This is a genomic window from Burkholderia sp. PvR073 (assembly GCF_054055695.1).
Genome location: NZ_JBSRXO010000003.1, coordinates 171,225 through 398,569 on the forward strand (window position 1 = coordinate 171,225; position 227,345 = coordinate 398,569).

205 protein-coding genes and 6 pseudogenes (2 of these 211 cut by a window edge) are annotated in these 227,345 nt (G+C 67.8%); 86 read left to right on the forward strand and 125 right to left on the reverse strand.

Features of this window, described 5'->3' with window-relative positions; translation table 11 throughout:
* From nagA to ACVK00_RS12550, 11 genes and pseudogenes are all read right to left on the reverse strand, one after another.
* Positions 1-199, reverse strand: the 5' portion of a protein-coding gene (nagA, locus tag ACVK00_RS12500) for an N-acetylglucosamine-6-phosphate deacetylase (protein WP_354122866.1). It extends 905 nt beyond the left edge of the window; the window shows 199 of its 1,104 coding nt (coding positions 1-199); it begins with the start codon at positions 197-199; its stop codon lies beyond the left edge, outside the window.
* Positions 200-316: 117 nt separating this feature from the next.
* Positions 317-1,051 (reverse strand): GntR family transcriptional regulator, encoded by a 735-nt coding sequence (locus ACVK00_RS12505; protein ID WP_284894631.1) that lies wholly within the window; start codon positions 1,049-1,051, stop codon positions 317-319.
* A gap of 328 nt (positions 1,052-1,379) precedes the next feature.
* On the reverse strand, positions 1,380-4,595 hold the full coding sequence (locus ACVK00_RS12510) for an error-prone DNA polymerase (protein WP_284894629.1): 3,216 nt from the start codon (positions 4,593-4,595) through the stop codon (positions 1,380-1,382).
* A 6-nt stretch (positions 4,596-4,601) separates the two neighbouring features.
* The gene (locus tag ACVK00_RS12515) at positions 4,602-6,089 is read right to left on the reverse strand and encodes a Y-family DNA polymerase (RefSeq protein ID WP_284894628.1); all 1,488 of its coding nucleotides are present in this window, start codon (positions 6,087-6,089) and stop codon (positions 4,602-4,604) included.
* Positions 6,022-6,729 (reverse strand): translesion DNA synthesis-associated protein ImuA, encoded by a 708-nt coding sequence (imuA, locus tag ACVK00_RS12520; RefSeq protein WP_284894626.1) that lies wholly within the window; start codon positions 6,727-6,729, stop codon positions 6,022-6,024. Before imuA ends, ACVK00_RS12515 begins: the two co-directional genes overlap by 68 nt.
* 235 nt (positions 6,730-6,964) lie before the next feature.
* Positions 6,965-7,645, reverse strand: a pseudogene (locus ACVK00_RS12525) (ABC transporter ATP-binding protein); the annotation flags it as partial.
* A 99-nt stretch (positions 7,646-7,744) separates the two neighbouring features.
* Positions 7,745-8,260, reverse strand: a pseudogene (locus ACVK00_RS12530) (ABC transporter permease subunit); the annotation flags it as partial.
* 6 nt (positions 8,261-8,266) lie between these two features.
* Positions 8,267-9,478, reverse strand: coding sequence for a fimbrial protein (locus tag ACVK00_RS12535; protein WP_284894625.1), 1,212 nt, complete (start codon positions 9,476-9,478; stop codon positions 8,267-8,269).
* 7 nt (positions 9,479-9,485) lie between these two features.
* Positions 9,486-12,056 carry a fimbria/pilus outer membrane usher protein gene (locus ACVK00_RS12540; RefSeq protein WP_435521231.1) on the reverse strand — a complete coding sequence of 857 codons (2,571 nt, stop codon included), beginning with the start codon at positions 12,054-12,056 and terminating at the stop codon, positions 9,486-9,488.
* Positions 12,057-12,310: 254 nt separating this feature from the next.
* Positions 12,311-13,054: a fimbrial biogenesis chaperone gene (locus ACVK00_RS12545; RefSeq protein ID WP_284894623.1), complete on the reverse strand. Its 744-nt coding sequence runs from the start codon at positions 13,052-13,054 to the stop codon at positions 12,311-12,313.
* 113 nt (positions 13,055-13,167) lie between these two features.
* Positions 13,168-13,758, reverse strand: coding sequence for a fimbrial protein (locus ACVK00_RS12550; RefSeq protein WP_228905783.1), 591 nt, complete (start codon positions 13,756-13,758; stop codon positions 13,168-13,170).
* 609 nt (positions 13,759-14,367) lie between these two features.
* On the opposite strand from ACVK00_RS12550, the pseudogene ACVK00_RS12555 reads away from it, so the two are divergent.
* Positions 14,368-14,574: pseudogene (locus ACVK00_RS12555) on the forward strand (VF_A0006 family four-cysteine protein); the annotation flags it as partial.
* An 84-nt stretch (positions 14,575-14,658) separates the two neighbouring features.
* Here the strand turns inward: ACVK00_RS12555 and ACVK00_RS12560 are convergent.
* Positions 14,659-15,474: a MetQ/NlpA family ABC transporter substrate-binding protein gene (locus tag ACVK00_RS12560; RefSeq protein WP_228905788.1), complete on the reverse strand. Its 816-nt coding sequence runs from the start codon at positions 15,472-15,474 to the stop codon at positions 14,659-14,661.
* Positions 15,475-15,894: 420 nt separating this feature from the next.
* Between ACVK00_RS12560 and ACVK00_RS12565 the strand changes: the two genes are divergently transcribed.
* Entirely contained in the window at positions 15,895-16,185 is a 291-nt protein-coding gene (locus ACVK00_RS12565) for a YciI family protein (RefSeq protein ID WP_228905790.1), read from the forward strand.
* A 138-nt stretch (positions 16,186-16,323) separates the two neighbouring features.
* Here the strand turns inward: ACVK00_RS12565 and ACVK00_RS12570 are convergent, their stop codons facing one another.
* From ACVK00_RS12570 to ACVK00_RS12590, 5 genes are read right to left on the reverse strand one after another with little or no spacing between them, the layout of a single operon-like run.
* Positions 16,324-16,941 carry an SCO family protein gene (locus tag ACVK00_RS12570; RefSeq protein WP_175696571.1) on the reverse strand — a complete coding sequence of 206 codons (618 nt, stop codon included), beginning with the start codon at positions 16,939-16,941 and terminating at the stop codon, positions 16,324-16,326.
* 18 nt (positions 16,942-16,959) lie between these two features.
* On the reverse strand, positions 16,960-17,862 hold the full coding sequence (gene cyoE / locus ACVK00_RS12575) for a heme o synthase (protein WP_284894622.1): 903 nt from the start codon (positions 17,860-17,862) through the stop codon (positions 16,960-16,962).
* An 8-nt stretch (positions 17,863-17,870) separates the two neighbouring features.
* A complete protein-coding gene (locus ACVK00_RS12580) occupies positions 17,871-18,983 on the reverse strand; it encodes a COX15/CtaA family protein (protein WP_228905792.1) in 1,113 nt (370 codons plus the stop codon).
* 25 nt (positions 18,984-19,008) lie between these two features.
* Positions 19,009-19,635, reverse strand: coding sequence for an SCO family protein (locus tag ACVK00_RS12585; RefSeq protein WP_284894620.1), 627 nt, complete (start codon positions 19,633-19,635; stop codon positions 19,009-19,011).
* Between the two features lie 60 nt (positions 19,636-19,695).
* A complete protein-coding gene (locus tag ACVK00_RS12590) occupies positions 19,696-20,406 on the reverse strand; it encodes an SURF1 family protein (RefSeq protein ID WP_284894619.1) in 711 nt (236 codons plus the stop codon).
* Positions 20,407-20,490: 84 nt separating this feature from the next.
* Here ACVK00_RS12590 and ACVK00_RS12595 point away from each other — a divergent pair, with 84 nt between their 5' ends.
* Positions 20,491-20,700, forward strand: coding sequence for a twin transmembrane helix small protein (locus tag ACVK00_RS12595; protein WP_006752055.1), 210 nt, complete (start codon positions 20,491-20,493; stop codon positions 20,698-20,700).
* A 175-nt stretch (positions 20,701-20,875) separates the two neighbouring features.
* On the opposite strand, the gene ACVK00_RS12600 is transcribed toward ACVK00_RS12595, so the two are convergent.
* The 8 genes from ACVK00_RS12600 to ACVK00_RS12635 all read right to left on the reverse strand — a co-directional run bounded on the left by ACVK00_RS12600 (position 20,876) and on the right by ACVK00_RS12635 (position 27,954).
* Positions 20,876-21,733, reverse strand: coding sequence for a cytochrome c oxidase subunit 3 (locus ACVK00_RS12600; RefSeq protein WP_006752056.1), 858 nt, complete (start codon positions 21,731-21,733; stop codon positions 20,876-20,878).
* A 138-nt stretch (positions 21,734-21,871) separates the two neighbouring features.
* Positions 21,872-22,072 (reverse strand): DUF2970 domain-containing protein, encoded by a 201-nt coding sequence (locus ACVK00_RS12605; RefSeq protein WP_006760730.1) that lies wholly within the window; start codon positions 22,070-22,072, stop codon positions 21,872-21,874.
* A 16-nt stretch (positions 22,073-22,088) separates the two neighbouring features.
* Positions 22,089-22,697 carry a cytochrome c oxidase assembly protein gene (locus ACVK00_RS12610; protein ID WP_006760729.1) on the reverse strand — a complete coding sequence of 203 codons (609 nt, stop codon included), beginning with the start codon at positions 22,695-22,697 and terminating at the stop codon, positions 22,089-22,091.
* A gap of 35 nt (positions 22,698-22,732) precedes the next feature.
* A complete protein-coding gene (locus ACVK00_RS12615) occupies positions 22,733-22,873 on the reverse strand; it encodes a cytochrome oxidase small assembly protein (protein ID WP_006760728.1) in 141 nt (46 codons plus the stop codon).
* A 79-nt stretch (positions 22,874-22,952) separates the two neighbouring features.
* A complete protein-coding gene (gene ctaD, locus ACVK00_RS12620) occupies positions 22,953-24,560 on the reverse strand; it encodes a cytochrome c oxidase subunit I (RefSeq protein WP_354122867.1) in 1,608 nt (535 codons plus the stop codon).
* 43 nt (positions 24,561-24,603) lie between these two features.
* On the reverse strand, positions 24,604-26,211 hold the full coding sequence (gene coxB, locus ACVK00_RS12625; protein ID WP_284894617.1) for a cytochrome c oxidase subunit II: 1,608 nt from the start codon (positions 26,209-26,211) through the stop codon (positions 24,604-24,606).
* A gap of 57 nt (positions 26,212-26,268) precedes the next feature.
* A complete protein-coding gene (locus ACVK00_RS12630; protein ID WP_050805991.1) occupies positions 26,269-26,793 on the reverse strand; it encodes a DUF2244 domain-containing protein in 525 nt (174 codons plus the stop codon).
* A gap of 195 nt (positions 26,794-26,988) precedes the next feature.
* A complete protein-coding gene (locus tag ACVK00_RS12635) occupies positions 26,989-27,954 on the reverse strand; it encodes a methyltransferase domain-containing protein (RefSeq protein ID WP_284894614.1) in 966 nt (321 codons plus the stop codon).
* An 83-nt stretch (positions 27,955-28,037) separates the two neighbouring features.
* Here ACVK00_RS12635 and ACVK00_RS12640 point away from each other — a divergent pair, with 83 nt between their 5' ends.
* Both ACVK00_RS12640 and trmL read left to right on the forward strand, forming a co-directional pair.
* Positions 28,038-28,850, forward strand: a complete 813-nt coding sequence (locus tag ACVK00_RS12640; protein ID WP_229050406.1) for a ComF family protein — start codon at positions 28,038-28,040, stop codon at positions 28,848-28,850.
* A 107-nt stretch (positions 28,851-28,957) separates the two neighbouring features.
* The gene (gene trmL / locus ACVK00_RS12645) at positions 28,958-29,428 is read left to right on the forward strand and encodes a tRNA (uridine(34)/cytosine(34)/5-carboxymethylaminomethyluridine(34)-2'-O)-methyltransferase TrmL (RefSeq protein WP_006752065.1); all 471 of its coding nucleotides are present in this window, start codon (positions 28,958-28,960) and stop codon (positions 29,426-29,428) included.
* Between the two features lie 22 nt (positions 29,429-29,450).
* Here trmL and ACVK00_RS12650 read toward each other — a convergent pair whose 3' ends face one another.
* The 5 genes from ACVK00_RS12650 to ACVK00_RS12670 form a co-directional block, all read right to left on the reverse strand.
* Positions 29,451-29,975, reverse strand: coding sequence for an O-acetyl-ADP-ribose deacetylase (locus ACVK00_RS12650; RefSeq protein WP_228905806.1), 525 nt, complete (start codon positions 29,973-29,975; stop codon positions 29,451-29,453).
* A gap of 106 nt (positions 29,976-30,081) precedes the next feature.
* The gene (locus tag ACVK00_RS12655; protein ID WP_228905807.1) at positions 30,082-31,080 is read right to left on the reverse strand and encodes an NAD(P)H-dependent glycerol-3-phosphate dehydrogenase; all 999 of its coding nucleotides are present in this window, start codon (positions 31,078-31,080) and stop codon (positions 30,082-30,084) included.
* A 26-nt stretch (positions 31,081-31,106) separates the two neighbouring features.
* Positions 31,107-31,589 (reverse strand): protein-export chaperone SecB, encoded by a 483-nt coding sequence (gene secB, locus ACVK00_RS12660; protein ID WP_014895954.1) that lies wholly within the window; start codon positions 31,587-31,589, stop codon positions 31,107-31,109.
* A gap of 107 nt (positions 31,590-31,696) precedes the next feature.
* Complete coding sequence (grxC, locus tag ACVK00_RS12665) at positions 31,697-31,957, reverse strand: glutaredoxin 3 (RefSeq protein ID WP_057926482.1); 261 nt, start codon at positions 31,955-31,957, stop codon at positions 31,697-31,699.
* Positions 31,954-32,376, reverse strand: coding sequence for a rhodanese-like domain-containing protein (locus ACVK00_RS12670; RefSeq protein WP_012364774.1), 423 nt, complete (start codon positions 32,374-32,376; stop codon positions 31,954-31,956). Before ACVK00_RS12670 ends, grxC begins: the two co-directional genes overlap by 4 nt.
* A gap of 137 nt (positions 32,377-32,513) precedes the next feature.
* Here ACVK00_RS12670 and gpmA point away from each other — a divergent pair, with 137 nt between their 5' ends.
* From gpmA to ACVK00_RS12685, 3 genes are all read left to right on the forward strand, one after another.
* Entirely contained in the window at positions 32,514-33,260 is a 747-nt protein-coding gene (gene gpmA / locus ACVK00_RS12675; RefSeq protein WP_166725796.1) for a 2,3-diphosphoglycerate-dependent phosphoglycerate mutase, read from the forward strand.
* Between the two features lie 273 nt (positions 33,261-33,533).
* Positions 33,534-35,075 carry a S41 family peptidase gene (locus ACVK00_RS12680; protein ID WP_228905809.1) on the forward strand — a complete coding sequence of 514 codons (1,542 nt, stop codon included), beginning with the start codon at positions 33,534-33,536 and terminating at the stop codon, positions 35,073-35,075.
* Positions 35,076-35,179: 104 nt separating this feature from the next.
* On the forward strand, positions 35,180-35,932 hold the full coding sequence (locus tag ACVK00_RS12685) for a HesA/MoeB/ThiF family protein (protein WP_228905811.1): 753 nt from the start codon (positions 35,180-35,182) through the stop codon (positions 35,930-35,932).
* An 80-nt stretch (positions 35,933-36,012) separates the two neighbouring features.
* On the opposite strand, the gene ptsP is transcribed toward ACVK00_RS12685, so the two are convergent.
* The 7 genes from ptsP to ACVK00_RS12720 form a co-directional block, all read right to left on the reverse strand.
* Positions 36,013-37,788, reverse strand: a complete 1,776-nt coding sequence (gene ptsP / locus ACVK00_RS12690) for a phosphoenolpyruvate--protein phosphotransferase (protein ID WP_228905814.1) — start codon at positions 37,786-37,788, stop codon at positions 36,013-36,015.
* A gap of 201 nt (positions 37,789-37,989) precedes the next feature.
* Positions 37,990-38,259 (reverse strand): HPr family phosphocarrier protein, encoded by a 270-nt coding sequence (locus tag ACVK00_RS12695; RefSeq protein ID WP_006752075.1) that lies wholly within the window; start codon positions 38,257-38,259, stop codon positions 37,990-37,992.
* A gap of 74 nt (positions 38,260-38,333) precedes the next feature.
* The gene (locus ACVK00_RS12700) at positions 38,334-38,804 is read right to left on the reverse strand and encodes a PTS sugar transporter subunit IIA (protein ID WP_006752076.1); all 471 of its coding nucleotides are present in this window, start codon (positions 38,802-38,804) and stop codon (positions 38,334-38,336) included.
* A gap of 231 nt (positions 38,805-39,035) precedes the next feature.
* A complete protein-coding gene (gene gshB / locus ACVK00_RS12705; protein WP_354122868.1) occupies positions 39,036-39,992 on the reverse strand; it encodes a glutathione synthase in 957 nt (318 codons plus the stop codon).
* Positions 39,993-40,017: 25 nt separating this feature from the next.
* A complete protein-coding gene (gene gshA, locus ACVK00_RS12710; protein WP_044848231.1) occupies positions 40,018-41,307 on the reverse strand; it encodes a glutamate--cysteine ligase in 1,290 nt (429 codons plus the stop codon).
* A gap of 242 nt (positions 41,308-41,549) precedes the next feature.
* Positions 41,550-43,058, reverse strand: coding sequence for an ammonium transporter (locus ACVK00_RS12715; protein WP_284894612.1), 1,509 nt, complete (start codon positions 43,056-43,058; stop codon positions 41,550-41,552).
* 33 nt (positions 43,059-43,091) lie between these two features.
* Positions 43,092-43,430: a P-II family nitrogen regulator gene (locus tag ACVK00_RS12720; RefSeq protein ID WP_006398175.1), complete on the reverse strand. Its 339-nt coding sequence runs from the start codon at positions 43,428-43,430 to the stop codon at positions 43,092-43,094.
* 356 nt (positions 43,431-43,786) lie between these two features.
* Here ACVK00_RS12720 and ACVK00_RS12725 point away from each other — a divergent pair, with 356 nt between their 5' ends.
* Together ACVK00_RS12725 and ACVK00_RS12730 are read left to right on the forward strand one after the other, a co-directional pair.
* Positions 43,787-44,038, forward strand: coding sequence for an accessory factor UbiK family protein (locus tag ACVK00_RS12725; protein WP_006489451.1), 252 nt, complete (start codon positions 43,787-43,789; stop codon positions 44,036-44,038).
* Between the two features lie 249 nt (positions 44,039-44,287).
* Positions 44,288-45,910: a YifB family Mg chelatase-like AAA ATPase gene (locus ACVK00_RS12730; protein WP_354122869.1), complete on the forward strand. Its 1,623-nt coding sequence runs from the start codon at positions 44,288-44,290 to the stop codon at positions 45,908-45,910.
* A 333-nt stretch (positions 45,911-46,243) separates the two neighbouring features.
* Here the strand turns inward: ACVK00_RS12730 and ACVK00_RS12735 are convergent, their stop codons facing one another.
* Positions 46,244-46,816: a hypothetical protein gene (locus tag ACVK00_RS12735; RefSeq protein WP_228905821.1), complete on the reverse strand. Its 573-nt coding sequence runs from the start codon at positions 46,814-46,816 to the stop codon at positions 46,244-46,246.
* Between the two features lie 160 nt (positions 46,817-46,976).
* Between ACVK00_RS12735 and ACVK00_RS12740 the strand changes: the two genes are divergently transcribed.
* Positions 46,977-47,513 (forward strand): TlpA disulfide reductase family protein, encoded by a 537-nt coding sequence (locus ACVK00_RS12740; RefSeq protein ID WP_228905823.1) that lies wholly within the window; start codon positions 46,977-46,979, stop codon positions 47,511-47,513.
* An 81-nt stretch (positions 47,514-47,594) separates the two neighbouring features.
* Here ACVK00_RS12740 and ACVK00_RS12745 read toward each other — a convergent pair whose 3' ends face one another.
* From ACVK00_RS12745 to ACVK00_RS12785, 9 genes are all read right to left on the reverse strand, one after another.
* Positions 47,595-48,950 (reverse strand): sigma-54-dependent transcriptional regulator, encoded by a 1,356-nt coding sequence (locus ACVK00_RS12745; RefSeq protein ID WP_228905830.1) that lies wholly within the window; start codon positions 48,948-48,950, stop codon positions 47,595-47,597.
* 81 nt (positions 48,951-49,031) lie between these two features.
* Positions 49,032-51,050 carry a sensor histidine kinase gene (locus ACVK00_RS12750; protein WP_354122870.1) on the reverse strand — a complete coding sequence of 673 codons (2,019 nt, stop codon included), beginning with the start codon at positions 51,048-51,050 and terminating at the stop codon, positions 49,032-49,034.
* A 4-nt stretch (positions 51,051-51,054) separates the two neighbouring features.
* On the reverse strand, positions 51,055-52,344 hold the full coding sequence (locus ACVK00_RS12755; RefSeq protein ID WP_228905836.1) for a dicarboxylate/amino acid:cation symporter: 1,290 nt from the start codon (positions 52,342-52,344) through the stop codon (positions 51,055-51,057).
* A gap of 354 nt (positions 52,345-52,698) precedes the next feature.
* Positions 52,699-54,384, reverse strand: coding sequence for a cation acetate symporter (locus ACVK00_RS12760; RefSeq protein WP_284894419.1), 1,686 nt, complete (start codon positions 54,382-54,384; stop codon positions 52,699-52,701).
* An 11-nt stretch (positions 54,385-54,395) separates the two neighbouring features.
* On the reverse strand, positions 54,396-54,701 hold the full coding sequence (locus ACVK00_RS12765) for a DUF485 domain-containing protein (RefSeq protein WP_006754805.1): 306 nt from the start codon (positions 54,699-54,701) through the stop codon (positions 54,396-54,398).
* Between the two features lie 191 nt (positions 54,702-54,892).
* Positions 54,893-56,098, reverse strand: a complete 1,206-nt coding sequence (locus tag ACVK00_RS12770) for a CaiB/BaiF CoA transferase family protein (RefSeq protein WP_284894417.1) — start codon at positions 56,096-56,098, stop codon at positions 54,893-54,895.
* A gap of 30 nt (positions 56,099-56,128) precedes the next feature.
* Positions 56,129-57,274: an acyl-CoA dehydrogenase family protein gene (locus ACVK00_RS12775; RefSeq protein WP_228905853.1), complete on the reverse strand. Its 1,146-nt coding sequence runs from the start codon at positions 57,272-57,274 to the stop codon at positions 56,129-56,131.
* A 14-nt stretch (positions 57,275-57,288) separates the two neighbouring features.
* Complete coding sequence (locus tag ACVK00_RS12780; protein WP_284894414.1) at positions 57,289-58,485, reverse strand: acyl-CoA dehydrogenase family protein; 1,197 nt, start codon at positions 58,483-58,485, stop codon at positions 57,289-57,291.
* Between the two features lie 29 nt (positions 58,486-58,514).
* Positions 58,515-60,650, reverse strand: coding sequence for a 3-hydroxyacyl-CoA dehydrogenase NAD-binding domain-containing protein (locus ACVK00_RS12785; RefSeq protein ID WP_284894413.1), 2,136 nt, complete (start codon positions 60,648-60,650; stop codon positions 58,515-58,517).
* A 228-nt stretch (positions 60,651-60,878) separates the two neighbouring features.
* On the opposite strand from ACVK00_RS12785, the gene ACVK00_RS12790 reads away from it, so the two are divergent.
* Positions 60,879-61,841, forward strand: coding sequence for a LysR family transcriptional regulator (locus ACVK00_RS12790; RefSeq protein WP_284894411.1), 963 nt, complete (start codon positions 60,879-60,881; stop codon positions 61,839-61,841).
* A 70-nt stretch (positions 61,842-61,911) separates the two neighbouring features.
* A complete protein-coding gene (ggt, locus tag ACVK00_RS12795; RefSeq protein ID WP_284894409.1) occupies positions 61,912-63,786 on the forward strand; it encodes a gamma-glutamyltransferase in 1,875 nt (624 codons plus the stop codon).
* A gap of 43 nt (positions 63,787-63,829) precedes the next feature.
* Here ggt and ACVK00_RS12800 read toward each other — a convergent pair whose 3' ends face one another.
* From ACVK00_RS12800 to ACVK00_RS12825, 6 genes are all read right to left on the reverse strand, one after another.
* Positions 63,830-64,795, reverse strand: a complete 966-nt coding sequence (locus ACVK00_RS12800; RefSeq protein WP_284894761.1) for an ABC transporter permease subunit — start codon at positions 64,793-64,795, stop codon at positions 63,830-63,832.
* A complete protein-coding gene (locus ACVK00_RS12805; protein ID WP_456826952.1) occupies positions 64,795-65,592 on the reverse strand; it encodes a taurine ABC transporter ATP-binding protein in 798 nt (265 codons plus the stop codon). The genes ACVK00_RS12800 and ACVK00_RS12805 overlap by 1 nt, the downstream gene beginning before the upstream one ends.
* A gap of 48 nt (positions 65,593-65,640) precedes the next feature.
* Complete coding sequence (tauA, locus tag ACVK00_RS12810) at positions 65,641-66,657, reverse strand: taurine ABC transporter substrate-binding protein (protein WP_284894407.1); 1,017 nt, start codon at positions 66,655-66,657, stop codon at positions 65,641-65,643.
* A gap of 256 nt (positions 66,658-66,913) precedes the next feature.
* Positions 66,914-67,906 (reverse strand): lipoyl synthase, encoded by a 993-nt coding sequence (lipA, locus tag ACVK00_RS12815; protein WP_284894406.1) that lies wholly within the window; start codon positions 67,904-67,906, stop codon positions 66,914-66,916.
* Positions 67,899-68,654: a lipoyl(octanoyl) transferase LipB gene (gene lipB / locus ACVK00_RS12820; RefSeq protein WP_284894404.1), complete on the reverse strand. Its 756-nt coding sequence runs from the start codon at positions 68,652-68,654 to the stop codon at positions 67,899-67,901. Before lipB ends, lipA begins: the two co-directional genes overlap by 8 nt.
* Positions 68,655-68,736: 82 nt before the next feature.
* Entirely contained in the window at positions 68,737-69,063 is a 327-nt protein-coding gene (locus tag ACVK00_RS12825) for a DUF2917 domain-containing protein (protein WP_228905868.1), read from the reverse strand.
* 102 nt (positions 69,064-69,165) lie between these two features.
* On the opposite strand from ACVK00_RS12825, the gene ACVK00_RS12830 reads away from it, so the two are divergent.
* Positions 69,166-70,137 (forward strand): transcriptional regulator GcvA, encoded by a 972-nt coding sequence (locus ACVK00_RS12830; protein ID WP_284894402.1) that lies wholly within the window; start codon positions 69,166-69,168, stop codon positions 70,135-70,137.
* 284 nt (positions 70,138-70,421) lie between these two features.
* Here ACVK00_RS12830 and ACVK00_RS12835 read toward each other — a convergent pair whose 3' ends face one another.
* The 10 genes from ACVK00_RS12835 to ACVK00_RS12880 all read right to left on the reverse strand — a co-directional run bounded on the left by ACVK00_RS12835 (position 70,422) and on the right by ACVK00_RS12880 (position 79,525).
* Entirely contained in the window at positions 70,422-70,730 is a 309-nt protein-coding gene (locus ACVK00_RS12835) for an HP0495 family protein (protein ID WP_006760320.1), read from the reverse strand.
* Positions 70,730-71,656, reverse strand: coding sequence for a D-amino acid aminotransferase (locus ACVK00_RS12840; RefSeq protein WP_284894399.1), 927 nt, complete (start codon positions 71,654-71,656; stop codon positions 70,730-70,732). Before ACVK00_RS12840 ends, ACVK00_RS12835 begins: the two co-directional genes overlap by 1 nt.
* A gap of 48 nt (positions 71,657-71,704) precedes the next feature.
* Positions 71,705-73,015: a D-alanyl-D-alanine carboxypeptidase family protein gene (locus ACVK00_RS12845; RefSeq protein WP_228905871.1), complete on the reverse strand. Its 1,311-nt coding sequence runs from the start codon at positions 73,013-73,015 to the stop codon at positions 71,705-71,707.
* A 512-nt stretch (positions 73,016-73,527) separates the two neighbouring features.
* Positions 73,528-74,172, reverse strand: a complete 645-nt coding sequence (locus ACVK00_RS12850; protein WP_284894396.1) for an alpha/beta hydrolase — start codon at positions 74,170-74,172, stop codon at positions 73,528-73,530.
* Positions 74,173-74,185: 13 nt separating this feature from the next.
* Positions 74,186-74,503 (reverse strand): (2Fe-2S) ferredoxin domain-containing protein, encoded by a 318-nt coding sequence (locus ACVK00_RS12855; protein WP_006755914.1) that lies wholly within the window; start codon positions 74,501-74,503, stop codon positions 74,186-74,188.
* 145 nt (positions 74,504-74,648) lie between these two features.
* Entirely contained in the window at positions 74,649-75,800 is a 1,152-nt protein-coding gene (locus tag ACVK00_RS12860; RefSeq protein WP_284894395.1) for a VanZ family protein, read from the reverse strand.
* Positions 75,801-75,819: 19 nt separating this feature from the next.
* The gene (locus ACVK00_RS12865; protein ID WP_284894392.1) at positions 75,820-76,443 is read right to left on the reverse strand and encodes an ABC-type transport auxiliary lipoprotein family protein; all 624 of its coding nucleotides are present in this window, start codon (positions 76,441-76,443) and stop codon (positions 75,820-75,822) included.
* A gap of 89 nt (positions 76,444-76,532) precedes the next feature.
* Positions 76,533-77,468 (reverse strand): MlaD family protein, encoded by a 936-nt coding sequence (locus ACVK00_RS12870; protein WP_284894390.1) that lies wholly within the window; start codon positions 77,466-77,468, stop codon positions 76,533-76,535.
* A 24-nt stretch (positions 77,469-77,492) separates the two neighbouring features.
* Positions 77,493-78,404 carry an ABC transporter ATP-binding protein gene (locus tag ACVK00_RS12875; protein WP_284894388.1) on the reverse strand — a complete coding sequence of 304 codons (912 nt, stop codon included), beginning with the start codon at positions 78,402-78,404 and terminating at the stop codon, positions 77,493-77,495.
* Positions 78,401-79,525: an MlaE family ABC transporter permease gene (locus ACVK00_RS12880; RefSeq protein ID WP_175670648.1), complete on the reverse strand. Its 1,125-nt coding sequence runs from the start codon at positions 79,523-79,525 to the stop codon at positions 78,401-78,403. Before ACVK00_RS12880 ends, ACVK00_RS12875 begins: the two co-directional genes overlap by 4 nt.
* Positions 79,526-79,818: 293 nt before the next feature.
* Between ACVK00_RS12880 and ACVK00_RS12885 the strand changes: the two genes are divergently transcribed.
* From ACVK00_RS12885 to ACVK00_RS12905, 5 genes are all read left to right on the forward strand, one after another.
* Positions 79,819-81,879, forward strand: a complete 2,061-nt coding sequence (locus tag ACVK00_RS12885) for a bifunctional 2',3'-cyclic-nucleotide 2'-phosphodiesterase/3'-nucleotidase (protein ID WP_284894386.1) — start codon at positions 79,819-79,821, stop codon at positions 81,877-81,879.
* A 14-nt stretch (positions 81,880-81,893) separates the two neighbouring features.
* On the forward strand, positions 81,894-82,733 hold the full coding sequence (locus tag ACVK00_RS12890) for a tetratricopeptide repeat protein (RefSeq protein ID WP_175730520.1): 840 nt from the start codon (positions 81,894-81,896) through the stop codon (positions 82,731-82,733).
* A gap of 196 nt (positions 82,734-82,929) precedes the next feature.
* Complete coding sequence (locus ACVK00_RS12895) at positions 82,930-83,850, forward strand: biotin--[acetyl-CoA-carboxylase] ligase (RefSeq protein WP_284894384.1); 921 nt, start codon at positions 82,930-82,932, stop codon at positions 83,848-83,850.
* Positions 83,847-84,635: a type III pantothenate kinase gene (locus ACVK00_RS12900; RefSeq protein WP_284894382.1), complete on the forward strand. Its 789-nt coding sequence runs from the start codon at positions 83,847-83,849 to the stop codon at positions 84,633-84,635. The genes ACVK00_RS12895 and ACVK00_RS12900 overlap by 4 nt, the downstream gene beginning before the upstream one ends.
* Before the next feature lie 226 nt (positions 84,636-84,861).
* Positions 84,862-85,104, forward strand: a complete 243-nt coding sequence (locus ACVK00_RS12905; RefSeq protein WP_284894380.1) for a hypothetical protein — start codon at positions 84,862-84,864, stop codon at positions 85,102-85,104.
* Between the two features lie 16 nt (positions 85,105-85,120).
* Here the strand turns inward: ACVK00_RS12905 and rfaE2 are convergent, their stop codons facing one another.
* The 6 genes from rfaE2 to ACVK00_RS12935 all read right to left on the reverse strand — a co-directional run bounded on the left by rfaE2 (position 85,121) and on the right by ACVK00_RS12935 (position 91,174).
* Positions 85,121-85,606, reverse strand: a complete 486-nt coding sequence (rfaE2, locus tag ACVK00_RS12910; RefSeq protein WP_105787132.1) for a D-glycero-beta-D-manno-heptose 1-phosphate adenylyltransferase — start codon at positions 85,604-85,606, stop codon at positions 85,121-85,123.
* 162 nt (positions 85,607-85,768) lie between these two features.
* On the reverse strand, positions 85,769-86,647 hold the full coding sequence (locus ACVK00_RS12915; protein ID WP_006755359.1) for a ferritin family protein: 879 nt from the start codon (positions 86,645-86,647) through the stop codon (positions 85,769-85,771).
* A 497-nt stretch (positions 86,648-87,144) separates the two neighbouring features.
* On the reverse strand, positions 87,145-88,371 hold the full coding sequence (locus ACVK00_RS12920; RefSeq protein WP_284894379.1) for a patatin-like phospholipase family protein: 1,227 nt from the start codon (positions 88,369-88,371) through the stop codon (positions 87,145-87,147).
* A 24-nt stretch (positions 88,372-88,395) separates the two neighbouring features.
* Positions 88,396-89,157 carry a PhaM family polyhydroxyalkanoate granule multifunctional regulatory protein gene (locus tag ACVK00_RS12925; protein WP_284894378.1) on the reverse strand — a complete coding sequence of 254 codons (762 nt, stop codon included), beginning with the start codon at positions 89,155-89,157 and terminating at the stop codon, positions 88,396-88,398.
* 79 nt (positions 89,158-89,236) lie between these two features.
* On the reverse strand, positions 89,237-90,064 hold the full coding sequence (locus ACVK00_RS12930) for an enoyl-CoA hydratase/isomerase family protein (protein WP_354122871.1): 828 nt from the start codon (positions 90,062-90,064) through the stop codon (positions 89,237-89,239).
* Positions 90,065-90,181: 117 nt separating this feature from the next.
* Positions 90,182-91,174, reverse strand: coding sequence for a fumarylacetoacetate hydrolase family protein (locus tag ACVK00_RS12935; RefSeq protein ID WP_175792379.1), 993 nt, complete (start codon positions 91,172-91,174; stop codon positions 90,182-90,184).
* Between the two features lie 127 nt (positions 91,175-91,301).
* On the opposite strand from ACVK00_RS12935, the gene ACVK00_RS12940 reads away from it, so the two are divergent.
* The 5 genes from ACVK00_RS12940 to metH all read left to right on the forward strand — a co-directional run bounded on the left by ACVK00_RS12940 (position 91,302) and on the right by metH (position 98,179).
* Complete coding sequence (locus tag ACVK00_RS12940) at positions 91,302-92,177, forward strand: IclR family transcriptional regulator (protein WP_284894377.1); 876 nt, start codon at positions 91,302-91,304, stop codon at positions 92,175-92,177.
* A gap of 153 nt (positions 92,178-92,330) precedes the next feature.
* Positions 92,331-93,593: a DUF3108 domain-containing protein gene (locus tag ACVK00_RS12945; RefSeq protein ID WP_284894375.1), complete on the forward strand. Its 1,263-nt coding sequence runs from the start codon at positions 92,331-92,333 to the stop codon at positions 93,591-93,593.
* Positions 93,594-93,837: 244 nt separating this feature from the next.
* Entirely contained in the window at positions 93,838-94,095 is a 258-nt protein-coding gene (locus ACVK00_RS12950) for a BTH_I0359 family protein (RefSeq protein ID WP_006477667.1), read from the forward strand.
* A gap of 252 nt (positions 94,096-94,347) precedes the next feature.
* On the forward strand, positions 94,348-95,415 hold the full coding sequence (locus ACVK00_RS12955) for a homocysteine S-methyltransferase family protein (RefSeq protein WP_284894309.1): 1,068 nt from the start codon (positions 94,348-94,350) through the stop codon (positions 95,413-95,415).
* 46 nt (positions 95,416-95,461) lie between these two features.
* Positions 95,462-98,179 carry a methionine synthase gene (gene metH / locus ACVK00_RS12960; RefSeq protein WP_284894308.1) on the forward strand — a complete coding sequence of 906 codons (2,718 nt, stop codon included), beginning with the start codon at positions 95,462-95,464 and terminating at the stop codon, positions 98,177-98,179.
* A 109-nt stretch (positions 98,180-98,288) separates the two neighbouring features.
* On the opposite strand, the gene ACVK00_RS12965 is transcribed toward metH, so the two are convergent.
* Positions 98,289-98,612, reverse strand: coding sequence for a DUF1840 domain-containing protein (locus tag ACVK00_RS12965; protein WP_034176831.1), 324 nt, complete (start codon positions 98,610-98,612; stop codon positions 98,289-98,291).
* 201 nt (positions 98,613-98,813) lie between these two features.
* Between ACVK00_RS12965 and argS the strand changes: the two genes are divergently transcribed.
* From argS to ACVK00_RS12995, 6 genes are all read left to right on the forward strand, one after another.
* Positions 98,814-100,595 (forward strand): arginine--tRNA ligase, encoded by a 1,782-nt coding sequence (gene argS, locus ACVK00_RS12970; protein WP_228905910.1) that lies wholly within the window; start codon positions 98,814-98,816, stop codon positions 100,593-100,595.
* Positions 100,596-100,678: 83 nt separating this feature from the next.
* Positions 100,679-101,578 carry an SPOR domain-containing protein gene (locus ACVK00_RS12975; protein ID WP_175715463.1) on the forward strand — a complete coding sequence of 300 codons (900 nt, stop codon included), beginning with the start codon at positions 100,679-100,681 and terminating at the stop codon, positions 101,576-101,578.
* Positions 101,579-101,647: 69 nt separating this feature from the next.
* Positions 101,648-102,289: a thiol:disulfide interchange protein DsbA/DsbL gene (locus ACVK00_RS12980; RefSeq protein ID WP_228905912.1), complete on the forward strand. Its 642-nt coding sequence runs from the start codon at positions 101,648-101,650 to the stop codon at positions 102,287-102,289.
* Between the two features lie 19 nt (positions 102,290-102,308).
* Complete coding sequence (locus tag ACVK00_RS12985) at positions 102,309-103,082, forward strand: SDR family oxidoreductase (RefSeq protein WP_006750886.1); 774 nt, start codon at positions 102,309-102,311, stop codon at positions 103,080-103,082.
* A 452-nt stretch (positions 103,083-103,534) separates the two neighbouring features.
* Positions 103,535-105,130 (forward strand): ABC transporter substrate-binding protein, encoded by a 1,596-nt coding sequence (locus ACVK00_RS12990; RefSeq protein ID WP_284894306.1) that lies wholly within the window; start codon positions 103,535-103,537, stop codon positions 105,128-105,130.
* Positions 105,131-105,320: 190 nt separating this feature from the next.
* On the forward strand, positions 105,321-106,961 hold the full coding sequence (locus ACVK00_RS12995) for an ABC-F family ATP-binding cassette domain-containing protein (RefSeq protein WP_284894305.1): 1,641 nt from the start codon (positions 105,321-105,323) through the stop codon (positions 106,959-106,961).
* A gap of 99 nt (positions 106,962-107,060) precedes the next feature.
* Here the strand turns inward: ACVK00_RS12995 and ACVK00_RS13000 are convergent, their stop codons facing one another.
* Both ACVK00_RS13000 and ACVK00_RS13005 read right to left on the reverse strand, forming a co-directional pair.
* The gene (locus tag ACVK00_RS13000; protein WP_354122872.1) at positions 107,061-107,189 is read right to left on the reverse strand and encodes a hypothetical protein; all 129 of its coding nucleotides are present in this window, start codon (positions 107,187-107,189) and stop codon (positions 107,061-107,063) included.
* Between the two features lie 118 nt (positions 107,190-107,307).
* Positions 107,308-108,384 carry an MBL fold metallo-hydrolase gene (locus tag ACVK00_RS13005; RefSeq protein WP_228905918.1) on the reverse strand — a complete coding sequence of 359 codons (1,077 nt, stop codon included), beginning with the start codon at positions 108,382-108,384 and terminating at the stop codon, positions 107,308-107,310.
* A 351-nt stretch (positions 108,385-108,735) separates the two neighbouring features.
* Between ACVK00_RS13005 and aceK the strand changes: the two genes are divergently transcribed.
* From aceK to bioB, 9 genes are all read left to right on the forward strand, one after another.
* Positions 108,736-110,556, forward strand: a complete 1,821-nt coding sequence (gene aceK / locus ACVK00_RS13010; RefSeq protein WP_284894304.1) for a bifunctional isocitrate dehydrogenase kinase/phosphatase — start codon at positions 108,736-108,738, stop codon at positions 110,554-110,556.
* 68 nt (positions 110,557-110,624) lie between these two features.
* On the forward strand, positions 110,625-111,395 hold the full coding sequence (can, locus tag ACVK00_RS13015; RefSeq protein ID WP_166726251.1) for a carbonate dehydratase: 771 nt from the start codon (positions 110,625-110,627) through the stop codon (positions 111,393-111,395).
* Positions 111,396-111,529: 134 nt separating this feature from the next.
* Entirely contained in the window at positions 111,530-112,207 is a 678-nt protein-coding gene (locus ACVK00_RS13020) for an SDR family oxidoreductase (RefSeq protein WP_284894303.1), read from the forward strand.
* A 39-nt stretch (positions 112,208-112,246) separates the two neighbouring features.
* Positions 112,247-112,684, forward strand: coding sequence for a YchJ family protein (locus tag ACVK00_RS13025; RefSeq protein ID WP_284894302.1), 438 nt, complete (start codon positions 112,247-112,249; stop codon positions 112,682-112,684).
* Between the two features lie 108 nt (positions 112,685-112,792).
* Positions 112,793-114,049 carry a dienelactone hydrolase family protein gene (locus tag ACVK00_RS13030; protein ID WP_228905926.1) on the forward strand — a complete coding sequence of 419 codons (1,257 nt, stop codon included), beginning with the start codon at positions 112,793-112,795 and terminating at the stop codon, positions 114,047-114,049.
* A gap of 724 nt (positions 114,050-114,773) precedes the next feature.
* A complete protein-coding gene (bioA, locus tag ACVK00_RS13035; RefSeq protein ID WP_228905928.1) occupies positions 114,774-116,120 on the forward strand; it encodes an adenosylmethionine--8-amino-7-oxononanoate transaminase in 1,347 nt (448 codons plus the stop codon).
* Complete coding sequence (gene bioF / locus ACVK00_RS13040) at positions 116,117-117,454, forward strand: 8-amino-7-oxononanoate synthase (protein WP_284894301.1); 1,338 nt, start codon at positions 116,117-116,119, stop codon at positions 117,452-117,454. Before bioA ends, bioF begins: the two co-directional genes overlap by 4 nt.
* Positions 117,451-118,170, forward strand: coding sequence for a dethiobiotin synthase (gene bioD / locus ACVK00_RS13045; RefSeq protein ID WP_284894300.1), 720 nt, complete (start codon positions 117,451-117,453; stop codon positions 118,168-118,170). The genes bioF and bioD overlap by 4 nt, the downstream gene beginning before the upstream one ends.
* A gap of 55 nt (positions 118,171-118,225) precedes the next feature.
* The gene (bioB, locus tag ACVK00_RS13050) at positions 118,226-119,245 is read left to right on the forward strand and encodes a biotin synthase BioB (protein ID WP_006750874.1); all 1,020 of its coding nucleotides are present in this window, start codon (positions 118,226-118,228) and stop codon (positions 119,243-119,245) included.
* A gap of 101 nt (positions 119,246-119,346) precedes the next feature.
* On the opposite strand, the gene ACVK00_RS13055 is transcribed toward bioB, so the two are convergent.
* On the reverse strand, positions 119,347-120,072 hold the full coding sequence (locus tag ACVK00_RS13055; RefSeq protein WP_284894299.1) for a copper homeostasis protein CutC: 726 nt from the start codon (positions 120,070-120,072) through the stop codon (positions 119,347-119,349).
* A gap of 87 nt (positions 120,073-120,159) precedes the next feature.
* On the reverse strand, positions 120,160-121,446 hold the full coding sequence (locus ACVK00_RS13060; RefSeq protein ID WP_228905938.1) for a sensor domain-containing phosphodiesterase: 1,287 nt from the start codon (positions 121,444-121,446) through the stop codon (positions 120,160-120,162).
* 291 nt (positions 121,447-121,737) lie between these two features.
* Between ACVK00_RS13060 and ACVK00_RS13065 the strand changes: the two genes are divergently transcribed.
* Together ACVK00_RS13065 and ACVK00_RS13070 are read left to right on the forward strand one after the other, a co-directional pair.
* The gene (locus ACVK00_RS13065) at positions 121,738-123,405 is read left to right on the forward strand and encodes a Na+/H+ antiporter (RefSeq protein WP_284894298.1); all 1,668 of its coding nucleotides are present in this window, start codon (positions 121,738-121,740) and stop codon (positions 123,403-123,405) included.
* Positions 123,406-123,738: 333 nt separating this feature from the next.
* The gene (locus ACVK00_RS13070; RefSeq protein ID WP_354122873.1) at positions 123,739-125,157 is read left to right on the forward strand and encodes a glycoside hydrolase family 1 protein; all 1,419 of its coding nucleotides are present in this window, start codon (positions 123,739-123,741) and stop codon (positions 125,155-125,157) included.
* A 316-nt stretch (positions 125,158-125,473) separates the two neighbouring features.
* On the opposite strand, the gene ACVK00_RS13075 is transcribed toward ACVK00_RS13070, so the two are convergent.
* The 3 genes and pseudogenes from ACVK00_RS13075 to ACVK00_RS13085 form a co-directional block, all read right to left on the reverse strand.
* A complete protein-coding gene (locus ACVK00_RS13075) occupies positions 125,474-129,046 on the reverse strand; it encodes an indolepyruvate ferredoxin oxidoreductase family protein (protein WP_284894296.1) in 3,573 nt (1,190 codons plus the stop codon).
* Positions 129,047-129,740: 694 nt separating this feature from the next.
* Positions 129,741-129,857, reverse strand: a pseudogene (locus tag ACVK00_RS13080) (cellulose synthase subunit BcsC-related outer membrane protein); the annotation flags it as partial.
* A gap of 1,390 nt (positions 129,858-131,247) precedes the next feature.
* The gene (locus ACVK00_RS13085) at positions 131,248-131,805 is read right to left on the reverse strand and encodes a sugar O-acetyltransferase (RefSeq protein ID WP_284894295.1); all 558 of its coding nucleotides are present in this window, start codon (positions 131,803-131,805) and stop codon (positions 131,248-131,250) included.
* Between the two features lie 449 nt (positions 131,806-132,254).
* On the opposite strand from ACVK00_RS13085, the gene ACVK00_RS13090 reads away from it, so the two are divergent.
* Complete coding sequence (locus ACVK00_RS13090; RefSeq protein WP_228905953.1) at positions 132,255-132,869, forward strand: glutathione S-transferase family protein; 615 nt, start codon at positions 132,255-132,257, stop codon at positions 132,867-132,869.
* A 74-nt stretch (positions 132,870-132,943) separates the two neighbouring features.
* On the opposite strand, the gene ACVK00_RS13095 is transcribed toward ACVK00_RS13090, so the two are convergent.
* Together ACVK00_RS13095 and ACVK00_RS13100 are read right to left on the reverse strand one after the other, a co-directional pair.
* Positions 132,944-133,909: an ion channel gene (locus ACVK00_RS13095; RefSeq protein ID WP_228905956.1), complete on the reverse strand. Its 966-nt coding sequence runs from the start codon at positions 133,907-133,909 to the stop codon at positions 132,944-132,946.
* A 214-nt stretch (positions 133,910-134,123) separates the two neighbouring features.
* Positions 134,124-135,143 carry a sulfate ABC transporter substrate-binding protein gene (locus ACVK00_RS13100; protein WP_166725563.1) on the reverse strand — a complete coding sequence of 340 codons (1,020 nt, stop codon included), beginning with the start codon at positions 135,141-135,143 and terminating at the stop codon, positions 134,124-134,126.
* A 452-nt stretch (positions 135,144-135,595) separates the two neighbouring features.
* Here ACVK00_RS13100 and dapA point away from each other — a divergent pair, with 452 nt between their 5' ends.
* Positions 135,596-136,489: a 4-hydroxy-tetrahydrodipicolinate synthase gene (gene dapA / locus ACVK00_RS13105; protein WP_284894294.1), complete on the forward strand. Its 894-nt coding sequence runs from the start codon at positions 135,596-135,598 to the stop codon at positions 136,487-136,489.
* Positions 136,490-136,541: 52 nt separating this feature from the next.
* On the opposite strand, the pseudogene ACVK00_RS13110 reads toward dapA, so the two are convergent.
* The 3 genes and pseudogenes from ACVK00_RS13110 to ACVK00_RS13120 all read right to left on the reverse strand — a co-directional run.
* Positions 136,542-136,661: pseudogene (locus ACVK00_RS13110) on the reverse strand (PIN domain nuclease); the annotation flags it as partial.
* Between the two features lie 43 nt (positions 136,662-136,704).
* Positions 136,705-136,914 (reverse strand): hypothetical protein, encoded by a 210-nt coding sequence (locus tag ACVK00_RS13115; RefSeq protein ID WP_284894293.1) that lies wholly within the window; start codon positions 136,912-136,914, stop codon positions 136,705-136,707.
* A gap of 114 nt (positions 136,915-137,028) precedes the next feature.
* Positions 137,029-138,075 (reverse strand): LysR substrate-binding domain-containing protein, encoded by a 1,047-nt coding sequence (locus ACVK00_RS13120; protein WP_284894292.1) that lies wholly within the window; start codon positions 138,073-138,075, stop codon positions 137,029-137,031.
* A 107-nt stretch (positions 138,076-138,182) separates the two neighbouring features.
* Here ACVK00_RS13120 and ACVK00_RS13125 point away from each other — a divergent pair, with 107 nt between their 5' ends.
* The 3 genes and pseudogenes from ACVK00_RS13125 (at position 138,183) to ACVK00_RS13135 (ending at position 142,197) form a co-directional block, all read left to right on the forward strand.
* On the forward strand, positions 138,183-139,454 hold the full coding sequence (locus tag ACVK00_RS13125) for an MFS transporter (RefSeq protein WP_284894291.1): 1,272 nt from the start codon (positions 138,183-138,185) through the stop codon (positions 139,452-139,454).
* A 288-nt stretch (positions 139,455-139,742) separates the two neighbouring features.
* A complete protein-coding gene (locus tag ACVK00_RS13130) occupies positions 139,743-140,027 on the forward strand; it encodes a hypothetical protein (RefSeq protein WP_284894290.1) in 285 nt (94 codons plus the stop codon).
* A 49-nt stretch (positions 140,028-140,076) separates the two neighbouring features.
* Positions 140,077-142,197, forward strand: a pseudogene (locus ACVK00_RS13135) (phosphocholine-specific phospholipase C).
* Positions 142,198-142,248: 51 nt separating this feature from the next.
* Here ACVK00_RS13135 and ACVK00_RS13140 read toward each other — a convergent pair.
* Positions 142,249-142,872, reverse strand: coding sequence for an RBBP9/YdeN family alpha/beta hydrolase (locus ACVK00_RS13140; protein WP_012364853.1), 624 nt, complete (start codon positions 142,870-142,872; stop codon positions 142,249-142,251).
* 287 nt (positions 142,873-143,159) lie between these two features.
* Here ACVK00_RS13140 and ACVK00_RS13145 point away from each other — a divergent pair, with 287 nt between their 5' ends.
* Genes ACVK00_RS13145 through ACVK00_RS13165 form a run of 5 tightly spaced genes read left to right on the forward strand, consistent with a single transcriptional unit; the run spans position 143,160 to position 146,237 of the window.
* A complete protein-coding gene (locus ACVK00_RS13145; RefSeq protein ID WP_006762228.1) occupies positions 143,160-143,597 on the forward strand; it encodes a VOC family protein in 438 nt (145 codons plus the stop codon).
* Positions 143,598-143,601: 4 nt separating this feature from the next.
* Entirely contained in the window at positions 143,602-144,543 is a 942-nt protein-coding gene (locus ACVK00_RS13150) for a 2-hydroxyacid dehydrogenase (RefSeq protein ID WP_284894289.1), read from the forward strand.
* A 29-nt stretch (positions 144,544-144,572) separates the two neighbouring features.
* Complete coding sequence (locus ACVK00_RS13155; RefSeq protein ID WP_011658093.1) at positions 144,573-145,505, forward strand: hydroxymethylglutaryl-CoA lyase; 933 nt, start codon at positions 144,573-144,575, stop codon at positions 145,503-145,505.
* 22 nt (positions 145,506-145,527) lie between these two features.
* Positions 145,528-146,034, forward strand: a complete 507-nt coding sequence (locus tag ACVK00_RS13160; RefSeq protein WP_011658094.1) for a YbaK/EbsC family protein — start codon at positions 145,528-145,530, stop codon at positions 146,032-146,034.
* Positions 146,031-146,237 carry a DUF1289 domain-containing protein gene (locus tag ACVK00_RS13165; RefSeq protein WP_284894288.1) on the forward strand — a complete coding sequence of 69 codons (207 nt, stop codon included), beginning with the start codon at positions 146,031-146,033 and terminating at the stop codon, positions 146,235-146,237. The genes ACVK00_RS13160 and ACVK00_RS13165 overlap by 4 nt, the downstream gene beginning before the upstream one ends.
* 232 nt (positions 146,238-146,469) lie before the next feature.
* Here ACVK00_RS13165 and ACVK00_RS13170 read toward each other — a convergent pair whose 3' ends face one another.
* On the reverse strand, positions 146,470-147,372 hold the full coding sequence (locus ACVK00_RS13170) for a DMT family transporter (protein ID WP_228905984.1): 903 nt from the start codon (positions 147,370-147,372) through the stop codon (positions 146,470-146,472).
* Positions 147,373-147,485: 113 nt separating this feature from the next.
* On the opposite strand from ACVK00_RS13170, the gene ACVK00_RS13175 reads away from it, so the two are divergent.
* The gene (locus ACVK00_RS13175; protein WP_284894287.1) at positions 147,486-147,977 is read left to right on the forward strand and encodes an Lrp/AsnC family transcriptional regulator; all 492 of its coding nucleotides are present in this window, start codon (positions 147,486-147,488) and stop codon (positions 147,975-147,977) included.
* 34 nt (positions 147,978-148,011) lie between these two features.
* Here ACVK00_RS13175 and ACVK00_RS13180 read toward each other — a convergent pair whose 3' ends face one another.
* Entirely contained in the window at positions 148,012-148,908 is an 897-nt protein-coding gene (locus ACVK00_RS13180) for an alpha/beta fold hydrolase (protein WP_284894286.1), read from the reverse strand.
* Between the two features lie 280 nt (positions 148,909-149,188).
* Here ACVK00_RS13180 and ACVK00_RS13185 point away from each other — a divergent pair, with 280 nt between their 5' ends.
* Complete coding sequence (locus ACVK00_RS13185) at positions 149,189-150,148, forward strand: NAD(P)H-dependent flavin oxidoreductase (RefSeq protein ID WP_228905987.1); 960 nt, start codon at positions 149,189-149,191, stop codon at positions 150,146-150,148.
* Between the two features lie 113 nt (positions 150,149-150,261).
* Here ACVK00_RS13185 and ACVK00_RS13190 read toward each other — a convergent pair whose 3' ends face one another.
* From ACVK00_RS13190 to ACVK00_RS13200, 3 genes are all read right to left on the reverse strand, one after another.
* Positions 150,262-151,224, reverse strand: coding sequence for a LysR family transcriptional regulator (locus tag ACVK00_RS13190; protein WP_228905989.1), 963 nt, complete (start codon positions 151,222-151,224; stop codon positions 150,262-150,264).
* A 171-nt stretch (positions 151,225-151,395) separates the two neighbouring features.
* A complete protein-coding gene (locus ACVK00_RS13195; protein ID WP_006754121.1) occupies positions 151,396-152,472 on the reverse strand; it encodes a porin in 1,077 nt (358 codons plus the stop codon).
* A 367-nt stretch (positions 152,473-152,839) separates the two neighbouring features.
* Positions 152,840-153,322: a peptide-binding protein gene (locus ACVK00_RS13200; RefSeq protein WP_284894760.1), complete on the reverse strand. Its 483-nt coding sequence runs from the start codon at positions 153,320-153,322 to the stop codon at positions 152,840-152,842.
* Between the two features lie 333 nt (positions 153,323-153,655).
* Here ACVK00_RS13200 and ACVK00_RS13205 point away from each other — a divergent pair, with 333 nt between their 5' ends.
* The 6 genes from ACVK00_RS13205 to ACVK00_RS13230 all read left to right on the forward strand — a co-directional run bounded on the left by ACVK00_RS13205 (position 153,656) and on the right by ACVK00_RS13230 (position 160,812).
* Positions 153,656-154,699 (forward strand): bile acid:sodium symporter family protein, encoded by a 1,044-nt coding sequence (locus tag ACVK00_RS13205; protein ID WP_228905999.1) that lies wholly within the window; start codon positions 153,656-153,658, stop codon positions 154,697-154,699.
* A gap of 205 nt (positions 154,700-154,904) precedes the next feature.
* On the forward strand, positions 154,905-156,743 hold the full coding sequence (locus tag ACVK00_RS13210) for a phosphodiesterase (protein WP_284894285.1): 1,839 nt from the start codon (positions 154,905-154,907) through the stop codon (positions 156,741-156,743).
* Positions 156,744-157,281: 538 nt separating this feature from the next.
* Positions 157,282-158,301, forward strand: coding sequence for a LacI family DNA-binding transcriptional regulator (locus ACVK00_RS13215; RefSeq protein ID WP_006754117.1), 1,020 nt, complete (start codon positions 157,282-157,284; stop codon positions 158,299-158,301).
* Positions 158,298-159,578, forward strand: a complete 1,281-nt coding sequence (locus tag ACVK00_RS13220) for an AGE family epimerase/isomerase (RefSeq protein ID WP_228906003.1) — start codon at positions 158,298-158,300, stop codon at positions 159,576-159,578. The genes ACVK00_RS13215 and ACVK00_RS13220 overlap by 4 nt, the downstream gene beginning before the upstream one ends.
* Entirely contained in the window at positions 159,575-160,483 is a 909-nt protein-coding gene (locus ACVK00_RS13225) for a carbohydrate kinase family protein (RefSeq protein WP_228906004.1), read from the forward strand. The genes ACVK00_RS13220 and ACVK00_RS13225 overlap by 4 nt, the downstream gene beginning before the upstream one ends.
* A 107-nt stretch (positions 160,484-160,590) precedes the next feature.
* Positions 160,591-160,812 carry a hypothetical protein gene (locus ACVK00_RS13230; RefSeq protein WP_006754114.1) on the forward strand — a complete coding sequence of 74 codons (222 nt, stop codon included), beginning with the start codon at positions 160,591-160,593 and terminating at the stop codon, positions 160,810-160,812.
* Positions 160,813-160,887: 75 nt separating this feature from the next.
* Here the strand turns inward: ACVK00_RS13230 and ACVK00_RS13235 are convergent, their stop codons facing one another.
* Together ACVK00_RS13235 and ACVK00_RS13240 are read right to left on the reverse strand one after the other, a co-directional pair.
* Complete coding sequence (locus tag ACVK00_RS13235) at positions 160,888-161,082, reverse strand: DUF2905 domain-containing protein (protein WP_228906011.1); 195 nt, start codon at positions 161,080-161,082, stop codon at positions 160,888-160,890.
* 323 nt (positions 161,083-161,405) lie between these two features.
* Positions 161,406-162,596 (reverse strand): class I SAM-dependent methyltransferase, encoded by a 1,191-nt coding sequence (locus ACVK00_RS13240; RefSeq protein ID WP_284893191.1) that lies wholly within the window; start codon positions 162,594-162,596, stop codon positions 161,406-161,408.
* Between the two features lie 13 nt (positions 162,597-162,609).
* Between ACVK00_RS13240 and ACVK00_RS13245 the strand changes: the two genes are divergently transcribed.
* From ACVK00_RS13245 to ACVK00_RS13285, 9 genes are all read left to right on the forward strand, one after another.
* Positions 162,610-163,353 carry an SDR family oxidoreductase gene (locus ACVK00_RS13245; RefSeq protein WP_284893189.1) on the forward strand — a complete coding sequence of 248 codons (744 nt, stop codon included), beginning with the start codon at positions 162,610-162,612 and terminating at the stop codon, positions 163,351-163,353.
* Between the two features lie 78 nt (positions 163,354-163,431).
* Positions 163,432-163,836 carry a dihydroneopterin aldolase gene (locus ACVK00_RS13250; protein ID WP_166724248.1) on the forward strand — a complete coding sequence of 135 codons (405 nt, stop codon included), beginning with the start codon at positions 163,432-163,434 and terminating at the stop codon, positions 163,834-163,836.
* The gene (gene ttcA / locus ACVK00_RS13255; RefSeq protein WP_284893186.1) at positions 163,833-164,831 is read left to right on the forward strand and encodes a tRNA 2-thiocytidine(32) synthetase TtcA; all 999 of its coding nucleotides are present in this window, start codon (positions 163,833-163,835) and stop codon (positions 164,829-164,831) included. Before ACVK00_RS13250 ends, ttcA begins: the two co-directional genes overlap by 4 nt.
* Before the next feature lie 135 nt (positions 164,832-164,966).
* Complete coding sequence (gene glmU, locus ACVK00_RS13260) at positions 164,967-166,328, forward strand: bifunctional UDP-N-acetylglucosamine diphosphorylase/glucosamine-1-phosphate N-acetyltransferase GlmU (RefSeq protein WP_228906018.1); 1,362 nt, start codon at positions 164,967-164,969, stop codon at positions 166,326-166,328.
* 51 nt (positions 166,329-166,379) lie between these two features.
* On the forward strand, positions 166,380-168,197 hold the full coding sequence (gene glmS, locus ACVK00_RS13265) for a glutamine--fructose-6-phosphate transaminase (isomerizing) (RefSeq protein WP_284893184.1): 1,818 nt from the start codon (positions 166,380-166,382) through the stop codon (positions 168,195-168,197).
* Between the two features lie 142 nt (positions 168,198-168,339).
* Positions 168,340-168,705 (forward strand): type II toxin-antitoxin system RelE/ParE family toxin, encoded by a 366-nt coding sequence (locus ACVK00_RS13270; RefSeq protein ID WP_175670700.1) that lies wholly within the window; start codon positions 168,340-168,342, stop codon positions 168,703-168,705.
* Positions 168,698-169,018, forward strand: coding sequence for a helix-turn-helix domain-containing protein (locus ACVK00_RS13275; protein ID WP_006760978.1), 321 nt, complete (start codon positions 168,698-168,700; stop codon positions 169,016-169,018). Before ACVK00_RS13270 ends, ACVK00_RS13275 begins: the two co-directional genes overlap by 8 nt.
* Positions 169,019-169,101: 83 nt before the next feature.
* On the forward strand, positions 169,102-169,539 hold the full coding sequence (locus ACVK00_RS13280) for a hypothetical protein (RefSeq protein ID WP_284893179.1): 438 nt from the start codon (positions 169,102-169,104) through the stop codon (positions 169,537-169,539).
* Positions 169,539-169,757, forward strand: a complete 219-nt coding sequence (locus ACVK00_RS13285) for a hypothetical protein (protein WP_124496473.1) — start codon at positions 169,539-169,541, stop codon at positions 169,755-169,757. The genes ACVK00_RS13280 and ACVK00_RS13285 overlap by 1 nt, the downstream gene beginning before the upstream one ends.
* A gap of 90 nt (positions 169,758-169,847) precedes the next feature.
* Here the strand turns inward: ACVK00_RS13285 and ACVK00_RS13290 are convergent, their stop codons facing one another.
* Together ACVK00_RS13290 and ACVK00_RS13295 are read right to left on the reverse strand one after the other, a co-directional pair.
* Complete coding sequence (locus ACVK00_RS13290; protein ID WP_284893175.1) at positions 169,848-170,684, reverse strand: FTR1 family iron permease; 837 nt, start codon at positions 170,682-170,684, stop codon at positions 169,848-169,850.
* 12 nt (positions 170,685-170,696) lie between these two features.
* Entirely contained in the window at positions 170,697-171,029 is a 333-nt protein-coding gene (locus ACVK00_RS13295) for a cupredoxin domain-containing protein (RefSeq protein ID WP_006488047.1), read from the reverse strand.
* A 329-nt stretch (positions 171,030-171,358) separates the two neighbouring features.
* Between ACVK00_RS13295 and ACVK00_RS13300 the strand changes: the two genes are divergently transcribed.
* On the forward strand, positions 171,359-171,559 hold the full coding sequence (locus ACVK00_RS13300; protein WP_166724254.1) for a heavy-metal-associated domain-containing protein: 201 nt from the start codon (positions 171,359-171,361) through the stop codon (positions 171,557-171,559).
* A 60-nt stretch (positions 171,560-171,619) separates the two neighbouring features.
* On the opposite strand, the gene ACVK00_RS13305 is transcribed toward ACVK00_RS13300, so the two are convergent.
* Entirely contained in the window at positions 171,620-173,110 is a 1,491-nt protein-coding gene (locus tag ACVK00_RS13305) for an aldehyde dehydrogenase (RefSeq protein WP_284893118.1), read from the reverse strand.
* A gap of 85 nt (positions 173,111-173,195) precedes the next feature.
* Positions 173,196-173,747, reverse strand: coding sequence for a cupin domain-containing protein (locus ACVK00_RS13310; protein ID WP_006754613.1), 552 nt, complete (start codon positions 173,745-173,747; stop codon positions 173,196-173,198).
* A 458-nt stretch (positions 173,748-174,205) separates the two neighbouring features.
* Here ACVK00_RS13310 and ACVK00_RS13315 point away from each other — a divergent pair, with 458 nt between their 5' ends.
* From ACVK00_RS13315 to ACVK00_RS13365, 11 genes are all read left to right on the forward strand, one after another.
* The gene (locus ACVK00_RS13315; protein WP_006402789.1) at positions 174,206-174,388 is read left to right on the forward strand and encodes a hypothetical protein; all 183 of its coding nucleotides are present in this window, start codon (positions 174,206-174,208) and stop codon (positions 174,386-174,388) included.
* Positions 174,389-174,673: 285 nt separating this feature from the next.
* Positions 174,674-175,459, forward strand: coding sequence for a gamma-glutamyl-gamma-aminobutyrate hydrolase family protein (locus tag ACVK00_RS13320; protein WP_284893076.1), 786 nt, complete (start codon positions 174,674-174,676; stop codon positions 175,457-175,459).
* Between the two features lie 29 nt (positions 175,460-175,488).
* The gene (locus ACVK00_RS13325; RefSeq protein WP_011658120.1) at positions 175,489-176,826 is read left to right on the forward strand and encodes a glutamine synthetase family protein; all 1,338 of its coding nucleotides are present in this window, start codon (positions 175,489-175,491) and stop codon (positions 176,824-176,826) included.
* A 38-nt stretch (positions 176,827-176,864) separates the two neighbouring features.
* Positions 176,865-178,292, forward strand: a complete 1,428-nt coding sequence (locus ACVK00_RS13330; RefSeq protein ID WP_284893073.1) for an aspartate aminotransferase family protein — start codon at positions 176,865-176,867, stop codon at positions 178,290-178,292.
* A gap of 62 nt (positions 178,293-178,354) precedes the next feature.
* Entirely contained in the window at positions 178,355-179,470 is a 1,116-nt protein-coding gene (locus tag ACVK00_RS13335; protein ID WP_228906034.1) for a polyamine ABC transporter substrate-binding protein, read from the forward strand.
* A 191-nt stretch (positions 179,471-179,661) separates the two neighbouring features.
* Positions 179,662-180,816: an ABC transporter ATP-binding protein gene (locus ACVK00_RS13340; protein ID WP_354122875.1), complete on the forward strand. Its 1,155-nt coding sequence runs from the start codon at positions 179,662-179,664 to the stop codon at positions 180,814-180,816.
* Between the two features lie 10 nt (positions 180,817-180,826).
* Entirely contained in the window at positions 180,827-181,813 is a 987-nt protein-coding gene (locus ACVK00_RS13345) for an ABC transporter permease subunit (RefSeq protein WP_284893198.1), read from the forward strand.
* Complete coding sequence (locus ACVK00_RS13350) at positions 181,810-182,649, forward strand: ABC transporter permease subunit (RefSeq protein ID WP_354122876.1); 840 nt, start codon at positions 181,810-181,812, stop codon at positions 182,647-182,649. The genes ACVK00_RS13345 and ACVK00_RS13350 overlap by 4 nt, the downstream gene beginning before the upstream one ends.
* Positions 182,650-182,750: 101 nt before the next feature.
* Positions 182,751-184,325: a DUF3138 family protein gene (locus tag ACVK00_RS13355; protein WP_228906039.1), complete on the forward strand. Its 1,575-nt coding sequence runs from the start codon at positions 182,751-182,753 to the stop codon at positions 184,323-184,325.
* 112 nt (positions 184,326-184,437) lie between these two features.
* Positions 184,438-185,742 carry an NAD(P)/FAD-dependent oxidoreductase gene (locus ACVK00_RS13360; RefSeq protein WP_284893068.1) on the forward strand — a complete coding sequence of 435 codons (1,305 nt, stop codon included), beginning with the start codon at positions 184,438-184,440 and terminating at the stop codon, positions 185,740-185,742.
* 25 nt (positions 185,743-185,767) lie between these two features.
* Positions 185,768-187,069, forward strand: a complete 1,302-nt coding sequence (locus tag ACVK00_RS13365) for an NAD(P)/FAD-dependent oxidoreductase (protein ID WP_284893066.1) — start codon at positions 185,768-185,770, stop codon at positions 187,067-187,069.
* 263 nt (positions 187,070-187,332) lie between these two features.
* Here ACVK00_RS13365 and gor read toward each other — a convergent pair whose 3' ends face one another.
* The 4 genes from gor to ACVK00_RS13385 form a co-directional block, all read right to left on the reverse strand.
* Positions 187,333-188,688, reverse strand: a complete 1,356-nt coding sequence (gor, locus tag ACVK00_RS13370) for a glutathione-disulfide reductase (protein WP_284893064.1) — start codon at positions 188,686-188,688, stop codon at positions 187,333-187,335.
* Positions 188,689-188,932: 244 nt separating this feature from the next.
* Positions 188,933-189,157: a hypothetical protein gene (locus tag ACVK00_RS13375; RefSeq protein ID WP_121861342.1), complete on the reverse strand. Its 225-nt coding sequence runs from the start codon at positions 189,155-189,157 to the stop codon at positions 188,933-188,935.
* Between the two features lie 376 nt (positions 189,158-189,533).
* Entirely contained in the window at positions 189,534-190,655 is a 1,122-nt protein-coding gene (locus ACVK00_RS13380; protein ID WP_175710655.1) for a porin, read from the reverse strand.
* A 174-nt stretch (positions 190,656-190,829) separates the two neighbouring features.
* Entirely contained in the window at positions 190,830-191,627 is a 798-nt protein-coding gene (locus ACVK00_RS13385) for a YoaK family protein (protein WP_284893058.1), read from the reverse strand.
* A gap of 278 nt (positions 191,628-191,905) precedes the next feature.
* Between ACVK00_RS13385 and ACVK00_RS13390 the strand changes: the two genes are divergently transcribed.
* On the forward strand, positions 191,906-192,247 hold the full coding sequence (locus ACVK00_RS13390) for a hypothetical protein (RefSeq protein ID WP_284893056.1): 342 nt from the start codon (positions 191,906-191,908) through the stop codon (positions 192,245-192,247).
* A 48-nt stretch (positions 192,248-192,295) separates the two neighbouring features.
* Here the strand turns inward: ACVK00_RS13390 and ACVK00_RS13395 are convergent, their stop codons facing one another.
* Together ACVK00_RS13395 and ACVK00_RS13400 are read right to left on the reverse strand one after the other, a co-directional pair.
* Complete coding sequence (locus ACVK00_RS13395) at positions 192,296-192,823, reverse strand: chromate transporter (protein WP_228906052.1); 528 nt, start codon at positions 192,821-192,823, stop codon at positions 192,296-192,298.
* On the reverse strand, positions 192,820-193,434 hold the full coding sequence (locus ACVK00_RS13400) for a chromate transporter (protein ID WP_228906053.1): 615 nt from the start codon (positions 193,432-193,434) through the stop codon (positions 192,820-192,822). The genes ACVK00_RS13395 and ACVK00_RS13400 overlap by 4 nt, the downstream gene beginning before the upstream one ends.
* A gap of 96 nt (positions 193,435-193,530) precedes the next feature.
* Here ACVK00_RS13400 and ACVK00_RS13405 point away from each other — a divergent pair, with 96 nt between their 5' ends.
* The gene (locus ACVK00_RS13405) at positions 193,531-194,415 is read left to right on the forward strand and encodes a transcriptional regulator GcvA (RefSeq protein WP_228906054.1); all 885 of its coding nucleotides are present in this window, start codon (positions 193,531-193,533) and stop codon (positions 194,413-194,415) included.
* An 82-nt stretch (positions 194,416-194,497) separates the two neighbouring features.
* Here the strand turns inward: ACVK00_RS13405 and tssF are convergent, their stop codons facing one another.
* The 20 genes from tssF to flgB form a co-directional block, all read right to left on the reverse strand.
* Positions 194,498-196,375, reverse strand: coding sequence for a type VI secretion system baseplate subunit TssF (gene tssF / locus ACVK00_RS13410; protein ID WP_284893052.1), 1,878 nt, complete (start codon positions 196,373-196,375; stop codon positions 194,498-194,500).
* A gap of 4 nt (positions 196,376-196,379) precedes the next feature.
* Complete coding sequence (locus ACVK00_RS13415; RefSeq protein WP_284893050.1) at positions 196,380-196,745, reverse strand: hypothetical protein; 366 nt, start codon at positions 196,743-196,745, stop codon at positions 196,380-196,382.
* A gap of 33 nt (positions 196,746-196,778) precedes the next feature.
* On the reverse strand, positions 196,779-197,039 hold the full coding sequence (locus ACVK00_RS13420) for a PAAR domain-containing protein (protein WP_175736266.1): 261 nt from the start codon (positions 197,037-197,039) through the stop codon (positions 196,779-196,781).
* Between the two features lie 15 nt (positions 197,040-197,054).
* Positions 197,055-198,107: a DUF6708 domain-containing protein gene (locus ACVK00_RS13425; RefSeq protein ID WP_284893046.1), complete on the reverse strand. Its 1,053-nt coding sequence runs from the start codon at positions 198,105-198,107 to the stop codon at positions 197,055-197,057.
* Between the two features lie 17 nt (positions 198,108-198,124).
* Positions 198,125-200,734 (reverse strand): T6SS effector BTH_I2691 family protein, encoded by a 2,610-nt coding sequence (locus ACVK00_RS13430; protein WP_284893044.1) that lies wholly within the window; start codon positions 200,732-200,734, stop codon positions 198,125-198,127.
* A gap of 40 nt (positions 200,735-200,774) precedes the next feature.
* Positions 200,775-201,521, reverse strand: coding sequence for a DUF4123 domain-containing protein (locus ACVK00_RS13435; RefSeq protein WP_284893042.1), 747 nt, complete (start codon positions 201,519-201,521; stop codon positions 200,775-200,777).
* A 9-nt stretch (positions 201,522-201,530) separates the two neighbouring features.
* Positions 201,531-204,002, reverse strand: a complete 2,472-nt coding sequence (locus ACVK00_RS13440) for a type VI secretion system Vgr family protein (protein ID WP_284893041.1) — start codon at positions 204,000-204,002, stop codon at positions 201,531-201,533.
* 319 nt (positions 204,003-204,321) lie between these two features.
* Complete coding sequence (locus tag ACVK00_RS13445; RefSeq protein WP_354122879.1) at positions 204,322-205,626, reverse strand: solute carrier family 23 protein; 1,305 nt, start codon at positions 205,624-205,626, stop codon at positions 204,322-204,324.
* A gap of 245 nt (positions 205,627-205,871) precedes the next feature.
* Positions 205,872-207,113, reverse strand: a complete 1,242-nt coding sequence (gene flgL / locus ACVK00_RS13450; RefSeq protein ID WP_228906071.1) for a flagellar hook-associated protein FlgL — start codon at positions 207,111-207,113, stop codon at positions 205,872-205,874.
* 22 nt (positions 207,114-207,135) lie between these two features.
* Positions 207,136-209,133, reverse strand: coding sequence for a flagellar hook-associated protein FlgK (flgK, locus tag ACVK00_RS13455; protein ID WP_284893036.1), 1,998 nt, complete (start codon positions 209,131-209,133; stop codon positions 207,136-207,138).
* Positions 209,134-209,325: 192 nt separating this feature from the next.
* The gene (locus ACVK00_RS13460; protein WP_105831955.1) at positions 209,326-210,081 is read right to left on the reverse strand and encodes a flagellar brake protein; all 756 of its coding nucleotides are present in this window, start codon (positions 210,079-210,081) and stop codon (positions 209,326-209,328) included.
* A gap of 209 nt (positions 210,082-210,290) precedes the next feature.
* A complete protein-coding gene (gene flgJ / locus ACVK00_RS13465; RefSeq protein ID WP_284893033.1) occupies positions 210,291-211,283 on the reverse strand; it encodes a flagellar assembly peptidoglycan hydrolase FlgJ in 993 nt (330 codons plus the stop codon).
* The gene (locus ACVK00_RS13470) at positions 211,284-212,462 is read right to left on the reverse strand and encodes a flagellar basal body P-ring protein FlgI (protein ID WP_284893030.1); all 1,179 of its coding nucleotides are present in this window, start codon (positions 212,460-212,462) and stop codon (positions 211,284-211,286) included. It abuts the gene before it with no gap.
* 5 nt (positions 212,463-212,467) lie between these two features.
* Entirely contained in the window at positions 212,468-213,157 is a 690-nt protein-coding gene (gene flgH / locus ACVK00_RS13475) for a flagellar basal body L-ring protein FlgH (RefSeq protein WP_228906084.1), read from the reverse strand.
* A 21-nt stretch (positions 213,158-213,178) separates the two neighbouring features.
* Positions 213,179-213,967 (reverse strand): flagellar basal-body rod protein FlgG, encoded by a 789-nt coding sequence (gene flgG, locus ACVK00_RS13480; protein WP_006755141.1) that lies wholly within the window; start codon positions 213,965-213,967, stop codon positions 213,179-213,181.
* Between the two features lie 35 nt (positions 213,968-214,002).
* Complete coding sequence (flgF, locus tag ACVK00_RS13485) at positions 214,003-214,761, reverse strand: flagellar basal-body rod protein FlgF (protein WP_166726379.1); 759 nt, start codon at positions 214,759-214,761, stop codon at positions 214,003-214,005.
* A 20-nt stretch (positions 214,762-214,781) separates the two neighbouring features.
* On the reverse strand, positions 214,782-216,023 hold the full coding sequence (gene flgE, locus ACVK00_RS13490) for a flagellar hook protein FlgE (RefSeq protein ID WP_284893025.1): 1,242 nt from the start codon (positions 216,021-216,023) through the stop codon (positions 214,782-214,784).
* Between the two features lie 28 nt (positions 216,024-216,051).
* Complete coding sequence (locus ACVK00_RS13495) at positions 216,052-216,798, reverse strand: flagellar hook assembly protein FlgD (protein WP_284893024.1); 747 nt, start codon at positions 216,796-216,798, stop codon at positions 216,052-216,054.
* An 82-nt stretch (positions 216,799-216,880) separates the two neighbouring features.
* Positions 216,881-217,306 (reverse strand): flagellar basal body rod protein FlgC, encoded by a 426-nt coding sequence (gene flgC, locus ACVK00_RS13500; protein WP_006755137.1) that lies wholly within the window; start codon positions 217,304-217,306, stop codon positions 216,881-216,883.
* A 36-nt stretch (positions 217,307-217,342) separates the two neighbouring features.
* The gene (flgB, locus tag ACVK00_RS13505; RefSeq protein ID WP_006755136.1) at positions 217,343-217,831 is read right to left on the reverse strand and encodes a flagellar basal body rod protein FlgB; all 489 of its coding nucleotides are present in this window, start codon (positions 217,829-217,831) and stop codon (positions 217,343-217,345) included.
* A 205-nt stretch (positions 217,832-218,036) separates the two neighbouring features.
* On the opposite strand from flgB, the gene flgA reads away from it, so the two are divergent.
* The 3 genes from flgA (at position 218,037) to ACVK00_RS13520 (ending at position 220,258) form a co-directional block, all read left to right on the forward strand.
* Positions 218,037-219,281: a flagellar basal body P-ring formation chaperone FlgA gene (gene flgA / locus ACVK00_RS13510; protein ID WP_284893019.1), complete on the forward strand. Its 1,245-nt coding sequence runs from the start codon at positions 218,037-218,039 to the stop codon at positions 219,279-219,281.
* Positions 219,282-219,399: 118 nt separating this feature from the next.
* A complete protein-coding gene (gene flgM, locus ACVK00_RS13515; RefSeq protein WP_284893017.1) occupies positions 219,400-219,732 on the forward strand; it encodes a flagellar biosynthesis anti-sigma factor FlgM in 333 nt (110 codons plus the stop codon).
* 85 nt (positions 219,733-219,817) lie between these two features.
* Positions 219,818-220,258: a flagella synthesis protein FlgN gene (locus tag ACVK00_RS13520; protein ID WP_006755733.1), complete on the forward strand. Its 441-nt coding sequence runs from the start codon at positions 219,818-219,820 to the stop codon at positions 220,256-220,258.
* A gap of 287 nt (positions 220,259-220,545) precedes the next feature.
* On the opposite strand, the gene ACVK00_RS13525 is transcribed toward ACVK00_RS13520, so the two are convergent.
* Positions 220,546-222,396: a M24 family metallopeptidase gene (locus tag ACVK00_RS13525; RefSeq protein ID WP_284893014.1), complete on the reverse strand. Its 1,851-nt coding sequence runs from the start codon at positions 222,394-222,396 to the stop codon at positions 220,546-220,548.
* Positions 222,397-222,825: 429 nt separating this feature from the next.
* On the opposite strand from ACVK00_RS13525, the gene ACVK00_RS13530 reads away from it, so the two are divergent.
* On the forward strand, positions 222,826-223,659 hold the full coding sequence (locus tag ACVK00_RS13530) for a helix-turn-helix domain-containing protein (RefSeq protein WP_284893012.1): 834 nt from the start codon (positions 222,826-222,828) through the stop codon (positions 223,657-223,659).
* A gap of 45 nt (positions 223,660-223,704) precedes the next feature.
* Here ACVK00_RS13530 and ACVK00_RS13535 read toward each other — a convergent pair whose 3' ends face one another.
* The 4 genes from ACVK00_RS13535 to ACVK00_RS13550 form a co-directional block, all read right to left on the reverse strand.
* Positions 223,705-224,946 (reverse strand): multifunctional CCA addition/repair protein, encoded by a 1,242-nt coding sequence (locus tag ACVK00_RS13535; protein ID WP_354122880.1) that lies wholly within the window; start codon positions 224,944-224,946, stop codon positions 223,705-223,707.
* Positions 224,943-225,590, reverse strand: a complete 648-nt coding sequence (locus ACVK00_RS13540) for a glutathione S-transferase family protein (RefSeq protein WP_284893008.1) — start codon at positions 225,588-225,590, stop codon at positions 224,943-224,945. The genes ACVK00_RS13535 and ACVK00_RS13540 overlap by 4 nt, the downstream gene beginning before the upstream one ends.
* Positions 225,591-225,644: 54 nt before the next feature.
* A complete protein-coding gene (locus tag ACVK00_RS13545) occupies positions 225,645-226,604 on the reverse strand; it encodes a complex I NDUFA9 subunit family protein (RefSeq protein ID WP_228906108.1) in 960 nt (319 codons plus the stop codon).
* 268 nt (positions 226,605-226,872) lie between these two features.
* Positions 226,873-227,345 carry the end of a lytic transglycosylase domain-containing protein gene (locus ACVK00_RS13550; protein WP_284893005.1) on the reverse strand. 1,480 nt of this gene lie beyond the right edge of the window, so 473 of the gene's 1,953 nt are visible here — the last part of the coding sequence; the start codon falls outside the window, past its right edge; it ends in the stop codon at positions 226,873-226,875.

The following is a 227,345-nucleotide window of genomic DNA, read 5'->3' on the forward strand; positions in this document are numbered from 1 at the left end:
CGATCGCGTCGCCGCCTTCCATCACGTCGGCGCCGCCGCCGCCGTGCACGTGCAGGTCGATGAAGCCTGGCAGGATGTACGGTGCGTCGTTCTTCGCGGGATCGGCGGGCGTGCCGTCGAGCGTGGTGATGCGGCCGTTCTCGCTATCGAGCGAACCGTGAATCCAGCCGTCGGAGGTAAGGATGTTTCCAGTCAGCATGACGTTTCTCTTGATGATCTGGTGACGCGGACATCCGCGTCGCGATTTGCAAATCCGTTGCGCTTCGTTGCGCTTCGTCGTGTTCGGTCGCGCACGGCGCGCGGGCAGTCTCGCGCGTCAGCGTTTCAGTTCCGCGACGAAGTCGTAATAGTCGTCGCGGCAATACGTTTCGGTCACTTCGATCGCGCGCTGGTCGACGCCGTAGCCGATGCGCGTGATCACGAGCAGGGCCGAGCCCGGCTTCACCCCCATCCACTTCGCGATCTCGTGCGTCGCGTTCGCCGCGCGAAAGTGCTGCAGCGCGCGCACCACCGTCATCCCGCGCGCCTCGAGGTATTCGTACAGCGACGCGCCGAGCGCCTGCGGATCGGGCACCACCGCGGCCGGCAGCGTCGAATGCTCGACGGCCATCACGATGCCGTCCGCGCGGCGCAGCCGTTCGAGCCGCGCGACCGTCGCGCCGGGCGCGAGGCCGAGATGCGTGAGCTCGTCGCGGCTCGCGGCGCGCAGCTTGCGCGACAGCCACACCGAATCGGGCACGAAGCCGCGCTGCTGCATCTTCGCGGTGAAGCCGACGAGACGCGACAGCGGATCGGCAACACGCGGCGTGATGAAGCTGCCCGCGCCGCGCGCCCGCTTGATCAGCCCCTGCTCGACCAGCAGCGCGAGCGCACGACGGGCCGTGATCCGCGACACGCCGACCGACCCCGACAGCAGCCGCTCCGACGGCAGCGCCTCCCCGGCCCGCCACGCGCCGGCGTGAATCGCGCTCGCCAGGTTGCGGGCGAGCTGCAGATACAGCGGCGTGTCGTCGAGGGGATCGGGCGCCAGTTCGGACCAGGCGGTTTCCATGTGCCTCCGGGTGTCGGACGACGATCTCGGACCGTCGAAAGTGAACGCATTATATAACCACCATAATACCAGTCAACGAACTGGTATTAGCGAGGCGAAAATCGCCGGAAGCCTTGCCCGGCAAGCGTTTTAGTCGCGGGAAAGCCTTTGTTTACAATGCGATGCAGGATAGGGATTTACCCGGATTGGTATGCAAGGGGACAGTTCCGGCGCGCGATTCGGCGGGTTTTGGGCTGGAAATCCAAGACCCGAATAGAACCAGTTGAGCCGACTGGTATGCATGGGACGACACGCACCGCGCGGAGCTGGCGACACGCGCCCGGGGACCTCAATGGAATTCGCGGCTCGACGTGCGCAGGCCGCCGAGCAGCGGCGTCAGATCCTCGAAATGCTGCGCGACGAGGTGCCTCACGTCGCTGACGACCTGCCACACGCCCGACACCGCGAGCAGCCGCGAATCGAGTGTTTCGCGGCGCTGCCGCGCGAGCAGCTCGGGCCGCACGATCACGTTCACGCACCCCGTTTCGTCCTCGAGCGTCATGAACATCACGCCTTTCGCGGTGCCCGGCATCTGGCGGGCCGTCACGATTCCGCACGCGCGCGCGAGCCGGCCGTCGGGGCGCTCGCGCAACTCGGCCGCGGACAACAGCCGCTGCGCGCGCAACGCGGGCCGCAGCAGTGCGACGGGATGGCGGTTCAGCGTCAGGCCGGTGGTGTCGTAGTCGGCGAGGATGTCGTCGGCTTCCGACGGTGCGCCGAGCGCGGGCTTCACGGGTTCGTCGATCGGCGCGGCGGCGAGCAGGTCGCGCTCGGGTGCCGCGGCGACCGCCTGCCACAACGCATCGCGACGATGGCCGGCGAGCGTCGCGAGCGCGTTCGCGGCGGCAAGTGCCTCGAGATCGCGGCGCTCGAGTTGCGCGCGGCGGGCCAGCACGTCGACGTTGTCGAACGGGCCGGCCGCGCGCGCCGCTTCGATCCGGCGCGCGGCGGCTTCGCCGAGGCCGCGCACGAGCGACAGGCCGAGCCGCACGGCGGGCTGGCCGTGGGGAGGCGGCTGGTCGGGCAGCGCTTCGAGCGACGCTTCCCAGTTACTGAGCGTGACATCGATCGGCAGGACCTGCACGCCGTGACGCTTCGCGTCCTGCACGAGCTGCGACGGCGGATAGAAACCCATCGGCTGGCTGTTCAGCAGCGCGGCGAGGAAGATCGCCGGTTCGTGGCATTTGAGCCAGCTGCTGGCATAGGCGAGTTTCGCGAAGCTGGCTGCGTGGCTTTCGGGGAAACCGTATTCGCCGAAGCCTTTGATTTGCTCGAAGATCTGTTCGGCGAATTCGCGTGTGTAGCCGCGTTCGAGCATGCCGTTCACGATCTTGTCGTGATACGGACCGAGATCGCCCCTGCGCTTCCAGGCCGCCATCGCACGACGTAACTGGTCGGCCTCGCCGGGCGTGAAACCGGCTGCGACGATCGCGATCTGCATCACCTGTTCCTGGAAGATCGGAACGCCGAGCGTGCGTTCGAGCACGACCCTGAGCGCATCGCTCGGATAGGTGATCTCCCCTTCCTCTTCTCCCGCCTTGATCCTGCGCCGCTTCAGGTACGGATGCACGGCACCACCCTGGATCGGCCCCGGCCGCACGATCGACACCTCGACCACCAGATCGTAATAATCGCGCGGCTTCAGGCGCGGCAGCATCGACATCTGCGCGCGCGATTCGATCTGGAACACGCCGACCGTATCGGCGCGGCAGATCATGTCGTAGGTTGCTTCGTCATCCTGCGGAATGTGCTTCAGCGTGAACGGCTGGCCGTCCTCCTGCGGCCCGCGCCACGCAGTGCGCAGGTCGAAGGCGCGATGCAGCGCCGACAGCATGCCGAGCGCGAGCACGTCCACCTTCATCAGCCCGAGCGCCTCGAGATCGTCCTTGTCCCACTGGATCACGCGCCGCCCGTCCATCGCCGCGTTCTCGACCGGCACGAGCCGCGTGAGCTTGCCGCGGCTGATCACGAAGCCGCCCGAGTGCTGCGACAGGTGGCGCGGAAAGTTCAGCAATCGACCGGCCAGTTCGGCCCATGCGCGAATGATCGGCGTCGCAGGGTCGAGCCCGGTCGACGCGAATTGCTGCAGCAGGTCGCGACTGCCGTCGAACCAGCGATGCGCCTTCGCGACGCGATCGACCAGCATCGGATCGACACCGAGCGCCTTGCCGGTTTCGCGCAGCACGCCGCGCGGGCGATACGTCGAGACGGCCGCCGCGAGCGCGGCGCGATCGTGTCCGTATTTTGCGTAGATATGCTGGATCACCTCTTCCCGGCGCTGATGCTCGAAGTCGACGTCGATATCGGGCGGCTCGCCGCGCTCCTCGCTGATGAAGCGCTCGAACAGCATCGTGCTCTGCTCGGGATTCACCTCGGTGATGCCGAGGCAATAACACACGACCGAGTTCGCCGCCGACCCCCGGCCCTGACACAGGATGTTCTGGCTGCGCGCGTATTTGACGATGTCGTAGACGGTCAGGAAGAACGGTTCGTAGCTCAGCCGAGCGATCAGGTCGAGTTCATACCGGATCTGCTTGTCGACTTTCTCCGGAATGCCCTGCGGATAACGCAAAGCGGCCCCCGCGAAGGTTTCCTGTTCCAGATGGCGCGTCGGCGTGAGCCCCTTCGGCACGATCTCGTCGGGATACTCGTATTGAAGCGTGTCGAGTTTGAAATCGCACGCATCGAGAATCGCGCAGGTCTCGTCGAGCTCCTCCGGCGAAAACAGCTTCGCGATTCGCCCACGCGCGCGCAGATGCTGTTCCGCATTCGGCGCGAGCGCATACCCGCACTCCGAAACCGGCATCCCGACGCGGATCGCCGTCATCACGTCCTGCAGCGGCTTGCAGGAGCGCCGATGCATCGTCACGTCGCCGAGCGCGACGATACGCACGCCGCGCCGCTCGCCGGCCGCGCGAATCTCCTCGCGCTGCGCGCCGTCGAGCGGGCGCTGCAGTTGCACGAGCCCGAGTCGCGCCCGCGCGCCGAACGTCGCGCGAAACCAGGCGACCTGCGCATCGAGTACGTCCGCCCGAACGGGATAGGTGGGGACGAGAATCGCGAAGCAGTCGGGCATGCCCCGCAAGTGGGCGAACTCCGCGGGCGGCGCCGACAGCATCCTCGACGTCAGCCGGTACGTGCCCTTCGGCGACGCCATGCGCCGCCACGAGATCAGCTCGGACAGGTTGCCGTAGCCCTCGCGGTTCTGCGCGAGCAGCACGAGCCCGAACGCGCCGGGGCCCGGATCGTGGCCGGGGGCGACTTCATCCGGCGTCACCTCGAAGAACGAACCGACGATCAGCGGCAACCCTTGCGCCTTCGCCGCGACATGCATGCGCGGCGCGCCGGCGAGCGAGCATTCGTCGGTGATCGCGATCCCGCGATAGCCGAGCTCGACGGCGCGCTCGACCAGTTCCTCCGCATGCGACGCGCCATGCAGGAACGAGAAGTTCGAACGACAGAACAATTCCGCGTAATCGGGCAGCCAACTGAATTCCGCAACCATCGCCACTCACCCGAACAGGCCGTGCAGGAACCAGTGCGGATCCGCCTGGCTGCTCAACCGCTCCTGAAAGACCCAGTAGCACGCGCCGGCCTCGTCCTGCGCGACGTAGTAATCGCGCGCCACGAGCTGACCGTCGAACCACCCCGCCTCGATCCGCTCGGGCGACGACATCATCCTGAGCGGCGTATGGAACACCGGCCGGTTCGCGCGCATCAGCAGCGGCTGCGGCTCGGCCAGCAGCCACGCGGGACGCGGCGGCGCAGCCGGCAACCCGCGGGCCGGCTTGCCCGCCTGCGCATCGAGCGGCAGCCAGCGGTTCGCCGCTTCTGGACGGTGATCGGCAACGGGTGCCGCGCGCAGCACATTCTCCGAGCCGAGCCGCGCGACCAGCAGCTCGAACAGCCGCGCGCGCGTCTCTTTCGTGCCGCCCGGCTCGGGAAAGAGATCGTCGGCCGGCGGTGCGACCGATTCGACGCGCGTGGCCGTCAGCCGCACCGCGATCACCGCGGCCGGCAACTCGACACGCGCGAGCCGCTCGCCGAGCAGCCGCATGAAGTGCGCGTCGTCGCGCACGGGCGCGGCGAACGCGAGTTCGAGCGGCGTCGGCGGCACGGCCTGGCGGCCGCGCTCGTGCTCGAGCTCGAACGTCATCGCGGCCAGCGACAGCTGCCGCGCGGCCAGCCAGCCGCACAGCTGCACGACGAGCCGCCGCGCGGCGAACAGCACGGCTTCCGCGTATTCGACGCGTTCCGGCAATTCGAGCCGCACGTCGAACACGGGCGGCACGGCCATCCACGCGAGCGGCTCGACCGCATCGCCGTACGCACGATCGAGCGCGGCGAGCAGCGCCGGACCGCAGCGGCGCTGCAGCCCCGCGCGCGGCAGGCCACGCAGATCGGCGAGCGTGCGGCAGCCGAGGCCGTCGAACCAGCCCGCATACGGGCGCGCGTCGGGCAGCAGCACGCACGGCAAACGATCGAGCGCACGGACGAGCGAAGCCGGCCCGGCCACGCGGCGCCGGATACGCGCACGCGCCGACGTGCGCGCGAGCAGCCACGCGCCGCGCCCGGTCGGCGCGGCGGACAGGCGCGCCGCATAGCCGAGCGCCGCGAGCGTCGCGCGCACCTGACGGCACAGCGACGGCAGGCCGCCGAACAGGCGCAGGCTCGGGCCGACGTCGACGAGCAGCGTCGCTTCGTCGTCGAGCGCGACGCACGGCGAGAAGCGCAGCAACGCGAGCGCGACCGCGCGCAGCGCATCGGCCTCGCGGGCGGGATCGCGTTCGACGAGCCGCGTGTCGGGCGCGAGCGTCAGCACGCCGCCGCGCTTCATGCCCGCGCGCACGCCGTGCCGGCGCGCGGCCGCATCGGCGATCAGCACGACACCCTGCTCGAGCACCGCGCAACCGGCCGCACCGGCCTCTGCGTCAGACGGCGGCGGGGCGCACACGTCGAGCGGCAGGCGCGGCAGATGGATGCCGAGCAAGACGCGCATAGCGGCTCTCCACGATGGGCGATGGCAAATCGAGCGTGAGCGGCTCGCTGCGCGCGGGCCCCCGACGCTTGACGATGTCGAGCGACACACCGCCCGGCACCGGATGCAGCGCGACGCGCAGCACGGCCGGTGACGGCTGCCGCGCGGCCGCCAGCGGCCGCAGCATCACGAACAGCGTGTCGCCGGTGCGCGCGGCCGCGAGATGCAGACGCCGCAGCGCGTCGGGCCGCGCGTCCTGCCAGAGCAGCAGCGCACCGCAGCAGCCCGTCTTGAGCGCCTGCTCGGCGGCCCACAACGCATCGGTACGGCTGCCGGTGCGCAGCCACAGCAGCGCGTCGGACGGCACGCCGAGAGCGGCCAGCGCGCTCGCATGCGGCGACTGCGGCGGCGCGACGAGCGCGAGCGGACGCCGTGCGCTGACGGTACGCGGGAGCGCCGGCGCGAGCAGCCGCATCTCGCCGCAGCCCGGCTGTGCGGCCAGCAGTTCGACGAGAGCGCCGACCGGCCAGCCGCCGCCGGGCAGTTCGGCGGACAGCGGCGCGAAGCCCGTGTCGATCGTGCGCGGACCGCCGCGCGCGAGCTGCGAGCCGCGCCAGAGCGACGGATGAAGGGATTCGGGAGAAATGGAGGATGCGAGCATGACGCCACCCACAACTGTATGGATATCCAGTATATGGCAATGCGCCCGCGTCGCACAGCACCGGTGAGAAACCGGCTTTTCGTCAGAGGATACCCAGGGAAAAAGCCCGGGCGGGCGTCATGTCGCGGCGCGGCCGGGCCACCGTCTCCCGTGCCTGGCCCGTCCACGCCGCCCAGCCTGCGGCTGAAGCGGTGCGATACAGCCTTCCGCATCGCACCACTCCGATCGCGTTGCTTCAGCCCAGCAGCAGCGCGTCGTCGTCGAGCTGCTCGTGACGCACCTTCTCGAACATCTGCAGCAGGTCCGGCACATCGAGCCCCTTGCGCGCGTCGCCCGACACGTCGAGCACGACCTGCCCCTGGTGCAGCATCACCGTGCGGTCGCCGTAGTCGAGCGCCTGCCGCATGCTGTGCGTGACCATCATCGTCGTCAGCTTGCTCTCCGCGACGATGCGCGCGGTCAGCTTCAGCACGAACGCGGCCGTCTTCGGGTCGAGCGCGGCCGTGTGCTCGTCGAGCAGCAGGATCCGCGATGGCCGCGGCGACGCCATCAGCAGGCTCACGGCCTGCCGCTGGCCGCCCGACAGCAGCCCGATCCGGTCGGTCAGCCGGTTCTCGAGGCCGAGGTTCAGCAGACGCAGCTTGTCACGAAACAGCTCGCGCGACGGGCGGTCGAGCGCGGCCCGGAAGCCGCGCCGCACGCCGCGCGCCGTCGCGAGCGCCATGTTCTCCTCGATCGTCAGCGCCTCGCAGGTGCCGGCCATCGGGTCCTGGAACACGCGCGCGACGAGGTGCGCGCGATCCCACGCGGCCTTGCGCGTGACGTCCGCGCCATCGATCGCGATGCGTCCCGCATCGACCGGCTGGTCGCCGCTAACCGCATTGAGGAAGATCGACTTGCCGGCGCCGTTCGAGCCGGCGAGCGTTGTCAGCACGAGCCGGCGCGCGGGCAGCAGCGTCTCGCCGATGATCACGGCGGCCAGCCCGATCACGATCGTGCCGATCCCCATCGAGATAGCCGCGCCGCCCTGCGTCTGCGCGAACAGCGCGCCGGCGAGCGCGACGAGCGCATTCAACAGCGCCATTCCGGCGAGCGTCGTACGGCCGGTCGCGATGCCTTGCGCGCGCGCCATCCGCGGGTTCGCATCGGTCGCGCGCATCGCGAGGCCGAGTTGCGACGAGAAGAACCCGTCGAGACCGAGCTTCGCGACCACGACGACGATCGCGAGCAGCGCCGGGCGCAGCACATAGTCGGGCATCCAGTCGGGCTGCAGCACGGTGAAAATGGTCGGCTCGGTGATGAGCGGCACGTTCGGCCGGCCCATGATCCGCAGGTTCACCGAATGGAGCGCGATCATCATCAGGATGCTGGCGAGCAGATCCATAATCTTCAGGCGCACGTTGAGCCAGCCGGTGATGAAGCCGGCCACCGCGCCCGCGCCGATCGCGATGCAGGTCGAGCTGAACGGGTCGTGGCCGGCCGAGATCAGCGGCGCGGCGACTGTCGCCCGGCCAAGCCCCGGCCGGCCGATTCCGCGCTACTGATACGAGAACGTGATCGTGCCGAGTGCTTCCACAGTGCCCGGCGTAATCTTCTCGGCCGTCTTGACATATCTCGCTTCGAACGGCACCTGGATCATCGTGTTGGCCGTGCTGGATCGTCCGACCGACCACTGGTTCGTATTGCCCTTGGCCGACGAATCGGGACCAAAACGCAACGGCGTATCGGTGCCTCGTTTCAGGATCTGAATCCCGACGCCCGAAGCCGTCGACGCACGGCCAAGGCTCAGTACGTTGCCGGTATTCGAGGGATTCGTCACGTCGCTCAGTGTCGCGTAAATATTCAGATCCGCGTCGCATCGCAGATCGAACGAAAATGGCGCCGACCGCGCCGGAGCGACATCGCCGACCGATTTCAAGCTGCCTGCATACAGGCTGGGCAACGGAACCGTTCTGGACGTGCCGGACGCGATCTTGCACGTTCTTGCCACTACGGCCATGCTCGCCGCGCTGAGCGCTGTCGAAGCAGTACTGTTCCCCACGAAATTCCCTTTGTACTTCGGGCGAAAGTTGAAGAGCACCTGCCTTCTGGATGTATAGGATCCCGTCGCGACAGGCCCGGCGGCAACATACGTCACCTTTCCCGTTAAAAAGCCTTTATTGATTGGCGTGCCCGGTACCGACACTGTGTCCGCACCGACCGCAACCCATCTGGCCGAGCCCGAGCCGGTATCGTTCATAACCTCCATTGCGTATCCCACTCCCGGTATTCCGGTTTCGAAAACGGCAGCGACTGCGCCAGAGCTCGTTTTGTAGGTCACATTCGGGATAGGCACCCCGGCCGGACTGACGACGAACTCGTCATACATGCATGAGCTGCCGATATCGGCAACCTCCCCAACGATCAGCGTTGCGGGACTGGACGATGGAAACTGGATGCCGACACCCATTCCGTCCTGTGTCACGCTGATGGTAGCCGGGAGTGTGGGCGAAATGCTCGCATAACCGTAGCTCGGCTGGCAACCGGCAAAGGCGTACCCGGACCAGAACATCGGGCACAGCATCAGAAAGCGCGCACAACGCGTCATCGCTGCGGCGTGCCTCGACGATCGCCGCGTTACACCATCGGCGCCTGCACTTGTCCACCACTTCATAAACGTTCCTGTCTGGTTTTGACCGACTGCCGTTGCGCCGACTTCCGTCGAGCAATGAAGCCGGCCCGGCCCGATAAATGGATAGCGGTGCGTCACGGCCGCATCAACGCGACGCCGCGTTCGTCTTCGCCTGACAAACACCCTTGACCTGCTCGAAGGCCTCGGCCTTGTTCCGGGGTTGCCGGACCGGCAGGTCGTACGCAATGCGACAGCCCGACAACACGTCGTCGCCCCACGTCACCGTGAGTTCGCCCTTGTCCTTCAGGCCACGCGCAAAGATCCTGCTCGCCTGACCGACGACGCCGAGACTCTTGCCCGTTTCGTCGCTGACCGCCGCGCCGAACGGCAGCGGCGTGCCGTCCAGCTTGCGCGCCTGGATCACGGCCGCTCGGCCGGTGTCGGTGTCGAACTTGAGCAGCGGCACGGCGCCGGCGCGCGGCGCGACCTGCTGACTGGTTTCCTTCAACTCGACGTCCATCGAGATGCCCTTCGGGTCGAGCTCGACGGTGTTCATGTTGTACGGCGTGAGGTAAGGCACGATCGCATAGCCGCGGCGGTCGACCCGCACGCCGGACGCGTTCGTGACGCGCGCACCTTCCGCGCCTTTCGCCTCGACGATGCCGAAGGTTTCGGACAACGGCTGCGACAACGTAATGCCGCCCGGGTGAGCGACCGCCGCGCCGCGAATGCCGATCGAACCCTGCTGATAGTTCGAACTGCCGCCGGCGCTGAGATTGAGTTCCGCGAAGCGCGCGCGATACGTGAGGCTGCCGCTGCCGTCGGTGCTCGCGTCGCCCTGCCCGTTCGCGTGGTTCGCGGCCAGGCTGTACGACAGGTTGTTGTCCACGCCGAGCGAGCCTGACAGCATCGACTGCAACTGCGTGCGGCCTTCCGTATCGCGCGACACGTTGCCCGTCAGCATCATCGGGCTGGACTTGCCGAGGGGAATCGACACGCTCGCGTAGTACAGCGTGCTCGACTGGTTGCCCTGGCCGCGCTGACGTGTCGCCGACAGGCTGTACGACACGTTCCGGAACGAGTTGTTGTACCCGACGGAGTAGTTGACGTCCGAGCCCGCGCGATTCCAGTAATTCGACGTCGACGCGGTCACGCTCAGCTGCCCGCCTTTCTCGCCGAAACGCTGGCTGACCATCAGCGACGCGCGATTGCGCTGCCGTCCGACGGTATCCACGGAATAGCCCTCGCGAACCGCATCGCGCGCGCTCATCGCGTCGTTGAGGTTGAAATAGCCGTTCGTCGAATAGCGATACGCGGCGATCGACACATCGGTGCCGGTCGGCGCGACGGACTTCGAATAGCTGACCCGCAGGCTCGAGCCGCTGAAGCGCTTCATGCCGGGGATCGACGTGGCGGCCTGCGTGAAGTCGACGCCGAACGCGCCGAATTGCGTATTGAACGCGCCGCCCATCATCGCCGACGCGTAACCTGCCGCGACCGTGAGGCCGCCATAGGCGGTCAGCAGGTTCGTCAGGCCGCGCTGGTAGGTGAGCTGCGCGAACAGCGGGTTGCTGGTGTTCTGCTGGCTGCGCAGCGCACCCGCGACGAAGCTGTAGCGCTGGATGCCGGGGCGCAGTGACAGCGGGACCGACGCATAGGGCACCGAGAACGTGTGCACCGCCCCATCCGCCTCGGTGACGGACACGCGCAGGTCGCCGCCATAGCCGGTCGGATACAGGTCGCCAATCTCGAACGGCCCCGGCGAAACGGTCGTTTCGTACAGCGTCACGCCGTTCTGGCGAATCGTCACCTTCGCGTTCGTGTTCGCGACGCCGCGCACGACCGGCGCATAACCGCGCATCGAGTCGGGCAGCATCCGGTCGTCGCTCGACAGCCGCACCCCACGGAACTGCGTCGAATCGAACAACTCGCCGGACGTGAACGTTTCGCCGATCACGAGCTGCGACGACAGCGACGGCAGCTCCCGCTGCATGTAGGTCGCAATATCCTGATAGTGGCCGCCGCCGCGCTCGGACCACGAGTACGAACCGTTGTGACGGAAATGCCAGTTGCCGATATTGACGCCGCCGTTCAGCCCGAGATAGCCCTGCGTGTCCGCGCTGCTGCCCTTGACCTTCGAGCTGTAGACGTTCAGGTTGTAGTCGAGCATGCCGACCGGCACGCCGTCGTTCCATTGATCGGGGCTGACGTAGCCGCGCGCGCGGTGCACCAGCGACGCCTGCGGGATGCTGAGCGTCAGGCGCTGTTCGCCGAAGTCGAACGACGCGCTCGCCTCGGGCACGATCTGGCCGATACGCCTGCATTCGCCCTTGACCGTAATCGCCTCGACGATTTCCGCCGGCAGCCTGGTGAAGTCGATCCCGATGTGGCGCAAGACCTTCGCGTCGAAGCAGGGCTGAGCTTCCGGTGTGCCCGGCGCGGCCTTGAACTCGATGTCGTAACGGCCGACCCAGCCCTGGCCGACGACGAGATCGACGCCGTACGTGCCCGGCGTGGTGAAGTTGCCGCGCTCGAAGCGCGTGATGTCGATCGCGCGACCGTTGCCGTTGTTCACGAAATCCGGATCGAACTGAACCTGCGCGAACTGCGCCTGCGCGACCTGCATCGTCATCGCATCGGCGGGCGCGGAATTACCGGCGTCCGCGCGACCGTCAGCCGACCACGCGGCGAGGCTGGACAGCACCAGCATGCACATCGGCCTGAGCCGTGGCAGGCAGATTGCATCCGGGCGAGGATGTCGGATCGACAAGGTCATTCCGCAGGACTCCTATTGGCTTTGAATTGGATTCGAACGCGAGAACATTGGCGCTGCCACTCGGAACACGCGCGTGACGATGTCGATGTGCAGACGAAATCTGATACTGAATTGATGCCGGATCGGACCGACGCGCATGCGCGCCGCGTCAGGCGACTGGCCGACGGTCCGGGCGCGCCGCAGCCCGTGCGGCACTACCGCATCGCAACGGGCATTTCGTTGTTGGTCGATGCACCCCAGTCGTTGATGCTGCCGAACCGCACTTTCGCGTTCGCCGCCGGCGGTACCTTCAGTGCCGCAACGGGGAATTCCTGCGTGCCGCCGGGCAGGATGTAGCCCGCGCCTGCGTCATATTGATCCGCACCCGAATGAAGCTGTACGCTGCCGACATTGACGACATAAGGCGTCGGGTTGGTCGCTTTCAACACATAGCGGCCTTCCGGGCCGCGCTCGATCTGCCAGCGAACCTGCGCCGGCGCGTCGTGCGCTTTACCCGGCAGATTCTGCGGGCGATACATGATCTTGATTCGCGTCCGGAACGCGACCTGAAGCTGGTTGTGAGCGTCGCTCGCCGCAGCCTTCGGCGGAATCTCCAGCACGTTGAGCCAGAACAGCGATTCCTTGTCGGCGGGAAGCGGTTCGTTCGTATACATCAACCGCAAGGTTTGCCCCTTGCTCGGCTCGAGGCGGAACATCGCGGGCGTGAGCACGAACGGCGCATCGATGGTGTCGGGCGACGCGTTCGCGTCGCCCTTGTCGATCCAGGCCTGGACCAACGCCGGCGCCGAACCTTCGTTCGAGAGCTTGATCGTCACCTCGCGCTCGCCTCCCGGAAAAATGACGCGGGTCGCAGAGATCACGACGCTCGCGCTGGCTTGCGAAGCGATCAGGACGGTGGCCAGTGCGATGGCCTGGAGCGATTTGAGGATGACGTTCATGATGACTCGGACGGATTTCTAGTCGTTGTGAGCGACGGGCGGATCGGAGCGGGTGGCGTGCGACGCACGCCACCAGGTCCGCCGGCGGGCGGGCCTTGGCGTGAGCACAAGGCTTACTGATAGACGATCGAGTACTGAACCTTCGAGTTCGCCGAACCACCGACTGCTGCGCCCGTCGCCAGGTACTCGGCGAAGAAGTTCAGCTGGGCGGAACCGTCACCGCCGATCGAGACGACCTGCGAGTTCTGGCTCGGTGCGTTCGCGCCGACCTTGATCGGGTCCTGTTGCTCGTTCAGGAGCTGGAGCACGACATTCGCCGCCGCAGGGGCTTCGGCCGTGCCCTTGTCAAGCGACAGCTTGCCGTCGGCCGTCACGTTCGTTGCGTTCTCGAACGCAACCTGGACCTTGGTGGGATTGCCCTTCGACGTTTCGGTATCCACCGCGCAACCCGTCAGCTTGAAGCCGAAGGCGGTGCGGCCCGAGACCGAGCCGGCCGCGTTCAGCGCACCCGTGCTGACCGTCGGCATGGCGACCGCCTTGTTCGACGTGGTACCCGCGGCAGCACCGTCGATCTTGCAGGTTGCCGCAGTCACGTTGCCGGTGAACGTGATCGTGCCGTCTGCCGCGTGGGCGGCCGACATCAGACCCAGCCCCGTCACGGCCAGAAGCGTCGAAATAACTTTGGTGCTAGTTGCGAGTTTCATTATGTTGATCCAAAAAAACGATTGTTGATGGTATGAAACACGCATTCGTCATTTTAATGGTCTAAGCTTTAAATGACGGGGCGCGATTCATGGCATATTATTTACTTTCCGATGATGGACCACCATCTGACAAGCTCTAATGATTGGATCAAACAAATAGGACAAGTACTAAAAAAACAAATTCATGGTGCGCAGATGCATTGTTCATACATATGACGCGCACTTGCGAATAGAACTTGTCTCAAGGCAATGACAGCCGTGCCCCGGCGGCGTCGAATGTTCGACCGGCCCGGATCTCGAATGGCGAGGAAACGCGCGACGGGGAAATAATCGATCCCGCCAATAAATTGAGACGGCATTTACATATGCCGACCTCAACCATTCACGGATATTTAAAACAATTTGATATTTTGCATTGCTTCAGCCGATGCGCAATGTATCACTCGGTCGCGCTTTCACGCGGACAAAGCGGCTGCGGTGAGAATCGACATCTCTGGCGCGTCGCGCCGCCGAGAAAAGCGCACCCACAGCCGGCGGCGTGCGCCGATAGCGGCACAACCCGCCGGTCGATCATGTGACGTTACGTTATGCTATCGACCGACCCAAAGCTGCCTGCGCAACGCGCTGCGCGAGAGCCACAACGGCGTGGCGGTACAACCGATCCAGCGCGCGCGACGCGCGGGATCGCAACAACGCGATGCTACTGCCGCGCGAGCGGCGCGATCACGAGTGCGTCGTAGAGTCGCTGCCGAGCATACGCAACCACTATGCAATCCAGCCGTTCCGCCGATCTGCTCGCGATACGGTGAGAGGTAAGCGCCATGCACACGCCGCGCCCCAAAAAAAAGGCCTGCGCGATGCAGGCCCTTTGCGTTCAGCGGTCCGACCGGTGTGCGACGTTCAGAACGACGCGACCATCGAGCCCTTGAACTGCTTCTTGATGAATTCCCTCACTTCCGGCGACTGGTACGCCTTGACCAGTTTCTTCACCCACGGCTGGTCCTTGTCCTTCGCGCGCACGGCGATCAGGTTCGCGTACGGGCTCGTCAGCGCTTCGAGCGCGATCGCGTCCTTGGTCGGCTGCAGGTTCGCGGCGAGCGCGTAGTTCGTGTTGATCACGGCCGCGTCGACGTCCGACAGCACGCGCGGCAGTTGCGCGGCGTCGAGTTCGGAGATCCTCAGCTTCTTCGGGTTCTCGGCGATATCGAGCACCGTCGCATTGTTGCCGCCCGTGCCGGCACCCGCCTTCAGCTTGATCACGCCTTGCGTCTGCAGCAGCAGCAGCGCGCGGTTTTCGTTCGACGGATCGTTCGGCACCGCGAGCTTCGCGCCTTGCGGCAGGTCCTTCAACGACTTGAACTTCTTCGAGTACACGCCCATCGGCGAGATGTAGGTCAGGCCCGCGCTGACGAGCTTGTAGCCGCGCTGCTTCACCTGGCTGTCGAGGTAGGGCTGGTGCTGGAAGCTGTTCGCGTCGAGGTCGCCCGAGTCGAGCGCCGCGTTCGGCTGCACGTAGTCGTTGAACTCGATGACCTTCACGTTCAGGCCTTCCTTCTCCTTCGCGACCTTCTGCACGAGTTGCCACACTTCCGAATCCGGGCCGGCAACCGTGCCGACCTTGATCACCTTGTCTTCGGCGTGCGCGCCCGCCGACAGCGTCAGCGCTGCACCGGTGGCCAGCACGGAAAATACCTTCAGGAGACTGCGACGCTTCATTTGTTTCTCGCTTTCTTGCTTACTTGAAATGGGGTGCGATACGGGTATGCCCCGACTCGCAGGAAGGCGCAAATGGTGTCACAGGATCGGCGGGAAGTGAAATACATCCCGCTCATATGGGTATGCACCGCAGCGGTGCCGGCGGCACCGGCACCGCTCGGCCGTTAGTTGCGTTCACGTGCCACGCATTAGCCTGCACGCGTCAGGCCATCATCGCTTCGTCGGTCGCCTTCGTGCCCAATAGCAGGTTCGACCGGCCGCCGGCAGCGCCGCCCCGGAGCGCGCCGACCGCGGCGAACCGGCGACCGACGTGCAACCATTGCCCCTCAACGCAGCCGCCCGCGCGACAGCCGGCATCCACTGTGCTACAAAGTCCAACTGGCCGGCACGCGAAGCGCCGGCGTCATTCCGGGGCCATCCATGTACGTCATCGACATCCACTACGCCGCGTCGCTCGAGCGCATCGACGACGCGCTCGAACGCCATCGCGCGTATCTGCAGCCGCAGTTCGACAAGGGCATCTTCATCGCGGCGGGGCCGAAGGTGCCGCGCGAAGGCGGCGTGATCCTCGCGGCCCGTATCGATCGCGACGCACTCGACGCGATCCTGGAGACCGACCCGTTCGTCACCGAGGGGCTCGCCACGTATCGCGTAACGGAATTCCGGATCACGCGTGCCGCCTCCGGCTTCAACGTGCCCGCGCTGCCGTAACGCGACACCAGCGCGACGCACGCGCATGCCGACGCGCCGCTCGACGAGCGGCACACGCGGACAACGAGGAGAGAGAATGCGCGACGGCGCGTGGCGGCCGTCACGCAATCGCCGGGCCGTGCGCCCGGCGGACACCGCTCAGTCGACCAGCAGTTTCAGGTCGTGGACCCACGGGCCCGGGCCCTGGCCGTCGCGCACGAACAGGCGCAGCTTGCCGTCGCGATCGAACACGTAGCTCGCGGCGGTGTGATCCATCGTGTAGCTGCCGGGCGTCTTGCCGGCCACCTTCGCGTAGTACACGCGGAAATCCTTCGTGACCTTCTTGAGCTGCGCTTCGTCGGCCGGCCGCAGCCCGATGAACGACGGATCGAACGCGGGCACGTACTGGCCGAGCAGCGCGGGCGTGTCGCGCTCCGGATCGACGGTGACGAACAACACCTGCACGCGCTTCGCCGCGTCGGGCCCGAGTTGCTTCAGCGCCTCGGACAGTTCGGCCATCGTCGTCGGACACACGTCCGGACAGTGCGTATAACCGAAGAACATCACGACGGCACGGCCCTTGAAGTCGGCGAGCGTGCGCACCTTGCCGGTCGTGTCGGGCAGCGAGAAATCGCTGCCGAACTGCGTGTTGCCGGTGATGTCGAGATTCTGGAATTTCGGCGCGTTGTCGCAGCCCGCGAGCAGCGTGGCTGCCGCGAATGCGCATGCGAGCATCCAGCCTTGGCGCGCGCGGCGCCCGAACCGTGAATGGAGCATTGCGTTCAAACCGTGCGGTTACACGCCGAGCAGCGGGCGCGCATAGTGATCGACGAGCAGCGCGGCGAACAGCAGCGACAGATAGACGATCGAGTAGCGGAAAGCCTTGCGGGCGAGTTCGTCCGAATAGTCGCGGTAGATCTTCCACGCATACCCGAGGAACACCGCGCCGAGCAGCACCGCGCTCGCCAGGTAGACGACGCCGCTCATCCCGGAGATGAACGGCATCAGCGTGACCGCGAACAGGATCACCGTGTACAGCAAGATGTGCAGCCGCGTGAATTTCTCGCCGTGCGTGACCGGCAGCATCGGCAGGCCCGCGTTTTCGTAGTCCTTGCGGCGATAGAGCGCGAGCACCCAGAAATGCGGCGGCGTCCACACGAAGATGATCAGCACGAGGATCCACGCGTCGCCGGGCACCGCGCCGGTGACCGCGGCCCAGCCGAGCGCCGGCGGCATCGCGCCCGACGCACCGCCGATCACGATGTTCTGCGGCGTCATCGGCTTGAGCAGCAGCGTATAGACCACCGCGTAGCCGACGAACGTCGCGATCGTCAGCCACATCGTCAGCGGGTTCGTGAACGTATAGAGGGTCCAGGCGCCGACGCTGCCAAGCACGGCCGAGAACAGCAGGATCTGCGGCGTCGTGATCTCGCCGCGCGCGGACGGACGCCACGCGGTGCGGCGCATCATCGCGTCGATCTTCTGCTCGACGAGGCAGTTGATCGCGAATGCGGCGCCGGCCAGCAGCCAGATGCCAATGGTGCCGCCGATCAGCACATGCCACGGCACCATGCCCGGCGTCGCGAGGAACATGCCGATCACCGCGCAGAACACCGCGAGCTGCGTGACACGCGGCTTCGTCAGCGCCATGTACTGCGAAAACCGGCTACCGGGCGATTGGGAAAGGGTGCTTTGCATGGGGACGGTCACGCCGGGGCGGCGTCGCGCGCGGGCTGCACGACACGGCCGGGGCGGCTTGAAAGGATGCGAAAGTTTAACATGACGACGAGCAGCAGCAGGATCGCGGCGCCGCCGTTGTGCGCGACGGCGACCGGCAGCGGCCACTGCAGCACGATGTTGGTCAGGCCCGTCAGGAACTGCAGCAGGACGACCAGCAGCACGCCGTTCGCGGGCCGCCGCAGCGACTCGAAGCGGCGCATCTTTAGCGCGAACGCGACCAGATACGCGACGACGACGAACGCGAACGTGCGGTGGGTCCAGTGGATCGCGACCAGCGCGTCCTGCGTGATCGCCTCGCCGTCCTTCGTCATTCCGAGCGCGCGCCACAGATGGAAGCCCTGGCCGAAGTTCATCGCCGGCAGCCACTGGCCGTTGCAGGTCGGGAAATCGGTACACGCGAGCACCGCGTAGTTGGTGCTCACCCAGCCGCCGAGCGCGATCTGCACGACCAGCAGCGCCAGCGCCACGAGCGCGGCCGCGCGGTAGCGGCCGGCCTCCGGATCATGCGACGGCAGCGGCGTCTGCCGCGCCGCGAGCCAGCCGAGCGTGCCGAGCAGCATGAGACCGAGCAGCAGATGGGTGGTGACGATCACCGGCTGCAGCTTCATCGTGACCGTCCACGCGCCGAACACGCCCTGCACGACGATCAGCAGCAGCAGGCTCGTCGGCCACCACGGCGACACGTGCAGCGGGCGGCGACGCAGCCGCGCGGACCATGCGATCACGACCTGCGCGATGATCAGCACGCCGATCGCCATCGCGAAATAGCGGTGAATCATCTCGATCCACGCCTTCGTCATGCTGACGGGGCCGGTCGGCATCGCCTGGTGCGCGGCCGTAATCGCGGCGTGCGCGATGAACGGCGACGACGTGCCGTAGCAGCCGGGCCAGTCCGGGCAGCCGAGCCCCGAATCGGTCAGCCGCGTGAAGCCGCCGAACATCACCAGGTCGAGCGTCAGGAACGTGGTGATCCACACCAGCTTGCGGAACTTGTCGTCGTCGGCCTTCACCCACACGTACGACAGCGGCAGCAGCGCGATGCACAAGCCGATCAGGCCGAGTTGCAGTAGATACGACATCGAATGGTTGCCTCGTTGTCTCGCCTTAGCCGATGCTCGACCACTTCAGCAGCTTCGTGACGTCCGCCTTGATCTTGCTGGGGTTCGGGTCCTTCGGGAAACGCATCATCAGGTTGCCGTTCGGATCGACCATGTAGAGGTGGTCGCTGTCCTTCGTGCCGGCGTCGGCCGGCAGCCATGCGGCGATCGCGGCCGGATCGGCGACCAGCCGGCGCGTGTCCGGATAGGCTTCCAGCACCTTCGGCGGCACCGCGCCTGCATCGCTGCGCAGCCACACCATCGTGAGCCGGTGTCGCTCGCCCGCCTGCGTGACGCGGATCTGGCGCATGAAATAGAGCTTTTGCGCGCATGCGTCGTCGCACGCGCTGCCGTCGGTCATCACGAACAGCCACACGCCGCGCAGCGACGACAGCGGCACCGTCTTGCCGGTTTCGTCGGTGACCTGCAGGTCGGCCGGGATCGGCCGCTGCGGCTCGATCAGCGTGCCGTAGTTGGTCGAGCCGCCCTTCGGCTTGATCACGTAATAGGTGAAGTACGACGCGAGTATCGGCGCCGCGCACACGAGCCCGAGCAGCACGAGCATCCAGCGGCCGCGCTTGCGGGCCGCCGGCGAAACCGGCGCCGCGGCCGGACCCTGACGGGAAGATTGCATGGACAAATCAGACCTCTCGAAACGAACCCGCGGCGCCGGCGCCGCGTCCTGGCATGGCGCTCACGCGCCGGCCGACTTCTTCGCCGCACGCCGCGCGGCGTACAGGCCGAAGCCGAGCGCGGCGGCCGCCATGGCCCACCACTGAAACATGTAACCGTAATTGCGCTCGACGCCGGTCGTCGCCGCCGGCCAGTCGCGCACGAGCTTGTCGCCGTCGTCGCTCGTCTGCTGGATCACGAACGGCTGCAGCGGCAGCCCCGTTTCCTTCGCATACGCGGCGACGTCCAGGTTCTGCCGGATCTTCTGGTGCGCGGCCGAGCCGCCTTGGCCGAGTTCGAACGCACGCGACGCGTCGGCGCGCGCGATGCCTTCGATCTCGATATCGCCGTCGGGCGTCGCGAACGGCTCGATCGCCGTGCGATCGGCGATGTTGCGCGGCAGCCAGCCGCGGTTCACCAGCACGACGCCGCCACCCGAGAGTTTAAACGGCATCACGACGTAAAAACCCGGCTGGTCGTTATACGGCCGATTGTCGAGGAACACCGCCTGCTCCGGCATGAAGCGGCCCTTCGCCCGCACGCGGTGGAACTCGATCGACGCGAGCGGAATCGGCTGCGCACCGACGTCGACGGGCGCCGCGTGCTCGTAGCGCACGATGCTCGCCTGCAGCGCTTCCTTCTGCTGCGCGCGGTCGCGCTGCCAGAACCCGAGGCGGATCGTGACCGCGACGACGACAAGAATCAGCAGCGCAGGCAGCCAGCGGATCTTCATCGGGCCGCCCGCCAGGCGCATTCGCGAAAGCGAAGTGCGATAATTATCCTCTTCCTTTCGAATTGCCGTCGTCCGGTTCGTGTCATGCACATCCTCGTTCCTATCGCCTTCGTCCTCATCATCGCCAGCATGGGCTCGGCGCTCTACTTCATGATGCACGACCGCGGCCATACGAAACGCATGGTCTGGTCGCTGGCCACCCGCGTCGGGCTGTCGGTCTCGCTGTTCCTGTTCATCCTGTTCGCGAACTGGATGGGCTGGATCCATTCGACCGGCCTGCCGATCGGGCGTTGATGCATTCGCCACGACGGCTGCCGTGACATTTCGCCGCAGAGCGGCGCCACCAAGCAAAAGCGCCGCCTGACTGAGTCGCGGCGGCGCCGGGGGCGTTGAGCGCAAGCAGCCGGCCGCTGCCCCGTCCCCGCCAACGAAAACGGCCCGCGCATCGCTGCGCGGGCCGTTGTTTCATTTACAGCCAGTAGACGACGACGTACAGGCCGAGCCAGACGACGTCGACGAAGTGCCAGTACCACGCGGCGCCTTCGAATGCGAAGTGGTGATCCGGCTTGAAGTGGCCGCGGATCATCCGCACCAGCACCACCGCGAGCATCGTGCCGCCGAGGAACACGTGGAAGCCGTGGAAGCCCGTCAGCAGGAAGAACGTCGAGCCGTATACGCCCGAGTTCAGCGTCAGGTTCAGTTCGTTGTACGCGTGGTAGTACTCGAAGCCCTGCAGGAACAGGAAGCAGATACCGAGCGCGAGCGTCGCGGCCAGCCAGGCGATCGCCTTCTTGCGGTAGTCGTCACGCAGCGCGTGGTGCGAGATCGTCAGCGTCACGCCCGACGACAGCAGGAACGCGGTGTTCAGCGTCGGGATCGGCCACGGGCCCATCGTCTTGAAGTGACCGGCGAGCGCGGCGGGGCCTTCGTTCGGCCACACGGCGGAGAAATCCGGCCAGATCAGCTTGTAGTCGAGGCTGCCGAGCTGGTGCAGCGCGATTTCACGCGCATAGAACAGCGCGCCGAAGAACGCGCCGAAGAACATGACTTCCGAGAAGATGAACCAGCTCATGCTCCAGCGGTACGACTTGTCGACGTTCTTGCCGTAATGACCGCCTTCCGACTCGGCGATCGCGTCGCCGAACCAGTGATACAGCGTGAAGAGCAACCACAGCAGGCCGAGCAGCGCCGTGTACGGCGCCCAGTCGTGACCGTTGATCCACAGCGCCACCGACCCGAGCATGACCAGCAGGCCGATGGCCGCGCTGATCGGGTGCTGCGACGGATGCGGCACGAAATAGTACGGGGTCTGGTTTTGACCGCTCATGCTTGATTCTCCACTTCAGTCCAATTTATGTACCGGAAACCGCTCCGGCTGTATTTCTTGCGCGGCGCGACCGCCGCCGCTCTTTCCCGCACGCGGCGCCCGGGCGCCACGCACTGCATTCTTTCGTGGCCGCGGGCCTCAGCCCACGACCGCACGCACAATCAGGATCAGCACGCCGATGAACACGCCGGCCGCGATCAACGCGACGATCAGCACATGCAGCGGATTGAGCTGCGTCGCATCGGCCTCCAGGTCGCGCCGCTTGCGCACCCCGAAGAACGACCACAACACCGCTCGCAACGCCTGGCCGAACGACCCGCTCCGCTTGGTCTCCGTCATCGCTCCGTCTCCATCGTCATGCGTCCGGTTTGGCCGCGCCCTGCGCCGCCGTCTTGCGCGGTGCCGGCGCCGGCTCGGCCGGCGTATTCAGCTCGAAGAACGTGTACGACAGCGTGATCGTCTTCACGTCCTTCGGCAGCTTCGGATCGATCACGAACACCACCGGCATCTTGCGCGACTCGTTCGCGGCCAGCGTCTGCTGCGTGAAGCAAAAACACTCGATCTTCTTGAAGAACTCCGTCGCCTGCTTCGGCGCGTAGCTCGGAATCGCCTGCGCCACCACCGGCCGGCCCTGCCCGTTGGTCACGTCGTAGACGATCGTCGTCAGTTCGCCCGGATGCACGTCGAGGCTGTTGTGCTCCGGCTTGAAACCGAGCGGGCCGCGCGCATTCGCATCGAACTCGACCGACACCGTGCGGCCATAGTCGACCTGCGAGTTCTTCGCCTCGCGCTCGCTGACATCCCGCTGCACCAGGTTGTTGATGCCGGTGATCTGGCAAATCGCGCGATACATCGGAATCAGCGCGAAGCCGAAGCCGAACATCAGTCCGGCCACGACGAAGAGCTTCACCAGCATCGAACGATTGAACGCGCGATCGGCGGCGCCCTCTTCCGGCTTCGACATACGACGACTTCCTCGCTACTGCGTCAGTTACTGCATCAGTGGGTGGACAGCCACCACTGCTTGATCACGACACCCACAAAAAAAACGGCGGCGATGACGAGCAGGATGAGGCCGAGCCGCTTGTTGCCCGCGCGAATCTGCTCGGGCGTTCGTCTTTCTTGTGGATTCCGGTTCATCTGAAACTTCGCTGAAACTCGATTCCGCGCCCGCCGCGCCTGCCTGCGCGGCAGGCAGCGGCGGAACGCTGGGTGAAACTTATTCGACGTGCGGCGGTTGCTCGAACGTGTGGAAGGGAGCCGGGCTCGGCACCGTCCACTCGAGACCCGTCGCGCCATCCCACGGCTTGTCCGACGCCTTTTCCAGCTCGCCACCGCCACGGTAGGCCGGCAGCGCGACCGCGAACAGGAAGTACACCTGTGCGAGGCCGAAGCCGAATGCGCCGATCGTCGCCACCTGGTTGAAGTCCGTGAACTGCGCCGGGTAGTCCGCATAGCGGCGCGGCATGCCCGCGAGACCGACGAAGTGCATCGGGAAGAACGTCAGGTTGAAGAAGATCATCGACGCCCAGAAGTGGATCTTGCCGCGCGTCTCGTTGTACATCCAGCCCGTCCACTTCGGCGCCCAGTAGTACCAGCCCGAGAACAGCGCGAACAGTGACCCGGCCACCAGCACGTAGTGGAAGTGCGCCACCACGAAGTAAGTGCCGTGGTACTGGATGTCGAGCGGCGCCATGGCCAGCATCAGGCCCGTCAGGCCGCCGAACGTGAACACGAACAGGAAGCCGATCGCGAACAGCATCGGGGTTTCGAAGGTCATCGAGCCGCGCCACATCGTCGCGAGCCAGTTGAACACCTTCACGCCCGTCGGCACCGCGATCAGCATCGTCGCGTACATGAAGAACAGCTGACCGGTGACCGGCATGCCCGTTGCGAACATGTGGTGCGCCCAGACCATGAACGACAGGATGGCGATCGAAGCCGTCGCGTACACCATCGAGCTATAGCCGAACAGCGTCTTGCGTGCGAACGCCGGGATCACCTGCGACACGATCCCGAACGCCGGCAGAATCATGATGTACACCTCGGGGTGGCCGAAGAACCAGAAGATGTGCTGGTACATCACCGGGTCGCCGCCGCCTGCCGCGTTGAAGAACGACGTGCCGAAGTGGCGGTCGAACAGCACCATCGTGATCGCGCCTGCCAGAACCGGCATCACGGCGATCAGCAGGTACGCCGTGATCAGCCACGTCCATGCGAACATCGGCATCTTCATCAGCGTCATGCCCGGTGCGCGCATGTTCAGGATCGTCACGACGATGTTGATCCCGCCCATGATCGACGACGCGCCCATGATGTGGACCGCGAAGATCGTGAAGTCCATGCCCGGGCCCATCTGGGTCGACAACGGTGCGTACAGCGTCCAGCCGGCGGCCGTCGCGCCGCCCGGCGCGAAGAACGAACCGACCAGCAGCACGGCCGCGACCGGCAGCAGCCAGAAGCTGAAGTTGTTCATCCGCGCGAATGCCATGTCGGACGCGCCGATCTGCAGCGGAATCATCCAGTTCGCGAAGCCGACGAACGCCGGCATGATCGCGCCGAACACCATGATCAGGCCGTGCATCGTCGTGAGTTCGTTGAAGAACTCCGGACGCATGATCTGCAGGCCCGGCTCGAACAGCTCGGCACGGATGCCGAGCGCCATCACGCCGCCCGACAGGAACATGATGAACGAGAACAGCAGGTACAGCGTACCGATGTCCTTGTGGTTGGTGGCGAACAACCAGCGCCGCCAGCCGTGTGGTGTTTCGTGCGCGTGGTCGTCGTGCGCGTGGTCCGCGACTACGTCGTGCCCGATGCTAGACATGAGAATCTCCTAATGCGAATACGTCGACTAACTCAGCGACACGTCAAGCCGCCGGCCCGATCTCGACTCGCCGGGCTTCCTTCGCGTCAGCCCCGCCCGTGATCGTTTCCGGCTTTTTGAGAATAATGTGGTCTTCCGCCACGCCTGCTGCCTTCAGTGCGTCGCGCACGGCCTGTGCACGATGCTTGGCGAGTTCGGCGTTCGCGTCGGCCGAGCCCGTCTTGTCGGTGAAACCCGACAGCGCGAGCTTCGCGTCCGGATGTGCCTTCGCATAGTCGGCCGCTGCGGCGATCGCCGCCTTCGCGTCGGCCGGCAGCACGCTCTTGCCCGTTTCGAAGTAGATCGTCGACAGCGCGGTCGATGCCGGCGCTGCCGCCGATGCTGCTGCCGACTGATCGGCCGCGCCCGACGCGGCTTGCGCCGGTGCCGAGGCCGCTTCGGCCGGTGCCGCGGCGCCCGCCGTGTCTTCCGGCAGCTTGCCGTTGCGCGCGTCAGCCACTTGCTTCGGCTGCAGCAGATCGTTCTTGTGGTTGCCCCACGAGTTGCGCTCGTATGTGACGACCGATGCGATGTCGAGGTCCGACAGCGACGCCCACGACGGCATCGCGCCCTTGCCGTTCAGCACGCGCTCGACGTGGCCGGCGATCGGGCCGTTCACGATCGGGCTGCCGTCCATCGCCGGGAATACGCCGAGGCCCTTGCCGCTCACCTGGTGGCAGGCCGCGCAGTTCGCCTTGTAGACTTCCTCGCCGTGCGCGACGAGTTCGGCCATCGTGTAGACCTTGTTCGGATCGACCGCCGCGCCGGCCAGCTTGGCCTTCTGCGCGGTGACCCACTTCGCGTAGTCGTCGTCCGACAGCACAACGACTACGACCGGCATGAACGCGTGTTCCTTGCCGCACAGCTCGGTACAGAAGCCGCGGAACGTGCCGACCTTGTCGGCCTTGAACCACGTATCGCGCACGAAGCCGGGGATCGCATCCTGCTTCACGCCGAATGCCGGCACGTACCACGAGTGAACGACGTCGTTCGCGGTCGTGATGATGCGGATCTTCTTGTTGACCGGCACGACGAGCGGGTTGTCGACTTCCTGCAGGTACGTTTCGGTGATCGGCTTCTTGCCCATCACTTCGTCACGCGGCGTGCTGAGCGTCGACAGGAAGCCGATGCCCTCGCCCGGGCCCTTCACGTAGTCGTAGCCCCACTTCCACTGGTAGCCGGTGACCTTGATCGTGAGATCGGCGTTGGTCGTGTCCTTCATCGCGACGACGGCCTTCGTGGCCGGCAGCGCCATCAGCACGACGATGACGAACGGCACGATCGTCCAGATGATTTCGACGGTCGTGCTTTCATGGAAATTGGCGGCCTTGTGGCCTTTGGATTTGCGGTGCGCGAAGATCGAATAGAACATCACGCCGAACACGCCGACGAAGATCACCGTACACAGGATCAGCATCATCGTGTGGAGATCGTAGAGCTCCTCGGCGATCTTCGTGACCGGCGGCTGAAAGTTGATTTCGTTGACGCGGGGGCCGCCCGGGCTATCACCGACCGCCAGAGCAGCGCCGGCAAAGAGCAATCCGCTGCATGCCAGCACGCCCGTGAGGGCTCGCTTGATTGTTTTCATAGCATCCTTACCCAAAATTTCCATTCAAACCCCTCCCCCGTCGCAAGCCGCCGGCCTGTTCCGGCCGGTGCCCGCGCCTCGTCAGCCGCAGCGCCTGAGCGACACGCGCAGTTCGTCGGCGAACTGCGCACGCTTGTGCTGCGCGAGATGCTGCCCGATTACGACGGTCTGCCCGCGCGATACCAGTCGAATCGGATCGCGTGGCGTCGCACCCGGCTCGACCCGCACCCAGCGCGGGTTGAATTCGATCTGCGTGAACCGCTCCGCATCCATCCGCTCGATCACGAGCCGGTGCGGAAACAGCCTGATGCGCTCGTAATCGACCGCATGACGGGCATAGATCGCAAACGCGACGCCTACCGCCAGCAATTCGATTCCGGTGAAGGGCATGACGAGCCAGGCCCCACGCCACATCAGCAATGCCGCGATCACCAGCGAGAAGCTCGCGAGCGACGCGTAAAACAGCACGAACTGGCGCGGCGACACCGAACAATTGCGTTTCATGAGCCAGTCTGCGAGGACCGGTTCACCGTTCGTCGTCTCCGCCAACACCCTCGCTGCTCCCATCGCCGCCTCACGCGAATGGCATGCGATGCATGCCTGCATCGGACTCGTCGCCCCGTATTGCGGGGACCCCAGGACGACAAGCTGACGCATTATAGGCGGGTTCAATGGCATCCACAAGCAAGCGGCTATCGGCCCGCGAGCCAAGCGCCACAAGCTTTCCGGCCGTTTTTCACGTCAATTCGACCCCGCTTTGCGCCGCTAATTTCGGACATAACAAAACCCCTCTTTACCGCTTTACCGATTCTTCGGACGCCCCTTTCCGATATCTTCGATGCGCACGATCCCGTGCCCCTCGGCAGTCGTGCGCGGCACGGCCTTCCACGCGTGGCCGTAGATCACCTCGAACGTGAGCGGAATCGTGCCGTCCGCGCGCCGGCGCGCTTCCAGCGCGTCGCCGAGCGCCGCGCGAAAGCGCCGCGTCGCGCGCTGCGGCGCCGCGCGGTCGAACGGATAGGCGCCCCAGCGGCGCACGTCGGCCAGCAGGGAATCGGGTGTCTTGTACGTGACGGTGAGCACTTCCTGGTCCATCACCGGAATCTCGAAGCCGCTCTCGACGAGCATGTCGCCCAGGTCGTGCATGTCGACGAAATCGATTACGCGCGCCGCGGGCGGCGCGATGCCGAGCGCCGCTTCGGCTTCCGCGCAGGCCGCGCGCAGCTCGCGCAACGTGTCGGGGCCGAGCGTGCTGAACATCAGCAGGCCGTTCACGCGCAGCACGCGCTGCCACTCGGGGAACACCGTGTCGGGACGCGAATGCCAGTGCAGCGCGAGATTCGACCAGATCAGGTCGAACGCGCCGGCCGCGAACGGCAGCACCGAGAAGTCGGCGTGCGCGACGCGCGGGCCGCGCTGGCCCAGTGCCCGGCCGAGCGACGCGGGCAGCCAGCGGCGCCAGCTCGTCTGCTCGACCTCGCGCTGCCCCGCCCGCGCGAGCATTGCGCCGGACAGGTCGACGCCGAACACCGGGGCTTCGGGAAAGCGCGCGCGCAGCGCCGGCAGGTCGTCGCCCGCGCCGCAGCCCGCATCGAGCACGGCCGCCGGGCTCACCTTGATGTATTCGAGGCGCTCGTTCATCCGCTGCGCGATCTCGCGCGGCAGGAACGCGACCGCGTCGAACGCGGCGGCGCGGCGATCGAAGATCCGCCGCAAACGCCGGGCGTCATTGGCCGGACGGCCGGGTGAAGTCGAAGCTGGGGACATGTCGGGCACACTTGCGAAGAGCCCGAAGTATACTCGCTCGCCTCGCAGCCTTCAGCGAGACGGGGCCGCCAGGAGTCGTCGCGATGGATCGCCGTTTCGCCCCGCGCCCGATGCGCGTCGTTTTGTCGCAGGTTCGCGCGCTGGCCGTGCGCGTCGTCGCGCTCGCGTTGCCGAATCGGTGCGCACTGTGCGGCAATTTGTCACACGCCGTGATTTGCAGCGCCTGCGACACCGCGTACTGGAATGAAGCGCGACTGCGCTGCGATGTCTGCGCGGTGCCGCTCGGCATCGGGCGGCCGCGTCCGCGCGCAGCCCGTGGCCGGCACGCCGGCGCCGCGGCTTCGTTCGCCTACCGGTGCGATGCATGCCGCGCGACACCGCCGCCGTTCGACGCGACGCTCGCGCTCGCCGATTACCGCGCGCCGCTCGACGGGCTCGCGCGCGGCCTGAAGTTTCATGCGCGGCTCGCGCTCGGCGCGGAATTCGCGGCCCGGCTCGCGCAGCGGGTCGACGACACGGACGCGCTGCGCGCCGCGGGCGGCTTCGACGTGATCGCGCCGGTGCCGCTGTCGCACGGACGGCTCGTCGCGCGCGGCTACAACCAGGCGTGGGCGATCGCGCGTCCGCTCGCGCGCCGGCTCGGCGTGCGCGCCGACGCGACGCTGCTCGCGCGCGTGACCGAAACCGCGCCGCAGTCGCGGCTCGACCGGCGCGCGCGGCGCGACAACGTGATCGCGGCGTTCGCGGTGACGGACGATCTCACCGGCCGCCACGTGGCGCTCGTCGACGACGTGATGACGTCCGGCGCGACACTCGCGGCCGCCGCGCATGCATTAAAGATGGCGGGCGCCGCACGCGTGACGAATCTGGTTGCGCTGCGCACCGCCAGGGATTAATTAGATAGAGAGGCCGGCCGCACGCACGCGGCGACGGCCGTCACGAACCGGCCGGCAGGGATGGCGTGCACGTTGCTCCGCCCCGGCCGGCCCAGCCAGACCCAACCATGTTCAACGTCATCCTCGTCGCTCCCGAAATTCCGCCGAACACCGGCAACGTGATCCGCCTGTGCGCCAACACCGGCGCGCGCCTGCACCTGATCGAGCCGCTCGGCTTTCCGCTCGACGACGCGAAGATGCGCCGCGCGGGCCTCGACTATCACGAGTACGCGGAAATGCGCGTGCACCGCGACTGGGATGCGTTCGTCGCGGCCGAAGCGCCCGATCCCGCGCGAATGTTCGCGTTCACGACCCGCGGTTCGGGCCGCTTCCATGACCACGCGTTCGTGCCGGGCGACTGGTTCGTGTTCGGCTCGGAAACGCGCGGCCTGCCGGCCGACGTGCTCGAGCGCTTCCCGAACGAACAGCGCGTGCGCCTGCCGATGCGGCCGGGCAATCGCAGCCTGAACCTGTCGAACACGGTGGCGGTGGTCGTGTTCGAGGCGTGGCGCCAAGCCGGCTTCGAAGGCGGCGCCTGACACGCCCGCCCGGCCGCCCGCGCTAGATGCGCGCGAGCCGCGCGCGATACAGGTCGTATATGTCGGAGGAAAAACACGCGAACACCACGCGTGTGAGGTTCGGCGCCTGCGGCAGCATGTCGGCGACCGTGCCGACCGCGATGTCGACGGCCTCGTCGGCCGGATAGCGGTATATGCCGCAGCTGATCGCCGGGAATGCGATCGATGTCGCCGCAACCTCTTCGGCCAGCTCGATCGCGCGCCGGTAACACGCGGCGAGCAGGTCGGGCTCGCCGCGCCCGCCGCCGTGCCACACCGGGCCGACCGCATGAATCACGTACCGCGCCGGCAGCCCGTGGCCGCGCGTGAGCTTCGCGTCGCCGGTCGCGCAGCCGCCAAGCGTGCGGCACTCGGCCAGCAGGCCCGGGCCGGCCGCGCGATGGATCGCGCCGTCGACACCGCCGCCGCCGAGCAGCGAACCGTTCGCGGCGTTGACGATCGCGTCGACGTCGAGCGTCGTGATGTCGACGCGTTGCGCGTCGAGCGTGGTGGAACCGATCCGCAGCATGACACCCTCCCGAAATGCCGGAGACTGTTCAAGCGTAGTGCGCTTTGGCGCCGCCCGCTTTGCGCGAGCGCGCCCGGCCGCAAGAAATCGGCGCGCTTCGTCGGTGTTATTCGGCGCGCGCGTCGCGCCGCAGCAGGCCGCTGACCGCATCGCGCGGCGCGACGCCGTCGAACAGCACGCCGCACACGGCTTCGGTGATCGGCATTTCGATCGATTGCGCGCGCGCGAGCGCGAGCACGGCCTGCGCGCAGCGCACGCCTTCGGCCACGTGGCCGAGCGCACCGAGGATGTCGTTCAGCGAGCGGCCGGCCGCCAGTTGCAGGCCGACCGTGCGATTGCGCGACAGGTCGCCCGTCGCGGTGAGGATCAGGTCGCCGAGGCCCGTGAGGCCCGTGAAGGTTTCCGCGCGGCCGCCGAGCGCGACGCCGAGGCGCGACATTTCCGCGAGGCCGCGCGTGACCAGCGCGGCGCGCGCGTTCAGCCCGAGCCCGAGCCCGTCGGCGATGCCGGTCGCGATCGCCAGCACGTTCTTCACCGCGCCGCCAACCTCGACGCCGACCACGTCGTCACCCGTATAGATCCGCATCGCGCCGTGATGGAACGCGGCGAGCGTACGCTCACGGCATTCGGCGGACGCGCTCGCGACCGTCAGCGCGACGGGCAGCGCAAGCCCGACCTCGCGGGCGAAACTCGGCCCCGACAGCACGCCATTGCTGTGCTGCCCCGGCAATTCGGCCGCGATCACCTGATGCGGCAGCAGATGCGTATCGGCCTCGAAACCCTTGCAGACCCACACGACATGCGCGGGCACGCAGCCCGCGTCGCGCATCGCACCGAACAGCGTGCGCAGGCCGGCCACCGGCGCGGCGATCACGCACAGCGCGTCGTCAGCGGCGCCGTGCGCGAGCGCGGCGCCGAGATCGGCGTCGTAGCGCAGCGCATCGGGCAGCGCGATGCCGTCCAGATAGCGGGAATTTTCGTGCCGGGCCTGCAGCCCGGCGATCAGCGCGGCGTCGCGCGCCCAGAGAAGCGTGTCGTGCCGCGCGGCCAGATGGCCCGCGAGCGCGGTGCCCCAGGCACCGGCGCCGAGAACGGCTACTTTCATACCCAGCACCGGTCCGGAGTGAAACGTCAGTTCAGCGTCGTGCCGTTCGGCGCGCCTGCTGCGCCGGCCTGCTGCTGCTGAAGCTGCGCGAGACGCTGCTCGTACAGCGCCTGGAAGTTGATTTCCGCCAGGTGGATCGGCGGGAAGCCCGCACGCGTGATCGCGTCGGCGATGTTCGAGCGCAGGTACGGGAACAGGATCGTCGGGCAAGCGATGCCGACGAGCGGGTCGAGCTGTTCGTCGGGAATGTTGCGAATGTCGAAAATGCCGGCCTGCTTCGCTTCGATCAGGAACGCGACCTTGTCCTTCACCTTCGCGGTGACGGTGCCCGACACGACGACTTCGAACACGCTTTCCGCCAGGCGCTCGGCCTTCACGTCGACTTCGACTTCAACCGACGGCATGTCCTGCTCGAGGAAGATCGCCGGCGAATTCGGCTGCTCGAGCGACATATCCTTCAGGTAGACGCGCTGGATGTTGAAGAACGGTTGATTTTCGACGTCGGACATGGTGTTTCCCTAAAAGTGGTGACGGGGCGGCCCGGCTTCACGCCGGCCGCCTCGGTTGAATCCTGTGCGCCCAAGCCGCGGCGCGGCCGGCGGCCATTCTGCCCTAATCAGGCTGCTTGCAGAAGCGGCAACAGGCCGCCCTCGCGGTCGAGCTTCGACAGATCGTCGTAACCGCCGACGTGCGTGTCGCCGATATAGATCTGCGGCACCGTGCGGCGGCCCGTGCGCGACATCATTTCCTCGCGGCGGGTCGGATCGCGGTCGATCAGCACCTTCTCGATCTGCTCGACGCCGCGCAGCTTCAGCAGGCGCTCGGCCTGAATGCAATACGGACACACCTGGGTGCTGTACATCAAAACCTTGCTCACTTCGCCACTCCTTGTTTGACGACCGGCATCCCGGCCTGCTGCCACGCGGCCACGCCGCCCTCGAGCACGTGCACCTCGGCATAGCCTGCCGCCTGGACCTCGCGCGCCGCCTTCTGCGACTGCTGGCCGTTCTGGCAGACGAGCAACACGGGGGTGCTCTTGTTTTTAGCGACCTGCGCAATTTTCGCGCCGATCTCGCCGGCGGCGACCTGACGCGCCGACGGCAGGTGGCCGGCAGCGAAGTCGGTCGCCGCCCGCAGGTCGATCACGACCGCGTTGCGGCGATTGATGAGCTGCGTCGCCTCCGCGGCCGACAGGCCGCCGCGGCCGCGACGCAGCGCGGGCCACGCAAGCAGGCCGCCGGAAACCAGCAGGATGGCGATAAGGGCCAGGTTCGTGTAATTGGTGAAGAACGTCACGGAATTCCGCCGGAAAAAGAGAAATCGGAAAAGGACAATCCCGCCATTATAAAATAACCGTCTTGCGCGATGGCGGACCCGGGACTGGGTACCGCGCGACGCGCCCCGCTTCCCTATCACTACCGACCGCAAGATCCATGTACAAACTCGTTCTCATCCGCCACGGCGAATCGACGTGGAACAAGGAAAACCGCTTCACCGGCTGGGTCGACGTCGACCTGACCGAACAGGGTCGCAACGAAGCCTACCAGGCCGGCGAATTGCTCAAGGAGGCCGGCTACACGTTCGACATCGCGTATACGTCGGTGCTCAAGCGCGCGATCCGCACGCTGTGGCACGTGCAGGACCGGATGGACCTGATGTACCTGCCGGTCGTCCACTCGTGGCGCCTGAACGAGCGCCACTACGGCGCGCTGTCGGGCCTGAACAAGGCGGAAACGGCCGCCAAGTTCGGCGACGACCAGGTGCTCGTGTGGCGCCGCAGCTACGACACGCCGCCGCCCGCGCTCGAGCCGACCGACGAACGCGCGCCGTTCAACGACCCGCGCTACGCGAAGGTGCCGCGCGAGCAGCTGCCGCTCACCGAGTGCCTGAAGGACACGGTCGCGCGCGTGCTGCCGCTGTGGAACGAATCGATCGCGCCGGCCGTCCGCGCCGGCAAGCAGGTGCTGATCGCCGCGCACGGCAACTCGCTGCGCGCGCTGATCAAGTACCTCGACGGCATCTCGGACAGCGACATCGTCGGCCTGAACATCCCGAACGGCGTGCCGCTCGTGTATGAACTCGACGAAGACCTGAAGCCGATCCAGCACTACTACCTGGGCGACCAGGACGCGATCGCCAAGGCGCAGGCCGCCGTCGCGAAGCAGGGCAAGGCGGGCTGACGCCCGTCACGCCGGGCCGGCCGCGTCGCGCGCGACCGGTCCGGCCCGCCCCGGCGCGCGGCGCGAACCTTCGCAGCCCCGATGCTGTCGAATCCGCTTTCGAATCCGCTGCGCGTCCGGCGGCGCCCGGCCAGGGCCCGGGGGCCCTGGGCCTCGGGACCGCTGGGCCTGGACCATTTCCGCAGCGTTCCACTGAGTATTCGGACGAACAGTTATACTTGTCCGCTACATCCCCGCTACCGCCACGCGCTTCCCGACCGCACCAGACTCTCTATGCGAATGAAATTGAAGAACATCGGCCTGATTGCCGCGGGCCTCGCCACGGGCGTGTTCGCCACGCTGCAGGTTTCGGCGTCGGCCGAGCAAACCGCCACGGCGCCGCTTCCCCTCGACCAGCTCCGCCTGTTCGCGGAAGTGTTCGGCCAGATCAAACGCGAGTACGTCGAGCCGGTCGACGACAAGAAGCTGCTGACGGCGGCGATCAAGGGCATGGTGTCGAGCCTCGACCCGCATTCGTCGTTCCTCGACAAGACCGACTATGACGAGCTGCAGGAGCAGACCAAGGGTCGCTTCGCGGGTCTCGGCATCGAGATCTCGCAGGAAGACGGCCTCGTCAAGGTGATCTCGCCGATCGAGGATACCCCCGCGTTCCGCGCCGGCATCCGTCCGGGCGACCTGATCACGCGCATCAACGACAAGCCGGTGCGCGGCATGACGCTCGACAAGGCCGTCAAGCAGATGCGCGGCGAGCCGGGCACCAAGGTCACGCTGACGATCTTCCGCAAGAGCGACGACCGCACGTTCCCGGTCACGGTCACGCGCGCGGTCATCCGCGTGCAGAGCGTGAAGATGAAACTGCTCGACCCGGGCTACGCGTACATCCGGATCACGAGCTTCCAGGAGCGCACGACGCCCGATCTCGCCGCGAAGCTGCAGGACATCGCACGCCAGCAGCCGAACCTGAAGGGCCTGATCGTCGACCTGCGCAACAACGGCGGCGGCCTGCTGCAGAGCGCGGTCGGCGTCGCCGGCGCGTTCCTGCCGCCCGACTCCGTCGTCGTGTCGACCAACGGCCAGATCCCGGATTCGAAGCAGGTCTACCGCGACACCTATGACAACTACCGCCTGCCGTCCTTCGACGGCGATCCGCTGAAGAACCTGCCGCCGGTCTTCAAGACCGTGCCGATGATCGTGCTGACGAACGCGTACTCGGCGTCTGCGTCGGAAATCGTCGCCGGCGCGCTGCAGGATTCGAAGCGCGCGCAGATCATGGGCAAGACGACGTTCGGCAAGGGCTCGGTGCAGACGGTTCGTCCGATGACGGCCGACACCGCGCTGCGCCTGACGACCGCCTACTACTACACGCCGAGCGGCCGTTCGATCCAGAACAAGGGCATCACGCCCGACGTGCCGGTCGATCAGTACGCGGACGGCGATCCGGACGACGTGCTCGTGACGCGCGAGGTCGACTACACGAACCACCTCGCGAACACGCAGGACCCGAACGAGAAGAAGGAACAGGAAGAGCGCGAGCAGCGCCGGATGGACCAACTGCGCGTCCTCGAAGAGCAGAACGACAAGAAGACGCCGGAGCAACGCCAGAAGGACCGCGATCGCAAGCCGATCGAGTTCGGCAGCGCCGACGACTTCATGATGCAGCAGGCGCTCAACAAGCTCGAAGGCAAGCCGGTGCAGGAATCGAAGTCGCGCCTCGCCGAGAGCACGACGAAGAGCCCGGCCACCAAGGCCGCGACGCCCACGAAGGCGTCGGGCGCGAAGGCCGCCGCACCGAAGCCCGCGTCGGCACCGCAGTAAGCGCCGGCCGGCATCCGACGGGCCATCGCGGGAAGACCGCGATGGCCCGTTTTTCATGCGCGCCTAAAATAACGCTACGTCCGCCGCCTCGCTCACGACCTCCCATGAACGACGATCAACTCCTTCGCTACTCCCGCCACATCCTCGTCGACGAAATCGGCATCGAGGCGCAGCAGCGCTTCCTCGACGCGCATGCGCTCGTCGTCGGCGCGGGCGGTCTCGGCTCGCCGGCCGCGATGTATCTGGCGGCCTCCGGCGTCGGCACGATCACGCTGGTCGACGCCGACACGGTCGACCTCACGAACCTGCAGCGCCAGATCCTGCACGTGACGGCCTCGGTCGGCCGCAGCAAGGTCGAATCGGGACGCGAAACGCTCGCGCGGCTGAACCCGGAAGTGACCGTGCATGCGGTCGCGGCGCGCGTCGACGATGCGTGGCTCGACGAACACGTGCCGCGGGCGAGCGTCGTGCTCGACTGCACCGACAACTTCGCGACGCGCCATGCGATCAACCGCGCGTGCGTCGCGCACGGCGTGCCGCTCGTGTCGGGCGCCGCGCTGCGCTTCGACGGCCAGATCAGCACGTTCGACTTCCGCGACCCGGCCGCGCCCTGCTACGCGTGCGTGTTTCCGGAAGACCAGCCGTTCGAGGAAGTCGCGTGCGCGACGATGGGCGTGTTCGCGCCGACGGTCGGGATCATCGGCGCGATGCAGGCCGCCGAAGCGCTGCGCGTGATCGGCGCGATCGGCACGACGCTCAACGGCCGGCTGATGATGCTCGATTCGCTGCGGATGGAATGGACCACGATGAAGATCGCGCGCCAGGCCGACTGCCCCGTGTGCCAGGGCCGGCACTGACGCGCGCGAGCATGCGCCGAACGGCGCATGCGTGAGGTTTCACGACTTTCGCGGCGGTTTCACGGCGCGGCCCGCGTCGCCTAGGCGGCCGCGTCGTCCGCGCGCGGTTCCGCGACCGCCAGGCGCTTGAGCGCCGCCTGCACTTCCTCGGGCTCGAACGCGGCCAGCACGTCGGCCGTCGGCTTCTCGAGCGCCTTCAGGTGCGCGCGCAGGATCTCCTGCTTCACGACCAGCAACTGGCTCGGGTGCATCGAGAACTCGGTGAGCCCCATCCCGAGCAACAGGCGCGTGAGCGCCGGATCGCCCGCCATCTCCCCGCACACCGACACCGACACGCCGGCGCGCTTCGCTTCGCGCAGCGTATAGGCGATCAGATGCAGCACCGCCGGATGCAGCGGGTCGTACAGGTGCGCGACCGCGTTGTCCGCACGGTCGATCGCGAGCGTGTACTGGATCAGGTCGTTGGTGCCGATCGACAGGAAGTCGAAGCGCTTCAGGAACAGCGGCAGCGCGATCGCCGCAGCCGGGATCTCGATCATCGCGCCGAGGCGCACGTTCGGATCGTATGCGAGCCCCGCGTCGTCGAGCTGGCGCTTCGCCTCGCGGATCAGGTCGAGCGTCTGGTCGATCTCCTGCGCGTGCGCGAGCATCGGGATCAGGATCTTCACCTGCCCGAACGCGGACGCGCGCAGGATCGCGCGCAGCTGCGTGAGGAACATCTGCGGCTCGGACAGGCTCCAGCGGATCGCACGCAGGCCGAGCGCGGGGTTCGGCGCCGTCTCGTAGCCTTCGTCGAGCGCCTCCAGCGGCTTGTCCGCGCCGACGTCGATCGTGCGGATCGTCACCGGCATGCCCTTCATCCACTCGACCGCACGCTTGTACGCGGCGAACTGCTCCTCCTCTTCCGGCATCTCCTTCTGATGCATGAACAGGAACTCGGAGCGGAACAGCCCGACGCCGACCGCGCCGGCCTCGACCGCGGCCTTCGCGTCGTCGGGCAGCTCGATGTTCGCGTACAGCTCGATCTTGGTGCCGCACATGGTTTGCGTCGGCGAGAACTTCAGGCGCTGCAGCTTGCGCTGCTCGAGCAGCTTCTCGGACTGGCGGTACGAATATTCCTCGAGGACGATCGGCGCCGGATCGACGATCACGATCCCCTGGTCGCCGTCGACGATGATCAGGTCGTCCTGGCGGATCAGCGCACTCGCATGCTGGACGCCGACCGCGGCCGGAATGCCGAGGCTGCGCGCGACGATCGCCGTGTGCGACGTGCGCCCGCCGAGATCGGTGACGAACGCCTGGAACGACTGCGACTTGAACTGCATCATGTCGGCCGGCGCGATGTCGTGCGCGACGACGATCATCTCGTTCTGGCCGCGCGCGGCTGCGCGACCGAGCGCCTGCGACGCGGACGGCGCGCCGGCGAGCGCCTTCAGCACACGCTCGACCACCTGTTCGATGTCGGCCTTGCGCTCGCGCAGGTATTCATCCTCGATGTCGTCGAAGTGGCGCGTGAGCAGCTCGAGCTGCTCGGTCAGCGCCCATTCGACGTTGTAGCGGCGCGTGCGCACCAGGTCGATGGTTTCCTGCACGAGCATCGCGTCGCTCAGGATCATCGCGTGCACGTCGATGAACGCGCCCACTTCGCTCGGGGTGTCGTCGGTCAGGTCGGCGCGCAGCGCCTCGAGTTCGCGATGCACGACTTCGCGCGCCGTGCGAAAACGCTCGACCTCGGCGTCGATCTGGTTCGCCTCGATCAGGTAATGGACGACGTCGAGCGCCGCCGGCGCGATCAGATACGCTCGCCCGATCGCGATACCACGTGAGACGGGAATGCCATGCAGCGTGAAGGACACGCGCACCTCCTCTGTACAAGTAAAGCCGCGGCACACCGCTGCGATGCGCTTATGACCCCGGTTAGCGATTATAAATTCCGTACCTCCGTGCTGACTGCATGCACCGCAGCATTGTTCTTTCCGCACCAATTCTCGGGACGAAAAAAATGCCGCGGAAAACGCGGCATTCTGCTCCGAAACGGCAACGATCCCGCGCGGGGATCACTGACCTTCGCCGAATTTGTCCGCGATCAGCTTGAGCAGCGCATCCATCGCTTCGCGCTCGTCGGGACCTTCGGTCTCGATCGTCACCGAGCTGCCGATGCCCGCCGCGAGCATCATCACGCCCATGATGCTTTTCGCGTTGATCTTGCGCCCGTTGCGCGTCATCCAGACTTCCGACTGGAAGTTGCCGGCCAGTTGCGTAAGCTTGGCCGATGCGCGTGCATGGAGCCCCAATTTGTTGACGATGGTGGTTTCTTGTTGAAGCATGATTCTCGGTCGGGTCGGTCGAGGCCGCCGGTGACGTGCGTCGGCGGATCGGTCTAAAACGGAAAACGGGTCGGTCAGTGCGATTCGGTGCGAGGTTGCGGCTCGGGCGGAATCGGCGCGCACTGGCCGCAGCCGGCTTCGGTCGGCGGCGGCGGCGTGCCGGCCGCCACTTCATGGACGCCCTTCGCGCCGCCGGACAGCGCCTTGTCGACGAGCTTGTCGAGCGGCACGGTACGGTAGCAGACGGCTCGCACCAGCATCGGCAGGTTTACGCCCGCCAACACGCGCACGTTGTCGAGCTTCGCGAGCTGGCCCGCGATGTTCGCGGGCGTCGCGCCGTACATGTCGGTCAGCACGACGACGCCGTTCTCTTCCCTGAGCCGCGCGAGCTCCGCATGCGCGAACGCCATCACCTGGGTGGGGTCGCTGTCCGCCAGCACGTCGATACAGCCGATGCGCGCGGGCACGCCGCCGTAGATGTGCGCGATGCAGTCCCGCAACGCGGTGGCGAGCGGCGCGTGCGCGATGATCAGAATCCCGGCCATGTCAGACCGCCTCCGGCCGCCCCTGGCGGGCCGACGCCTCGCGGCGGGGCCACGAGCATAGCGAGTGTGGGAATCGTTTCATGTTCAGCCTTGCAACGGTTTCGGCCCGACCGCCGGGCCTTCGGCGCGCTGGTCGCGGCACCGGGCAAGCGGGCATTGTAGCAGGCCGGTCGAACCGCTCCGGCGACGGGGGGCCTGCGCGGCCGCCGCCGGAATTGCGCGCGAAGCGGGCTACGCGGCCGCCCGCTCCAGCGCGTCGATGAACATCGCGGCGACGTCGAAACCCGTCTGCTCCATGATTTCGCGGAAGCACGTCGGGCTCGTCACGTTCACCTCGGTCAGCCAGTCGCCGATCGCGTCGAGCCCGACCAGCAGCAGCCCGCGCGCGGCGAGCACCGGCCCGAGCGTCGCGGCGATCTCGCGGTCGTGCGGCGTCAGCGGCTGCGCGACGCCCAGCCCGCCCGCGGCGAGATTGCCGCGCACCTCGCTGCCCTGCGGGATCCGCGCGAGCGAATATGGCACCGGCTCGCCCGCGATCAGCAGGATGCGCTTGTCGCCGGCCGTGATCTCGGGGATGAACTTCTGAATCATCAGCGAGCGCGTGCCGTCATGGCCGAGCATCTCGATGATTGCGCCGAGATTCATCCCGTCGGCCTTCACGCGGAACACACCCATCCCGCCCATCCCGTCGAGCGGCTTCACGATCACGTCGCCGTGCGCGGCGTGGAACGCACGCAAGCGCGCGGTGTCGCGCGTGACGAGCGTCGGCGCGACGAACTGCGGAAACTCGCCGATCGCGAGCTTCTCCGAATGATCGCGGATCGACTGAGGCTTGTTGAACACGCGTGCGCCTGCACGCTCGGCCAGCTCGAGCATCCAGGTCGCCGTCACGTACTCCATGTCGAACGGCGGATCCTTGCGCATCAGTACCGCGCCGAACGACGTCATCTGACGCGATTCATGGGCGCCTGCCTCGTACCACGGATGGCGATGCAGGTCGGTCGTGTCGCCGACGATCGTCACGCGCTGCACGTCCGCCTCGACGCCCGAGCCCGTCCACGCGAGCTGGTGCGGCTGGCATGTGTAGATCGCATGCCCGCGCCGCGCGGCCTCCGCCATCATCGCGTAGGTCGAATCCTTGTAGATCTTGAAGCGCTCGAGCGGGTCGGCGATAAAGAGAATGTCCATGCGGGTCCTGTACGTAGCGAAGCCGTTACACCTGGATGGCTTCGGGATCGGTCTTTTCCAGTTCGATCGACGACGCGATCAGCGACAGGCGCGCGACGACGCCGTACATGTAGAAGCGGTTCGGCGGCGCGGCGCCCGGCTTGGCGCCGGCATCCGGCAGCGCGGTGTGCTCGAAGCCGAGCGGCACGTAGTGCATGCCCGGCGCGTTCAGGTTCTGGTCGCGCTCGCGGCCGCCGTGCGTGCGGTAGAAGCCGCCGACCACGTAGCGGTCGATCATGTACACGACCGGCTCCGCGACTTCGTCGCCGACGCGCTCGAACGTATAGACGCCTTCCTGCACGATCACGTCGCGCACCGCGAGGCCGGCCTTCGACTCGGCCATCTGCGCGCGCTCGGCCTTCGACATGCGGCCGATCTCGGCCGCGTCGTGCACGGTCATCACGCCGCGCCCGGCAGTGCCCGCGTCGGCCTTCACGACGACGTACGGCTTTTCGCTGATCCCGTATTCGCGGTACTTGCGCGCGATCTTCTTCAGCACGCCGTCGATCGCGTCGGCGAGCGCCTGCTCGCCTTCATGCGCCTGCCAGTCGACGCCTTCGACGTGCGCGAAATACGGATTCACCATCCACGGATCGACGCCGACCATCTTCGCGAACTTCTTCGCGACGTCGTCGTAGCACGAGAAGTGCGTCGACTTGCGGCGCACGGCCCAGCCCGCGTGCAGCGGCGGCAGCAGGTACTGCTCGTGCAGGTTTTCCAGCACGGCGGGAATCCCGGCCGACAGGTCGTTGTTCAGCAGGATCGAGCACGGATCGAAATTCTTCAGCCCGAGGCGGCGCTGCGAACGCTCGAGCGGTTCGAGCACGATCTTCTGGCCGTCGGCCAGCGTGATCGGCGTCATGTCGGTGATGCTCGGATCGAGCGAGCCGAAGCGCACGTTCAGGCCGGCCTGGCGCATGATCGTCGCGAGCCGCGCGACGTTTTCCAGGTAGAACGCGTTGCGGGTCGGCAGCTCGGGAATCACGAGCAGGTTCTTCGCGTCCGGGCAGATCTTCTCGATCGCGGCCATCGCGGCCTGGACGGCGAGCGGCAGCACTTCGGACGGCAGATTATTGAATGCGCCGGGGAACAGGTTCGCGTCGACGGGCGCCAGCTTGAAGCCGGCGTTGCGCAGGTCCACCGAACAATAGAACGGCGGGGTGTGTTCCTGCCATTCGAGCCTGAACCAGCGTTCGATCGCAGGCGTCGCGTCGAGGATCTTCTGCTCGAGTTCGAGCAGCGGACCGTTCAACGCGGTAACGAGGTGGGGAACCATGAATCACTCGCGAGCGGGAGAATGAAGATTGTAGAGCAATTGCTTTGCCCATTTGGGGATTGTTCCCGGCTTCACAAGGATTTGGAGGAAGTTTTCGGCTATTGACCCGATAGGTCGAAGGGTTATGCGCTGCGGCGGCAGGAGGCAGGAGAAAAAAACGCCCGCCGGGTGGCGGGCCGAAATCGCTGCGCTCATTCGGGGCGGGCGCCGTCTGCGCGGCGGCCCGCCGTCATCCGTACGACTTATTCGACGTGCTCGCCGTGCAGCACCACGTCGAGGCCTTCGCGCTCTTCCTCTTCGCTCACGCGCAGGCCGATCGTCAGGTCGATCAGCTTCAGCAGCACGAAGCTCAGCACGCCGCTGTACACCAGCGTGATCAGCACGCCCTTCGCCTGCAGCAGCAGGCTGCCGTCGAAACCGCCGATGTCCTTGACCGCGAACACGCCGGTCAGCAGTGCGCCGAGCACCCCGCCCACGCCGTGCACGCCGAACGCGTCGAGCGAATCGTCGTAGCCGAGCTTCGACTTGAGCCACGTCGCCGACCAGTAGCACACGACGCCTGCCGCGATGCCGATCACGAGCGCACCCGGCACACCGACGAAGCCGGCCGCCGGCGTGATCGCGACGAGACCCGCGACCGCACCCGACACGATGCCGAGCACCGACGGCTTGCCGTGCGTGAGCCACTCGGCAAACATCCAGCCGAGCGCCGCGCAGGCCGTCGCGATTTGCGTCGTCAGCATCGCGAAGCCGGCACGGCCATCGGCCGCGACCGCGGAACCCGCGTTGAAGCCGAACCAGCCGACCCACAGCATCGAGCCGCCGATCATCGTCAGCACGAGGTTGTGCGGCGCCATCGATTCACGGCCGAAGCCGACGCGCTTGCCGAGCATCAGGCACGACACGAGGCCCGCGATACCGGCGTTGATGTGCACCACCGTGCCGCCCGCGAAGTCGAGCACGCCGTCCGCCGACAGCCAGCCGGTCGGCTCCCACACCATGTGCGCGATCGGCACGTAGACGATCAGCGACCAGAGCGTCATGAACACGAGCATCGCCGAGAACTTCATCCGGTCGGCGAACGCGCCGCAGATCAGCGCCGGCGTGATGATCGCGAACGTCATCTGGTAGACGAAGTAGACCGATTCCGGAATCGTCGTCGCCAGGTGGCTGACGGTCAGCGTGGTCGCCTTGTCGCCCTTCACGTAGGTCATCCCGTGCAGGAACACGCGCGACAGGCCGCCGATGAAGCCGTTGCCCGGCGTGAACGCGAGGCTGTAGCCGACCACCGTCCACAGCACCGTGATCACCGCGGTGATCGCGAAGCTCTGCATCACGGTCGCGAGCACGTTCTTCTTGCGGACCATGCCCGCGTAGAACAGCGCGAGGCCGGGGATCGTCATGAACAGCACGAGCGCGGTGGACGTCAGCATCCACGCGGTGTCGCCGGCGCTGATCTTCGACGAATCGACGGAGAACGGCGCGGTCGGCGCGGCGGGTGCGGCCGGCGCGGACGCAGCCGCGGCAGCCGATGCGTCGGCGGCCGACGCGGGGGCGGCGGCAGCGGCAGGCGCCGATGCCTCGGTGGCGGCCGGGGCCGAAGCGGCCGAAGCGGCTGCCGTTGCATCGGACGCCATTGCGGCGGGCGCGGACGCAGCCGCGGCCGAGGCCGCGTCGTCGGCGAGCGCGGGGCCGACACCGGCCGCGATCAGCGAGCCGGCCATCAGCAGGGACATCAGAAGTTTGCGCATCTCGGGTTTCCTCTTGTTGCTTGTCTTTGTCTGTTACAGCGCGTCTGCGCCGGTCTCCCCGGTCCGGATCCGGATCACTTGCTCGATCGGCGTGACGAAAATCTTCCCGTCGCCGATCTTGCCGGTGCGCGCGGCCCGCTCGATCGCTTCCACCGCCTGGTCGACGAGATCGTCGGACACGGCCGCCTCGATCTTCATCTTCGGCAGGAAATCGACCACGTATTCGGCGCCGCGGTACAGCTCGGTGTGCCCCTTCTGGCGCCCGAACCCCTTCACCTCCGTCACCGTGATGCCCGAGACGCCGAGCGCGGAGAGCGCTTCGCGCGTCTCATCGAGCTTGAACGGCTTGATGATTGCGGTAATCAGTTTCATGAAGTCCTCTCGCTGGGTGGTCCCGTCGAATTGGTTGGAATGGTGTGACGGTCTCTTCCCAGCAACTCGCATGCCATGTTTGCGCGAGGACCGTCTCGAACGGCTCCGAAAGGGGGGCGCATCACCCGCTGAAAGGTGCGGAAGCCCGGCCGAACGGTCAACGTGGGCCCGGTTTGCTGGCGCGCCGAAAGGATCGTTGCTAGAGTGCACGCACGTCCCGGTTCACCGGGCCATTCACCCATGCGGGCGCCATGCCCGGAATTCGCGCCACGGGCGCACCATTTCCGGTCATGCGTGCATCATGGGCACGTACGCAACTGAAGATGCACATTTTTTGTGCAAGGAAGGGAAATCTCATGAAGCAACCCAGCGATGTTTTCAACGACCTGCAGTCGCGCGTCAGCGACCTGCTGAAAAACTCGCCGGCCAAGGATGTCGAGCGCAACGTGAAGGCCATGCTGTCGCAAGGCTTCTCGAAACTCGATCTCGTCACGCGCGAGGAGTTCGACACGCAGGCACAGGTGCTCGCCCGCACCCGCGTGCGTCTCGAGGAACTCGAAAAGCGCGTCGCGGAACTCGAGCAGAAGCTCGCAGCGCCCCAGGCCTGACGCCCCCTGACCGACCGGTCCGGGCGCGGGCCGCCTCGTGCGGCCCGCGCCTGCCCCCTGCAAGTCAGCCAGTCAGCAAGCCGTTCCGTCGTTCTTCGCAGTCCCCCCGCTCTTCGCTGTTCCTCGCTCTTCGTAGTTCCTCGTTCTTTCCCGCGCCACGCCGGCAAGCGCGCACCGATTCCTCCGATTCCCGCGGCATGCGGCCCTGAACGGCCGTTGCCCGTCCGATTCATTTACAGGAGCCTCGCCATGTCGCTCGCCGTGGTGCGCAGTCGCGCGCCGGCGGCCGGCCGCGCGCCGGACGTCACCGTCGAAGTCCATCTTGCCAACGGGTTGCCGTCGTTCTCGATCGTCGGCCTGCCCGATCTCGAAGTCCGCGAAAGCCGCGAGCGCGTACGCGCCGCGCTGCAGAACTGCGGATTCGAATTCCCCGTGCGCCGCATCACGGTCAACCTCGCACCGGCCGACCTGCCCAAGGAGTCGGGCCGATTCGACCTGCCGATCGCGCTCGGCATCCTCGCCGCCAACGGCCAGATCCCGGCCGACGCGCTGGCCGGCCGCGAATTCGCGGGCGAGCTGTCGCTGACCGGCGCGCTGCGGCCGATGCGCGGCGCGTTCGCGATGGCGTGCGGCGCGGCACGCGACTGGCGCGCGGGTGAAACCGGATCGGGCATCGGTTCCGGCGCTCGGCCCGGCACAATGTCCGGCGCGACGTCCGGCGCAATGTCCGGCCCGGCGGCCGCGTCGCGCCCGCCCGAGCTGTACCTGCCGCTCGACAGCGCCGCCGAGGCCGCGCTCGTGCCGGGCGTCACGGTATTCGGCGCGCCCGATCTGCCCGCGCTGTGCGCGCACCTCGCCGGTGCGCCGGACGCGCGGCTCGCGCCGGTCGCGGCGCCCTGCCTCGACGGCGAGCCGGCGCCGGCCGCCCCCGATCTCGCGGACGTCATCGGCCAGCGCGGCGCCCGGCGCGCGCTCGAAGTGGCCGCCGCGGGCGGACACCACATGCTGATGATCGGGCCGCCCGGCGCCGGCAAGTCGATGCTGGCCGCGCGGCTGCCAGGCCTCCTGCCGCCGCTGACCGACGACGAGGCGCTGACGTCGGCCGCGCTCCTTTCCGCCAGCCGCATCGGCTTCTCGCCCGCGCAGTGGCGGCGGCGGCCGTTCCGCTCGCCGCATCATTCGTCGAGCGCCGCCGCGCTGGTAGGCGGCCGCAATCCGCCGCAGCCGGGCGAGATCACGCTCGCGCACCTCGGCGTGCTGTTTCTCGACGAGCTGCCCGAATTCGACCGGCACGTGCTGGAAATGCTGCGCGAGCCGCTGGAAGTCGGCCGCATCACGATCTCGCGCGCGGCGCAGCAGGCCGATTTCCCCGCCGCGTGCCAGCTGATCGCCGCGATGAATCCGTGCCCGTGCGGCTGGCACGGCGATCCGTCCGGGCGCTGCCGCTGCTCGCCGGACGTCGCCTCACGCTACCTGCGCAAGCTGTCGGGGCCGCTGCTCGACCGGATCGACATCCAGATCGACCTGCCCGCGCTGTCGCCGGCCGAACTCGCCGCGCGCGCGACGGCGCACGGCGAATCGAGCGCCACGGTCGCCGCACGGGTCGCCCAGGCGCGCACGCTGCAGTTCGAACGGCAGGGCAAGACGAATCACATGCTGAGCGGTCGCGAGACCGACGACCTGTGCCGCCCGACCGACGACGGCGAGCGGCTGCTGCGCGAGGCCGGCGAGCGCTTCGGCTGGTCGGCGCGCGCGTATTTCCGCGTGCTGAAGGTCGCGCGGACGATCGCCGACCTGGCCGGCGACCCGTTGCCGACGGCCGCGCAGATCGCCGAGGCGATCCGCTACCGGCGCGCGCTCACGGCGCTATAAGCGCCATCGGAGGACAAAATGCGGCTGTCAAGACTTGACTTATGCACAATTTCGCGAATCTGGCCCCGGATCGCCGCCCGCGAGCGTCTTGTCACCGCGAAATTCGTATCCCATTGTTTCGATTGATTTTTCTCAAAGGGCGCGGAAGTTGCCGAATGTACCGGAAGGCCGTCCGGCGCGGCTTTGCGCGAGATTCGCCCAACTTTTCAACAAAGTTATCCACATGCGCTGTGGATAGCTGAAAAATCCCCGCAAAATCCGGAGATTAGCGTCGAAAGCTGCGAATGAACTTTCAGTTGTCACCGCGTGTCATAGCGCCCTCGCCGACCGGTGTCAGTCCAGTTTGAACGAGCCGAAAAACTGGTCGAGCTGTTCCTGCGCGAGCGGCCCGTCGGCGATCACGACGGCCTGATACGCATGCCGGCCGCGCGCCACGAGCCGCGCAACGATCGTCTTGTGCGCGTGATCGCCGCCGCTGGCCGCGCCCGCGACCCGCAGCTCGAGCCCGTTCACCGCGCCGCCGGCCGCGAGCGGCACCGGCACCGAGGCCGTCCGCGGCGCGCCTTCGAGATTGCGCGACAGCCCGGCGCGCAGGAACTCGAGCGCCGCGCGGCGCGTGTCGTCGCGGTCGTCCGGCAGCGTCAGCGTGCCGACCGCGAATACCGCGCCGTCGACGTGCGCGGCCTGCATCCGCATCGGCATCGATGCGCCGCCGACCGCGACCGGGTGGTCCTCGACGGTCGGTTTCGCCGGCAGGTCGATCGTATAGCCGGCGTCGTTGTGCAACGTGCGCCAGTCATAGGATGGCGAGCACGCGGCCAGCGCGGCGCTCACGCACGCGAGCGCGGCGAAGTGTCGCAGCGGACGAAAAAGGGGACGCAACGAATCGATGACTTCCTTCGGCATGGCGGGGATCGAACAGGCAAAACGGCCATTATCCGCCAAGGCTGACACCGGGGATCCGTGGCGGCCGCCGGTGCGTGCCGCGCATTCGCGCTAAAATGAGCGCCGAATTTCGACGTCCTTTGCATCGACCCGCGTCATCGACCGACTCCGAGAGCACCAGATGAACACCACGCCTTCCGCCCAGCGCCGCACCGGCCCCGCCCGCTATATCGTCGCGGCGGTTGTCGTCGCGGCCATTGCCGTTGCCGGCTTCTTTGCGTTCAACGGCAAGTCCAGCGTGCCGGACGCCACGTTCACGCTGCTGTCGGGCCAGAAGGTGTCGACGGCCGGCGACCTGAAGGGCAAGGTCTACCTCGTCAACTTCTGGGCGACGAGCTGCGCGACCTGCATGCAGGAAATGCCGCAGATGGTCGAGACCTACAATCGCTTCAAGGGTCAGGGGCTGGAATTCGTCGCGGTGGCGATGAACTACGATCCGCCGATGTACGTCGCGAACTATGCGCAGACGCGCCAGCTGCCGTTCAAGGTCGCACTCGACGACGGCAGCGTCGCGAAGCAGTTCGGCAACGTGCAGCTCACGCCGACGACCTTCGTCGTCGACAAGAATGGCAAGATCCTGAAGCGCTACGTCGGCGCACCGCAGTTCGCGGAACTCGACGCGCTGCTCAAGAAGGCGCTCGACAGCAACGCGGCCTGAGCGCCGCCACTCGATTCTCCGCTCGCAGGGTGCACGCAGCCCTGCTCCGCACAACGGACCGCACTGCGGTCCGTTCGTTTTTCAGCGCTCGGTTTCGCCTTTCGCCGACAGCCCGTAGCGCTTCATCTTCTCGTATAGCGTCGCCTTGCCGACATGCAGCCGGTCGGCCGTCGCCGCGACCGCGCCGCCCGTCTGGTTCAGCGCCTGCGCAATCACCGCGCGCTCGAACTGCTCGATGCGCTCCTTCAGCGTCTGGTCGCTCTCGGCATCGTCGCCGTTCGCGCCCGCTTCCTGCGGCATGTCGGCGACGCCGAGCACGAAGCGGTCCGCCGCGTTGCGCAGCTCGCGCACGTTGCCGGGCCAGTCGCGCTGCATCAGGCTCGCGCGCTGCCGGTCGGTCAGCACGGGGGCCGGCCGCCCGTAGCGCACGGCCGCGTCGAGCATGAAGTGCTCGAACAGCGGCACGATGTCCTCGCGGCGCTCGGCGAGCGGCGGCAGCGCGATCGTCACGACGTTGAGCCGGTACAGCAGGTCGCGCCGGAACGTGCCGGCCGCGACGAGCTCGCTCATGTCGCCCTTCGCGGCCGCGACGACGCGGCAGTTCACGCGAATCGGCTGGTTCGAGCCGAGCCGCTCAAGCACACCGTCCTGCAGCACGCGCAGCAGCTTCACCTGCAGCGCGAGCGGCATGCTTTCGATTTCGTCGAGAAACAGCGTGCCGCCGGATGCATATTCGAGCTTGCCGACGCGGCGCTTCGCGGCCCCCGTAAACGCGCCGGGCTCGTAGCCGAACATCTCCGACTCGAACATCGGCTCGGGCAGCGCGCCGCAGTTCACCGCGATGAACGGCTTGTCGCGACGCGGCGACAGCTCGTGCAGGCTGCGCGCGATCAGCTCCTTGCCGGCGCCCGTGTCGCCGTTGATCAGCACCGATGCGTCGGTGGGCGCGACGTTCGCGATCAGCTTGCGCACCTGTTCGATCGCCGGGCTGCGGCCGATGATGCGCGGCGCGACGATATTCTGCCCGGCCAGCTCGCGCCGCAGCGCATGGTTCTCGAGCACGAGTTCGCGCCGCTCGAGCGCGCGACGCACGGTCTCGATCAGCCGTTCGGCCGCGAACGGCTTTTCGATGAAGTCGTACGCGCCGTCGCGCATCGCCTGCACGGCCATCGAGATGTCGCCGTGGCCGGTGACGAGGATCACCGGCACGTCGGGCACGCGCTCGCGGCACTGCGCGAGCAGGTCGAGCCCGCTCGCGCCGGGCAGCCGGATGTCGCTGACGATCACGCCGGCGGTTTCCGCGACGACCGCCTTGTCGGCCGCCTCGGCCGATTCGAACCCGACGACGTCGAACCCCGCGAGCTGGAGGCTCTGCACGCTCGCCCGGCGAACGAGCGCATCGTCTTCGATATAGATCACTTGCAGCCGGTTGGCCATCGTAGTCACTTGCTCCTGACACGCCGCGCGGCGGGAAGCGCGCGCGGCTCTCGTTGATGCCGGTCGTGCGGCGAACGGGTCCTAGCGCGAGCCGGCCGGCTCGGACAGGGAGTCCGGATGATGCGTGCGCGTGCGCCGCAGCGTCAAGACGAACAGCGCGCCGCCGGACGGCGCATTGCGCGCGGTCAGCGCGCCGCCCGCGTCGCTCGCGATCGACGACGAGATCGCGAGGCCGAGCCCGAGCCCGCGCCCCATTTCCTTGGTCGTGAAGAACGGTTCGAACAGGCGCGGCAGCAGGTCGGGCGCGATGCCCGGGCCGTTGTCGCGCACCTCGACCGCCAGCGTCGCGACCGACACCGCGATCGTCACTTCGATCGCCGGCGCCGCGACACCCGCGACCGCGTCGAGCGCGTTACCGAGCAGGTTGATCAGCACCTGTTCGAGGCGCAAGTCCTCGCAGCGGGCGACGAGGTCCGGATAATCGCGCGCGAGGTCGAGCGGCGCATCCTGCGCGGGCGACACGGTCGCATCCTGCAGCGTCAGCGTGAGCGCGACGCCGCGCAGCCGGTCGCCGAGCAGCGACAGCACGCTGCGCAGCGCGCGCACGACCAGCGCCTGTTCGTTGCGCGGCTTCGCGCGGCCGACGAACAGCTTCAGCTGGTTGGTGATCTTGCCCATCCGCTCGGTCAGCGCGGCGATCGCCTCGAGGTTCTCGCGCGCGGCCGCCTGCTCGCCGCGATCGAGCAGCACGCGCGTGTTGTCCGAGAAGCTGCGCAATGCCGCGAGCGGCTGATTCAGTTCGTGCGTGATGCCGGCCGCCATCTGGCCGAGCGCGGCGAGCTTGCTCGCCTGGATCAGTTCGTCGTGCGCGGCGCGCAATTCCTGTTCCGCGCGGATCCGGTCGCCGACTTCCTTCTGCAATTGCTCGTTCGCTTCCGACAGGTCGGCCGTGCGTTCCTCGACGCGCCGGTTCAGCTCCGCATAGGCCTGCTGCAGCAGCGCGCGGCCGCGGATCATCTCGCGCACGCGAGCGCGGCGCATGCGCCAGTAGAACGCGAGCAACGCAACCGACACGAAGCCGAAGCCCGTGACGATGGTCGCGTTGCGCGCATCGGCGTCGATCGGTGCGATCGGCGCGAGCGTGACGAGCAGCCAGTCGGGTTCGCCGATCCGCCGCTTGCTGGCCAGGAAGCGCGGTGCGCGCAGGCCCGGGCCGAGGCGCACGATCTCCGCGTCCGCGCCGAGCACCTGCTCGACGCGCAGCGGCAGCGGCGTGACGGGCTGCTGCGCGTACTGACGCGTCTCGTAGATCGACGCGGCGACGGGCCCCGTCAACGGATGCAGCGTGTGGTATTTCCATGCGGGCACGGACGACAGGAACACGACGCCGTGATCGTCCGCGACGACGAGCGGTTCGGACGCATCGGCGCCCTGGAACCATTCGAGATTGAGTTTCACGACGACGACACCCACGATCTTGCCGTCGCGCCGCACCGGCTGCGAGATGTAGTAGCCGGGATCGCGCGAGATCGTGCCGATCCCGAAGAAGCGGCCGACCCGGCCGTTCATCGCGTCGATGAAATACGGGCGGAAGCGGTATTCGATCCCGACGAAGCTGTCGGGCGCGCGCCAGTTGCTGGCGGCGACGCACAGGCCGTCCGCGCCGACCACGTAGGTGACGGTCGCGTGCGCGTGTTCGTTGAGGTCTTCGAGATAACGGTTCGCGCGCCCGGTGAAATCGGTGCGCTTCGGCTCGGCGAGCAGGTCCTGCACGTACGGATGGCTGCCGAGCAGATAAGGCAGCGATTCGTAGCGGTCGAGCGTGCTCTTGAGCGCGTTGGTGGTGCGGTCGACCCGCACCGCGGCGTTGCGCTGCAGCTCGGCGACGCCGCGCCGCCACGTGATGGTCCACGTCAGCGCGCACGCCGCCGCGAGCGCGGCGGCAAGCACGACGAGGATGAGCAGGCGGCGCTTCACGGACGTGACTTCCTGGCGATGCGGATCGCCTATTGTGTCATAGGGCTCCACATCGCCGCCCCGACCGCCCCGGCCGCCGCGCGGCGCGGCGGCCGCGGGCGGTGCCGCCGCCTGCTCGTTCATGGTGTCAGACGCCGGCCGCCTCGGTCGTCTTGACTTCGCCGCCGCCGGTCAGCGCCTGACGCAGCTTGTTGCGGTCGAGCTCCTTCTCCCACGCCGACACGACGACGGTTGCGACACCGTTGCCGACGATGTTGGTCAGCGCACGGCATTCGCTCATGAAGCGGTCGATGCCGAGGATCAGCACCATGCCCGACAGCGGGATCGTCGGCACGACGGCGAGCGTCGCGGCGAGCGTGATGAAGCCTGCACCCGTGACACCGCTCGCGCCCTTCGACGTCAGCATCGCGACCGCGAGCAGCGTGAGCTGCTGCATCCACGTCAGTTCGATGTTGGTCGCCTGCGCGATGAACAGCACGGCCATCGTCATGTAGATGTTGGTGCCGTCGAGGTTGAACGAGTACCCGGTCGGCACGACGAGGCCGACGACCGAACGCGAGCAGCCGGCCTTCTCGAGCTTTTCCATCAGCTGCGGCAGCGCGGCTTCCGACGAGCTCGTGCCGAGCACGATCAGCAGCTCTTCCTTGATGTAGGACACGAAGCGGATGATCGAGAAGCCCGTGACGCGCGCGATCGTGCCGAGCACGACCAGCACGAACACGATCGACGTCAGGTAGAACGTGCCGATCAGCTTGAGCAGCGGCACCAGCGAGCCGACGCCGTACTTGCCGATCGTGAAGGCCATCGCGCCGAACGCGCCGATCGGTGCGAGCTTCGTGACGATGTGCACGATACCGAACAGCACGCGCGTGAGACCGTCGATGAAGTCGGTCACGACCTTGCCGCGCTCGCCGAGGTGCGCGAGCACGCTGCCGAACAGCAGCGCGATCAGCAGGATCTGCAGGATTTCGCCCTGCGCGAAGGCATCGACCATCGTGTTCGGGATGATGTGCAGCAGGAAGTCGACGGTCGACTGACCGTGCGCCTTCGCCGCGTACGATGCGACGGCCTTGCCGTCGAGCGTCGCCGGATCGATGTTGAAGCCGACGCCCGGACGCAGGATGTGCGTGGCCGCGAGGCCCAGCAGCAGCGCGAAGGTCGACACGACTTCGAAGTACAGCAGCGCCTTGCCGCCGACGCGGCCAACCTTCTTCATGTCCTCCATGCCGGCGATGCCGGTCACGACCGTACAGAAGATGATCGGCCCGATCACCATCTTGATCAGCTTGATGAAGCCGTCGCCGAGCGGTTTCATGTCGGTGGCGAGCGCCGGGTAGAAGTGGCCGAGGATCACGCCGATGATGATGGCGAAAATCACCTGCACATAGAGCACTTTGTAGAAGGGTTTCTTCTTCACGATGGTTCCTGCTGAAGTAGATGAGCCGGTGGAAACGGCGTCACGCGCGCAGGCGAATGTCAGGGGAAAGAACCATTCGCCCGCGCGGCTGCCGTGCCGCAACAAGCGATGCCTCAAGACATCCGACAGGGGAGGAAGGCATTGGTCATCGATTGTCTCCTTGGTTTAATAGTCAGGCCGGGGGGACGGCCGTGCTATTCATATCGCAAGGTCGATGCCAGGTTTCCGGAACCCCTCAAGCCGTTGTTTTCATTGTATTTCTCATAATGCGGCAGGCAAGGAAATCCGGGATTCCGGATTTCCGGAAAATATCCGTCCGGCGATCCGGACGGATTCGGCCATTCATCGGACGGATCAGTGCTGCACGGCGCGACTCGCCAGCACGCCCGTCTGCGCATAGAACTCCTGCTGCGCGAACGCGTCGCGCTCGCGCCGCGCGCGCTCGCCGCGGTCCGCGAGCGAGCCGACGACGATCCCGAAGAACGCGAGCGGCACCGACACGAGCGCCGGGTTGTCGAGGAACACCGGCGCATGCGCGTGGTGCAGCACGTCGACCCACACCGACTTCGACAGCACCGTGAGCGCGACCGCCGACGCGAGGCCGAGGCCGCCGCCGAGCACCGCGCCGCGTGTCGTCATCCCGCGCCAGAAGATCGACATCGCGAGCACCGGGAAATTCGCGCTGGCGGCCACCGCCGCGACGAGGCCGACCATGAACGCGACGTTCACGTGCTCGAACAGGATCGACAACGCGATCGCGATCGCCGACAACCCGATCGTCGCCGCGCGCGAGATGCGCATTTCCAGCCGCTCGTCGGGCTTGCCGCGCGCCCACATCTGCGCATACAGGTCGTGCGAGATCGTGGTCGCGCCGGCGAGCGTCAGCCCGGCGACCACCGCGAGGATCGTCGCGAACGTGACGGCCGCGATGAAACCGTAGAACCAGTTGCCGCCGACCGCCTGCGCGAGCTTCACCGCGACCATGTTCGAGCCGCCGAGCAGGTCGTGCGTCAAGTTGAACGTGCCGTTCGCGCCGAGCCGGAAGAATTCCGGATGCTGCGCGAGCAGCACGATCGCCGAAAAGCCGATCACGAAGGTCAGCAAATAGAAGTAGCCGATGAAGCCCGTCGCGTACAGCACCGACTTGCGCGCCTCCTTCGCGTTCGGCACCGTGAAGAAGCGCATCAGGATGTGCGGGAAGCCGGCCGTGCCGAACATCAGCGCGATACCGAGCGACAGCGCGTTGGCCGGATCGCGAATCAGCTTGCCGGGGCCCATGATCGACAGCGCGCCCGGATGCACGGCCACCGCGCGGCGGAACATCTCGTCGACGCTGAAGCCGAATTCCCCGAGCGCGAGCAATACGAGCAGCGTCGCGCCGCACAGCAGCAGCACGGCCTTGATCACCTGCACCCAGGTGGTCGCGGTCATCCCGCCGAAGAACACGTAGACGACCATCAGCACGCCGACGATCAGCTCGGCCGTGCCGTACGACAGCCCGAACAGCAGCTGGATCAGCTTGCCCGCGCCGACCATCTGCACGACCAGGTACAGCACGACGATCGTCAGCGCGTTCGCGGACGTCAGCAGCCGGATCGGCCGCTGCGCGAAGCGGTACGCGACCACGTCGACGAACGTGAACTTGCCGAGATTGCGCAGCGGCTCGGCGATCAGGAACATCACGAACGGCCAGCCGACCAGGAAGCCGATCGAGTAGATCAGCCCGTCGAAGCCGAACATGAACACCATCCCCGAGAGCCCGAGGAACGACGCGGCCGACATGTAGTCGCCCGCGATCGCGAGCCCGTTCTGCAGCCCGGTGATGCCGCCGCCGGCCGTATAGAAGTCGCGCGTCGAGCGCGTGCGGCGCGCGGCCCAGCGCGTGAGCGCGAGCGTCGCGAACACGAACGCGAAGAACATCGCGATCGCGACCGGGTTCAGCTCGACCTTGTCGGGCATCGGGCCCGCGACGGAGGTCGCGTGCGCAGTGGAGGAAACGAGAACGGCCAGCGCGCCGAGCGCGCGCGAAGTGAGTCGCATGGGGGCCTCCATCACGAACGTTGCAGGATCGCGGCGACGCGGCGGTCGAACGCACGGTTCGCACGCAGCACGTACCACGCGGTCAGGCCGATCGCGACCAGGATGATCGCGACGCCCGCGACGATCCCGACCGTGGTCGTCGCGCCGCGGTACAGCGGCGCGGCCAGCACGTGCGGCGCGAGCGCGACGAGCAGGATGAAGCCGTAGTAGGTCGCGATCATCAGCGCCGTCAGCGTGAAGCTGAAGCGGCGCCGCGCACGCACGAGCTGCTGGTAGTCACGGCACGCCGTGACCGATTCGATGACGGAAAGCTCCATGGTGTCTCCTCCTGTCGACCAGAGTTGGCGCTTTAGCGCTTACTCGGGTCCCATGCTTCGCGGTCGACTGGTGTTGGCCCTTTGGCGCCTCCTCCAGTCCCCGCAGGGCAACCGCCTCGTCATTGCGAGGGGCGTCTGCTGGATGGCCGGCGCGTCGACTGCTCCGCCCGCGCCGCGGCGGCAAAAGCGATCTACACGACGCGCTCGGCGCGCAGCCGCGCCAGCTCGTCCCCCGACAGCCCGAGCCAGCCGCCGAGCACGTCGTCCGTATCGGCGCCGAGCACCGGCGGCGCACCGCGCACCGGCAGACGCGCACCGTCGAAGCGGTACGGCGGCGCGAGCACGTCGACGTCGCCCGCGACCGGATGCGGCTGCCGCGTGACGAGCCCCGCGCGGGTCGCGCGCTCCGACGTCAGCGCGTCGTGCAGCCCGAGCACTTCGCCGCACGGAATGCCCGCGCCGGAAAGCGCCGCGAGCAGCGTCGCGCGCGGCCGGCGCGCGAGTTCGCGGCGGATCTCCGGCAGCAGCTCGGCGCGATTCCCGGAGCGGCCCAGGTTGGTCTTGTAGCGTTCGTCCGCGGCGAGGTCGGGCCGCTCGATCGCGTCGCAGAAACGCGCGAACTGCGTGTTGTTGCCGACCGTGATCACGACCGGGCCGTCGGCCGCATCGAACACGCCGTACGGCACGATCGACGGATGCGCGTTACCGTAGCGCGGCGGATCCTCGCCCATCAGCAGCGCGTCGAGCCCGTAGTACGCGGTGATCATCAGCCCGCAGTCGAACAGCGCCATCTCGATGCGCCGTCCGCGCCCCGTCGCATGGCGCTCGTACAGCGCGGCAAGGACCGCCTGCGCCGAATACATGCCGGTGAACAGGTCGACCGCCGCGACGCCGAACTTCAGCGGCGGCTGGTCGGCCTCGCCGTTCAGCGCCATCAGCCCCGCCTCGCCCTGCACGACGAGGTCATAGCCGGGCCGCGCGGCCTCCGGGCCCGAACGGTCGTAGCCCGAGATCGCGCAATGCACGAGCCGCGGATTCAGATCGGCCAGCGCGTCGTAGCCGAGCCCGAGCTTTTCCGCGCCACCGGCCTTGAAGTTGTGGATCAGCACATCGGCCTGCGCGGCGAGCTCGCGCGCGATGCGCTGCCCGGTTTCCGTCTGCAGGTCGACGCAGATCGACCGCTTGCTGCGGTTCACGCTGTTGAAGTAGGTCGTCTCGGTGTCGCCGATCCGCAGCCCCCAGTCGCGCGTGTCGTCGCCGCGCGCCGGATGCTCGATCTTGATCACGTCCGCGCCGAAATCGGCGAGCACCATCGCGCTCCACGGGCCCGCGAGCACGCGCGAGAAATCGAGCACCTTCACGCCGGCCAGCGGCAATGCGCGCGGGTCGTTCGTCATCGTTGTCTCCTCCATTCGCGTCGTTCGTCTTTACTGTTTCGACAGCGCGATATAGCGCGCGAGATGATGATCCTCGTCGCCGAGCTGGTGATCGATCATCACCAGCCGCTTCGCGTAGTGCGACAGCGGCAGCTCCCACGTCATCCCGATCCCGCCGTGCAGCTGGATGCTTTCCTCGGCGACCAGTGTGCCGATCCGGCCGATGCTGTACTTGGCCGCCGCGAGCGCGCGCTCGCGCACCGCACGCGGCGCGTCGAGCTGCGCGGCCGCGTTGATCACCGCCGAGCGCGCCTGCTCGACTTCGAGCAGCAGGTCGGCCATCCGGTGCTGCAGCGCCTGGAAGCTGCCGATCGGCATCCCGAACTGCTTGCGCGTGCGCAGGTAGTCGAGCGTGTACGCCTTCGCGATGTCCATCGCGCCGAGCGCTTCGGCCGACAGCGCGAGCAGCCCGTAGCCGAGCACGCGCTCGAGCAGCGCGGCGCCCGCTTCGCCGTCGTGCGCATTCGGTGCGCCGAGCGCGGCATCGGCCGGCAGCGCGACGCGCTCGAAACGCACTTCGGCCGCGCGGCCGCCATCGATCTTCCGGTAGTCGCGCAGCGACACGCCCGGCGCGTCGGCCGGCACGACGAACAGGCCGATGCCGGCCGCGTCGTCGTCATGACCGGACACGCGCGCGCTGACGACGAAGAACGCCGCCTGCGCGGCCTGGTCGACGACGCCCTTCGCGCCCGTCAGCACCCAGCCGTCGCCGGCACGCTCGGCGCGCGTGCGCACCGTCGTCAGTTCGTAGTGCGAGCCCGGCTCGTCGTGCGCGAACGCGGCGCTCGCGCTGCCGTCAATCAGCGCGGCAAGCCGCTCGCGATGCGCGGCGCCGCCGGCGAGCGACAGCGCGCGGCCGGCGAGCAGCGCGCCGAGGAACGGCTCGACGACGAGCCCGCGCCCGAGGCATTCGAACACCACGGCGATGTCGAAGCCCGCGCCGCCGAAGCCGCCGTCGGCCTCGACAAACAGCGCGCCCACCGCGCCCAGTTCGGCGAAGCGCTGCCACATCGTGCGATCGAACCCGTCGGCCGACTGCGCGATGCGATCGCGCACCGGGAACGCATACTGTTCGGCGATGAAGCGGTTCAACGTGTCCGCCAGCATCCGGCGGTCTTCTGTGTGCTGGAAATCCATCGTCGCGTCCCTCGTTACAGCCCGAGCATCATCTTCGCGATGATGTTCTTCTGGATCTCGTTCGAGCCGCCGAAGATCGACAGCTTGCGATTGTTGAAGTACTGCTGCGCGGCGCTCGCGGCCTCCTCCGGGCCGACCGGCTCGCCGTCGTGATCGCCGTCGAGCGCGTCTTCGACGAACGGCTGCGCGTACGGCCCCATCGCGCGGCGCATCAGCGCGGTGATCTCCTGGCGGATCTGCGTGCCGCGGATCTTCAGCATCGAGCTCTCGGCCCCCGGCACGCCGCCGCCCGCGACCGCGGCCAGCACGCGCAGGTTGGTCGTGCGCATGTTCTCGAGTTCGATCTCGACGCGCGCGACGCGCGCCGCGAAGAACGGATCGTCCGCGAGCGGCCGGCCGTTCTTCGTGACCTTCGCGGCGACCGCGCGCAGCCGCTCGAGCGCGGCCGTCGAGAAGCCGATGCCGGCTATGTTGGTGCGCTCGTACGTAAGCAGGTATTTCGCGCAGGTCCAGCCGCGGTTCTCCTCGCCGACCAGGTTCTCGACGGGCACGCGCACGTCGGTGAAGAACACTTCGTTCACCTCGTGCTCGCCGTCGAACGTGATGATCGGACGCACTTCGACACCCGGCGTGTTCATGTCGATCAGCAGGAAGCTGATGCCCTCCTGCTTGCGCACGTCGGTCGCGGTGCGCACGAGACAGAAGATCATGTTCGCGTAGTGACCGAGCGTGGTCCACGTCTTCTGGCCGTTGACGACGTAGTGATCGCCGTGGCGTACCGCGCTCGTCTTCACCGACGCGAGATCGGAACCGGCGCCCGGCTCCGAATAGCCCTGGCACCACCAGTCGGTGCCGTCGAGAATGCGCGGCAGCCAGTGGCGCTGCTGCGCTTCGCTGCCGTACTTGATCAGCACGGGCCCGAGCATGTTGACGCCGAACGGGACGATGCGCGGCGCGCCCGCGAGCGCGCATTCGTTGTCGAACAGGAACTTCTGCGCGACGCTCCAGCCGGGGCCGCCGTACTCGCGCGGCCAGTGGCTCGCGAGCCAGCCGCGGGCGTTCAGGATCGCGTGCCATTCGCGCATGTCGTCGCGCGTCAGATGCAGGCCGCCCTTCACCTTGCGCGCGGTGCGCGCCGGCAGTTCGGCGGCGAGGAAGCGCTGCACGTCGGCGCGGAACGCTTCCTCTTCGGGAGTGAAATTGAGGTCCATCGTGAGTCCGTTGCGAATGCGGTGGGCGTTCAGTCGATGTGGTTCAGGCTCGCGAAATCCGCGCCGCGCTCGACCAGCTCGACGATCAGCGGCGAAGGCTTCCAGAACAGCGGATCCTCCTTCGCGAACGCGCGAATGTCGGCGAGCACGTTCGCCAGGCCGACCGTGTCCGCGTAGTGCATCGGGCCGCCGCGATAACGCGGGAAGCCGTAGCCGTGCAGGAACACCGCGTCGACATCGAGCGGGCGCAGCGCGATCTTCTCGTGCACGACGTTCGCGCCTTCGTTGATCATCGCGGCGAGGTAGCGGCGCAGGATCTCGTCGTCGCTGAACGCGCGCGGCGTGATGCCCTTCTTCGCGCGCTCGTCGGCGACGATGGCCTCGACTTCCGGGTCCGGCGTGCCGACGCGCGCGCCGTCCGGATACAGGTAGTAGCCGCGCGCGGTCTTCTGCCCGAACCAGCCGCGCTCGCACAGCCGGTCGGAAATTTCCACGTAGCGCGCGCGCGGGTCGCGCGTCGCCGCGCGGCGCTTGCGGGTCGCCCAGCCGATGTCGCCGCCCGCGAGGTCGACGACCTGGAACGGTCCCATCGGGAAGCCGAATTCGCGCACCGCACGATCGATCTGGTACGGCGACGCGCCGTCCTCCATCAGGTAGTCGGCCGCGGTGCGGTAGACCGCGAGGATCCGGTTGCCGATGAAACCGTCGCACACGCCCGCGCGCACCGGCGTCTTCTTCAGCTGCTTCGCGAGCGCGAACGCCGTCGCGACGACCTCCGCGCTCACGCGTGCCGGCACGACGATCTCGAGCAGCTTCATCACGTTGGCCGGCGAGAAGAAATGCAGGCCGATCACGTCGGCCGGCCGGTCGATGCTGGCCGCCAGTTCGTCGATGTCGAGATACGACGTGTTGGTCGCGAGCACCGCGCCCGGCTTGCACACGCGCGCGAGTTCGGCGAATACCGCCTTCTTCACGGCCATGTCCTCGAACACGGCCTCGATCACGACGTCGGCCTGCGCGAGCGCGTCGTACGACGTGCTGCCCTTGAAGCGCGCGAGCCGCGCCGCATGCGCGGCCGGCGTCATCCGGCCCTTCGCGACGAGACCGTCGTAGACCTTCTCGACGTGCGCGCGGCCGCGTGCGAGCGCCGCTTCGTCGCGTTCGATCATCGTCACGGGTAGCCCGGCATCGAGCGCCGCGACCGCGATCCCCGCGCCCATCGTGCCACCGCCGACCACGCCGATCCGCTCGACCGGACGCGCGCTCGCGCGGCGCGCCTCGGGCGCCTTCGCCGCCTCGCGCTCCGCGAAGAACGCGTGCACGAGGCCCGCGCGCTGCGGGCTGTCGATGCACTGCAGGAACAGGCTGCGTTCGAGCTTGATCCCCGCGTCGAACGACTGCGTGAGCGCGGCCTCGACCGCGTCGACGATCTTCGCCGGCGAGAACAGGCCACGCGACTTCTTCGGCAAGTCGGCGCGCGCCGCGTCGATCGCGGCCTGCGCGCTCGCGCGATCGGCGAGCCCCCGCGCATCGCGCGTGCGCCGTGCCGGCGCGCCGAGCGACACGAGTTCCTGCGCATAGGCCAGGCCTTCGGCAAGCGTGTCGTCGCTGTGCGCGAGGCGGTCGACGAGGCCGAGCGCGAGCGCTTCGTCGGCGCTCGCGTGACGCCCCGTCAGCATCAGGTCGAGCGCGGCCTTCGCGCCGATCAGGCGCGGCGCGCGCTGCGTGCCGCCCGCGCCGGGCAGCAGGCCGAGCGTGACTTCGGGCAGCCCCAGTTTCGCGCCGGGCACCGCGAGCCGGTAATGCGCGGCGAGCGCGACCTCGAGGCCGCCGCCGAGCGTCGCGCCGTGCAGCGCGACCACGACCGGCTTCGCGCTCGACTCGATCCGCTCGCACACGTCGGGCAGCGACGGCGGCACCGGCGGCTTGCCGAATTCGCGGATGTCGGCGCCCGCGATGAAGTTGCGGCCGGCGCCGACGATCAGCACCGCGCGGATCGCGTCGTCGGTCTGCGCGGCGTCGAGCGCGTCGGCCAGGCCGCGCCGCACGTCGGCGGACAACGCGTTGACGGGCGGATGGTCGATCGTGACGACGAGCACCTTGTCGCGCCGTTCGCGCGTGACGGTGCCGGCGCGGGAGGGTTCGGGGGAAGCGGTTGAATTCATCGTGTCTCCAGTGCGGTGCGCCGGGCGGCAGCCGCGGGACGGGCCGGCGGCGCCGGCTCCGCGCTCCCGCGCGGCGGGAAACGATCCGGCGTGGTTGCCGGGCATGACTCGATTCTCGATTGATCGAGATTCATTGACAATTCCCGCATGCCTTTACAAGCTGTCAAGTCTGACTTGACATTGAATGCTTTCGAACCGTTAAACGGGACGGATCAGGAGACACCGGACATGGACCTGAACGCGCTGACGCTGCTCGTCGAGATCCTCGACGCGGGCAATCTGAGCAAGGCCGCGCAGCGGCTCAAGGTGAGTCGCGCGAACGTCAGCTACCGGCTGAACCAGCTCGAACGCTCGATCGGCCAGCAGCTCGTGCGCCGCACGACGCGCCGCATCGAGCCGACCGAGATCGGGCTGAAGCTGTACGAGCACGGCCGGCGCATCCGCAACGAACTGCTGGCCGCGCAGGAGTCGGTGACGACGCTCGGCCAGGACCTGCAGGGCCGCGTGCGGCTGTCGGTGCCGAGCGGCTACGGGCAGATGGTGATGTCCGACTGGCTGCTCGCGTTCAAGCGGCTGCATCCGGGCATCGTGCTCGACGTGGTGTTCGAGAATCGCGTGGAAGACCTGATGCGCGACGAGATCGACATCGCGGTGCGCGTGATGCCGGAGCCGCCGCAGAACCTCGTCGCGCGCGACATGGGGGCGGTGCGCTACGTTGCGTGCGCGTCGGCCGCGTTCGCGGCCACGCACGGGATGCCGGCGAGCCTCGGCGCGCTGGCCGCCGCGCCGGTCGTCACCGCGACGGTGATGGGGCGGCAGTTGCGGATCGCCGCGTATCTCGGCGACGAGCGCCACGAGGTGCTGCTCGAGCCGACGCTGATTTCGGAGAACTTCCTGTTCCTGCGCCAGGCGATCCTCGCCGGGATCGGCGTCGGCATCGTGCCCGACTACGTGGTGCAGGACGACATGCGGCGCGGCACGGTCGTCACGTCGCTCGACGCGTATCGGCTCAGTATTTTCGGCACGCACATGTACATGCTGTACATGCCGAACCGGCACCACACGCGTGCGACCGCAACGTTCATAGAGTTCATCCTCGAACAGGCCGGAAAGACCGGCCGGGGCGGGCCGGGCGCGATGCGTCAGGGTTTCCTGTCGGATGACAATCCGCCGCCCGCACGGCGACAATAGCGCGCCGCCCGTGCGGAGCGCGTGCCGCGCACACGCCGCCTCCTTCGAATTCACTGTTGCCGAGGGTTCAATGTTCGATCGGATTCGTCCGCATTCGCGTCCCTGGACGCTCGCCGCCGCACTCGCGCTCGTCGCCTTCGGTGCCGGCTGCACGTCCCCGTCCGCGCCGTCGGGCGGCGTCGTCCCGGTCGCCGCCGCGTCGGGCGCCGCCGTGCCGCTGCCCGGCGTTCACTCCCCCGAACTGTCGTCGGGCTGGACCGACAAGCCGGGCTGGACCTCGCAGCACTTCATGATCGCGGCCGCGAACCCGCTCGCGACGCAGGCCGGCTACGACATGCTGAAGGCCGGCGGCACCGCGATCGACGCGGCCATCGCGACGCAGATGGTGCTCGCGCTCGTCGAGCCGCAATCGTCGGGGCTCGGCGGCGGCGCGTTCATGCTGTATTTCGACGGCAAGTCGACGCAGGCGTACGACGGCCGCGAGACCGCGCCGGCCGCCGCGACCGACCGCCTGTTCTACGGCCCGACCGGCCAGCCGATGCGCTTCTACGAAGGTGTCGTCGGCGGGCGTTCGGTCGGCACGCCGGGCGTGCTGCGGATGCTCGACGCCGCGCATCGCGCGCACGGCAAGCTGCCGTGGCGCCGGCTGTTCCAGCCCGCGATCCGGCTCGCCGAGCACGGCTTCACGATCAGCCCGCGGCTGGCGATGCTGATCGCGAACGACAAGTACCTGATGAACGACCCGGCCGCGCGCGCGTACTTCTACAACAACGACGGCACGCCGAAGGCGGCCGGCACCGTGCTGAAGAACCCCGCGCTCGCGACCGTGCTGCGCCAGGTCGCCGACCGCGGCGCGAACGCGTTCTACTCCGGCGCGATCGCGCGCGACATCGTCGCGAAGGTGCGCAAGCACCCGACCAATCCGGGTCTGCTGTCGCCGCAGGATCTCGCGCGCTACAAGGCGAAAGTGCGTGCGCCGCTGTGTACCGACTACCGGCGCTCGGTGGTGTGCGGGATGCCGCCGCCGTCGTCGGGCGGCCTCGCGATCGCGCAGATGCTCGGCATCCTCGAGGCGATGCCCGACTGGCAGCAGATCGGCGCGCAGAAGCCGGTGCGCAACGAGGTCGGCTACGAGCCGACGCCGTTCGCCACGCATCTGTTCAGCGAGGCCGGGCGCCTCGCGTTCGCGGACCGCGCGCGCTACGTCGCCGACCCCGATTTCGCGCCGCTGCCGGGCGGCAGCTGGGCGAGCCTCACCGACAAGACCTATCTCGCGCAGCGCGCGCGCCTGATCGGCGACAACAGCATGGGCGTCGCGCAGGCGGGCACGCCGCAGGGCGCGACGCTCGCGCTGGCCGACGACCGCAGCCCCGAATTGCCGTCGACCTCCGACATCGCGATCGTCGACCGCTACGGTCAGGCGCTGTCGATGACGACCAGCGTCGAGGACGCGTTCGGTTCGCGGCTGATGGTGCGCGGTTTCATGCTGAACAACCAGCTCACCGATTTCTCGTTCGTGTCGAACGAGAACGGCCGGCCGGTCGCGAACCGCGTGCAACCCGGCAAGCGGCCGCGCTCGGCGATGTCGCCGGAGCTCGTGTTCGACCAGAAGACGAAGCAGGTGACGATGATCGTTGGTTCGGCCGGCGGCCCCGCGATCATCAACCACGTCGCGAAAACGCTGATCGGCGTGCTCGACTGGGGGATGACGATGCAGCAGGCGATCGCGCTGCCGAACGTCGGGTCCACGAACGGGCCGACGCAGCTCGAGCGCGGTCGCGTGTCGGACGCGCTCGTCGACGGGCTGAAGGGACGCGGGCACGACGTGCAGGTCGTCGAGTTGAACTCGGGACTGCAGGGGATCCAGCGGCTGAACGTGCAGGGGCAGACGGTGTGGTTCGGCGGCGCGGATCCGCGGCGCGAAGGGAATGCGATGGGGGATTGAGGCTGGCCGGTAGCGGCGGCGCGCATGCGCCGCCTGCTTCGCGTCACCCCCGCCCCTTCCACGGCACCACCCGCCGCTCGACCCACCTCATCGCGAGATCGAACAGCCACGCGATCGCGCCGATGATCAGGATGCCCATCACGACGATATCGGTGCGCAGGAAGCTCGATGCATTGAGCACCATCTGCCCGAGCCCGGCCGTCGCGGCGACCATCTCGGCCGCGACGAGCGTCGTCCAGCCGAACCCGATCGCGATCCGCAGCCCGGTGAGGATTTCCGGCAGCGCGGCCGGCAGCACGACGTGGCGCACGATCTGCGCGAAGCTGCCGCCGAGCGAATACGCGGCATTGATCTGCTCGACCGTCGCCGCGCGCACGCCCGCGCGTGCGGCCATCGCGATCGGCGCGAAGCACGCGAGGAAGATCACGACCAGCTTCGCCGTCTCGTCGATGCCGAACCAGATGACGACGAGCGGCAGGTACGCGAGCGGCGGCAGCGGCCGGTAGAACTCCAGCAGCGGATCGAGCACGCCGCGCGCGATGCGGCTCACGCCCATCAGGATGCCGGCCGGCACGCCGATCGCGGCCGCGAGCACGAACGCGCCGAACACGCGCGCGGCACTCCACAACAGATGCTCCGACAACGGCAGGCCGCCCTGGATGCGGCCGTGCCACGCGTCGACGAACGCCGCCCACACTGCTTCCGGCGCAGGCAGGAACAGCGGCGGCAACCACTGCCGATGCGTCGCGACCCACCACAGCACGGCCAGCGCCGCGACCGTTGCCGCGCTCAAGGCCGCCGTCCTGCCCTGCCCCGGCAACCGGTAGCGATGCGATGCGCGCGCGGGACGCGCCGCGTGGTCACGCTGCGTCGCGCGCTGATCCAGCCCGAACTCCGCGGCCGCTCGATCGGCCGCCCGCGAATCCTGCGTGCTCATGTCGTCCTGCCTGTGCAATGGTCTGATCCGGCCGCGCCCGACGGACGCGCCCTGTCGCGCGAACTCATGCATCACGCGCTCTCCGCGACCGCCTCGTCGCGATGCAGGTACGCGATCAGCCGCTCGCGCCATTCGATGAAATCCGGCGACGACTTCACCGCGCGCGCATCGCGCGATTCGACGTAGCGCCGTGCGAACGGCAGCTCGAAGGTTTCCGCGATGCGACCGGGGCCGGGCGTCATCACGACGAGGCGCGTCGCGAGGAACAGCGCCTCCTCGACATCGTGCGTGATGAAGAACACCGTCTTGCCGGTACGCGCCCACACGTCGAGCACGAGCGCCTGCATCGTGCCGCGCGTCATCGCGTCGAGCGCGCCCATCGGTTCGTCCATCAGCAGCACGCGCGGATCGCTTGCGAGCGCACGCGCGATGCCGACCCGCTGCTGCATCCCGCCCGACAGTTCGTACACGCGCGCATGCGCATGGCGCTCGAGGCCGACGATCGCGAGCATCTCGTGCGAGCGCGCTTCGCGTTCGGCCTTCGACACGCGTGCGAAACGCAGCCCGAGCGCGACGTTCGCGAGCACGTCGAGCCACGGCAGCAACGCATATTTCTGGAACACGACGCCGCGATCGGCGCCGGGGCCCGTGACCGGCACACCATCGACGCGCACGTCGCCCGTCGTCGGCGCGACGAAGCCGGCCATGCAGTTCAGCAACGTCGTCTTCCCGCACCCCGACGCGCCGAGCGCGACGACGAATTCACCGGAGTCGATGCGCAGGTCGACGCGCGCGAGTGCCTGCGTCGTCGGCCGACCGCGTTCGCCCGGATAAGAGACCGAGACCTGACGGACTTCCAGCGTGCTCATGATCGAGGGCTCCGCGATGAGTGGCCTGGGATGTCTGAACTACCGCGCTCAGCGCGCGGCCTTCTGCACGAATTGCGGATCGACGCCGACCGAGTAGTCGGCGAGCACCGCCTGGATCGTGCCCTGCGATTTCAGGAACGCCGCGGTGGCCGCGAGCGACTTCGCGGCGCCCGACTGCGCACCGCCGCCGAGCCACGTCGGCGACGCCTGCTCGGCCGGCGTCGGGAACGCGTAGAGCGCGAGGCTTGCCGGCACGTCCTGCGCGTTCGCGCCCGACACCTTCGCGACCGCCGCGACCTGCGGCGAGCCGGCCTGCCACGCGGCGGTGTGCGCACGGTAATCGGCGTCGGCCGCCGCGAGCACCTTCACGAAGCGCGCGACGAACTCGGGATTCTCGCGCGCGAACTTGCGGCTCACGACGAAGCCGTCGAAGGTCGCCTTGCCGCTTTCCTTCGCGACCCGGCCCGACGTCGTCAGCACCGTGCCCGACTGCTTGACCTTCGCGAGCACCGGATCCCAGATGTAGGTCGCGTCGATATCACCGCGCGTCCAGGCGGCCGCGACCTCGGGCGGACGCAGGTTGACGATCTTCACATCGTTCGGATTCACGCCGGCGGCCTGCAGCGCGACGAGCGTATGGAAATGCGACGTCGACACGAACGGCACGCCGATCTTCCTGCCCTTCAGCGCGGCAATGCTGGTCACGCCAGAGCCGTTGCGCGCGACGAGCGCCTCGGCGTCGTTGATGTTGTCGAGCACCCAGAACAGCGAGATGTCGAGCCCTTGCGACAGGCCGGCCGCGATCGGGCTGGAGCCGGCCTCGCCGAGCTGCACGGAGCCCGACGCGAGCGCGCGGATCACGTCGGCGCCGCTGTCGAGCTTGCGGAACGTGACCTTGTAGCCGGTCGCCTTCTCCACTTCACCGCTCGCCTGCGCGTAGCGCCACGGCACGACCATGTCCTGGTACGCGATCACGACTTCGCGCGATTCGGCGTGCGCCGCGCCGAGCGCGGCAAAGGCGGTCAGCGCGACGGCCGCGCGGCGGATGAAGCGGAAACGGTGCATGCGGCTCTCCTTCGAATGCGGGCATTGCTGCGGGAGAGCCGACTATAGGAGCTTTGCGCGCGGCGGGAGCGAACTTATCCTGCGAAGCTATCGATGCCGTTTCGGCTTTGCTTTCCACGCTGAACCAGATCGCGCATCCAGTCGGGTGACGATTGTCGTGCGCATGCGCGGGCGACGGCCGCGCCAACAAAAAAGCCCGCATCGCTGCGGGCTTTTCTTCGACTGCGTGACTGCTGCAGAGAGTCGGATGCGGCGCTCAGACCACCCCTGCCCCATGCGCCTGCAGATCGGCGTGATAGCTCGAACGCACCATCGCGCCAACCGCCGCGTGCGTGAAGCCCATCTTGTACGCCTCTTCCTCGTACATCTTGAACGTATCCGGATGCACGTACGCACGCACCGGCAGGTGGTGCTCCGACGGCTGCAGGTACTGGCCGACCGTCAGCATGTCGACGTCGTGCGCGCGCAGGTCGCGCATCACCTGCAGGATTTCCTCTTCCGTCTCGCCGAGGCCGACCATCAGGCCCGACTTCGTCGCGACGTCCGGATGCAGCGCCTTGAAGTCCTTCAAGAGCTTCAGCGAGTGCGCATAGTCCGAACCCGGGCGCGCTTCCTTGTACAGGCGCGGCACCGTTTCGAGGTTGTGGTTCATCACATCGGGCGGCGCCGCGTTCAGGATCGAGATCGCGCGGTCGAGACGGCCGCGGAAGTCCGGCGTCAGGATCTCGATGCGCGTTTCCGGCGACTGCTCGCGCACTTCGCGGATGCACTCGACGAAGTGGGCCGCGCCGCCGTCGCGCAGGTCGTCGCGGTCGACGCTCGTGATCACCACGTACTTGAGCTTCAGCGCGGCGATCGTGCGTGCGAGGTTCTTCGGTTCATCCGCGTCGAGCGGATCGGGGCGGCCGTGACCGACGTCGCAGAACGGGCAGCGGCGCGTGCACTTGTCGCCCATGATCATGAACGTCGCGGTGCCCTTGCCGAAGCATTCGCCGATGTTCGGGCAGCTCGCTTCCTCGCACACCGTATGCAGGTTGTGCTCGCGCAGGATCGTCTTGATCTCGTTGAAGCGCGAACTGCCGGTGGCCGCCTTCACGCGGATCCACTCCGGCTTCTTCAGCTTCTCGATCGGAATGACCTTGATCGGGATGCGCGCCGTCTTCGCCTGCGCCTTCTGCTTGGCGGTCGGATCGTAGGCTGCGGTCGCGGCCGAATCGGCCGGTGCGGGGGAAGCGGTAACGTCAGTCATTCGAATGTTCCAGTGCCTGCGGCTTGTCGGCGGCCGCGGATTCGCCATCGAGGTTGGCAATCAGACGCCCCACCAGCGTGTGGGCGACGTCGTTCCAGTCGGCGGCAACCTCGAGGCTCGCCATGTCGACGGTTTCCAGTCCGGCATAGCCGCACGGGTTGATCGCAAGGAACGGGCGCAGATCCATCTTCACGTTCAGACTCAGCCCGTGATAGCTGCAGCCGTTGCGGATCTTCAGCCCAAGGGCCGCGATCTTCGCGCCTTCGTGCACGCCGGATGCCACGTAGATGCCCGGCGCGCCCGCCTTGCGGACCGAAGCGAGATTATACGCCGCGAGGGTTTCGATCACGGCCTCCTCGATCTTCGTCACGAGCGTGCGCACCATCAGCTTGCGCCGGCGCAGGTCGAGCAGCAGGTAGACGACGATCTGGCCGGGGCCGTGGTAGGTGATTTGTCCGCCGCGATCGACCTTGACGAGCGGCACGCCGCTGTCGGCCACCAGCAGATGGGCCGGGTCGCCGGCCTGGCCGAGCGTGTAGACGGGCGGATGCTCGACGACCCAGATTTCGTCGCCGGTGTCGGCCGTGCGCGTGTCGGTGAACGCGCGCATCGCGTCGAAGCTCGTCTGGTACGCCTCGCTGCCCCGCCAGCGCACGGTGACCGGTACGACGGGCTGAACCGGGGACCCGGCGGGCGATTCGGAAACGGCGACGGGCGTGGACACAATGGGAACCGGCGAGACGGACATGGGCGGTAGTTTACCGAAAACCCATGGGTCTCGCCGGCGTTGGAAAGGGGCGGATCCCGAGTATCCGTCGGAGGAAAGTCCGTCAGACGGTGCGCCAGCCGTCGTGGAGCAGCGCATTCACGCGGCTGCGCAGCCGCGCCAGCACGCCGCGCGCGACTTCCGCGGCCGGCCGCGACACCGAGAACGCGACGTGCGCGCCCTGTCCGCTTTCCGCGCTGAGCCACAGCCGCTCGCCGCGGCGCAACCGCAGCGTCTCGCCGTCGACCAGGAAGTAGTCTTCGACGTCGTTGCTGCGCGTCGCCCAGACCGGCCCGCATTGCACCGTCAGACGCGTGCTGCGTTGCACCTTCATCGGCACGGTCTCGCCCGCGGGGATTTCGAATGTGATGCTTGAAGAAATTTCTTGCATGATCGACTCCGCCAATAAATGCTTCGATGGCTACAATCGTAGTCACTTAAAGGCGCCCGACCAAACGACCAATTTTCACGTCGATGTGAGGAAAATTAGCAAATGGACCTCCGCCAACTCCCTGCGCTGAACGCCATTCGGGCGTTCGAAGCCGCCGCCCGTCACGAGAATTTCTCGCGCGCCGCCGACGAACTCTTCGTCACGCACGGCGCGGTCAGCCATCAGGTGCGCGCGCTCGAGGAGGAGCTGGGCGTGCAATTGTTCGCGCGCAACGGCAAGCGGCTGTGCCTGACCGGCGCCGGCATGCGCTACGCGCAGCAGGTGCGGACCGCGCTGATGATGCTGGCCGACGCGACGCGCGAGGTGCGGGCAAGCGACCGCGACCGGCGGCTGGTGGTGTCGATGCTGTCGTCGTTCGCCGCGCGCTTCGTCACGCCGCGCATCGGCACGTTCATCGAGCGGCATCCGGAAATCGACGTCGAACTGCAGTCGACCAACAATCTGACCGATTTCGCGCGCGACGACGTCGACCTCGCGATCCGCTTCGGCTTCGGCAACTATCCGGGGTTGCACGTCGAGCCGCTGTTCGACGAAGTGTTCTTTCCGGCGTGCGCGCCGACGTTGAACGGCGGCAAGCTGCCGCAGACGCCCGCCGATCTCGTGCACTACAACCTGCTGCGCTCGGACGACGAGCTGTGGCGGCCGTGGTTCGACGCGGCGGGACTCGACACGCTGACCGAGCCGAAACGCGGGATTCTGTACCAGGATTCGTCAAACCTGCTGCTGGCCGCGATCGAGGGGCAAGGCATCGCGCTGGTGCGGCGCTCGCTGGCGGTGCACGACCTGCTCGACGGGCGCCTCGTGCGCCTGTTCGACATCGACGGGGCGAGCCCGTGGCACTATTTTTTCGTGTGTCCGCCGCCGCTGCTGAACGCGCCGCGCGTGCAGGCATTCAGGGCGTGGATGCTCGAGGAAGTCGCGCAATTCAAGCTGCTGTGCGACGAGTTGGATGCGCGGCGCGCGGCGGGGAAGCCCCCCGCCGAGTGCGCGCAGGAAGGCGGATGGAAGAGCTAGGGCCTGTTCCCGCTAATAACGGGCTTGCGAACGCGCCTTGCCGGCTGCAGTGCAAGAAGCAAGGAGCGCCGTTTGGCCGAGCCAAACAAGCGACGCGCGACGCCGCAATGCGGCCGGCAAGGCGCGTTCCCCTGTTTGGAAAAATCATTCGTGGGGCTGGCCCCCAGAAGGGCCGATCGCTGCGTCATGCTCCTTGCGAATACGTCGAGTATTCGCTTCGTCGCACTTCTTGCGCTCGGCCCTTCTGGGGGCCAGCGCAAGCCCGTTATTAGCGGGAACAGGCCCTACAGCACGACCTTGACCATGGGATGGCCGGTCAGTGCGCGATAGATGTTATCGAGTTGTTCCTGGCTCGTCGCGCGAACGGTGATCGTGAGGCCGGTGTAGTTACCGCCGCTCGACACACGCTCCTCGATCTTCTCGACGTCGATCTCGTTGTCGTGGACGGCCACGACCTTGAAGATCGTGTCCTTGAATTCCGGGTGCGCCTTGCCCATGATCTTGATCGGGAAATCGCACGGAAACTCCAGCAGCGACTCCTTCCGGGTATCGATCGCGCCGGTGACCTCGATGGTTTTGGTCGGTTCGCTCATCATTTCCTCCGGGTTAGGTCAAACTGTTCAAACTCGCGCGCTTTCGCACGCTGGTACGCGTCGTACAACGCCGCGAACACGGGGCCCGGCTTGCCGCCCTGCACGGGCAGTTCGTCGAGCGACGTGACAGGCAGGATTTCCTTCGTGGCGGACGTGATCATGATCTCGTCCGCCGAGCGCAGCTCGACCTCGCTGATCTCGCGCGCGACGAACGGAATCCCGCATTGATCGGCCAGCTCCTCGACGAGCGCGTAGCGGATCCCCTCGAGGATCTTGTTGCTGCGCGGCGGCGCCATCAGCTCGCCGTTCTTCACGATCCACACGTTCGACGACGACCCTTCGGTCACCTTGTCGTCACGCAGCTGGATCGTCTCGAACGCATCGCGTTCGGCCGCATGCTGCGCCATCAGCACGTTGCCCAGCAGCGAAATCGACTTGATGTCGCAATGCAGCCAGCGGCGATCCTCGGCCGTCACGCAGCGCACGCCGCGCGCGCGCTCCTCGTCCGACGGCAGGCGCAGCGGGCTCGTCATCGCGAACACCGTCGGCACCGCATCCGCCGGGAACGCGTGGCCGCGCTTCGCGACGCCGCGCGTCACCTGCAGGTAGACGAGCGCGTTGCCGTCGCCGAGGCCTTCCGCATTCGCGGCGACCACGCGCTCGATCAGCGCGCGCCAGCCGGCCGCGTCGTGCGGGTTGTCGATGCCGATCTTCTTCAGGCTGCGCGCGAGCCGGTCCAGATGCTGTTCGATCCGGAACGGCACGAGCGCGCCGTCGTGCGCATAAACGGGGACAACTTCATACACACCATCGCCGAAGATGAACCCGCGGTCGAGCACCGGCACACGGGCTTGCGACAGCGGCACCAATTCCTCCTGCGACGACACGCTGAGGTAGACGATCGGTTCGAATTCGGCTTGGCTCATAGCTGTACCAGATGGGGATGAAGTCGTGAAAACAAAGGCCCGTCGCGCTTACTTCTTCTTGCTGAACATCAGCAGGATCGAGTCCCAGATACGCCCGAAGATACCCGCTTCCGGCACCGCCTGCAGCGCCACGACCGGGAACTCCGACAGCGTCTTGCCGTCGGCGACGAGCTTCACCGTACCGACCTGCTGGCCTTCCGCGAGCGGCGCGATCAGCGGCGCATTGACGTCGACTTCCGGCTTCACCTTGTCGCCCAGGCCGCGCGGCACGGTCACCCACTGGTCGCTCTTCACGCCGACCTGCACGGTGTTCTCCTTGCCCTTGTAGATACGCGGCGTCGACATCGCCTGGCCACCCTTGAACAGGCGCACCGCGTCGAACGCGCTATAGCCGTAGTTCAGCATCTTCATGCTGTCCTGCGTGCGCTCGCCTTCCTTCGGCTCGCCCATCATCACCGACACGAGACGGCGCTGGCCGTCGACACCCGGGATCGCGCGCTTGGCCGATGCGATCAGGCAGTAGCCGGCCGCTTGCGTATGGCCCGTCTTCAGGCCGTCGACCGTCGGATCCAGCCACAGCAGCCGGTTGCGGTTGCCCTGGCGGATGTTGTTGTACTTGAATTCCTTCTCCGAGAAGATGCCGTAGTACTGCGGAAAATCGCGGATCAGGTGCGCGGACAGCTTCGCGAGGTCGCCGGCCGTCGTGTAGTGGTTCGGATCGGGCATGCCGTTCACGTCGGCGAAGTGCGTGCCCTTCATGCCGAGGCGCTGCGCCTCGGCGTTCATCAGCGTGACGAACTGACCTTCGCTGCCGCCGACCAGTTCGGCCAGCGCGATCGCGGCGTCGTTGCCCGACTGGATGATCATCCCGTACACGAGGTCATGCACCGACACCGGCTTGTTCGCCTCGATGAACATGCGCGACTCGTCGAGGCCGACGCGGCGCACCGCCTCGCTCGGCGTGACGATCTGCTCCATCGAGATCTTCTTCTTGTCGAGCGCCTCGAACACCAGGTAGGCCGTCATCAGCTTCGTGAGCGATGCGGGCTCGACGCGTTCGTCGGCGTTGCCCGATGCGAGCACCGTGTTGCTCGTCGCATCGACGAGCACCCACGAGCGCGCGTTCACGCCCGGCGGCGGCACCGCGCCCGGCATGAAGGTCGCGGGCGCGCCGGTGAACTGCTCGGCGGCCGGCGCCGCGTGCGCGGCCTTGGCCTTGGCGGCCGGCTTGGCCTCGGCGACGACGATCGTCGATGCGAGCGCAACGGGCAGCATCACGCCCAGCGCGACGTTGCGCGCGGCGGTGCCGAAGGCGATGGAAGAAGCGAGGGACTTGAGGCCTTGGGGAGACAGACGCATGATCGATTCAGGCTGGTGGCAGAAAGTGCGGCGCGAAACGCGCAGGGTTGAACGGCAAGGCGGCGGGCGTTCCGGGCATTCGTCCGACTGCGTCGGACGGCGCGAAACGCGCCGGTTGGACTCATGCGGACGCGTTCGGTTCGCGGCCGTCGCGAGCGGGCTGACAGGCGGCGAAACGAGCGCCGCATGGGCCCGGCCGGGCCGCGGGCGACGCGAAATGCGGCCATTATACGTGGCCGCGAACGACGTTTTCGCGAACCGTGCGGGTGGCCGCACACGGGCTTCGGGAGGATGGCGTGGCTTCGCTGCGGACAATCGCGCTCGAAGCCGCGCGAAACGCGTGCGCGGGCGCGGTGCAAGATGAGGTCGCCGCGCGGCGGCGGGCATGTGCGACCGGGTTCGACACGGTGCGACGAGATGCCGCGCGAGCGGCGGCATCGTAGTGGCGCGGCAGCGACGATGCGCGCCGCGCTACACGCGTCAACGCTTCAACGCTTCAATGCTTCAATGCTTCAACGCCACGCGTCGACGATGATGCGCTTCAGCACGTGCAGCTTGCGATGGAAGAAATGCTCGGCGCCGGGGATCACGACGACCGGCAGCTCCTGCGGCCGCGCCCAGTCGTAGACCGATCCGATCGGCACCGTGTCGTCGGTTTCGCCGTGGATCACGAGCGTGTTCTCGGGCACGTCGGCGACCTGCCAGCGGCTCGCGGCCGTGCCGACGAACACCATCCGCTCGATCGTCTCGCCCGCGTCGCGCAGCCGCTTCGCGACATGCGACAGCACGAAGGTGCCGAACGAGAAGCCCGCGAGCACGAGCGGCAGCTCCGCATGGGCCGGCTGCGCGCGCATGTGCGCGAGCACCGCGAGCAGGTCGTCGGCCTCGCCGATGCCGTTGTCGTGCACGCCCTCGGTTGCGCCGACGCCGCGGAAGTTGGACCGGTACACCACGTAGTTGAGCTGGACCAGCGTGCGCGCGAGCGTTTGCGCGACCTTGTTGTCCATCGTGCCGCCGAACAGCGGATGCGGATGCGCGACGAGCGCGATCCCGCGCGGCGAGGCGCTGCCTTCGCGCACGGCGTCCGGCAGGTCGACCGCGATTTCGATCTGCCCGGCGGGGCCGGCGATCAGCGACTTCTGCGTATGAACGTTCATTCGGCCGGCCCGTTCAGATCTTCAGGCGGTCGACGACCTTGCCGTCGCGCAGGTGCGATTCGACGATCTCGTCGATGTCGGCCTGGTCGACATACGTGTACCACGTGCCTTCCGGATACACGACCATCACGGGCCCTTCCTCGCAGCGGTCGAGGCAGCCGGCCTTGTTGATGCGAACCTTGCCCGGCCCCGCGAGGCCGAGTTCCTTCACGCGCTTTTTCGCGTATTCCTGCATGGCCTGCGCATTGCATTGCGCGCAGCTCGGACGCTCGGCGCCCGGTTCGCGCTGATTCAGGCAGAAGAAGACGTGGTGCTGGTAGTAGGAATCCATGATGGTGACGAGCGGCCCGGCGCGGTGCCGGGCGGAAAGAGGGGCGATTGCCGTTGCGCGCGGCAACGGATGTGCGGACGATTATAACGACCGGCGCGCGCCGCTGCCGGCGATCGGGCCGTGCCGCCCTGCCCCGCGTGCTGCCTCAGCGCCGCAGCGCGGCCGGCAGCCACGCGTGCTCGACCCGCTGGCCGAGCCAGATCAGTGCCGCGTAGGGCCAGATCCACGCGAGCCAGCGCGCGATGCTGTTGAAGTGCACGTAGCGGCCCTGCCGCCAGCCCGACAGCGTGAAGTCGAAGAACGGGTTGACCGGCAGCAGATTGACGAGCGCCACGCCGGCCAGCAGCGCGGCCGCCGCGAGCAGCGCGCGCCACGTGGCCGGCACGCGCAACGCCACCAGCGCCGCCGCGAAGCCGAGCTCGATGCCGAGCCGCGCGCCCGGCGTCGCCCACACGACGAGGAGGCCGGTGCTCGACTGCATGAAGGTGGCGGCTGCCTTCAGCGCGAGCGTCGCCGTGACGAACGCGATCAGGAGTCGCACGCGCGGCGCGCCGGCGCGCATCGCGAGCGACGCGATCGCCAGCGCGGCGAACAGCATCAACCCGCCGAGCACGGCTTCCCACGCGGAGTCGGACAGCCAGCCGTCGACGCGCTCGGGCCACTCGCTCACGCGCCACGCGGCCGGCAGCCACGCGAGCAGCGCATCCTGCATCGAGCCGTCGGCGCGCTCCCACAGCGCGGCCGGCCAGTCGCCGATGCCGAACAGGAACGGCGACGGAAACAGGATCGCGAATGGCCACAGCGCGGCGAGCAGCAGCGGCGTCGCGCCGTCGGTCTCGAACCATGCGAAGCGCAGCCGGCGCAGCGCGCCGCGGTCGAGCAGCGCGCCGGTGGCCGGTGCCGCGAGCGCGGCACCGAACAGCGCGCCGAGCGCGTTGGCCGCGAGGTCGAGATTCGACGCGACGCGCATGGGCAGGTAGGTCTGCAGCGCCTCCATCGACCCCGACAGCAGCACGCCGAGGCCACCCACGATCAGCGTCGCGGCCACGCCGCGCCAGCGCGGATGCAGCGCGAGCACGCCGAGTGCGCCGAACGGCAGGTAGCCGAGCACGTTGGTCACCACGTCGAACGCGGTCACATAGCGCTGCATCGGCGCGAACAGGTAGTCGAACGGCCCGATGCCGAGCGACATCCAGCCGTCGAACGGATACAGCGATGCATAGACGATGAGCGCCGCATACGCGGCGAACGCCTGTCGCGCCAGCGACGACGCGCGCGGCGTGCCCGGCGTGCTCATCGCGGCTGCACGCTGCGCGTCACGGGTTGCCCGCGTACGCCTGCACGCCGACCCACGCGGCGATCTGCGACACGAGCTCGTCGCTCGCGGCCGCGAGCGCACGCGCGCCGCCGGCCGCATCGGGCGTGCTCGACGGCGCGCGCGCGACGAACGTGCGCTGGCCGAGCACCTTGCCGTCCTGCATCAGCGTCGCGCGCGCGGTGACCGCGCCGTGACTCTGCGACTGCCCGTCGAACACCTGCTCGAATTCGTTCAGGTCGACTTTCAGCGTCGGCGCGCGCACGCCGTCGGAGCCTTCGAGCACCGCGCCGCGCGACGACAGCGCGCCGCGCAGCCGCTGCGTGAGCAGTTGCGCGGGCGGTGCGGTCCAGCGGCTGTCGCGATAGACGGCCGTGCGCTGCGCATCCGCATACGTGAGGCGGTAGACGAACTTGTCCGTGTCGAGCGCGTCGGGCGCGGCGACGTCGAGCACCTTCAGCGCGGGGCCCGTACCGGCCGTCACGACCGACGCGGCCGGCCCGAGGTCGTAGCGGACGTTCGACAGCGCCGCGCCGTTGCCGGCACAGCCGGCGGCGAACGCGAGCACCAGCATCGCGAGTGCGGTCGCGGCCGGACGCAGCGCGCGATCAAGGATTCGTGGCATGGCATGTTCCTGCATGATGTTTCCGGTTTCGATGGCGTCAGTGCCCGGCCTCGCTCCGGGCCGGGCGGTCGATGGGCTGGCGCCGCGCTTCATTTGCCGGCCGCCGCACCCGCGCCCGGCCAGACGAAGCCCGCTTCGCCGGGCCCGGGCGAGGCGCCGGGTGACCCGAACAACAGACTGCTCGGGTTGCGGCCGAGTTCGCCGGCGACGTCCTTCAATTGCCGCGACGCATCGCCGACGCTGCCCGCCAGCGCGTTGAAACGCGGCAGCGTGTCGTACTGGACCCGCGCGTTCAGGTCGTTCAGCGCGACGCCGACCTGCTCCGCGGCCGAGCCGGCCTTGTTCAGGTTCGACACGAGCGGCCCGTTCGGCTGCAGCAGCGTGTTCGCGGATGCCATCGTGCGATTGACCTCGTGCATCGTCTGCGGCAGCGCGGCCACCGCCGGCGCGAGCTGCTTCGACAGCGTCGCCGCGCCGTCCGCCGCATGCTGCAGGCTTTCGGCCGTCGCGCGCAACTGCTCGCGCATCTCCGGCGACATCAGCGCGTTCGCGCTTTCCGCCGCCTGCTCGAGTTGCCGCAACAGCACGTCGCCGCGCTCCTGGATCTGATCGAACAGGCTCGGCCGCATCGGAATCTGCGCGATCGCCTTCGGCGACGACGGCAGCGGCGCCAGGTCGCGGCCCGTGTCCTCGAGCTGCACGAACGCGATGCCCGTCACGCCCTGGAAGCCGAGGCTGCCGTAGGTCGACTGCGTGATCGGCGCATCGCGATCGACGAGAATCCGGATCCGGATCTGGCCCGGATGCGTGCGATCGAAGCCGATCGACTGCACCTTGCCGACGTCGAGGCCGCGAAAGCGCACGGCCGCATCGGGGAACAGCCCCGTCACGTTGGTGCGCGCGAGCAGGTCGTACGGCACGCGCACGGTGCGGTCGACGTTGAACCAGAACACGGTGCCCGCGATCGCCAGCGTCAGCGCGATCGTGAACAGGCCGGCCCAGAACGCATGTGATTTGTTTTCCATCAGGAGATTCCTTGTCCTTGCCGGTTACAGCTCGACGCTCGAGAGCGCCGGTTCGAGGGCGGCCTTCGGCAGCTTCGCGCGCCGCTCGGGCGGCAGCGCCTGCAGTGCGCGGCGCCCGCGCAGCCCCAGGAAATATTCGTGGATGAACGGATGGTCGACGTTCGCGGCCTCCTCGACCGGCGCGGCCACCAGCACCTTGCGGTCGGCCAGCACCGCGACGCGCGTCGACAGCGCGACCATCGTGTCGAGGTCGTGCGTCACCATCACGACCGTCAGCCCGAGCGTGCGGTGCAGCGTCGCGATCAGCTCGACGAATTCGTCGGATGCCTGCGGGTCGAGGCCGGCGGTCGGCTCGTCGAGGAACAGCAGTTCGGGCTCCAGCGCGATCGCGCGCGCGATGCCGACCCGCTTCACCATCCCGCCCGACAGCGCGGCCGGCATCTTCGACGCGTGCTTGCACGGCAGCCCGACCATCTCGAGCTTCAGCATCACGATGTCATGCAGCAGGTCGGGCGGCACGCGGCCGAGCTCGCGCAGCGGCTGCGCGACGTTGTCGAACACCGTCATCGACGAGAACAGCGCGCCCTGCTGGAACAGCATCCCCGAACGCGTGCGCATCATCCGCGCGGTCGCGTCGTCGATCTTCGAGGTGTCCTCGCCGAACACCTTGATCGTGCCGGACGTCGGCCGCTCGAGGCCGAGGATCTGCCGCACGAGCGTCGTCTTGCCCGACCCCGAGCCGCCGACGATCGCAACGATCTCGCCGCGCCGCACGTCGAAATCGAGCTTCTGGTGAACGATATTGCGCCCGTAGCGCTTCGTCAGGTTGCGCACCTCGATCACGAAATCGTCACCGGGCGCGGCGGCCGATCCGGCGCCGGCTGCCGCCGTATGGGCGCTGGCGGCACCGGCCGCCGAGTCGTTCGACGCGTTCATCCGAGCCCCACGTTCTGGAACATGATCGCGAACACCGCGTCGGCGAGGATCACGACCGTGATCGACGAGACGACCGACGTGGTCGTGCCTTCACCGAGGCTTTGCGAGTTCGCCTTGATCCGGAAACCGAAATGGCATGCGACCAGCGCGATCAGCATGCCGAACACGACGCCCTTGCCGACGCCGATGTACAGGTTCGCGATCGGCACGACGCCCGGCAGCGAGCGCACGAAATAGTTGATGTCGATCCCGAGCACGAATTTCGCGGCGAGCGCGCCGCCGCTCAGCGCGATGATGTTGGTCCACATCACGAGCAGCGGCATCGCGACGCCGAGCGCGAGCACGCGCGGCAGGATCAGCCGCAGCCCGTGCGGGATGCCCATCACGCGCATCGCGTCGAGCTCCTCGGTCACGCGCATCACGCCGATCTGCGCGGTGATCGCCGAGCCCGAGCGGCCCGCGACGAGGATCGCCGACAGCACCGGGCCGAGCTCGCGGATTACCGACAGCCCGAGGATGTTCACGATGTAGCGGTTCGCGCCGAATGTTTGCAGCTGCTGCGCGGACAGGTAGCTGAGCACGATGCCGATCAGGAACGCGACCAGCGCGGTGATCGGCAGCGCCTGCGCGCCGGCGCTGTAGATGTTCGCCGAGGTTTCCTTCCACGGCATCGTCTTCGGACGGCGCAGCACCGACAGCGCGTCGAGGATCACGAGGCCGAACATCGCGATGCCGCCCTGCAGGTGCTCGGCGAACGCGAACAGCATGAAGCCGAAGCGCGTGATCGGGCCGAAGTGCACGACGCGCTCGGGCGCCTCGCGCTGGCTGTCGAGCCGCTCGATGCGCTCGAAGATCGTGCGCTGCGTGGGGCTCAGCGCGACGCCGTCCGGCAGCTTGCGGCCCCACACGCGCCACAGCGCCTGGCCGCCGACGTGGTCGAGCCGTTCAATGCCGGACAGATCCCATTCGCTCACGCGCCCGGACGCGATGCCCGCGACGCGGCGCGCGACCGCGCCACGGTTGCGCGCGAGCGCGAGCGCGGTCCATTGGCCGTACAGGCGCACCGTCTGGCCCTGGCCGCCGGCGTCGACCGACAGGCCGGGAGGAGTCTCGAAGTCCAAGGGCGGGTTGTTTGCAAAAGGTTGACAGCGGCCATTGTAGCGAACCGCCCGGCGCAGCGACGTGAGGATTTCCGTCGCGGCGCCCGGCCGGCGCGCCGGCCCGAGGCGCCTGCCTGCACATGCGTGGGCCGGATCGGCTTGCCTCGCTGGCGACCTTTCATTCTTCCGTCATGTTTCCTTTCGATACTCTCACGCGCGCACATCAGGCCGTCGGCGCCCGCGCCGCCATTTCGTTGCGCACCGCGCACTTCATCGTCGCGATTCATAGAACAGAACACCGAACAGGACAACCGATGCGTCTCCCCCCGCTTTCCCGCCGCCGCGTGGGCTTCGCCGCCGCGCTCGCCAGCCTCGCCTTCGCCCTCGCCGGCTGTGGCGGCGACGACGTCACCGCTCCGCCGTCGCAGGCCCAGGCACCCGTCGGCACGACCGCCACGCTCGCGCTGCTCGAAACGACCGACCTGCACACCAACGTGCTGTCATATGACTATTTCAAGCTCGCCGCCGACAGCTCGCTCGGCTTCGAGCGCGTGTCGACGCTGATCGCGCAGGCGCGCGCGCAGTATCCGAACACGCTGCTACTCGACAACGGCGACACGATCCAGGGCACCGCGCTGTCGGACTACCAGGCGCTCGTCAAGCCGATCGGCTGCGACCAGACGCTCGCGATCTACAAGGTGATGAACGCCGCGAAGTTCGACGGCGGCGGGATCGGCAACCACGAGTTCAACTACGGGCTGCCGTACCTGTCGCAGGTGACCGGCAACACGTTCGACGTCGACGGGCTGCCGGCCCCCGCGCAGCAGAAGAAGTGCGCGGGCCCGAACTTCCCGCAGGTGCTCTCGAACGTGATCAGCGCGAAGACCAACGCGCCGCTGTTCACGCCGTACACGATCCTGACCCGCACGGTGACGGCCGTCACGCCCGACGGCAAGACGGTCAGCGCGCCGGTGAAGGTCGGCATCATCGGCTTCACGCCGCCCGCGATCATGAACTGGGACAAGCGCTGGCTCGACGGCAAGGTCTATACGACCGGTCTGAAGGAAGCGGCCGAGAAGTACATTCCGGAGATGCGCGCGAAGGGCGCCGATCTCGTCGTCGCGATCTCGCACGGCGGCCTCGACAACGCCGCGTATTCGCCGACGATGGAAAACGGCAGCTGGTGGCTGTCGAAGGTGCCCGGCATCGACGCGATGCTGATCGGCCACTCGCACCAGGTGTTCCCGGACGCGAACAGCACCGTGCCGCAGTTCAACCTGCCGGGCGTCGACAAGGCGAAGGGCACCGTCAACGGCGTGCCGACCGTGATGGCCAACTTCTGGGGCAAGCATCTCGGCGTGATCAAGCTCGGCCTGAAGTTCGACGGCAACGCGTGGAGCGTCGACAAGTCGCTGACGACCGTCGAGGCACGGCCGATCCAGAACGCGGACAAGAGCTACGTCGCCGCCGACCCGTCGGTCTCCGCCGCGATCGCCGCCGAGCACCAGGCGACGATCGACTACGTGAAGACGCCGATCGGCTCGACCGACTACCGGATGAACTCGTACTTCGCGGACGTCGGCGATCCGGGCGCGATCCAGATCGTCAACGAGGCGCAGGCCGACTACGTGCGGACCTACGTGCAGGCGAACCTGCCGCAATACGCGTCGCTGCCGGTGCTGTCGGTCAGCGCGCCGTTCAAGAGCGGCTTCGGCGGCGGCAGCGACTACACCGACGTCGCGCCGGGCGCGCTCGCGATCAACAACGCGGCCGACCTGTACCTGTATCCGAACACCGTGTACGCGGTGAAGGTGAACGGCAGCGACGTGAAGAACTGGCTCGAGACGGCCGCGAAGCGCTTCAACACGATCGACCCGACCAAGGCGACCGTGCAGCCGCTCGTCAGCAGCTTCCCCGGCTACAACTTCGACATGTTCACGTCCGCCGATCTCGCGTACGAGATCGACGTCACGCAGCCGGTCGGCAGCCGGATCAGGAACCTGACGTACAAGGGCGCGCCGATCGACCCGAACGCGCAGTTCATCGTCGCGACCAACAACTACCGCGCGAGCGGCGGCGGCAACTTCCCGGGCCTCGACGGCAGCAAGACGATCTTCGCGTCGCCCGACGCGAACCGCGACGTGCTGATCTCGTTCATCAAGAAGCGCGGCGCGATCACGCGCGCGGCGGACGGCGCGCAACGCAGCTGGCGCTTCACGAAGCTCGCGAGCTCGGTCGCGCACGTGCGGTTCACGTCGGCGCCGAATCGACTCGGCGACGCGGCGGCAGCCGGCCTGAGCGGCCTCACGCAGGTCGCGGCCGACGACGGCTCGGGCAAGAACCTCGCAATCTACGAGATCGACCTCACGCAATGACCATGAGACCCGCGATGCAACCGATCCGGACGATGCGGCCGGCCGAGGCCGGCTTCACCGCCGCCGCGCGGCGCCTGCTGCGCGCGAAACTCCCGCCCGCCGCGTTGCTCGCGGCGGCGGCCGTGACCGTCGCGGCCGTCGTCGCGACGACCGGCTGGCGGGCCGCCGGCCCCGCGCCGAGCGCCGCGCAGCTCGACGAGTGGCAGGCGATGGTCGCGCAGGCTGTCGAGCCGCACGCGCTCGCGCAGTTGCGGACCCTCGCACGGCGCGGTTCGGGCGACGCGCAGGCGGCGCTCGGCATCGCGCTCGTCGATGCGCGCGAGCCGGGACTGCGCGACGAAGGGCGCGGCTGGCTGGAAACCGCCGCCGACGGCAAGACCGACTCGCTCGCCGCGCGACGCGCGCAGCTCGCACTCGGCAAGGCCCTGCTGCTCGGCAGCGGCGACATCCCGAAGGACTACGCACGCGCCCGCGCGCTGCTCGGCGAAGCGGCCGGCCAGGGCGACCCGGCCGCCGCGTACTACCTCGGGCTGATCTACCGCAGCGGCTACGGCACCGCGGCCGACCCCGTGCAGGCCGCGCACTGGTTCGAGCTCGCGTCGCGCGCGGACATCCCGGCGGCGGACTTCATGCTCGCGAACGCGTACCGCGACGGTAGCGGCGTGCCGCGCGACGAAGCGCGGGCGCTTGCGCTGTATCGGCGTGCGGCGGAACACGAGCTGCCGGAAGCCGTGCAGACGCTCGCGATGGCGTATCGCAACGGTGAGTTGGGGCTCAAACCCGATGCGGATGAGTTCCACGCGCAGTGGATCGAGACCGCGCATGCGTTGAAGCATCCGGTCGTGGCGCCCTGACGGTGCGGCAATGTGCGGCGGGCCGCCAGTCCGCCGCGGACCGACGCACGTGACATCCCGCGATCGATCCAGGGATGCCACGTCTGATACGGGGGGACGGACCGCTCCGCGCGGCGCGGCAAACGCGGCACCGTCGAACGCCTCGGCCAAACCGCCGCCCGGCACGCACCGCCCCCCTGTCGCTACAATATGCGCCATGAACGCCCCCACCTCCTCCGACACGCCCGATACCGGTGACGCGCGCATCGCGCGCAACCGGCTCGAGGCGCACCTGGATGCCGCGCCGCGCGCGTGGCCGCTCGACATCGTCGCCGCCACCGGCTCGACCAACGCCGACGTCGCGACGCGCCTGAAGGCGCTGCCGCGCACCGCGAACGCGCTGCCCGCGCCGCTCGTGCGCGTCGCGTTCGAGCAGACGGCCGGCCGCGGCCGGCAAGGCCGCCCGTGGTTCGCCCAACCCGGCAACGCGCTGCTGTGCTCGGTCGGCTGCATCGTGCCGCGCCCCGTCGACGCGCTCGCCGGTCTCAGCATCGCGATCGGCGTCGCGCTCGCGGAAGGGCTCGCCGCGCTGCCGCTCGACGCCCGCTCGCGTGTCGCCCTCAAATGGCCGAACGACCTGCTGCTGACGGCCACCGACGACGGTACGTCGCACATCGTCGGCAAGCTCGCCGGGATCCTGATCGAAACCGTGTGGAGCACCGCCGACGCGACCGCCGTCGTGATCGGCTTCGGCATCAACGTGCGCGGCGCGGAAGCCGTCGCCGCACAGGTCGAAGCGCTGCGCGCGCGCGAAGCGACGCTCGCGAGCGGGCTGCCGCCGGCCGCGCTGTCAGCCGCGTGCGCATCGGCCAACCTCACCGATACGCTCGCCGCCGCACTGAACGCGCTCACGCCCGCACTCGCTCAGTTCGGCACCGACGGTCTCGCGCCGTTCCTGCCGCGCTGGCACGCGCTGCACGCGTACGCCGGGCGCGAAGTCGTGCTGCTCGAACAGGGCGTCGAACGCGCGCGCGGCATCGCGACGGGCATCGACGCGACCGGCCAGCTGCTGCTCGACACACCCGACGGCGTGCAGGCGATCGCGGCCGGCGACGTATCGCTGCGCGAAGCGCAATGAACGAGCCGCATCTGCTGATCGACGCCGGCAACAGCCGGATCAAGTGGGCGCTCGCCGACGCGCGGCGCACGCTCGTCGACACGGGCGCGTTCGGCCATACGCGCGACGGCGGCGCCGATCCGGACTGGTCGGCCCTGCCGCGTCCCCATGGCGCATGGATCTCGAACGTCGCGGGCGCCGAGGTGGCCGCACGGCTCGACGCGCTGCTCGACGCCCGCTGGCCGGGCCTGCCGCGCACGACGATCCGCTCGCGGCCCGCGCAATGCGGGGTGACGAACGGCTACACGACGCCCGAACAGCTCGGCAGCGATCGCTGGGCCGGCTTGATCGGCGCACGTGCGGCGTTCCCGGGCGAGCATCTGCTGATCGCGACGTTCGGCACGGCGACGACGCTCGAAGCGCTGCGCGCGGACGGTCGCTTCACCGGCGGGCTGATCGCGCCGGGCTGGGCGCTGATGATGCGCGCGCTCGGCACGCACACCGCGCAGTTGCCGACGCTGACCACCGACATCGCAAGCGGGCTGCTCGCCGGCGCGCAGGCCGAGCCGTTCCAGGTCGATACGCCGCGCTCATTGTCGGCGGGTTGCCTGTACGCGCAGGCCGGGCTGATCGAACGCGCATGGCGCGATCTCGCCGATGCGTGGGAGGCGCCCGTGCGGCTGGTGCTGGCAGGCGGTGCGGCGGACGACGTCGCGCGCGCGCTGACGCTGCCGCATACGCGGCACGACGCGCTGATCCTGTCGGGGCTCGCGTTGATCGCCGCGGAAGCGGCGGCGCAGGATTGACGGAAACCGGCCGGCATCGCGCCGACCGCGTCGACGGATACCCGGCTGCGTGCTTCGTCACGGGAAGGATGGAAAAACGGGCGCCGGTGTGTGCGCCCATGCAGGCAGCCGGCCGCCCACGCGGCTCGGCCGTCGCGAACGATCGCCAGCTGCAATGGCAACCTCTGCCATGCGGCCGGCCCGACTGAACGGTTGAACGACTGAACCACGACGAGGAGTGTCGACGATGCTGCGCTGGCTGATCGCTGTTCTCTTTCTCGCGAACCTGCTCGCGTTCGTGGCGGTGCGCGGCGTGTTCGGGCCGCTGCCGGCGGCCGGCGCGCGCGAACCGGGCGTGCTGTCCCGGCAGGTGCGGCCCGATGCAGTGCATGCGATGCCGCTCGCGCAGGCGACCGATCAGCCCGTGATCGGCGGTCCGATCGCCGCGCCGGCCATCACGGCGGAGCCGCTCGCGGCATCCGCGCCCTGACGGCGCAGCGTACGCATCAGGACTGCTGCGCGCGCACCTTCTTCAGCAGCGCGGTGGTCGAGCGGTCATGCGCGAACGGAATCGCGAGCGCACGACCACCCCAGCCCCGCACGATGGCCGATTCCGGCAGCGCGTCCATGTCGTAGTCGCCACCCTTCACGAGAATGTCCGGACGGACGGCCTCGATCAGCGACACCGGCGTCTTTTCCTCGAACTTCACGACCCAGTCGACGCTCTCCAGCGCCGCGAGCAGCGCCATCCGGTCGTCCTCGCGGTTGATCGGACGGTCGTCGCCCTTGCCGAGCATGCGCACCGACGCATCGCTGTTCACGCCGACGATCAGGCAGGCGCCGAGCGCCTTGGCATCGGCGAGATACGTGACGTGGCCACGGTGCAGGATGTCGAACACGCCGTTCGTGAACACGACGGGCGAAGGCAGCGAAGCGCGCAGGGCAACCAGGGCGTCGCGGGTGATCAGCTTGCGTTCGAAGGTAGCGGACATGATGGAGTTCGGATGGCGTGAGCGGCGCGCAGTGCACGTCGCGGCGGGACGCGGCGGCGCCAGATAAAAAGCCCGCCGGCGGGCCGGGCGGGCTTCATGCAGGAATTCACTGCGACGATCGCAACCGGCGGAGCGTCACGGCGGCTGCGCCGCCGCGCGGCCTCAGGCCGGTTGCGCGGCCGACGACGGGCCGCTTTCGGACTGCAGGCGGCCGGTGACTTCCTTGCGATAGCGGTTCAGCTCCTGCGCGGTCGCGAACGTGCGCTCGAACAGGATCGACAGGTTGTGCAGGATCCGGTCGACGACCTTCTTTTCCCACTCGCCGTCGAAGCGGATCTGCTCGTCGAGCCAGCGCTCGAGCCATTCCGGATCGGGCAGGCGCGACTGCACGGTGTCGCGCGGGAACAGCGCCTGGTTCACGTGCAGGTTGGTCGGGTGCAGCGGCTTCTCGGTGCGGCGCGCCGACGCCATCAGCACGCCGATCTTCGCGAACGCCGCGCGCGCGACGTCGCCGCAGTTGTTCAGCGCCTTCTTCATGTAGCGCAGATAAGCGCCGCCATGGCGCGCTTCATCGCGCGAGATCGTTTCGTAGATGTGCTTGATGACCGGCTCGGTGTGCCAGTCGGCCGCGCAGCGATACCAGTGGTTCAGACGGATCTCGCCGCAGAAGTGCAGCATCAGCGTCTCGAGCGGCGGCGCCGGATCGAACTGGAAGCGCACCGCGTGCAGCTCTTCCTCGGTCGGCACCATTTCCGGCCGGAACCGGCGCAGGTATTCCATCAGCACGAGCGAATGCTTCTGCTCCTCGAAGAACCACACGCTCATGAACGCGGAAAAGTCGCTGTCGTGCTGATTGTCGCGCAGGAACATTTCCGTTGCGGGCAGCGCCGACCATTCGGTGATCGCGTTCATCTTGATCGTCTTCGCCTGCTCGTCGGTGAGCAGCGAAGCGTCGAACTTGTCCCACGGAATGTCCTTCTCCATGTCCCAGCGGACAGCTTCGAGCGACCTGTAAAGTTCCGGATAAAGCATGGTGTTCATGATGGTCCCACCCCTGTTCTGCGCAATGCGACTTCTCTAAACGTGACTGTTGCCGCGTAGGCGCACGAGCGCGCTTTTTTGCAGCCAAGACTCTAATTTTACGCGGGAATCCAGCCGCCGGACGCAGATTCCGCATCCGACAGCCGGGCGGCCGCGCCGCCGCCTCGAGGCATGCCGCAGCCCCGCTCCGCTCGAACGGAACCGGCCGCGCGTGCCTCATGTGGGGGCCGGCGCAGGCCGGCTCGTTGACGAGCCGGCCCCGGCGTCACACGGCTCCCGGACGGGTTACCCGTACGGCTGCCGGACGGCAGGCTGCTCGATATGGTGTATACGGCGGCGGCCATGATAGCACGCACCCATGACGGTTCCGAGACGCCTGCCCGGTCGCGCGCCGCCAACGGCGGTGCGGCAATCAGTCGCGGGTGGGCGTCGCGAAAACGCAACCAATCTGTAAGGCGCATCTGCTTCAACTCCGTTTCCGGGGAGCCGGGCTCCCATCAGACCCGTATTTCGCCCGTCGCGATGCCGCCGTCCGGCGGCGTGCCGGTCGTCGGCGCGCTGCAGCCATCGGCCCCCGCGATCCAGTCCGCCAGCGTGTCGCGCTGCGCGCGCCCGTCGCGATAGCCGAGCTCGATCAGCTCGCGCGTGAACGCCTCCTCGAACAGCAGGTAGCTCGCGAACGACGCGCCGGCCGGCTGGCTGCCGCCGATCGCGCCGAGCAGCCCGCGCATCGTCGCCGGCATCTCCTTCAGGTGTTTCGCGGCGATCAGCTCGATGCGCTCGGACGGCGCGATCGCGAGCACGTCCACGTGCCGCCAGCCGCTGTCCACTTCGACCTGCTGCGGCAGGTGCTCGATCATCCGGTTGATGTGCTCGATGCGCTCGATGTCCGCGCCGATCGAGTCGAGAAACACGCTCGCAAGCACCTGCTGGCCGATCTGCGCGAGCGTCGGATAGCCGCGCACCCGCCCCGAACCGTTCGCGGCGGGAATCTCGGGCCGCGGATCGGCCGCGCCGATCACGAGGATCCGGTTTGCGCCGAAGTGGATCGCCGGCGACAGCGGCGCGACCTGCCGGATCGACCCGTCGCCGAAGTACTCGATCTGTCCGTCGAGCACGAGCGGCACGGCCGGGAACACGAACGGAATGGCCGACGACGCGAGCAGGTGCGACGCCGACAGGTCGACGAGCCGCGCGGTGCGCTGCGCGCGCCGCCATGCCTGGATCGGCTCGGCGGCCTGGTAGAACGTCAGATGCCGCCCGCTTGAATAGCTGAGCGCCGTGATCGAGAGCGCATGCAGCAGCCGGCTCTCGAGCATCTGCTCGATCCGGTGGAAACTCAGCTCGCGCTGCAGCAGGTGCGCGAGCGGCGCGTTGTCGAGCAGCCCGCGCGGCGAACGGCGCGACGCCCAGCCGAAGGTCATCGCCGCGAGCCAGCGAGCACCCGCCGCCGCGATGCCGAGCCAGTCGGTGCGATACACGTAGTCCGCGCGCAGCGGCTCCCAGAATTCGAGCAGACGCCGCACGCCGTGCGAAAAATCGTCCGCGTGACTCGCGATCGACGTTGCATTGATCGCCCCGGCCGACGAGCCGCATACGACCGTAAACGGCACCGTATGCCGATGCGGATCAGCCTCCCGCGCGATCTCGGCCAGCGCCTTCAGCACGCCGACCTGGTAGGCGGCGCGGGCGCCGCCCCCCATCAGAACGAGCGCGAGCCGCATGATCGACCTGCCATCCGGTTCGCGTCAGGTCGAGCGCTTCGGCGGACGCGTCGCGGGCGACGAAGCGGCCGCCGCGCGCGCCGCGGCCGAATCGGACGGCTTCGCGCGCTTCGCGGCCGGCTTGCGCGGCGCGGCGGTCGCGGCCGCGGCCGGTGCGGGCGGTTCCGCCCGCGCCGTCGGCGCGGCCTGCCCGGGCGGGGCATCGCCCGGCTGATCGGCCTGCACGCCCGGCTGCGTCATCGCAAGGCTCGCGAGCTGATTGAACTGCGCCTGCAGCAGGTTCCACCAGCCGGCCGGGTCGAACGCCTGCTGCGCGGCGTCGCCTGCCGGCGGCGCCTCGGCAGCGGCTGCCGCTGCGTCCGGCGCGTGCTGCGCATCGGCGCGCGGCGCGGACGCCGCTTGCGCGGCCGCGACCGCGGCTTCCTCGGCCGCCGACATCGAGCTCTGCGCGAATGCGCCGAACGCACGCAGCGTCGCGAGCGTCGCGCGCTGTACCTCGAGCGCCTGGATCGCGGACTGCAGCATCCCGAGATTGAGCTTGAGCCATTGCTCGACCGCGCGCAGATCGGTGATCCGCTTGTCGAGCTCCTCGACGCTCGTGAGCGGCGCCATCATGTCGGACATGCTCGACAGCGACGGCGGCAACCCCGACGCGGCGCCGGGAAACGACGCCATCCCGCCGAACGGCGACATCCGCATCATGTCCCACATCCGGTCGAGCATGTCGGCAGGCTTGAAACCGGCAAAGCCGGCGAAGGGGTTGGAGCCGGAGGCTTCGTTCGTCATTACGGGCATCCTGGTTGACTGGGTGAGCGAAGCGGCCGGCACGGGTCGCGCGGCCGCCCTGGTTCGATGATAGCGCGCGTCAGAACGGTGCGTCGCCGGGGAAGTCGGGCGGGCGCCGCTCGCGCAGCGAGCGGATGCCTTCCTGCACGTCGGGCCCCGAGAAGCCCATGAATTCGAGCGCGAGCGACGTATCGAACGTCGGCCCGGCGCTGCGCAGCCAGTTGTTCAGCGCGTACTTGGTCCAGCGGATCGCCGACTGCGACCCGTGCGCGAGTCGCTCCGCGACTTCGTACGCCTTCGGCAGCAGCTCGGCCGGCTCGACCGCGAGCGACACGAGGCCGATCCGCTCGGCCTCCTCGCCGCTCACCGGCTCGCACAGCAGCAGGTAGTACTTCGCCTTCGCCATCCCGCACAACAGCGGCCACACGATCGCCGCGTGATCGCCGGCCGCCACGCCGAGCCGCGTATGACCGTCGATGATGCGCGCATCCTTCGCGGCGATCGAGATGTCGGCGAGCAGCCCGGCGACGAGCCCCGCGCCGACGGCCGGGCCGTGCATCGCGGATACGATCGGCTTGCTGCAGTTGATCACGTTGTAGACGAGGTCGCGCGCCTCGCGCCACACACGGGCGCGCACGTCGAAGTCGTTCGCCATCGCCTCGACGAGCGCGAGATCGCCGCCCGCCGAAAAGCCCTTGCCCTCGCCGCGGATCACCGCGACGCGCGTATCGGGATCGCGGTCGACGTCGCGCCAGATGTCGGCGAGTTCGCGATGCATGCGTTCGTTCGCGGTCGCGAGGCCGCTGCGGTTCGCGCCCTCGCCGCTCATCACGATATCGAGCACGCCATGATCACGGCGCGTCACCTTCAATGCTTCGTAACCGCCGAATGCGGCAAGATCGGCCATGCGCAGCTCCCGGTGCTTGAGGCGTTTGAACGCCTGAATCGAGTGTAGCCAAGCCCGCGCGGGCAAACATCAGGCGAAACCCGGCGCGCGGGCCGGGAGCCGGGCTTCGCGCGTGCGTCAGGCCGCGCCGTCGGGCGGTGCGACCGCCTGCTCGATCGCGCCGAAGATCGACTTGCCGGCCGCGTCGAACATCTCGATGCGCACGGTGTCGCCATAGCGCATGAATTCGGTCTGCGGCGCGCCGTGCTCGATCGTCTCGAGGCAGCGCTTCTCCGCGATGCAGCAGTAGCCGCGCTTCGCGTCCTTGTTCGACACGGTGCCCGAGCCAACGATCGAGCCGGCACGCAGGTTGCGCGTCTTCGCCGCGTGCGCGACCAGCTGGCCGAAGTGGAACACCATGTCGGTGCCCGCGTCGGGCTGGCCGACCTTCTTGCCGTTCCAGTGGACGATCATCGGCCGGTGCACGCGGCCTTCGCGCCATTCGTCGCCGAGCTCGTCGAGCGTCACCGCGACCGGCGCGAACGCGGTGGCCGGCTTGCTCTGGAAGAAGCCGAAGCCCTTCGCGAGCTCGGCCGGAATCAGGTTGCGCAACGACACGTCGTTCACGAGCGTGACGAGCCGTACGGCCTTCAGCGCGTCGTCGGGCGATGCGCTCATCGGCACGTCGCCGGTGATCACCGCGACTTCCGCCTCGAAGTCGATGCCCCACTCCTCGGACGCGCACACGATGTCGTCGCGCGCGCCGAGGAAGTCGTCGCTGCCGCCCTGGTACATCAGCGGATCGGTCCAGAACTCCGGCGGCATCTCGGCGCCGCGCGCGCGACGCACGAGCTCGACGTGATTCACGTACGCGGAACCGTCGGCCCACTGGAACGCGCGCGGCAGCGGCGCCATGCAGTTCGCCGGATCGAACGCGAACGCGTTGCGTGCGCGGCCGTGGTTCAGCGCGTCGGACAGGTCGCGCAGTTGCGGCGCGTAGAACGCCCAGTCGTCGAGGACGCGCTGCAGCGTCGGTGCGATCGCATCGGCGATCGCCGCGGTGTGCAGGTCGCGCGACACGACGATCAGCTGGCCGTCGCGCGTGCCGTCCTTCAGCGATGCAAGTTTCATGGGGTGTCTGCCGTTGTAGTGACGATGGAGGGAATCTATTTTACGATGGTGAATCCGTGTGGCGCGCCACGATCGTGCGTGCCGCTTTCGTCCCGACCCTTGCCGCCTTGTCGCGCCCCCGTTGCCCATGCCCGCCAACCCGCTTCCCGACGACGATCTCGCTGATTCCGACACCGACGACACCGGCTCCGGCGAGCATGGCGAAGGCGGCGAGAAGGTCCGCTCCGGCATCCAGTCGATCGAGGTCGGCTTCCGCCTGCTCGAGGTGCTGACGAGCGAGCCGCGCGCGATGATGCTGCGCGACCTCGCGCAGCGCGCGGGCATGAGCCCTGCGAAGGCGCACCGCTACCTGGTGAGCTTCTCGCGGCTCGGCGTCGTGTCGCAGGATCCCGTGTCGGGCCGCTACGAACTCGGCGGCTTCGCGCTGCAGATGGGCCTCGCGCGGCTCGCGCGCGTGGACGGCGTGAAGCTCGCGCGGATCGCGCTGACCGAGTTGCGCGACCGCGTCGACCAGACGGTCGGCATCGCGGTGTGGGGCAATCAGGGCCCGACGATCGTGCACTGGATGGAATCGAGCCACCCCGCGAAGGCGTCGCTGAAGCTCGGTGACGTGATGCCGCTGCTCGGCTCCGCGACGGGCCTGCTGTTCGCCGCGTACCTGCCGCGCAGCAAGACCGCGGCGATGCTCGAGCGCGAGCTCGCCGACACGCGCCGCTCGCCGCATCACGGCGGCCCGCGCACGCTCGAGGAAGTCGACGCGGTGCTCGCCGACGTGCGCGCGCACCAGGCCGCGCGCGTCGAAGGGATGCTGCTGCCGACGATCCACGCGTTCTGCATGCCGGTGTTCGATGCGGTCGGCGAACTGGCGCTCGCGATCGTCGCGCTGGGTCAGGAAGGCATGTTCGACATCGCGTGGGGCGGCGAGATGGACTTCGCGCTGCGCGCGTGCGCGCAGAAACTGTCTTACGAACTCGGCTATAGTCCGGACGCGCGCGACGCCTGACACGCGAGGCGCGCGACACCCGGGCGAACCCGCGCGATGCAGCGCGAACGCGCGGCGCGGCCGGCGGTCCGATGGGTGTGACGTGCGGTTGTGACGTGCGTTATGCACGGCACGATCCGCCACGACTGCCCTAACCCTGTCCCGTTTTCGCCGATGCCGCCTGCCGACACCCGTCCTCGTCATGCCCTGCCCCGCCACTGGCTGCGCGCGGGCATCGCGATCGTCGTCGTGCTGGTGCTGCACGCGCTCGCCGCGTTGTGGCTGACGCGCAACCGCGAATCGTTCACGCCGCCCGCGCCCGCCGAGATTCCGGTCCAGATCGAATTGCTGAAGCCGCGTCCGATCGAGCGCCAGCCCGCGCCGAAGCCGGCCGAACATCCAACCGAACATGCGGCCGAGCCTGCGCCGGCGAAGCCGGCTCCCGCCGCACCGAAGCCCGCGCCATCGCCCGAGCCTGTCCTGACGTCGACGCAGACGGCCGAGCACGGCGAGCCGCCGCCGGCCGCCGCCTCCGCCGCGAGCGGCACGGCAAGCGCATCGGACGCGCACGCGGCATCGGCCGGCGGCGCCAGCAGTGCCGCGACGCCGGGCCCCGCGACGAGCGGCGTGAAGTTCGTGGCGCCGTCGTCCGGCGATCTGCAATACGATACGTTCTACAACGGGATGCAGAACATGATCGGCACGATCCACTGGCGCACCGACGGACACACCTACGACCTGTCGGTGTCGATGCCCGTGCCGTTCGTCGGTCCGTTCACGTACCGCAGCGAAGGCCGCGTCGACGCGTTCGGCGTCGCGCCCGATCGATATGTCGAGAAACGCGGCAAGCGGCCCGAGGACATCGCGATCTTCAACCGCGAGATCCGTCAGGTCGTCTTCACGCGCACGCCGAACAACGCGCCGCTGCCCGACGGCGTGCAGGATCGTTTCAGCATGCTGATGCAGTTGTCGGGGCTCGTGCGCGGCAATCCGTCCGCGTACAAGCCGGGCGTCACGCAACAGTTCTTCGTGATCGACAACAACAGCGGCGAGACCTGGCCGATCACGGTGATCGGCGACGAGGACGTGCAGACGCAGACCGGCATCGTTCGCGCGCGCCACTTCATGCGGCTGCCGCGCCGCGCGGGCGATACGCGCCGCATCGACATGTGGCTCGCGCCGTCGCTCGACTGGCTGCCCGCGAGGCTCGTACAATCGGAACCGAACGGCGCGCAGATCGAGCTGCTGTGGCACGGCCGGCTCGCCCCGCCGAGCGCACCTGCCGACGACGCGACGCCACGCGCAACAAGTGCGCCCGCCAGCACCCCGGCTGCCGTCGCACCAACCGCGGAGCCGGCACAACCGGCGCCGCCGGCGGACGTGCAACCGTCCGCGCCCACGGGTTCACCGCCCGCGTCGACGCCCGCCGCGCCGTGACGACCGACAGATCGGCAATTTCGACCGATTAAAGTGATGGCCGAAATGGCCGATGACACTCTTTAACAACTATTTCAGTGCACCGGATCACAATAAGAAACGTTTGATAGACATCGGCTTCTAACCAATACACCCCACGCAAACGGGAGAACGGGGTGTGCAGCGCAAGCCCCTTGAAACCGGCACAGCCTGCCCCACCTACGGGACAACAAGGCCAGATGCCACTGCGAAGAGGAGTGCCGCCATGCAAATGATCTACAACAGCCCCAACTACTGCGTCGTCGAATTTGCGCCGCAGGCCGGCCACCATCTGATGAATGCCGGCGGATACGAAATCGTCGACAAGAACGCGCAACGCGAGATCTTCATTGACGGCGAACTTGCCGAGCGTTTCCGCGCACACGTGAAACAGCTGATCGAGGATGAGCCGTCGCTCGACGAAGTGGACGAATTCCTCGGACAGTTCGACAGCCTGATGATGATGCCCGTCGTCCTGCACTGACGACGCCCGGTCCGGCGCATCGCCGGGCCAATCGCCGCGCGCTGGCGCGGCGCCGCGAGCACTCTGATCCAAGCCCCCGTCCGGTTCGCCGGCGGGGGTTTTCGTTTGGTGGGGCCCGTGCGCGACCTGGCGCGCCTTCGCTGCACCAACCACGCTTGCCCGCACGCTTCGCGCCCGCGCCGCGCAAGGCCGGGCGGCGCCCCGGCGCACCGGCTACAATGACGGTTTTCCCGTCTTCGCCGGTCTTCCGCCATGTCTGCGACCCCTCTCGCTGCTCCCGTCCCGCTCGACGCGCCCTACACGCGCGGCGCCGAACTGCCCGCGCTGCTGAAATCGCGCATCCTGATCCTCGACGGCGCGATGGGCACGATGATCCAGCGCTACAAACTCGACGAGGCCGCCTATCGCGGCGAGCGCTTCAAGGACTTCCCGCGCGACATCAAGGGCAACAACGAGCTGCTGTCGCTCACGCAGCCGCAGATCATCCGCGAGATCCACGACCAGTACTTCGCGGCCGGCGCCGACATCGTCGAAACCAACACGTTCGGCGCGACGACGGTCGCGCAGGCCGACTACGGGATGGAAGACCTCGTCGTCGAGATGAACATCGAATCGGCGCGGCTCGCGCGCGAATCGGCCGTGCGCTACGCCACGCCCGACAAACCGCGCTTTGTCGCGGGCGCGATCGGGCCGACGCCGAAGACGGCGAGCATCTCGCCGGACGTCAACGACCCGGGCGCGCGCAACGTCACGTTCGACGAACTGCGCAGCGCGTATTACCAGCAGGCGAAGGCGCTGCTCGACGGCGGCGTCGACCTGTTCCTCGTCGAGACGATCTTCGACACGTTGAACGCGAAGGCCGCGCTGTTCGCGCTCGACGAATTGTTCGAAGACACCGGCGAGCGCCTGCCGATCATGATCTCGGGCACCGTGACCGACGCCTCGGGCCGCATCCTGTCGGGCCAGACGGTCGAGGCGTTCTGGAATTCGCTGCGCCACGCAAAGCCGCTCACGTTCGGCCTGAACTGCGCGCTCGGCGCGGCGCTGATGCGCCCGTACATCGCCGAGCTCGCGAAGCTGTGCGACACCTACGTGTCGTGCTACCCGAACGCGGGCCTGCCGAACCCGATGAGCGACACGGGTTTCGACGAGACGCCGGACGTCACGTCGGGCCTGCTGAAGGAATTCGCGCAAGCCGGGCTCGTGAACCTCGCGGGCGGCTGCTGCGGCACGACGCCCGAGCACATCGCCGAGATCGCGAAGGCGCTCGCCGACGTGAAACCGCGCCGCTGGCCGAGCCACTACAGCGACGCCGCCTGACCGACCGCCCCAACGCCCGCCCTACCTCACACGAATTCGCACCGCCATGACCGATCACATGATGCGCCTTGCCGGCCTCGAGCCGTTCAACGTCACGTCCGGGACGCTCTTCATCAACGTCGGCGAACGCACCAACGTCACCGGCTCGAAGGCGTTCGCGCGGATGATCCTGAACGGCCAGTTCGACGAGGCGCTCGCCGTCGCGCGCCAGCAGGTCGAGAACGGCGCGCAGGTGATCGACATCAACATGGACGAGGCGATGCTCGATTCGAAGGCGGCGATGGTGCGCTTCCTGAACCTGATCGCATCCGAGCCGGACATCGCGCGCGTGCCGATCATGATCGACTCGTCGAAGTGGGAAGTGATCGAGGCCGGCCTCAAGTGCGTGCAGGGCAAGGCAATCGTGAACTCGATCTCGCTGAAGGAAGGCGAGGAAGCGTTCCGCCATCACGCGAACCTGATCCGCCGCTACGGCGCGGCCGCGGTCGTGATGGCGTTCGACGAGACGGGCCAGGCCGATACCTACGCGCGCAAGACCGAGATCTGCAAGCGCTCGTACGACTTCCTCGTGAACGAAGTCGGCTTCCCGCCGGAAGACATCATCTTCGACCCGAACATCTTCGCGGTCGCGACCGGCATCGAGGAGCACAACAACTACGCGGTCGACTTCATCGAGGCGACCCGCTGGATCAAGCAGAACCTGCCGTACGCGAAGGTGAGCGGCGGCGTGTCGAACGTGTCGTTCTCGTTCCGCGGCAACGACCCGGTGCGCGAGGCGATTCACACCGTGTTCCTGTACCACGCGATCCAGGCGGGGATGGACATGGGCATCGTGAACGCGGGCCAGCTCGGCGTGTACGCCGATCTCGACGCGGAACTGCGCGAGCGGGTCGAGGACGTGATCCTGAACCGCCGTGACGATTCCACCGACCGCCTGCTCGAAATCGCCGACAAGTTCAAGGCGGGCGGCGCGAAGAAGGAAGAGAACCTCGAGTGGCGCAATCAGCCGGTCGAGAAGCGGCTTTCGCATGCGCTCGTGCACGGCATCACGAACTTCATCGTCGAGGATACGGAAGAGGTGCGCGCGAAGATCGCCGCAGCCGGCGGCCGCCCGATCAACGTGATCGAAGGCCCGCTGATGGACGGGATGAACGTCGTCGGCGACCTGTTCGGTCAGGGCAAGATGTTCCTGCCGCAGGTCGTGAAGTCGGCGCGCGTGATGAAGCAGGCCGTCGCGCACCTGATCCCGTTCATCGAGGAAGAAAAACGGCTGCTCGCGGAAGCGGGCGGCGACGTGCGCGCGAAGGGCAAGATCGTCATCGCGACCGTGAAGGGCGACGTGCACGACATCGGCAAGAACATCGTGTCGGTCGTGCTCCAGTGCAACAACTTCGAAGTCGTCAACATGGGCGTGATGGTCCCGTGCAACGAGATCCTCGCGAAGGCGAAGGTCGAGGGCGCGGACATCATCGGGCTGTCGGGCCTCATCACGCCGAGCCTCGAGGAAATGGCGTACGTCGCGTCCGAAATGCAGCGCGACGATTACTTCCGCGTGAAGAAGATCCCGCTCCTGATCGGCGGCGCGACGACCTCGCGCGTGCACACGGCCGTGAAGATCGCGCCGCACTACGAAGGCCCGGTCGTCTACGTGCCCGACGCATCGCGCTCGGTGTCGGTCGCATCGAGCCTGCTGTCGGACGAAGGCGCGACGAAGTACCTCGACGAACTGAAGTCCGATTACGAACGGATCCGCGAACAGCACGCGAACCGCAAGGCCCAGCCGATGGTCACGCTCGCCGAGGCGCGCGCGAACAAGGCGAAGCTCGACTGGGCGAGCTACCAGCCCGTGAAGCCGAAGTTCATCGGCCGCCGCGTGTTCAAGAACTACGACCTGAACGAGCTGGCGAACTATATCGACTGGGGCCCGTTCTTCCAGACCTGGGATCTCGCGGGCCCGTACCCGGCGATCCTGAACGACGAGATCGTCGGCGAATCGGCGCGGCGCGTGTTCTCCGACGCGAAGTCGATGCTCGCGCGCCTGATCCAGGGCCGCTGGCTCACGGCGAACGGCGTGATCTCGCTGCTGCCGGCGAACACGGTCAACGACGACGACATCGAGATCTACACCGACGATTCGCGCTCCGAAGTGCTGCTCACGTGGCGCAACCTGCGCCAGCAGAGCGTGCGTCCGGTGGTCGACGGCGTGATGCGCCCGAACCGCTCGCTCGCGGACTTCATCGCGCCGAAGGAATCGGGCATCGCCGACTACATCGGGATGTTCGCGGTCACGGCCGGCCTCGGCGTCGACGTGAAGGAAAAGCAGTTCGAGGCCGACCACGACGACTACAGCGCGATCATGCTGAAGGCACTCGCCGACCGCTTCGCGGAAGCGTTCGCCGAGGCGATGCACGCGCGCGTGCGCCGCGAGCTGTGGGGCTATGCGAGCGGCGAGACGCTCGACAACGAGGCGCTGATCGCCGAAAAGTACGCGGGCATCCGCCCGGCGCCCGGCTACCCGGCCTGCCCCGACCACCTCGTGAAGCGCGACATGTTCGCCGCGCTGCATGCGGAGGAAATCGGGATGAGCGTGACCGAATCGCTGGCGATGCTGCCGGCCGCGAGCGTGTCGGGCTTCTATCTCGCGCATCCGGACAGCCGGTACTTCTCGGTCGGCAAAATCGGGCAGGATCAGCTCGACGACTACGCGCGGCGGATGTCGCTGTCGCTCGCCGACGCGCGGCGCGCGCTCGCGCCGCAACTCTGACCGATGCCAGCGGGCGGCCAGCCGCCATTTAATCAGACGAAATGAAAAGCCCGCTCGAAAGCGGGCTTTTTTTGCCTTGCCGACCTGTCGATCGGGCGGGCAAGGAAGCTCAGAAGCCCCAGTGCACGTCAGCCTCGCCGGCCTTCGCTTCGCGCAACATCGTGAGGAAGGGTGCGACGCGCTGTGCCAGGCTCGGCGGCACTTCATGGTGTGCGTGGTCGACGTCGTCCTCGTGGAAGTGGCCCGCGTGCTCGGCGCGCTCCTGCTTCGCCTGCGCGACCGCGCCTTCCAGCTTGGCGATTGCGTGGTCCAGTTCGTCGTGCGTAATCACACCGCGCTCGCCCAGCTGCTTGCCGACGAGACCCAGCACATACACGGCGAAATCCTTCAGCACGTCGAGATCCTGTGCCGCCTTGCTCTTGAACGTAATCATGACAATTCCCTTTTCATCTTGTTGTGCCTGCGCGGCGCGGTTGGGGGGACGCCGGCAGACCGGCGTCCGGCCTCGCGAAGCCGGGGCGCCTGAGCGGCATATTAGCACCTGTTAAAATTCTGCGATCCCTGAAACGCGCGCTTAAAAAGCGCGCCGGCCGGCCGGTGTTTCCGGCAGCCACCAACGAAGCCTTCTACCAGCATGCTGCCAGCACACAAACAGACCCTCGAAGCCCTGCTCGCGGATAGCGTCACGCAGGTCGCACACGCGCTGAAAGGCGCCGACGCAGTGTTCGTCACCCCGGCCATCACGCTGGAGCGCCCGAAGGTCGCCGCGCACGGCGACGTCGCGTGCAACGTCGCGATGCAGCTCGCCAAGCCGCTCGGCACGAACCCGCGCCAGCTCGCCGAGAAGATCGTCGCCGCCCTCACGGCCCAGCCGGCCGCGCAAGGGCTCGTCGACGCGGCCGAAATCGCCGGCCCCGGCTTCATCAACCTGCGCCTGACGGCCGCCGCGAAACAGGCGGTGATCGCCGCCGTGTTCGAGCAGGGCCGCGCGTTCGGCACGTCGGAACGCGAAAAGGGCAAGCAGGTGCTGCTCGAATTCGTGTCGGCCAACCCGACCGGCCCGCTGCACGTCGGCCACGGCCGCCAGGCGGCACTCGGCGACGTGCTCGCGAACGTGATCGCGAGCCAGGGCTACGCGGTGCACCGCGAGTTCTACTACAACGATGCCGGCGTGCAGATCGGCAACCTGGCGATTTCGACGCAGGCGCGCGCGCGCGGCCTGAAGCCGGGCGACGCGGGCTGGCCGGAAGCCGCGTACAACGGCGAATACATCGCCGACATCGCACGCGACTACCTGAATCGCGAGACGGTCGCCGCGAAGGATGGCGAGCCGGTCACGGGCGCGGGCGACATCGACGATCTCGACGCGATCCGCAAGTTCGCGGTCGCCTACCTGCGGCACGAGCAGGATATGGATCTGCAGGCGTTCGGCGTGAAGTTCGACCAGTACTACCTCGAGTCGTCGCTGTACAGCGAAGGCCGGGTCGAGAAGACGGTCGACGCGCTGATCAAGGCCGGCATGACCTACGAGCAGGACGGCGCGCTGTGGCTGCGCACGACCGACGAAGGCGACGACAAGGATCGCGTGATGCGCAAGTCGGACGGCACGTACACGTACTTCGTGCCGGACGTCGCGTACCACGTGACGAAATGGGAGCGCGGCTTCACGCAGGTGATCAACATCCAGGGCTCGGACCACCACGGCACGATCGCGCGCGTGCGCGCGGGCCTGCAGGGTCTGCACATCGGCATCCCGAAGGGCTATCCCGACTACGTGCTGCACAAGATGGTCACCGTGATGCGCGACGGCCAGGAAGTGAAGCTGTCGAAGCGCGCGGGCAGCTACGTGACGGTGCGCGACCTGATCGAATGGTCGGGCGGCGCGGCGCCGGGCCAGGAAGCGGCACCCGACCTGATCGACGAGGCGACCATCACGCGCGGCCGCGACGCGGTCCGTTTCTTCCTGATCTCCCGCAAGGCCGACACCGAATTCGTGTTCGACATCGACCTCGCGCTGAAACAGAACGACGAGAATCCGGTCTATTACGTCCAGTACGCGCATGCGCGCATCTGCTCGGTGCTCAACGAACTGAAGTCGCGCTACAACGTCGACGTGGCGCAGCTGCCGGGCGCCGACCTGGCGCAGCTCACGAGCCCGCAAGCCGTGTCGCTGATGCAGAAGCTCGCCGAGTATCCGGACATGCTCACGCACGCGGCGAACGAGCTGGCGCCGCACGCCGTCGCGTTCTACCTGCGCGATCTCGCTGGTGAATTCCACTCGTTCTACAATGCGGAGCGCGTGCTGGTGGACGACGAAGCGCCGCGCAACGCGCGCGCCGCGCTCCTCGCCGCGACCCGGCAGGTGCTCGAGAATGGTCTGGCGGTGCTCGGCGTGTCCGCGCCCGCCAAGATGTAAGCGGCCCGAACGGGGCAGCGAATGGCCGCGGCAGGAGCGCCTGCCTCGGCCTTTTACGATTCTTTTTGCAGGTGACTCAAGCAATGGCACAACCACGCCGAACTTCGAAGCAATCGAAACAAGCCGGAGGGACATTTCTTGGAATCGTGCTGGGCCTGATCGTCGGCCTCGCGATCGCGGTGGTGGTGGCGCTCTACATCACGCGTTCGCCGTCGCCGTTCGTGTCGAAGGTCGCACCGCCGCCGACCGACACCGGCGCGAGCCAGCCGCAGCAGTTCGATCCGAACCGCGCGCTGCAGGGCAAGACGCCCGGCCAGCCGGTGCCGCAGGCCGCGCAGTCCGCGCCGCCCAACACCGCGCCCGGCCAGGCCGCAAACCAGACCCAGGGCGGCCTGCTGCCCGAACCGCAGATCGTCGAGGTGCCGCCGTCGGGCAACGCGAACGGCTCCAGCGGCTCGAGCAACACCACCGCATCGAACAATGCATCGTCGGGCAACGGCGTCGCGGTCGCGCCGAAGCCGGCCGACAACACGCCGCCGCCGAAGAAGACGCAACAGGCGCAGCAACAGCAGCAAGGCGGCGAGGACGATCTCGCGCGCTTCGCCGCGCAGAAGCAGGCGCAGCAGGCGGCCGCGCAGAAACAGCAGCAACAGCAACTGGCCGCGAACACGCCGAAGCCGGCTCCGTCCGCGACGTCGGCCACGTCCGCCGCTGCAGCGAAGCCACCGACCGCGAACGACGCGAACACCGGCTACTTCCTGCAGGTCGGCGCGTACAAGACGGAAGGCGACGCCGAGCAGCAGCGCGCGCGACTGGGCTTCCAGGGCTTCGAGTCGAAGGTGTCGAAGCGCGATGTCAGCGGCGTGACCTATTTCCGCGTGCGCGTCGGCCCGTTCTCGAAATTCGAGGATATGAACTCGGCCCGTCAGCGCCTGTCCGATGCAGGTGTCGACACGGCGGTGATCCGCTTCACGAAGCAGTAAGCGACCGGCCGCGCCCACGCAGAACCCGTTACGTTTCGTAATCCGAGCAACTGATTCGACGCTTACAACATGAAAAAACTACTTAGCACGCTCCTCCTGTCCCTCGGCCTGGCCGCCGCGGGCTTCGCCCAGGCGTCGCCCGCCGCGCCTGTGTCCGGCAAGGACTTCGAGGTGATGAAGTCGCCGCAGCCGGTGTCCGCACCGGCCGGCAAGGTCGAGGTCATCGAGTTCTTCTGGTACGGCTGCCCGCACTGCTACGAATTCGAGCCGACGATCGAGGCCTGGGTGAAGAAGCAAGGCAACAACATCGAATTCAAGCGCGTGCCGGTCGCATTCCGTGACGATTTCCTCCCGCACTCGAAGCTGTTCTACGCGGTGTCCGCGCTCGGCATCTCGGAGAAGGTCACGCCGGCGATCTTCAACGCGATCCACAAGCAGAAGAACTACCTGCTGACGCCGCAGGCGCAGGCCGACTTCCTGGCGACGCAGGGCGTCGACAAGAAGCAGTTCATGGACGCGTACAACTCGTTCAGCGTGCAGGGCCAGGTGAAGCAGTCGGCCGAGCTGCTGAAGAGCTACGCAATCGACGGCGTGCCGACGGTCGTCGTCCAGGGCAAGTACAAGACGGGCCCGGCTTACACGAACAGCATCCCGGGCACCGCTCAAGTGCTCGACTACCTCGTGAAGCAGGTTCAGGACAAGAAGCTCTGATCCCCGCCCGCGCGCCGGCATGACTACTCCGCTGAAGGTCTTCATCACCGGCGCGTCGAGCGGCCTCGGCCTCGCGATGGCCGAGGAATACGCCCGCCAGGGCGCCACGCTCGCCCTCGTCGCGCGCCGCACCGATGCCCTCGATGCGTTCGCGCGGCGCTTCCCCAAGCTGTCCGTCTCCGTCTATAGCGCCGACGTGCGCGACGCCGATGCGCTCGCGACGGCCGCCGCGTCGTTCATCGCCGCGCACGGCTGCCCCGACGTCGTGATCGCGAACGCGGGCATCAGCCAGGGCGCCGTCACGGGCCAGGGCGACCTCGCCACGTTCCGCGACGTGATGGACATCAACTACTACGGGATGGTCGCGACGTTCGAGCCGTTCGTCGGCCCGATGACGGCCGCGCGCCACGGCACGCTGGTCGGCGTCGCGAGCGTCGCCGGCGTGCGCGGCCTGCCGGGCTCCGGCGCGTACAGTGCGTCGAAGTCGGCCGCGATCAAGTATCTCGAGGCGCTGCGCGTCGAGCTGCGCCCGGCCGGCGTCGGCGTCGTGACGATCGCGCCCGGCTATATCCGCACGCCGATGACCGCGCACAACCCGTACCGGATGCCGTTCCTGATGGACGCCGATCGCTTCGCGGCCCGCGCCGCGCAGGCGATCGCGCGGCAGCACGCGTTCCGCGTAATTCCGTGGCAGATGGGCGTCGTCGCGAAGGTGCTGCACGTGTTGCCGCGCTGGCTCTACGACCGCCTGTTCGAGAAGGCGCCGCGCAAGCCGAAGGCCGGCGCGCACTGAGTGCATCGCGCATCCGGCACGCCGTGCGTGCCGGACCGGCGCTGCATCGGCGTCGCGGCCGCGTGTTTTTCTTCGTTCCAGCCGCGCCACTCGCCGCACGGCGCACGCCGCGCACCACTCGCCACTCGCCACTCGCCACTCGCCACTCGCCACTCGCTGCTGCGGCGACTCCCCCCGCCAAGTGCGTCGCGCCCGCTGATCCGCGCCTTCCCACGTTGCCTTCGCAACCGTGCGCCTCCCCCCTCCTTTACCGCCGCCCCAACACGCATTCCGTCGCGAACGCAGCCGTTGTTCGCTCAATTCACCTCGTTCCGACGCCTTTTTTCACGCGCCGCGCGCTTTGCCGGTATGCTATTCGCCAGCCGCGCCGGCCCCGCCCACCACCGGGCCGCGCCTGCATTCCGCATGCATTCCGACATCCGGCAAAAATCACAAGTCACGTGGGAGAACCTATGCACGTCAAGCTGTTCGCCGCGGCTGCGCTCGCCGCCGCCCTCGCCGCTCCCGGCCTCGCCGTCGCCAAGCCGCTCACCGTCTGCTCGGAATCGAGCCCGGACGGCTTCGACGTCGTGCAGTACAACTCGCTCGTCACCACCAACGCATCGGCCGACGTGATCTTCAACACGCTCGTGTCGTACGACGAAGCCGCGAAGAAGGTCGTGCCGGCGCTCGCCGACAAATGGGAAGCCAGCGCCGACGGCCTCACGTACACGTTCCACCTGCGCCCGAACGTCGCGTTCCAGACCACCGACTACTTCAAGCCGGGCCGCCCGCTGAACGCGGACGACGTCGTGTTCACGTTCTCGCGGATGCTCGACGATGCGAACCCGTGGCACAAGGTGGCCGGCGCGAGCGGCTTTCCGCACGCGCAGTCGATGGGCCTCGTGAAGCTGGTGAAGTCGGTCACGAAGGTCGACGACAGCACGGTGAAGTTCGTGCTGAACGAGCCGAACGCGACGTTCGTGCCGATCCTGACGATGGGCTTCGCGTCGATCTACTCGGCCGAATACGCGGACCAGTTGCTGAAGGCCGGCAAGCAGGCCGACCTGAACGCGAAGCCGATCGGCACCGGCCCGTTCGTGCTGAAGAGCTACACGAAGGACGCGCTGATCCGCTACGACGTGAACCCGGCCTACTGGGGCGCGAAGCCGAAAGTCGATCGGCTGATCTACGCGATCACGCCCGACGCGTCCGTGCGCATGCAGAAGGTGAAGGCCGGCGAATGCCAGATCGCGCTGTCGCCGAAGCCGCAGGACGTGCTCGCCGCGAAGGGCGAAAGCGCGCTGAAGGTCGTGCAGACGCCCGCGTTCATGACCGCGTTCGTCGCGCTGAACACGCAGAAGAAGCCGCTCGACAACGAGAAGGTGCGCGAGGCGCTGAACCTCGCGTTCGACCGCTCGACCTACCTGAAGGTCGTGTTCGACAACACGGCGACCGCCGCGAACAACCCGTATCCGCCGAACACGTGGAGCTACGCGAAGGACATCGCGCCGTATGCGTACGATCCCGCGAAGGCGAAGCAGCTGCTCGCGTCGGCCGGTTTCCCGAATGGCTTCTCGACGACGATCTGGACCCGCCCGACGGGCAGCGTGCTGAACCCGAACCCGAAGGCCGGCGCGGAACTGCTGCAGGCCGACCTCGCGAAGATCGGCGTGAAAGCCGAGGTGAAGGTGATCGAATGGGGCGAGCTGATCAAGCAGGCGAAGCTCGGCCAGCATGACATGCTGTTCATGGGCTGGGCCGGCGACAACGGCGATCCGGACAATTACCTGTCGCCGCTGTTCAGCTGCAACGCGGTGAAGTCAGGCATCAACTTCGCGCGCTTCTGCGACGCGCAGCTCGACAAGCTGATCGCCGACGGCAAGTCGACCGCCGACCAGGCCAAGCGCGCGAAGCTGTACGAATCGGCGCAGAAGGTGATCCACGATCAGGCGCTGTGGATTCCGCTCGGCTACCCGACCGCGGCCGCGCTCACGCGCGCGAACGTGAGCGGCTATCACGTCAGCCCGTTCGGCCGCCAGAACTTCACGGCCGTCTCCGTGCAGTAACCGTGCGTGGCGCGCAAGCGACGGCATCCCGGCCCGTCGCTTGCGGCCTGCGCGGCGCGCTTGCTACACTGCGCGCTCATTCCTCATACCGGACGCCAGCCAAAGTGACCAACTAAGCCTTCCCAAAAATGTTTTCGCCGCCGTGCCACGCACGCCGCGCGAAGGGTTTCACGCATTTTCGGAGGTGCTTATGGCTGCTGCCACGCCAACCGGCGCGCTCGTCGCGCTTCATCACGTTTCCTTCCGCTTCGACGACGGCGTCACGCTGTTCGATTCGCTCGACCTTTCCATCGATCGCACGCCGACGGGCATCGTCGGCCGCAACGGCGTCGGCAAGAGCCTGCTCGCGCGACTGATCGCGGGCCGGCGCACGCCCAGCGCGGGCACGATCGACCGGCACACGCCCGTCGTCTACGTCGCGCAGCAGCACGACGACGCGCCGGCCGGCACGCGCACCGTCGCGGAAATCGCCGCGCTCGATGCGCCGCTCGCGGCCCTTGCACGCCTCGCGGACGGCTGTGCGCACGCGCTCGACTTCGACCTGATCGGCGATCGCTGGGACCTGGCTGAACGGCTGCGCGCGGCGCTCGACGCGGCCGGCCTGCATGACGTGCGCGCCGACACGCCGGCGCACGCGCTGAGCGGCGGCCAGTTGGCGCGCGTCGCGCTGATCGGCGCATTGCTGTCGGAGGCCGGGCTGCTGGTGCTCGACGAACCGACCAACCATCTCGATGCAGCGGGCCGCGCGTGGCTGCGCGCGGCGCTCGACGGCTGGCGCGGCGGCGTCGTCATCGTCAGCCATGACCGCGCGCTGCTCGCGCACGTGCAGCGCATCGTCGAACTGACGCCGCACGGCGTGCGCGCGTATGGCGGCAACTACGCGCTGTATCGCGCCCAGCGCGACGCGGAACAGGATGCCGCGCAGGCCGCGCTGGAGCATGCGCACGCGGAGCGCGGACGCGAGAGACGCCGGCTCGAACAGGAACACGACACGATCCAGCGCCACGCGGCCGGCGCGCTGCGCGACGCGAAGACGGCCAACCTGTCGTCGATGGCACGTCAGCGTCGCAAGGGCGCGGCGCGCAACATCATGGGGCAGGTCCGGCGTCATCAGAACGACTTCAAGGCGACGCTCGACGAGCGCGTGCAGGAGGCGGCCGCACGCGTCGAAGCCGACGCGCCGGTGCTCGTGTCGTTGCCGGGCACCGAGGTCAGCGCCCGCCGCCAGCTGTTCACGCTCGAGCGTGCGCAATTGCCGTGGCATGCCGCCGGGCGTGCGGACGCGATCACGTGGTCGGCCAGCGGCCCGGTGCGCATCGCGCTGACGGGCCCGAACGGCTGCGGAAAATCGACGCTGCTGCGCATGCTCGCCGGCGAACTCGCGCCGCGCTCCGGTGCCTGCACGACGCACGTGAGCGCCGCGTATCTCGACCAGCGGCTCGCGCTGCTCGACCCCGAGCGCTCGATCGTCGAGCAGTTGGGACTGCTCGATACGCCGCTCGCCGAAGGTGACCTGCGCAGCCGGCTCGCGCTGCTGCAGCTCGATGCCGCACGCGCGACGCAGCCGGTGCATCGCCTGAGCGGCGGAGAACGGCTGAAGGCCGCGCTCGCGTGCGCGTTGTGGCGCGGCACACCGGCGCAGTTGCTGCTGCTCGACGAGCCGACCAATCACCTCGATCTCGAATCGGTGCGCGCGATCGAAGCCGCGCTGGCCGGCTTCCCCGGCGCGATCGTGGTCGCGTCGCACGACGCCGCGTTTCTTGCGGCGCTCGAACCGACGCACACGATGCAATGGCAGCGCGACGGGTGGCGTTACGAACCCGTCGCGTGATTAGCGATCACGATCGCTCGCCGTTGCGCGTGACGTCCTGATTGGAATCGGCGAGCCGCTGCCTGAAACGCCGCTTCGATTCGCGCACGCCAGCGTCGGTCAGCGCGGCGGATTGCGCTTTGCCGACCGGCTCGGATCGTCGATCAATCCGGGCGCGAGCACGGTGTCGTCGACGGCGCGCGGATCGATAGTCATTTCCATGCGCCCCGCTCCCGTCGGGCGGGTCATGCGTCGAGCTTCGCAGGCCCACGCGTGATCCGGTTTGCGTGGCATGGATCGCGGGGCGCATGGCGCTTGAAACGCAAACGACGGCGACGTTGCGTCGCGCATCGAGCGACCGGGGCAATCAGGCCCGCGTGTAGCGAATCACGCCGTCGTCGCCCTGCTCGCGCACGAGCTCGCCCGCGAGCCACAGCAGGTTCAGGTGGGCGAGCGCCTCGCCGAGCGCGAACGTCATCTGGTGGATGTCGAGCTCGCGGCGGCGGAACATGATCGGCACGATGTCGGCGGCGCTGGCCGGCTGTTCCGCGCACGCGACGCGCACTTCGTCGAGCCGCGCGTCGTGGTGCGCGCGCAGTTGCGCGATGCGCGTGCGCACGCCGCGGAACGGCTTGCCGTGCGACGGCAGCACGAGCGTGTCGGGCGCCATCGTTTCGTAGCGGCCGAGCGATTCCAGATACAGCGCGAGCGGGTTCGCTTCCGGTTCGAGATCAAACACGGACACGTTGGTCGAGATGCGCGGCAGCACCATGTCGCCGGAGATCAGCACGCCGTCCGCTTCGCTGTGCAGCGCGCAATGTTCAGGCGAATGGCCGTAGCCGGTGACGACGCGCCACGTGCGCGCGCCGATCTTCACCGCGTCGCCTTCGCGCAGGCGCCTGTAGCGCGGCGGCACGGCCGGCACGAGATCCGAGTAGTAGCTGCGGCGGCTGCGCAGCTTGTCGAGCGCGGCCGGATCGGTCAGGCCGTGGCGCGCGAAGTGATCGGCCGCGGCCGCGCCGCCGGCGTTCGAGCCGTTGCCGGCCGCCATCAGGCAGCCGAACATGTATTCGCCGAGCGTCATCCACAGCCGCACGTTCCAGCGGCCTTGGTCACCGCCTTCGCACAGCCAGTTCGCGAGGCCGAAGTGATCGGGATGGCAGTGCGTGACGAGCACGCGCAGCACCGGCAGCCCGTCGAGATGCCGATCGAAGATCTGCTCCCAGTGCGTCCGGATCGCATCCGACGAGATCCCGCAGTCAACGATCGTCCAGCCGGCCTGCCCGTCGATCTCGTCGCGCAGCAGCCAGAGATTGATGTGATCGAGCGAAAACGGCAGCGGCATGCGCAGCCAGCGCACGCCGGGCGCGACCTCGAACGTGTCGCCCGCGGCGGGCAGCGTGTCGGCGAAGGGATAGTCGAGTTGGTGTTCCAGTGCGTTCATCGGTCGGGTGTCTCGTCGTTGTCGTTGCAAATGCAGCTGCAAATGCGGGTACGTATGCGGGGGGAATGCAAGTGCATGAGCGCGCGGGCGGCAGGCCGCGGCGGGCATCGCGTCGATTCTATCGCCGTCGCGTGAAACGCGTGCCCGGCGGGCGTCGGCCGGGCAAAAAAGTTCGTGCCAGAATCCGTTCCGTACCCGTATCTTTACGCGAAGATGCACCGAACAGCATGCAACGGCGAACAACCCGCGCATTGACGGCGCTTGGCGCCGGACCCCGAAACTCATTGAAATGCCGACTTGGGCGCTAAAATGGCGAGTGCTTACAGTCCCTCTCGAACGAGCCTGCACGCAATGAATCACTTCCCCAAGCTGCTGTCGTCGCAGATCGGTTTCGACGTCGCGCAGACGATGCTCGAAAACTTCGACCGTCACTACCGGATCTTCCGGGAAGCCGCAGTCGAGGCGAAGACGCTATACGAGCGCGCCGACTGGCACGGGCTGCAGCGGCTGGCGCGCGAGCGGATCACGTCGTACGACGATCGCGTGCAGGAATGCGTCGAGGTGCTGCAGGACGAATACGACGCGGAGAACATCGACGACGAGGTCTGGCAGCAGATCAAGCTGCACTACATCGGCCTGCTCACGTCGCACCGCCAGCCCGAGTGCGCGGAAACGTTCTTCAATTCGGTGTGCTGCAAGATCCTGCACCGCTCGTATTTCAGCAACGATTTCATCTTCGTGCGGCCCGCGATCTCGACCGAATACCTCGAGAACGACGAGCCGGCCGCGAAGCCGACCTATCGCGCGTACTACCCGGGCACCGACGGGCTCGCGGCCACGCTCGAGCGCATCGTCACGAACTTCCAGCTCGAGCCGCCGTTCGAGGATCTCGCGCGCGACATCGGCTGCATGATGCAGGCGATCACCGACGAATTCGGCGAGTTCGACGCCGCGCCGAATTTCCAGATCCACGTGCTGTCGTCGCTGTTCTTCCGCAACAAGAGCGCGTACATCGTCGGCCGCATCATCAACGCCGATCGCGTGCTGCCGTTCGCGGTGCCGATCCGCCACGTGCGCCCGGGCCTGCTCGCCCTCGACACCGTGCTGCTGCGCCGCGACCTGCTGCAGATCATCTTCAGCTTCTCGCACTCGTATTTCCTCGTCGACATGGGCGTGCCGTCCGCGTACGTGGATTTTCTCTGCACGATCATGCCGGGCAAGCCGAAGGCCGAGATCTACACGTCGGTGGGCCTGCAGAAGCAGGGCAAGAACCTGTTCTACCGCGACCTGCTGCACCATCTGTCGCATTCGAGCGACCGCTTCATCATCGCGCCCGGGATCAAGGGCCTCGTGATGCTCGTGTTCACGCTGCCGTCGTTCCCGTACGTGTTCAAGATCATCAAGGATCACTTCCCGCCGCCGAAGGAAACGACGCGCGAGCAGATCATGGAGAAGTACCAGCTCGTGAAGCGCCACGACCGTCTCGGACGGATGGCCGACACGCTCGAGTATTCGAGCGTCGCGCTGCCGATCTCGCGGCTCGACCATGCGCTCGTGCGCGAGCTGGAGAAGGAGGTGCCGTCGCTGCTCGAATACGAGGACGGCAACCTCGTGATCAAGCACCTGTACATCGAGCGCCGGATGATCCCGCTCAACCTGTACCTGCAGAACGGCACCGACGCCGAGATCGAGCACGGCGTGAAGGAGTACGGCAACGCGGTGAAGGAGTTGATGAAGGCCAACATCTTCCCCGGCGACATGCTCTACAAGAACTTCGGCGTCACGCGCCATGGCCGCGTCGTGTTCTACGACTACGACGAGATCGAGTACCTGACCGACTGCAACGTGCGGCGCGTGCCGCCGCCGCGCAACGAGGAAGACGAACTGTCCGGCGAACCGTGGTATACCGTGGGCCCGCACGACATCTTTCCGGAAACCTACGGACCGTTCCTGCTCGGCGACCCGCGCGTGCGGGCCGTCTTCATGAAGCATCACGCGGACTTTTTCGAAGCCTCGCTGTGGCAGGCCAGCAAGGACAAGCTGCTGCAGGGCGAGTTGCCCGATTTTTTCCCGTACGACGCGTCGCTGCGTTTCAGCGTGCGCTACCCCGATCGCTTCGACGCGACGCCTGACGCCGACGACGGCGCGGACGACGCGCAGCGCGCTGCGTGACGCACGACCGAATCCAATCGAATCGAACCCGTTATCGACCCGCTTTCCGCCAACGGAATCCACACCCGATGAATACCCAAGACAATCCGCTTTCACATCTGTTCGACAACAATGACGCCTGGGTCAAGCGCCAGCTGGCCGACGATCCCGATTTCTTCTCGCGTCTCGCCGACCAGCAGGCGCCGGAATATCTGTGGATCGGCTGCTCGGATTCGCGCGTGCCGGCGAACCAGATCATCGGCCTGCCGCCGGGCGAAGTTTTTGTGCACCGCAACATCGCGAACGTCGTCGTGCACAGCGACCTGAACTGCCTGTCGGTGATCCAGTTCGCGGTCGACATCCTGCGCGTGAAGCACATCATGGTCGTCGGCCACTACGGCTGCTCGGGCGTGAACGCGGCCCTGCACAACCGCCGCGTCGGCCTCGCCGACAACTGGCTGCACCACGTGCAGGACGTGCGCGAACGCCACGCAGCGCTGCTCGACGAATGGCCGGTCGGCGAGGCGCGCTATCGCCGCCTGATCGAGCTGAACGCGATCGAGCAGGTCGTCAACGTGTGCCGCACGACGATCGTCAACGACGCGTGGGCGCGCGGCCAGTCGCTCACCGTGCACGGGCTCGTGTACGGCGTGCACGACGGGCGGATGCGCAACCTCGGGATGGCCGTGTCGAACTTCGACGCGCTCGACGAAACCTACAAGCGCTGCGTCGCGGCGCTCACCGCGCGCGGCCAGCACGCGCCCGACAATGACATGGTCGCGGCGGACGCCGCACGGCTCGACGACGTCGCGCAGGCGGTCGCCGCTACGCTCAAGCCGTCGTGCGGCGACGCGAAGTAACCGGCGCCGGCGCGGCGCGCACGCGCCGCGCGTCCTCCGGCTGAAGATGCACACGAGCCTGGTCGCGACGGGTCTCGAACTGATCTGACACCGACACTGCCGCGACGGCGGTGCAACGCAAAGGAGCGGCGAACATGAAAACCGTACTGATCGTCGGCGCATCGCGCGGCCTCGGGCGCGAATTCGTCCGGCAATACCGCCGCGACGGCTGGAACGTGATCGCGACCGCACGCGACGACGCATCGCTCGCCGCGCTGCGCGAACTCGGCGCGCAAGCCTATGCGCTCGACATCGCGCAACCCGAACAGATCGCGGCGCTCGGCTGGAAGCTCGACGGCGAACGGCTCGACGCGGCCGTGCTCGTGTCGGGCGTGTACGGGCCCCGCACCGAGGGCGTCGAGACGATCGGCGCCGAGGATTTCGACGCGGTGATGCATACGAACGTGCGCGGGCCGATGCAGCTGCTGCCGATCCTGCTGCCGCTCGTCGAGGACGCGCGTGGCGTGCTGGCCGTCGTCTCGAGCCGGATGGGCAGCATCGCGGAAGCGACCGGCACGACCGGCTGGCTGTACCGCGCGAGCAAGGCCGCGCTGAACGACGTGCTGCGCATCGCGTCGCTGCAGACGCGCCACGCCGCGTGCATCTCGCTCCATCCCGGCTGGGTGCGCACCGACATGGGCGGCGCGCAGGCCGCGATCGATCCGGAAACCAGCGTGACCGGCATGCGCCGCGTGATCGCAGAAGCCGGTGCGGACATGTCGCAGGCCAACGGCCGCTTCTTCCAGTACGACGGCGTCGAGCTCAGCTGGTGAGCCGGCATGACAACCCGGCGTCGTTAATTCACGATTCGCATGATTTTGACCCGACCTGACGCGTGCCCGTGCGGCGGCGCGTCCCCCACTCCTGCCGGCAAAGCCCCGGCCCCGCGCTATGCGGCGTGTTGCGGCCGCTTCATCGACGGCGGCGAAGCCGCGCCCACCGCGCTCGAGTTGATGCGTTCGCGGTACAGCGCGTACGTGCTCGGCGCGACCGACTACCTGCGCGCGACCTGGGACGCGCGCACCTGCCCGGCCGATCTCGATGCCGACCCGAATGCGCCCGACGCGCCGCGCTGGCTCGGCCTCGCGGTCAAACGCCATGCGCCGCTCGACGAACGGCACGCGGAGGTCGAATTCGTGGCCCGCTACAAGGTCGGCGGGCGCGCGTACCGGATCCACGAGACCAGTCGCTTCACCCGCGACGAGCACGGTTTCTGGCGTTATGTCGACGGCGAAGTAAGTGAACGCTGACAAATAGTTGCCGTGTCAGACGCCGGGTAATTCCCGCATTGCACAACCTGAATTTGTCGGGCTACGATGGCCCTTCGGATTGGTCATGTTGCATGGCAGGGCTTACGAATGGCGTTCAGCAAAGTATTGGTGGGATGGATGGCGGCCTGTGCGCTGTCGGCCGCTCAGGCCGGTGCGCTGCCGAACGCAAATGCCGGCGCGGCCGCGGCCGGCGGCTCGCTCGCCCATGCCGAGCGCTTCGATTACGGCGATTCGCGCCTCCCGCAAGTCGCCGCGAACCTCAACGAACAAGTCATCAGCATTCCGGCCGATGCGTCGGGCACCGTGATGCTCGAGGCCACGCTGTTCAAGCCGGACGGCCCCGGCCCCTTCCCGCTCGTCGTCTTCAACCACGGCAAGAACACCGGCGATCTCCATCTGCAGCCGCGCAGCCGGCCGCTCGCGTTCGCCCGTGAATTCGTGCGCCGCGGCTATGCGGTGATCGCGCCGAACCGACAAGGCTTCGCCGGGTCGGGCGGCACGTACCAGCAGGAAGGCTGCAACGTCGGCAAGAACGGCCTCGCGCAGGCCGCCGACGTCGCCGCGACGGTCCGCTACATGTCGCGTCAGTCGTACGTCGATGCGTCGCGCATCGTCGTCGCCGGCACGTCGCATGGCGGCCTCGCTTCGGTCGCGTACGGCACCGAAGCGGCGCCCGGCGTGCGCGGCATCGTCAACTTCTCCGGCGGGCTGCGCCAGGACCTCTGCGACGGCTGGCAGCGCAATCTCGTCGAAGCATTCGACCAGTACGGCGCGCATACGGCCGTGCGCTCGCTGTGGCTGTACGGCGACAACGATTCGGTGTGGACGCCCGCGCTCGTCGCGCAGATGCACGACGCATACGTTTCGCACGGCACGCAGGCGCAATTCATCGATTTCGGCCGCTACAAGGACGACGCGCACCGGCTGATCGTCGACCGCGACGGCGTGCCCGTGTGGTGGCCGGCCGTGCATGCGTTCCTCGCGGACCTGAACCTGCCGACCTCGGTGCGCTATGCGGTCGCGAACCCGCACGAACCGAATGCGACCGGCTACGCGTCGATCGACGCGGTCGAGGCAGTGCCGTTCCTCGACGCGGCCGGCCGCGAAGGCTATCGCCGCTTCCTGAGCCAGCATCCGAGCCGCGCGTTCGCGGTGTCCGCCGAAGGCGCGTGGTCATGGGCCGAAGGCGGCGACGACCCGATGGCACTCGCGCTCGACAACTGCACGAAGCAAGGTGCGGGCGCATGCCGGCTGTATGCGGTCAACGACCGCGTCGTGTGGAACGGCGCGACGCAGACGGCCGACAACGGCGACGCCGATACGCACGCGCTGGCGTCGCGCTGACGCGCGAATCGCGACGGCCGGGATTTGGCGCTTTCGGCATCGTTCCCTTCTCTGCTCTCCCTGTACTGAACGCTCGCGCGGCCCGCAGCGGCGTTCGCATATCGCGACGCCCGCGATCCGGTGCTTTCGGCATCGTCCCCTTCGCTCCTCTCCCTGTACTGAACGCTCGCGTGGCCCGCAGCGGCGTTCGCATATCGCGACGCCGGCGATCCGGTGCTTTCGGCATCGTCCCCTTCTCGCTCCTCTCCCTGTACTGAACGCTCGCACGGCCCGCAGCGGCGTTCGCCTGCCCGTTCGCCGGATCATGTGGGCCGCCGAAGGGCGCGCGCCCACGATACCCGTGAAGCCGTTTCCCGGCGCCTTTCCCGATCCCCTGCGCCCGATTCCTCATCCATTCGCCCGCCACCACATGCATTGCGTCGCACCTCGCGCCCTTTTTCCTTCCCGCCCCGATTTTTGGTCCTCGCGAGCCGGTCCGCCCAACGATTTTTTTCTGTCGGGGGGTCTCACTCGAACGTCGTCATCTGCGCGCATTTCGGGATATCTGGCGCGTACCGTTCCGAGCACCCCGGATCTGCGCCGAACTCCCGCCCGGCAAGGCTTTGCGGCGTTTGTAACCGGTAGTGCAACGCGCGGCGGAACACGCTAATCTCAGCGCGTTTTCCGTCTGTCGCCGCGCGGCATCCGTTCGATGCCCGCCGCCGTTTTACCCCCCGGAGTCGCCTTGAGTACGCCAGCCACTGACGACTGGGTCGCGCGCAGCCTGCGCGCGGTCTGGCATCCCTGCACCCAGATGAAGCACCACGAGCGCCTGCCGCTCATTCCCGTCGCGCGCGGCGCCGGCGTGTGGCTGTACGACCGCGACCGCCGCCGCTACTTCGATGCGATCAGCTCGTGGTGGGTGAATCTGTTCGGCCATGCGAACCCGGACATCAACGCGGCGCTGAAGGACCAGCTCGACACGCTCGAGCACGCGATGCTCGCCGGCTGCACGCACGAGCCGGCGATCGAGCTCGCCGAGCGGCTGCATGTGCTCACCGCGCGCACGCTCGGCCATGCGTTCTTCGCGTCGGACGGCGCGTCGGCGGTCGAGATCGCGCTGAAGATGAGCTTCCACGCGTGGCGCAACCGCGGCCGCGCGGACAAGCGCGAATTCGTGTGCGTCGCGAACAGCTATCACGGCGAGACCATCGGCGCGCTCGGCGTGACCGACGTGGCGCTGTTCAAGGATGCGTACGACCCGCTGATCCGCAACGCGCACGTGGTCGCGTCGCCCGACGCACGCGGCGCGCAGCCGGGCGAAACGGCCGCCGACGTTGCGGGCCGCGCGCTCGACGACGTGCGGCGCCTGTTCGCCGAACGCGCGGACCGGATCGCCGCGCTGATCGTCGAGCCGCTCGTGCAATGCGCGGCCGGCATGGCGATGCATGATCCGTCGTACGTGCGCGGGCTGCGCGCGCTGTGCGACGAGTTCGGCGTGCACCTGATCGCCGACGAGATCGCGGTCGGCTGCGGCCGCACCGGCACCTTCTTCGCGTGCGAACAGGCCGGCGTCTGGCCCGATTTCCTGTGCCTGTCGAAAGGCATCAGCGGCGGCTACCTGCCGCTATCGCTCGTGCTCACGCGCGACGACGTGTTCGCGGCCTTCTACGACGACGACACGACGCGCGGCTTCCTGCATTCGCATTCGTACACCGGCAACCCGCTCGCGTGCCGCGCGGCGGTCGCGACGCTCGACCTGTTCGCGCGCGACGACGTGCTCGCCGGCAACGCGCGCAAGTCGGCCGCGATGCGCGCCGCGCTCGCGCCGCTCGACGCGCATCCGCAGGTGCGTCACCTGCGCGAGCGCGGCACGCTGTTCGCATTCGACGTCGCGCTCGACGGCGACGCGGCACGCGGCTTCTCGCGGCGCTTCTTCGAGCGCGCGCTCGAACGCGAACTGCTGCTGCGTCCGATCGGCACGACCGTGTACCTGATGCCGCCGTATGTGATGAGCGACGACGACATCGCGTGGCTCGCGCAACGCACGCGCGACACGCTGGATGCGACGCTCGCGGAGATCATGCAATGACACAAACGGCCCCAGGCTCCCTTCGTCCGCTGCCCCCCGAGGGGGCGGCAGCAACGAACCTGCTCGATACGCTGCAACGCGGCCTCGCCGAGCTCGACGCACAAGGGTTGCGCCGCGTGCGCCGCACCGCCGACACCGCGTGCGACGCGCACATGCGCGTCGACGGCCGCGACATCGTCGGCTTCGCGAGTAACGACTATCTCGGCCTCGCCGCGCATCCGGCGCTCGTCGCCGCGTTCGCCGAAGGCGCGCGGCGCTATGGCTCCGGCAGCGGCGGCTCGCATCTGCTCGGCGGCCATTCGCGTGCGCACGCAACGCTCGAAGAGGAACTCGCGGCCTTCTCGGGCGGCTTCTCCGACGCGCCGCGCGCGCTGTACTTCAGCACCGGCTACATGGCGAACCTCGCCGCGATGACGGCGCTCACCGGCAAGGGCGCGACGATCTTCTCCGATGCGCTTAATCATGCGTCGCTGATCGACGGCATGCGGCTGTCGCGCGCGAACGTACAGGTCTATCCGCATGCGGACACGGCCGCGCTCGCCGCGCTGCTCGACGCGTCCGACGCCGACACGAAACTGATCGTCAGCGACACCGTGTTCAGCATGGATGGCGACATCGCGCCGCTCGCCGAACTCGTCGCGCTGGCCGAACGCCACGGCGCGTGGCTCGTCGTCGACGACGCGCACGGCTTCGGCGTGCTGGGGCCCCAGGGCCGCGGCGCGCTCGCGGCCGCCGCGCTGCGCTCGCCGAACCTGATCTACGTCGGCACGCTCGGCAAGGCAGCCGGCGTCGCGGGCGCGTTCGTGATCGCGCACGAGACCGTGATCGAATGGATGATCCAGCGTGCGCGCAGCTACATCTTCACGACGGCCGCGCCACCGGCCGTCGCGCATGCGGTATCGGCGAGCCTGAAGGTAATCGCCGGCGACGAAGGCGACGCGCGACGCGCGCACCTCGCCGCGCTGATCGAGCGCACGCGCGCGCTGCTGCACATGACGCGCTGGCAGCCGGTCGACTCGCACACGGCCGTGCAGCCGCTCGTGATCGGCAGCAACGACGCGACGCTCGCGGCGATGCGCTCGCTCGACGCGCACGGCCTGTGGGTGCCCGCGATCCGGCCGCCGACGGTGCCCGTCGGCACGTCGCGGCTGCGCGTATCACTGTCGGCAGCGCATTCGTTCGACGATCTCGCACGGCTCGAAGCAGCCTTGATCGAAGCCAGCGAGGGGCAGACCCGGCGGGAGGCAGAACAGCCCCCACGCTCACTGCGTTCGCTGCCCCCCGAGGGGGCTGCAGCCTCCCTTGGGGCGGCCCGGCGGGAGACTGCGGCATGACCGCCCCGCTCTCGCTGTTCGTCACCGGCACCGACACCGAAATCGGCAAGACCTTCGTCTCGGCTGCGATGCTGCACGGCTTCGCGCGGCATGGCCTGCGTGCAGCCGCGCTGAAGCCCGTCGCGGCGGGCGCGTATGAACGCGACGGCGTGTGGCGCAACGAGGACGCTGACCAGCTCGACGCAGCCGCGAACGTCGTGCTGCCGCCCGAACTGCGCACGCCGTTCCTGCTGAAGGCACCCGCCGCGCCGCATATCGTCGCGGCACAAGAAGGCGTGACGCTCGACATCGACACGATCGTCGCGTGCCATCGCGAAGCGCTGACGCGCGCGGATATCGTCGTCGTCGAAGGCGCCGGCGGCTTTCGCGTGCCGCTGAACGACACGCAGGACATGGCCGATCTCGCGGTCGCGCTCGGCGTGCCCGTCGTGCTCGTCGTCGGCGTGCGGCTCGGCTGCATCAGCCATGCGCTGCTCACCGCCGACGCGATCGCCGCGCGCGGCCTGCGCATCGCCGGCTGGGTCGCGAACCACGTCGACCCGGCGATGTCGTTCCCCGACGAGAACGTCGCGACGATGCGCGACTGGCTCGCCCGCGAGCACGGCGCGCCGCTGCTCGGCCGCATTCCGCACATGAGCCCGGCCGCCGCCGAATCCGCCACGGCGATGCTCGACATCGCCGCGCTCGTCGAGACGCTGCGCGCCGCGCAGCATTGACCCAACAGAAACAGATCCCCCGATCCCTCATCCCCGTCCAGGACAGGAAAACGATATGACCCAAGCCCAGACCGCCACCGTGCAACCCGACGCGATTCCCGTGGCCGCTCCGGCCTCGCAGCGCTGGCGCGTCGCCGACGTCGTCGCGCTGTTCGAGCTGCCGTTCAACGACCTGATCTTCCGCGCGCAGCAGGTGCATCGCGAACACTTCGACGCGAACGCGGTGCAGCTGTCGACGCTGCTGTCGATCAAGACGGGCGGCTGCGAGGAAGATTGCGGCTACTGCTCGCAATCGTCGCACCACGACACCGGCCTGAAGGCCGAGAAGCTGATGGACGTCGACGCGGTGCTCGACGCCGCGCGCGCGGCGAAGGCGAACGGCGCGAGCCGCTTCTGCATGGGCGCCGCGTGGCGCAACCCGAAGGAGCGCCACATGCCGGCGCTGACCGAGATGGTGCGTGGCGTGAAGGAACTCGGCCTCGAAACCTGCATGACGCTCGGCATGCTGGAAGACGAGCAGGCGCAGGAACTCGCGAACGCGGGCCTCGACTACTACAACCACAACCTCGACACGTCGCCGGAGTTCTACGGCCAGGTGATCTCGACGCGCACCTACCAGGATCGCCTCGACACGCTCGACCGCGTGCGCGATGCGGGCATCAACGTGTGCTGCGGCGGCATCATCGGGATGGGCGAATCGCGCCGCGAACGCGCGGGCCTGATCTCGCAGCTCGCGAACCTGAATCCGTATCCGGATTCGGTCCCGATCAACAACCTCGTCGCGATCGAAGGCACGCCGCTCGAAGGCACCGCACCGCTCGACCCGTTCGAATTCGTGCGCACGATCGCGGTTGCGCGGATCACGATGCCGAAGGCCGTCGTGCGCCTGTCGGCCGGCCGCGAGCAGCTCGACGACGGGCTGCAGGCGATGTGCTTCCTCGCCGGCGCGAACTCGATGTTCTACGGCGACCAGCTGCTGACGACGAGCAACCCGCAGTCGCAGAAGGATCGCGCGCTGTTCGAGCGCCTCGGCATCCGCGCGAGCGACGCGGACGCGATGCAGGCGAACGCGTAAGCGGCACCACCACGTACCAACGAAAAAGCCGGGGCATGCCCCGGCTTTTTTTCACCCGATCGTCTGCGCCGCGTTGCCCTGCGCATCGCGAAGCGTGCGCGTCACACGTGCGCCGCCGCGCCGTCGAGCGCCGCGCGCACGCGCTCGACCTGCTGGGCGTCGACGGGCGCCAGCACCTCGCCGCGCACCCGCACGCCCGAGCCGAAATGCACCGCGCGCACGCCGGTCGCGCGGACGAAATCGCCGACCGCATCGACCGTGAGCCCCGAGCCGGCCAGCACCGTGCAGGTCGAGCCGGCCGCCTGCCGCACCATCCGCGTGATCGTCGCGACGGCGTCGAGCACCGACGGATGGCCGCCCGACGTCAGCACCGACGTGACGGCCGGCACGCGCAGCAGCGCATCGAATGCGGCGTTCAGGTCGCGCGACACGTCGAACGCGCGATGGAACGTCAGGTCGCGCCCGTCCGCGGCGGCCGCGATGCGGGCGAGCGCGCCGAGATCGACGTCGCCGCGCGCATCGAGCGCACCGAACACGACGCCGTTCGCGCCCGCCGCGACGGCCGCGCGCACGTCGCGTTCGATCACGCGCAGATCGTCGGCGTCGTAGACGAACGACCGGCTGTGCGGGCGCACGATCACGTTGACGGGAATCGGCACCGCGGCCACGACGGCCTCGATCAGGCCGACGCTCGGCGTGAGCCCGCCCTCGGTGATCGCGGTCACGAGTTCGAGGCGGTCGGCCCCCGCGCGGGCGGCGGCCTTCGCGTCGCCGACGGTCGTGGCGATCACTTCGAGGAGGACGGAGGAACGGGCGGTACGGTTCATCGGCGGCTCGCGAATCGTCAGGACAATTCGCGCATCCTAGCCGAGCGGCGTGAACCGCGCCAGCGCGGCGCCTGCACGCCGCCCGCGCTATGCGCCGCCGATCTCCTCGTCGACCCAGTCGATATCGCCGCACAGCACGTGCTGCGCGTCGCCGATGCGCACGGCCACCGACAGCGTCACGCACGGCTGCGCCTCGTTGATCGACAGGTACGGACGCGTCACCTGCACGCGTCCGGGCTCGGCGATCGCCGTGCGGAAGTACGGCCGGCGCAGCCAGTTCGCACCCTGCGCATCCGACAGCGGCGAGAAGCGCGCCTCGGCGAGCGCGCGGTCCGCGCGCAGCACGACGTTGCGGCCCGCCTGGCGGCCCCGCGCGTCGAGCAGGAAGCAGCGCGCGGCGGCGTCGAGCGCGAGGAAGTTCCAGCACACCTCGTCGAGCGGCTCGCCGGCCGCCACCCGCTCGGCCGCGCGCTCGAACGCGCGCAGGTACGGCGCGAGCCGCTGCGCGTCGCGCCGCTCGCGCGCTTCGGTCTGCTCACGAAAGCGCTCGGTCAGCTCGCCGATGCAGCCGGTCGCCGCCGCGCTGTCGGGCAGCCCGGGCGCCGGGCGGCCGAAGTAATAGCCCTGCACGAAATCGGCCTCGCACGACAGCGCGATCTGCGCGTCGTGCTCGGTCTCGATCCCTTCGACGAGCACCAGCTTGCCGGCCTCGTGCAGCAGCGTGACGAGCCCGTGCAGGATCGCGGTGAGCCCCGTGCGGTGCGCCGCGTGGGACAGCATGATCCGGTCGAGCTTCACGATGTCCGGGTTCAGCTGCCAGATCCGCTCGAGGTTCGAGTGGCCGGCGCCGAAATCGTCGAGCGCGATCAGGAAGCCCTGCGCGCGGAACTCGCGCACGGCGTCGGCGAGCCGCTCGACGTCTTCCGCGCGCTGCTCGAGCACTTCGAGCACGACGCGGCGCGGCGGCATGCCGATCCGCTTCAGGTTCGCGAGCAGCGCGGCGGCCTGGAACGGATCGGTGAGCACGCCCGGATGCACGTTGAGGAACAGCCACTCGCGCTCGGCGCCGAGCAGCGCGAAGTTCTCGAGGTGCAGCGCCTGCGCGAGCCGGTCGAGCTGCAGCAGCTCGCCCTGGCGCGCGGCCTCGCCGAACACGTCGAGCGGCGACACCGCGCGGTCAAGCACGTCATGCGCGCGCAACAGCGCCTCGTAGCCCACCGCACGCTGGTGCGACAGGCTGAAGATCGGCTGAAACACGGTCGTGAGCGTCAGGTCGCGATGCCGCGTCGCCAGGCGTTCGAGGCCGGAGCTCATCTCCCGCTCGAAACGATACGGCGACGCGGTGGCCGGGCGCTCCTGCTGCACGATCGTCATGGCTTCCTCCTGGCGATGCAGCCGAACGCGGCGGTGGTTCGAAATGGCGCGCGCAATGTCATGGTCGAATCCTCGGTTGTCCGGCCGGTGCCGGACGGTACGCAAGCATCAAGCAAGCTTCGTGCAAGCCCTGAACACGCGCGCCACGCCTGCGTGCGGCGCCGCCGCACCAGCGTGGCGCAGGCCGGATGCACCGTTTGCGTGCATGCGCACCGGCGCACTCGAACGCACCCGTCACGCCGTCACGCTACACTCCGTCCGATCGTTTCATTCTCCACAATTGCCGTATCGATGGAAATCGTCTTTACAGTCCTGATTCTGCTGCTCACCGTCGCGCTGTCCGGCGCGGCCACGCGCGTGCTGCCGTTGCGGCTTCCGCTGCCGCTGATGCAGATCGCGTTCGGCGCGATGCTCGCGTGGCCGAAACTCAATCTGCACGTCACGTTCGATCCCGAAATCTTCATGCTGCTGTTCATTCCGCCGCTGCTGTTCGCGGACGGCTGGCGGATTCCGAAACGCGAGCTGTACCTGCAGCGCCGTGCGATCCTGATGCTCGCGTTCGGGCTCGTGTTCATGACCGTACTCGCAGTCGGCTACTTCGCGCACTGGCTGATACCCGAGTTGCCGCTGCCGATCGCGTTCGCGCTCGCGGCCGTGCTGTCGCCCACCGACGCGGTCGCGCTGTCGGGCATCGCCGGCCGTGGCCGGATTCCGCCGCAACTGATGCACATCCTCGAAGGCGAGGCGCTGATGAACGACGCGTCGGGCCTCGTCGCGCTGAAGTTCGCAGTCGCGGCCGCGCTCACGGGCGTGTTCTCGCTGCGCGAGGCGTCGATCACGTTCGTGATCGTCGCCGCCGGCGGCCTGGCGACGGGCGCGATCGTCGCGTGGCTGTTCAGCGCGCTGTCGACGCGCTTCCTGAACGCCGAGCAGGAAGGCGACCCGGCCCCCGGCATCGTGATGACGCTGCTCGTGCCGTTCGCCGCCTATCTGTTCGCCGAGCACCTCGACCTGTCGGGCGTGCTCGCGGCCGTGTCGGCCGGGATGATGATGAACTACACCAGCTTCTCCCGCAAAAGCACCGTCGCGTCGCGCGTGCGTGCCGAAAGCACGTGGGCGATGATCGAGTTCGTGTTCAACGGCATGGTGTTCATCATGCTCGGGCTGCAGTTGCCGCACATCATCGGCCGCGCGCTCGTCGACGCGCACCACACGAGCGACGCGCTCGTCGGCCGGATGATCTTCAACGTGTGCGCGATGATGCTCGCGCTGTATGCGATCCGCTTCCTGTGGGTCTGGCTGCTGCGCTGGATCGCGAGCCGCCGCGCCGCGCGCCACGGCCTCACGGGCACGATGGCCGGCATCCGCACGATCGCGGTGATGACGGTCGGCGGCGTGCGCGGCGCGGTCACGCTCGCGGGCGTGCTGTCGATCCCCGTCGCACTGTCCAACGGCGCACCGCTGCCGGGGCGGGACACCGCGATCTTCGTCGCGTCGGCGGTGATACTCGGTTCGCTGATCGTCGCGGTGATCGGGCTGCCGCTGCTGCTGCGCGGCGTGCGCTCGACGCGCAACCCGCTCGCCGACGAGGAACGCACCGCGCGCGCGGCCGCCGCGCAGGCCGCGATTCGCGCGATCGACTCGTCGCACGACGCGATCTCGGCCGATCTCGACGAATCGGGCGCCGCCCGCTGCGCGGACATCTCCGCGCGTGTAATGGACCAGTATCGCCGCCGTCTGGCCGCACTCGCCGAGGACGGCCCGACGCCGCGCGCGGAAGCGAAGCAGACCGAGACGATGGAACTGCAGATGCGGATCGCGGCGGTGCGCGCGGAACGCTCGGTGCTGTACCGGCTGCGCGGCGAAAGCAAGATTTCCGACGAGACGCTGACGAAGCTGATTCGCGAGATCGACCTGTCGGAAACGGCGCTGTCGACGCGCAAGAAAGGCATCGTCTGACGATGGGGCCGCGCAGCGGCCTGCTGCGACGCCCGTCGCATGCAACGCCGGACTAGACGCCTCCCTCTAGAGGCCGGGATTCGACCGGCGGCATATTCAAAAAAATTAAACGGGACGTCCTTATTATTTGTTGCGGGCCGTCACGATACCGGCGCCCGCATGCATGCCGGGCCGGACGATTCCCTCAGGCCCGCTCATCCCATGTGTCTTCAGCGAACGTCGAGGGCCGGACGCATTGATCCGGCGCGCGCGCACTTCGCCGCGCCTCATGCCTCTTTAATCGCAATCCTAATCAAAAACGCGGATGCCATTCGCCGAAAAACGAGTAAGCCCATGATCAAACCCATCTCGCTTCAGAGCCGCCGACGATTTCTGGCGCAAGGCACCGCCATGCTCGGCAGCGGCATGCTGTCCGCCTGCGGCGGCGATTCGATCGACTCCGACGCCTCCGCCCGCTTCGCCGACGACTTCGTGTGGGGCGTCGCCACCGCGGCGCCGCAAATCGAAAGCCGCGACGGCCGCGGACGCAGCAACTGGGACGTGTTCGCCGACCAGCCCGGCACGATCACCGACGGCTCGACGAATGCGCGCTGCATCGATTTCGAGAAACGCTACCCGGGCGACCTCTCGCTGCTCGCGAACGCGGGCGTCCAGGCGTTCCGGTTCTCGACCGCGTGGCCGCGCGTGCAGCCGGACGGCCCCGGCGCGGCGAGCGAAACGGGCCTCGCCACCTACGATCGCATGGTCGACGCGATGCTGGAGCAGCACCTCACGCCCTACCTGACGCTGTTTCACTGGGACATTCCGGTGTGGGCCGGCGATTTTCGCGACCGCGACATCGCGTACCGGCTGGCCGACTACGCGGAGCAGGTGTCGCGCCGGCTCGGCGACCGGGTCAAGCACTGGATGATGCTGAACGAGCCCAACGGCGTCGCGCTGTCCGGCTACGCGTACGGCGCGTCGCCGCCGCGCGCGCAGTCCATGGGGGCGATGTTCGCCGCGATCCACCATCAGAACCTCGCGCAGGGGCTGATGTTCCAGGCCGTGCGTGCGAACGTGCGGGGCGCGGCGCAGGTCGGCACCACGATCAGCGGGCGGCCGGTGCACGCGGCCACGAATGCGGCCGCCGATCAGGCCGCCGCCGCGCAGTTCGACGCGATCTGGCATCGCGCGTTTCTCGACCCGCTGTACGGCAAGGGCTATCCGGCCGAGCTGCAGGCGGCGCTGGCGCCGCTCGTGCAGCCGGGCGACATGACGACGATCGCGGCAAACCCGGACTTTCTCGGCGTGCAGTATTACAACTGCTTCTACGTGAAGGCCGGCGCCAACGGCGCGGGCTTCACGCTGGCCGCCAGCCCGGCGAACGAAATCCAGACGCTGGGATATCCGGTGGAGCCGTACGGGATGTCCGAGATGCTGCTGCGCGTCCACCGCGACTACGGCGCGCCGCGCATCCTCGTCACCGAGACCGGCTTCGCGATCGCCGAGCCCGCGCCGAGCGGCGGCATCGTCGACGACGGCCCGCGTATCGACTACCTCGCGAGCTATCTGAACGCCGCGCACGACGCGTATCGGCAGGGTGTGCGCCTCGGCGGGCTGTTCTACTGGGCCGGAATGGATAGTTGGGAGTGGTCCAGCGGCTTCGCGAAGAAATTCGGGCTGATCCACGTCGACCCGGCAACGCAGCAACGCGTGCCGAAACGCAGCCTCGCGTACTACTCGCGCTGCATCGCCGGCAATCGCGTCGCGTAGGCGGCGCAAGCGCGCAGGCCGGCAGGCGGGCGGCCTGCGAACCCACGCGCCCGCCTGCCCGCGGCGCCCCGCCGGCCGTCGCGCGGGCGCGTCGTTCCCCGGTCCCCGCAGTGAATCGCCGCGCCGCGCGTTCGCGTTACTTCGCGACGACGACCGGAATGCCCTTCAGGCGCGCGGGCGCGTCGCCCCCCGGTCCCCGCAGTGAATCGCCGCGCCGCCGTTCGCGTTACTTCGCGACGACGACCGGAATGCCCTTCAGGCGCGCGGGCGCGTCGCCCCCGGTCCCCGCAGCGAATCGCCGCGCCGCGCGTTCGCGTTACTTCGCGACGACGACCGGAATGCCCTTCAGCATCCCCGCGCCCTTCATCTCGTCGAGCGCATGCTGCACGGCCGCGCTCGTCGCCGCGTCGATGCCGAGCTGCAGCGCGAGCTCGCGCTCCGCGCGCTTCACGCCGGCCAGGTTGCGCACCTTCACGTGGCCGAAGCCGCGCACGCGGGCGTGCAAGTCGGCCAGCTGAGCGACCTGCGCCGCATTGCCGGCGGTCAGCGCGGCGAGCGCGCGCGTGAGCGTCGTCTCGTAGTCGTCCGCGAGCGCGCGCTCCATCCTGCGCTCGGCCGTGCGGCCAAACGGATCGAGCCACGTGCCGCGCAGGCTGCGCACGCGCGCCAGCATGCCGAACACCGGCCACATCCACTGGCCGAACTCGCGCTTCTTCGGCGCGCTGCCGTCGTGTCCCGCCTTCGCGACCGTCGGCGGCGCCAGGTTGAACTTCACGCGATAGGCCTGCCCCGGCACGCCTTCGAACTGCGCCTCGAGCGCCGTGCGGAACGCGCCGTCCGCATACAGCCGCGCGACCTCGTATTCGTCCTTCACAGCGAGCAGCCGGTAGAACGTCGTCGCGACCGCACGCGTCAGTGCGTCGTCGCCCTTCGCGCGCGCCGCGTTCACCAGTGCGCGGTAGCGCTCGACGTAACGCGCGCCACCGTATGCGTCGAGGCGTGCTTCACGATCGGCGATCAGTTCGGCGAGCGTCTCCGGCGCGGCCTGCGCGGCCACCGTGTGACGCGCGTTCCACAATGCGTCGAGGCCCGCCGCGTCGCCGGCCGCCATCCGGCCGATCGAGAACGCGAGCTTGTTCATCGGCACCGCGACGTTGTTCAGTTCGATCGCGCGCATCATCGCGGCGAGCGACACCGGCACGAGGCCGAGTTGCCATGCGTAGCCGAGCATCAGGATGTTCGCGCCGATCGAGTCGCCGAGGAACTTCGCGGCGAGCGCCTGCGCGTCGCAGCTCGACAGGTAGCCGTCGCCGGCCGCGTGATGCATCTTCTCGAGCAGCGCGTCCGCGTGCAGGTTCGCGTCGGGATCCTGCACGAACGACGCGTTCGGAATCCGGTGCGTGTTGACGACGATCCGCGACCGCTCGTGGCGCACCGTCTGCAATGCCTCGGCACTCGCGCCGACGACCATGTCGCACGCGAGCAGCACGTCGGCCTGCTGCGTGTCGATGCGCACCTGGTTCAGCCATTTGTCGCTCGACGCGATCCGCACGAACGACAGCACCGAGCCGCCCTTCTGCGCGAAGCCCATGAAGTCGAGCACCGACGCGCTCTTGCCCTCGAGGTGCGCGGCCATGCTGATCAGCGCGCCGACCGTCACGACGCCCGTGCCGCCGACGCCCGTCACGAGCATGTCGAACGGCGCCGCGTCGAGATGCGTCGCCGGCACCGGCAGCGCGTCGACGCGCGCGGCGAGCGCCGCTTCATCGAATGCCGCGCCCGCGGCCTTCTTCAGCGCCGCGCCTTCGACCGTCACGAAGCTCGGGCAGAAGCCGTTTACGCACGAGTAGTCCTTGTTGCACGACGACTGGTCGATGCGGCGCTTGCGGCCGAGCGGCGTCTCGAGCGGCTCGACCGACAGGCAGTTCGACTGCACGCCGCAGTCGCCGCAGCCTTCGCACACCGCGTCGTTGATGAACAGGCGCTTGTCCGGGTCGGGGAACTCGCCCTTCTTGCGGCGGCGACGCTTCTCCGCCGCGCAGGTCTGGTCGTAGATCAGCACGGTGACGCCCGGCGTCTCGCGCAGCTCGCGCTGCACCGTGTCGAGCTCGCTGCGGTGATGGAACGTCGTGCCGGCCGGGAACTGCCCGTGATGGCCGTCGTACTTCTCCGGCTCATCGGACACCACGACGAAGCGCGACACGCCTTCCGCCTCGACCTGCCGCGCGATCTGCGGCACCGAAATGCTGCCGTCGACCGGCTGGCCGCCCGTCATCGCGACCGCGTCGTTGTAGAGGATCTTGTACGTGATGTTCGCCTTCGCGGCGACCGCCTGGCGGATCGCGAGGATGCCCGAGTGGAAGTAGGTGCCGTCGCCGAGGTTCTGGAACACGTGCTTCGTGTTGGTGAACATCGCGTGCGCGGCCCAGTCGACGCCCTCGCCGCCCATCTGGATCAGGCCCGTCGTGTCGCGCTCCATCCACGACGCCATGAAGTGGCAGCCGATGCCGGCCTGCGCGATCGAGCCTTTCGGCACCTTCGTCGACGTGTTGTGCGGGCAGCCCGAGCAGAAGTACGGCGTGCGCTTCACCGCGTCCGCTTCGTTCGACAGGATCCGCGGCGCGACGAGATCCACGACGCGTTCGCGGCGATCGAGCGCCGGCTTGTGGTGCGCAAGCCATTCGGCGAACACCGGCAGGATCCGCGACGGCCGCAGCTCGCCGAGTTCGGACAACAGGCAGGCACCCTGCGCATCGTGCTTGCCGAGCACGCGCGGGCGGGCGCCGTCCGCGCGGTTGTACAGGTAGTCCTTGATCTGCTGCTCGATGACGGGGCCCTTCTCCTCGATCACCAGCACTTCGGCGAGCCCGTCGACGAAGGTCTCGATGCGCGTCATCTCGAGCGGATACGACAGGCCGACCTTGTAGATCCGCACGCCGGCCGCGTCGAGGTCGGCCACCGTCAGGTCGAGACGGCGCAGCGCTTCCATCAGGTCGAGGTGCGCCTTGCCGCAGGTGACGATGCCGACGTTCGCCCGCGCGCTCGGGGCGATCCACTTGTCGATGCTGTTGGTGCGCGCGAAGTGGCGCACCGCGTCGAGCTTCGCGGCGAGGCGCGCCTCGATCGTGAGACTCGGCAGGTCGGGCCAGCGGTTGTGCAGGCCGCCCGCCGGCGGCGTGAAGCCCGCCGGCGCCGGCCATTGCGTCTGCAGCGCGTCGAGATCGACGGTCGAGCCGGACTCGACGGTTTCCGAGATCGCCTTGAAGCCGACCCATGCGCCCGAATAGCGCGACAGCGCCCAGCCGTACAGGCCGAACTCGAGCATGTCGGCGATGTTCGACGGGTTCACGACCGGCATGTGCCACGCGATCATCGCGAAGTCGCTCTGGTGCGGCATCGACGACGACACGCAGCCATGGTCGTCGCCCGCCACCACCAGCACGCCACCGTGCGGCGACGAACCATATGCGTTGCCGTGCTTGAGCGCGTCGCCGGCACGGTCGACGCCGGGGCCCTTGCCGTACCACATCGCGTACACGCCATCGACGGTGCGCTCCGGGTCGGCCTCGACGCGCTGCGTGCCGAGCACCGCGGTGCCGCCGAGTTCCTCGTTGATCGCGGGCAGAAAGCGCACGCCGCTGCCGTCGAGCAGTTTCTGCGCCTTCCACAGCTGCTGGTCGACCATCCCGAGCGGCGAGCCGCGGTAGCCGCTGACGAAGCCGGCCGTGTTGAGCCCCTGCGCGGCGTCGGATGCGCGCTGCATCAACAACAGGCGGACCAGCGCCTGCGTGCCGGTCAGGAAGATCCGGCCGCGCGTGGCGGTCAGGTTGTCGGTCAGACGATAGTCGGATAGTGCGGGCGGGCCGTCGACGGGCAGGCGGGCGGTCATGGGGGATGTCTCCTGATTGTGCTGTTCTGGGCCGCGCACCGGGGCGTCGGGCGATGCCGGCCGGAGGTGGCTGGATGGCTCTATTTTTTCGCGGGGAGACGAGAAAGTTTTTTCTCATCTTGCTCGGCCGGCGCCGAAGTGAGAAAAACTGCGCAGGTTTCGGGCGGGAATTGAGAGAGTTTTCGCGCGGGGTAGTGGGCGGCGGTTGGGGGGCGGTCGGGATGGGTGGGCGCTTGCCTCGAAATGGCCGGGGGATGAGCGGGACGCAGGCCGCGGGCGCGGCGGCGGGCGCTCGCGGCCCGTGCGACAAGGGTTTGGGCGGGGGAACGGGGGCGTGCTCACCCATCGATTTCACAGCGTTCGGAGTGGTTGCGGGCGCGGGATGTCCACAATGCGGGGGGCTGCCGGCCGAGTTGGTGATCGCGCTCACCGTTCAATCGCACAGGGTTTCGAGTCGCGTCGGGGGCCGGATGTCCACACCTCAATCGGTCCGCCGCTCAAGCGGATTCCGACGCTCATCGTTGAAATCCACAGCGCGACGAGTCGATGCCGGCAGGAGATATCCACACCGCCGCATCCCTACCTCGCCGCTGCGACGTTCGCCCTCACCTTCCGGATGCACAGGGTCGTGAGTCGATTCGGCGGCAGGATATCCACATCTCCGTCCGGCCTCGGCGCGCGCCGCTGCGCAGTCGAACGACGCGTTCACGGTGAAGCTCGCCGGGCCCGCGTCGAAGCGGTAGCGCACGCCGCCGACCAGGTAATGCACCGGGAAACCAAGCGGCGACGTGCCGAGATCGACGCGCAGAGACGCCGGTAGGAATGTGGATATCGGCGCCCGCGGACACTCCAGACCCTGTGAATTTCGACGGTGAGCACCGGCACGCGCTCGAACAACGGTGCCGATTCGGGCGTGGACAGCTCTCTCCGCGACGACTCCAAACACTGTGAATTTCGATGGTGAGTGACCGCACGCGCTCGAACAAGGGCGCCAATACGGTATGAACAGCCCGCTCCGCGACGACCCTAAACGCTGTGAATTTCGACGGTGAGTGAAGGCAGACAATCAAACGAGCACGCCGGTTCGGGCGCGAATCACCCGACCCGCGACGACTCCGAACACTATGAATTCCAGCAGTGAGCGACGACACGACGATCGAATCAGGGCGCTGATTCGGGTGTGGACAGGCCAACCCAAGACCAGTCGAGACGCTGTGAAATCCAACGGTGAGCGTGGGCATTCTGTCGCGCGAAGGCGCCGCTTCGGCGCGAACAGCCTCGCCCGCAACCGCTCGGCGGCCCGTGCACCCGGATTCGCGCAGCTCCGCTGAGCCGCTTGCACGCGCCCTCACCGCTGAAATACATAGCACGCCGACTGGCTTCCGCGACCGGCTATCCACATCGGCTCACGGACGCGAACGGGAACGCGCGATCGCGAGTGCGGTTAGAATGCGCGACCGCTCGATCGGCCACCGACGCTCACCATTGAAATACACAGCGCTTCGAGTGAATGCGGCTGCGAGATATCCGCACCGCGATACGCGTCCGGATCTATCGCCGATCCGCGCGTGCCGTTAGAATGCGCGGCGCCCCGAATTCTCGCGCGACACCCGCGCGACTCCCGGAAGTCCGCACCAGGCAAGCCTCACGCGCAATCGGCCGCCGACGCTCACCATTGGAATCCACAGCGCTTCGAGTGAATTCGGCTGCGAGATATCCACACCGTGATATGGGTCCGGATCTATCGCCGATCCGCGCGTGCCGTTAGAATGCGCGGCGCCCCGAATTCTCGCGCGACACCCGCGCGACTCCCGGAAGTCCGCACCAGGCAAGCCTCACGCGCAACCGGCCGCCGACGCTCACCCTTCGAAAGCACAGCATTTTTCGTCGTTGAGAGCCACGGTTGTCCACACCCTGCATCACGCATCCGGCCGCATGCGGTCATGCTCACCGATGAAAATCACAGCGTGCCGAGTGCTTTGGGGCCGGGATATCCACAACCGACGCCGCTCAGGAATGCGCGGCCAGCGCATCGGCGACGTCGGCTCATGCACTTGCCCACGACCGGTGTCGAATGCCGGAAAGCCCCGCCGATTCTGCCTCCGGCCACACACTCACCGTTCGCATCCACAGCGTTTCGAGTGGACGGAAGCGCCGGTTATCCACATTCACGCCGCCGCAGGAGAGGCCCGCAGGCACCGTCACTCGGCAATCGAACGGATGATCCGCGCCGGATTTCCACCGACCAGCGTATCCGGCGGAACGTCGCGCGTCACGACGGAACCCGCGCCGACCACCGAGTTCTCGCCGATCGTCACGCCGCCGATGATCGTCGCGCCCGCGCCGATCCACACGTTGTTCCCGATCACGATCGGCCGCGCGACGACGAAGTCGCGCCGGCGGGACGGCTCGACCGGATGGCCCGACGTGATGAGGCTGACGTTTGGCCCGATCATCACGTCGTCGCCGATGTCGAGGCCGCCGAGGTCATAGAACGTGCAGTTCTGGTTGACGAACACGTTGCGGCCGATCCGTGTGTCGGCACCGCCCGTCGCGTAGAACGGCGGGATCAGCAGGAAGCCGTCATCCATCGACTTGCCGATCAGTTCTCCGAACAAGGTGCGGACTTCGTGCGCATCGTCGAACGTCAGACGGTTGAGCCGGGCGATGATTGCCATCGTTCGCGCGAGCTCGGCCCGCATCGCGGCCGATTCCGGCGTGCGCCGGGGAATGATCGTGATGCGATCGTCGTTCGCCATTCGTTGCTGTTCTCCGTGTGCGATCGAACCGGCATGCGGCGCACGCGATTCCCTGGTCTTGAATTCGATGATTCGGGCGACCCGCGCGAGATGACTGGGTTTCCTGCATTTCGCGGTCCGTCGACGACCCTCGTCCAAGCTCATGCGGCCCGTGCGCCGACGCTGCTGCAAGGTCGGCCGGACACTGTAGTCGCGCTCGTTTCAGCCGCGCACTCCTTCGTTAATTCATAACTAGTTAATTCATGACTAGTTAAATCATGAACTACCGCCGAACGGGGCTCTGCGGGAGATTCTCCGCCCATTCCCAACCGTTCGAACACGCGCGAACGGCCGCTCAACACCGTGCCACGATCCGCCGCTCGCGCCGCCCGCCCCTGTCCGAACCTCTCCCGCTCGGGTACGCTTGAGCATCCACCGAATCGACATGCACACCCCAACGCGGAGGCGCGATGAAGCTCTACTACTGGCCCAAAACCCGGGCATTCCGGGCGCTGTGGATGCTGGAGGAAATCGGCGCCGTCTACGAGCTCGTGCCGATCGACCTGCGTTCGCACGAACAGGGCAGCGACGCGTTCGTCCAGGTCAATCCGATGGCCAAGCTCCCCGCGCTCGACGACGGCAGCGAGCCGTTCGCCGAATCGGGCGCGGTGCTGCTCTATCTCGCCGATCGCTGCCCGGGCGCCGGGCTCGGCATCGCGCCCGACGATCCGCTGCGCGGCCGCTTCCTGCAGTGGATGTTCTTCACGCCCACCTGCCTCGAACCGGCGATGGCCGAGAAATTCACCGGCGCGTCGAGCAATCCGGTCGCGTTCGGCTGGGGCAACATCACGCGGGTGCAGCGTGCGCTCGCGCAAACGCTCGCCCACAGCCGCTGGCTCGTCGGCGACCGCTTCACCGCGGCCGACCTGCTGCTCGCCAGCACGCTGAAGATCGCGTTCGACGCGCACCTGCTGCCGCACGAAGGCGTGCTCGGCGACTACGTCACGCGCGCCGAGGACCGCGACGGCCATCGCCGCGCGGTGGCGGTCGAACAGCGCGAAGCGTCGCGTCTGCTGCATCCGTGACGCGTGCGCGGCGCGGCAGTCGGTTGCGGCGGTTGCATCCGAGCGCCGGCGCCCGTTCGCGCCGGTCGGCAACGTCATGCAGCCGGCCCGGATGCCTGCGCCGCCGAGCCGTCCTCGATCACGCCCGGCGAACCGCGTTCGTCGCTATCGGCGTCGACCGGCACGACCTCGTGAAAATGCGTGTAGTCGATATGCGTGATGCCGTCTTCGTCATGCATCAGGTCGACATAGCGGTGACGCCAGCAGATGTCCGCATGCGTCCATGAGTAGCGCGCCTGCATGACCTGCGCGGTCGTCTCGTCGGAGCCCTCGATCGTGATCAGCAGCGACGCGTCGCGCGCGGCGAGCGATTCGGCCGTCTCGCCGAACAGCGGGCTCGTTTCGTCGATCACGTGCATCAGGTTCCAGCCGAGCAGGAAGATCGGATGCTCGCTGCGCACGAGCGGCAGGTCGTGGATCTTGCGCAGCGTATAACCCTCGTGCGTACCCTCGACGCGCATCAGCCGCAGCTTCGCCTGCGCTTCGGCGATCACGTTCTGGCGCGCATTCGCGGCACGCACCATCAGCGTCATCCGCCCGTTCAGCGGGCGCACGATCGCCAGCCGCGCGAACAGGATCTTCGCCTGCGGCCGCGAAAACCGCGCGAACACGAGCCCGGTCGCCATCGCGATGCCCGACATCCCGATGAAGATTTCGAAGGTCGAGACCACGTGCGCGTAGACGGTCTGCGGATGCATGTCGCCGTAGCCGACCGTCGCGAGCGTCTCGACGCTGAAGAAGAACGCGCCGCCGAAGCCGGCCGGCGACTGGTTCGCGATCGCCGCGTCGCCGAGCAGGTAGAGCGCCGCGAAGCCGCCGTTGAGCAGCAGGAACAGTATCGCGAGCGACAGGAAGAATACGGGCCAGCTCACCGTCAGCGCACGGTGATAGAGGTCGCGCCAGCCGAGCGGCGGCATCCCGTACGCGATCACGGGGCGGGTGCCCGACCAGAGCTTGCGGCCACGGCCGCGGGAAGCTGGGGAGGACGAATCGACGTTCATCGCGCAAGGCCAGAAGCAAGGAGGCGATGAGCGTAGCACGGGGGGCGGCGGCCGGGAATGCGCAGCGATGCGGGGCGATGCGCGGCGGCCTGGCGGGTGCGGCGCGAGCGATGCGCAGTGGCCTTGCGCGCGCCGGCGCGAAAAAAAACCGGCCGCATCGGCGGCCGGCTGCTCGGTCATCCTGCCGGCACGCGCGCGGCGTGCGGCGTGCCGCCTACTTGCGGTCGACGATCACGCGATCGAACGTGCCGCCGTCGGCGAAGTGGGTTTTCTGCGCGTTCGCCCAGCTGCCGAAAACCTGCTCGACGCTGAACGTCTTCAGCGGCTTGAACTCGGCCGCGTGCTTCTTCAGCACGTTCGCGTCGCGCGGGCGCAGGTGGTGCTGCGCGATGATCTCCTGCGCCTGCGGCGTGTACAGGTAGTCGAGATACGCCTGCGCGATCTTGCGCGTGCCCTTCTTGTCGGCGACCTTGTCGACGACGGCGACGGGCGGCTCCGCCAGGATGCTCGCCGACGGGTACACGGGATCGAATTCCGCCCCCGACGCGCCCGTGTCCATCAGCGCAACTTCGTTCTCGAACGTGACGAGCACGTCGCCGATGCCGCGCTGCGTGAAGGTCGTCGTCGCGCCGCGGCCGCCCGAGTCCAGCACCGGCACGTTGCGGAAGATCGCCTTCTCGAAGTCGAGCGCCTGCTGGTCGGTCGCGCCCTTCTGCTTCTGATAGCCCCATGCGGCGAGATACGCGTAGCGGCCGTTGCCCGACGTCTTCGGGTTCGCGATGATCACCTGCACGCCCGGCTTCGCGAGATCGCTCCAGTCCCTGATCGCCTTCGGGTTGCCCTTGCGCACGAGGAACACCATCGTCGTCGAGTACGGCGAGCTGCTGTCCGGGAAGCGCGCGCGCCAGTCCTTCGGCAGCAACTGGCCCCGCTCCGCGAGCAGGTCGATGTCGTTCGGCTGGTTCATCGTCACGACATCGGCCTGCAGCCCCTGCAGTACCGACAGCGCCTGCGCGCTCGACGCGCCGTGCGACTGCTTGATCGTCACGGTTTCGCCGGTCTGCTGCTTGTACGCGGCGGCGAAGCTCGTGTTGATGTCCTTGTACAGCTCGCGCGTCACGTCGTACGACACGTTCAGGATCGACGTGTCCGCGTGCGCGGCCGTTGCCGCCACGACCAGCGCCGCCGCGGTGCCCGTGTGCAGCCAGCGACCGATCCCCTTGATGCTTGCCATCGTGATATGCCCCGTTCCAGTGGTGTTGAAGGTGCGTGACGGCACGCGTGCGCGCTGTCATCGAAACGTAAGCGGGCATTCTAGCGGCCGGGCGTCGCACGCCTTCCAATCTGTCGTGCAAAGCAAATCTCGAATTCTGCTAACCGGCGCACGCACGCTCGCGTGCGCGCCGGCTCCGATGTTAAGATCGCCGCTCAGCCCTTTTCACGGTTCATCCATGTCCGCTGCCCTGCGCTCGTCGTCGATCCTTGCCGCCTTCGCGGCAGGTGCGCGCGCGGCCGGGCTGAAACTGAAAAAACGACTCCTCGACTGACGGGGACGTCGCGTCCCGTCAGGCGAATGCCGGACGGGATGCCCGCAGGTCGTTTCTTTTTCCTTGCTCGCACGCCTCGCTCCGGCACCTCGCCGGCGGAACGGTTCCTTCCCACTCCGTTTCCACCATGAGGCTTTGCATGCACACACGTTTCGAAGGTATCTGGCTGCCGCTCATCACGCCGTTCCACGACGGCGAGGTCGACCACGGCGCGCTCGCGCGACTCGCGCGCCACTATGCGGCGGCGGGTATCGCGGGTTTCGTCGCGGGCGCGACGACCGGTGAAGGCGTGCTGCTCGACGCGCGCGAACAGGACGCCGTGTTCGCGACGCTGCGCGATGCGGTGCCCGACCTGCCGGTCGTCGTCGGGCTCACCGCGAGCGCGACGCACTTCGCGGCCGCGCGCGCACGCGAACTCGCCGCGCTACGGCCCGACGGGCTGCTCGTCACGCCGCCCGTCTACGTTCGGCCGACGCAGGACGGCATCCGCCGCCACGTTGAAGCGATCGTCGACGCGGCCGACCTGCCGGTCCTCGTCTACAACATCCCGTACCGCACCGGCGTGAACGTCGAACTGGAGACGCTGCAGGCGCTCGCGCGCGACCCGCGCGTCGCGGGCATCAAGGAGTGCGGCGGCACGCTCGACCGGATGAGCCGGCTCGTGCACGACACGCCGCTCGCGATCCTTTCCGGCGACGACAATCAGAACTTCGCCGCGCTGTGTGCCGGCGCGCATGGCGCGATCGCGAGCAGCGCGCATGTGCTGCCCGAGTGGCACGTGCGCATCCATGCGCTGCTGCGCGACGGCCGGCTCGCCGACGCGCGCAAGCTGTCGGTCGCACTGCAGCCGCTGGTCGCGGCGCTGTTCGCGGAGCCGAATCCGGCCCCGGTGAAGGCGGTGCTGGCCGCGCAGGGGTGGTGCGAGGACGGGTTGCGGCTGCCGTTCGTGCCGGCGAGCGACGGGTTGCGGGACAGGCTGGCCGCCATTCTCGCCACGCTCGGGTCAATCGCGCCGGACAGTGCCGCCGCATAGGCCGCGACGCGACGCGCGGCTCGGACGATGGGCGAATCTTCGCCAGATTGTTTCAAACCGTCAGAACGAGAGACAGGCCGTACCGCGCAAGCTGGGCGTCGGCCGTTACGAGTTGCAGCGGTTCATGCCGAGCCTGCGCGACGAGCAAGCGATCGAACGGGTCGCGATGGTAGTCACGATCCACAAGAAGATGTGCGTATCGAGCAACAGGCGCATCAGCGTCCCTCGAACGCGTCCAGCAGATACGGCGGCAACGGTGCGTCGAAATCATCCGCGATCCACGCCTGACCTTGCAGAACGCCAAAGCGAATGGGCAACTTCGCCGACTCGACTGGATCGACGTGAATCCCGTCAGCCGGGCTCGCTACGTCGCCCTGCTGCGATGGGCCGATTGCAATGCCGTTGGGCAGGTTCACGTCTTGCATGATGACCTCCGTTTCAGGTGTCCATCACTGTAGTCCCGTTCACCTGATCGCTCCATTCGGCCGATCGACAGAGGCGTGCCGACGCATGCCGAGCCTGCGCTCCGGAACGTTGCGTCAAGCCGCCAGCGCCCCCACCTCTTCCTGCGTCGCGTCCCGCACCGCCTGCGTGACGATCCGCGCGAGCCGCTCGACGGTCGGCGTCGCCGACGACGTACGCCGCAGCAGCATCAGCGGCAGGCTCGGCAGTTCGGGCAGCCCGAACGACGTCGCGTCGAGCACGCGCACCGACGCGGGCAGCCCATAGTGCGAGCGCACCGTCAGCCCGAGGCCGGCTGCCGCCGCGGCCCACAGCCCGGCCAGGCTCGGCGTCGTGAACGCGACGCGCCACGGCACGCCCGCGCGATCGAGCGCGTCGGTCGCCGCGCCGAAGAAGCGGCACGGCCGGTCGAACACGACGAGCGGCAGCGGCTCGCCCGACGCGCGCATCACACGAAGACTCGCATCGCCGTCGTCGCCCGCATCCGCCGGGCCGCCGCCGTCCGGCATGCCGAAGCCCGCCGCGCCGACCGCCGCGATCCACTGCATCGGCACCTGCGCGATCGCGTCGCTGTCGATGCCCGCGCGCGACACGAGCGTCGCCGACGCCGGGTCGCCCCACACCAGCGCGAGATCGAGCTGGTTCGCGTCGAGCCGCTCGAGCAGCTCGGCGTTGCGCGCGACGCGCGCCTCGATCCTCACCTTCGGATGCGCACGCGCGAACCGCCCGAGCACGTCGGGCAGGATCGCTTCGCCGAAATCCTCCTGCAGGCCGACCCGCACCCAGCCGTCGAGATTCACGCCGCGCACCGCCGCGGCCGCTTCGTCGTTCAGTTCGATCATCCGCCGCGCATAGCGCAGCATCGCGTCGCCGGCGTCGGTCAGCGCGAGCCCGCGCCCGGCCTTCACGAACAGCGGCGTGCCGGCCTGCTCCTCGAGCTTGCGGATCTGCGCGCTCACCGCCGACGACGAACGCGCGACGCGATCGGCAGCCTTCGCGAAGCTGCCGAGATCCACGCCCGCCACCAGGCTGCGCAACGCCGCGATGTCGAAGTTCGGCCGGGCGAGCGTGGCATCGGGTGCCGCGAGCGACGCCACGCCGTACGCATTGTCTTGTCCGGACATGTCAACCATCCCGTTTTATCGAACGATTCATCAAAAACTTTCCGATTTTCAGGATGAATGTAGGTCGCCACACTGGCGATGTCAATTTCCGAACGGGCTCTGTCGCCATGGATACCTCCTGCCTCGCTTCCCCGTCCTCGCCCGCGCACGACGCGCGCGGCCCGGCCCATCGCTGGCGCGTGCTCGCGGCCGGCGTCGCCGCGAACATGAGCTTTTCCGCCGCCGCGGCCGGCATTCCGACCACCGCCGTGTGGATGCGCTCGGCCTACCACCTCGACAACGGCGCACTCGGCCTCGTGCTCGGCGCGCTCGGCTTCGGCGTCGCGCTGTCGGAGCTGCCGTGGGGGATCGCCGCCGACCGTTTCGGCGACCGCCGCGTGTTGCTCACCGGCCTCGTCGCGACGGCCGCGATGCTGGCGCTGATGGTGATCACGATCGTCCCGAGCGCGCACGCGGTGCCGCCGCTCATGCGCGTCGTCGCGGCGATGGGCTGCGTCGGCCTGCTCGGCGGCAGCGTGAACGGCTCGAGCGGACGCGCGGTGATGCGCTGGTTCGGCGAACGCGAACGCGGGCTCGCGATGAGCATCCGCCAGACGGCCGTACCGCTCGGCGGCGGCGTCGGCGCGGCGCTACTGCCGTCGCTCGCATCGCATGCCGGCTTCGCCGCGGTGTACGGCGCGCTGATGCTGCTGTGTGCCGGATCGGCCGCGCTGACGTGGCGCTGGCTGCACGAACCGCCCGACGCGCCCGCCGCCGCGCACGGGCCCGCCGCGCACCGCCCCGTCGCACAGCAATCGCCGGCCGCGGCCGCGCGTAGCCCGCTCGCGAGCGGTCGCGTGTGGCGCATCGTGCTCGGCATCGGCGCGCTGTGTGCGCCGCAGTTCGCGGTGCTCACGTTCGCGACCGTGTTCCTGCACGATTTCGGCCGGCTCGGCCTCGCCGGCATCAGCGCGGCGATGGTCGCGCTGCAACTCGGCGCGATGGTGATGCGGGTCTGGAGTGGTCGTCATACCGATCGGCACGGCAACCGGCGCGCGTATCTGCGCGGGTCGGTGTGCGTGGCGGCCGGATCGTTCGCGCTGCTCGCGGCCGCGACCGCCGGCAGCCCGCACGTGCCGCTCGCCGCGATCGTCGCGATTCTCGTGTTCGCCGGCATCTGCGTGTCGGCCTGGCACGGCGTCGCGTACACCGAACTCGCGACGCTCGCGGGCGCGAACCATGCGGGCACCGCGCTCGGGATGGCAAACACGATCGTCTATCTCGGACTGTTCGCCACACCGCTCGCGATTCCGCCGCTGCTCGCCGTCAGTTCGTGGAGCGTGGTCTGGCTCGCCGCCGCGCTGATCGCAGGCGCGACGTACCCGCTGTTTGCGCGCTAGCGGGCCGGCGCCGGTTTGCCGAACCCGCACGGGGGCCTTCAGAACGTGCACCCAGCCGACCAGCCACTTCCGTCGTCACGTCGCACGCGCGTCGCGTGTAAATACATGCGGCCTCCGCATCCGCTGGAAAATCCCGCCCTGCGAGCCTGCGATGCTTCGCGAAAGCATCCGGTCAGCTTCACGAAAGCCTTTCGCGATCACGCCCCGGTTGCAAACGATTCACCGAATCGTCGCATCGCATCGGCATACTGGAAATCGTTTCCCGATCCGCCTGCCAGGAGAGAAGTCATGCGTCGCGTTGCCCTCGTCGTCGTTCTGTGTGCCGCCACCTTCGTCGCCGCCTGCAGCGACGACGCGCCGCACGACACGCACGCGGCCGACGGCTCGCCACCGGCCGGGGCATCGTCCGGCTCCGCGAGCGCATTCAACAGCGGCGCGGGCGCGAGCGCCGCCGCGTCGGAAGCCGCACCGCTCGCGCCGCCCGTCGTCCACTACCCGCCCGACGATGACGACGACGCCAAGCCCGCGACGAACGCGGGCGCGTCCGGCGTCGCCGCGTCGTCGCCGCACTGATCCCGCCGTTCCTGTCCCGTCCCCGATCGCAGAACCGAGGTGAAATAACATGACGTCATCCAGCCGCCGCCGTTTCCTGCATACCGTCGCACAGTCAGCGGGCGCCGCCGTCGCGCTCAACGCGTTCCCTGAATCGATCCGCCGCGCGCTCGCGATTCCGGCCGCGCGCGGCACCGGCACGATCCGCGATGTGCAGCACATCGTCGTGTTCATGCAGGAGAACCGCTCGTTCGACCATTACTTCGGACACCTGCGCGGCGTGCGCGGCTACAACGACCGCTTCCCGATCCCGCTGCCGAACGGCAAGCCGGTGTGGTACCAGCCGTCGAAGGAAGACCCGACGAAACCGGTGCTGCCGTTCCGGCTCGACACGAAGACGACCAGCGCGCAGTGCCTCGGCGCGCTCGACCACTCGTGGGCGAAGACCCACGCGGCGATCGACGGCGGCCGCTACGACCAGTGGCCCGCGAACAAGACCGACATGACGATGGGCTATCACGTGCGCGAGGACATCCCGTTCCACTATGCGCTCGCCGATGCGTTCACCGTGTGCGACAACTACTTCTGCTCGCTGCCGGGGCCGACGCACCCGAACCGCTCGTACCTGATGACGGGGACGGTCGACCCGACCGGCAAGTTCGGCGGCCCGCTGCTCGACAACGCCGACTACGTCGACGGCGACCTGCCGCCCGCGTACCAGTTGCTGTCGTGGACGACCTTCCCCGAACGGCTGGAGGCTCACGGCGTGTCGTGGCAGATCTACCAGCAGGGGCTCACGTGGGCCGACCCGTACAACGGCAACTACGGCACGAACATCCTGCAGAACTTCACGAACTTCATCAACGCGAAGCCGGGCTCGTCGCTGTACCAGCGCGCGCAGACGGTGCGCACGCTCGACAACCTGAAGGACGACGTGATCAACGACCGGCTGCCGCAGGTGTCGTGGCTGCTGCCGCCCGCCGCGTTCTCCGAGCATCCGAAATACACGCCCGCGTACGGCGCGAACTACACGTCGCAGATCCTCGACGCGCTGACGTCGAATCCGGACGTGTGGGCGAAGACCGTGCTGTTCATCATGTATGACGAGAACGACGGCTTCTTCGACCACGTCGTGCCGCCGCAACCGCCGACGTCGGCCGCGCAGGGCGCATCGACCGTGACGACCGACGGCGAGCTGCATACCGTCGTGAACCCCGGCCGCGGCGGCAGCTACACCGCCGACGGGCTGCCGTACGGCCTCGGGCCGCGCGTGCCGATGACGGTCGTGTCGCCGTGGTCGAAAGGCGGCTTCGTGTGCTCCCAGGTGTTCGACCACACGTCGGTGATCCGCTTCATCGGCGAGCGCTTCGGCATCGACGAGCCGAACATCACGCCGTGGCGCCGCACCGTCTGCGGCGACCTCACCGCCGCGTTCGACTTCCGCTCGTCGGATGCATCGTTTCCGTCGCTGCCCGATACGAGCCAGTACCGCTCGATCGCCGACCAGCAATGCACGTCGCAACCCGCGCCCACCGTGCCCGCGACGCCATCGCCGATCGTCCCGCAGGAACCCGGCGTGCGGCCCGCACGCGCGCTGCCTTACGAACTGCATGTGAACGCGAGCATTGACGGCGGCAACACGCTGCGCATCGAGTTCGCGAACCGCGGCAACCAGGGCGCGCACTTCCAGGTGTACGCGACGAACCGCACCGACGGCCCGTGGCGCTACACGGTCGGCGCGCGCCGCGTGCTGCACGCGGACTTCGACCTGACGGAGACGAACGGCGTGTATGCGTTCTCGGTGTACGGGCCGAACGGCTTCGTCCGGATGTTCGCGGGCAACGTGTCGGCCGCGACCGCGCGCCGCCGCAACCACGCGCAGCCGGAGGTGAAGGCCGGCTACGACATCGCGAACGGCAACCTGTACCTGAAGCTGCGCAACCATGGCGCGGGTCACGTCACGCTGACGCTGGCCGACAACGCATACGGCGCGCCCGCGCGCCAGGTGACGCTGCACGGCGGCGACGAGCGCGTCGAGCAGTGAGCGCTCGCATCGAGCCACCACTGGTATGACGTTACGGTGAGCGACGGCGCGAACGGCACGTTCTCGCGCCGCTTCGCGGGTCACGTCGAGAACGGCCGGTCGAGCTACTCGGATCCGGCCGCGGTGGCGCCCGTCTCCGCGTCGTAGCGGTGTCACGACACTGCGCGGCCCCCGCCGCGCAGCGCGTGCCGATGAGTGTCAGATCGCGTGCGCGAGCGCGCGGTCGACGAGCGCGGCGTCGAAGCCGTCGTCCGCATCGCGAAAGCGCAGCGGCGCCGCGCAATGCACCAGCGTGTCGACGAAATATTTCGCGCGCGGCCACGGCCCGAAGCCGGCCGCGGTGTTGATGTGCCCCGCGTCACCGAGGTTCACGAATGCGCTGCCGAGCCGCTGCGCGAGCGTGCGCGCATCGGCGAGCGGCATCCACGGATCGGTCTCGCTGCCGATCACGATCGACGGCACCGCGAGCCGGCGCGCGTCGAACGCTCCGGCGAACGTGAATTTCCTCGGACTGGCCGGTGCGACGAGCAGCACGCCCGCGACGTCGGCCGCCTGCGGCCATTGCGCGAGCGCATGCGCGGCCGCGAGGCAGCCGAAGCTGTGCGCGGCCAGCACGAACGGGCCGCGCTCGCGCTCGAGCAGCGCGCGCACCGACTGCGCCCAGCGCGCGAGATCGGGGGCGTCCCAGTCGGCCTGCTCGACCCGCAGCGAACGCGGGAACTGCCGCTCCAGCCAGGTCTGCCAGTGGGCGCCTTCGCTGCCGTGCAGGCCCGGAACGGTCACGAGCCGCGGCGGCCACGCCGATTTGCTGCATGCGCGCATGATTGCCCTCGCTTGCTTTGCTTGGAGACGAGGTTCGATTGTGGCGCGCCGCGCGCGGCGGCCGAACCAATATTTTGTGCTTTGCTTTTGTGCGGGACGGCCACCGGCGACGGGCACCGGGGACGGCCACCGGGGCCGGCGCGCCGGTGCGGGCCGTGCGGCGCGCGTCGGCGGCCCCGCGGCGGCGCAACACGCCGCGAAACCGTAGAATGTGGGCTTCCCGCTTGCCATGCATCGGATCGAACCCGCGCGCCGCCGCGCCGGGTCCGATCGACAGGAGACGCCCGATGTCCGCTACGCCCGCCGGCGCGCTGCGCCCGTTCCATCTTGCCTTTCCCGTATCGAGCCTCGCCGACGCGCGCGCGTTCTACGGCGGCCTGCTCGGCTGCCCCGAGGGCCGCAGCTCGGATCACTGGGTCGACTTCGACTTTTTCGGCCACCAGCTCGTCGCGCATCTCGCGCCGGACGAAACCGGCGCAAGCGCGGTGAATCCGGTCGATGGCGACAACGTGCCCGTGCGCCATTTCGGCGTCGTGCTGTCGATGGACGAATGGCATGCGCTCGCCGATAAACTCAAGGCTGCACACACGCGCTTCGTGATCGAGCCGCACATCCGCTTCAAGGGTGAGGTTGGCGAGCAGGCGACGATGTTCTTCCTCGATCCGTGCGGCAACGCGCTGGAATTCAAGGCGTTCGCCGACATCGGCCAGCTGTTCGCGAAGTAAGCACATGAAGATCCTGTTCTATTCGCCGCACCAGGAAGCCGACGCATGGCGCGACGCGATCGCGCAGGCGCTGCCCGACGCCCAGTTGCGCGCGTGGCAGCCGGGCGACACGGCCGCCGCCGACTACGCGCTCGTGTGGCGCGCTCCGCGCGAGCTGTTCGCGCCGCGCGACGGCCTGCGCGCGATCTTCAATCTCGGCGCGGGCGTCGACGCGCTGCTCGCGCTCGACCGCGCGCATCCCGGCACGCTGCCGCGCGACGTGCCGCTGGTGCGCCTCGAGGATTCGGGCATGGCGCAGCAGATGATCGACTACGTGACGCACGCGGTGCTGCGCTACCTGCGCCGCTTCGACGAATACGAAGCGCTGCAGCGCGAGCGCCGCTGGCAGGTGCTCGAACCGCATCCGCGCGCGCACTTCACCGTCGCGGTGCTCGGCCTCGGCGTGCTCGGTGCGCAGGTCGCGCAGGCGCTCGCCGCGCTCGGCCTGCCGGTGCGCGGCTACAGCCGCGGCCCGAAGCAGCTCGACGGTATCGAGACCTTCGCGGGCGACGACGCGTTCGACGCGTGCATCGACGGCGCGAAAGTACTCGTGAACCTGCTGCCGAGCACGCGCGATACCGACGGGATCCTGTCAGCGCGCACTTTCGCCCGGCTCGCGCCGGGTGCGTACCTGGTGAACGTCGCACGCGGCGCGCATCTCGTCGAAGCCGACCTGCTCGACGCGCTCGCAAGTGGCCAGCTCGCCGCGGCGACGCTCGACGTGTTCCAGCACGAGCCGCTGCCGGCCGATCATCCGTTCTGGCACGCGCCGCGCATCACGATCACGCCGCACTGCTCGGCCGAGACGCTGCGCGACGAAGCCGTCGAGCAGATCGCGGGCAAGATCCGCGCGCTCGAGCGCGGCGAGCGTGTCGGTGGCATCGTCGACTACGCGCGCGGCTACTGAATTCCGCCCTATACAAACTGGAGACAACCATGACGTTCCCCACTGCCGTCAAGATCGTCGAAGTCGGCCCGCGCGACGGGCTGCAGAACGAAAAGACCTTCGTGCCGACCGACGTGAAGATCGCGCTCGTCGACCGGCTGTCGCGCGCCGGTTTCCGCAACATCGAGGCCGCGTCGTTCGTGTCGCCGAAATGGGTGCCGCAGATGGCCGACGGCGCCGACGTGATGGCCGGCATCGAGCGTCGCGCGGGCACCGTGTATTCGGTGCTCACGCCGAACCTGAAGGGCTTCGAGAACGCGCTCGCCGCACGCGCGGACGAAGTGGTGATCTTCGGCGCGGCGAGCGAGGCGTTCTCGCAACGGAACATCAACTGCAGCATCGCGGAGAGCATCGCGCGCTTCGAGCCGGTCGCGAAGGCCGCGAAGGATGCCGGCGTGCGGCTGCGCGGCAGCGTGTCGTGCACGCTCGGCTGCCCGTACCAGGGCGAGGTGCCGGTCGCGTCGGTCGTCGACGTCGTCGAACGCTTCGCCGCGCTCGGCTGCGACGAGATCGACATCGCCGACACGATCGGCGTCGGCACGCCGAAGCGCACGCGCGAAGTGCTGTCGGCCGTCACGCGCGTGTTTCCGCGCGAACGGCTGTCGGGCCACTTCCACGACACCTACGGCCAGGCGCTCGCGAACATCTACGCGGCGCTGTTCGAAGGGATCGAGATCTTCCACGCGTCGGTTGCCGGCCTCGGCGGCTGTCCGTACGCGAAGGGCGCGACCGGCAACGTCGCGACCGAGGACGTGCTGTACCTGATGCAGGGCCTCGGCATCGACACCGGCATCGACCTCGCGCAGGTGGTCGCCGCCGGCGACTTCATCTCGAACGCGATCGGCCGCGCGAACGTGTCGCGCGCCGGCCGCGCGCTGCTCGCCAAGGCGCAGAGCGCGACCGACGCGCCGAGCTGCGTCTGACCCCGCCACTCACGGATTCTCCATGACGACACCCACCTCATTCGACTCCCTCCCCGATTCCGCGCGGCGCGTCGCGCTGCTGCTGCGCGAGCGCGGGCATTCGAAAGGCATCGTGATGCTCGCCGAAACCGGCAAGACCTCCGCCGAGGCCGCGGCCGGGCTCGGCTGCTCGGTCGCGCAGATCGCGAAGTCGATCCTGTTTCGGCGCGAATCGGACGGGCTGCCGGTGCTCGTCGTCGCGAGCGGCGTGAACCGCGTCGACGAGAAGAAGGTCGCCGCCCAGGTCGGCCCGGTCGGCCGTGCCGATGCGAAGTTCGTGCGCGACCACACCGGCTACGCGATCGGCGGCGTGTGTCCGATCGGCCATCTCGTCGAACCGGTCACGCTGATCGACGCCGACCTGCTCGCGCTCGACAGCCTGTGGGCGGCCGCCGGCCATCCGCACGCGGTGTTCAACCTGTCGCCGCAGGAGCTCGTCTCGCTGACGGGCGCGCCGGTCGCCGACGTCGCGTTGAGGAACGACGCATGAGCGACGTGCCGGTGCTGGTCGGCACGGTCGCGTCGCCGTGCACCGACGTATGCAGGATCGACCCGCGTACCGACTGGTGCGCGGGGTGCCTCCGCACGCGCGACGAGATCAAGGGATGGCGCGCGTCGGACGACGATGCGAGACGCGCGCTGCTCACGCGGCTCGACGCGCGGCGGCGCCTGCTCGCCCGGAGCGGCGCATAAAAAAATGCCGTTCGGCCTGTCTGGCGAACGGCATGAGATCGGAATCCTGTGAACGTGATCAACGTCACAGCCCGCATCATACGAGCGACGCTGCGGCGTCGCATCGGGTGTTTCCCTACAACTCCTTACGGCATTTTTCGCGGGCAATCCGCGTTCCCGGACGCGGCGCCAACAGGCGCGGCAGCCAGCCCTGGCGACGAGCCGAAACAGCCCGCCGAATCGCACGAGCGTTTCAGTTGCCGACGGTCGCGCGACGCGCGGGCACGATGCGCCAGCCGAGGTTCACGCCGGCCGCCGCGAGCAGGATCAGGAGCGCGCCGAGCACCTGCGTCCACGCGAGTGTCTGCCCGAACGCGACGCGATCGACGATGATCGCGACGACCGGATAGACGAACGACAGCGCGCCCGTCATCGCGACCGGCAGCTTCTGGATCGCGCCGTACAGCAGCACATACATCAGGCCGGTGTTCACGACACCGAGCACGACGAGATCGAGCCACTGCGCGGGCGTCGCGGGCAACGTGCCGAAGTGGGCGAACGGTGCGAGCAGCACGATGCCGAGGCCGGCCTGCAGCAACGCGAGCAGATGCGGCGGCGTGCCCTTCAGGTGCTTCGTGACGATCGACGACACCGCGTACAGGAACGCCGCGCCGAGCGACAGCGCGACGCCTTCGAGATATTCGCCGGGTACCGCGAGCACCGCCGGCTCGACCCGCACCACGCACACGAGCCCGACGAAGGCGAGCGCGAGCCACGTGATCGTCGATGCGCTGACCCGTTCGCGGAACACGATCGCGCCGAGCGCGACGAGCATGAACGGCTGCGTGTTGTAGACGGCGGTCGCCATCGAGATCGACGCGCGCGAATACGCGGCGAACAGCAGCAGCCAGTTCGCGACGATCGCGACGCTGCCGAGCGTCGCGAGTGCAAGCATGCGCGGCGAGAACAGCGCGCGGCGCAGGAAGCCGAGCGCCGCGCAGACGATCGCGAGCGTCGCGGCGCCGAACAGGCAGCGGAAGAACACGACGTTGGTGAGCGGTTGCTGCGACGACATCACGAGCCAGCCGATCGTGCCGGACATCATCATCGCGACGACCATCTCGGCGGCACCGCGGCGGGTTTCGTTCGAGGCCATCATGGACTCCGTTTAGCGAGAGAAGATGACTTCGATTCTAGGAACTTGCTTTCCGCGCATCCACGACTAAACTGAAGCGAAACCACCGATTCACCTTCGAAAGCAAAGCGATCATGTCGAAACGCCTTTCCCCGCCCGCCGTCGCGTCACTGGACGCGACCGACCGCGCGATCCTCGCGGCGCTTGCCGAGGATGCGCGCATCGCGACCAGCGAACTGGCGCGGCAGATCGGGCTGTCGGCGCCCGCGACCGCCGACCGCGTGCGGCGGCTCGAGGCGCAGGGCGTGATCGCGGGCTTCACCATCGAACTCGACCCGCGCGCGCTCGGCTACACGCTGCAGGCGATCGTCCGCGTGAAGCCGTTGCCGGGGCAACTGCATCTGGTCGAGGAGGTGTTGCGGCGGATTCCCGAATTCGTCGAATGCGACAAGGTGACCGGCGAGGACTGCTTCATCTGCCGGCTCTACCTGCGCACGATCGATCACCTCGACGACATCCTGTCGAAGGTGACGGAGCGCGCGGAAACGAGCACGGCGATCGTGAAATCGACGCCCGTGCCGCGCCGCCTGCCGCCGCTCGTCGAAGACGACGCCGCGCGCCGCTGACCGTCGGCGCGCGACCCGCCGCGGCCGGCGCCGCTCACGCGGCCGCGTCGTGCGCGTCGAAGAACGCGAGCATCTCGTCGATCAGCGCGACGGGCGCCTCTTCCGGAATGTAGTGCCCGCAATCGAGCGCGCGGCCGCTGACGTCGCGCGCGACGCGCCGCCATTCGTCGAGCGGATCGAAGCAACGGCCGACGATCCCGTGTTCGCCCCACAGCACGCGCAGCGGACACGCGACCTTGTTGCCGCGCTCGAGATCCGCGCGGTCGTGTTCGAGATCGATCGTCGCCGACGCGCGGTAGTCCTCGCACATCGCATGCACGGCGCCCGGCTGCGCGAGCGCGGCGCGATACGCGTCGAGCGCCTCCGGCGCGAACGGCGCGAGCCCGGCGGAACGGTTGCCCATCACGCGCTCGATATACGCATCGGTGCGGCCTTCGATCAGCGTTTCGGGCAGCGGCGCCGGCTGGATCAGGAAGAACCAGTGGAAATACGCGGTCGCGAACGCGCGATCGGTTTTCTCGTACATCGCGAGCGTCGGCGCGATGTCGAGCAGCATCATCCGTTCGACCGCCGCCGGATGATCGAGCGCGAGCCGGTGCGCGACGCGCGCGCCGCGATCGTGCGCGCACACGTGGAATTGCTCGAAGCCGAAATGCCGCATCACGGCGACCTGGTCGGCCGCCATCGCGCGTTTCGAATACGGCGCATGCCGCGCGTCGCTCGGCGGCCTGCCCGACGCGCCGTAGCCGCGCAGGTCGGTCGCGATCACCGTGAAGTGATTCGCCAGCATCGCGGCGACGCGATGCCAGATCATGTGGGTCTGCGGATGGCCGTGCAGCAGCAGAAGCGGCGGCCCCGCGCCTCCTTTGACACCGAAGATGTCGGTGTCCTGCATCGTCACGCGAAACGATGCAAACGCCTCAAACGACATGGTTTGTTTCTCGTGGGTTTGTTATGGCGGGTATTGTAGGAGCGCCCGGCCGACTGCTGCGCGCGGCAGAGGCCCGAATACGTAGAAAGAGAACACTCACTCGATTGTCGCCACGCCGCTCGGTTTGCTAAGCTCGCGTAGAATCGCACGACCGTTCGTATTAATATGGGCGCAGCGCTACACCGCTACACTCGAAGCACTGTTCGACCCGCCAAGCATGGATGCCGGCATCGGCGCGATCGCGCCGGGTCCGGCCGCCCCTCGAGACTGGAGACATCACATGGCATTGCCCGCCGTCCTGCAGAACCTGACGCTGCCCGTCATCGCGTCGCCGATGTTCATCGTCAGCTACCCCGAACTCGTGCTCGCGCAATGCAAGGCGGGTATCGTCGGATCATTCCCCGCGCTCAACGCCCGTCCGGCCGAACTGCTCGACGAGTGGCTCACGCAGATCCAGTCCGAGCTCGCCGACCACAAGGCGAAGCACCCGGACGCGGTGATCGGCCCGATCGCGGTCAACCAGATCGTCCACCAGTCGAATGTGCGCCTCGAGCATGACGTGCGCGTATGCGTCGACCACAAGGTACCGATCTTCATCACGAGCCTGCGCGCGCCGGCGCGCGAGATCGTCGACGCGGTGCACAGCTACGGCGGCATCGTGCTGCACGACGTGATCAACCTGCGTCACGCGCAGAAGGCGCTCGAAGCCGGCGTCGACGGGCTGATCCTCGTCGCGGCCGGCGCCGGCGGCCACGCGGGCACGACCTCGCCGTTCGCGCTCGTCGGTGAAGTGCGCAGGATGTTCGACGGCCCGATCGTGCTGTCCGGTTCGATCGCGAACGGCGGCTCGATCCTCGCCGCGCAGGCGATGGGCGCGGACTTCGCGTACATGGGCACGCGCTTCATCGCGACGCAGGAAGCGCACGCGGTCGAGGACTACAAGCACGCGATCCTCAACGCGAAATCGTCCGACATCGTCTATACGAACCTCTTCACCGGCGTGCACGGCAACTACATCCGCGAGAGCATCGAGAAGGCCGGCCTCGATCCGGACGCGCTGCCGGAATCGGACAAGACGAAGATGAATTTCGGCGGCGACAAGGCGAAGGCGTGGAAGGACATCTGGGGTGCCGGCCAGGGCGTCGGCCTGATGGACGACCTGCCGAGCGTCGGCGAGCTCGTCGAGCGGATGAAGCGCGAGTACGACGACGCGAAGGCACGGCTCGGCATCGCACGCTGACGCACCCGGCGGGTTGCGCCACCACCGCGCATCACGTCGGACCAAAAACGAAAAAGCGCGAACCGCCACGGCTCGCGCTTTTTTCATATCCGCCCGCGGGCGGGTAGCAGCTGTCAGCCCGCGCGCTTGATCCGCGTGATCGGCAGTACGCGCAGGCGCGATTCGATCGACGGGCACAACGACTGCCCTTCGAAACGCCCGGCGAGGAAGTCGACGAACGAGCGCACCTTCGCGGATACGTGGCGGCGGCTCGCATACACCGCATAGATCGGCGCCTCATGCGGCGGCACCGAGTCGAGCAGCACCGGCACGAGCCGGCCGGATTCGATGTCGTCGCCGACCACCTCGGTGCCGAGCAGCGCGATGCCCGCGCCCGCGAGCACGGCCGCGCGCAGCCCTTCGAGATGATTCACGATCAGGTTGCCGTTCAGGTTCACGCGCGACGCGGCGGCCGCGTCGATCACCAGCGAATCGAGCATCGTCGAATTCGAATCGCGGCGCAGGTAGTTGTGGTGCGCGAGATCGGCGATCGTCTGGGGCGTGCCGTGCTTCTCGAGATACTCGGGCGACGCGACCAGCAGGATGTGCGCGGTCGCGATCTGCCGCGCGACCAGCGACGAGGATTTCAGTCCGTTCGGCGCCGCGCGCACCGCGACGTCATAGCCTTCCTCGATCAGGTCGACCACGCGATCGGACAGCGTCATGTCGACGGTCACGTCCGGGAACCGGCCCGCATATTCGGTGACGGCCTCCATCACGTGCCGCAATCCGAACGCGGACAGCGACGTCACGCGCAGGCGGCCCTGCGGCACGACGCTCGCGGCGCCGACCGCCTGTCCGGCTTCGTCAAGTTCCGACAGCGCCTGCACGAGGCGCTCATAGTATTCGCGTCCCGCCTCGGTCGGCGCGACACGTCGTGTCGTACGATGCAGCAGCCGCGCGCCGAGCTGCTGCTCGAGATGCATCACGTGCTTGCTCGCCATCGCGGCCGACATCTGCATGCGCTCCGCCGCGCCGACGAAGCTGCCCACTTCGACGACGTAGCGAAACACATTCATGCTGACGAGGGTATCCATCGAACTAGCTCGCAATTCCTGGGAATCATGCAATTACGAGATAGGGTAACAAAGGCAAGGAAACACAAAGGTCAACAATGGCAAAACGGCGCAACGGAAAGCTGCGCCGTTTCGGGGCGTGAAACGGGCGGGCGGGACGCGCGGTGTTGATTCGCGCCCGCCATCGTCTCGTCAGAACTTTGCGCGGATGCCTGCGCCGAACGTGTTGCCGTTCGACAGGCCGCTGATGTGGTCGTTCATGTACGCGGCGTAGACGTCGGTGCGCTTGGACAGCGGATAGTCGTAGCCGACGGCCCAGGTCTGGCGCGTCTGGTCGAGGCCGCCCGCGTCGCGCGAGTACGCATACGACGCCATCGCGTTGCCGACGCCGAGCGGCACCGACACGCCGCCCTGCGCGGTATTCACGTGCCAGCTGCCGGCAACCTGGTCGTTCTTCGTATACATGTATTGGCCGAACAGCTTCACGTACTTCAGGTCGTAGGTCGCGCCGACCAGCCCGATGCCCTGGCTCTTCATGCCGGTCACGAGCGAGCTCAGGTCCTGCGGGCCGTTGTTGAAGTTCACGTACTGGTAGACGGCGGTCGCGGCGAACGGGCCGTTCGCGTAGTTGAACTGCGCGCTCCACTTCTTCGAGCGGTTGTCGCCGGCCGTGTTGCCGAGCGCGTACATCGCCCCGAAATTCAGGCCGCCGAACGAAGGCGACGTATACGACAGCGCGTTGTTCCAGCCCGAATCGCCGACCGCGCCCTGGTCGCTCGGATAGGTCGGGAACGTTCCGAGGCCGAGGAACACGTGGTACACCATCGGCGAGAAGGTGTACGAGTCGTAGAACGGGTTGAACAGGATCGTCGACAGGAACAGGTGCGTCGTCAGGCGGCCTGCCGTCACCGTGCCGTACGGCGAGCTGACGCCGACGTACGCGTTGCGCGCGAAGAACGTATCGCCCTGGAAGCGGCCGAACTGGCCGTTCTGCGCGCGGAAGAAGCTCTCCAGCGTGAAGATCGCCTTGTAGCCGTTGCCGAGATCCTCCGCACCGTGCAGGCCCCAGTACGAGGTCGACATCCCGCCGCCCGACACGTTCCACGCGCGATCGCCGCCCGGGAACTTGGTTGCGCCGACCCATTCGTCCACCTGACCGTAGAGCGAAACGCTCGACTGCGCGTGGACGGGTGCGGCGGCCGCCACGCAGGCGGCCGCGGCGATCAGCTTGACGGACGTGCGCGACGCACGGCGAGCGAATGCTTTCATGGGATCTCCAGGTTTTGTCGAATGTCGATAAGTGGCGCGAGCGTTGTTTTTTGGAGCCGATTGCTTGCGTCGTATGGGGCGCAGCCATCTTTACGGATCATTTGTCCGGTCAAAATTGCGCACACTTATTGCGGGTATAGCGGCGGCATTAACTTCGCGGAATCGACACATGGTCGGACGCGTCGCGGCGGGCCCGCGCGGGGCAGGCACGCGACGGGACGGCCGCGGGATGGCGCCCGTGCCGGGCGCGAAAGATAGCGCAATGCGGCGGGAAAATCAGCGGAAATCTGCGCGCGACTGTGGCGAATTCGCATCACAGTCGGCGAGGGACGAGCGCGCGGCGGCGCTCAGCGAACGCGCGGGGCGCTCAGTTTCGGTAGAAGGGGGAGAAATACGGCGAGTGGGCAGGTTCTTCCTGCGCGCGGGGCGGCGGCATCGGACGGCCGCCGCGCTCCTCGTTGTAGCGCGCGACGTCGGCGCGGATCGAGCCGGCACGCAACGGCACGTTGCCGCCGCCCTGCGGGCGCGGCATCTGGCGGGAATCGGCGCTGATCGGGCGATACGGGCTCTGCGCGGCGTAATGGCCGTAAGACGGCGTCGGCCGCAGACCCCAGCGGGATCCGTAGCCGCTCACGCCGCCGGGACGGGCACCACCCGGGGGCAGCGCCCGGCGCCAGACCTGTGCGCTGGCGGCCGACTGGCCGTACGCGCGCATGTCGCCGCCGCCGAAACCGTGGCCGCCGAACGCATGACCGCCGTGCGGCGGTTGCGCGAGCGCAAGCGGCACCAGCAGCGTGCCGAGCACGCCTGCCACCCATCGTCCGACCTTCAGTTTCACCCGTTCCGTCATCATTCATTGCCTGTTGCCGCTCGCCGCCGGTGTTTCCGGCTGACGCAAGCCTTTCAGCAGTAATTTATGAGCGGTCCGAAACGGTGTCGAGCCAAAAAGTGTTAGGTCGCCGGCATCGGTGTAACACCATGTTACTGCTAGGTTTTTTCACTTCCGCAGCCAATCGTGGAAGAACATTCTTCTGCGCATTCGCGCGCCCTCGTGCGGGCCTGCCGCATGCAATGGATTCATCAATCGATTCTCACAATGAATTTGTCTATTGAATGACCGGGCGGGACAATATCGGCTTCGCGCGCGCGAGATGCGCGCCGCCGTTTCCGAATCGAGCTCCCGATGGCCCGTCCCCGTTTCCTTCCCGACAACTTCACGCTCGCGCTCGTCGGCACCGTCGTGCTCGCGAGCCTGTTGCCGTGCCGCGGCCCGGCCGCCCATGCGTTCAACTGGGCGACCAACATCGCGGTCGGCCTGCTGTTCTTCCTGCATGGCGCGAAGCTGTCGCGCGAAGCCGTCGTCGCGGGGGCGACCCACTGGCGGCTGCATGCGGTCGTGCTGCTCAGCACGTTCGCGCTGTTCCCGCTGCTCGGCCTCGCGCTGAAGCCCGTGCTGCAGCCGCTCGTCACGCCGACGCTCTATGCCGGCGTGCTCTTTCTGTGCACGCTGCCGTCGACGGTCCAGTCGTCGATCGCGTTCACGTCGATCGCGAAGGGCAACGTGCCGGCCGCCGTGTGCGCGGCGTCCGCGTCGAGCCTGCTCGGGATCTTCGTGACGCCGGCGCTCGTCGGGCTGATGATCACGTCGCAGTCGGCCGCGGCCGCGTCGCCGTGGAGTACCGTCGGCAGCATCGTGATGCAGCTGCTCGTGCCGTTCGTCGCCGGCCAGCTGCTGCGGCCCGTGATCGGCGGCTGGATCGAGCGCAATCGCGGCGTGCTGCGCTTCGTCGACCAGGGCTCGATCCTGCTCGTCGTGTATGTCGCGTTCAGCGAGGCCGTGAACCAGGGGCTGTGGCACCAGATTCCGGCGCGCGCGCTCGGCGGCCTGCTGGTCGTCAACGTCGTGCTGCTCGTGATCGCGCTGGTGCTGACCACGGTTGTCAGCAAGCGGCTCGGCTTCAACCGGGCCGACCAGATCACGATCATCTTCTGCGGGTCGAAGAAGAGCCTCGCGGCCGGCGTGCCGATGGCGAAGGTGATCTTCTCCGCGCAGGCGGTCGGCGCGATCGTGCTGCCGCTGATGCTGTTCCACCAGATCCAGCTGATGGCATGCGCGGCGCTCGCGCAGCGCTGGGGGGCGCGCGACCTGAGCGGCGAGCGCGACGGCGAGGATGCCGCGGCCGGCACGGCGCGCACGCAGGGCACGCTGAACGCGGGCAAGCGCTGACGCGGCAGCGGCGCGGCCGGCATGGCTGGCCGCGCCGGGGTAGGCGCCTTTCCGCTCCCGCCTCGACCTCCTCCCCCGGCGCTCCGTTTCAGCCCGACGTGACGCATGCACCATCGCCGCGCATCGTGTCACGAAATCTTCATTCAATTCTTCGCGCGCGCTGCCGTTAAAGTCGGGCGTCCCGTCGCCTCGGCCGCCCTCCCCCATGCCCGCGCCCCATCCTGACTCGTCCGTTGCTCCCACCACGCGCCTGATCGCGGAGCGCGCGCTCGCCGCCGTGTTCCAACCGATCGTGGACCTCGGATCGGGCACGGTCGTCGGCTACGAAGGCCTGATCCGCGGCCCGCGCGGCACCGACCTCGAGCCGCCGGCCGCGCTGTTCGCGCAGGCCGCCCGCGACGGCGCGACCATCGCGCTCGAGCAGGCGGCCGCGCGCACCTGCCTCGACGCGTTCGCAGCGCTCGGCTGCGACGGCAAGCTGTTTCTCAACTTCAGTGCGGGAACGATCGTGCAACTCGCGCGTGAACGCGAGCGCGCGCGGCAACTGCTCGGCCGGGCGGGGGTCGGGGCCGAGCGCATCGTGATCGAGCTGACCGAGCAGACCGCGATGCCGGACGTCGCGCGCATCGAGCCGGCGGTCGCGTCGCTGCGCGACGCGGGCATCCAGTTCGCGCTCGACGACTACGGCACCGCGAACGCGAGCATGAACCTGTGGTTGCGCCTGCACCCGGATGTCGTGAAGATCGACCGCTTCTTCATCCACGACATCGCGCGCGACCCGCTCAAGTTCGAGGCGGTCAGGGCGATGCAGCACTTCGCGCACGCGAGCGGCGCGCAGCTGATCGCGGAAGGAATCGAGAACGCGTGCGACCTGGTCGTCGTGCGCGATATGGGCATCTGCTGCGTGCAGGGCTTCCTGCTCGGTCGGCCGAACGCGCGGCCGTCGCCGGTCGTCGCGCCGGCCGCGCGCGACGCGATCCGCACCCCGCACATCGCGGTGTTCCCCGGCGCGACGCGCACCGCGCGGCCGGCCGGCACGATCGCGGCGAAGATGCTCGTCCCCGCGCCGGCGCTGCCGCGCGAGGCGACCAACAACGACGTGCTCGACCTGTTCAACCGGATGCCCGGCCTGCACGCGGTCGCGCTCGTCGAACGCGGGCGGCCGATCGCGCTCGTGAACCGGCGCGGCTTCATCGACCGCTTCACGCTGCCGTACCACCGCGAGGTGTTCGGGAAGAAGCCGTGCCTGCAGTTCGCGAACGACGCGCCGCTGATGATCGACAACGCAACCTCGGTCGAGCAGCTCGCGATGCTGCTCGCGAGCCACGACCAGCGCTATCTCGCGGACGGTTTCGTGATCACCGAACACGGCCGCTACCTCGGGCTCGGCACCGGCGAGAGCCTCGTGCGCGCGGTGACCGAGATGCGCATCGAGGCCGCGCGCTACGCGAATCCGCTGACCTTCCTGCCCGGCAACATCCCGATCAGCGCGCACATCGACCGCCTGCTGGAGCGCGACGCCGGCTTCCATGCGTGCTACGTCGACCTGAACCAGTTCAAGCCGTTCAACGATCAGTACGGCTACTGGCAAGGCGACGAAGTGCTGAAGTTCGCGGCGACGGTGCTGGCCGGCGTGTGCGATCCGCAGCGGGATTTTCTCGGACACGTCGGCGGCGACGATTTCCTCGTGCTGTTCCAGCGCGACGACTGGCGCGCGCGGGCGACCGACGCGATCGCCCGCTTCAACGACGGCGCGCAGCGCTTCTACACGCAGGCCGACCGGCTGGCGGGCGGGCTGCGCGGCGAGGACCGCTACGGCAACCCCGCGTTCTTCGGCTTCGTGACGATGGCGATCGGCGCGGTCGGCGTGCCGGCAGGCGCGCACGGCGCGATGCGCTACGGCAGCGACGAGATCGCGTCAGTCGCCGCGCTCGCGAAGCGGCGGGCGAAACAGCAGCCGGGCGGGCTCGCGGTCGTCGATCTCGATGCGGGCCGCGCGGCGCTGCGCGAGCGCGGCGAGCCGCCGCTCGCGGCGGCGGGTTGAACGGCGGGCCGAGCGGCGAGCTGAGCGGCGAGCTGGGCGGCGGGCTGAACGGCGGGCTGAACGACGGTGAGCGAGCGGCTGAACGGCGGGCTCCGAGCGGCGGGCTGAACGGCGAGCTGGGCGGCGGGCCGAACGGCGGGCTGAACGACGGTGAGCGAGCGGCTGAACGGCGGGCTCCGAGCGGCGGGCAGCGGCCGGCCGCATGCCGGGCGGCCGCTCGACAGGCCGTCGGCTTGCCCGAACGACATTACCGGTGCTGCACGCCCGTGCCGCCCCGATCCCCGGCGACGCCTGTCGACCGGCCCTGTTGCGCCGAACATCCGAACGCATGCGACGCGCCGCCTCCCAGCACCACCCCGTTCCATCCGATCACCTTGCCTTTTTCGCGTTTTGTTTAGTATTTTTAGTAACGGCGTTTTCGCAGATTAGCACGTAAAAAACCCGTTATTTCCGGGTATTCCCCGGTTATCCGGCCCGAATTTGGCGCCGAGTTTTACTATACAATCGCCGTCACCCTAAACAAACCGGACCCCGAACGATGGGCACCACCATTCGCGACGTAGCGCGGGCGGCAGAGGTCTCGATCGGCACCGTCTCCCGCGCGCTGAAAAACCAGCCGGGCCTGTCCGAAGCCACGCGCGCGCGCATCGTCGAGATCGCGCAGCGGCTCGGTTACGACCCGGCCCAGTTGCGCCCGCGCATCCGCCGGCTCACCTTCCTGCTGCACCGCCAGCACAACCGCTTTCCCGCCAGTCCGTTCTTCTCGCACGTGCTGCACGGCGTCGAGGACGCGTGCCGCGAGCGCGGCATCGTGCCGACGCTGCTCACGGTCGGTCCGAACGACGACGTGCTGCGCCAGATGCGCCCGCACGCGCCCGACGCGATCGCGGTGGCCGGCTTCATCGAGCCCGAGACGATCGAGGCGCTCGCCGCGACCGGCCGCCCGCTCGTGCTGATCGACCTGTGGGCGCCCGGCCTGCGCTCGGTGAACATCGACAACGCGACGGGCGCGGCGCTCGCGATGCGCCACCTGCTCGCCACCGGCCGCTCGCGGATCGCGTTCATCGGCGGCTCCGCCGCGCACTACAGCATCGCGCAGCGCGCGATCGGCTACCGGCGCGCGTTCTTCGAGGCCGGGCGGCTGTTCGATCCCGCGTACGAAGTGACGATCGACGCCGGGCTCGACCCCGACACCGGCGCCGCGCGCGCGATGCAGCAGCTGCTCGACGCGCCCGGCCCGCGCCCCGACGCCGTGTTCGCATACAACGACGCCGCCGCGCTGGCCGCGCAGCGCGTGTGCATCGCGCGCGGCGTGCGGATTCCGGAAGACATCGCGATCGTCGGCTTCGACGACATCCCCGCCGCCGCGCACGCGAACCCGCCGCTCACGACGCTCGCCGTCGACAAGGAAGCGCTCGGCCGCCGCGGCGTCGAACTGCTGCTCGCCGAAGCGCCCGAGCGCACCGAGATCTCCCTGCCCGTCGAGCTGATCGTGCGGGCCAGCAGCCAGCCCGCCGGCTCACCGGCACTCGATACCGCCACGGTCACCGAATCATGAACATGCCCCCGGTCCAATCCCGCACGGCCACGCCGGCCAACCACGCGCAAGCGGCACCGTTCGTCGCGAGCTTCCGCGATCCGTCGTTCCTGCTGTCGCACATCGAGGACACGCTGCGCTTCTACGCGACGAACGCGTTCGACCCGACGGGCGGCTTCTACCACTACTTCCGCGACGACGGCAGCATCTACAACCGCACGTCGCGGCATCTGGTCAGCAGCTGCCGGTTCGTCTTCAACTACGCGATGGCGTACCGGCATTTCGGCGATCCGCGCCATCTCGAGTACGCGCGCCACGGGCTGCGCTTCCTGCGCGACGCGCACTGGGACGACGACCTGCAGGGCTACGACTGGGAACTCGACTGGCGCGACGGCGCGAAGCACGAGACGCTCGACGCCACGCGCCACTGCTACGGGCTCGCGTTCGTGCTGCTGGCCGCCGCGCACGCGACCATGGCCGGCATCGACGAAGCGCGTGCGCTGATCGCGTCGACCTACGAGCTCGCCGAGCACCGCTTCTGGGATGCGGCCGCGGGCCTCTATGCGGACGACGCGACGCCGAACTGGAACGTGTCGTCATACCGCGGCCAGAACGCGAACATGCACATGACGGAGGCGCTGCTCGCGGCCTACGAGGCGACCGGCCACGTCACCTACCTCGACCGCGCGGAGAAGCTCGCGACCCATATCACGCAGCGCCAGGCCGCGCTGTCGGGCGGCCTCGTGTGGGAGCACTACCATGCGGACTGGTCGGTCGACTGGGACTACAACAAGGACGACAGCTCGAACATCTTCCGTCCGTGGGGCTTCCAGCCCGGGCACCAGACCGAATGGGCGAAGCTGCTGCTGATCCTGGAACGGCACCGCCCGCTCGACTGGCTCGTGCCGCGCGCGGCCGAGCTGTTCGACGCGGCGCTCACGCACGCGTGGGACGCCGATCACGGCGGCCTCTGCTACGGCTTCGGCCCCGACTTCACGATCTGCGACCACAACAAGTATTTCTGGGTGCAGGCGGAAACCTTCGCGGCGGCCGCGATGCTCGGCGCGCGCACCGGCAGCGAGCGCTTCTGGGACTGGTACGACGAGATCTGGCGCTACAGCTGGGCGCATTTCGTCGATCACCGCTACGGCGCGTGGTACCGGATCCTCACCTGCGACAACCGCAAGTACAGCGACGAGAAGAGCCCGGCCGGCAAGACCGACTATCACACGATGGGCGCGTGCTATGACGTGCTCGCGACCCTTGCCCGTGCGGCGCGCAGCGAGCCGACGCAATGAGCGGCGGCACGTTTCCGGCATTCGTGTCGGCAGGTGACATCCTGACCGACATGGTGCGCGCGGGCGACGCGCAGTGGACCTCGGTGCCGGGCGGCGCCGGCTGGAACGTCGCACGCGCGGTCGCGCGGCTCGGCGTGCCGAGCGCGCTCGCCGGCGCGATCGGCGAGGACTGCTTCTCCGACGTGCTGTGGCGCACCAGCGACGCGGCCGGGCTCGACCTGCGCTTCCTGCAGCGCGTGCCGCGCGCGCCGCTGCTCGCGATCGTCCACGAGACCCGGCCGCCCGCGTACTTCTTCATCGGCGATGCCAGCGCGGACCTCGCGTTCGACCCGGCGCGGCTGCCGGCCGGCTGGACCGAACACGTGCAATGGGCGCACTTCGGCTGCATCAGCCTGGTGCGCGAACCGCTCGCGGGCACGCTCGTCGCGCTCGCGGCCGACCTGCACGCGCGCGGCGTGAAGATCAGCTTCGATCCGAACTACCGGAACCTGATGACGGCCGCGTACCGGCCGACACTGGAGAAGATGGCCGGCCTCGCCGACCTGATCAAGGTGTCCGACGAGGACCTGCGCCACCTGTTCGGCGGCGACGGCCCCGACGCGGTCGACGCGGTGCGCGCGCTGAATCCGCGCGCGGCCGTGCTCGTCACGCGCGGCGCGCAGGCGGCGACGCTCTACGCGGACGGCGACGTGCTCGAGGCCAGCCCGCCGCGCGTCGAGGTAGTCGACACCGTGGGCGCGGGCGACGCGTCGATCGGCGGCCTGCTGTTCAGCCTGATGGCCGCGCCGCAGCGGTCGTGGCGCGAGCATCTCGTGTTCGCCCTCGCGGCAGGCGCGGCCGCGTGCCGGCATACGGGCGCGCACGCGCCGACGCTCGACGAGGTCGTCGCGCTGCTCGAACGGTGACGGCATGGGGATGACAGGGGCGGCGCGCTGATCGGTCGCCGATTAGCGGCGCTGTACATGCTGCGCCGCAGTGCTACGATGAAGTGTCCTATTGCGGGAGAGGCACGATGGACACGAACACGTTCACGAAAGGCATCTACACGGCCAAGGCGCATACGCAGCACACCGCCAACGGGCAATTCCAGGGCTACGTGATCCTCGCCCGGGACGACGGCGACGAGACGGAGAACATGCGCTACGACGTCCACACGACGAGCCCGAGCGAGGAAGAGGCGTTCGACGAAGCGAAGGCGCTCGCGCACCGGATCCTCGGCGAGATTGAACTGTGATGCGCGAACCGTAATGCGCGGGACCATCGCGCGCGCCGCGGCCGGACCGCGACGCGCCGCCGCATGCGGCGCGGCTCAGAGCAGCCGCGCGACCATCGACACCAGCATCGTCAGCACCAGCGTCGACATGAACGGGAACGGGTAGCGCCGCCCGCCGAGCGTCAGCGTGACGTCGCCCGGCATCCGCCCGATGCCGAGCTTGCCGAGCCACGGCCAGCAGCGCGTCAGGATCATCACCGCGAAGAACGACGCCATCAGCCAGCGCAGCATGCTAGGGCCTGTTTCCATATGGAACGCGCATGCGTTGCCACGAGAACGGCCGCTCGCGAGGCGCGCGACGCCGCGAATACTGGACGTATTCGCAAGGAGCGCAACGCGGCGAGCGGCCGTTCTCGTGGCAACCCCAAATTAAAAAAATCATGTCACGGGAATGCCCGAAATCGCCCGTATGGCGGCGTCGCTCGTCGCTTGTTTGGCGCGGCCAAACGGCGCTCCTCACTCCTTGCCATACGCCCCGAAGGAAGTCCCCTTGGGGGACGAGCGATTTCGGGCATTCGCATGTGCGTTCCATATGGAAACAGGCCCTCGCCCCGTCAGAGCGCGTGCGAGCGGTCGCCGCGCGCGAACGCGTCGAGCGTGCCGTCGATCCCGCGCGAGAATGCGATCACCTTGAACAGCTCGCCCATCTCGGCCTCCGAGATCAGCTTCTGCACCGCGTTCGCGGCCGGCAGGAACTGGTGAATGTCGGACGGATCGATCGCGGCCAGCGCGTCGGTGATACCCGCGTTCAACAGGAAGCGCGCCTGCGACGTGTAGCCGAGCAGCTCGGCGCCGGTGCCGACGCCCGCGTCGTAGATGCCGGTGAATTCGACGTGCGCGGTGATGTCCTGCAGCCCCGGGTACAGGAATGCGTCGTCATGCGCGTGGTGGCGGTAGTGGCACATGAGCGTGCCGCGCTCGCGCTGCGGATGGTAGTACTCGTGCGCCGGAAAGCCGTAGTCGACCAGCAGAACCGCGCCGCGCGCGAGCATCGTGCACACGGTGCGCGTGAACGCGAGCGCGGCTTCGTGCGTCTCGGTCACATAGCCGTCGTCGACGTCGAGCGTCGCGAGCACCGGCGGCAGGCCGGCAGCGCCGACGGGCCGGTCGTCGAACACGAACGCGTGCCGCGCGTCGAGCGTGACGCCGCGCTCCAGCCACGCGCCGCCCGACTTCGCGAACAGGCGCACCGGCATCGCATCGAGCACCTCGTTGCCGACCACGACGCCGTCGAAGCGCTCGGGCAGCGCGTCGAGCCAGCGCACCTTGCCGGCAAGCGCCGGCGCGGCGGCCGCGATCGTGTCGCGCTGCCGTTCGCGCAGCTCGCCCGATAGATCGACGATCAGGTATTCGTCGAGTTCGACGTCGAGCGCATCGAGTGCCGCGAGCAGCCCGGCCGCGAGCTTGCCCGTGCCCGCGCCGAACTCCATCACGCGACGCGTGCCGCTCGCCGCGAGCGCGTCCGCGACGGGGTTCGCGAGCGTCTGCGCGAACAGCGGCGACAGCTCGGGGGCCGTCACGAAGTCGCTGCCGTCGTCGGCGCGGCGTCCGAACTTGCGCGCGCCGCCGCTGTAATAGCCGAGCCCGGGCGCGTACAGCGCGCGCTCCATGAAGCGGTCGAACGGCAGCCAGCCGCCGGCCGCCGCGATCTCGTCGCGCAGTTGCGCGGCGAGGGTTTCGGACTGCGCAAGCGCGTCAGGGCCGGGAGCAGGTAAACTAGCGGATTCGTGAGCTTTCGGGTTCATCCCGGCATTGTAAATGACCGTTTCAGCCGATACGTCGACCCCGCGCATCGCGCTCGTCGCAGGCGCGCTGGACAGCGCGGCCGACGCCGCGTCGCTCGGTCGTGCGCTCGCGACCGCCTTCGCGCAGCGCGGCTGGGACGTCGCGCTGCAACGCAGCCCGGGCGCGCCGCGCGCGGTGGGCGACGCGCTCGTCGCCGAGGTCGCCGCCCGGGGCCGCCGCGCGGCCGTGCTCGACGCCGATCTGGCCCTGGAAGCCGACGCGGCCGCGCTCGTCGCCGCCTGCGGCGCGGCGCTCGGCCGGCCCACGTGTGTGGTGTTCGTGAGCGCGTGCGCCGGCACCGACGACGCGCAGACGGTAGACGCCGCATCGCTCGCCGGCGCGCTTGCCCGCAACGTGACGGCGCCGCTCGCGCTGGCCCGCGCGCTCGCCGATGCGACGCCCGACGCCGCGCGCGACGATGAAACGCTGCGCGCGTGCGTGATCCACGTGCTGGACCAGGCGCTGTTTCACCCGGCGCCGGCCCGGCTGTCGCATGCGCTGATGCAGGCCGCGCTGAACCGCGCGACCGCCGCGCTGGCGCTGGCCCTCGCGCCGAAGGTGCGCGTCGCGGCGCTCGTGCGCGGCCACGCGCCGCACGCGGACGACATCGCGGCGGCGGCCTGCTATCTCGCGACCGCGCCCGGCGTCACGGGCGCGACGCTGACCGTCGACGGCGGCGAGCACCTGGTGCCGCCCGCCGCCGGCCCGAATGAATGAACTGCGCGGATCGCGCGGCCTGATTGCCGCCGTCCGCGCCGCTTTGCGTGCGCGCACGCCAATTTGACTGGGACGACCATGTTTTCCGCTCTCCTGCACCCCCGCCTCGCGGACTGCCGCAGGCTCTACCTGCGCGACTACGAGGTGCACATCAACATCGGGGCCTTCGAACACGAGAAGCGCGGCGAGCAGCGCGTCGTCATCAATATCGACCTGTTCGTGCCGCTCGCGCTGTCCACCCCCGTCGACGACCGGCTGCATGAAGTCGTCGACTACGACCTGATGAAGCAGAGCGTCGCGCAGTGTCTCGCGCGCGGCCACATCCACCTGCAGGAAACGCTGTGCGACGCGATCGCCGCGAACCTGCTGGCGCACGACACCGTGCGCGCGGTACGTGTCCGTACCGAGAAACCGGACGCCTATCCGGACTGCGACGCCGTCGGCGTCGAAGTCTTTCGCATCAAGGACGAGGAGCGCGCATGAACGCCCCCCACATGCATGACACGGCGGCCGATGGCGCCGCCATCGAAGCCACCGTCGCCGAGACCGGCCGCCGCGCGCTGACGCGCCGCGAGCAGAAGGAAGCGTACGAGAACAACAAGCTGTTCAAGCGGATCGTGCGCCAGGTCGGCCAGGCGATCGGCGACTACAACATGATCGAGCAGGGCGACAAGGTGATGGTGTGCCTGTCGGGCGGCAAGGACAGCTACGCGATGCTCGACGTGCTGCTGCGCCTGCGCGAGCGCGCGCCGATCGACTTCGACATCGTCGCGGTCAACCTCGACCAGAAGCAGCCGGGCTTCCCCGAGCACGTGCTGCCCGAATACCTGACGCAGATCGGCGTGCCGTTCCACATCGAGAACCAGGACACCTACAGCATCGTCAAGCGGCTCGTGCCGGAGGGCAAGACGACCTGCTCGCTGTGCTCGCGGCTGCGCCGCGGGATCCTGTACCGCGTGGCCGGCGAGCTCGGCGCGACCAAGATCGCGCTCGGCCACCACCGCGACGACATCCTGCAGACGCTGCTGCTCAACATGTTCTACGGCGGCAAGCTGAAGGGGATGCCGCCGAAGCTGCAGTCGGACGACGGCAAGAACGTCGTGATCCGCCCGCTCGCGTACGTGAAGGAGATCGATCTCGAGAAATTCGCGGAGCTGCGCGAATTCCCGATCATCCCGTGCAACCTGTGCGGCAGCCAGCCGAATCTGAAGCGCGCGGAAATGAAGGCGCTGATCCGCGACTGGGACAAGCGCTTCCCGGGCCGCGTCGACAACATGTTCAGCGCGCTCGCGAACGTCGTGCCGTCGCACCTGATGGATACGACCCAGTTCCCGTTCGCGTCGCTGCGCGCGACCGGCCAGGCCGATCCGCAGGGCGACATCGCGTTCGACGAGGAGCCGTGTGCATCCGGTGACGACACCGCCGCGACGCGCGACGGCGCCCGACCGATCTCGATCGTCCAGTTCGACGACCTGTAAGCAGGGCCCGAACACCTGCCGGAACCGCGGCCCGCGGCCGCGTTCCGGCGCTGTCGCCCCGCCGCGACAGGCCCGGAACGCCGGGGGCCGCATGCTAAAATGGACGGCTTCGAACTCCTCTGACAAGCTGGCGCCATGAATATCGTGATTTTGGCGGCAGGCACCGGCAAGCGCATGCGTTCCGCGCTGCCGAAAGTGCTCCATCCCCTGGCCGGCAGGCCGCTCCTCTCCCACGTCATCGCCACCGCGCGCACGCTGCAGCCGTCGCGGCTCGTCGTCGTCGTCGGTCATGGCGCCGAGCAGGTTCAGGCCGCCGTCGGCGCGCCCGACGTCCAGTTCGCGCTGCAGGCCGAGCAACTCGGCACCGGCCATGCGGTGCGCCAGGCGCTGCCGCTGCTCGATCCCGCGCAACCGACGCTGGTGCTGTACGGCGACGTGCCGCTCACCCGCGCGTCGACGCTGCGGCGTCTCGTCGACGCCGCGCGCGAAGGCAGCTACGGGATTCTGACCGTCACGCTCGACGATCCCACCGGCTACGGCCGCATCGTGCGCGACACGGCCGGCTCCGTCACGCGCATCGTCGAGCAGAAGGACGCGTCGCCCGAACAGCTGAAGATCGCCGAGATCAACACCGGCATCATCGTCACGCCCACGGGCCAGCTGTCGATGTGGCTCGGCGCGCTGAAGAACGAGAACGCGCAGGGCGAGTACTACCTGACCGACGTCGTCGAACTCGCGATCGAGGCCGGCTTCGAGGTCGTCACGTCACAGCCCGACGAGGAATGGGAAACGCTCGGCGTGAACAGCAAGGCGCAGCTCGCGGAACTCGAGCGCATCCATCAGCGCAACGTCGCCGATGCGCTGCTCGTCGACGGCGTCACGCTCGCCGATCCGGCGCGCCTCGACGTGCGCGGCACGCTGCGCTGCGGCCGCGACGTGTCGATCGACGTGAACTGCGTGTTCGAAGGCAACGTGACGCTCGCCGACAACGTGACGATCGGCGCGAACTGCGTGATCCGCAACGCGTCGGTCGGCGCCGGCACGCGCATCGACGCTTTCACGCACATCGACGGCGCCGAGCTCGGCGCGGACACCGTGATCGGCCCGTACGCGCGGCTGCGCCCGGGCGCGAAGCTCGCGGATGAAGCGCACGTCGGCAACTTCGTCGAGGTGAAGAACGCGGTGATCGGCCACGGCTCGAAGGCGAACCACCTGACGTACATCGGCGACGCCGACATCGGCGCGCGCGTGAACATCGGCGCGGGCACGATCACCTGCAACTACGACGGTGCGAACAAGTTCCGCACCGTGATCGAGGACGACGTGTTCGTCGGCTCGGACACGCAGTTCGTCGCGCCGGTGCGCGTCGGCCGCGGCGTGACGATCGCGGCCGGCACGACGATCTGGAAGGACGTCGCCGAGGGCGTCCTCGCATTGAACGAGAAGACGCAGACCGCGAAGAGCGGCTACGTCCGCCCGGTCAAGAAGAAAAATTGACATCACGCGGGCGCCCCACGGCGCCCGTTTCCACATAGAGGGTAGATTTTCATGTGCGGCATTGTCGGCGCAGTTGCGCAGCGTAATATCGTTCCGGTGCTGATCGAAGGATTGCGGCGCCTCGAATACCGTGGCTACGATTCGTGCGGTGTCGCCGTGCTCGAGCCGGGCGCTCCGAAGCGCGCGCGCAGCGTCGCGCGCGTCGCCGATCTCGACGCGCAGGTCCACGAATCGCACCTCGAAGGCACGACCGGCGTCGCGCACACGCGCTGGGCGACGCACGGCGCGCCCGTCACGCACAATGCGCACCCGATCTTCTCGTCGAACGCGCTCGCGCTGGTGCACAACGGCATCATCGAGAACTTCGAGACGCTGCGCGAAGCGCTGCGTGCGAAGGGCTACGAATTCGTGTCGCAGACCGACACCGAAGTGATCGCGCACCTCGTGCACAGCCTGTATCGCGGCAACCTGTTCGACGCCGTGCGCGAAGCCGTGCAGCAGCTGCACGGCGCGTATGCGATCGCGGTCACCCACAAGGACGAGCCGCACACGGTCGTCGGTGCGCGCCAGGGTTCGCCGCTTGTCGTCGGTCACGGCGACGGCGAGAACTTCCTCGCGTCCGACGCGCTGGCGCTGGCCGGCAGCACCGACCGCTTCACGTTCCTCGAGGAAGGCGACGTGTGCGAGCTGTCGCTCGACGGCGTGAAGATCGTCGATCGCCACGGCGCGCTCGCGCAGCGCGAGATCCGCGTCGTCAGCGCGTACGGCGGCGCGGTCGAGCTGGGCCCGTATCGCCACTTCATGCAGAAGGAAATCTTCGAGCAGCCGCGCGCGATCGGCGACACGGTGCCGCAAACCGACGCGTTCGACGCGACGCTGTTCGGCGATGCAGCCCCCGCCGCGTTCGCGGACATCGACAGCCTGCTGATCCTCGCATGCGGCACGAGCTACTACTCGGGCCTCACCGCGAAGTACTGGCTCGAATCGATCGCGAAGATCCCGACCCAGGTCGAGATCGCGAGCGAATACCGCTACCGCGAGTCGGTGCCGAACCCGCGCCAGCTCGTGCTGGTGATCTCGCAATCGGGCGAGACGGCCGACACGCTCGCCGCGCTCAAGCACGCGCAGTCGCTCGGCCATACGCATACGCTCGCGGTGTGCAACGTCGCGACGAGCGCGATGGTGCGCCTCACCGAGATGCAGTTCCTGACGCACGCGGGCACCGAGATCGGCGTCGCGTCGACGAAGGCGTTCACGACCCAGCTCGTCGCGCTGTTCGTGCTGGCCGCGACGCTCGGCAAGCTGCGCGGGCACGTCGACGCCGCGCAGGAAGCGCAATTCCTGAAGCAGTTGCGCCACCTGCCGGCCGCGCTGAACAGCGTGCTCGCGCTCGAGCCGCAGATCATCGCGTGGTCGGAGGAATTCGCACGCAAGGAAAACGCGCTGTTCCTCGGCCGCGGGCTGCACTACCCGATCGCGCTCGAAGGCGCGCTGAAGCTGAAGGAAATCTCGTACATCCACGCGGAAGCCTATCCGGCCGGCGAACTGAAGCACGGGCCGCTCGCGCTCGTCACGGAAGCGATGCCGGTCGTCACGGTCGCGCCGAACGACACGCTGCTCGAGAAGCTGAAGTCGAACATGCAGGAAGTGCGTGCGCGCGGCGGCGAGCTGTACGTGTTCGCGGATGCCGACACGCAGATCGTCAACGACGACGGCCTGCACGTGATCCGGATGCCGGAACACTACGGGCAGCTGTCGCCGATCCTGCACGTCGTGCCGCTGCAGCTGCTCGCGTATCACACCGCGTGCGCGCGCGGCACCGATGTGGACAAGCCGCGCAACCTCGCGAAGTCGGTGACGGTGGAGTAACGCAGGTCTCCCGGACGGGCCGTCGCCGCCCCGTCCGGACCACGTATCGGCACGAAGCAGCGCACGAAGCAGGCCGTTCGGCCAGGTCGAAATATGTACCACGTAGTGGTATATAATCCTGTGCTAACTCGACTGGCTCGACATGTCTGCTTCCGTACGACGCGTGTTCAAGACGAAGTGGTTTCACAAGGCAGCAGGAAAGGCGGGAATCGGCGATCGCGACCTGTGCCGGGCGGTTCGGGAACTGGCGCGGGGCCAGGGCATCGACCTCGGCGGCAACGTCTGGAAGAAGCGCCTGGACGACAATCGCCAGCGAGGCATCGTGCTGGGCAAGGTCGGGCATACGTGGGTGTTCGTGTTCCTGTTCGCGAAACGTGACCGCGACAACATCGATGCACGCGAGCTGCGCGCCTTCCGGAAGCTCGCCGCGGATGTCGGTCGACACACCGACGTCGACATCGCGACGCTGGTCGCACTGAACGAGTGGGTGGAGATTTGCAATGGCTAAGAGTCGATTCAAGAGCGACGCGACGGAGGCGGTCCACAGCGCCGCGTCGGGCCTTTATCGCGCGCAATTGATCGACAAGAAGACGATGCGCGAATACGACGCGCTCTGCATCGAAGCTGCACCGCAGTTCGATCCGGAGGCGATCGCCCGTATCCGCAAGTCGGTCAACGTCAGCCAGAGCGTGTTCGCGCTCTATCTGAACACGACCACATCGACGATCCGCCAGTGGGAACAGGGCGACAAGCGTCCGAGCGGCATCGCCGCGCGTATGCTGCAAATCGTCGAGAAGCACGGGCTCGAGGTGTTCTCCTGAACCGCCTTCCCCGAATGCGCACGGGCGGCCGATCCCGCACCGGATACCGCGACGCGAGCCGCAAGCAAGATGACGGAGAGACCATGGTAAGACTGTTTGGATGCGGATTGCTGGCGCTGACTTTCGCGTCGACGGGCTGGGCGGCCGAGCACTACGTCGAAGTCTGGAACCCGCCTGAGGCGCGGCAGCCGGCAGCACGGACACCGACCCTGCACGCCGGCGGCAAGGCCGTTGAAAAGCATGCGAGCGTGCAGCCGAAGGCCGCGGTCAAGCCGCACAATCGCCGCGTCGCGCAAGCCGTGAAGGCCGCCCCGCATCGTCCGCCCGCCGCGACGGTCGACGCGCCGGTCGCACCGCGCCCGGTCGCGCAGCCCGCGCCGGGCCGGCTCACGGTGATGCAGCCGGTCGCGCCCGACACGCCGCACGCGCTCAATTTCTCCCACATCCCGCGGCAATACACGCCGGACGGCAACGTGCTGCGCGTCGGCACGAACGACCGTTCCGCGAAGGTGACGCGATAATGGAAGCGCAGACCTATCACGGCTACCAGATCTGGGGCCACGCAATCCTGCAGCAGGACGAGATCCTGCAGCCCGAACGCTTCGCGGCGAGCGGCACGATCACGCAGAACAATCGGCTCGTCGAAGCGTCGGGCGTGCTCGGCGTGTTCGATACCGAGGACGAAGCGCGCGAAGCGGGGCTCGAATGGGCCCGCGCGTGGATCGACGGTCATCGCTGAACGGGTCACGCGCCGACTGCGCGCGAACCGTCAACGCAAAGAAAAAGGGGCGTCCACACGACGCCCCTTTTTGCATTCGGACCCGCCGGCTCAGGCGACCGGACGCGGCGGCCTCATGGCCGTATGCGGGCGGCCGACGAGCCGCGTGAGCACGACGATCGCGACCAGCGTGACGAGGTACGCGACGATCTGGATCCCCGCCGGACGCGCGGTATAGCCGACCAGCGTGTGCAGCGCCTTGCCGACGATGCTCGATTCCTTGAGCAGCCACGACGTGTCCCAGACCGCGTCGCCCCACGACGGCACGAGGCCCGCCGCGAGCAGGAAGCCGGCACACTGGCTCGCCATCCCCGCCGCGAGCAGCACGATCAGCGCGTTGGTGACGGAGAACAGGCGCTTCAGCGGAATCTGCAGCAGGCCCGCGTACATCGCGTAGCCGAGCCCGGCTCCGCCGAGCACGCCGAGCAGCCCGCCGGCGATCATCTGCGGCGTCTGCCCCGGATCGCCCGCCGCGATGCCGTACAGGAACAGCACGGCCTCGGAGCCTTCGCGCAACACCGCGACGCCGACCACGATCGCCAGCCCCGTCAGCGGCCGGCTGCCGGCCGCGACGGCCCGCCCGACTTTGCCCATGTGCAGCGCCATCTCGCGGCCGTGGCTGCTCATCCAGATGCAGTGCCACGCCAGCATCAGCGTCGCGACGAACATCACGCCCGCGTTGAAGACTTCCTGCCCCATGCCGGACGCCCATTGCGAGATCACGTCGGCGAACGCGGCGATCAGGCCCGCGCCGATCACGCCGCCGACGAGCCCGCCGCCGACCCACCAGCCGCGCCGCGGCACGCCCTTCGTGGCGGCCATCACGATCGAGACCACCAGCGCGGCCTCGAGCACTTCACGAAAGACGATCAGGGCGGTCGACAGCATGGTGATGTCCGCTTACTTGACGGTGAGGTGCGTCTTCGACTGCGCTTCGTGATACTCGTCGTGGAACTCGTAGGTGCCGGCCTTCAGCGGCCCGACGAGAATCTCGACCGACTTGCCGGCGGGCACGACCTTCTCCGCCTTGAAATCGTCGCTTTCGAATTCCGCGGGCGTCGCGTCGAGGTTCTTGACGACGAACTTCACCTTCTTGCCGGCCGGGATCGTCACGCCATCGGGCGAGAACTTGTGGTCCTTCAGCGTCAGGTTGACGACATCGTCGGCAGCGAAGGCGGACGTTGCCGATGCGCCCAACAGGGCCAGTGCGAAGCCGATGGCGAAACGAGTCATGTTGGTAATGAAAAGAAATATCGAGGGGAATCGATACTAAGATCGATTCGCATTTTCAACTCGCAGTACCCTTACTCAGATCATGGAGATCGTGCGTCGTCGATTCCGCACGCGCCTTGCGGCGCAAGGCTCCGCCAGGGTTCGCCGAGAATGCGCGGCCGTCAATCGGGACAAATTCGGGCTGACGCGCGCGGACGAATCGCGATTCGTCTGACTTCACGTTTACAACCAGCTGTCGCAACATCGCACGCCGCGAACGGGCTTGACCTTCCCACCATGGCAAGCTTCATGCTGGACGTACTCGTCAATCGTCAACTCAGGAGAACACGATGGAATTCGAAGTCCAGGACATGACCTGCGGCGGCTGCGCCAATGCGATCACGCGCGCCGTGACGGCGGCGGACCCGGCCGCGAAGCTCGACATCGACGTGGCCGCGAAGATCGTCAAGGTCGAATCGGCGCAAGGCGCCGAGCGCGTGCAGTCGGTCATCGAGGCCGCGGGCTTCCACCCGGCACTGCGCTCGGCCTGACGCGGGTGCGGCACACGCGGGCGCGGTGCCGGCCGGCACCGCGCCCGCCCACCGACTGCGTCAGCGCAGCCGGATCAGCGTCGACTTCAGCTCGGTGTACTTCTCGAGCGCGTGCAGCGACTTGTCGCGGCCATTGCCCGACTGCTTGTAGCCGCCGAACGGGAAGTTCATGTCGCCGCCCTCGTCGTAGCAGTTCACCCACACCGTGCCCGCGCGCAGCCGGCGCGACACGTCGTGCGCGGTCGTCAAATCCGACGTCCACACGGCCGCCGCGAGCCCGTACTCGGTATCGTTCGCGATCCTGACCGCCTCGTCGATGTCGTCGAACACGATCACCGACAGCACGGGACCGAAGATCTCCTCGCGCGCGATCCGCGCATCGGGCTTCACCTCGAACACCGTCGGCTCCACGTAGAAACCGCCCGATGCCTCGTTCACACGTGCGCCGCCCGTGACGAGCGTGCCTTCCTTGCGCCCGGCGTCGATGTAGCCGAGCACGCGCTCGAGTTGAATCCCGTCGACGATCGCGCCCATCGATACCGACGGATCGAGCGGGTTGCCCGGCACGTACGCACGCGCGGCCGCGACCAGCTTCTCGATGAACGCCTCCTTGATGTCGCGATGCACGAGCAGGCGCGAGCCGGCCGTGCACATCTCGCCCATGTTGTAGAAGATCGCGCCGGCCGCGGCCTGCGCGGCACGGTCGAGATCCGGACAATCCGACAGCACGATGTTCGGCGACTTGCCGCCGAGTTCGAGCCACGCACGCTTGAGGTTCGACTGCGCGGCGTACTGCATGATCAGCTTGCCGACCGCGGTGGAGCCGGTGAACGCGATGCAGTCGACGTCGCGATGCAGTGCGAGCAGCTTGCCCGGTTCGCCCGCGCCCGGCACGACGTTGAACACGCCGGCCGGGATGCCGGCCTCGAGCGCGAGCTGCGCGACGCGGATCGCGGTCAGCGGCGACTTCTCCGACGGTTTCAGCACGACGCTGTTGCCGGCCGCGAGCGCCGGGCCGAACTTCCATGCGGCCATCAGGATCGGGAAGTTCCACGGCACGACGGCCGCCACCACGCCGACCGGCTCGCGCGTGACGAGACCGACGAGATGATGGTCGGCCGGCGCGACTTCGCCGCCCACCTTGTCGATCGCTTCGGCGAACCACTCGACGCAATACGCGGCGCCCGGCACGTCGACCGTCGTCGTATCGCCGATCGGCTTGCCCGCGTCGAGCGTCTCGAGCAGCGACAGTTCGTCGAGATGCTCGCGCATCAGCGCGGCCCAGCGCAGCAGCACGACCTTGCGCGCGCGCGGGTTCAGTCCGGCCCACACGCCGGCGTCGAACGCGCGGCGCGCGGCCGCAACCGCGGCGTTCACATCGGCTTCGCCGCAATCGGCCACCTTCGCGAGCACGCGGCCGTCGATCGGGCTCACGCAGTCGAACGTCTTGCCACCGTGCGCGTCGCGCGACGCGCCGTCGATGAATGCGCGCCCTTCGATCTCGAGCGACGCCGCCTTGTCCTGCCAGTCAGCCAAAGTCAACTTATTCATCAGGATGCCTCAATTGTCGTGGCATTCGCGCAGCGGCGCGCCGCGTAATGGCAACACTGCCGGCGGCGAATGCGGTGATGCGCGGTCAGAAGGTCGCCGGCGAATTGGCCGACACGACCTCGCAGAGCTGTTCCGCGCTGGGATTGCGAAAACGGTGCGGCAAACGGCTTTCGAAGTAGTAGCCGTCCCCGGGGTCGAGCAGCCAGGTCGCGCTGTCGACGGTGAGCTCCAGCCGGCCCGACACGACCACGCCGCCCTCGTGCCCCGCGTGCACGAGCATCTCGGGCCCCGTATCGGCAAGCGGCTGGTAGATCTCGCGCATGATGCACATGTTGCGATCCTTCACGCCCGCGCCGACCAGGTGGAACGCGAGCGTGTCGTTGCCGAGGTTCGGCATCTCGTCACGGCGCGACACGACCGAGCGCGACTCGACCAGCTCGAACGTGAAGAACTCCGCGAGACTCATCGGGATGCATTCGAGCAGTTTCTTCAGCGAGCCGACCGACGGGCTCACGCGGCCCTGTTCGATCAGCGAGATCGTGCCGTTGGTCACGCCGGCCCGCTTCGCGAGTTCGCGCTGCGACAGGCCATGCTTGTTGCGCACGAAACGCAGGCGCTCGGCGACTTCGGTAGACATCGATTCGGTTTCGGACACGATAGTAGTGCGGTGAAAAGGTGAAACGACGCGTTGGGCAGCCGTTGAATATTCTAATCACTTTATGCCGCGCATCAGCGGGGAAAACCCTGAAAGGCGTTCGAAATAATGAACACCCGAAACCGCATTCCATTTACGAATATTTTGTTCGGAGTGCCTCGGGAAAGCCCTGACACGGGACCGTCAAAAAACATTTGACGCCGTTTTTGGCTCGTATATGCTGGCTCTCAGGTCAGCGTCATTGACCATTCATTGGCACCGAAAAACGTTATCGCAACGTAAAAATTGATGCCGATCGATGTAAATGACGCAGGCCCGACACCTCGATTATTTTAAACGCCCCGCGCGCCGAAACGATCAGGTGTTCAATACTTTCAACAAACCAGTCGAGTGTAATCGTGAGAGTCCGTGGCCCTCTGGTGAGGTGGGATCGAGGCGATGTGCGAAGTTTGCGCAGCGCTGCTCCCGCTTCCGATGGCAGTTGCGGCTGGCATAGTCCTCGCCTGCTGCACCTGTCGATCTACACCATCCTGTCCCGTCGTTCCGTTCGGCGTCACAACGCCGTATCCGCACGTGCATTCGTGGCCGTCGATACCGACGAAGTCGCGTCGCTGCTGCCATAGCGCCTCTCCCCCTTTTCTCGTCGTCCGTTTCAGCTGCCTGTTCGTCTGCCGCGCCGTCTGCGCGGTGACGGAACGCGTTCGCGCATCGATTGCCGCGTCGCGCATCGCAACGAAACGAACGACGGCCTGATCGTCGCGCACAGCGCGGGCCGCCACGCGACCCCGTCGTGCCCATTCATCAGCGGCCTTGACGCTCTGCGCCAGGCTGCGGGGCTCTGTCACGCCCGCGTTTTGCCGTCTCCGGCGCAACGCACGTGCAAGCCTTATGGACAACTGATTGACGTCATGGAAAGGAAACCCCTCGTCGGCATCACCGCCGACTTCATGCAGATCGGCGCACACGCGTCGCACACGGTCGGCGACAAGTACGTCGCGGCGATCGTCGACGGCGCGCACGCGTTCGCGATGGTGCTGCCCGCGCTCGGCGATCGGCAGTCGGTCGACGACGTGCTCGACACGGTCGACGGCCTGCTGTTTACCGGCAGCTATTCGAACGTCGAGCCGCGTCTGTACGGCGGCGAGCCGAGCACACCCGGCACGAAGCACGACCCGGCACGCGATGCGACGACGCTGCCGCTGCTGCGCGCGGCGATCGTGGCGGGCGTGCCGGTGCTCGCCGTCTGCCGCGGCTTCCAGGAGCTGAACGTCGTCTGCGGCGGCACGCTGCATCAGCACGTGCATGAAGTGCCGGGCCTCGCGGATCACCGCGAGGACGACGCCGCGCCGATGGAATCGCAATACGGCCCCGCGCACGTCGTGCACCTGACGCCCGGCGGCCTGCTGCATGCGCTCGCCGGCGGACGCGACGAAGTACACGTGAACTCACTGCACAAGCAGGGCATCGCGCAGCTCGGCTCCGGCCTCGCCGTCGAAGCCGTCGCACCGGACGGCCTGATCGAGGCCGTGAGCGTCGTCGACGCACCGGCTTTCGCACTCGCCGTGCAATGGCATCCGGAATGGCGGCATGCGCAGGACCCGCTGTCGAGCGCGATCTTTCACGCGTTCGGCGACGCCTGCCGCGCCCGCCGCGCCGCCCGCACGCACACCACGGCCGCTGCCGCGCTCGCATGAGCGCGCCGACCCACACAACGAGAACGGACATGCAAGACATGGAAGACTTTCTGAGACAGCACCGGATCACCGAAGTCGAGGCGATCATTCCCGACATGGCCGGCATCGCACGCGGCAAGATCACGCCGCGCAACAAGTTCACGTCCGGCGAATCGATGCGCCTGCCGCAGGCCGTGATGGTGCAGACCGTCACCGGCGAATATCCGGAAGACGGCTCGCTGACCGGCGTGACCGACCCCGACATGGTGTGCGTGCCCGACGCGTCGACGATCCGCCTGATCCCGTGGGCCAGCGACCCGACCGCGCAGGTGATCCATGATTGCGTGCACTTCGACGGCTCGCCGGTCGAGATCTCGCCGCGCTACGTGCTGCGCCGCGTGCTCGACCTGTACAAGGCCAAGGGCTGGAAGCCCGTGGTCGCACCGGAGCTCGAGTTCTACCTGGTCGACATGAACAAGGATCCCGACCTGCCGCTGCGTCCGCCGGTGGGCCGTACGGGCCGTCCGGAAACGGGCCGCCAGTCGTACTCGATCGAGGCCGTCAACGAGTTCGATCCGCTGTTCGAAGACATCTACGAGTACTGCGAAACGCAGGGTCTCGACATCGACACGCTGATCCACGAAGTCGGCGCCGCGCAGATGGAGATCAATTTCATGCACGGCGATGCGCTGTCGCTGGCCGACCAGGTGTTCCTGTTCAAGCGCACGGTGCGCGAGGCGGCGCTGCGGCACAACATGTACGCGACGTTCATGGCCAAGCCGATGGAAGGCGAGCCGGGCTCCGCGATGCACGTGCACCAGAGCATCGTCGACGAGGAAACGGGCCGCAACCTGTTCACGTCGCCCGAGACGGGCGGTGCGACCTCGCTGTTCTACAACTACCTCGCCGGGCTGCAGAAGTACACGCCGGCGCTGATGCCGATCTTCGCGCCGTACATCAACTCGTATCGCCGGCTGTCGCGCTTCATGGCCGCGCCGATCAACGTGCAGTGGGGCTACGACAACCGCACGGTCGGCTTCCGCATCCCGCACTCGGGCCCGGCCGCACGCCGCATCGAGAACCGGATCCCGGGCGTCGACTGCAACCCGTACCTCGCGCTCGCGGCGACGCTCGCGGCCGGCTATCTCGGCATGACGCAGCGCCTCGAGCCGACCGAACCGCTCGTCAGCGACGGCTACGACCTGCCGTACCAGCTGCCGCGCAATCTCGAGGAAGGGCTCACGCTGATGGCCGCGTGCGAGCCGCTCGGCGAGATTCTCGGCCACAAGTTCCTGAAGGCGTATTTCGCGCTGAAGGAAACCGAATACGAAGCGTTCTTCCGCGTGATCAGCTCGTGGGAACGCCGTCATCTGCTGCTGCACGTGTAAGCGCGCGCACCAACCCAATACGGAAATACGGAGGAAACATGAGTTACCGCAACGAATCCGCGTGGATCCAGCCCGCCGCACCGGCGGCCCGCACGACGCAGGCCCGCTCGACCGCCGAATACCGCGCGCTCGACGCCGCGCACCATATTCACCCGTTCTCTGACATGGGCGCGCTCAATCGCGCGGGCAGCCGCGTGATCGTGAAGGCCGACGGCGTCTACCTGTGGGACTCCGACGGCAACAAGGTGATCGACGGGATGGCCGGCCTCTGGTGCGTGAACGTCGGCTACGGCCGCAAGGAGCTCGCCGACGCCGCGTATCGTCAGCTGCAGGAACTGCCGTTCTACAACACGTTCTTCAAGACCACGCACCCGCCGGTGATCGAACTGTCGGCGCTGCTCGCCGAAGTCACGCCCGCGGGCTTCAACCACTTCTTCTATTGCAACAGCGGCTCGGAAGGCAACGACACCGTGCTGCGCGTCGTGCATCAGTACTGGCGCGTGCAGGGCCAGCCGCAGAAGAAGTTCGTGATCTCGCGCAAGAACGGCTATCACGGCTCGACGATCGCGGGCGGCACGCTCGGCGGGATGGGCTACATGCACGAGCAGATGCCGTCGAAGGTCGAGCACATCGTGCACATCGACCAGCCGTATTTCTTCGGCGAAGCGCAAGCCGGCGAGACGCCCGAAGCGTTCGGCCTCGCACGCGCGCAGCAGCTCGAGGCGAAGATCCTCGAACTCGGCGCGGAGAACGTCGCCGCGTTCATCGGCGAGCCGTTCCAGGGCGCGGGCGGCGTGATCTTCCCGCCGTCGACGTACTGGCCGGAAATCCAGCGGATCTGCCGCAAGTACGACATCCTGCTCGTCGCCGACGAAGTGATCGGCGGCTTCGGGCGCACCGGCGAATGGTTCGCGCATCAGCACTTCGGCTTCGAGCCGGACCTGATCACGATGGCCAAGGGCCTGACGTCGGGCTACGTGCCGATGGGCGCGGTGGGCATTCACGAGCGCGTCGCGCGGCCGATCATCGACAACGGCGAATTCAATCACGGCCTCACGTACTCGGGGCACCCGGTGGCGGCGGCCGTCGCGGTCGCGAACCTGAAGCTGCTGCGCGACGAAGGGATCGTCGAGCGCGTGAAGCGCGACACGGGCCCGTACTTCCAGGCGCTGATGCGCGAAACCTTCGCGCGTCACCCGATCGTCGGCGAGGTGCACGGCCACGGCCTCGTCGCGAGCCTGCAGCTCGCCGAAGCGCCGGCCGAACGCCGGCGCTTCGCGAACGGCGGCGACGTCGGCACGATCTGCCGCGACTTCTGCTTCAACGGCAACCTGATCATGCGCGCGACCGGCGACCGGATGCTGCTGTCGCCGCCGCTCGTGATCTCGCGTCAGGAAATCGATGAAGTCGTATCGAAGGCGAAGAAGGCCGTCGATGCGACCGCCCAGCAACTGGGCCTTTCGTAACGACCTTGCCTTCAGGCGTGCGGCGGGCGCCGCACGCCACCATCATCCAGGGGAATTCCACCATGCGTTCCAGCTTTCTTCGCCAAGCCTGTTCCGTTGCCGCCCTTGCCGCGGCGGCCGCGTTCACGTCGGTCGCCAGCCCGTCGGCGCATGCCGATGAGCTGAACATCTACAACTGGTCCGACTACATCGCCCCCGACACGATCCCGAACTTCCAGAAACAGACGGGCATCCACGTCAAGTACGACAACTACGACAGCGATGACACGCTGCAGGCAAAGCTGCTGGCGGGCAGCTCGGGCTACGACATCGTCGTGCCGACGTCGAACTACATGGCCAAGCAGATCCAGGCCGGCGTGTACCAGAAGCTCGACAAGTCGAAGCTGCCCAACCTCGCGAACCTCGACCCGCTGCTGATGAAGATGATCGCCGATGCCGACCCGGGCAACCAGTACGGCGTGCCCTGGGCCTACGGCACGGACGGCATCGGCTACAACGCGCAGGCGGTGAAGAAGGCGCTCGGCGACAAGGCGCCGGTCGACAGCTGGGCACTGGTGTTCGACCCAGCCAACATGGAGAAGCTGAAGAGCTGCGGCGTGTCGTTCCTCGACCAGGCCGTCGACGTGTTCGCCGCCACGCTGCAATACATGGGCAAGGATCCGAACAGCAAGAATCCCGGCGATTACCAGGCTGCCTTCGAAGTCCTGAAGAAAGTCCGCCCGTACATCACCCAGTTCAATTCGTCCGGCTACATCAACGACCTCGCGAACAACGACGTGTGCGTCGCGCTCGGCTGGTCGGGCGACATCGGCATCGCGCACCGCCGCTCGGCGGAGGCGAAGCGCTCGTACGACATCAAGTTCGCGAACCCGAAGGAAGGCGGCCTGCTCTGGTTCGACGTGATGGTGATCCCGAAGGATGCACCGCACCCCGAGGCCGCGATGAAGTGGATCAACTACGTGTCCGACGCGAAGGTCAACGCGGCGATCACCAACACGGTGTTCTACCCGACCGCGAACAAGGCCGCGCACCCGTTCGTCACGCCGGCCGTCGCGCAGGACCCGACCGTCTATCCGCCGGAAGACGTGCTCAAGAAGATGGTGCTGATGAAGCCGATGCCGTCCGACATCCTGCGCCTCGAGAACCGTCTCTGGGCGCAGCTGAAGACGGGCCACTGACCGCGTCCCGTCACGGCGGCGCAGGCATCGGCTGAACGCCTGCCCGCCCGGGATCCGCGGACTTTTTCGTCTGCCCGCGCGCACCGCGCGCCCTGTTCCATCCGGCACGAGCCGTTGTCCGCGAGTCGCGTTGCGCGCCTCGCGCGGGGACGCTCGCGCCAGCAATCCGTGAAGAACGAATGGTGACTCCCATGCAATCGATACCCTCTTCCGCTGCCGTACGCCAGACTCAACCGGCCGCCGCGGCCCGCTCGAAGAACGACGCGTTCGTGCGCATCGAAAACGTCGTGAAGAAGTTCGGCGACAGCACCGCCGTCGACAACGTGAACCTGACGATCGCGAAGAACGAGCTGTTCGCGCTGCTCGGCAGCTCGGGCTGCGGCAAGTCGACACTGTTGCGCATGCTCGCCGGGCTGGAGACGGCCACCTCCGGCAAGATCCTCGTCGACGGTGAAGACCTCGCGTCGCTGCCGCCGTACCGCCGCCCGGTGAACATGATGTTCCAGTCGTACGCGCTGTTCCCGCACATGTCGGTCGAGTCGAACGTCGCGTTCGGGCTGAAGCAGGAAGGCACGCCGAAGAACGAGATCAAGGAACGCGTGGCCGACGCGCTCGCGCTCGTGCAGATGAGCAAGTACGCGAAGCGCAAGCCGCACCAGCTGTCCGGCGGCCAGCAGCAGCGCGTCGCGCTGGCCCGCTCGCTCGTCAAGCGCCCGAAGCTGCTGCTGCTCGACGAACCGATGTCCGCGCTCGACAAGAAGATCCGCCAGAAGACCCAGCTCGAACTCGTGAACATCATCGAGAAGGTCGACGTGACCTGCGTGATGGTCACGCACGACCAGGAAGAGGCGATGACGATGGCGAGCCGCCTCGCGGTGATGAGCGAAGGCAAGATCGTGCAGATCGGCACGCCCGGCGAAGTGTACGAATACCCGAACAGCCGCTTCTCGGCCGAATTCATCGGCTCGACGAACCTGTTCGAAGGGCGCGTGGTCGAGGACGAGCCCGATCACATCTTCGTCGAGAGCGACGACCTCGAGGCGCGCATGTACGTGAGCCACGGCGTGACCGGGCCGCTGGGGATGCCCGTCGGCATCTCGGTGCGGCCCGAGCGCGTGTATGTGTCGCGCGACAAACCCGGCTCGCATCACAACTGGGCGCGCGGCGTCGTGACCGACATCGCGTACATGGGCAGCTACTCGCTGTATCACGTGCGTTTGCCGAGCGGCAAGACGGTCGTGTCGAACCTGTCGAGCTCGCACCTGCTGCATGACGGTGCGCCGTCGTGGAACGACGACGTGTTCGTGTCGTGGTCGCCGGCCAGCGGCGTCGTGCTGACGCAGTGAGGACGACATGATGAGAACTTCCGCTTCCACTCCGTCCGCGCCGGTTTCCACCGGTGCAGCCGCCGCGACATCGGCTTCGAAGCGCCGCGGCCGCTTCGCCGCGCTGTCGCGCTTCCTGCCGTCGGGCCGCAACGTCGCGATCGGCGTGCCGTTCCTGTGGCTCACGATCTTCTTCGCGCTCCCGTTCGTGCTGGTGTTCAAGATCAGCTTCGCCGACCAGGTGATGGGGATCCCGCCGTACACGTCCCTCGTGGCGTTCAAGGACGGCGTCGTGCACTTCGCGCTGCAGCTGTCGCACTACGCGTTCCTGCTGCAGGACGACCTGTACATCGCGACCTATCTCAGCTCGCTGAAGATGGCCGCCGTGTCGACGGTGCTGTGCCTGCTGATCGGTTACCCGATGGCGTACTACATCGCCCGTGCCGAACCGAGCCGGCGCAACGTGCTGATGATGGCCGTGATGCTGCCGTTCTGGACGTCGTTCCTGATCCGCGTGTACGCATGGATCGGCATCCTGAAGGACGACGGCCTGCTCAATCACACGCTGATCGCGCTGGGCATCATCCACACGCCGCTGCGCCTTTATCACAGCGACGCCGGTGTCTACATCGGGATGGTCTATTCGTACCTGCCGTTCATGATCATGCCGCTCTATGCGCACCTCGTGAAGATGGACCTCACGCTGCTCGAGGCCGCGTACGACCTCGGCGCGAAGCCGTGGGTCGCGTTCACGCGCATCACGCTGCCGCTGTCGAAGAACGGGATCATCGCCGGCAGCCTGCTGGTGTTCATTCCGGCGGTGGGCGAGTACGTGATTCCGGAACTGCTCGGCGGCGCCGACACGCTGATGATCGGCCGCGTGATGTGGGATGAGTTCTTCAACAACATGGACTGGCCGATGGCGTCCGCGGTGACGGTCGCGATGGTGCTGCTGTTGCTGGTGCCGATGGCGCTGTTCCAGTACTACCAGGTCAAGGAACTGGAGGGAGCGAAATGATCAAGCCGAACAAACCGCTGTCGACGGGCGTTCTCGCCTTCGGCTTCCTGTTTCTGTACATCCCGATCATCAGCCTGGTCGTGTACTCGTTCAACGAGTCGAAGCTGGTGACGGTGTGGTCGGGCTTCTCGCTGAAGTGGTACGCGGCGCTTCTGGAAGACGACGAGCTGCTCACCGCCGCGTGGCTGTCGCTGAAGATCGGCCTGCTGACGGCCACCGCGTCGGTCGTGATCGGCACGTGGGCGGGCTTCGTGCTCGCGCGCTTCGGCCGTTTCAAGGGCTTCACGCTGTACACCGGGATGATCAACGCGCCGCTGGTGATTCCGGAAGTGATCCAGGGGATCTCGCTGCTGTTGCTGTTCGTTGCGCTGGAGCAGATGTTCGGCTGGCCGAAGGGGCGCGGGATGGTGACGATCTGGATCGGTCACCTGATGCTGTGCGTGTCGTACGTGGCGATCATCGTGCAGTCGCGCGTGAAGGAGATGAACAAGTCGCTGGAAGAAGCGGCGCTGGATCTGGGCGCGACGCCGCTGAAGGTGTTCTTCGTGGTGACGCTGCCGCTGATCTCGCAGGCGCTGCTGTCCGGCTGGCTGCTGTCGTTCACGCTGTCGATCGACGACCTGGTGCTGTCGGCGTTCCTGTCGGGGCCGGGCTCGACGACGCTGCCGCTGGTGGTGTTCTCGCGCGTGCGGCTCGGTCTGAATCCCGAGATGAACGCACTGGCAACGCTGTTCATCACCGCAGTGACGATCGGCGTGATCGTCGTGAACCAGATGATGATCGCGCGCGAACGGCGTCGGGTGGCCGACCTGAAGGCGGCGTTCGCGGCGGCCTGACGCCCCTCCTCCCCATCCATCGATAACAAGACCTGCGCGCCGCGCGTTTGCGGCGCGCACCGAAACGCAGATTGACAGGCACACGACAAGGAGAATCCGCAATGAAGAAGAAACTGATCTGCCTGCTGGTAGCCGGCGCGTTGCCGGGCATCGCGCTGGCTGACTCGACCTCCGCCGAAATCAAGGCATTACAGGCGCAGGTGGCCGCGTTGCAGAAGCAGATGAAGGCCATGCAGGCGCAGCTCGCCGGGAAGCCGGGCGGCGCACCCGTCGCGCAGGCCGGCGCGACGGCCGCGTCCAGGCCGGTCATCGTGGCCGCCGATCCGGCCTCGCCGGACTATGGCCGTGCCCAGGCCGCGCTGACCAACGACGAAGTCAGCGAAATGAAGCAGCAGATCGCCAACCAGCAGCTGAAGGTCGACTCGCTGACGGACGCGGCCAGCACCGGGCCGCTCGCGGGCCTGTCGGTGACGGGCTACATCGACCCGACCTACATCTACAATCGCGCGGCCGGCACGTCGTCGTTCCTGTTCGCGAACCACGAGAACGCGTACAACTACTTCAACAGCACGTTCGGCGACCTGTACCTCGACATCAAGAAGACCTTCGGCGTCGGCCCGATGGCGCCGTCGGCCGAGATCACGCTGATGCCGAACCGCGGCAACGGCATCACGCTGCTGCAGAACTCGCGCGGCTCGATCACCGACAACCTGCTCAACACCGCGGTCATCAACGTGCCGATCACCGCGTCGACCACGCTCGTCGCCGGCCTGATCCCGAGCTTCGGCGGCTACGAGGTGCAGCAGTCGAACCAGATGCTCACGCTCACGCACAACCTGCTGTACGACTTCTCCGATCCGGGCAGCTACGTCGGTGCGGGCGCGAACTACACGAAGGGCAACTGGGCATGGAAGTTCTTCGTCGGCAACGAGCAGTACCGCACGTACGGCTCGGTCACGCAGACGGGCACCAACGCGCTCGGCGACCCGATCACGACCAGCAACAAGGTGCCGACCTTCACCGCGCGCGCCGACTACACGTGGTCGAGCGCACTCGACATCGGCGGGTCGATCAACATCGGCCGGCAGACGCTGGCGAGCGCGATCGATTCGGACGGCAACGTCCACTACGGCCCGGGCGGCGCCGCGCCGAGCGCGTACGGCACGTTCTTCTTCGGCGAAGTCGACGCGACCTACACGCTGGCCGATATCCAGTACAACGCCGAGCTCGACTACGGCCAGCAGCAGCATGCCGCGTACAACGGCGGGCTCGCGCAGTGGTACGGCCTGTCGCTGCTCGCGCACCGCAAGTTCAACGCACCGGTGGTCGGCCGCATGGGCGTGACGCTGCGCTACGATGCGCTCGTGAACCGCAAGAACGGCGGCGGCGGCGGCGGCATCGCGCTGAACGGCAACGGGATGGATCCGTCCAACGGCTTCGGTGTCGATGCGGACTGCCTCGCGACGTCGAAGGCGAACGGCGGCCTGGGCTTCGACTGCAAGGGCGCCATCCGCCAGGACGTCGCGCTCGACCTGCTGTTCTATCCGACCCAGCAGATCACCGTGAAGGTCGAATACCGGCACGACTGGGCGAACAACAAGGTGTTCCTGCGCAACGATGGTTCGTACGGCAAGTCCAACGACCTGCTCGCGACGCAGTTCATCTATTCGTTCTGACGCTGGACGCGCGGGACGCCGTGCCGCACGCATGGCGTCCCGCGCCGTTTCACCCGGCCGGACCGCGGTGCGTCGCGCACCGGCGCCGGCCGTCTTCGAGGGAGTCGGTTTGATGACGCAGTCTTTCACCCGCCGCGCCGATGCGCTCGCGCGCGACTCGTACTACGAAGCGACCGCCCCGCGGCCGATGGTCGATCACCCGGTGCTGGAGGATACGATCGACGTCGACGTGTGCGTAATCGGCGCGGGTTTCGCGGGCCTGTCGACGGCGCTCGATTGCCGCGCGCGCGGGCTGTCGGTCGCCGTGCTCGACGCGCACCGGCCCGGCTGGGGCGCGTCGGGTCGCAACGGCGGCCAGGCGATCACGGGTTTCGCGAAAGACGAGGTGATCGAGCGGCAGCTCGGCGCCGCCGGGGCACGCGCCGCATGGTCGCTGTCGCTCGACGGCGTCGCGCTGATCGCCGACCGGATCGCACACCACGGAATCGACTGCGACTTCACGCGCGGCTACCTGACGGTCGCGACGAAGCCGCGCCGCATCGACGACCTGCGCGCCTGGATGGACGCCGCGCGCTCGCGCTGGGGCCATCCGTCGCTGTCGTGGCTCGACACCGGCGAGATCCGCGCGCGCATCGCGTCGTCCCGCTATCTGGCGGGCGTCTACGATCCGCTGTCGGGTCACCTGCATCCGCTCAAGTATTGCCTCGGCCTCGCCGATGCCGCACGCCGCGAAGGCGTCGCGCTCCATGCGCATACGCCCGCGCTCGAAGTCGTGCGCGGTGCGCGACCGGTCGTGCGCACGCCGTCGGGCGAGGTGCGCTGCCGCTTCGTCGTGTCGTGCTGCAACGCGGGCCCCGGCGGCATCCTGCCGGCCGCGACCGCCGCACGCATCGCGCCGATCGCGTCGACCATCATCGCGACCGAACCGCTCGGCCGCGCACGCGCCGACGCGCTGATCGCGCAACGCGAAGCCGTGTGCGACAACAACTTCTTCCTCGACTACTTCCGGCTGTCGGCCGACCACCGGATGCTGTTCGGCGGCCGCGCGAATTCCACGGGCGCATCGCCCGCCACGCTGGCCGAAACGATCCGGCGGCGCATGGTCGGCGTGTTCCCGCAGCTCGCCGACGTGCGCGTCGATCACGCGTGGGGCGGCTTCGTCGACGTGACGCGCAACCGCGCGCCGGACTTCGGCGCGCTCGATCCGAACTTCTTCTACGTCCAGGGCTTCAGCGGACACGGCGTCGCGCTGACCGGCATCGCCGGGCGCACGATCGCCGGCGCGATCGCGGGCGACACGCGCGCGTTCGACCTGTTCGCCCAGCTGCGCCACCGGCGCTTTCCCGGCGGCGACGCGTGGCGGCAGCCCGCACTCGAACTCGGGATGCTGTACCACCGCGTGCGCGAGCTGTTCTGAGCCTCCTTTCTCCGTTCTCCTGACCATGCAGACATTCGCCAACCAGCCGCACGTCGCGTCGTACTACGCGGCGACCGTCAACGATACGACCCGCCATGCGCCGCTCGCCGGCGCGACCGACGCCGACGTGTGCGTGATCGGCGCGGGCCTCACCGGTTTGTCCGCCGCGCTCAACCTCGCCGAGCGCGGCCATTCGGTGACCGTGCTCGAGGCGTCGCGGGTCGGATGGGCGGCGAGCGGACGCAACGGCGGCCAGCTGATCGGCGGCTTCGCGTGCGGCATCGATACGTTCGGCAACTTCATGCCGGAAGGCGACGTGAAGCGGATCTGGGACATGGGGCTCGAAACGCTGTCGCTCGTGAAGTCGCGCATCGCGCAGCACGACATCGACTGCGCGCTCGTGCCCGGCTACCTGACCGCCGCGAACACCGAGCGCGACGCCGATGCGCTGAAGCGCTGGCGCGACGAGGCCGCGAAGCGCTTCGGCTACGACCGCTTCCATTTCGTCGAAGCGGACGAACTCGGCGACTACGTGCAGTCGGCGCGCTATCGCGGCGGCCTGTACGACCCCGACAGCGGTCACCTGCATCCGCTGAACTACACGCTCGGGCTCGCGCGCGCGGCCGCCGACGCCGGCGTGCGGATCCACGAGGACAGCTGCGTGACGCGCGTGCGCGACGTCGCGGGCGGTCATGTCGTCGAAACGGACCAGGGGCACGTGCACGCACGCTTCGTCGTGCTCGCATGCAACACCTACGTCGGCACGCTCGCGCCCGCGCTGTCGAAAAAGATCATGCCGGTCGGCACCTACGTGATCGCGACCGAGCCGCTCGGCGAGGCGCGCGCCGCCGCGCTGATGCCCGCGCGCGCGGCGATCTGCGACAGCCGCTTCGTGCTCGACTATTTCCGGCCGGCGCCCGACACGCGGCTCGTGTGGGGCGGCAAGGTCAGCTATTCGACGCGGCCGCCGCGCAATCTCGCCGACGCGATGCGCGCGGACATGCTGAAGACATTCCCGCAACTCGCGGACGTGAAGGTCGACTACGCATGGGGCGGCTTCGTCGACATCACGATGAACCGTGCGCCGCACTTCGGGCGTGTCGCGCCGACGCTGTATTTCGCGCAGGGTTTCTCGGGGCACGGCGTGAACACGACCGCGCTCGCGGGCAAGCTGATCGCCGAGACGATCGACGGCCAGGCGAGCCGCTTCGACCTGTTCGGCAGGATCCGGCATCGCGACTTCCCCGGCGGCGCGACGCTGCGCACGCCGGCGCTGGTGCTCGCGATGAGCTGGTACCGGCTGCTCGATGCGCTTGGCGTGCATTGAGCGTCATCCCGCGGCGATGCGGCGCAAGCGTTGAACGCCGCCGCACGCCGATGCAAAACGAAAACGGCCGCGCAACGAGCGCGGCCGTTCGATCGAATCGCATCACGTCGGCATGATGGCGGCGCGACGGGCGAACACGGTGCCCGTGCGCTGCGGCCGACATGCTCGGTCTGTCGCGTACTTCAGCGCATGCGGACCGTACGGCAGCGCGTGATACGCGACGCGCAAGCGAAGCCGGCGCCGACAACACGCGCCGGTTGCCGCTAGTCGGCCACCTTCTGCCGCAGCGTCACGAACTCCTCGGCCGCGGTCGGGTGAATGCCGATCGTGTCGTCGAACTGCGCCTTCGTCGCGCCCGCGCGAATCGCGATCGCGATGCCCTGGATGATCTCGCCCGCGTCACGGCCGACCATGTGCGCGCCGACCACGCGCTGGCTGTCGCGCGCGACCACGAGCTTCATCAGCGTGCGCTCGTCGCGGCCCGACAGCGTGTGGCGCAGCGCCTTGAACGACGTGCGATAGATGTCGAGCTCGCCGTACACGGCGCGCGCATGCGCCTCGGTCAGGCCAACCGTCGCGACCTCGGGCTGGCTGAACACCGCGGACGGCACCCATTCGTGATCGGTCGCGGCGCGGCGCCCGCCGAACAGCGTCGCCGCGAGCAGCGCGCCGTCGCGCGTCGCGACCGGCGTGAGCTGCGGCCGCGACGTCACGTCGCCGATCGCATGGATCGACTCGACCGACGTCGCCGAATACGCATCGACTGCGATCGCGCCGCGCGCGTCGAGCAGCACGCCCGCGCGCTCGAGCCCGAGCCCCTCGACGTTCGGCACGCGGCCGGTCGCATAGAGCACCGCGTCGTACGGCCCGTGCTGCGCATCGCCGACCCGCACGCTGAGCGTGCCGTCGTCCGCGCGCACGATCGATTCGACCACCGCGCGCGCATGGATCGCGACGCCCTGCTTGGTCATTTCGTCGGTCAGGAATTGACGCACATCGTCGTCGAAGCCGCGCAGGATCTTCTCACCGCGATAGAACAGGTCGACATGGCTGCCGAAGCCGTTGAAGATGCCCGCGAACTCGACCGCGATATAGCCGCCGCCGACCACCGCGATGCGCTCGGGCAGCTTCGCGAGCGACAACGCCTCGCGCGACGTGATCGCGTGCTCGATGCCGGGCCGCGGCGGCAGCGACGGGCGCGAGCCGGTCGCGATCGCGATGTGGCGCGCGCGAATCGTGCGATCGCCGATCGCGACGGTATGCGCGTCGACGAGCGTCGCGCGCCCCGCGTGCATCTCGACGCCGGACTGTTGCAGCAGGTTGATGTAGATGTCGCTGAGCCGGTTGATCTCGCGATCCTTCGCGGCGATCAGCGCGGGCCAGTCGAGCGTGCCGGCGCCGAAGGTCCAGCCGAAGCCCTTCGCGTCCTCGAGCTCGTGCGGATAGTGCGACGCGTAGACGAGCAGCTTCTTCGGGATGCAGCCGCGCAGCACGCAGGTGCCGCCGATCTGCTCCTCTTCCGCTATCCCGACGCGCGCGCCGTATGACGCCGACATCCGGGCGAGCCTCACGCCGCCGGAGCCGGCCCCGATGACGAACAGGTCGTAGTCGAATTCCATCGCAAGCCCTCATCGCAGTTCGGATGACGGCACGATAGCAAGATTCCGGCATTCGTGCGGGACGTGGCGCCGCGGCGCGCGCGCCCCATAAAAAACGGCGAGAGACGTCGCCTCTCGCCGGTCAAACCAGCTGCCGGGTGTGCCATGCGTCACCGATCGACCACATGCCCGACCTGCCGGTCGCGCGGCGCCGGTCCGCCCGGGCGCGCGAACGGCGCACCCGCGGCGGGACCCGCCGCCATGCTCAGGCCTGCGACGTGTCGCTGCCGTCCGTCGCCTGCGTATCGTCTGCCTGCTGGGGCTGCTCCTCCTTCTTCTCGAGCATGCCTTCGATCGCCTCGGCGCCCTTGAAGCCGGCGACGGCCGCTGCCGCCTTGGTCAGCAGGCCTGCATCCGGATCGAGCTTCTCCGCTGCCTCGACGGCCGCCACGGCGCCAGCAATTTCACCCACGGTGTTCAGGATACCCATCGTCATCCCCTTTCAAGAAAATCGTGAGCGCATCGTCCCACGAAAAAAACCGGCAGACCGTGTTTGTCATCACCGGATACACAAATTACGCACCAGGCCGGCCGCACGCGAAAACGCGCACCGGAACGACGCCCGCGCGTGCGGCGCGGCGCACGGCGGACCCTGCACGCAGCGTAGCGGAAACGCTTCGCGCGCACTGTCAAAGTATGTTCCGGATTGCCGACGGAACCCTTACGGGCGAGTCGTTTCCGATGGAGCGGTCGCTGAATGGCCGTGCGCGTGCAGGACGCTCGCATGACGAAAAAAAAGAGGCTCCCGCGGGAGCCTCTTCGATGCGCGCCGGGCCGGGGCCCGCGCGTGCGTTTTCCGACTTTCGTCAGAAGATATTGCGCAGGCCGATCGCGATGCCGGTCTGGTTGCTGCGACCCGGCAGCTCGACGTTCGCCGCGCCGTTCGTCTTGTTGAAGTCGACGGTGCCGTAGACTTCCGTGCGCTTGCTCAGCGCGTATTCGGCGATGCCGACGATCGCGTAGCGGTTGCCGCTCGCGAGCGTGCCGTTCGTGGTCATCGCGTTGCGCATGTGGTCGTAGTAGAACGCGCCCGTCAGCGTCAGCGGCGTGCTGACCTGCCAGCTCACGCCCGCGAACGGACCGTCGTCGATCCGGCCCGTGCCCTTCGCGACCGGGATCGACTGCTGCGCGAGCAGGCTGTCGACGAAACCGGTGTCGTCCTTCGAGCGCAGGTAGCCCGCATAGACCTTCGCCTTGCTGAACGCGTACACGACGTTCGCGTGGTAGATCGTCTGCTTGCGCGCGGAGTTGTCGCTGTTCTGCTGCGCGCCGGCCGCGATGCTGAGCGGCCCCGCCACGTACGACAGCGACACGCCCCATGCATTGCCCTTGCCGAGCGAGCCCGGGATCTGGCCCGAGAAGCCGCCGGCGCCGGTCGATTCGTAGTTCGTGCCCGTCGAGTACATCGCCTTCGCGGTCAGACCCGCGAACTTGCCCGTGTACTTGATCTGGTTGTCCGCATACAGGCCGCCACCCAGCGCGACCGGCAGCCATGCGTTTTCGAGGTAGTTGCCGACCGTCAGCGGATCGTAGGTGTCCGCCAGCAGGTCGAACAACGGGGTCTTCTGGCGGCCGAGGGTCACCGTGCCGTACGGGCTCTGCAGGCCGACGTATGCTGCGCGGTTGAACAGGCGACCGCTGTCGGCGAATCCGCCGTTCTGCAGGTTGACGCCGCTTTCGAGGTTGAACACGGCCTTCAGGCCGCCGCCGAGATCTTCCGTGCCGTAGATGCCGAAGCGGCTGTTCGTGATCGCGCCGTTGGCCATCGACAGCAGGCCGTCGTTCTTCGCGTTTGCGTTGGTCAGGTAACGGATGCTGGCGTCGGCGACGCCCCACAGCGTGACCGAGCTTTGTGCTGCTGCGTACTGGCTGGCGAAGGCCAGCGCCGCGCCCCCTGCGATGACTGCGAGTCGGGTGGTCTGCTTCATGAGCTTGCCCTTTTTGTAGGTGTCTCCATTCATGGCCGGCCGCGCGCGCGGCCGGGTGGCGATCGCGGAACGCTCATGGCGTGCGCGATGTGGGCTGAATCATAAGACCAGTGCGCGCGCTGAAAGAAATTGAAAAGCGTGGCAACGCGCGATTTTGTCGCCCGGGCGCAACGTTTAACGCGCGGGGTTTGCCTCTCGTGGCGTGCCGCCGTCGGGATTGCTGCCATTGCTGCCGTTGCTGACGTTGCTGCCATCGCGGCCATTGCTGCCGGTACTGCCAGCACCGCCGTCACCACCACCGCCCGCGCGCCGCCGCGCCCGCCGCACGATCTCCGCGAACGCACCGACGAGCAGCAGCACCGCGCCCCACAGCGCGACATCGGGCACGAGCCGCGTCACGAGGCCGCCGATCACCGCCCCGGCCAGGAAACAGAAGCTGATCGTCGCGAGCAGCGCCGAGTCGTGCAGCGCGAGCACGTCGTAGCGCGGAATCAGCCCGACGAACAGCTTCTGCGCGGCGCGCCGCAGGTTGCCGGTCGTCATCACCGACGTGTACGACAGTTCCTCGAGATGGGTGAACGACAGCGTCTGCAGCGTCGCGACGAACGAGATGCCGGGAATCAGCCACGCGCTCGACGCGCCGACGAGCCCGCTCGCGGCGAGGCCGAGAAACGCGATCTCGACGATCAGGCTCACGAACGCGGTGTGGCGCATCCAGCCGCGCTGCGCGGCGAGGCCGAACAGGTGCGCGACGAATACCGCGACCACGAAGCCGCCGAGCGGCGGCACGTGATGCAGCGCCTCCGCCCATTCGCCGGCCGAGACGTTGATGCCGAGCAGCGCGACGTTGCCGGTCATCGTGTTCGCGAACACGTGGCCGTGACCGACGTACGTGTACGCGTCGAGGTAGCCGCCGGACAGCGTGAGCAGCGCGGCGACGGTGAGGTTGCGGCTGGCGCCGTCGAGATCCATCGATCCTCCCGTGTGACGCGCCGCCCGGCCGCACGAAGCGAGGCGGGCGGCGCCTGATTCATCGGTTCCGGCCGGTGCCGGACGGCGCGGCTCCCGCGCGGCCGCGCCAATATAATTGGTCGGCGTCGGGCGCGCGCATGCTGCGCATGCCGCTCATCGCGCATGTCGGTGCCGAAAGACCGCCGAGTATACCGGCCACCTTCGCCAGCTACCTTCGCCGCCTCCCGCGCTCCGCTTCACCCCGACCCGCTACCCCTGTCGACACGCCGCCGCATGCCATGACACCCGCGAAGTTCTTCCTGCGCTACACCGTGATCCCGTTCTTCGCGATCGTGCTGGTGGCCGTCTGGGCGTTCAATCGCGAATCGGGCGAAGTCGATGCGCGCCAGTATGCGGCGCTGGTGGCGGCCTATCCGTCGTTCACGCCGAAGCTGAAGCACGAGGTGGCCGACGCGATGCGCGGCAGCGGCAGGCTCGGCAAGGCCGACTACGACGCGATCATGCGCGACGCGCTCGACGCCGGTTACGTGGTGGACTGGCCGGCCGCGACGGACGACGTCGGCGGCGAGCGCGGCCGGCTGCTCGGCCTCGTGAACAGCGACCGGCCGGCGTCGCCGTAGCGTTCGGTCACGCCCGGCATCGGTCGGCCACCGCCGACCGGCTCCCGCTCACTGACCGATGCCGGTGAGGCCGATCAGCGCGCCGGCCGCGAGCAGCCACAGCGGGTGGATGCGCGTGCGCCACGCGAGCACCGCGCATGCGGCGGTGATGCCCCACTGGATCGCGGTGCGGTTCGACGCTTCCGAGATCAGCACCGCGCTGGCCGCGACGAGCCCGGCCGTGACCGGCAACAGCCCCTGCTGCACGTAGCGGCGCCACGGGCGGTCGCGAAAGCGCTCCCACGCATGCAGTGCGAGCACCGTGACGATCGAGGACGGCCCGAACTTCGCGATCGACGCGACCAGCAGCCCGGCCCAGCCGGCCACGTGCCAGCCGACCAGCGACACGATCATCATGTTCGGCCCGGGTGCGGCCTGCGCGAGCGCGAACAGCGCGGTGAACTCGTGCGCGCTCATCCAGTGATGGACGTCGACCACCTGCCGCTGCATCTCCGGCAGGATCGTGTTGCCGCCGCCGAATGCGAGCAGCGACAGCTGGCTGAAGATCGTCGCGATCGCGATCAGCGTGTCGTTCATGACCGGCCTCCGTCGCGGGCGGCGGTGCGTTGCGATGCCGGCGTATCGCGGCGCCGCGACGCGAGCCAGATGCTGACGGGCGTCAGCACCAGCATCGTGGTCAGCAGCGGAAGGCGCAGCACCGCGATCGCGACGAACGCGAGCGCCGCGATGCCTGCCGCCGTGCGCGGCGCGTGTCGCAGCGGCTTCGCGACCTTCACGGCCATCGCGACGAGCAGGCCCGCGGCCGCGGCCGCGAGCCCGCCGAACAGGTGCTGCACGCGCGGATCGCCCTGCGTCTTCGCATACAGCACGCCGAGTGCGACGACGACGAGCGTCGGCCCCGCGATCAGCCCGAGAATGCCGGCGAACGCGCCCGCGACGCCGCGAAAGCGCATGCCGACGGCGACCGACAGGTTGATCACGTTGCCGCCCGGCAGGAACTGACACAGGCCGAGCAGATCGGTGAATTCGTCCGCGGACAGCCATTTGCGCTCGTCGACGATCGTGCGCCGCGCGAACGGCAGCGCGCCGCCGAACGACATCAGGCCGAGCGACAGGAAGCCGGTGAACAGCTCGGCGAGGCCGACCCGGCGCGAGGGCACGGCGGGCGGCGGGGAAACGGATTGCATGGGGCTCCTCATCAAACTGTGCCCCGAGATTACCGCCGTTCAGCATGCCGGCAAAACGATTTTATCGACGCGCCCTTGTGATCTAAAATCACAAGCATGGCACGCGATCTCCCGCCCTTTTCCGCGCTTCGGGCCTTTGAAGCAGCGGCACGACACGAAAGCTTCAGCGCCGCCGGCGACGAGCTGCATGTGACTCACGGTGCCATCAGCCGGCAGATCGCCGGGTTCGAGGCGTGGCTCGGCAAGCCGGTGTTCCATCGCTACGGCAAGCGCGTGAGGCTCACCGACGAAGGCCGCCGCTATCTGGACACCGTGCGCGCCGCGTTCGACAGCATCGCGCTCGCCACCGAGCAGCTGCGCAATACCGGCGCCGCACGCGTGCTGCGGATCAATGCGCTGCCCACCTTCGCGATGAAATGGCTGCTGCCGCGCCTGTCGCGGTTCCAGCGCGACGTGCCGAACGTCGAGCTGAAGCTGTCCACGTCGAACGCGCCGCTCGACGCGCTCGACGGCTTCGACGTCGCGATCCGCCGCGGCCCCGGCCACTGGCCGAACTGCACGAGCGGCCACTTCCTCGACGAAAGCGTGATTCCGGTCTGCAGCCCCGCGCTGCTCAAGCGCGCGCCGATTACCCGCGCGGACGATCTCGCCCGGCACGTGCTGCTGCATTCGGATACGCGGCCGGAAGGCTGGCGCGACTGGTTCGCGGCGGCCGGCGTGACGCCGAAGGGGCGCAAGCGGCAGTCGTTCGACCACTTCTATCTGGCGCTGCAGGCGGCCGTCGACGGGCTGGGCGTCGCGCTCGGGCCGCTGCCGCTGATCGACGACGAACTCGCGAGCGGGCGCCTGGTGATGCCGCTCGACGGGCCGCGCATCGCGACGCGCAGCTACTGGTGGATCGCGCCGCGCGCGCCGGCCGACGATCCGCTCGTCGCGCAGTTCTGCGCGTGGCTCGCAGCGCAGTCGAATGTGAAAGCCTGACGCATCGCGCTCCCGACACCTGATCGAAACGGCCGCGATGCGCCGTCCTCTCGCGTGTGTCGACAGTCAAGCCGGGCCGCGATCAAATCAGCGGCTGCACTCCCGGCGTAGCGGCGCCTCGCGTCAGTTCCTGGCCGGTTCGCGCCGAACAGACCAACAGCTGAACATAGCTGTTCATCGGCCCGTACTGCGCAAAGAACCGTTCGAGCAGTTTCGTGAACACGACCAGGCTGACTTCGCGCGTTGCCGTCTCGTCAAACGATAGCGTGATTTCGATGCCACGGACGAACGACGGAAACTGACTATCGAGCGGCATCCATTTGATCGCAGGCTTGTAGTTGAGATCGGTGATCGCGTCGATGCAGCGCTGCGCGAGCGGCGTCGTGCGTACCGCGTGGAGCCGCAAGAATGCCTTCAGGCCCGACAGCCCGTCGCGCGTCAGGTCCAGCGGATGCGGCGACAACGTCGACAGCACGCGCCACAATGCGCCGGAGCCACGCGGCAACTCGGCCGTCAACGTCGGCCGAGTGATCAATTGAATCGGGCAATCCAGCGTCTTGTTCTCGAGCAGCAAATCGCCCACCGGATTGCCGATCGGCAAACGCGCCGGCAGGTCGCGATTCGTCACCGTCGTCATCACATCGATTTGCGGTAGGTTCGGCCTGGCTGACCGTCCGTCCAGTCCGACCAGAGACAGCATCATGCGTTGACGGCCGGGCGATCCAGGATCGCGATCGCGAAACGCTACCCAATAGACCGCCGTCGGGTCAGGGTGGGGACCGTGACTGAGTGCCTGATAAGGCCGCACCAGGATTCTGGGGCGATCGATTTCGAGCGGCACGTCATCGTCTTTATGATTTTTCTTGGACAGCTCGCCAAGATAGACCGCATCGATCGAATACACGCTCAGCGGCGAATGTTTCGCCAGTCGCATGGGCTGGACCGGATAGGCCTCCTCCCCCTTCAGCACAATGGGCTGGGCCGGCTGCGAGAAGAGATTCACGACGGGCGTGCAAAACAGCTTGAACGCCGTTGCGTCGACCGACGCGAGCGCCAGCGCGGCGACGGAGTCGACAGGCGTATCACGCAATACGACATGCAAGGTGAGTTCCCGAGCATCGGGAGCGCTTGCAGCTCGCCGCACGCGCCCCAGATCGAGATCGACGAAATCGAACAGCTCCGGAAACGCGAAGTATTCCAACAGGTAACGATAGGTGGTCGCAGTCCGGCTCGTGGTTCGGCTATCCGGCAACAAGCGTTCGTCGTCGGAGAAACCGACCGGTTCGAACGGCACCTTCGACATGGCCCGCCAGCGCCCACATCGATCGACCTCAACGTACGCGGCAGCCGCGCGCAACAGCAAAGCGTCCAGCAGCGACGAGACGAACGGCCGCTCGCCGGCAAGGTAGACCCGTATGGGACCGTCCGGTATGGCCGCCGTGAGCGGACCATCAGCCGACGTGAAGCTGATCGACAGCACGCCGGTTGCATCTGCCGGCAATCTCACGGCTGACGGTGCCATCGTCGTCGGCGCATACCGCGCGGATCGGATTTGCAACGGCGAGATGATCACATCGTACGTCGACTGGAATCGCACGGGGGCCGTGCGCGCATTCAGTGCCATGCCACGCGGCACGACGACCGGCTCCGTCAGTTGACCGACGATCGCTCGTGGTTCGAATCGGGCAATCGCGCACGACGGCACGGTTCGCAGATAGTGCGGGTGGACAACCTCAAGCAGCGCCTCGGTGAACTCTGGATAGTCGTCGGCCAGCTTCGAATCGAGGTGCGCAGCAAGAAACGAAAAGGTCTGAATCAGACGCGTCACATGCGGATCGTCGGTTCGGCCGCTCTGGATGCCGAGCCGAGCCGCGATCTTCGGGTACCGGATAGCGAAATCGCCCAGCGCCCGTGCGAACAACCCAAGTTCGTATTCGTAATGCAACAGCAGGTGATCCATGCAGCTACCACCCCACTCGATCGGGACGCACGAGCGTTGGACCGACGAAGATCAGTTTGCGCCATGCCGCTTGTGGGCCGTATGGCTGCATCCGGAAGGGCGGCCGCCGCCAATGTCCGCTCACTTCACGCTGCGCGCTGTCCGATGGAGCCGATCCGGCCTCCTCGGCGTCGAGATTCGCGGGGCCGACAACATGGTAGCGAACCGGACCAGGCAAGCGTGCGAGCTTCGGATCGGTGACGGCGTCGCCCGAGCGCATCAGCGCAGTAACGAGTCGCTGCCGAATGTCGGCACGCAGTGCTTGGCGTTGGGCGTCGGAAATCAACACGGAGTTGCGCGGCAATGCATCGATCAACACTGTTTTTACCATCCGATCCGTCGACTCCCTCGTACGCAATACCGTTTACTCAAGCGATGAAATCAATCGCGCGCCGCACTCTGTCAGATCGTCGTGAAAGGCGACCGGCGTACCGTGATGGTTGCGGGTACTGTTTTGCGGAATGATCCGGAACTGACCGCCGCACTTCGGACATTCCGTCAGGTGATCTTTCAGGGCGACCGGGACACCCAGCGCCGTCAAATCGTCGCTCGCGGTAATCACTTCGCCACCGTGAGTCGTCTTATCGTGCAGGCGAATCACGCCGCGTCCGTTTTCGTCTTTCATCGCGCTCCTCGCCTCTCATATGTCCGCGGTTGGATTGTCGAGCCATGCCTCTGCGTACGCCATGCCGTCGGCTCGACTTGTCCAGTTCTCGACTTGCGCCCTGGGATTGTCCGGATACTCACCGCGCTGCTGTGCCAACACGGTGTCCCCCCAACCGACCGGCGTGCCTACGCGAGGTTCGGCGTATGGATCGTCCGAAGCGACCACCGATATATCCCGGATGGACTCCGGCCAGATCGGATCACGGCACGTTGCATTCGCCAACATCCGCAACGCCGTGAAGATCAAGATCATCGGCATCATCAACAGACGGATGAAAACCGGCGCACGCATCCCGAAGCTGTAGAGCGAAAACAGAAATGCCTCGCGCGGTGTTTCATGTTGCGTATGAAACAACATCGGCTTAGGCAGGCCATTCGGGCCAGTATCCATGTACTTGCACCAGTAGTTCCACTGGGCAAGTGCCATCTTGACCTGAATCTTGCCACTCCATTCCCGTCCGATAGAGAACACTTGCGTGACGTTGCGTTGTTCGTCGACCGTGTAGTGCCGAATGTGATAAACCGTACCGAACGGACTGTCTTCGCGATGCAGGCAAAAAATCGAATCGTCGGTCCAGGGAGCCTCCCATACCACGTCCCCCTCGCCTTGCTTCGCGGAAAAACGTCGTGTCCGGATTGCATACAATTTTCGCGATTCACGGTGGAATCGGATCGGGCGATATCGAAGGCCGAAAAATAGGCCGCGGCCTGATTGCCAGACGATTAAGCCAAAAAAAATAGAAATGAGTGCAGCAACGATATTTCCTATCAATCCCCCGGCGTACGGATACTTTATATTCGTCAACCAATAAATGTATGGCCCAATTCCTATGGCACAGAAGGCTACCGCAACACCAGTCATGAACCATTGCTTTTCCAAAAGCGAAGGTTCGATCACATCCATAAACGTAGAGTTGATGCTGAAGATTGATCCGAAATCCTGAATATCAGGACCGGCCGGCCGATTTATCGACAAGCGATGCGCCAGATCCCACTCGGGAACCGGAAAACCAATGCATTTCTTCATCAAGCGCTCATCCATCATCAGCCCCCTATTGCCGAATTGAATGCCTTCAACTCGTCATCCAATGAGTAATAGTGCTCACCTTTACTGAATTTGCATCGAGATATCCATTCTTTAATTGCTGCCGCCTTGAAGTGAGCAATCACGAGACCAATGATGATCGCGACAACCAAAACAACCCAGAAAGGAGGGAGCCACGCAGCAACAACCGCCGGCAAGAACGAGAAGAACGGCGATAGCGATATGTAAATGCCGAGAGTGCCACTAGCAATGTACGCCCAACCCAATTTGGCCTCATGGTTGCCGAAAGCTTCGGGTGAATTTTTGAGGAGATCATATCCGGCGAGCACAATACCCGCGACGGCTCCAACTGCTCGTCCCACTCGCGAGCCTGTCTCGGCCCATCCTTCGGCGCCGGCCCATTGCTTCATCAGGTATGCCGATAGCGGATGAGTGGGAGCGGCCTTGACTGTTTCAGAGACGGATTCAACGATATTGCCGAGGATCGAGACGAGCGAGCCAGTAAGTTTCAGCAGGTTTTCGCCCTTGTTGAACTGATCGCTGCCGGCGTAATCTTTGTACGCAAAGGTGAGAGTAGCAAGCTGGAAAATCGCCGTGGCTACGCCTTGGTTGAATTTGGTGGGCGACGATGAGCCCAGCCATTTTCGAGTCGTTTCGACACCGGGCACCTTGATGACCTTGACATCACTCGCTTCAAGCGTACCCGCTTGTACCCACGCAGCGGTGTCGAGTTCGTACGCGAACACTGCCGGGTCCGATGGCGGAGCCGCTTTCATGACTTGTTTGCGAATATTGGCAGCAGCGGCCTGTTGGCTGAGTTGCCCGCTGTCCACCGGCAAACCGAGCGCCTCGCCCTGCTTGACGATCCAGTTCCGCATTTGCGCCGGTGTGATGTGTGCGGCCCTGATCGGGGCGCCAGCGTGCAGCGCAAGGCGAATGGTCACGAATCCGATCGCAGGGCCTTTGAAACCCTGTGCGAGAATTTTCACGAAGGTATTCGCGGTTGTGAAGACAAGGCGATCGATCAGGTTTGCCGCCTGATGCTTCTTTTGCAGTTCATCGAATGCATTCTTGTAAATATTCAGAATATTCTCGTACTGAATATCCGAGCCATGCACTTGCGCATCGGCGGCCTTGATGAGCTGCTCATGATTGAACATCAAAGCGCGTGCGTACAAGTTGCCCGTATCCGATGCACGACCGTTCAGCCAATCGTTCAGGACCTTCTGGCACTCGTCGGTCCCGGCTGCCGTGCCGATCGCCTGTGCGCATGATTCACTATAGGCGTATCCGCTGCGAATATCCTTCGGGTCATGGGTGCCGGCCATCCAGTCGGCGAGTAACCTCGATTTGAGCCAGCCGACATGCGCTTGCACAAGCGGTTGCCAGAAAGGCTTGAATGCATCGAGTTTGCGCGGGTACTCCTCATTGAGAAATTTGTCGCGCGCACTCATGTCGATGACGGTGACAGACTTGTCGTCCGCTCCCTTTTTGGTTGATGCTTCCTCCCAAGCTTCATCAGCCGCCTTTCGTTGCGCACTAGGAACATCCTGCGCCTGCCGGACGTCTTCATCGATGGCTTTTGACAAACTGCCCGTATTGAACCATCCCTTCACAACGCGATACATGCCCGAGAGGTCTGCGGTACCACCGCCCGCACCGGGGGCCATCGCCATCGGGTCGCTGTTGATCTGCGCGACCATCTCACTCGACGCGTAACTTGCCCTGGTTTCTTCTCGCGCGCTCAACCGAACACTCGCTTCAGCGCGCTCCAGCAATTGCGCGGAAATGAATTTCCAGTAAGTCTCGTTATCGAAACCGTTGTTGGTATTGGGTACCGTCAACTCGGCAAGGTCGTTGGTAATAGCGACTGGGTCGTTGACAGCAATGACGAAGCCCTTCTTGAGTGGCGATTCGGTCATAGCATTCTGGATGATCTTGGCTGCGTTCTTCCGACGCAGCGCAATCTCGTCCCTGGGTGCGCGATTGCTGAACCCGAATGCGTCCTTCATCGCCGCCGCGTCCATCACGAAGTGCGCAATATTTTTCTGGCTCGCCTGGAATTCACCGGTGTCGGTCGCGTTGCCGGCAACCATAGCTGGTACGTTGATGCATTGCATGTGCAACTTGCGCCACTTTTCGTCCTTGATCTTGTTATACACAAGATCCTTGGTCCACTGTACATTGGACCAGCCGATCCAGAAATTCCCCGCTTCATCACTACCGGGTGTGTGTTGAATGCTGACGCAACGACCGTACGAGCCAGCCCAATCCTTGCCCGACGGACAACTATTTTCGGCAAGGCGCTCTATAGTTTGTGCGGGGGGCGGAGTTATATCCGGCGCGAACTTGTAGAGGATCCCACCGTCGAGAACGATGTAAGCGAACAGTTGCTTTCTCTTCTCGTCGTAGGTGTACAGATAGCCTTGGCGCAACGCACGGAGTGTGTATTTGGCCGACCCGACAGATTGTGGTGCGCTAGCATCGATCTTGAAGTGACCGGATAGCGCGGGCGCTTTGGTCGCTCCCAGCGGGCATGCGATGGCGTATCGGACCGGGTAAATCAACAGCGACTCTCGGTCGCACATCGGACAACCTTTCCTAGTCATGGGTTAATCCTCGGAATTTGATCAAATGAGTCGTGCTGCGTTATTCGCTCGCCAATTGATCGAACAGATGTTGCCACGCGGCGTCAACAAGTTCATCGACACCCGAATGGTTGTCGCTTGCTACTGCGGAGTTCAGGAACCTGTCTGCCATAGACGGATACCTTGCCGCCTGCCACGCCGATAAACCTGAAAATCGGCGGCGTATCCGATCGACGATTTCGCTTCTACTGATGCGCGGCCATTGATCGACGCGTGGCCAGCCGAGCGCCTGCTCGGTGGGATCGGATTCGACACCAGGGCCTTCGATGCTCCATATGTGACCGGCCCACGGGAACCGCCACGTATGTACAGGACCAAGAAGCGCTTGCTGCTGATCCGGGCTGAAAATTGCCAGCACAAGGGCGAACACGCGCGGATCGTAGTGTCGCCAAAAAACCGGCTTGCCACTCGCGTCTGGGCCGACCAGGTAACGCGCAATGTGCGTAGCGATAGCGTCGACATCGGCTGAGCTCTCGATCCATGCGCACACCACCGGCGGGCGCTCCGCGTCGATTTCCGCATGCCAGTGCTCAGTGACGATCCGTCGACATTCTGTATCCAGCGAGTCCAAATCGATCAGCCTTGGCATCAGTTCTTCACGATGTGCGAGCGCGCGCGGCGTGCAAGGATGCATATCCAGTGCGACAAGGTCGGGCACATAGCCGAGCGTTGTCGGTTCGACCAATAGATAGCCCGAGGTGAGCATTGCCGAATGATCCGCGGCGATGTGCATGGACGAAGAAGACATATTCATTTATCAGGAGAGCGGAACCGAAGCCTGGCCGGCCTGAGCGGCACCGGTCGCAACCTGTTCGCACAGATCGTTGCCGGGGAATTTGGCCGGCACGCTCTGCGGCCCGACCGTATCGTGACTGCCCGCGTGCACCTTGTTCTCGCCGGGCGTATAACCAACGATGCCTTTCGCGCTGACCTCGAACTGGCTGTTACCAGCCGTCAAGCGAATCCCCTGCTTCGCCGTGATGTTGATCCAGTCTGTCGTGCTGATAATCGACAGGACCTTCTTCGCCAGCAGCTCCAGCTCGTCGTTTTCCGCATGCACCTGAACCTTGCCGCTCGCCGCGATGAGCTTCATCCCCATCTTGTGCACGAACAGCGAAAACCTGTCGGAGACGCTAGCGAAGAACGATTTGCCGGTCGCGACCGATACGCTGTCACCGGCCGTGACAGCCACGTGCTGTCCGCCCGTGACGTGCGCGGTCGCGGGCGTCGTGACGGCGATGCCGGCCGCACCTGCCAGCAACAGGTGCGCTTCGTTGAGTTCCGGGAAATCGCCCTTGCCGCTGCTGCCCGTCGCCCCCGCGCCCTGGATGCCGTCCACCTGCGACTTCAGCGCGTCGGCGATCGGCGTCTGGCCCGCTCCGCTGTCTTGTGCCTGATAGTGCTGCGCGAGCTTGGCCGACCGCGCGTGTAACGTTTGCGCTTTGGTCAGGCGCGCTGCCGGTTCGCTCACGTCCGAGAGATGCCCCTGCGCGGCCGGACGCACCTCCGTGCTGATCACCATGCCCTTCCCGCTGCGGATCGCGCCGATCTCATCCGTACGCAGCTCGAAGCCCTCGCCACGGGCATCCTTGCGCCCCTGCCAATCCTCGATCCGCGTGATCTTGCCGAGCGAAAGCTGGCTGGCCGCATGGTCGGACCGAAGCTGTGCCTGAATGGCGTTCGCCGTGTCATCGAAAATCAGGTGGTTGCTGCGGCCGGACGATGCATTTCCGTCCGCCCCGTTCAACTCCCGGCTGCGAATGCCCATCAGCGCACTCTCGTCCGGCAGCTTCCACGACGGTACGTTACGCGCGTTCATCACGCGGCCCGTAATGATCGGGTGGTCCGGATTGCCATCGAGCCATTGCACGATGACCTCGGAGCCGATGCGGGGCAGCGCCGCCATACCCTGCCCGCCACCGGCCCAGCCGCTTGCGACCCGCACCCATGTCGAGTACTTGCCGTCGCGGTCCCAATGGAACTGGATCAGGACGCGACCGTGTTCGTCGGTATGAATACTCGTACCGGATTGGCCAACAACCGTCGCCGTCTGCGGTGCGAGGATCTTCGTGTCGACGCTGTTGAAGCCGCGCCCGGGTCGCCACGGGGTCGCCCTCGGAACACACGAGAATTCGTTGCGGTATTCCGCCAGCACACCCGTGTCCTGCAGATAGTTGTTCGTCGCCACGTGCCTGACCGACACGATCAGGTATTCATCGTCGCTTTGATCGCGGCTGAATGCCGAGCCATAGCGGTCCGTCAGCCGGAACCAGCGCCCCGGCTGCACGAAGCGATTGTTGCCCTTCGCGTCGAAGCGCTTGATCTTCGCTTCGATTTCCTCCATCCGGCGATTGGCAATCTGGTACCCGTGTTCCATGTTCCGATAACCGTATGCTCCGACGTACTCGTTCCATTCGAGTTGCGGTAGCGTGGATTCGGGGTTCAACAGGCTCGTCTGAACGCGAGTCGGCGTCGGGCTCTTGAAGTCGAAACGGGATAGTTCCGCATGCGTCGATGTGGTCTGCTGGAACGGGGACCAGCTCAGAATGCTGTCCGATTCCTCCGCGCCCATGCCGTTGTGGAAGCGGATTTCATGACTGCTACCATCGATCGTGGGCGCGGGGCGCGTCGGATCGGAGACAGTCAACTTGTGCGCCGTGGCCGTGTGTTCGTACCAGTACAGATAGCCCGCGTGCTCCCAGCGCCGATGAAGGTAATTGTGGTCGTCTTCGTCGAACTGGCAGGCCATCGTCATACGCGGATCGTCCTCACCGACCTGCCACGCCCATTCGGGTAACACACCGTATTCCTGAAGAACGGTCGCTGTCTGGTCATGCAGGTTCTGATCGAGGAACAGGCGGTTGTGCTGGCTGTATTTCAGATAACGCAGCCACGGCCCTACGTGTGCCTCGTAGAACACCCAGCCGCCGTCCGTGCGAACGTGCCGGAACGCGAAGATATGGCCGTTGAAATATCGTCGGCTTGCGTCGCCGCGTGCCACGCTGATGGTCACACGCTTGTTGATGAAATCCTTCGGCGCAAGGTGGTCGTTATCCGACAGGATTTCGATCTTGTACGCAAAATCCTGCGATAGCGCTTCAGACGCCTCGAATACGTTCGGCAACAGGATTCTGTAAGGCGCGTCATCGTCCGGAAAGCTGATCTGCACTTGCCGGTTGTGCTGCGGGCCCAGCGCAAGTTCTCTCAGGGCTTGTGCTGTCTTCTGCATTGTTCTTGTCCCTCGAATCGGGCGCGAAGTGCCGCGGGGCCGCCCGTGCGCCCTGGAATGCGCCAGCAAAGTCGAACTCACAATGCTAGTGTCCGCCCCGACCTGCCGCGATAAGGTCAGACGTATACCACAAAGCCTCTCGAGGGCCCACGGCAGAACTGTCAGGAATGTTGGACGGCGGATAGGCGGCTGGAGTGGGCGCGCACGCAGTATCGTGCCGCAGGCGCCGGGTCACCATCGGATGTGGGAACGGCAACGCGCTATCCGACATAGTGAACGAATGTTGCCAGCGGGCGGCATTGCACCGCCCGCACCCCAATCAAACCACCGGGCCCGGTTCCTTTTCCTTGCGCAGGATCGCGTACAGGATGATCGCGCCGAACGTCGCGGTACCGATCCCGCCGAGCCCGAAGCCGCCGATCTTCAGCGAGAAGTCGCCGGCGCCGAGCACCAGCGTGACGGCCGCGACGATCAGGTTGCGGTTGTCGGAGAAGTCGACCTTGTTGACGACCCAGATCCGCGCGCCCGTCACCGCGATCAGCCCGAACACGACGATCGACACGCCGCCGAGCACCGGGCCCGGAATCGTCTGGATCACCGCGCCGAACTTCGGCGAGAAGCCCAGCCCGATCGCGATCAGCGCGGCGACCGCGAACACCAGCGTCGAATAGATCCGCGTGACGGCCATCACGCCGATGTTCTCCGCGTAGGTGGTCACGCCCGTGCCGCCGACGCTGCCCGACACGATCGTCGCGAGCCCGTCGCCGATGAACGCGCGGCCGACGTAGCGGTCGAGGTTGTGGCCCGTCATCGCGCTGACGGCCTTGATGTGGCCGAGGTTCTCGGCGACGAGGATCACCGCGATCGGCGCGAGCATCAGCATCGCGTGCGGATCGAAGACGGGCGCGCGGAAAGCCGGCACGCCGAACCACGCGGCATGCGCGACGATCGAGAAATCGATCGGCTTGCCGAGGCCCATCGCGTTGGTCGCGATCGCGTAGAGCGCGTACGCGATCGCGAGCCCGACGAGGATCAGCAGACGCTGCATCATCCCGCGCGCGAACACCGCGACGCCGCCCACGCACAGCACCGTGACGAGCGCCATCACCGAGTCGAACGTCGAGGCCGACACGCCCTTGACCGCGATCGGCGCGAGGTTCAGCCCGATCACCGCGACCACCGCGCCGGTGACGACGGGCGGCATCAGCGCCTCGATCCAGCGCGTGCCGATCGCCTGCACCAGCGCGCCGAGCGCGACGTACACGACGCCGCACGCGACGATCCCGCCGAGCGCGACCGCGATGTTCGGGTTCGGGCCGCTGCCGCCGTAGCCCGTCACCGCGATCACGAGGCCGATGAACGCGAAGCTCGAGCCAAGGTAGCTCGGCACGCGGCCGCCGACCAGCACGAAGAACAGCAGCGTGCCGATGCCCGACATGAAGATGCACAGGTTCGGGTCGAAGCCCATCAGCAGCGGCGCGAGCACGGTCGAGCCGAACATCGCGACGACGTGCTGCACGCCCATCGCGACCATCTGCGGCCACGCGAGGCGTTCGTCGGGGCCGACCACGCGCGACGCGCCGGTCGATTGCACCCGCCAGCGCGGGAAGTAGGAATCGGACATGGGAAAAAAGGGCTCCTGTCGAACGCCGGCTGCGGACGGTGCGCCGGTCTGGAATCTGGCGCGAGTTTACGGAGCGGAAATGGGGCTGGCAAGCGCGAACCGCCGGTGCGACGGCCGCGCCCGTGGGGATGGACACCGGGCCGGCGCGATGGCGTGCAGGCCGGCCGCAGCCGTGGCCTGCGGCGACCGGCCGGCGCGCCGCGCGATGTAAGCGGGCGCTCACATCGCAGCGGGCGCCGCGGACATCACGGATTGATGTACTGGAACAGCGACAGGTTCTGCAGCTGCACGTAGGCCTTCTGCGCGCCGGTCAGCGCGTTCTGCACCTGCAGGTACTGGCTGATCGTCGTCGTCATGTTGGTGCTGGTCAGGTCCGTCAGGTTGCTGGTGGTCTGCAGCGACGCGGTCTGGTTGACGGCCTGCATCGCCTTGACCTCCTGCTCGCGGCCGCCGACCGACGCCTGGATCGTCGTCACGTTGCGCATCGTGTTGCCGACCTTGATCGAGCCCGTCATCAGCGCGTTCGACAGCGCCGCGGCGGCGACCGGGTTGCCGGTCACGGGCGTCTTCAGCGCCGAGATCATCGAGTCGAGCGTCGAGAACACGTCCGCGCCGCCGCTCGCCTGCGGACCGGGCGTCACGGCGAACGTGTCGCCGGCGGCCGGCGTGCCCGACACCGCCACCGTCATCCCGCCGCCGAGCGCGATCGCCGAGCCCGCCGTGTACGCCTGCGCGGCCGTGGTGGTCGGCGGCTTGGCCGAGTTGTCGGTCACCGTGTAGGTCGGCGCGGCGGCCGTGCCGCCGAACGCGATCGAGAACTGATGGCCGTTGGTCGCGGCCGACGGGCTCGTGACCGTCACCGCGGTGATCGTGCCGGTGCCCGTGTTGGCGGCGCCGGCCGACGGCACCGGTGCGCTGCCGAGCGACGACACCGACATGAACACCGCCGAACCGGTGTCGCCCTGCGCCACGCTGCTCGAATCGGCGATCTGCACCTGGCGCGTGCCCGAGTCGCCGACGTAGCTGACGCTGCCGTTCGGGCTGCTGGTAAACGGCGCCGACGAATTGTTCAGGCCGGCGAACAGGTAATTGCCGGCCCCGTCGTTCGAGTTCGCGAGCGTCATCAGCTGGTCGCGATAGCCTTGCAGCTGCGTCGCGAGCGCCGAGCGGTCGCTGTCGGCCAGCGAGCCGTCGCCGGCACGCACGACGAGCGTCTGCACGCTGGTCAGCACGCCGCTCACGCTCTGCAGCGCCTGATCCTCGGCCTGCAGCGACGCAAGCGCCGCGTTCTGGTTGGTCGCGTACTGCGACAGCGTCGCCGACGTCATCGACAACTGCACGGCCTGCGCCGCGCCGACCGGGTTGTCGGCCGGCGTCTGCAGGCTCACGCCGCTCGCGATCTGCTGGTACAGCTGCGCGAGCTGCGCCTGCTGATCGTTCATCTGGGAAACGTTCAGCTGAAAGAACTGGGCGCTGGAAATTCGCATCGCTTCTATTCCTCGAATCCGGTCAGTTGAACAGGCCGAGCACGGTCTGGAACAGCGTCGCCGCCGTCTGGATCACCTTCGCGTTCGCCTGGTAAAGCTGCTGGTACTGCATCAGGTTCGCCGCTTCCTCGTTCTGGTTCACGCCCGACACCGACTGCTGCGCGGTCGTGATCTGGCCGACCAGCGAGGTCTGCGCGGCGCTCGACGATTTCAGCTGGCTCGCCGTGTTGCCGATGCCGTTCACGTAGTTCGCATACGCGCCGGTCAGCGTCGTCGTGCCGCCGCCGAGCGACTTCGCGGTGACGAGCTGCGACAGCGCGAGCGCGTTGGAGCCGTCGCTCGTGCCGCCCGCGTACGGTCCGATCGTGAACGCGTCGCCGTCCGATGGCGCGCCGGACAGCGTGACGGTCACGCCGTTCATCACGCCCGCCGGCGCCGGCTGCGTGGTGCTCATGATCGTCAGCTTCGCGCCGGCCGTCGCGTCGTACGGCACGCTGTCGGTCGGGCTCGTGATCGTCACCGAGGTGGGCGGCGTGCCCGCGATCGTCACCGTGGTGCCGGCCTGGAAGCCCGACAGCGACTTCGACGCCGCGTCATAGGTGAGCTTGGTCGGCGTCGTCGGGACCTGGTAGCCGGCGCTCACCGCGCCCTGCGTGATCTTGCCCGTGCCGAGGTTGGTGCTCGACGCCGCCGCGACCACCGGCGACGCGGCCGCGATCGCCGAACCGCTCGTCGTCGCGAGGCCGAAGCCGTTCAGCGCGCCGCGCGTCGGCAGTACGGTGAACTGGTCGCCGGCATTCATCGAGCCGGACGCGAACGAGAAGGCCAGCCCGCCGATCGACGCCGGCATCGATGTCGACTGGCCGACCACCGACCCGCTCGCGCGGTCGGTCAGCGTGTAGTTGGTGCCGTCGTACGACAGCGTGTAGTCGCTCGTCGTCGGCTGCGCTGCGTTGGCGAACGAGACGGACAGCGATGCGTTGCCGGTATTGCCCTGGTTCGAATAGACGGCCGGGTTCGCCACCGTGAACAGGTTGCCGCCCGGCTTGCCCGACAGGTCGATGCCGAGCGCGTTCTGCCCGTTGACCTGCGCGGCGAAGCTGGTCGCGAGCGCGCCGAGCTGCGCCTGCGCGGGGTCGAGCGTCTGGCTGCGGAACGCGAGCAGGCCGCCGAGCGTGCCGCCCGACAGCGACGCATCCGGCAGCGCCTGGTTCGGGCCCTGCGGGTTCGCGCCGGCGATCCCCTGCGACACGACGGTCAGTTCGCTCGGATCGGACGGCGACGTGACCGTCGCGAGCTGGTAGCTCTTGTCGGCGACGACGAGCGGCTGGCCGCCCGCGAGGAACACGCTGTAGCCGCTGTCGTTGCGCACGACCTGCACGCCGGCGAGACTCGACAGGTTCGACACCGCGAGGTCGCGCTGGTCCATCAGCTGGTTGGGCGGCTGCCCCTGGCTGCCCGCCGCCGTGATCTGCTGGTTCAGTTGCGCGATCTGCGCGGTGTACGTGTTGATCTGCGACACGGTGCTGGTGAGCTGCGTGTTGACGCTCTGGCGCAGCGCATCATATTGCTGGCCGGCCGCCTTCAGCTGGTCGCCGAGAACCTGCGCGTTGCTGATGGCGGTCTGCCGCACCGACGGATCGGACGCATTGTTCGCGACGTTCTGCAGCCCGGTGAAATAGCCGGTGATCGCGGTCGAGATGCCGGCCGTCGGGCTGCCGACGTAGTTGTTCAGCTGCGCGACGAGCGAATACCACGTCGAGAGCGCGCCGCCCTGCGACTGCGCGCTGTTCAGCTGGTCGCTCAGGTACTGGCTGTACTGCCGCTGCACGGTGACGGTGTTCACGCCCTGCGGCATGTAGCCGCTCGACGTGTACTGGCCGCTCGCCTCGGCATAAACGGGGCGCTCGACCGAATAGCCGGGCGTCGCGGCGTTGCTGATGTTCTGACCGGTCGTCGTGAGGCCCCAGAGCGCGGCATTGAGGCCGCTGACGCCGAGGTTCATGAGTGTGTTGGACATGCGCGATCCTGATGAGCCGGCCGCGCTGCGGCCGCCGGGTTGCGTGACTCCCGGTATAACGGCCGCGGATCGAAAAAATTGAGGAAAAAATGTACGCGCGACGCGCGCTCGCGCGTCGCCGGTCGAGGGCCGCGGCGGACGCTGCCGGCGCCGCTGCGAAGGCGGCCCCGAGCGGGGCCGCGAGGGGGTGCGTCAGGCCCGCGCGAGCGAGCGGCGCTTCATCTCGAGCTGCGTGATCAGGCGCTGCAGCGTGTTCTCCGCGCTGCCCGGCAGCGACATGAAGCGAAAGCCGAGCTGGTAGCGCCGCGAACCGTTCGGCATCTGCGTCGAGCGCTGCGACACGAGGCGCAGCTCGAGCGACAGCTTGCCGTGGCCGGTCAGCTCGAGCTCGACGTCCGGCAGCAGCGTGCCGACCTCGAGCGCCTCGACGCGCTCGTCGGCCGTGCGCAACCCGACGCCGCCGAGCGACAGGTTATGCACCTCGAACACGAAGCTCTCGCCGTCCGGCAGCGTGCCGCGGCACAGAAACGGATCGACGATCGGCGCATCGACGCGGAAATACTCGCGGCGCTGGATGCACATCAGCACGTCGGGGAAATCGGCGACGAACGCGGGCAGCCCCTCGTAGCGCGTCTCGCGCGGCGTGTTCGTGGTGAATTCGACGCGCACGCCCTCCGGCGCGGCCGAGAACGTGCAGTGCGACGCGGCGAGGATGCTGGCGTTCTGCTCGGACAGCGCGCCCCAGTCGAACGTGAACGTGCGCGCGCCGACGTCGACCTCGAGCAGGCGCGTGACGAGCTGGCCGCCTGGGTACTGGACCGTCAGGAAGTCGCCGCGGTTCACGAGATTGCGCAGCTGCACACCGATCTCCAGCGGATTGCGGCGGGCGTAGTCAGGCCCGGAATGGCCCGCATCCAGGCTCGGATCGGTCGACGTTTCGATATTCATGGCTAGCCGGTTTTCTTGTCAGGGCGCCCGGACGACCGGTGCGCAGTAAAACCGGGCCAGAACAGGGCCCGGTAGCAGGTCTCACACACTTAGCGGCAGTGCTCACCGAAAGTTTAGATCGAATTGCCGATATTTTTCGCGCAAACGTTGAAACCGCGCGCGGCGGGGTGCCGGGCGCGGTCCGAAAGACGGCGGACGGGGCCTGCCCGTCAGCCGATCTGCTGCATGATCGAGATCAGCTTCTTCGCGTAATTCGGGTCGGTGGCGTAGCCGGCCTTCTGCATCCCGTGCGCGAAACCCTCGACGTTGCGGCTCGCGCTCAGCACGCCCGCGTAGCGCGGGTTGTTCTTCAGCAGGTTCGCATAGTCGGTCATCGCATGCTCGTACGAATCATACGCGCGGAACTTCGCGACGACGCGCCGCGGCGTGCCGTTCACGTACTCGGTCGTCAGCGCCGACACCGTGCGGCCCGTCCAGCCCTTGTTCGCCTTGATGCCGAACACGTTGTAGCTCGTCGATCCGTCGCTCGCGCGGATCTCGCGCTTGCCCCAGCCCGATTCGAGCGCGGCCTGGCCGACGATGAAGCGCGCCGGGATGCCGGTGCTCGCGCTCGCCGCCTGCGCCGGCGCGGCGAGCCGGTCGACGAACGCGTCGGCGTCCTGCACGCCGCTCGCGCCCTTCACCGGCGGCGTGAGCGCGCTGCCGGCCGAGTAGCCGCGCGCGCCGGCGAGCCCGCCGTTGTTCGCCGCGTTCGCATACGCCCTCGCCATCGCATTCATCGCGGCGAGGCTGCCTTCGTTGCCCGACGTGCCGGCGCCGGCCGCGCCCAGGCCCACCGCGCCGAGCCCGGCCGCGCCGGCGTCGGCCGCCGTGTCGCGGCCCTGCCCCGCGTTGCGCATCAGCTGCTTCATCAGCGCGTCGGCGACGCCGATCCCGCGCTTCGACATCTGCTGCGCGAGCTGCTGGTCGAGCATCGACGTGTACATCTTCGACGTGTGCGAATCGAGCAGCCCGCCGTCGGGCGTCGCGTCGCGCATGCTCTTGAGCATCATCTGCGTGAACATCGCGTCGAACTGGCCCGCGACCGCCTTCGCGCCAGCCTGCGGCGACTGCCTCGCCTGCGCGCGCAGCGCGTCGAAGCCCTGCACGTCGAGGGCGAAGCGCTGCGTGAGATCGTTCGCGTCGGGAAGGTTCGCTGCCATTTAGATCACCTCCAGGTCCGCGCGCAGCGCACCGGCCGCCTTCATCGCCTGCAGGATCGACATCAGGTCGGCCGGCGTCGCGCCGAGCGAGTTCAGCGCCTTCACGACGTCGGCGAGGTTCGCGCCGGCCGTCACCATCTTGAGCGCCCCGTTGTCCTGCTTCAACTGGATCTGCGACTGCTGCGCGACCACCGTCTGCCCGTTCGAGAACGGCCCCGGCTGCGACACCACCGGCTGCGTGTTGACGACCACCGACAGGTTGCCGTGCGCGACCGCGCAGCTTTGCAGCGTCACCATCTGGTTCATCACGATCGAGCCGGTGCGCGCGTTCAGGATGACCTTCGCGGCGGCCTTGTCCGGGCTCACGTCGAGGTTCTGCAGGCGCGCCATGAACGCGACCTGCTGCGCGGAATCCGCCGGCGCGGCGAGCTGGATCGTGCGGCCGTCGAGCGCCGTCGCGGTGCCCGGGCCGAAGCTGGAATTGACCGCGGACACGATCCGCTGCGCGGTGCCGTAGTCCATGTCGTTCAGTTGCAGCTGCAGCACGCCGTTCATCTGCGCGATTGCGTTCGGCACCGCGCGCTCGACGATCGCACCGCCGACGATCCGGCCGGCCGCGAGCTGGTTCACCTGGACGCGGCTGCCGTTCGCGCTCGCGCCCGCGCCGCCGACCGCCATGTTGCCCTGCGCGAGCGCATACACCTGCCCGTCCGCGCCTTTCAGCGGCGTGAGCAGCAGCGTGCCGCCGCGCAGGCTCTTCGCGTTGCCGAGCGACGACACGGTCACGTCGAGCGCCTCGCCCGGCCGCGCGAACGGCGGCAGCGTGGCGGTCACCATCACGGCCGCGACGTTCTTCAGCTGCATGTTGTTCAATGACGACGGGCCGCCGTTGGCCGACCCGTTGTTGATCGAGATGCCGAGGTTCGCGAGCATGTTCGCGAGCGTCTGCGTCGTGAACGGCGTCTGCATCGTCTGGTCGCCCGTGCCGTCGAGGCCGACGACGAGGCCATAGCCGATCAGCGGGTTGTCGCGCACGCCCTGGATCTGCGCGAGATCCTTCAGGCGTTCCGCGTGCGCGCTCGGCGCGCCGAACGCGCAGGCCGCCAGCACGAGTGCGGCGGCGATCCGCGCGACGGCCTGCGCGCGGGACGACAGTCGGTGGAAAAGAGGCTGCGACATCGTCATCACCACGGTGCGAGGTTGAGGAAGAAGCGCTGCAGCCAGCCCATCGTCTCGGCTTCGTTGATATAGCCCTTCGACGAGTATTCGATCTTCGCGTCGGCGACCTGCGTCGAGTAGACCGAGTTCGCGCCCGAGATCGTGTTCGGGTTGACGACCCCCGAGAAGCGCACGAACTCGTTGCCCTGATTGATCAGCATCTGCTTCTCGCCGCTGACGACGAGGTTGCCGTTCGGCAGCACGTTGGTGACGGTCACGGTGATCGTGCCGTTGAACGTGTTCGCAGCACTCGCGCCGCCCGTCGCCGCGAACTTGTTGGCGCCGGCCGCCGACATGTTCGCCTTCGCGAACAGCCCGCCGAGGAAGCCGGCCGTCGGCACGCTGAAGTCGGTGTTGCCCTGCCGGTTGGTGTTCGCCCCCGACGACTTGGTCGCGTTGATGTTCTCCGCGATCATGATCGTCAGGATGTCGCCGATGTTGCGCGGCCGCTGGTCCTCGAACAACGGCCGGCCCGCGTAGCCCGGGTTGTAGATCGAGCCGGGCGCCTGCATCGACATCGGCCTCGGCGGCTGCGCCGTCATCGGCTGCTGGATGATCGGATCGCGCGGAATCTGCGCGCAGCCGGCGAGCGCGGCCACCGCGAGCGCGCACACGGCGCGCACGGGGGCTGACGGGAGGAGGCGAACCTGCTTCATGGCGACGACTGGACTTTCCGGTTAGCTCTTCATCTGCGTGACGGTCTGCAGCATCTGGTCGGACGTCGTCACGGCCTTGCTGTTGATCTCGTACGCACGCTGCGTCTGAATCATGTTGACGAGCTCCTGCACGACGTTCACGTTCGATGCCTCGACGTAGCCCTGATTGAGCACGCCCGCGCCGTTCAGGCCCGGTTGTGCCACGTTCGGCGCGCCCGACGAGGTGGTTTCAGCGAACAGGTTCTCGCCCTTCGCCTCGAGGCCTGCCGGGTTGATGAAGGTGGCGATCTGCAGCGAGCCGATCTGCACCGCGTTGCTCGAGCCCGGCTGCGTGACCGACACGACGCCGTCCTTGCCGATCGTCAGCGACTGCGCGTTCTGCGGCACGGTGATCGCCGGCAGGATCTGGTAGCCGCTCGACGTGACGAGCTGGCCCTGCGCGTTGGTCTGGAACGAGCCGTCGCGCGTGTAGGCATTCGTGCCGTCCGGCATCAGCACCTGGAAGAAGCCCGCGCCGTTGATCGCGACGTCCTTCGAGTTGCCGGTCTGCGTGAGGCCGCCCTGCGTGTACAGGCGCTCGGTCGCGACCTGCTGCACACCGGTGCCGAGCTGCAGGCCCGACGGCAGTTCGGTCTGCTGCGTCGAGTTCGCGCCCGGCTGGCGGATGGTCTGGTACAGCAGATCCTCGAACACCGCGCGCGACGCCTTGAAACCGTTCGTGCTGGTGTTCGCGAGGTTGTTCGAGATCACGTCCATCTGCGCCTGCTGCGCATTCATGCCGGTGGCGGCAATGTAGAGCGAACGGTTCATGTTGAATCTTCTCCTGGTAGCGAGGGCCGTGCCGCTCAGCTGAAGTTGAGCAGCTGGTTCGCCGACTGCTCGTTCTGGTCGGCCGTCTGGATCAGCTTCGACTGCAGCTGGAACGCCCGTGCGTTGTCGATCATCGCGACCATCGCGGTCACCGGATTCACGTTGCTGCCTTCGAGCGAATTCGGCGTGACGACCACGCTCGGGTCGCTGTCGGCCGGATTGCCGTCGGCGGTGCGGAACAGCCCGTCGTTGCCGCGCGCGAGCGTGGCCGGATCGGGGTTCACGAGCTTCATCTGGTCGACGATCGCGACCGCCGTCGGCGGGTCGCCCGGCATCAGCGCGGACACCGTGCCGTCCTTGCCGATCGTCACTTCCGCGTTCGGCGGCACCGAGATCGGGCCGCCGTTGCCGATCACCGGCAGGTTGCTCGCGTTGACGAGCTGGCCGTTTTCATCGACGTGCAGGTTGCCGGCGCGCGTGTACGCCTCGCTGCCGTCGGCCGTTTGCACCGACAGCCAGCCCGCGCCCTGCACGGCGACGTCGAGCGGGTTGCCGGTGCGCGTGATCGGACCCGGCGCGTAGTCCGCGCCGGGCGTCGACGCGAGCACGTAGGTGCGCGTCGTCGTCGGGTCGCTCGTGCTGCCGTCGCCGAAATTCATCGGCACCGCGCGGTAGGTCGCGAGCTGCGCGCGAAAACCCGTCGTCGACGCGTTCGCGAGGTTGTTCGCGACGATCGCCTGCTGGTCGAGCGACTGCGACGCGCCCGTCATCGCCGTGTAGATCAGTCGGTCCATGGCTGCCGGTTATCCGCGCGTTACAGGTTGATGAGCGTCTGGTCGACGGTCTGCTGCGTCTTGATCGTCTGCGCGTTCGCCTGGTAGTTGCGCTGCGCGGTGATCAGGTTGACGAGCTGCGACGTCAGGTCGACGTTCGAGTTCTCGAGCGCGCTGCCCTGCAGCGTGCCGTGGTTGGTGCTGCCCGGCGCCGAGATCTGCGGCACGCCCGACGCCGCCGTTTCCGCGTACTGGTTGCCGCCGAGGTTGACGAGTCCGTTCGGGTTGTTGAAGTTCGCGATGGCGATCTGGCCGAGCACCGCCGTCTGGCCGTTCGAGTAGTTGCCGGTCAGCTTGCCGTCCGAGCCGATCGAGAAGGTCGTCAGCGTGCCGCTCGCGTAGCCGTCCTGTGCGAGGTTGTTCACGCCGTCCTTGCCGCCGAATTGCGTGGTGCCGGTCAGGTCGAGCGTGAGCGGCTGCGGCGTCGTCGAGCCGTCGGTGGTCGGCACGGTGAACTGGAACTGGCCGACCGACGTGGTCGGCGCGGCCGGCGTGCCCGTCGTCGTGCTCTTGATCGCGCCCGACGAATCGAACGTGACCGTGCCGAGGTCGGTCGTGGCGCCGCCCTGCACGCCCGCGTACGCTTCCCACGTGCCCGCCGCCGATTTCACGAAGTACATGTTGACCGCCTGCGAGCCGCCGAGCGAGTCGTACACCTGCACCGACGTCGAATAGTTGTACGTCGAGGTGTCGGTCGCGTCGAACGGCGTCTTGGTCGGCACCTTGTCCTGCGAGTTCAGGTTGAACTGGCCGGTGATCTTGGTCGTGGCGGTCGGCGAGATGTTGGTCGTCGGCGCCTGCAGCGGCACGGTCTGCGCGGTGTTCACCACGCCGTTCTTGTCGGCCAGGTAGCCCATCAGGTTCAGGCCCTGCGCGTTGACGATGTAGCCGTTCTTGTCGCGCTGGAACGTGCCGTCGCGCGAGTACGTCGTCACGCCGTTGTTCGACATCTGGAAGAAGCCGTTGCCGTTGATCGCGACGTCGAGCGACGAGTTCGTCGTGTTGATCGTGCCCTGGCCGAACTGCTGCTGTACCGACGCGAGCGCCGTCCCGATCCCGATCTGCGTGTTGACCGACGTCGCGATCGAGTTCGCGTACATGTCGGAGAACTGCGCGGTGCTCGACTTGAAGCCGACCGTGTTCGCGTTCGCGATGTTGTTGCCGATCACGTCGAGCGCGTTCGATGCGCCGGCGAGGCCGCTCAGACCCTGTTGATAACCCATTTCGGTCTCCGTTTTCGAGAAAGCTGGATCAGTTGGTGGTGGTGGCGTCGGAGGACGACGACGATGCGGTGTTCGGGAAAATCGACGCGACCTGGGTGAGCCCCACGGTCGTGCCGTTCGACAGCACGAGCCCCGCCGTGCCGTCCGCCTGCTTGATCACGCTCTGTACCTGCGCGGCCGCGAGCACGGTCGGCGCATACGTCTTGCCGTCGCTGCCCGTGTACTGCGCGCTCACGGTGTACTTGCCGTCCGGCAGCGCGTTGCCGCCCGCGTCGGTCGGCGTCCAGTTGAACGGCACCGTGCCGGCCGACTGCTTGCCCGCGTTGATCGTGTTGACGACGGCGCCCGAGCTGTTCTTCACGGTGATCGTCAGGTTCGACACGTCGTTCGCGAGCGACACGCCGAACGGCGACGCCGCGCCGCTCTTCACCGCGACGCCGTTGCCCGGCGCGAGCACGTTCGTGCCGATCAGGAGCGCGGCCTGCGTCTGCTGGCCCGCCGCGAGCTGGCTCGACAGCGACGTGAGCGACGTGTTCAGCTGCGCGATGCCGCTCACCGTGTTGATCTGCGCGAGCTGCGACGTCATCTGCGAACTGTCGACGGGGCTCGTCGGATCCTGGTTCTGCAGCTGCGTGACGAGCAGCTTCAGGAACGTCGCCTGCAGGTCGCTCGCCGACGTGCCGGTCGTCGACACGTTGCTGGTGTTCATCGTGTCGGTCGGCAGGGTCGACACGTTGGTGCCGTTGCTGCCGATCGTCGTGCTGGTGGATGTCATCCTGAATGGCCTTGTGTCGGAACTGTCGGGTCTGGGGTCTCGATGTCTCGGTGCCTCGATGTCGAAGCTCGCCCGGCGCGGCTTACGAGCCGATCGTCAGCGTCTTGAGCATCAGCGTCTTCGCGGTGTTCAGCGTCTCGACGTTGGCCTGGTACGAGCGCGACGCCGAGATCATGTTCACCATCTCCTGCACCGGATCGACGTTCGGCATCTGCACGTAGCCGTTCGCGTCGGCGGACGGGTTCGCCGGGTCGTAGGTCGACTTCATCGGCGACGGATCGTCCATCACCTTCGTCACGCGCACGCCGCCCACGCCCTGGCCGGACGCGGTGCGCGCGCCGCCCATCGGGTCGGTCGCGAACACGACCTGCTTGGCCTTGTACGGCTTGCCGTCGGGGCCGGTCGCGCTGTCGGCGTTCGCGAGGTTCGACGCGGTGACGTTCAGGCGCTGCGATTGCGCGGACAGCGCCGAACCGGCGACGCCGAAGATGTTCATCAACGAGGGCATGGAGGCTCCTTGTTCGGGTACGAAAGCGGCGCGCGCTTACGAGTTCGTCGAGATCGCGGCGATCATCGCCTTGATCTGCTGGGTCATCACGGTCATCCCGGTTTCGTAGTGCAGCGCGTTGTTCGCGAACTGCACGCGCTCGACGTCGAGATCGACCGTGTTGCCGTCGAGCGACGGCTGCAGCGGCATCCGGTACTGCGAACGACCGTAGTCGTCGGCCGGGCCGCCGGTGGGAATCAGCTTCGCGGCGCCGGCCATGTGGCCCGGCGCCGTCGACACCATCGTCATCCCGCTCGCCACGCCGGCCGGCTGCGCCATCGGCAGCTGCGCGGCGTTGCTCGGCGCGAGACCGCCGTGGGTCTGCTTCAGCGAGCGCGCGAGGGTCGACGCGAAATCGACGTCGCGGGCCTGGTAGCCCGGCGTGTCGGCGTTCGCGATGTTCGACGACAGCAGTTCCTGCCGATAGGCGCGCACGTCGAGCGCCTGTCGGCCGAACGCGAATTCGGCATCGAGTTTGTCCAGCATGTGTGCGTCTCTCCGTATGAAGCGCTGCACGCCCGTTGCGCCGGATGGCGACCCAAGGGGCTTTTTTCCATGACAGCGATGGTAGGCGTCGCGCGCAACCGGCAATCGGGCGAATAACGCGGCAAAGGCCCCCTCTATTCATCGTTTGCGCGACGGCCCCGCTCCCTAGAATGCGAATCGGATCAACGGTTTCGAGGACACGGCGATGACAGGCAGCGCACTTCGCGGAAACGACGGACGCCGGACGCGCGTGCCGCGTGCGTTCGCGCTCGCCGCGGCGCTGTGGCTCGCGGTGCCGGTTGCGCACGCGGACGACGGGATGATCGTGATCCCCGGACGCGGCGAGACGGCCGAGACGGCGCTCGCGCATGCGAATGCGGCAAGCGGTGGGCAGTTCGGCGGGAATGCGGGAACGGCGTCGGGTGCGGCGTCGGGCGCGGGAACGGCGGCGGGCGCGGGCATGGCGATGGCGGGCGGTGCGCCTGGCACTGCCGCGGCTGGCTACGCGGCGCAGCCGGCCAGCTCGATGGTCGTGACGAACGTCCCGCCGCCGGCCGCCGTGCCGGCGCCCGCACCGCGCCCCGTCTACGCGGCCGCACGCATGAACACCGGTTACGGCGCGCCGCGCGCGGCCGATCCGGGCGCCGTCGCCGTCGCGACTGTCGTCGCCGGTACGGCCGACCCTGCGTCGAATCCTGCGCGAGCGGCGATCGCCCCGCGCGCCGCGGCAGGCCGCCCCCTCGCGGCCGCGCCGGCCCCGCGCGCGCCGATGGCGTCCGCCACCGCGGCCCAGGCAGCCGCCGCGTCCCAGCCGGCGACGCCGCCCGGCCAGCAGGACCCCGACGCGATCCGGCGCACCGCCCTCGCGTTCCTGCAGCAGCAGATCGCCGGCCTGCCGGGCAAGACCACCGCCACCGTCGCGACCGCGTTTCCGCGCGGGCTCGCCGCGTGCACGACGCTCGAGCCGTTCCTGCCGACCGGTGCGCGCCTGTGGGGCCGCACGACGGTCGGCGTGCGCTGCGCGGGCGAACGGCCGTGGACCGTCTACCTGCAGGCGAAGGTTGCCGTGCAGGCCACCTATTACGTCGCCGCGCGGCAGATCGCGCCCGGCGAGCCGCTCACCGTGGCCGACCTCGTCGCGCGCGACGGCGACCTGACGGTGCTGCCGCTCGCGGTGATCACCGATCCCGCGCAGGCGGTCGGCGCGACCGCGCTGGCCCGGATCTCGGCCGGGCTGCCGCTGCGCCAGGACATGCTGAAGAGCGCCGCGTCGGTGTCGGCCGGCCAGACGGTGCGGGTCGTCGCGGCCGGGCCCGGCTTCACGATCTCGGCCGAGGGCAACGCACTCGCGAATGCGGCGCCGGGCCAGTCGGTGCGGGTGAGGATGGCCGCGGGGCAGATCGTTACGGCGATCGTCAAGGACGCCGGCACCGTGGAAATTCCGCTGTAGGGGCGGATCCCGCCGCAAGATTGCAAAGAATTGTTTATTCGGAGAATTTCGGGTTCACGATGCTAAAGTTCGGGCCGACCCGGCCGTTATCTGGGTCATACCGTACAGGAAACCCATCGTGAAGATCGATTCCACTCCGAAACCGAGCCCCCTCGCGTCGACCGGCAACGGCGCGACCCGCGCGCAATCCGGCGCGGCTTCGTCGTCGTCCGCGCAGGCGGCCGACGCAGGATCGACCGGCGGCGACACGACCGTGAACCTGTCGGGTCTGTCGGGCCAGCTGCGTTCGCAGTCGGCCTCGGGCAGCGCCGACATCGACACGGCCCTCGTCCAGTCGATCAGGGACGCGCTGAACGACGGCACGCTGACGATCGACGTGAACAAGATCGCCGACGGCGTATTGAATACCGCCCGCGACCTGCTGCAACAGCAGCGCTCGCAGGGCAACTGAGCCGGCCAGGGGCCCGTCACGCCCTGACCGGTCCCCTGGTTTGCCGGCATGCGCCACCGCGTGCCGGCGCGACGAGCATGACGCGATGAGAGAAGAGCTGCTGGCCACGGTCAACGACGAACACGCGACGGTCGAAGCGTTCGCGTCCCTGCTCGCCTACGAGGAAAAAGCGCTCACGACACCGGAGCCGCTCGACATGCTGCCCGGCATCGTCGAGAAGAAGAGCGTGCTGATCGACCGGCTCGCGCAGCTCGAGCGCACGCGCGACACGCAGCTGTCCGCGCTCGGCTTTCCGGCCGGCAAGAAAGGCATGGACCAGGCCGCCGAGCGCGATGCACGCCTCGCGGGCCGCTGGCAGCTGCTGCTACAGGCCGCCGAACGCGCGCGCCAGGCCAATGCGACCAACGGGATGCTGATCCGGATCCGGATGGACTACAACGAGCGCGCGCTCGCGGTGCTGCGCTCGGCCCCCGCGCCGGCCGGCGTCTACGGGCCCGACGGGCGCGTGTCGGCGCTGATGCGCTGAAGCATCGACGTATCGAGCACGCCGACGCATAGACGTACCGATCACGCCGACGCTCCGACGTACCGATCACGCCGACGCTCCGACGTACCGATCACGCCAACGCTCCGACGTACCGATCACGCCGGCGCTCCGACGTACCGATCATGCCGGCGCTCCGACGTACCGATCATGCCGGCGCTCCGACGTACCGATCACGCCAACGCTCCGACGTACCGATCATGCCGGCGCTCCGACGCGCCGGCCGCGCAACGCGCGGCCCGGCTGCGGCCGCGAGCGCCTTTCCCGCCTTACAGCAGCGGACACGCGGTGACCTGCGTGCCGCGTTCCACGCAAAGCCGTTCGTAGTCGCGCAGGTACGCACGCTCGTCGTCGTCCAGCAGTTCGACGTCGATCAGGTCCCAGTCGTAGCCGACGGTGACGATGTTCTCGAACGCGACAGTGTCCGATGCGTCGTCGTCCGCGCGCACGATCACGATGTTCTCGATCCGCACGCCGCCCTTGCCCGGCACGTAGATGCCCGGCTCGACCGAAATCACCGCATTCGGCACCAGCCCGTACTTCGCGCCCGGCGCGAACCGCACGCCGCCCTCGTGGACGTGGATCCCGACGCCATGCCCGGTGCCGTGGCCGAAATCGTAGCCGTGGTCGCGGCACACCTGCCGTACCGTCGCATCGACGTCGCCGCCCGTCGCCGTCTTCGGAAAGCGCGTGACGAGCCCCTTGATGCAGGCCTTCAGCGCGACCGTATAGATCTCGCGCTGCCACGGCTGCGCGACCGTTTCCGGCCGCGTGCGGCGCAGCACGACGCGCGTGCAGTCCGTCGCGAAACCGGCGTCGTAATACGCGCCGCTGTCGAGCAGCACGAGTTCGCCCTCCGTCAGCTCGACCTCCGCGCTCGCCGTCGTGTAGTGCGCGAACGCGCTGTTCGCGCCGTTCGCCGCGATCGACGGGAACGTCAGCGCGACCGCCGAGCGGGCACCGTACGCGTCGTTGATCGTGCGGGCCAGATCGTATTCCGTATGGCGCCGCCCTGGCTCGCCGGCCTTCGCCCAGCGCATCGTTTCGGCGATCGCCGCCGAACTGCGCGCGAACGCGTCGCGGAACCGATCGAGCACCGCCTGCGTCTTGCCCGCCCGCATCGCCTCGACCGGGTTGAAATCGGCGTGGCGCGCATGCGGCCACACGCGGCGCACCGATTCGACGAGCGCGCAGTTGACCGATTCGAAGCCGTAGCACACGTGGTCGACCGCGCATGCCGCGAGGAAGCGCTCGAGTTCGGCGAAGTCGCGCCGGATCACGTGCAGCGCCGGATACGACGCCAGCTCGACCGGGCACCGGTCGCAGCCTTCCGGCAGGAACAGCGCGACCTGCGCGCCGACCGCGAACAGGAAACCCAGGTGCGACGACACATTCGGGATGTGATAGCCGCGGCTGTTCAGCAGGTACGCGAGATCGTCCGACGCACACGTGAAGAACGCCGTCTTGCCGGGCGCCGCGCCGGTGTGCGCGGCGAGCCGGCGGTTCAGCGCGTCGAGGTTCTGCGCGACGCTCGCGCCGGTCACCGTGTCCGGCAGCTCGAAGATCGGCCGCTCGACCACCCAGCCCGGCAGCGCGATCGCGCGGTCGATCTCGCGCTCGCCGAGACTCGTCCAGTCGAGCGACGCGGGCTGCGTCTGCTCGACCAGCCGGTCGCGCTGCGCGACGCTGATCCGCAGCGCGTCGTAGCCGACCCGTGCGAGCCGGCTCGCGTGCGCGATGAGCCAGTCGCCCAGCGCCTGCCAGATCGTCACGTTCATCCCGAGCTTCTCGATCCGCACCTGCGCCGGGTCGCACTGCTGTTCGGCCTGCAGGTGATAGCGGCCGTCGACGAACAGCACGAACGGCGGCACGCCGAGCGCCTGCGCGGTCGCCGCGCTCAGGAAGATCCCGCAGCCGGCCGAGCCGTCGAAGCCCGACAGCGCGTAGCGCGGGTTGTTGCTGCGCGGCAGGTATTCGGTGATGTATTCGTCCTGCGACGTGACGACCACGGCGTCGAGCCGCAGCGCGTCGAGCACGCGCGACAGGCTGCGCTGCGTGTCGGCGACGCACGCGTCATACGAGGGAAGGTCGGAGAAGTTGTATTTCAGTCGATCGATCATCGGATACCCGCTAATGATTGTTGTCGGCAGCCGGCGGTGTCACGCGGCATCGCGCACGCGTGACGCGGCGCGCCGCCCGGGCGCGGACGGCGCAAGGCCCCGCGGGCAGCCGGGCCGCGGCGCCGTTCCGGCGGCCGGTCTCGGGAAAAATTTTTGTCTCACTTAACTTTGTTTGATGCGTCGACAGAATCTAGAGCACGCTGAAATTGAGGTCAAGCCAAAATTTTCGTAGGGCTAAAATTACCGGCACGGCGCGCGAAGGCGGCCCGGCCATGCGCAGCGTGGCGTCGTGCGGGCGCCACCGCGCGGTACAATGCGCCGGCATTGCCGTCCCGACGGCCGTGCTTCGTGCGCTTCGCGGAACGCAACGTCCCGGCGACTGCACCACCCGTCCGCTCGCCTCCCGACTCGTTGTCACGAAAGAGATTCATGGATTCAGACCTCATGCGTATCGGCCAGCGCATTCGGCGCCTGCGCCGGGAAGCGAAGAAGACGCTGCTGGAAGTCGCGACCGAGGCGAACCTGTCGATCGGCTTCCTGTCGCAGGTCGAGCGTCATCTCACCGGTATCTCGCTGTCGTCGCTCGTCAACGTCGCGAAGGCGCTGAACGTGCCGCTCGGCACGTTGATCGAGCAGCCGCGCCAGGCGCAGCCCGACTCACGCGCGGGCCGCCGCGAACCGTACGCAGTCGACGCCACGTCGCAATGGTACGAGCGGCTGTCCACCACCTTCGACGGTAGCCAGATCCACGCGCTCAAGGTCCGGATGATGGAGGGCTACCGTTCGGAATGGGTCGCGCACGGCGGCGACGAGTTCGTGTACGTGCTGACCGGCCGCGTCTGCTACACGATCGGCAAGAAGGATTACCCGCTGTCGCCCGGCGACTCGCTGCACTTCGACGCGCGCAAGCGCCATCGCGTCGCGAATGTCGGGGACGGGCCGGCCGAACTGATCGCGGTCGGCACGCTACCGCTCTTCGACGACAGTTGCGCCGAATTCGGGTCAGTGGCGATGGAAATTAAGCCGCACGCGCGCGATGCCGGCCCGACGCCGGGCGAGCCGCGCGTGAGCCGCCGCGAACCGGCGCAGAAACGTGAGCACGAGCACGCCGCGAACGCGGCTGCACCTGCCGCCGAGCTGCCGGCCCGCGTGGCGGCCAAGCCAGCTGCCAAGCCCACTGCCGGCAAGCCGCGCGCGGCCGCGGGCAAACGTCCGGCCGCCGCCACCCCGGCCCGCCGCGCCACCGCCCGCACGAAGCAATGACGGCTGGCGGCCGGGCGCCGCACCGCGCCGCCCGGTTCTCCCGCGCTATTCGCCGATCGCCAGCGCCTGCTTGACGGCCTCGACCCGTGCGCGATGCACGGCGTCCTTGATCTGCATCGTATCGTCGCCGACACCGCGCGCGATCGCGCCCGCGTCGACGCTGCGCGCCGCCACCAGCGCCACGCGCAGCCGCTCGGCCTGCGGATACGGCTGCGTGTCGAGCCCGAGCCGGCCGCGGGCATCCGCTTCGCACGCCTGCAGCATCTCCGCGAAGCGCGCCGGCTTGCGCAGCGCATCGCTGCGCTCGAAGAACCGCACCAGCGCCGCCGCGCCCATGTCCATCACGCGATGCAGGTTGCCGTGCTCGCGCGCGACCACCAGCGCCAGATCACGGCATTCGTTCGGCACGCGCAGCCGCTCGCACAACGGCTTGATGAGGTCGACGCCGCGGCCTTCGTGGCCGACGTGGCGCGGCAGCACGTCGGCGGGCGTCGTCGCCTTGCCGAGATCGTGCGTGAGCGCCGCGAAGCGCACCGGCAGCGAGTAGCCCTGCCTCGCCGCGTAGTCGACGACCATCATCACGTGCACGCCCGTGTCGACTTCCGGGTGGTAGTCGGCGCGCTGCGGCACGCCCCACAGCGCGTCGACCTCGGGCAGGATGCGCGCGAGCGCGCCGCACTCGCGCAGCACCGCGAACATCCGCGACGGCTTCGCCTCCATCAGCCCGCGCGCGATTTCCTGCCACACGCGCTCGGGCACCAGCGCGTCCGCTTCGCCCGCGTCGACCATGCGCCGCATCAGCGCGAGCGTGTCGTCCGCGACCGTGAAATCCGCGAAGCGCGCGGCAAAACGCGCGATCCGCAGGATCCGCACCGGATCCTCGACGAACGCGTCGCCCACGTGCCGGAACACGCGTGCACGCAGGTCGGCCTGTCCGTCGAACGGATCGATCACCGGCCCGACCAGCGCGCCCTCCGGGCTCACTTCGCGCGCCATCGCGTTGATCGTCAGGTCGCGCCGCGCGAGATCCTCGTCGAGCGTCACGTCCGGCGCGAAGTAGAACTGGAAGCCGTGATAGCCGGCCGCCGTCTTGCGCTCGGTGCGCGCGAGCGCGTATTCCTCCTGCGTGTCCGGATGCAGGAACACCGGGAAATCCTTCCCGACCGGCCGGAAGCCCTGGGCGACCATCTGCTCGGGCGTCGCGCCCACCACCACGTAGTCGCGATCCTGCACCGGCACGCCGAGCAATTCGTCGCGGATCGCTCCGCCTACTGCGTAGATGTTCATGGGGTCGGTTCGTATTCGGCAATCACGTTGGTTTCGCGGCGCGCGGCATCGATCCAGCGCTGCACGGCCGGCAGCGCGGTCACGCGTGCCGCGTAGCCGGCTGCCTCCGGCGACAGCGCCGGCGCATACGTATTGAAGCGCATCACGACCGGCGCATACATCGCATCGGCGATCCCGAATTCACCGAACAGGAACGGCCCGCCCGATGCCTCGATGCACGCGCTCCAGAGCGCGTCGATGCGCGCGACGTCGGCCAGCGCATCGGGCGTCGTGCCGCGTCCCGGCATCGACGCGCGCACGTTCATCCCCATCTGCGTGCGCAGCGCGGCGAAGCCCGAGTGCATCTCGGCCGAGATGCAGCGCGCGTGGACGCGCTCCAGCGGATCGGCCGGCCACATCGGGAACTGCGGATAGCGCTCGGCGAGCGTCTCGGCGATCGCGAGCGAATCCCAGATCGCCGTGCCGTGATCGTCGATCAGGCACGGCACCTTGCCGGTCGGCGAATACTCGCGGATGCGCGCGACCGTGTCGTCGCGGCGCAGCTCGATCGCGATCTCATCGAACGGGATCCCGAAATGCGCGAGCAGCAGCCACGGCCGCATCGACCACGACGAGTAATTCTTGTCTCCAATGACGAGTTTCATGGCGGTGTTCCGAAAGGCGCGAAAGTGAATGAGGGAGGCGGTGGCCTGCGACGCCTAGCGGCGCGAGCGGAACCAGTCGAAGCGGGAGCGCTGCGCGCCGTCGCCGAGATACGCGGGCGCGATGCTCTCGAGACTCGCGGGCGACAGCCCGAGTTCCGGCGCGAGCGGCCCTGACAGCACGTTGGGCACCGACATCGACGCGAGATTGTCGCGCGTGATCATCGGCTCGCCGGGCAGGCATTCGAACACGCTCGCCTGCAGCCGCGCAAGCGCGTCGGGCAGCCGCACGATGCGTGCCTGCCGGCCGACCAGCGTGCCGCAATAGCGCACCAGCTGCTCGAGCGTGTAGACGGTCGGACCGCCGAGCTCGTAGGTTTTGCCGTGCGCGGCCGTGAGATCGAGCGTGTTGACGAACGCGCTCACGACGTCGCCGACGAACACCGGCTGAAAGCGCGCATCGGGCATCGCGAGCGGCAGCACCGGCAGCGTGCGCTGCAGGTTCGCGAATGTGTTGAGGAATGTGTCGCCGGGGCCGAACACGACCGACGGGCGGAAGATCGTCAGCGCGAGCGAATCGGTCGCCGCGACCGCGTGCAGCGCGGCCTCGCCGTCGCCTTTCGAGCGCTGGTACATGCTCGCGCCGTGCGAATCGGCGCCGAGCGCGCTCATGTGCAGCACGCGCCGCACGCCGACTTCGACGCATGCGGCGGCCAGCGCGGCCGGCAGCGCGACGTGCGCGCGCTCGAAGCCGGGCCCGTATGGCGTGCCGCGGCCGCCGTGCAGCACGCCGACGAGGTTGATGGCCGCGTGCGCGCCGGCGACGAACCGGGCCAGCGTGCGCGTATCGAGCGCGTCGAGTTCGACGATCTCGACCGGCAGCATCTGCAAGTGGCGCGCGTGCTCGCGCCGCCGCGTGCCGATCCTCACATGCTTGCCGGCGTCGATCAGCGCATTGACGAGCCGGCTGCCGATGAAGCCGGTGCCGCCCAGCAGCGCGACGGTCTGGCGATCCATGGTCGAGTCCTCCAACGGGCGGTTCACGCTCATGACGGGCTTGCGAACGAGCCTTGCCGGCGCCCCCCAAGGGGACGTCCTTCGGGCGCGTGCAAGAAGCAGGGCGCGCCGTCCGGCCGAGCCTGACAAGCGACGCGCGACGCCGCGATGCGGCCGGCAACGCTCGTTCCCCTGACCAGGAGAATCATAGACGGGGCTGGCCGGTCATGAGCGTGACAGCCCCTTGAGCATACTGCCGCGTCTCGCGCGGCAGTATGAAGATTGCGGATCAGGGCGAGATCATGCCCAGGCGTTTCTTCAACGACTGCGGTTTGCCCTCGAAGAGCGCCGCGTAGTAGACGGTGTTCGACAGCACGTTCTTCACGTAGTCGCGCGTCTCGTTGAACGGAATCGTCTCCGCGAAGATCGCGCCTTCGACCGGCTGCGTCAGCACCTGACGCCACTGGCGCGGCCGGCCCGGACCCGCGTTGTAACCGGCGGTCGCCAGCACCGGCGAGCTGTCGAAGTTGTTGTAGATGTCCGCCAGATACCAGGTGCCGAGCTGGATGTTGGTATTGATGTCGTGCATCTGCGCACGCGTGATCGTGCCCATCCCGAGCTTCTTCGCGACGAGCTGCGCGGTGGCCGGCATCAGCTGCATCAGTCCGCCCGCGCCGACGGAAGAACGCGCGTTCGTGATGAAGCGCGATTCCTGGCGGATCAGCCCGTACGCCCATTCGATGTCGAGGCCCGACGACTGCG

Bases quoted from the DNA above. Each gene is read 5' to 3' on its own strand.
- ACVK00_RS13060 (WP_228905938.1), bottom strand. From the start codon at position 121,446: ATGACGATCGTGCAGCAGGAGCGCCCGGCCACCGCGTCGCCGTATCGT.
- ttcA (WP_284893186.1), top strand. From the start codon at position 163,833: ATGAACGCCCCCCACATGCATGACACGGCGGCCGATGGCGCCGCCATC.
- ACVK00_RS12730 (WP_354122869.1), top strand. From the start codon at position 44,288: ATGTCGCTCGCCGTGGTGCGCAGTCGCGCGCCGGCGGCCGGCCGCGCG.
- tauA (WP_284894407.1), bottom strand. From the start codon at position 66,657: ATGCACCGTTTCCGCTTCATCCGCCGCGCGGCCGTCGCGCTGACCGCC.
- ACVK00_RS13120 (WP_284894292.1), bottom strand. From the start codon at position 138,075: ATGTCCGGACAAGACAATGCGTACGGCGTGGCGTCGCTCGCGGCACCC.
- ACVK00_RS12975 (WP_175715463.1), top strand. From the start codon at position 100,679: ATGGCACAACCACGCCGAACTTCGAAGCAATCGAAACAAGCCGGAGGG.
- glmU (WP_228906018.1), top strand. From the start codon at position 164,967: ATGAATATCGTGATTTTGGCGGCAGGCACCGGCAAGCGCATGCGTTCC.
- glmS (WP_284893184.1), top strand. From the start codon at position 166,380: ATGTGCGGCATTGTCGGCGCAGTTGCGCAGCGTAATATCGTTCCGGTG.
- ACVK00_RS12875 (WP_284894388.1), bottom strand. From the start codon at position 78,404: ATGAACGCGTCGAACGACTCGGCGGCCGGTGCCGCCAGCGCCCATACG.
- ACVK00_RS13400 (WP_228906053.1), bottom strand. From the start codon at position 193,434: ATGCAATCCGTTTCCCCGCCGCCCGCCGTGCCCTCGCGCCGGGTCGGC.
- flgL (WP_228906071.1), bottom strand. From the start codon at position 207,113: ATGCGAATTTCCAGCGCCCAGTTCTTTCAGCTGAACGTTTCCCAGATG.
- ACVK00_RS13090 (WP_228905953.1), top strand. From the start codon at position 132,255: ATGAAGCTCTACTACTGGCCCAAAACCCGGGCATTCCGGGCGCTGTGG.
- flgG (WP_006755141.1), bottom strand. From the start codon at position 213,967: ATGAACCGTTCGCTCTACATTGCCGCCACCGGCATGAATGCGCAGCAG.
- ACVK00_RS13335 (WP_228906034.1), top strand. From the start codon at position 178,355: ATGCGTTCCAGCTTTCTTCGCCAAGCCTGTTCCGTTGCCGCCCTTGCC.
- ACVK00_RS13445 (WP_354122879.1), bottom strand. From the start codon at position 205,626: ATGTCCGATTCCTACTTCCCGCGCTGGCGGGTGCAATCGACCGGCGCG.
- ACVK00_RS13205 (WP_228905999.1), top strand. From the start codon at position 153,656: ATGGCCCGTCCCCGTTTCCTTCCCGACAACTTCACGCTCGCGCTCGTC.
- ACVK00_RS12905 (WP_284894380.1), top strand. From the start codon at position 84,862: ATGCTGCGCTGGCTGATCGCTGTTCTCTTTCTCGCGAACCTGCTCGCG.
- ACVK00_RS12860 (WP_284894395.1), bottom strand. From the start codon at position 75,800: ATGAGCACGCCGGGCACGCCGCGCGCGTCGTCGCTGGCGCGACAGGCG.
- ACVK00_RS12735 (WP_228905821.1), bottom strand. From the start codon at position 46,816: ATGCCGAAGGAAGTCATCGATTCGTTGCGTCCCCTTTTTCGTCCGCTG.
- ACVK00_RS12550 (WP_228905783.1), bottom strand. From the start codon at position 13,758: ATGAAACTCGCAACTAGCACCAAAGTTATTTCGACGCTTCTGGCCGTG.
- ACVK00_RS13300 (WP_166724254.1), top strand. From the start codon at position 171,359: ATGGAATTCGAAGTCCAGGACATGACCTGCGGCGGCTGCGCCAATGCG.
- ACVK00_RS13415 (WP_284893050.1), bottom strand. From the start codon at position 196,745: ATGGTAAAAACAGTGTTGATCGATGCATTGCCGCGCAACTCCGTGTTG.
- ACVK00_RS12995 (WP_284894305.1), top strand. From the start codon at position 105,321: ATGGCTGCTGCCACGCCAACCGGCGCGCTCGTCGCGCTTCATCACGTT.
- ACVK00_RS13420 (WP_175736266.1), bottom strand. From the start codon at position 197,039: ATGAAAGACGAAAACGGACGCGGCGTGATTCGCCTGCACGATAAGACG.
- flgE (WP_284893025.1), bottom strand. From the start codon at position 216,023: ATGGGTTATCAACAGGGTCTGAGCGGCCTCGCCGGCGCATCGAACGCG.
- ggt (WP_284894409.1), top strand. From the start codon at position 61,912: ATGTTCGATCGGATTCGTCCGCATTCGCGTCCCTGGACGCTCGCCGCC.
- ACVK00_RS12915 (WP_006755359.1), bottom strand. From the start codon at position 86,647: ATGAACACCATGCTTTATCCGGAACTTTACAGGTCGCTCGAAGCTGTC.
- ACVK00_RS12630 (WP_050805991.1), bottom strand. From the start codon at position 26,793: ATGCAGGCATGCATCGCATGCCATTCGCGTGAGGCGGCGATGGGAGCA.
- ACVK00_RS13160 (WP_011658094.1), top strand. From the start codon at position 145,528: ATGACGACACCCACCTCATTCGACTCCCTCCCCGATTCCGCGCGGCGC.
- ACVK00_RS12580 (WP_228905792.1), bottom strand. From the start codon at position 18,983: ATGTCGTATCTACTGCAACTCGGCCTGATCGGCTTGTGCATCGCGCTG.
- ACVK00_RS12540 (WP_435521231.1), bottom strand. From the start codon at position 12,056: ATGTGCATGCTGGTGCTGTCCAGCCTCGCCGCGTGGTCGGCTGACGGT.
- flgF (WP_166726379.1), bottom strand. From the start codon at position 214,761: ATGGACCGACTGATCTACACGGCGATGACGGGCGCGTCGCAGTCGCTC.
- secB (WP_014895954.1), bottom strand. From the start codon at position 31,589: ATGTCCGACGTCGAAAATCAACCGTTCTTCAACATCCAGCGCGTCTAC.
- ACVK00_RS12865 (WP_284894392.1), bottom strand. From the start codon at position 76,443: ATGCCACGAATCCTTGATCGCGCGCTGCGTCCGGCCGCGACCGCACTC.
- ACVK00_RS13180 (WP_284894286.1), bottom strand. From the start codon at position 148,908: ATGTCGTTTGAGGCGTTTGCATCGTTTCGCGTGACGATGCAGGACACC.
- ACVK00_RS12935 (WP_175792379.1), bottom strand. From the start codon at position 91,174: ATGAAACTTGCATCGCTGAAGGACGGCACGCGCGACGGCCAGCTGATC.
- ACVK00_RS12765 (WP_006754805.1), bottom strand. From the start codon at position 54,701: ATGGAGCTTTCCGTCATCGAATCGGTCACGGCGTGCCGTGACTACCAG.
- ACVK00_RS13270 (WP_175670700.1), top strand. From the start codon at position 168,340: ATGTCTGCTTCCGTACGACGCGTGTTCAAGACGAAGTGGTTTCACAAG.
- ACVK00_RS13100 (WP_166725563.1), bottom strand. From the start codon at position 135,143: ATGGCAAGCATCAAGGGGATCGGTCGCTGGCTGCACACGGGCACCGCG.
- ACVK00_RS12835 (WP_006760320.1), bottom strand. From the start codon at position 70,730: ATGAGCGAACCGACCAAAACCATCGAGGTCACCGGCGCGATCGATACC.
- ACVK00_RS13275 (WP_006760978.1), top strand. From the start codon at position 168,698: ATGGCTAAGAGTCGATTCAAGAGCGACGCGACGGAGGCGGTCCACAGC.
- ACVK00_RS13025 (WP_284894302.1), top strand. From the start codon at position 112,247: ATGATTTTGACCCGACCTGACGCGTGCCCGTGCGGCGGCGCGTCCCCC.
- ACVK00_RS12825 (WP_228905868.1), bottom strand. From the start codon at position 69,063: ATGCAAGAAATTTCTTCAAGCATCACATTCGAAATCCCCGCGGGCGAG.
- ACVK00_RS12615 (WP_006760728.1), bottom strand. From the start codon at position 22,873: ATGAACCGGAATCCACAAGAAAGACGAACGCCCGAGCAGATTCGCGCG.
- ACVK00_RS12680 (WP_228905809.1), top strand. From the start codon at position 33,534: ATGCGAATGAAATTGAAGAACATCGGCCTGATTGCCGCGGGCCTCGCC.
- ACVK00_RS13115 (WP_284894293.1), bottom strand. From the start codon at position 136,914: ATGCAAGACGTGAACCTGCCCAACGGCATTGCAATCGGCCCATCGCAG.
- lipB (WP_284894404.1), bottom strand. From the start codon at position 68,654: ATGTCCGTCTCGCCGGTTCCCATTGTGTCCACGCCCGTCGCCGTTTCC.
- ACVK00_RS13200 (WP_284894760.1), bottom strand. From the start codon at position 153,322: ATGACGGAACGGGTGAAACTGAAGGTCGGACGATGGGTGGCAGGCGTG.
- ACVK00_RS13355 (WP_228906039.1), top strand. From the start codon at position 182,751: ATGAAGAAGAAACTGATCTGCCTGCTGGTAGCCGGCGCGTTGCCGGGC.
- flgK (WP_284893036.1), bottom strand. From the start codon at position 209,133: ATGTCCAACACACTCATGAACCTCGGCGTCAGCGGCCTCAATGCCGCG.
- ACVK00_RS13295 (WP_006488047.1), bottom strand. From the start codon at position 171,029: ATGACTCGTTTCGCCATCGGCTTCGCACTGGCCCTGTTGGGCGCATCG.
- imuA (WP_284894626.1), bottom strand. From the start codon at position 6,729: ATGCTCGCATCCTCCATTTCTCCCGAATCCCTTCATCCGTCGCTCTGG.
- ACVK00_RS13530 (WP_284893012.1), top strand. From the start codon at position 222,826: ATGGATTCAGACCTCATGCGTATCGGCCAGCGCATTCGGCGCCTGCGC.
- ACVK00_RS13165 (WP_284894288.1), top strand. From the start codon at position 146,031: ATGAGCGACGTGCCGGTGCTGGTCGGCACGGTCGCGTCGCCGTGCACC.
- ACVK00_RS13230 (WP_006754114.1), top strand. From the start codon at position 160,591: ATGGACACGAACACGTTCACGAAAGGCATCTACACGGCCAAGGCGCAT.
- coxB (WP_284894617.1), bottom strand. From the start codon at position 26,211: ATGGAAATTTTGGGTAAGGATGCTATGAAAACAATCAAGCGAGCCCTC.
- ctaD (WP_354122867.1), bottom strand. From the start codon at position 24,560: ATGTCTAGCATCGGGCACGACGTAGTCGCGGACCACGCGCACGACGAC.
- ACVK00_RS13345 (WP_284893198.1), top strand. From the start codon at position 180,827: ATGAGAACTTCCGCTTCCACTCCGTCCGCGCCGGTTTCCACCGGTGCA.
- ACVK00_RS13210 (WP_284894285.1), top strand. From the start codon at position 154,905: ATGCCCGCGCCCCATCCTGACTCGTCCGTTGCTCCCACCACGCGCCTG.
- ACVK00_RS13540 (WP_284893008.1), bottom strand. From the start codon at position 225,590: ATGAAACTCGTCATTGGAGACAAGAATTACTCGTCGTGGTCGATGCGG.
- argS (WP_228905910.1), top strand. From the start codon at position 98,814: ATGCTGCCAGCACACAAACAGACCCTCGAAGCCCTGCTCGCGGATAGC.
- ACVK00_RS12720 (WP_006398175.1), bottom strand. From the start codon at position 43,430: ATGAAACTGATTACCGCAATCATCAAGCCGTTCAAGCTCGATGAGACG.
- ACVK00_RS12930 (WP_354122871.1), bottom strand. From the start codon at position 90,064: ATGGCCGATCTTGCCGCATTCGGCGGTTACGAAGCATTGAAGGTGACG.
- ACVK00_RS12560 (WP_228905788.1), bottom strand. From the start codon at position 15,474: ATGAAGCGTCGCAGTCTCCTGAAGGTATTTTCCGTGCTGGCCACCGGT.
- ACVK00_RS12775 (WP_228905853.1), bottom strand. From the start codon at position 57,274: ATGGATTTCCAGCACACAGAAGACCGCCGGATGCTGGCGGACACGTTG.
- ACVK00_RS13145 (WP_006762228.1), top strand. From the start codon at position 143,160: ATGTCCGCTACGCCCGCCGGCGCGCTGCGCCCGTTCCATCTTGCCTTT.
- ACVK00_RS12655 (WP_228905807.1), bottom strand. From the start codon at position 31,080: ATGAAAGTAGCCGTTCTCGGCGCCGGTGCCTGGGGCACCGCGCTCGCG.
- ACVK00_RS12850 (WP_284894396.1), bottom strand. From the start codon at position 74,172: ATGAACGTTCATACGCAGAAGTCGCTGATCGCCGGCCCCGCCGGGCAG.
- ACVK00_RS12515 (WP_284894628.1), bottom strand. From the start codon at position 6,089: ATGCGCGTCTTGCTCGGCATCCATCTGCCGCGCCTGCCGCTCGACGTG.
- bioF (WP_284894301.1), top strand. From the start codon at position 116,117: ATGACACAAACGGCCCCAGGCTCCCTTCGTCCGCTGCCCCCCGAGGGG.
- ACVK00_RS13350 (WP_354122876.1), top strand. From the start codon at position 181,810: ATGATCAAGCCGAACAAACCGCTGTCGACGGGCGTTCTCGCCTTCGGC.
- ACVK00_RS13070 (WP_354122873.1), top strand. From the start codon at position 123,739: ATGATCAAACCCATCTCGCTTCAGAGCCGCCGACGATTTCTGGCGCAA.
- ACVK00_RS12650 (WP_228905806.1), bottom strand. From the start codon at position 29,975: ATGCTGCGGATCGGTTCCACCACGCTCGACGCGCAACGCGTCGACATC.
- ACVK00_RS13395 (WP_228906052.1), bottom strand. From the start codon at position 192,823: ATGAACGACACGCTGATCGCGATCGCGACGATCTTCAGCCAGCTGTCG.
- ACVK00_RS12770 (WP_284894417.1), bottom strand. From the start codon at position 56,098: ATGACGAACGACCCGCGCGCATTGCCGCTGGCCGGCGTGAAGGTGCTC.
- ACVK00_RS13405 (WP_228906054.1), top strand. From the start codon at position 193,531: ATGGCACGCGATCTCCCGCCCTTTTCCGCGCTTCGGGCCTTTGAAGCA.
- ACVK00_RS13215 (WP_006754117.1), top strand. From the start codon at position 157,282: ATGGGCACCACCATTCGCGACGTAGCGCGGGCGGCAGAGGTCTCGATC.
- ACVK00_RS13225 (WP_228906004.1), top strand. From the start codon at position 159,575: ATGAGCGGCGGCACGTTTCCGGCATTCGTGTCGGCAGGTGACATCCTG.
- ACVK00_RS13250 (WP_166724248.1), top strand. From the start codon at position 163,432: ATGTTTTCCGCTCTCCTGCACCCCCGCCTCGCGGACTGCCGCAGGCTC.
- ACVK00_RS13535 (WP_354122880.1), bottom strand. From the start codon at position 224,946: ATGAACATCTACGCAGTAGGCGGAGCGATCCGCGACGAATTGCTCGGC.
- ACVK00_RS13130 (WP_284894290.1), top strand. From the start codon at position 139,743: ATGCGTCGCGTTGCCCTCGTCGTCGTTCTGTGTGCCGCCACCTTCGTC.
- ACVK00_RS13020 (WP_284894303.1), top strand. From the start codon at position 111,530: ATGAAAACCGTACTGATCGTCGGCGCATCGCGCGGCCTCGGGCGCGAA.
- ACVK00_RS12895 (WP_284894384.1), top strand. From the start codon at position 82,930: ATGAACGCCCCCACCTCCTCCGACACGCCCGATACCGGTGACGCGCGC.
- ACVK00_RS13030 (WP_228905926.1), top strand. From the start codon at position 112,793: ATGGCGTTCAGCAAAGTATTGGTGGGATGGATGGCGGCCTGTGCGCTG.
- ACVK00_RS12965 (WP_034176831.1), bottom strand. From the start codon at position 98,612: ATGATTACGTTCAAGAGCAAGGCGGCACAGGATCTCGACGTGCTGAAG.
- ACVK00_RS13000 (WP_354122872.1), bottom strand. From the start codon at position 107,189: ATGACCCGCCCGACGGGAGCGGGGCGCATGGAAATGACTATCGATCCG.
- ACVK00_RS13440 (WP_284893041.1), bottom strand. From the start codon at position 204,002: ATGCAGAAGACAGCACAAGCCCTGAGAGAACTTGCGCTGGGCCCGCAG.
- ACVK00_RS12760 (WP_284894419.1), bottom strand. From the start codon at position 54,384: ATGCGACTCACTTCGCGCGCGCTCGGCGCGCTGGCCGTTCTCGTTTCC.
- ACVK00_RS13245 (WP_284893189.1), top strand. From the start codon at position 162,610: ATGACCGTTTCAGCCGATACGTCGACCCCGCGCATCGCGCTCGTCGCA.
- flgJ (WP_284893033.1), bottom strand. From the start codon at position 211,283: ATGGCAGCGAACCTTCCCGACGCGAACGATCTCACGCAGCGCTTCGCC.
- ACVK00_RS13320 (WP_284893076.1), top strand. From the start codon at position 174,674: ATGGAAAGGAAACCCCTCGTCGGCATCACCGCCGACTTCATGCAGATC.
- ACVK00_RS12985 (WP_006750886.1), top strand. From the start codon at position 102,309: ATGACTACTCCGCTGAAGGTCTTCATCACCGGCGCGTCGAGCGGCCTC.
- ACVK00_RS13325 (WP_011658120.1), top strand. From the start codon at position 175,489: ATGCAAGACATGGAAGACTTTCTGAGACAGCACCGGATCACCGAAGTC.
- ACVK00_RS12510 (WP_284894629.1), bottom strand. From the start codon at position 4,595: ATGGTTGCGGAATTCAGTTGGCTGCCCGATTACGCGGAATTGTTCTGT.
- ACVK00_RS13385 (WP_284893058.1), bottom strand. From the start codon at position 191,627: ATGGATCTCGACGGCGCCAGCCGCAACCTCACCGTCGCCGCGCTGCTC.
- ACVK00_RS12640 (WP_229050406.1), top strand. From the start codon at position 28,038: ATGGATCGCCGTTTCGCCCCGCGCCCGATGCGCGTCGTTTTGTCGCAG.
- ACVK00_RS12545 (WP_284894623.1), bottom strand. From the start codon at position 13,054: ATGAACGTCATCCTCAAATCGCTCCAGGCCATCGCACTGGCCACCGTC.
- ACVK00_RS13525 (WP_284893014.1), bottom strand. From the start codon at position 222,396: ATGATCGATCGACTGAAATACAACTTCTCCGACCTTCCCTCGTATGAC.
- ACVK00_RS13075 (WP_284894296.1), bottom strand. From the start codon at position 129,046: ATGACCGCCCGCCTGCCCGTCGACGGCCCGCCCGCACTATCCGACTAT.
- ACVK00_RS12565 (WP_228905790.1), top strand. From the start codon at position 15,895: ATGTACGTCATCGACATCCACTACGCCGCGTCGCTCGAGCGCATCGAC.
- ACVK00_RS12750 (WP_354122870.1), bottom strand. From the start codon at position 51,050: ATGAACGAGCAGGCGGCGGCACCGCCCGCGGCCGCCGCGCCGCGCGGC.
- ACVK00_RS13305 (WP_284893118.1), bottom strand. From the start codon at position 173,110: ATGAATAAGTTGACTTTGGCTGACTGGCAGGACAAGGCGGCGTCGCTC.
- ACVK00_RS12715 (WP_284894612.1), bottom strand. From the start codon at position 43,058: ATGCGCAAACTTCTGATGTCCCTGCTGATGGCCGGCTCGCTGATCGCG.
- bioB (WP_006750874.1), top strand. From the start codon at position 118,226: ATGACCCAAGCCCAGACCGCCACCGTGCAACCCGACGCGATTCCCGTG.
- ACVK00_RS12870 (WP_284894390.1), bottom strand. From the start codon at position 77,468: ATGGAAAACAAATCACATGCGTTCTGGGCCGGCCTGTTCACGATCGCG.
- ACVK00_RS12790 (WP_284894411.1), top strand. From the start codon at position 60,879: ATGGACCTGAACGCGCTGACGCTGCTCGTCGAGATCCTCGACGCGGGC.
- ACVK00_RS13470 (WP_284893030.1), bottom strand. From the start codon at position 212,462: ATGTCGCAGCCTCTTTTCCACCGACTGTCGTCCCGCGCGCAGGCCGTC.
- aceK (WP_284894304.1), top strand. From the start codon at position 108,736: ATGAATCACTTCCCCAAGCTGCTGTCGTCGCAGATCGGTTTCGACGTC.
- ACVK00_RS12695 (WP_006752075.1), bottom strand. From the start codon at position 38,259: ATGCTTCAACAAGAAACCACCATCGTCAACAAATTGGGGCTCCATGCA.
- ACVK00_RS13065 (WP_284894298.1), top strand. From the start codon at position 121,738: ATGGAAATCGTCTTTACAGTCCTGATTCTGCTGCTCACCGTCGCGCTG.
- trmL (WP_006752065.1), top strand. From the start codon at position 28,958: ATGTTCAACGTCATCCTCGTCGCTCCCGAAATTCCGCCGAACACCGGC.
- ACVK00_RS13435 (WP_284893042.1), bottom strand. From the start codon at position 201,521: ATGTCTTCTTCGTCCATGCACATCGCCGCGGATCATTCGGCAATGCTC.
- ACVK00_RS13175 (WP_284894287.1), top strand. From the start codon at position 147,486: ATGTCGAAACGCCTTTCCCCGCCCGCCGTCGCGTCACTGGACGCGACC.
- ACVK00_RS13185 (WP_228905987.1), top strand. From the start codon at position 149,189: ATGGCATTGCCCGCCGTCCTGCAGAACCTGACGCTGCCCGTCATCGCG.
- ACVK00_RS13235 (WP_228906011.1), bottom strand. From the start codon at position 161,082: ATGCTGCGCTGGCTGATGGCGTCGTTCTTCGCGGTGATGATCCTGACG.
- ACVK00_RS12635 (WP_284894614.1), bottom strand. From the start codon at position 27,954: ATGTCCCCAGCTTCGACTTCACCCGGCCGTCCGGCCAATGACGCCCGG.
- ACVK00_RS13495 (WP_284893024.1), bottom strand. From the start codon at position 216,798: ATGACATCCACCAGCACGACGATCGGCAGCAACGGCACCAACGTGTCG.
- ACVK00_RS12990 (WP_284894306.1), top strand. From the start codon at position 103,535: ATGCACGTCAAGCTGTTCGCCGCGGCTGCGCTCGCCGCCGCCCTCGCC.
- ACVK00_RS13460 (WP_105831955.1), bottom strand. From the start codon at position 210,081: ATGAATATCGAAACGTCGACCGATCCGAGCCTGGATGCGGGCCATTCC.
- ACVK00_RS13380 (WP_175710655.1), bottom strand. From the start codon at position 190,655: ATGAAGCAGACCACCCGACTCGCAGTCATCGCAGGGGGCGCGGCGCTG.
- flgA (WP_284893019.1), top strand. From the start codon at position 218,037: ATGACAGGCAGCGCACTTCGCGGAAACGACGGACGCCGGACGCGCGTG.
- ACVK00_RS13310 (WP_006754613.1), bottom strand. From the start codon at position 173,747: ATGTCTACCGAAGTCGCCGAGCGCCTGCGTTTCGTGCGCAACAAGCAT.
- ACVK00_RS12855 (WP_006755914.1), bottom strand. From the start codon at position 74,503: ATGGATTCCTACTACCAGCACCACGTCTTCTTCTGCCTGAATCAGCGC.
- ACVK00_RS13150 (WP_284894289.1), top strand. From the start codon at position 143,602: ATGAAGATCCTGTTCTATTCGCCGCACCAGGAAGCCGACGCATGGCGC.
- metH (WP_284894308.1), top strand. From the start codon at position 95,462: ATGACCGATCACATGATGCGCCTTGCCGGCCTCGAGCCGTTCAACGTC.
- dapA (WP_284894294.1), top strand. From the start codon at position 135,596: ATGCACACACGTTTCGAAGGTATCTGGCTGCCGCTCATCACGCCGTTC.
- ACVK00_RS12920 (WP_284894379.1), bottom strand. From the start codon at position 88,371: ATGCGGCTCGCGCTCGTTCTGATGGGGGGCGGCGCCCGCGCCGCCTAC.
- ACVK00_RS13240 (WP_284893191.1), bottom strand. From the start codon at position 162,596: ATGAACCCGAAAGCTCACGAATCCGCTAGTTTACCTGCTCCCGGCCCT.
- cyoE (WP_284894622.1), bottom strand. From the start codon at position 17,862: ATGCAAAGCACCCTTTCCCAATCGCCCGGTAGCCGGTTTTCGCAGTAC.
- can (WP_166726251.1), top strand. From the start codon at position 110,625: ATGAATACCCAAGACAATCCGCTTTCACATCTGTTCGACAACAATGAC.
- ACVK00_RS12585 (WP_284894620.1), bottom strand. From the start codon at position 19,635: ATGCAATCTTCCCGTCAGGGTCCGGCCGCGGCGCCGGTTTCGCCGGCG.
- ACVK00_RS13430 (WP_284893044.1), bottom strand. From the start codon at position 200,734: ATGACTAGGAAAGGTTGTCCGATGTGCGACCGAGAGTCGCTGTTGATT.
- ACVK00_RS13360 (WP_284893068.1), top strand. From the start codon at position 184,438: ATGACGCAGTCTTTCACCCGCCGCGCCGATGCGCTCGCGCGCGACTCG.
- ACVK00_RS13170 (WP_228905984.1), bottom strand. From the start codon at position 147,372: ATGGCCTCGAACGAAACCCGCCGCGGTGCCGCCGAGATGGTCGTCGCG.
- ACVK00_RS13280 (WP_284893179.1), top strand. From the start codon at position 169,102: ATGGTAAGACTGTTTGGATGCGGATTGCTGGCGCTGACTTTCGCGTCG.
- ACVK00_RS13330 (WP_284893073.1), top strand. From the start codon at position 176,865: ATGAGTTACCGCAACGAATCCGCGTGGATCCAGCCCGCCGCACCGGCG.
- flgC (WP_006755137.1), bottom strand. From the start codon at position 217,306: ATGCCCTCGTTGATGAACATCTTCGGCGTCGCCGGTTCGGCGCTGTCC.
- ACVK00_RS13140 (WP_012364853.1), bottom strand. From the start codon at position 142,872: ATGCGCGCATGCAGCAAATCGGCGTGGCCGCCGCGGCTCGTGACCGTT.
- ACVK00_RS12830 (WP_284894402.1), top strand. From the start codon at position 69,166: ATGGACCTCCGCCAACTCCCTGCGCTGAACGCCATTCGGGCGTTCGAA.
- ACVK00_RS12605 (WP_006760730.1), bottom strand. From the start codon at position 22,072: ATGACGGAGACCAAGCGGAGCGGGTCGTTCGGCCAGGCGTTGCGAGCG.
- ACVK00_RS12570 (WP_175696571.1), bottom strand. From the start codon at position 16,941: ATGCTCCATTCACGGTTCGGGCGCCGCGCGCGCCAAGGCTGGATGCTC.
- bioD (WP_284894300.1), top strand. From the start codon at position 117,451: ATGACCGCCCCGCTCTCGCTGTTCGTCACCGGCACCGACACCGAAATC.
- gshA (WP_044848231.1), bottom strand. From the start codon at position 41,307: ATGGTTCCCCACCTCGTTACCGCGTTGAACGGTCCGCTGCTCGAACTC.
- ACVK00_RS12610 (WP_006760729.1), bottom strand. From the start codon at position 22,697: ATGTCGAAGCCGGAAGAGGGCGCCGCCGATCGCGCGTTCAATCGTTCG.
- ACVK00_RS12955 (WP_284894309.1), top strand. From the start codon at position 94,348: ATGTCTGCGACCCCTCTCGCTGCTCCCGTCCCGCTCGACGCGCCCTAC.
- rfaE2 (WP_105787132.1), bottom strand. From the start codon at position 85,606: ATGTCCGCTACCTTCGAACGCAAGCTGATCACCCGCGACGCCCTGGTT.
- ACVK00_RS13520 (WP_006755733.1), top strand. From the start codon at position 219,818: ATGAGAGAAGAGCTGCTGGCCACGGTCAACGACGAACACGCGACGGTC.
- ACVK00_RS13055 (WP_284894299.1), bottom strand. From the start codon at position 120,072: ATGAACCGTACCGCCCGTTCCTCCGTCCTCCTCGAAGTGATCGCCACG.
- ACVK00_RS12505 (WP_284894631.1), bottom strand. From the start codon at position 1,051: ATGGAAACCGCCTGGTCCGAACTGGCGCCCGATCCCCTCGACGACACG.
- ACVK00_RS13155 (WP_011658093.1), top strand. From the start codon at position 144,573: ATGACGTTCCCCACTGCCGTCAAGATCGTCGAAGTCGGCCCGCGCGAC.
- ACVK00_RS13095 (WP_228905956.1), bottom strand. From the start codon at position 133,909: ATGAACGTCGATTCGTCCTCCCCAGCTTCCCGCGGCCGTGGCCGCAAG.
- ACVK00_RS12780 (WP_284894414.1), bottom strand. From the start codon at position 58,485: ATGGACCTCAATTTCACTCCCGAAGAGGAAGCGTTCCGCGCCGACGTG.
- ACVK00_RS12590 (WP_284894619.1), bottom strand. From the start codon at position 20,406: ATGAAGATCCGCTGGCTGCCTGCGCTGCTGATTCTTGTCGTCGTCGCG.
- ACVK00_RS12900 (WP_284894382.1), top strand. From the start codon at position 83,847: ATGAACGAGCCGCATCTGCTGATCGACGCCGGCAACAGCCGGATCAAG.
- ACVK00_RS13125 (WP_284894291.1), top strand. From the start codon at position 138,183: ATGGATACCTCCTGCCTCGCTTCCCCGTCCTCGCCCGCGCACGACGCG.
- lipA (WP_284894406.1), bottom strand. From the start codon at position 67,906: ATGACTGACGTTACCGCTTCCCCCGCACCGGCCGATTCGGCCGCGACC.
- ACVK00_RS12740 (WP_228905823.1), top strand. From the start codon at position 46,977: ATGAACACCACGCCTTCCGCCCAGCGCCGCACCGGCCCCGCCCGCTAT.
- ACVK00_RS12700 (WP_006752076.1), bottom strand. From the start codon at position 38,804: ATGGCCGGGATTCTGATCATCGCGCACGCGCCGCTCGCCACCGCGTTG.
- gshB (WP_354122868.1), bottom strand. From the start codon at position 39,992: ATGGACATTCTCTTTATCGCCGACCCGCTCGAGCGCTTCAAGATCTAC.
- ACVK00_RS12885 (WP_284894386.1), top strand. From the start codon at position 79,819: ATGCGTCTCCCCCCGCTTTCCCGCCGCCGCGTGGGCTTCGCCGCCGCG.
- ACVK00_RS13390 (WP_284893056.1), top strand. From the start codon at position 191,906: ATGACACCCGCGAAGTTCTTCCTGCGCTACACCGTGATCCCGTTCTTC.
- tssF (WP_284893052.1), bottom strand. From the start codon at position 196,375: ATGGATCACCTGCTGTTGCATTACGAATACGAACTTGGGTTGTTCGCA.
- ACVK00_RS12945 (WP_284894375.1), top strand. From the start codon at position 92,331: ATGCCGCCTGCCGACACCCGTCCTCGTCATGCCCTGCCCCGCCACTGG.
- ACVK00_RS13375 (WP_121861342.1), bottom strand. From the start codon at position 189,157: ATGGGTATCCTGAACACCGTGGGTGAAATTGCTGGCGCCGTGGCGGCC.
- ACVK00_RS12805 (WP_456826952.1), bottom strand. From the start codon at position 65,592: ATGAGCACGCTGGAAGTCCGTCAGGTCTCGGTCTCTTATCCGGGCGAA.
- ACVK00_RS12925 (WP_284894378.1), bottom strand. From the start codon at position 89,157: ATGACGAACGAAGCCTCCGGCTCCAACCCCTTCGCCGGCTTTGCCGGT.
- ACVK00_RS12595 (WP_006752055.1), top strand. From the start codon at position 20,491: ATGCACATCCTCGTTCCTATCGCCTTCGTCCTCATCATCGCCAGCATG.
- ACVK00_RS12940 (WP_284894377.1), top strand. From the start codon at position 91,302: ATGCCCGCCAACCCGCTTCCCGACGACGATCTCGCTGATTCCGACACC.
- ACVK00_RS12745 (WP_228905830.1), bottom strand. From the start codon at position 48,950: ATGGCCAACCGGCTGCAAGTGATCTATATCGAAGACGATGCGCTCGTT.
- ACVK00_RS13195 (WP_006754121.1), bottom strand. From the start codon at position 152,472: ATGAAAGCATTCGCTCGCCGTGCGTCGCGCACGTCCGTCAAGCTGATC.
- ACVK00_RS12600 (WP_006752056.1), bottom strand. From the start codon at position 21,733: ATGAGCGGTCAAAACCAGACCCCGTACTATTTCGTGCCGCATCCGTCG.
- ACVK00_RS12950 (WP_006477667.1), top strand. From the start codon at position 93,838: ATGCAAATGATCTACAACAGCCCCAACTACTGCGTCGTCGAATTTGCG.
- flgB (WP_006755136.1), bottom strand. From the start codon at position 217,831: ATGCTGGACAAACTCGATGCCGAATTCGCGTTCGGCCGACAGGCGCTC.
- ACVK00_RS13005 (WP_228905918.1), bottom strand. From the start codon at position 108,384: ATGAACGCACTGGAACACCAACTCGACTATCCCTTCGCCGACACGCTG.
- ACVK00_RS12890 (WP_175730520.1), top strand. From the start codon at position 81,894: ATGCAACCGATCCGGACGATGCGGCCGGCCGAGGCCGGCTTCACCGCC.
- ACVK00_RS13365 (WP_284893066.1), top strand. From the start codon at position 185,768: ATGCAGACATTCGCCAACCAGCCGCACGTCGCGTCGTACTACGCGGCG.
- ACVK00_RS12685 (WP_228905811.1), top strand. From the start codon at position 35,180: ATGAACGACGATCAACTCCTTCGCTACTCCCGCCACATCCTCGTCGAC.
- ACVK00_RS13220 (WP_228906003.1), top strand. From the start codon at position 158,298: ATGAACATGCCCCCGGTCCAATCCCGCACGGCCACGCCGGCCAACCAC.
- ACVK00_RS13290 (WP_284893175.1), bottom strand. From the start codon at position 170,684: ATGCTGTCGACCGCCCTGATCGTCTTTCGTGAAGTGCTCGAGGCCGCG.
- ACVK00_RS13285 (WP_124496473.1), top strand. From the start codon at position 169,539: ATGGAAGCGCAGACCTATCACGGCTACCAGATCTGGGGCCACGCAATC.
- ACVK00_RS12840 (WP_284894399.1), bottom strand. From the start codon at position 71,656: ATGAGCCAAGCCGAATTCGAACCGATCGTCTACCTCAGCGTGTCGTCG.
- ACVK00_RS12725 (WP_006489451.1), top strand. From the start codon at position 43,787: ATGAAGCAACCCAGCGATGTTTTCAACGACCTGCAGTCGCGCGTCAGC.
- flgH (WP_228906084.1), bottom strand. From the start codon at position 213,157: ATGAAGCAGGTTCGCCTCCTCCCGTCAGCCCCCGTGCGCGCCGTGTGC.
- ACVK00_RS13545 (WP_228906108.1), bottom strand. From the start codon at position 226,604: ATGGATCGCCAGACCGTCGCGCTGCTGGGCGGCACCGGCTTCATCGGC.
- ACVK00_RS13425 (WP_284893046.1), bottom strand. From the start codon at position 198,107: ATGAAGAAATGCATTGGTTTTCCGGTTCCCGAGTGGGATCTGGCGCAT.
- ACVK00_RS13340 (WP_354122875.1), top strand. From the start codon at position 179,662: ATGCAATCGATACCCTCTTCCGCTGCCGTACGCCAGACTCAACCGGCC.
- ACVK00_RS12845 (WP_228905871.1), bottom strand. From the start codon at position 73,015: ATGCGTCTGTCTCCCCAAGGCCTCAAGTCCCTCGCTTCTTCCATCGCC.
- gor (WP_284893064.1), bottom strand. From the start codon at position 188,688: ATGGAATTCGACTACGACCTGTTCGTCATCGGGGCCGGCTCCGGCGGC.
- ACVK00_RS12980 (WP_228905912.1), top strand. From the start codon at position 101,648: ATGAAAAAACTACTTAGCACGCTCCTCCTGTCCCTCGGCCTGGCCGCC.
- ACVK00_RS12800 (WP_284894761.1), bottom strand. From the start codon at position 64,795: ATGCATGAGTTCGCGCGACAGGGCGCGTCCGTCGGGCGCGGCCGGATC.
- ACVK00_RS13085 (WP_284894295.1), bottom strand. From the start codon at position 131,805: ATGGCGAACGACGATCGCATCACGATCATTCCCCGGCGCACGCCGGAA.
- gpmA (WP_166725796.1), top strand. From the start codon at position 32,514: ATGTACAAACTCGTTCTCATCCGCCACGGCGAATCGACGTGGAACAAG.
- ACVK00_RS13190 (WP_228905989.1), bottom strand. From the start codon at position 151,224: ATGGATACCCTCGTCAGCATGAATGTGTTTCGCTACGTCGTCGAAGTG.
- ACVK00_RS12785 (WP_284894413.1), bottom strand. From the start codon at position 60,650: ATGAATTCAACCGCTTCCCCCGAACCCTCCCGCGCCGGCACCGTCACG.